The sequence below is a fragment of the Microbacterium sp. LWH7-1.2 genome (assembly GCF_038397755.1).
In the GTDB taxonomy this organism is placed as follows: Bacteria; Actinomycetota; Actinomycetes; order Actinomycetales; family Microbacteriaceae; genus Microbacterium.
Window position 1 is genome coordinate 3,747,287 of record NZ_CP151637.1, and the last position, 224,017, is coordinate 3,971,303.

Consider the following 224,017-nt stretch of genomic DNA (forward strand, 5'->3'; position numbering starts at 1 on the left):
GGCGTGCGCAGGGGGACCGACGTCGTGAAGGCACTCGCGCTGGGAGCCACTTCCGTCATGATCGGCCGGCCGTGGTTCTATGGCCTCGCGACAGACGGAGAGCGCGGCGTGTACGAGGTGCTGGAGACTTTCAGGATCACTATCGAGCGAGCCCTCGTCGGTCTCGGGAAGTCCTCGATCAAAGACCTCACGCCTGATGATCTGGTGGTCCCGAAGGACTTCTTCATCGACGAGATCACGGTCGCACGATAGCGAATGGCGAGCTCTGAGGAGTGGTGGTCTTGACACACCGGGACTGCAGGGCGAACTCCTCGTCGAAGCTATGCGCGATCTCATCATCGCCGGCGAGCTGGCACCGGGATCGCGCGTGACGGAACCCTCTCTGGCCGGTCGATTCGGGTGTCCCGCGACCCGGTGGGGGAGGGACTCCGAGCCCTCGGCGCGGAAGGATTGATCGACCTCACGCCGTACGCATCCCCACGGTTGCGGGGCTCACCGAAGGATGGCGCGATATGTCCGCGCCGCGCGGAACATCCTGGAGCCGCCGGCTGAGCGTGATGAAGCAGCTCTACACCGCACCGACGAGCATCTCGCGATCATGCGATGGCATCTTCGCCGAGGGGGACGAGGCGCTGCAGCGTGCGGAGACGAGCACGATCAATCGACTCAACTCCCGATTCCACGATGCGACCGCTTCGGCGTGTGACGCTGCCGTCAGCGCCTTCGTAGACGTGCTCAGCAGCCGATCCGAATGGATCAACACCGCCACGGGCACTCCCGACAAACAGAATCTCTGATGCGATCACCACGACATCCGTTTCGCCATCGTGGCAGGAGACGGTCCGCTGGCCGAAGCGCTCATGGCCGCCGATGTGAAAGCGCGCCACCTCCGTGTCATTCCGGCAGTACACCGGACGTCTCGCAACCCCATCGCGCTCCCGCTTAGGAACCATTGCACTGGAGTGAACGCACATGTACTCTTGCTACACATTCTGAGCAGCATTGGTTACCGCCCGCATCCACAACCCGAGAAAGACCGGCATGTCATGAGCGAACATAAGACCGACTACTCCATCTACTCTCTCGAATTCTGCCAGGGCGACGTGCCGACGGACTTCGTTGGAGGAGTGATCATCCATAGCAACGAGGGGATCTCGCGAGCGTCGATGCTGTACACGCTCATCATCGGTGGGGAGGTCGGCGGAAAACAGCACGTGGCACTCGTTGACTGCGGATTCCGCAACGACTACTGGCTCGATCGATTCCCTTTCACCCAGTGGGAAAGCCCGGAGGAGGTGCTCGCCCGCGTCGATCTGCGCCCGGAAGACATCGAGGTGATTCTTGTGTCCCACATGCACTTCGATCACATGGGCAACTTCGAGGCGTTCCCCAACGCCCAGCTGTACGTGCAGCTCGATGAGTACATCGGCTGGTCGCAGGCGGTGGAGACGGCAAACCAGCTGGCCTCCGATGCCGAACGCGCCTGGATCTTCTCTTCATTCGACCCCACCGACCTGACCCGCGCGGCGAAGGGCATCGCGGACGGCCGTATCCGCTTCGTCAAGGGCGACCAGGAGCTTCTGCCCGGCGTGACCGCGCGACTCGCGCGCGACTCGCATACCTTCGGGTCGCAGTGGTTCAAGATCGAGACGCAGAATGGTCCGTTCATCGTCGCGGGGGATACCGTCTATCTCTACGAGAACGTCGAGAGGATGTGGGTTCCCGGCTACGGCCAGGGCAACTCATTCAACCTCATCAACCTCTACAAGACGTACAAAGAGGAACTCAAGGGTGACACGAACAGGCTGATCCCCGGGCACGACCAGGAGATCAAGCGGCGCTACACCTCGTGGAAGTCGGAGAGTGGCAACTCAACCACCGAGATCAATCTCCGGGCGATCGATGCGTCGCGAGCGCCCAGGAGCGGTGAATCGCTGGTTCTCTGACCCACGCGAATCGTGCGTTCCCGTCCGACTCTCTGATCGGGCGGGAACGACGTTTTGTGGGGAGGGCGCCACCGCCTTGCGTTTAGTATTGGTTATGTTCCGTCGCTCCGACTGAACACCACCCGGTCGCACCGACCGTTTCATGGGAGAAACAACATGGCTGCAAGAAAGATTCTGATCGTCGGCGGATCCAGTGGCATAGGCCTCGCGCTGGCACAAGACCTGACGGGCGCCGGCGAGGAGGTCATCGTCACCAGTCGCTCGCTCGAGACAGCAGAGCGGATCGCGGCCGAGATCGGCGGCAAGACACAGGGCATCGCCGTCGATGTGTCGGACCCCGAGGGGATCTCTGCGCAGCTGGCGGGCGTGGGAAAGCTCGACGGCATCGTCCTCAGCGCGATCGAGCGCGATGTGAACACCGTGCGCGAATTCGACATCGGCCGTGCACGGCGTCTCGTGACCCTGAAGCTGCTCGGCTACACGGAGGTCGTCCACTCGCTCATCGATCGGCTCGAGCCGTCCGTCGAGACCGGAATCGTGCTCTTCGGGGGCCGCGCGAAGGATGCACCCTACCCCGGCTCGCTGGTCGTGTCGGCGATCAACGGCGGCGTGGACGGGCTCATGAACGCGATGGCGCTCGAACTTGCGCCCATCCGCGTAAATGCGCTGCACCCGGGCATTATCGGCGATAGCCCGTTCTGGGCCGCAAAGCCCGCCGAGGTGCTCGACGGCTACCGGTCATCGACGCCGGGAGGCGAGCTCGCGACGACGCGGGACATCGTCGACGCGTCGAAGTTCCTTCTCTTCAACCAGGGCGTGTCTGCTCACAGCCTGAACGTCGACCGCGGCTGGCGGATCAGCTGACCCGAGCGCACTCGCCGTCGCTCGCGTCGGGCGCATCAGGGCCGGGTCTGCATCGGCCCCGGCTCTGATGCGTGATCAGCAGGATCGCCCACGCCGTGGGTCTACTGGGCTTCCAGGGAGTCGAGTCGACGCAGTACATCCACCGCGGAACGAGCGGGCGGCCGCGCGGAACTCAGCGTTTCCTGGGCAGCCACCATGTTCTCTCCGTGGCGCCCGACGATGAACCAAATGCCTACCGCGGGAGTGTCCCCGCGATTCGCGGCGAGGTGAGGCTTCGATGAATCGAAATGCCATGAGTCGCCGGCATTCACCTCGTACGTGTCGAACTCCACCTGCAAGTGGAGGGAGCCTTCGAGAAGATAAGCGTACTCGAGGCCGATGTGCCGCATCAGCCGGTCCTCGACCGAGCTGGACGCGCCAGGCTGGTAAGTGACCAGCAGGACATCCGCCGGGCCGCCGGCGCCCATGGCGAGCTTCTCCCACCGAACGCCATTCTCCATCTCGATAACGGGATTCTGGGTCGCGCGCTGCACGATCGATTCTTCCTTGGACAGAGGCAGCGGCGCAGTCCCGGCCGGCTCCAGCCCGAGGAGCTCATCGACGGAAACCGAGAGCAACGTCGCAAGCGAGTACAGTGTCGCGACGGATGGCTGGCTCTTGCCGGTCTCTACTTGAGAAATAAGGCTTGCCGAGACCTTGAGTTCTTGTGCGACGGCACGCAAGCTCAGGCCCTTGGCCTGACGATGGCGGCGGAGGCGGGCGCCGATTTCGTTCGCCGTCGACATGGTTACCTACTCTGGCTCAATAGAGGGGACTTGTCCAGCTTAGCGCGACGGAGAAGAGCTAAGGGTTCACTGCAGAACGACACGCCGGGAAGCTCAGCGCGGAAGCACGGACGCACGTCCGCCCCGAGGCCTGCCCGTCTCGGCCGACGGATCCCATGATCGAGCTGTCGATCATGGGATCCGCAGCTGTTGAGCCTCGCCGAAGAACTGAGTGCGGAGCTGTTCGGGCCTCCTTTACCCCAAAAGGGTTGTTCAATCCTGCTTACAAAATTCACGCACGCCACTGTACGGTTCGAGAAAGACGGCCACAGTATCATCACTGACCCCGGGACACTCAGCACGGAGGCGGAGGTCCTCGCGAGCGCCCTGGGGGTCCTCGTGACACACGACCACTTCGACCACCTGGATGTCGACGCCGTGAAGGAAGCGCTCGCGATGAACCCGCAGCTCCAGGTGTACGGGCCTGTCGGGCTAGCCGAAATCTTCGGATCCGACGATTGTGTCACCGAGGTGAGCCCTGGCGATTCCCACGACATCGGCCCCTTCTCCCTGAGGGCCTTCGGAGGGACGCACGCCGTGGTACACCCGGATATGCCAGCAGGGCGCGACATCTCGTTCCTCGTGGATGGCCGGGTCTTCCATCCCGGTGACTCCTACGAACTCCCGGGCGTTCCCGTCGACACACTGCTGATGCCGACGAGCGGCCCGTGGACATCGATCGGGAAGGCGATCGACTTCATCCGGGGAGTCGCTTCCACTCGGGCGATCCAGATTCACGAGATCGAGCTCAGCGAGCTGGGCCAGGAGTACGCGATGTACTTCCTCGGCGTGGACGGTGTCGGCGGAGTGCCGATCTCCAAGCTCGGTTACGGCCAGTCCGTCGACGTATGACCCCTGTCGGTCAGCAGCTGGCGCGTGGGGTCACCCGATCGGAATGTCCACAGAGACACGGATGGCTCGGCGATGCGATCGCACCGCCGAGCCGTCCGTGGCTGGGCGGTGCGTCAGGCCTCTGCCCGGCCCCAAGGCGTGTTGAGGTGGGACTGGGAGTCGCGGACATCGTTGAGCGGCCCCCCCACGGCGATGTATCGTGGGCCCGCGATAAGGAGCTTTTCGGCGGGGAACTTCGTGATGACCTCGCACCCGTCCGCCGTCACGACGACTTCCTCCTCGATGCGCGCCGCGCCCCAGCCGTCGGCTGACGGCCAATAGGTCTCGAGCGCGAAGACCATCCCCTCCTTCAACTCCTCGGGGTGGTCGAAGGACGTCAGCCGCGAGAAGATCGGCTTCTCCCAGATCGAGAGGCCGACCCCATGCCCGTATTGCAGCGCGAAGGCGGCCTCCTCGTCGGCGAAACCGAACTCTTGCGCGGTAGGCCAGACAGCGCAGATGTCGGCGGTCGTCGCGCCGGGGCGCACCAGGGCGATCGCGCGATCCATGTACTCTCGCGCTCGTGTGTACGCGTCCTCTTGGGCGCGCGAGGCCGACCCCACGGCGAAGGTGCGGTAATAGCACGTCCGGTATCCGTTCCAGCTGTGGAGAATGTCGAAGAAAGCGGGGTCTCCGGGACGGATGAGGCGGTCGCTGAAGACGTGGGGGTGTGGGGAGCAGCGCTCTCCGGAGATCGCATTGACGCCTTCGACGTACTCGGACCCGAGGTCGTACAGCGTCTTCGCCACGAGACCGACGGCCTCGTTCTCGCGGACACCTGGACGCAGGAAGCGGTACAGCTCCTCGTAAGCCGCGTCGACCATGGACGCTGCCTGCGTGAGCAGGCGGATCTCGTCGGAAGTCTTGATGCGGCGCGCTTCCAGGAATACCTGCTGACCGTCGACGACCTTGATGCCGGCTCGTTGGAGAGCGAACAGGACGGGGAGCTCGATCACGTCGACGCCGAGGGGCTCGTTCGCAACCCCGAACTTCTCGAGCTCTCGCTTGATCTTGCGAGCGACCCCGTCGGCGATGCCGGCGTCGACGGGGAAGGCGCCCCGCAGGGTGGAGATGCCCGCCCGGGCACCCGACTCCAGCCGCGGCTTCTTCGTCCCCTCATGTGGGCTATGGGGATCGGCATCCATCTCGGATGAGGTGACGTCGAGCCAGGGATTGTAGAGAGCGTGGTGCTTGGCCGCTGATCCGAAGTCCCACGAGATGGGGTCGGTGTTGCGTGTCAGCAAACTGAAGCGGATGAGCTTGTCCATCGCCCAGGTACCGATGTGGGTGGACGTCATATAACGGATGTTCGAGAAGTCGAATGCCAGGACGGCTCCCAGCTCCGATCGCTGCAGCTCCGCTTTCAAACGGGCGAGTCGCTCGTCGCGAAGCCGGTCGAAATCGACCCGCGCCTCCCAGTCGACGCCGTTCGTGCCTGTGGTGCCGGTGTTCTTCATGTCACTCCTTCGGAGGGGGCACTTGCGCCCCGTGGGATCTCGGGTCGGGCGCGATCGCGGCGCGCATCATGATGCGGTCGCTCGCCCGAGTTCGGCGATGACCGACCAGTCCAGACCCGCGAGCTGGGGATCAGCCAGCGCGGTCTCGAACTGCGCGCGCAGAACCGGCGCCGTCGGCAGCTCAACGTGTCTCTCCGCGGCGAGCTGCTCAGCGAGACTCAGATCTTTCAGGCCGAGCGCGACGGTGAAGCCCGGCGGGTCGTAGCGCCTGTCGGCCATGATGCGGCCGTAGACCCGGTGAATGGGCCCGCCGAAGAAGGTGGTCGTGAACAGATCCACGAAGTCCGACCCGTCGACGCCTTCCGCCTCGACGAGCGCGATTCCCTCAGCCATGGACTCCAGGGCATGGAGCAGCATGAAGTTCATCGCGACCTTCACGGCGTTGGCCCGTCGTGGCGACTCTCCGAGGTACCACCGCTTGACGCTGGCGAAGGCGAGCAGAGGATCGACCTCCGCCACGGCGTGTTGGGGTCCTGCGACGAGGATGTTCAAGCCGCCCTCCGCGGCCACCTCGGGTCGACCCAGGACCGGCGCCGCGATGTAGGTCACACCCGCGTCGGCAAAGCGGCGCGTGAGAAGATCTGCCATCTGGGCGCTGACGGAGGCCAGGTTCACGTGTACGCGGCCTTGCCCGGCGGCTCCGATGCTCGCGCGGCTGAGGACGGCGTCGGCGGCTGAGTCGTCCGCCAGCATGGAGAACGAGACCGGTGCCGCGAGAGCCTCCGCCGCAGAATCCGCTTGTATCAGTCCAGCCCTGAGCAGCTCACTGTCCGGGGCGAGCGGCGTCCGGTTCCAGACCACGATCGGTGATCCCGACCGAGCCACGCGTAGTGAAATGGCCGCTCCCATGCGGCCCAGGCCCAAGAAACCGATGTGGTTCATGCTGAGCCCCTCCTTTCTCGTTCTGACAGCCTGGAAATCGCGTCGACCTGAACCGTCGCTCCGTTGAAGAGCGACTCGACGCCGATCACGGGGCCCAGGTGCGACATCGCGCGGGCGTTCCCCGACACCTCGAGCGGGATGAAATCTGCGCGCTGTCGCCTCGTTTGTCAGTCGTCGCGCCCATATACCCTGTGGAAGGGGGGAGCCGCTGTCGTGGGCAGCTCGGTCTTCCCGTTGATTACATGCCACCGCCGATTGTGATAGACCAACGGCGATGGCTCGCCCGCCTCATCCTCGAGGTGGGGTTTCGCCTCGATCGCCTCGACGATGAGCACCGTCGAACCGTGCACGTCGATGCGTTGCATGACGCGGCCACGCAGCCACGTCACCCCCGGATAGTACGGCTCGCCGGTCGGTAGCCGCCCCCATTCGATGTCGCTTCCGAACCGTGCGGCACCGCTACGCGATCCGAGCCTGGCGAGCGCCACGTGGTCGGCGGCGAGAAGGTGCACGACGACCGTCTCGGCCCTGCAGATGGTCGGGGTGCTCGACGAGATGGCCGAGGCCGAGAACATCAACGTCGGCGGGTCGATCGAGATGGACGCCACTGAACTGACCGTCATGGCCACCGGTCCGTCGCCCGCGTCAGCCGTGACGACGGCCACGCCGGCGGGGTGCGAGCGGAACGCGAAGCGGAACTGCTCCGCAGAAATACGTGGTTCTGCCTCCATTGACATCCTCCGTGCCTCTTCCTGACTCGACGCGACCGTCACACGATGGGCAGCACGAAGCGGGCGTCGTCCTCGCGTCCGAGCAGGACTCTGCCGTAAGCTTCGTACCCGCTCGCGCCGAGCGTGTGACCATGCGTGGCCGCCGTCGCCTGGTTACGCCAGATCCGTTGCAGAGAAGACGCGTCCGCGAACCCGCTCGAGCCGTGAGCCATCATGAGATCGTTGATTACGGCGGTGATCGTCTCCACCACCCATGCCGCCTTCGCGCGCATCTCGATGCGCGTCGCGTACGGAGCGTAGTAGGCTCGATCGGCCCCGGCGTATATCTCATCGGCGACCTGCTGCGCGACGGACTCTGCGGCGCTCAGGTTGACGCTCGCCTTCGCGATCAACGACTGGAAGATGCTGGAGTCCGTCTGCTTCTCGTAGCCGGTGTACGCGATGGATTTCGTGTCGGCGTGGGAGATGACGAAGTCCAGTGCTGCGCGTCCCATGCCGAGATGGGGCCCGACCAGCTTCATGAAAAGCGAGGGAACGAAGACGGTCCGATACGTCGCCTCGGTGTTGCTGCCGAGGTAATCACCCTCGACAGCCGCGGTCAGTGGCAACACGCGGTGAGCAGGTACGAACACATCTTGCGCGATCTGCGTCACGCTCGAGGTGGACCTCATCCCGGCAACATGCCAATTGTCTTCGGAGGACAGGTCAGAAGCGGGAACGAGCGCCAATCCGGCGTCGACGATCTCGCCGGCCGCGTTCTTCAGCGGGATACCCAGCAGCGACCAGCTCGCGTGCGTGCTGCCGGTGCCGTAAGCCCACTTCCCGGAGACCCGGTATCCGCCGTCGGTGGGTATGGAATCGGACGTCGTAGCCAGCACGATCGAGATGAGACGATTCCCGTCGGCATCGTCTCCCCAGACGTCCGCCTGAGCGCGGTCGTCCATCAGGCTGAGGACCCACGCTCCCGAGTCGAGAATGCCGAACACCCACGCCAGGCTTCCATCTCCGCGTGCGACTGCGCGCGCGACGGCCATCGACTCGCGGGTATTCGCAGCGAGTCCGCCGAACTTCTCCGGGGTCGAGACGACGAACGCCCCGGTGCCCACCAGTGCCGCGAACGCCTCGTCGTCCACATGGCGCGTCTGATCACCGCTGCGGCCGCTGGCGACGAGCAGTGGTTGCAGCGCGTCGATCTTGGAGATGATCGCGGACACCTGCGATCGGATCTCTGCCTCACCCATGTCTTGCTCGCTTTCGGCCTGCAGCGCGGTGACATTCGTTCATCACAAAATGACAGAGTCGATGGGCGCTGTCAATTTCTACTGTACATGGAGCGTGACTGGACATGTCGACGCCAGCCTTGTGAGGTCAGCGGCGCGGACGGCGCGCCTGCTCCTACGCGACTCACATCTGGTAACGACGGTGTTCACTGGGGGTCTTGACGGCCCGCAAATGTTCATTAAAGTTGAACGCTACGCAGTTTTCGGGTGGCGGCCAACCCGCGAGCCATCCGGATGAGACCGGTTGTGGAATGCAACCCAACCGGACTGAACGGAGACGCAAGCATGGTCAGAGTGACTTCAGCGGACAGAGAGAGGCCAGCCATCATGGAGCAGACAGCCCACACCGTATCGGCCGATCAGCTCAAGCGGGCCTTCCGAAACCATCCGGCCGGAGTCGCGGTGATCTCCGCCAGTGCGGACGGTGTGAACGCTGCACTCACCGTCAGTTCGCTCTCCTCTTTGAGCGCCGAGCCTCCTCTCCTCGTCTTCTCCGTCTCGGACATCTCGTCGAGCACTCCCGTCGTGCTCGCCGCGGAAACGGTCGTCGTGCACATGCTCGACGCAGGGTGCGCCTGGCTGGCGAAGCTCGGCGCCGAGCGCGGCGCTGACCGGTTCAAGGACGCGGGACAGTGGGACGTGCTGCCCGGAGGCGAGCCCTTCTTCGTCGGCGCCCCCGTGATCGTCCGCGCGCGGGTGGTCGACCACGTGCGGGCCGGCTCGTCGACTCTCTGCATCCTAGAGGCGGTCGAGATCGTCGACCGAGGCGAGGTGGAGTCCGACGCGGCGCGGCCGCTCGTCTACCACAACCGTACGTGGCATGAACTGAGCCCGGCCTCGACTCTGGCGTTCTGACCGATCGCGCTGTGCGACCTGACGCTCGAACGCTGACAGGACACCGACGGACGAAAGAGCCCCTGGTTCGCGCGAGCTGCGGCCTGAGGGGGAGGCGTACGACCCTGAGCGCCGACCCCGACCACGCCGTCCAAGCGGAGGAGGAGCGGAACTGATGCGGAGCCGAAGCTGTACGTCGCCGTCGGCATCTCGGGTGCGATCCAGCACCAGGCCGGTATGCAGACCGCGAAGACGATCGTCGCCATCAACAAGCACGCTGACGCCCCATCTTCGAGATTGCGGACTTCGGCGTCGTCGGCGACCTGTTCACGGTCGTGCCGCAGCTGATCGCCGCGCTCGAGGCGAAGCAGGCGTAACCGGCGATGGCCTAGGGATCTGCGGTGCGCGGCGGTCTGCCGCGCGTCTCCGGCGGTGAGCCCTGGCCTCCCGCCGGCACCGCGCCCGTCGCCGTCGAGACCCCCGTCACTCCGCCCGACGCCAACAGACGACTCCCTCCCTCCCCGAACTCGCGGCGGATGCTAGGCCGGGGTTCAGGTGGCGCGATACGCGGCAACGGATGCCACCACCCCGCGCGTCGCGACACCCGAGGCGTCCTCGACGGCGGGGCGGAGCGTTCGCCGAGGCCGGCCGCGCGTGTCGGGCGGCCAGTCATAGCCTCCCGTAGAGGCGACGAGCTCCGCCGCGAAGGTGGCAGCAGTGGCCGCCACCGAGACCGCCTGATGCTCCTATGGTGTCAAGTCGCGTGAGTTGAGCCAGCTGTCGTAGTTGGTGAGGAAGACGGCATCGTGGACCTGGCCGCGCTCGGCGAGGGAGATCTTCGCGGTGCTGACGCCGAGTCCGACCGCTGCGTGGACCTGGAGCAGGCCGAGCTCTTGACGCTTGGGGCGCAGTTCGCGATAGTCCGCGGCGGGGGGTGGGCTGGTGATGGGGGTGAAGACTTCGCGGGCGATCGCTCGCTTGAGGCAGCGGAGAATCTCTTTGGTGTTCTTCCCTTCATTCCGCTTCTTGGCGATGTAGTCGCGAGTGCGCTGGTCGCAGGTGATCCGGGCGACGGCGATCTGGTGCAGGGCGGAGTTCGCGTGCCTGTCCCCGCCGCGATTGAGGCGGTGACGGGTCGTCTTGCCGCTGGAGGCAGGGATCGGATTGGTGCCGCAGAGCGCCGCGAAGGATGCCTCTGGCGTAAGCCGGTCGGCGTTCTCGCCCGCCGTGATCAGCAATTGCGCGGCAGTGACGGTGCCGATGCCCTTGGTTTGCTGCAGGGCGGGATTCGCTTGCGCGACCAGCTGCTCGAGCTCAGCGTCGAGCGCGGCGGCTTCGACGCTGAGGAGCGGGTATCGCCGGGCCAGCGACTTCAGCGAGGACAGGACCGTCCTGCTGAGTAGGTTCTCCTCCATCGCTGGCCGGGTGCGAGCGAGTGCCGGAATCAGCTTGCCATCACTGTGATCCCGGGTATCTGGCGCGGATCTGCTCGGGTGAGGTGACCAGCAGGCTCTTGATCTGCACTCGCGTCGCAGCACGCGCCTTGACCGCGCTGCGACGCGGCGTGGCCGTAGCGGAGGGCCTCCACGACACCGTCCAGCTGCTTCGGTTCGGGATGACCTGGGCCGGCGAGCACGGCTTTCGCGGCCTCGTAGGCGTCGATCGGGTCCGACTTACCCCGCATCCGGCCGACCTCACGATTGGGGCGGATGACTTCGACGACACGGATCCCCGCTGATTGCAGATGCATCGTGACGCCTGCGCCATAGGAATGCGTTCCTTCGATGCCGACGTGCTGGACCAAGCCGAACGCACCGATGAACGCTGCGATGGCCTGGTACCCGATCAGTGTCGCCGGGAACCCGGCATCGCCGAGCCTTCGACCGTCGGCATCAATCACCGCGACATGGTGCGTATCGGCGTGCGTGTCGATGCCGGCGGGGACTTCCGGCTGGATCGTTGTCATGATGGTTCCGCCTTCCACTTCCCTGTGAGGGCTCGCCGGTCAGGGAGGGCAGACAAGACGTTGATGGGGGCTTCGACCCAAGCTCCTATGAGGTCATGCCAGCCCTGGCCGGCTCGCGAAACCCTGTCCCGGGTGGACAGATCAGATGCAAGGCACGAAGCCCGTCGACGACAGGGTCACACCCAGGACAGGGACGACTTCATTCTTCAACGTCGACGACGGTCCAACCTGAAGCCAAAGCGACGCTCGAAAATGAGGCCACCGGTTCGTCGTTTCGTTAGTCTGCCGGATCCTGGGTTCTGATGCTCGGGAGGCTGTCGATCCCTCGTCCGCGGAGCCGGTAGCTGGCGCCTTTGAGGGTGAGTACGTCGGCGTGGTGAACGATCCTGTCGATCATCGCGGCAGCGACGGCCTGGTCTCCGAAGACACCGCCCCAGCCGCTGAACGGCAGGTTGCTGGTGAGGATCAGCGACACGTGTTCGTAGCGAGACGAAACGAGCTGGAAGAAGAGATTCGCGGCGTCTTGCTCGAAGGGCAGGTAGCCGACTTCGTCGACGATGATCAGCCCGTAGCGGCGTAGCCGGGTGAGCTCGCGCGGCAGGTTCCCTTGCCGATGCGCGTCGGTGAGGCGGGTGACCCAGTCCGTCGCGGTGGCGAACAGCACTCGATGCCCGTGGCGGGCGGCGACAATCCCGAGCGCGGTGGCGAGGATGCTTCTACGTCGCGTCAAGCGGCAGGTGTGAGGTCTCGTTCGACGCCGCGCGCTTCGCTTTCCATGATGCGGTAGACCTCTCGTGCGATGGCGCGCTTGAGGCATCGTTTGATCTCTCGAGCCGACTTTCCCTCGAGTGTTCGACGGGCGGCATAGGCCTTCGTCGGCTCATGGATCCTGAGACGCGTCAGCGCGACCGTGTGCAGAGCCCGGTTGAGTTGGCGATCGCCGCGGCGGTTGAGGCGGAAGCGGGTGACGGCTCCGCTGGAGGCTGGGATCGGGGCCGCGCCGCCGAGGGATGCGAAGGCCGCTTCGGAGCGGATCCGGCCCGGGTGTGACCACGAAATCAGGAACTGCGCTGCGGTGATGGTCCCGATCCCGGGTCGTGCGAGAAGGGTGGGGCAGATCCGAACCACGAGCTGTTCAATCTCGGTCTCGTATTCGGACGCTTCCGCTTCGAGCATGAGTGCGCGGCGGGCGGTCCCGCGGATCGCCCGGACGGTCGCGCGGTGTTCGATCGATTGCGATGGGCTCGTGCGCAGGCGGGCGCAGCGCTGCAGCTGTTCGTCGGTAGTGCCGCGGCGGAGTTGGTCTCGTAGTGGCTGCGCGGCGTTCACGATGAGCGCTTTGAGTTGTCCGATCGCCTTCGTGCGGCTCACGACGGCGCCTTGCCACGCTGAGACCAGGACCCGCAGTGCTTCGCGGTCGCCGCGAGACCGGGGTGCGGCAAGGTGGTCCCGGCTGAGCGCCTCACGGGCCGCCCGGACCGCATCGAGGTCGTCCGACTTCGCTCCATCGCGCCGAGCGGGGCGTGCAGGCCGGTCGATTTCCACGACCCACTCCCCGTGCTCGAGGAGTGACGTGGTCAGTCCGGCCCCGTAGCTCCCGGTTCCTTCAATCGCCCACACCCTCTTGCCGGGGGCGGCGGAGTCCGCGAACGCCTGGAGCCGCCGATAGCCGAACGCGTCCGTGGCGACGGTGAGGTGCCTGATGACGCCGCCGGTGTGGCCATCGACGACAGCGGCTGTATCGAGTCGCGGTGGGTGTCGACGCCGATGACGTAGTCGACGACGCCTGCGAGCATTGATGTCATGGTGCTTCTCCTTCAGGTGAGTGCCATCTGGGTCGACACCGGCTCGGGAGAGTTACCACGTAGCAGGACTGTGATGAGGCACGACCCTTGAGGGGCCGGCCAGGCTTCTGATCAGGCCAACGGCGGTGGGCCGGGCCGGTGCCGGCGGCTACGACGACAGATCCATTGCCAGGACACCGCGAGGAGCGGGTCAGTGAGTCGTTTTGGGTCAGCCGCAGCTACCAGCACCGACACTGGCACCCCGGTGCCGTGGAGACCACCGGGCCCCTTCGTAGTCTCACAGTGTGTCTTGCCGGTGCCGGGAGGGCCGAGCAGCACCACGTTCTGCGCTTCGAGCAGGACCCGCGGCGTTGCGGGCGGAGACTTCGCGTTCCAGCACCGCGGCGAGGTAGTCCTCGAACGACCAGCCGGCATCGCGGGCTTGGTCGGCCATCTGGCCGAGCCGATCTGCGTCGCGCAGATCGCGGAGGCCGCGCGGATTTCCGTGCGCGCGCTGCGGTACGGCTTCGCTCATCAATTCGGTGTCTCGCCCAGCAGGTACCTGCGTGACAGTCGACTACGTCAGGTTCACGCTGAGCTGCGCGACGCGGATCCGGCGGTCACGACGGTCGTCGCGGTGGCCCGTCGGTGGGGCATCGGCCACGCGGGGCGCTTCGCCGCCGAGTACCGCGCGAAGTTCGGTGAATACCCCTCCGACACGCTGCGCCACTGACCAAGCGGCCATCGCGCCGCCTGGAGTGGGGGTTGATCCACCCGAACGGCGCGGCCGTCGCCGATGCGACAACCTCGCCGCCTACGCGCCTTCCTTCTCCGACGCCCGGTAGCGCGCGGGCTCCGGCGCCCGTGCGAACCACCGGCCCGTGACCTGGGTCGGCACGATGCGCACCCAGCGGTACTTCAGGGTGGGGATCCACGGGGTGAGCGGGAGCGCGTCCGCCTCGTCGATCTCTCGCTGCACCTCGAGGCGCTCCGCCACGCCCTTGACGATCACACTCGACGCGTGGGTGTCGTCGTACTCGTCCACTTCAAAGGCGACCCGTGGATGCTGGGTGAGCTCCGCGAGCTTGGAGCCGGGCGCGGTGCGGAAGAACACGCGCGGTCCATCGATCACGTAGTTCACGGGGAAGATATCGGGGTCGCCGTCCGCATCCAGGGCGAGGTGACCCAGCTCGCCGCGCGCGAGCAGATTCCAGCACTGCTCCTCGCTGAGACTCACGACCGCATCGTTCGTGTCTTCCATGACGCCATCTCCGTCGATCCCGTCCGCCGCACACGGCCCCTGCGCACACCATAGTTCCGCCGCGACCAAAAGGGCACTGGGCACCTGCGCTTCGAAGATGACGGATGCTGCGGGCCGCAGCATCCGTGTCTTCCCCCTAGTCTCGTCACCATGGGCGCGACGGCGAATGCCTATCTGACCGGGTTCGGCCGGTACCTGCCGGGGGAGGCGGTCGACAACGACGGCATCGCGGCGCGCCTCGGCGGTGTCGACGCGGTCACGGAGCGCACCCGCCGGCGCATCCTCGACTCGAACGGCATCCGGCAGCGGCACTACGCGCTCGACGAGCACGGCGAGCCGACCGAGCTCAACGAAGAACTCGCGGTCAAGGCCCTCCGTGCGGCGTTCGACGATCGCGGCATCGACGCCCACGACATCCGCATGCTCGCGTGCGCGACCACGATGGGCGACGTGCTCGTGCCGGGGTTCGCCTCGATGGTGCACGGGCGACTCGGTGGCGGGCCCATGCAGCTGCTGTCGGCGTCCGGTGTGTGCGCGTCCAGCCTCGCGGCCCTCGACGCCGCCGTCAGCAAGATCCGGCTCGGCGACCACCCGCGCGCGGCAGTGGTCGGCTCGGAACTCGCAAGCCGGAGTCTCCGCCAGCGCCGGTATGACGGCATCCGTGCCGGCATGGACGCCCACTTCCTCCGCTGGATGCTGTCGGACGGGGCGGGGGCCGTGGTGGTCGAGTTCCAGCCGCACCCGGACAAGCCGTCGCTGCGCGTCGACTGGGTGCGTCACGTCTCGCTCGCGCACGAGCACGACGTGTGCATGCGCGCCGGCATGGTGGGAGCGGAGCCGGTGGTCGGCGGAACATGGCAGGACGCCGGCATCGCCGAGGCGGACGCCGCCGGGATGTTCCTCCTTCGGCAGGACGTCGGCATGCTCGACGACCTCGCCGAGGCCGGCATCCGCCAGTTCGAGGAACTCGTCGACATCGGACTGGTCGACGTGCGCCACCTCGACCACGTCGTGTGCCACTACAGCACCAACATGTTCCGCGACGTCGCGTTCGAGGCGCTGCGCCGCCGCATCCCGACGCTCGACACCGACCGCTGGTTCTCGAACCTCGAGACCCGCGGCAACACCGGCTCGGCGAGCATCTTCATCGCGCTCGAGGAGGCCTGGCACTCGGGCCGCTTCGCACCCGGCGAGACCGTGCTGCTCGCGGTGCCCGAATCCGGGCGTTTCTCATTCGCCTTCGCCCATCTCACCGTGGTCGCCGCCCGTGACCAGCAAGGAGCTCCGATATGAGCAGCACGACGACCGTCTCCGCCGACACCGCCCGCGATGAGCCGGTGAGCCTGTTCGACCGCCTCGCCGCGGTCTGGGTCGAGCTCGAGGATCGGCTGGACCGGGTGCCCATCCTCCAGCGCCTCGCCGACGGCACGGTCACACTCGACGACTACCGGCGGCTGCTCTTCAACCTGCGCCAGCAGGTGGTCGACGGGTCGCCGTGGATCTCGCGGGCGGCGGCCAGCTTCGACATCGACCACTTCGAGCTGCGCGCGGCGGCGATCCGCCACGCCGAGGAGGAGCACCGCGACTACCTGATGCTCGAGCGCGACTACGTCGCGATCGGCGGTTCGCTCGACGAGCTGCGCCGTGGGCGCAAGAACATCGGGTCGGAGGCGCTGTCGGGCTACATGTTCCACTACGCGGCCCAGCCCAACCCTGTCGGGCTGCTGGGTGCGATGTTCATCATCGAGGGGCTGGGCGCGAAGCGCGCGGCGGGCTGGGCGGCGAGATTCCAGGAAGTGCTCGGCCTCGCCGACAACCAGGTGCACTTCATGCGCTACCACCAGGATGCCGACGCCGAGCACACGGGCGACATGGAGGCGATCCTGACGTCGGGCATCATCGATGACCGCGACGCCGACGACATCGTCCGCTGCGCGCAGGTGGTGGCGCGGCTGTACGCGCTGCAGCTCGAGGAACTGGACCGCTGACGTGGCGGCGCCGCGGCCGAGCATGCCGGAGTTCGTGCGCTCCGACCCGAGCATGTGGGAGGCGGTGTACGCCGATCCCTCCGTCCCCCTGGACCGCGCGCTGGTGCGTCAGATCATCAACGACCAGCGGCGCCTGTCGCGGCGCTGGCTCTACCCGATCGCGCGGATCGTCTCGCGCGTGCTCGTCGCGATCATCTCGATCGTGAAGCGCGTGCTGCCGTTCCGGTGGATGCCGCTTCCCACCATGGACGCGCTGTGCGTGTGGTTCCTGCGGCGCTTCGTCTCGCCCGGCGCGGTCGAGCTGCTGATCCGGCACTTCGTGGTCGAGACGAACCTGGTCAACTTCATCATCCGCAACACCGCGGTCGACATGGTGCCCGTGACGCTGCGACCCGAGACCCTCGCGGGCCTCGGCGACTCGGCCGTGGTCGAGCACGACGTCAACGTGTACGACGTGCTCATCGCCCTCGACGGTGTTGCGCTCACGCGCCCGGAGACGCTCGACTTCCAGCAACTCGACATCCCGCCGCTCGACGCCGAACGGGGCCGCCGGCGCTACCTGCGGCTCGATATCCAGAGCGCGCTGTGCTTCATGAACATCCCGTTCTCCATGGCGCTCACCGTGGAGGAGTACCGGCGCGCCGTCCACTCGATCCGGTTCGACGACTCGTTCCTCGAGATCCTCGCGCTCGTCACGGGCGACGACACCTTCCGCCACTGGAAGCTCGCCGGCATGAGCCTCTGGATGGACTCGAACGTCGACGTCCCGCGCATGGTCTACCGCCATGCGCTCGTCTGCGAGTACGCCCATGCGCACCTCGTGAAGCTCGCCGGCGGTGCCCACCCGCGCGACACCCCGGCCGAGTTCGACTGAGGAGACGGCGATCCCCCCGCGCCGAACGGACGCGGGAGGATCATCGTGTGCGGCGTCAGGAGCCGCCGGGCCCCGGGCAGTAGATGATGTGACTGATGTCCTTGCCGGAGAGCGACGACACGTCGCCACCGCCGAAGAACTCGTACACCGTGTTGGTGCGTCCTGCCTTCACGACGACGACCGTGTAGCTGTCGGGAAGCGTGTACGACAGCACCCCGTCGTAGTCGAACTCGATCTTCTCGCAGTTGTCCCCCCACGTCGCCGCGTGATTGCCCTCCGGTGTCGCGGGCATCTCGTACGCCCACCCGTTCGCCTGCGCTGCGGCCGCACCGCCGAGCGTGGCACAGAGGACGAGCGCGGCCGTCGCGGCAGCCTTCTTGATCGGATTCTTCATCGGACCCTCCCCAGGTTCCGGGCGCAGGAGAATCGACTCGGGCGCACAAATCCCCCTGTTGCGCCATTCCTGGCGGGATTCTACGACCGAGGCACGCACCTGTCGATAAGGAACGACTGCCGAAACCCCTTAAGGAGACGGATGCTGAGCCTCGCAGCGTCGAGGAGGCTCGACGTCTCAGGAACCGAGCTCCGCGACCATGGCTGCGAGGCGCTCGTACTCCTCCGGCATCCCCGGGTTCGCGAGGCGCGCGTCGGTCGGCGCGCGCCCGGCGATGACGTCGTCGAGGTAGCGGCGGTCGGCGTCCAGGCGGGCCACGGCGTCGAACCCGGGCGTGCCGTGGCCGGGGATCACGAGCTCCGCCTGGCCGGCGTACGGCGCGAGAAGATCGAGCGCCACGAGATATGACGGCAAGTCGTCCGGGTCGAACGGGAGCGGCAGCTCGAGGTCGCTCAGCATGTCCCCGGCGATCAGCACGCGCTCCCCGGGCAGCCACACGGCGGTGTGACCCGGAGCATGGCCGTCGTGCACCACCAACTGGGGTGCGAAGCCCCGAGGAACCGACGCGGGCGGGATCGCAGCATCCGTTCCCTCCACCCGCCCCATCAGTTCCACCAGCTCGCCGGGAAAGTCGACGCCGAGCGCCGAGACGAGGGCCGCGCGCTCATCGCGGGCCAGCGCCGCCGTCGCGGGCGACGCCCAGCGCGGGGCGGGGCCGAAGCGCGGGTGCCACAGCAGGTGGTCGTGGTGGGCGTGCGTGGCGAAGCCGCCGACGACGCGGAGCCCGCGTGCGTCCAGCTCGTCGGCGAGGGCATCGAGCTCATCGGGCATCCACGCCGGATCGATGAGCAGGGCCTCGCCGTCGCGGCACAGCACGGTCGACGTCGTCGACATCACGCGGCTGGTGGCGACGAGCACACCGTCGGCGACCTCGATCATCGCCGTTCACTCTAACGGCCCCGTTCCCGCACGGGCGCGTTAGCATCGCACCGACGGAACGCGTGTGATGAGAGGCAGGCGCATGAGCCTGAGTGAGATCGACCCCACCGTGCCGCCCTCCGGCGAGGGCTGCGCCGACTGCGACGACGTCGGCGGGTGGTGGGTGCATCTGCGGCGGTGCGCGGTGTGCGGCGACGTGCGCTGCTGCGACACCTCGCCCGCGCAGCACGCGACCGCGCACTTCCGGGCGACGGGCCACCGGTACGTCCGCAGCTTCGAGCCGGGGGAGGAGTGGTTCTGGGACTACGTCGCCGAGGACTACATCGACGGTCCCCGGCTCTCGCCGCCCGAATCGCGTCCCGACACGCAGCCGTCGCCGGGGCCGGAGGGCCGGGTTCCGGCCGACTGGCGCGAACTGATCCACCGCTGAGAAAGGGACGTGCGATGGGCACCGCGAAGATGACGCAGCGCGAGTTCGAGCGGATGATGAAGCCCGCGCTCACCGACGCGCAGTGGGAGCGGCTGCTGTCGTTCGGCGAGCCGCACGATGTCGCGCAGGGCGAGTACCTGTTCGAAGCCGGTGACCTCGACTACGACCTCATCCTGGTCGACAGCGGCGAGATCGAGATCGTCCGCGTCGCGTTCGGCTGGGTGGGCGAGACCCACGTCGGCACGATGGGGCCGCGCAGCTTCGTCGGCGAGCTGGGGCTCCTCAACGGGCAGGGCGCGTTCCTGTCGGCCCGGGCGACGAAAGCGGGACGGATGCTGCGAGTCAGTCGTTCGCGCCTGCGCGTGCTGATGGCGGAAGACGACGAGCTGTGCGACATCATCCTGCACGCGCTGTGGGCGCGGCGCGAGATCCTCCGCACCGGTCCCGCCGCGCTGACCCTCAAGCTCGTCGGACCCCGCTCGTCGCGGGAATTCCTGGCGCTGCGCCGCTTCGCGGAGCGGGTCGATCTCGTGCACACGGCCATCGAGCTCGCCCCGGGCGACCTCTGGACGCTCGGCGAGCACGGCATCGGCCTCGACGACCTGCCGGTCGCCTTCATCCAGGGCGAGGCCATGAAGCGGGCGACGCCGGGCATGGTCGCTGAGCGGCTCGGGCTCAGCTACCAGGGCCGCGCCGACGAGGTGGTCGACCTCGTCGTCGTGGGCGGCGGCCCCGCCGGGCTCGCGGCCGCCATCTACGGGGCCTCCGAAGGCCTGAGCACCGTGCTGTTGGATGCGGTGGCCCCGGGCGGGCAGGCGGCGGCGACGTCGCGGATCGAGAACTTCCTGGGCTTCCCGTTCGGTGTCAGCGGCGGTGACCTCATCGGCCAGGCGTCGCTCCAGGCGCTCAAGTTCGGGGTGCGCGTCTACGCACCCTGTGAGGCCGCAGACCTCCGCCCCGCGGGGAACGACCTCGACGTCACGCTCACCGACGGACGCGTCATCCGTGCGCGCACGGCGATCGTCACCTCGGGGGCGGCCTACCGCACGCTCGACCTCGACCGCTGGAACGAGTTCGAGGGCGCGGGCATCTACTACGCCGCGACGCCGCTCGAGCTGCGACAGGTCTTCGAGTCGCCGGTGGTCGTCGTCGGCGGGGCCAACTCCGCCGGGCAGGCGTCGCTGTACCTCGCCGCGAACGGATGCCCCGTGCACCTCGTGGTGCGCGGTTCCGACCTCGGCAGCCGCATGTCGTCGTATCTCGTGGACCGGCTGCTCGAAGACCCGCGGATCGACGTGCACACCCAGTCCCGCGTCACGGCGCTCGGTGGCAGGTCGGCGCTGGAGAGCGTCCGGATCGACTCGATCGGCGACGTCGCGGCGCGAGGGCTCTTCTGCTTCATCGGCGCGGAGCCCGCGACGTCGTGGCTCGCGGAGCTCGATCGCGACGCCGACGGGTTCCTCCGCACCGGCACGGACGTGTCGGTGCAATCCCTGGAGCGCTGGCAGGGGATGGGCCGCGAACCGCTGCCGTTCGAGACGTCGGTGCCCCGCATCTTCGCCGCGGGAGACGTGCGCCGCGGCTCGATGAAACGCGTCGCCGCAGCGGTGGGCGAGGGATCCAGCGCCGTCGCATCGGTGCACCGCGCGCTCGCCGAGATCCGCTGACCCGGCCCCGCCGCGCCGTCACCAGCCGCTGCGGGTCGGCGTGTGGCCCTCGCGGGCGTCGTCGGGCATGGCCATCTCGGCGCGCACGCCCAGGAGACGGATCGGCCGGCCGGGCTCGATCTTGGCGACGAGCTCCAGGGTCCGCGCCAGGACGACCTCGCGGTCGGAGGTCGACGGGATCTTCTTCGTGAACGTCTTGGTGAAAAACGGCGCGTAGCGCACCTTCAGCCCGAGTCCGACGACCGGCCGGTCGTCGGCGGCGACCTCGTCGAGAACCTCGCCCAGCAGTCTGCGGGCGGCCTCCTCGATCTCGGCGGGCTCCACGATGTCGACCTGGAACGTCGTCTCCTTGCTGTGGCCACGGGCGACCCAGGGGGTGTCGTCGACGACGTTCGAGCCGTCGCCGCGACCGAGCTGGCGGTACCAGAGGCCCATCCTGGGGCCGAACTCGGCGGTCAGGGCATCCGGGTCGGCGACGGCGAGCTCCGCCACCGTCTCGATCCCCAGCAGCGCGAGCCGCTTCGAGATCTTCGAGCCGACGCCCCACAGCGCGATCGTGGGGCGGTGGCCCATGACCTCGAGCCAGTTGTCGGCGGTGAGGTGGAAGGTACCGCGTGGCTTGCCGAAGTCCGTGGCGTTCTTGGCACGGACCAGGTTGTCGCCGATGCCGACACTGCAGTGCAGCCGGGTGCGGTCGAGCACGTCCTGCTGCAGCCGGCGGGCATAGCCTTCGGGGTCGTCGGTCTCGACACCGACGAACGCCTCGTCCCAACCGAGCACCTGCACCACGGCGCCCGGCTGGGAGCGCAGCGTCGTCATGACCTGCTCCGACGCGGCGAGGTACAACGGCGCGTCGACCGGCAGGATGACCGCATCCGGGATCTTCCGCGCGGCGATGCGCAGCGGCATCCCCGACCCGACTCCGAACTCGCGTGCCTCGTACGACGCCGTCGAGACGACAGCTCGCTCGGTGGGATCGCCCCGGCCACCCACGATGACCGGCTTGCCCGCGAGCTCGGGGTTGCGCAGGATCTCGACGGCGGCGATGAACTGGTCGAGGTCGACGTGGAGCACCCAGCGACGAACCTCCCGCGTCTCGCGCATGAGATGAGCGTAGGCCGGGCTTCGGACGTGCGCTCGCTCCACGCCGCCTCGGTCATGGCGGCCTTCGTCATCGGGACCTGACAGGCATCGCCCTTGTGCCGATGTCCGTCGGGTTTGGGGCGCATCCCGTGCGTTCGGGGCGCACGAGACGCGCCCCGAACGTGCGCCACGCGCCCCGAACCGGTCATGTGTGCAACAGGGTCTTCCCTTCCGGCCCGAAGCCCGTACCGGCCGCCCCGCCGCGCGTCAACCCCCGTGCGCCGGGCGGCAGACCGTTCGTACTGTGGCTGTTCCCGATGAGAGGAGCCGTCATGGCAACCAGCACGGTGACCGCAGAGACCGAAGTCGACGCCCCGATCCGCGCGGTGTACGACCAGTGGACCCAGTTCGAGGAGTTTCCGCGGTTCATGTCCGCGGTCGAGCGCATCGAGCAGCTCGGCGACCGGCGTCAGCACTGGGTCGTGAAGGTCGGCGGGGTCGAGCGCGAGTTCGACGCGACGATCACGGACCAGGTGCCCGACGACCACATCGCGTGGGCCAGCGACGGCGAAGCCGTCCACTCGGGACGTGTGAGCTTCCAGTCGCTCGGCGACCGGACCAAGGTCGCCCTCGAGATGACGTGGAGGCCCGAGACGTTCACCGAGAAGACCGGCGCAGCGCTCGGCATCGACGAGCACGCGGTGAAGAAGGATTTCGAACGGTTCAAGGACTTCATCGAGGAGCGCGGCCGCGAGACCGGGGGCTGGCGCGGCGAGATCCACGGCGGCACGACGACGCCCTGAGCGCCGGACCGCCCGAGAGATCGACGAGAGGAAGCACGATGTCCGACAATCTGCCCGCCGACATCCCGCCTGCGCCCGACGGCCAGGTCGGGATCCAGCCGACCCGCGACCGCGACACGTCGATCGAGCCCGACCCCGCGCTCGATCCCGCGCAGGCCGAATGGGACCGCACGACGGCGCGCGACGCCGGACTCTTCGTCGATGACAGGGCGACGGCCACCGGCGACGACCCGGCCCACCTCCCGTCCGACGACGAGGACGTGCCGCGCACCGACCTGCCGTCCGAGGGCGCACAGCCCGAGACCCAGGGGCTCTCCCCTGAACTCGCAGAGCAGGGCGACACCGGCCAGGGCGACCTCGCCCCCGAGGACTACTGAGCCGACAGGACAGGTCCAGCGCCCCGAGCGGGTCGCTGGACCGAGGGCTCCGCGCAGGGGGGAACGATGCGCGGAGGGGGTGGTGGATGCCTCGGCCCGGCGGCCTGGCCCGGGCCGAGGCATCCGCGTCTATACGAAGGCGAAGAGCGGCGGGAAGACGGCCACCACGACGGCAGCCCAGGCGAGGTAGACGGGCAGGAAGCCGGTCTGCCATCTCTCGAGCCGCTCGTACGGAGCCCGGTGCATCGAGAAGCGCAGCTGCAGCCAGGCGGCGCCGGCGAGGTTGGCGAGCAGGATGACGTTCAGCCCGAGTGAGGCCAGCTTGTTCGGGCTCGCGCCCCACTCGGCGATGCGCCCGATCATCGCGACGAGCACCATGATGTCGACCACGAGCGCCGCGACGACCATGAGCAGCTGCGTCCGGTCGAACCACGAGGGCGGCGCCAGCGGATCGCGGGCAGACAGCGCGTAGAGCAGCAGGCCGACCACCACGACGAGCACGATGTCGAACAGGACGAGCAGGTCGCGCTGGCCGAACACCTCGGTCGTGCTGTCGTCGATCAGGTTCCCCTGGATGAAGCCCGCGGCGATGAACGCGAGCAGCAGCACGGTGAACAGCGGTGTGAAGAGCTTCGTGAGCACCGGGGCGATGTTCTCGATGACGCTCTGCTTCGCCTCGACGAGCCAGGCGGCGATGAGGATCGCGCCCGCCAGACCGCACGGGACCATGACCTCTTCCACGAACCAGCCGGCGTCGAGGTCGATGGCGGCGAAGACGCCCATCGTGAGCGCGATGAGAACGCCGCCGCCGAGCGCGATGAGCGCGAGGTAGACCACCCACTCGCCGGTGAAGCGGATGAAGTCCATGCGGGCGCGGCTCGACCTGACCCGGCCGTTGACGTAGGCGATGCCGGTGGCGAGCCACAGCACCACGACGACGTGCGTCGCGGCGAGCATCAGCGTCGCGCCGCCCGGGGCGAACGGGTACACCGCCATCACGATGGCGGCCGCCACGAACGGCACCGCCACGACCGCGATCGTCGAGAGCGTCGCCGTGCGCCGCACCAGGAAGTACGTCGCGAGGAAGGGCAGAACGAGCAGTGCGTACCAGCGGCCGTAGAAGTCCCCGTTCTCCGCGAACTGCACGCCGAACAGGGCGGGGATCTTCACCGCGAGGGCGGCACCCACTGCGAGTCCGACCGCGAGCAGCACGCCGCCGCCGGGGCGGGGTGCGCGCGGCTCGTCCTGGAACATCAGCTGCTTCCAGAGCCGCTCGGAGTGTTCGCGCGCGAACTCGCGCGACAGGTCGTCGAGGCCGCCGAGCCGCTTCACCGCGACCAGGAAGGCCTCGTCACCGTCGAGGCCGGATGCCTCGAGTCGGTCGATCTGGCCGCGCAGGTGGTCCTCGAGCTCGTCGACGTCACGGCCGTCGATCGCCTCGGGACGTGAGACGTACGCGCGCCACGTCGAGATCTGGTCTTCGATGCGAGGGTCGAGGTCTTCAGTCATGTCAGGCACCTCCGAACGCCGGGATGCCCGCGAAGTCCGTGCCGCCGTCGCGATCCGACCACACCCGCTGCAGCGCGCGGCTCACGACCGCCCACTGCTGCCGCTGCTCGGCGAACGCCGCCCGTCCCGTCGAACTGAGCCGGTAGTGCTTGCGGGGCCGGCCGCTCGGGGAGGCGCCCCACGACGACTCCACGTGCCCGAGACGCTCGAGGCGGTGCAGCAGCGGGTACAGCATGCCGTCGCTCCATTCGAGCTCCCCGCCCGACAGCTCGCCCACGCGCTGCAGGATCGCGTAGCCGTACGACTCGCCCTCCGCGAGGATGCCGAGCACCATCGGCGTCGCCGCGGCGGCGACCAGGTCCTTGCCGATCTTCACGTCGTCCTCCATACCTAGAAGTTCTAGGTACATAGAAGTACAAGTTACCTAGAACCGCAAGGTACACCGTCGAGGCGGCGGAGCGCACCATCGAACTCGCCCGAGGGGCGAGGTGCGAGCACAATGGGGCCACAGCCGGAGCGCGTCCGGCTTCGCCCGACCCGAGGAGCCTCGCCATGGCCCGTTCCCTCTCCGAGATCCGCGATCGGTCCCGCGCGCGTGCGAAGGCGCGCTCCGAGGCGCGAGCCGAGCTCAAGAACACCGCGTACGAGATCTTCATCGGAGCGCTGTCGATCCTCTCGATCGGCAACCTCGTGCTGATGTACGTCATCGCGGGCGACACCGCGCTCGAGCTGGTCCTGTCGGTCATGAACGCCCTGTTCAGTGCGATCTTCCTCGGCGACTTCATCTATCGCATCTCGACGGCGCCGAAGGCGTCGCGCTACTTCTTCCGCGGCTTCGGCTGGGCGGACCTGCTCGCCAGCCTCCCGTTCCCCCAGTTCAAGATCCTGCGACTGTTCCGCCTGCTGCGGGTCTTCCGTCTGCTGCGTGAACTCGGCCCGCGAACGGTGTGGACGACCCTCATCCACGACCGCGCGAACAGCGCGCTGATGACCCTGCTGCTGATGGGCATCCTCGTCCTGCAGTTCGGCAGCATCTCGATCCTCTACGTCGAGGAGAACGCGGACGGCGCCAACATCACGTCGGCCTCCGACGCGCTCTGGTACACGATCGTCACGATCTCGACCGTCGGCTACGGCGACCAGTACCCGGTCACCAACGCAGGGCGCATGATCGGCACGCTCATCATCGTCGTGGGCGTCGGCATCTTCGGTACGTTCACCGGCTACCTCGCGAACCTCTTCCTCGGTCCTCGCAAGGCCGCAGAAGAGGCGCAGACGGATGCTGAGACCCCGGCTCCCGCGGACGACACCGCCGTGGTTCCCTCCGACGCTGAGCAGGCGATCGCGGATCACGCGGCGAAGGGCGTCGCGGCCGGTGCGGTCGCCGGTGCGGTGAAGGCGGGCGCGGCCGCGGGGCAGGGCAGGGGTCCGGGGGCGCCGATCGCCGGTACGCCGGAATCGCCGGGGCTCGAGCCCGAAGGCCGGGAAGCCGAGCCTGAAGACACGGTCGAGCGCCTGCGCGCACTGCTCGCGCAGTCCGACCAGGCGATGGCCGAGATGCGGCGGCTCCTCGCCGACGCGACCCGGTAGACGCCCGACCGGAGGACGAGGCGAGTAACCGACCGGTCAGTGGCGCGAGGCGAGCGCGTTCCAGATGCCCGCGCCGAGTACGACGGATGCGGCGACGAAGGGGGCGACGAGTGCGGTGCCGGCTCCGGCGTAGTCGGCCACGAGTCCCGTGAGAGCGGATGCTCCGGACTGGCCAACGACGATGGCAGAGCCGAGCATCGTCATCACCGTCGCGGATCGGCCTCGTGGACTGAACGCGGCGGCGAGGCTGTACTGCGTGACGAGAGTCGGTCCGATGCCGACGCCGATCACGAGGAGGCAGATCGCGATCGCGCCGATGCTCCCGACGAACGGCAACGCGATCGTGCCCGCGACCAGGATCGAGGCGAATGCCAGCCACCGCGCGCGCAGCGTGAAGCGCGCCGGGAACAGCGCGACGCCGAGCGCGAGGGCAGCCGAGCCGATGCCCATCGCCCCGTAGACGAGACCTGCCTGCTCGGGCGCGCCGCGCTCGGCCATGAACGCCGTGAGCGACGTCAGCATCGCGCCGAAGAACAGCCCCATTCCCAGCGCGCCGGCCACGGGCGCGAGCACGCGCGGACGGAGCAGCTCGCGCACAGGCGCCTGCTCGGGCGGCGGGCCGCCGGTCGATGGCGTGAGGGTCTGCGCTGTCGGGTGCAGGGCGAACGCGCTGACGAAGAGGAGTCCGAGCACGGCGGCGCCGATCACCGGGGCGGCCGGGTCGAGAGTGGTCGCGAGCAGGCCCACGATCACCGGTCCGAAGACGAACACGATCTCGTCCGCCGCGGACTCGTATGCCATCGCTCCGTTCACGACGGGCGTGCGGCGCTGCGTCGGGTACGCGCGGCCGATGATGCCGACGAGGCGACTGCGCGAGAGCGGCGCGACCTGCGGCATGGTCGCGCCGATGAAGAACGCGACGGCGAGGAGCGCGGCATCCGGAACCGGCGCGAAAGCCAGCCACGCCATCGTCGCGAGCATCGCGCTGTTGGCGGCGCCGGCGATCAGCAGAACGCGCCGCTGACCGAAGCGGTCGGCGGCGGCGCCGAGGAGCGGCCCGACGAGAGCGGTGCCGAGACCGGTCATGGCGCTCGTTGCACCGCCGAGGGCGAGCGAGCCGCGCGCCGAGACGACGAGGGTCAGGATGCCGACCACCATCATGGCGAACGGCAGACGCGCGATCAGCGCGATGGGGAAGTACGCGTAGCCGGCCTCGCGGATGAGGCTCGGGCGCCGGACGGCGGCGCGCGCAGAGGTGGCGGTCTCGACGAGTGTCGTGTGCATCTTTCTCCTGGCCATGCGCCGAGGGTCGGCGGCTGCTGGTGCCGCCTTGTGCGCAGCCGGGAGCCGCAGACAGGTAGATGCACATCGAAATGGGCACCGCCAGTCTACCGTGGCCCACCTGGGCGGGGCCTGGCCGGGGTGCTTCCCTGGCGCTATCCGCTTTGGGGCGCGCCGCGAACAGCCGGGGCGCATGCCGTGCGCCCCGAACGCACGGGACGCGCCCCGAACGCGGGGCCGCCTGGCTCAGAGCACGGCGCCGACCATCGCCTCGCCGAGCGGCGTGCGTCGGTGCAGCATCCGGGCGCCGTCGCGGGTGCTGGCGACCAGGCCCGCGTCACGCAGCACCGTGAGGTGGTGCGAGGCCGTCGAGAGCGCGAGGCCGCAGTCGCGGGCGACCTGGGAGGTGGTTCGCGGCTCGTGGGCATCGAGCAGGATGCGGGCGCGCGCGGGGCCGAGCAGGGCGCCGAGCGCAGACGACACGTCGGTGGGGTCCCGCGCCCACGTCGCCGTCACGCCCTGCGCGGGGTAGAAGAGCGTCGGCTGCGCGGGCGGCTCGGTGAGCACGAAGCATCCCGTCGCGCCCATCACCGACGGCACGAGCACCAGGCCGCTGCCTCGGCAGTCGACGACCTCGCTCCAGATGCGCATCGTGACGCGCACCGCCCCGTCCGACCACTCGACACGATCGTGCAGCGTCTGGATCATCGCGCCGATGCCGCTCTCGGCGATGCGGCGCGAGCGCACCGCGATGTCGGCGCGCAGCAGTCGCTCGAGCTGCGTCCAGACCGGGGCGACGCCCGAGTTCCACACCGACAGCCATGCCTCGGCGATCATCGCTCGGGCGCGGTCGGGCCGCTCGAGCATCCGCTGCACCGCCGCGCGGCGGGCACCCTCGGTCCGCACCAGCACCTTCGTCATGTCGACCTCGAAGCGCTCGTCGTCGATGTCGCGCAGCCGCTCCGCCTCAGCCTCGGGCGTGAGTTCCCACGTCGGCGTGGTGGTGAGGAAGTCGGGGAAGTAGCCCTCGTCGCGGATGAGCAGCGCGAGCACGTCGAAGTCGTCTCGCGGGATCGCGCCGCGGGTCGCCCGCATCCATCCCCACTGCAGCGGGTACTCATCGGGCCGGAGCATCGCGCGCACCGCGTGGCAGAGCTCGTGACCAGGGGAGATCCCGAACCGGATCGCGGTGAGATCGTCCGGCGCCAACTGGAAGTCGACAAACTTTCGATCCACATCGAAACTATAGGGTCGGCCGGCGCCGAAGACGAGGGTGGGATCACACCATCGACAGGACGGAGCACCCCATGAGCATCGCGATCCCGGACATCGTCCCGGCTGCCGCCACCCGCGTCGGCACGGGAACCCTGCGCCGCTTCATCGGCGCCGAGCACGGCGCCGGAGTGTCGTACTTCTTCGTCGACAACGAGCCGGGCCAGGGTCCCGACATCCACCGCCATCCGTATCCCGAGACGTGGGTGCTCCTCGAGGGCGAGGCGCGCATCACGATCGACGGGCAGACGCTCCACGCGGTCGCCGGTGACACGGCGACTGCGCCCGCGGGGGCGTGGCACGGCTTCAAGAACTGCGGCACCGGACGCCTGCGAGTGCTCTGCATCCACGCCTCCGACCGCATCATCCAGGAGTGGCAGGATGCTCCTGGGGTGCTCGACATCCCGTCCACCGGGAACTGAGGAGAACCGCATGTCGTTCCAGGCATATCTCGACAACATCGAGACCAAGACGGGCCTCACGCCGCGTCAGCTCATCGAGAAGGCGCACGAGAAGGGGTTCGACGAGAACACCAAGGCGACGCCGATCGTCGAGTGGCTCGCAGCCGACTACGGTCTCGGCCGCGGCCACGCGATGGCCCTCGTGCACGTCATCACCAAGGGACCGCAGATCAGCGACAAGCACGTCGGCACCGATACGACCCACTCCGACCCGTCGAACATGCTGTGGCTCGACGGCAAGGCGACGAACCCCAACCCCTGACTCAGGTTGCGCCCGGTTCGGGGCGCGCCGCGCCCGTACGGGGCGCACGCGGCACGCCCCGAACGCGCGGCATGCGCCCCGAACCAGAAGGTCAGCCGCGGGGGCGCCGCCACCACGGCCGACGCGGGGACGCGGCATCCGTCTCCGCCTCGGCGGCCGGCTCGTCGACGTCGCGTCGCTCGCGCCACGCGGCCACCTCCGCCTCGACGTCGCGCGTGGGCGTCACGACGGGCGGGCCGCCGAGCAGCTGGCGGCGCGCCTCGACGACGCGGCGGTTGAAGTCCTCGAGTGCCTCGCGCACGTCGGCCTCGCGTGACAGCTCGTCGAGCTTCGCGTCGAGCTCGGCGTTCTCGACCCGCAGCATGAGCGCGGGCGGACCGAGCCCGGTGAGCTGCTCGGTCTCGATCTTGCGGCGGATCCACCAGTCCGGGTCGTGGGTCTCACCGAGTCCGGGGATGGGCTTGCCCGCGCCCGGCAGGCCGTCGAACTCGCCGCGCCTGATCGCCTGCTGGATCGCCGTCTCGACGACCGCCGCGCGATCGGCCGCCGAATACGCCTGCGCGGCCGGCGAACCCTGGGGCGCAGCATCCGTCTCGTCCCGGTCCTCGGCCTCGTCGCGGTGCGCCGCGCGGTAGCGTGCGGCGGCGAGGCGCGGGTCGTCGGTCATGAGCCCGAGACGTGGTCCCGCCACGAGTGCTGCGGGTCGTAGCCCAGCAGGCGGCGAGCCTTGTCGATGGAGAGGAGGGTGTCGTGCTCGCCGAACTCGCGAGTCTCGACGCCCGGGAAGACCTCGGCGACGAGCTCGGCATTGGGGCGTGACATCACGGTGTCGGCCGCGGCGATGATGTACGTCTCGAACCCCGGGGGAGCGACCTCGAGCGCGCGCTGCACCGCCTGCGCGCCGTCGCGGGCGTCGATGTAGCCCCACAGGTTCCACTTGCGCGTCTGCGCGTCGTCGTCGTACGACGGGAACGCCTCGTAGTCCTCGGGCACCATCACGTTCGAGAACCGCAGGCCGGTGATCGACAGGTCGGGGTGCCAGCGCACGAGCTCCACGGCCATGCGCTCCTCGAGCGTCTTGACCAGCGAGTACACCGACTCGGGGCGCGGCGGGTACTCCTCGTCGACCGGGATGTACGGCGGCGGCGCGTCGAACGGCAGTCCCAGCACCGTCTCGCTGGATGCGTAGACGATGCGACGGATGCCGAGCCTCACTGCCGCCCAGAACACGTTGAACGTCGCGTTCATGTTGTTGTGGAACGTCGCGACATCGGAACGGATGCCGGGGGCCGGGATCGCGCCGAGATGCACGACCGCGTCGAACCCGTCGTGGCGGTCGTTCACGGCGGAGAGGGCGTCGACGACCTGGCCGTAGTCGGTGAGGTCCACCTGGACGAAGTCGGGCCCGCGGGTGCCGACGACGTCGAGGCCGATGACGTCGTAGCCGGACGCGCGCAGTTCGCGGGCGACGACGGTGCCGAGCTTTCCGGACGAGCCGGTGAGGGCGATGCGCATGACTCCAGCCTGCCATTGCGGAGCGCTCACCGGGTCGGATCGGGGCGGGTCGGGTGAGGACCGGGCACCCGCGGCCCGGCGCCTCCACGAGCCGGTGGAATCCGAGCGGACGAGAGAGAGGCCCCGGCAGGCGGACCTGCCAGGGCCTCTTCAGCCGCAGGAGTCAGGCCCGCGGCATCCGTTCATCTCAGCCGCATGCGCGCGCCGCGTACGTGGCCGACACGGTGCCCGTCGCGTCGCCTGCGGTCACGTCCACGGAGACCTGGCCCGGAGCCACCGACACGAGGCGCGTGGAGAAGGCGTACGTCGCGGACTTGCCGGCAGCGACCGTCGCCGTCTTCGAGCCGAACGGGGTCTCGACATCGACGGCCGCCGCGACGTCGCCGGCGTTGGCGACCTTCGCGGCCAGGACGACCTTGCCCGCGACGCACCGCGTCTCGGCGCTCACGACGACGTCGACGGCAGCCTCGACCGTCACCGTCGCCTCGACCGGCATGCGCGAGGCATCCTGCGCGACGCCCGACACGGTGAACGTGCCCGGCGTGGCGTAGTCGGCCGGGTCAATCGCATTCCACTCCACGGCGACCGTCTCGCTCGAACCGTCGGCCTTCGTCAGGTTCGCCTGCGGCAGCACGGGCGCCGCGCCCGCCAGGGTCGTGACGTCCATCGCGCCGACCGAGGCCACCGCCAGGTTCGGCTGGTACGCCTCGAGCACCTTCTGGTACTCGGCCCGTGTGACCGGGATCACGGTGCCGTGACGCGGCTTGCCGCCGTCGGCGTTCTGCGGCAGGTTGCCGCGCAGCTTGGTGCCGAGCGGCTGCCACGAGTCGCCGTCGTTGATGTCGTCGGTCCCGAACGGGATGTAGTAGTTCGGTCCCTGGTGGTAGTTCGGCTGGTCGATGAACAGGAACCAGTCGAGACCGTTCACGTCTCCCTCGTTGGCCGGGAAGATGCTCGGGCCCTCACCGCTGGTGAACGTTCCGCCCGGCTCGCCGTTGGGCAGGCCCGACGCGACGCGCTCTTTCACGAGCGTCCACTCGTCCGCCGGCCCCGCTGTGCCCGGGAGCGCACCCGAGTACGTCGCGAGCAGGTCGGTCGACTTCTCCTGACGGAGGGTCATGGATGCCTCGTCCTTGGTGAAGCGGTGGTACGTGCCGTCGACGAAGGCGACGGTCGAGTCGATCAGACCGCGACCGGCTCCGCGTCGCACGTCACTCCAGATCTTCGCCTCCGAGAACGTCACGAAGTCGTCGGTCGTCGCGTACATCATGCGGTTGTACGTCACGCCGGTGCGCTGGGCGACATCGGTGGTGTCGTACAGGTTCGACGCCCAGTACACGACGAAGGTGTCGAGCTCCTCGCTCCAGAACGCCTCGGGTGCCCACGTGTTGCCGGCGAAGTCGGACGACACCTTGACGTGACGCTGCTCCGACCAGTTCACCAGGTCGTCGGACTCCCACACCTCGATGTACTTGGAACCCGAGATCTGCGCCGTGGTGAACCCGCCGGGAAGTCCCGCGACCTTGAGGTCGGTGGCGATCATGTAGAACTTGTCGCCGTGGGGCGCCCGGATGATGAACGGGTCGCGAAGGCCCTGCGTGCCCACGGTCGACGTGAACAGCGGCTCGCCGTCGTTCAGCGTGTTCCACGCCAGCGCGTCGTTGCCCTTCGACGCCGCGAGGCTCACGCGCTCCGCGCCCTGGCCTTCGCCCGTGAAGAACGTCCAGACGTACGCCTCGGTCTTGCCGGTGCCCGCCGGCATCGGCTGGATCCGGATGCTGAACTCGCGGCTTGCCGATGCGGCGCCATTGCGGGCGGTCGCCGTCAGCAGCACGTCGACCGGCTCGGCGCCGGCGGCGGGGCGCTCGACCTCGACCGTGCGCGTGTCGGCGGTGACGCCGTCGCGGATGCCGGCGAACATGGCGCCTTCGGCGGCCACGGTCCACTCGATCGTCGAGCCGTGTGCGCCGAGCGCCGGCACCGAGAAGTTGGTGCGCACGTTCTGCTGGTTCAGGATCTCGATGGCGGCGATGTCGTTCGCCACCTTCTCCTGAGCGGGGATGTCTTCCGGAACGGTCACGGTGTAGGTCGCGGTTCGCGTCTCGGCGCCCAGGGTGAAAGTCGCGGTGAGTGTGACGGTGGCGGCGCCCGAGCCGGCCTCCGGGAGGGTGACGTCGGCGGCTCCGCCCGTGAGCGCGATCGCCGGGTCGTCCGAGGTCCACGCCACGGTCGCGCCATAGGTCGACGTCGGCAGCGTGAAGTCGGCGGCCGCACTCTCGGGCACGGTGACCGAGCCGACCGCGCGGTCCAGCGCCTCGCCGCTGAAGAGGGCGCCGACCTGCGCATCGTCGAGCGCGGTGTCGTAGATGGCGAAGTCGTCGATGTCGCCGCCCCAGCTGGGGTCGTTGTACGTCGAGCGGCCGAGGCTCGCTACGAGCGACGAGCCGAACGACGCGACGTCGCGGGCGATCGCGCCCTGCCAGATGCGCGAGCCGTTGACGTAGACGCTCAGCTGTCCGTCGGTGCCGTCGATGACGGTCGTGTACAGGGCCATGCCGCTCGGGGTGCGGGCGCCGGTGGTGGCGGCGCCGGTGGCGCCGGGGCCGACCTCGGTGGTCCACGGGGAGCCGGCATTGAGCGCGTTGGTGACGACCGACTTCACATAGCCGCTCGGGTTGGTGGGGTTGAGGAGCCAGTATCCGGTCGAGAACGACGCGCCCGATGCGACGGGGGCGCCGATGAAGGCTGCGGCCGTGTTGCTCGCGCCGGTGCGGGTCGACAGCCACGTCGAGATGGTGAGATCCTTCTTGCCGACGAGCGGCGCGGTCGGGATGTCGACGTACGCGGCGGTGCCGCGCGCACCGCCGGGCAGGCGCAGGATGCCGTCGCCCACGGTGCCGCCGGACTGCTGCAGGGTGGCGTCGTGGCCGTTGCCGCTGTCGTCGGCGATCGCGGCGCCCGTGGGCGCCGTGTCGAACGTGTAGTGGATCAGTGGGTCGACGCCGATGTCGGCGTAGCCGGCCGTCGCCGGGAGGATGGCGCCGCCGAGCGCAAGAGCCACCGCGGCGGCGACCGCGGTTCCTCTCGCGGCGGCGCGTGATCGGGTGTGTGTGCGCATGGGATGGGTCTCGCTCTCGTGGCGACGACGGGCACCGGTCGCAGTCGGCTGACGTCCACGTCGAGCGGCTGAGAGTGTGCGTCGTCGCGCAGTCCGGGTGGGTTTGTTGTGTTACCGGGAACAATCCGGTGACGACAACGGTATGAGCAGGACGCGACAGTGTCAACATCGCCAATCCGCTGTTGTGGCGACCCTTGACCACTCTCGGCTGTTGTCGCTAACGTGTGGCTGTTCCCGGTAACATCCGCGATCCGAGCGGATGCCGAGACTCCGTGAAGAAGGGGACCAGCAGGACGATGTGGGCAACGGCTGGTCATCGAGACCCGCCCCACGGCGCTGACGGCCGCCATACCCCTGTGGAACATGGCGGGCCGGGCAACGCGGCGACCACGTCGCCGCATCCCGCGGCTGAAATGAATCCCCCCATGACGGTCCCCCCGGCCCCCTGCTGCGACCCCGCCCGATGAGGGGTCGCAGCGGGGATCATGCGCCGCGGATTCAGTCGACGCCAGCCGTCGGCAAGCGGTTCGAGCGCGCGTGGCTGGCAATCGTGATCCATCGATTGACGTCCGAATTGTGTTGCCGCTAACATTGCCGGCGCCGGTGCGATTCGCGAAGCCGCGGATTCCCAGGTGCAGGCTCGACGCACCACGCTCCCGAGGAATGATCAATGAAGACCAATACTCCTTCCGTCCCAACTGTTAGCGCTAACCGGCGTCGCCGGCTCGTCGCCGTGATGATCGCCGGCGCCGTCGCGATCGCGACGGTGGGCGCGGCCGCACCCGCGATGGCGGCACCCGAAGACCACCTCCACCTGAGGTATGCGCTCGACGAAACCGCCGGCACGACCGCGACAGACTCGTCGGGTCACGGACGAAACGGCATCATCAGCGGCGGCGCGGTGCTGACCGGAGGAGAAGGGGTCGCATTCGACGGCGCGAACGACCACGTCAAGCTGCCCGACAATGTGCTCGCCGGTCTCGCCTCGATCACCGTCTCGACCGAGGTCCTCATCAAGCCGGCGCAGATCACGCCATACATGATCTGGGCGCTCGGCAACACGAACACCTCGGGGGTGGGGGACGGCTACCTCTTCGCGAGCGGCAACGCATACCGCGCGGCGATCGCCACCGGCAACTGGACGACCGAGCAGGGCGTCACCAGCGGCAGCAACCTCGAGCGCGGAGTTTGGAAAACCCTCACCTACACGCTCGATGACGCGAGCAACACCGCGACGCTCTACCTCGACGGCGTCCAGGTCGCGCAGAACCCGAACGTCACCCTTACGCCCGGGCAGATCGGCTCGGGCGTCACCACGGCGAACTACATCGGCCGCTCGGTGTACAGCGCCGACAAGTACCTGCTCGGAAACGTCCGCGACTTCCGCATCTACGACGCCGCTCTCACTCCCGCGGAGGTCGCCGGTCTCGTGCCTTCCGACGCCGTCCGCGTGCAGCGCGACTCCGCGGCGCTCAACCTCGGCGACACCGGTGCCGTCGCCGCGAACCTGGCTCTTCCCGCGACGGCGCCCAACGGCTCGACGGTCGCGTGGGCGACGAGCGACGCCGCCGTCGTCACCGCTGCCGGTGCCGTCACCCGGCCCGGCGCCGGCCACCCCGACGCGACCGCGACCCTGACCGCGACGATCACGCGGGGCTCGGCATCCGCCACCCGCGACTTCTCCGTGACCGTGCTCGCCCAGCCCGGCGCCGCGGAGCAGGCGCAGGCCGACCTCGATGCGATCGCGATCCCGAACGCGTCCGACGTGCGCGGCAACATCACCCTCCCGGCGACGGGCTCGGTCAACGGCTCGGCGATCACGTGGTCGGCCTCGCCCGCGGGCACGATCACGACCACCACCCAGGGTGGCAAAGCTCCCGGCGTGGTCACGCGCGGCGCCGCCGACACCGCGGTGACCCTCACGGCCACGGTGTCCGGCACGACCGCGAGCCGCAGCATCCCGGTCACCGTCAAGGCGGCGCCAGCCGGACTCGACACCGACTACTCGGCCGGCTACCTCTGGACCCACTTCGCGACCTCAGGGGGCTACGAGAAGATCTTCTACGGCCACAGCGACGACGGCCTGCACTGGTCGAAGCTCAACGACAACCAGCCGATCCTCGCGAACCTCGCCGGCGACCTCGGCGTGCGCGACCCGCACCTCGTCCGCTCCCCGGAGGGCGACAAGTACTGGATCATCGGCACCGATCTGCATGCAGAGGGCGGCGGACCCGGCGGCTCGGGATGGAATCGGCTCACCGCGAGCCAGAACATCGTGGTGTGGGAGTCGACCGACCTCGTGAACTGGAGCGATCAGCGCATCGTCTTCGCCGGCTTCGACCAGGCCGGCTGCGTGTGGGCGCCGGAGGCGGTCTACAACGAGGCGACGGGCGAGTACTACGTGTACTGGTCGGCCCGTGACAAGACCGACAACGGCACGAACGACTGGGCGCTGCGCGTCTATCTCACCAAGACGCGCGACTTCACGACGTTCACCGAGCCCGAGATCTGGCTCTCGCTGAACGCCAAGGGCGACGGCGCGACCGGTCCGAACATCATCGACTCGACGATCGCGAGGGAGGGCGACACCTACTACCGCTTCTCGACGTCGGACTGGCACACGGTCGTCGACACGGCGACGAGCCTCGATGGACCATGGACGCGCGTGATCGACCGCGGTGAGGCATCCGCCCACGGCCTTCGCGCCTCCATGGAGGGTCTCACCGTCTACCCGCTCCCCGACGGCCGCTGGGGTGTCATGGGCGACCAGGGCGGGTACTACGGGCACACCGCCGACACACTGGCGAGCCTGCAGTTCACGCAGCTGAGCAGCGGGTCCGGGGCGAACCAGTACTCGTTCGACCAGACGTTTCGCCACGGCTCGGTGCTGCGCTTGTCAGCCGCCGAGGAGGACCGCCTGCTCGCCGCGTACGGCGACGAGCCGCCCGTCGACCCGGAGGAGCCGCAGCAGGACCCGATCGCGCGTTACACCTTCGACGGCTCGCTCGCCGACTCGGTGGGTGACGCCGACCTCACCGCGAGCGGCACCGCGGCGATCGCGACCGACGCGACCAAGGGCCAGGCGCTCAAGCTCGACGGCACCGCGAACGGCTTCGCATCGTTCCCGACCGGGTTCTTCGACGGCCGCAGCACCATGACGGTGTCGATGGACATCAAGAGCGAGAAATCGAGCGGCAACTTCTTCACCTTCGCGTTCGGCCAGGACTCGACGAAGTACTACTTCCTGCGCACCCGCGGCGCCGACGTGCGCAGCGCCATCACACAGGGCTCGTTCTCGACCGAGTCGGCGGTCACCGGGACCGTCACCAGCGGTGCCTGGCACCACTACGACATCGTCTTCGACGGCAACACCATGGCGGTGTACGCCGACGGCGCGAAGCTCGGCGAGAACACCGCGCTGAACACCACGGTCGCCGACCTCGGCAGCGCCCTCAAGGGCTACCTGGGCAAGTCGTTCTACGCGCCCGACGGGTACTTCCAGGGCTGGTTCGACAACATCGAGGTGTACAACCGGGCACTGTCGTCGGCCGAGGTGCTGAAGAAGTCGGGCGCCACCGACCAGCTCGTCGACGTGTCGTTGACGGATGCCTCGGACCTCAAGCTCGCCCCGATCGTCACCGCGTCGGCGCACAAGGCGATCCTCCCGGTCGTCAAGGGCACCGACCTCACGCAACTCGCACCGACCTTCCAGGCCGCGGACGGCGTCACGGTGTCGCCCGCCTCGGGCACGACCGTCGACCTCAGCGAGCCTGTCACCTACACGCTGACGGCGCCGGATGGCGCGACCACGGCGTGGACCATCGAGGCGCAGGTCATGAAGAGCCCGGTGCTTCCCGGCCTGTACGCCGATCCGAACATCGCGGTGTTCGGCGACACGTACTACATCTACGCGACGAGCGACGGCCTCCCGGGCTGGGGCGGCAAGACGTTCTACTCGTGGAAGTCGAAGAACCTCGTCGACTGGGAGCGTTCGGAGCAGCCCTTCCTCACCCTCGACGGCGCGAACGGCAACGTGCCGTGGGCGACGGGCAACGCGTGGGCGCCGACGATCATCGAGCGGGGCGCCAAGTACTACTTCTACTTCTCGGGCCACAACCCGACCTACAACCGCAAGACGATCGGCGTCGCGGTGGCCGACAGTCCCGAGGGTCCGTTCATCGCGCAGCCGACGGCGATGATCACCAACGGCGAGTCGGTCAAGACGAATCAGGCGATCGACCCGGCGGCGTTCCACGACCCGGTGACCGGCAAGTGGTACCTGTACTGGGGCAACGGCACCCCGGTGTTCGGTGAGCTGAGCGACGACATGCTGTCGATCAAGGCGGGCACGATCAAGACGATCAGCGGCCTGACCTCGTTCCGCGAGGGATCGTTCATGAACTACCGCGACGGCCTGTACCACCTGACCTACTCGATCGACGACACCGGCTCCGAGAACTACCGCGTCGGCTACGCCACGTCGACGAGTGCCGAGGGTCCGTGGACCTACCGAGGCGTCATCCTGCAGAAGGACCTGTCGCTGGGTATCAAGGCGACCGGCCACAGCTCGATCATCAACGTGCCCGGCACGGACGACTGGTACATCGCCTATCACCGCTTCGCGATGCCCGACGGCAACGGCACGAACCGCGAGACGACGATCGACAAGCTCGAGATCGGGGCCGACGGCCTGTTCCAGACGGTGACTCCGACGCTCACGAGCGTCGAGCCGCAGGAGGTTCCGCCTGCGCTCGAGGTCTCGGCCGTCGCGACGTCGCGCTGCGTCGCCGGCAAGGCGGTGCTGGTGGTCACGGCGACAAACCCCTCCGACATCGCGGCCGACGTCGTGATCACCACGGGATACGGGTCGAAGTCGGTGTCCGGACTGGCCCCCGGCAAGAGCGTCTCCGCCTCCTCCAGCACGCGGATGGCGACGCTTCCGGCCGACGAGGCGACGGTGACCGCCACCGCGACGATCGGCGGCGAGCCGGTGACGGTCTCGGTCGACGCCCCGTACACGACCAGAACGTGCGGGTGAGCGGATGCCGCGGGCCGCGGCATCCGTGAACCCCTCCCTGTCTTGAGACCTCGCAACACCGGCGACCGACTTCCGCGGTCGCGAAAGGAACGCCGCAATGAAGACCCACAGTGCAGTGGCAGGCATGAGAAAGGGTGTCGGGCTCGCGCTCGCCGCCTCGCTCGCGGCGGGGGCGCTCGCGTTCGCGGGCGCCGCGCCCCGGGCCCACGCGGCCGAGATCTCGATCGAATCATCGAAGGTGCTCGACCTCGCGTTCGACGGCTCCCTGGCTGACACCAGCAGCAACGCGGCCGCCGTGGCGATGCAGAAGGGCACCGAGGCGTACGGCACCGGGATCAACGGGCAGGCGTTCCACTTCGACGGCACGAGGGCGATCCGGCTCGGCACCGCCTCGAACCTTCAGCCCGCCGACCTCACGGTGTCGTTCTGGTTCAAGCCGAGTGCCACGATGAGCGGCGAGCAGGTGTTCGCGTGGAGCAAGGTCGCGTACAACTCCGACGGGTGGTACCTCACCTCCGAGAGCAACACGTCGCCGCTGGTGCTGTCGATCGGGCCGTCGACAGGACAGCCGTACAAGGTCGCCGTGGACGCCGCGCGCGCCGACTTCTTTCCTGCGGGGCAGTGGACGCATGTCGTCGCGACCTACGACAAGGCCACCAAGCAGGTGTACTTCTACCGCAACGGCGAGCGCCAGATCTCGACCGTGAAGTACCCTGCGGCGGGGACGGCGACGGGCGTGCTCGGATCGGAGAGCACCTCGGTGAAGACCCTCGGCTACAACGGACCCCTGTACAACGGTGCGCACGCCAATGGACTGCTCGACGACTACACCCTTTACAACGGCGTGGCGACGATCTCTGACGTGGTCACGCTGACGCAGCGCAACACCCCGGCATTCGACCCCGCGACGGTCGCGGAGAGGGCGGCCGCCGCGATCACCGTGCAGAGCACAGCATCCGTCGACTTCGCGCTGCCCGTCACCGCGATCAACGGCACCGTCATCTCCTGGAGCTCGTCCGACAGCGAAGTGCTGGCGGTCGACGGCGGCCTGGCCACGGTCGCGCGGCCGGCCGAGGCCGACGCGACCGTGACGCTCACCGCCGCCGCGACCTACGGCGGCAGCGCACCGGCCACCAGGACGTTCCAGGTCACCGTGCCGAAGGCCGGGACATCCGCGTCGATCTATCTGAAGGAGACCGATTTGAGTGACGTGCTGCTCGAGGACCCGTACCTCGTCAACGGCAATCAGAAGATGGTCGACTATCTGCTCAGCCTCGACCCCGAGCGCTTCCTCTACTCCTTCTATACGCAGGCGGGGCTGTCCACGACGGCCCAGCCGTACGGCGGCTGGGAGCGCACGAGCGGCACCCGCTTCCAGGGGCACTTCTTCGGCCACTACATCTCGGCGCTGTCGCAGGCATACGCGACGGAAGACGATGCTGCGACGAAGGCCGCGCTGCTGGACAAGCTCACCACGGCCGTGGATGGGCTGGCCGGCGCCCAGACCGCGTACGCCGCGAAGGACCCGACCAACGCCGGCTACGTCTCGCCGTTCCCGACGAGCGTGCTGCCCAGCGGCGGCGGCGGACTGCTCGTGCCGTTCTACAACCTGCACAAAGTGCTCGCCGGCCTGCTCGACGCTCACCAGCAGGCGCCCGCCGCACTCGCCGACGAGGCCCTGAGCGTCGCGAGCGGATTCGGCACCTGGGTACGCGATTGGGCGGCGCGTCAGTCCAATCCGGCGAGCATCCCAAGTACCGAGTACGGCGGCATGAACGAGGCTCTCTACGAGCTGTACTCGATCACCGAGGACCCGGCGCACAAACGCGCGGCGGAGTACTTCGACGAGGTGACGCTGTTCCAGCAGCTCGCGGCGGGCCAGGACGTCCTCGACGGCAAGCACGCCAACACGACGATTCCGAAGCTCATCGGGGCGCTCACGCGCTACACCGTCTTCACCGACAACCCGCACCTCTACGCGACGCTGACGGACGCCGAGAAGAGCGGTCTGGAGATGTACCGCGCCGCGGCCGCCAACTTCTGGCAGATCGTGGTCGACGACCACACCTACGCCAACGGGGGCAACAGCCAGTCGGAGCACTTCCATGGCGCGAACGAGCTGTACGAGCACGCGACGAACGGCCGGACGACGGGGTACGGCGAGAACTCGACCTCCGAGATCTGCAACGAGTACAACATGCTCAAGCTGACCAGGGCGCTGTTCCAGGTGCAGCCGGACGTCAAGTACGCCGACTTCTACGAGCACGCGTACATCAACGCGATCCTCGCGCAGCAGAACCCCGACACCGGCATGATGACGTACTTCCAGCCGATGGCCGCCGGGTACGCCAAGGTGTTCGGACGGGAGACCGACGAGTTCTGGTGCGACCACGGCACAGCGACCGAGAGCTTCACCAAGCTCGGCGACTCGATCTACTTCCGAAAGGGATCGACGGTCTACGTCAACATGTTCCGCTCGTCGGTGTACACCTCCGAGGAGCAGAATCTGAGGCTGACGCAGACCGCGAATGTGCCGGCCGACGACACCGTGACCTACAGTGTCGACTCGCTCGACGGAGGGGCGCTGGCAGACGGCACGACGCTGCGGCTCCGGGTTCCCGGGTGGATCGCCGGCTCGGCGTCGCTCTCGATCAACGGCGTGGCGCAGGATGTCGCGGCACTCGAGGCCGACGGCTATCTCGTCGTGGGGGTCTCGGACGGCGACCAGCTCACCTACACCGTTCCGGCAGAGGTGCGCGTGAACGACGACAGCGAGAACCCCGACTGGGTCGCGTTCACCTATGGCCCGGTTCTCTGGCGACCGAACTCAACCGCGACAACGTGGATGCGACCTACACGGCGGGCGTACTCGTGCGGATGAGCGTCGCCGACAAGACCGTCAGCAACGACGTCGTCGTGCCGGACTCCGAGGCGTTCAAGACCGAGATCGCCTCACACCTCGTCCGCATCGAGGACGGCGTGAACGCCAACGGCGACGAGACCATGCGGTTCAAGCTCCAGGGCACCGACAGCGCATCCGCGGCGCTCACGTTCGAGCCCTGGTACAGCCTCTACAACGCGCGGTACGCGATCTACATGAACCTCGTGGAACCGGATTCCGCACAGGCGCAGGCGCTCATCCTCCAGGGGAAGCAGCAGCTGCGCGTGGACGAGACGACGATCGACTCGCTGACATCGTTCGACAACAACAACAGCGAGGCCGACAAGAACTACGCGTTCAGCAATTCGACCGTCGGCGTGTTCAGCGGTCAGAGCTTCCGGCACGCTCCGGCGGCGACGGGTGCGTTCTTCCAGTACGACATGGTCGTCGACCCGTCGCAGCCGACGAACTACCTCGGTGTGCGCTACTACGGCGGAGACAACGGCCGGACGTTCGACGTCTACCTGAACGACGTGCTGCTGAAGCACGAACGGATCACGAATGCCGCCGGATCGACGGCGTTCTACATCCAGTACGACGAGATCCCCCGCGCCGTGCTCGACGGCATCGCGGCGAACGACAGCTACAAACGGGATCAGAACGGTGCGTACGTCCTCGACGAGAACGGCGACAAGATCCCGGTCGTCACTGTGCGGTTCCAGAGCAACGGCACGAGCTTCGTGGGCGGGGTGTTCGGCGTCTACACGTCGGTCGCGAACGCCCACGGGACGGATGCCGACCTCTCGGGTCTCTCGTTCGAGGACGGCGAGCTGGCGCCGGCGCTCGAGGAGGGCGTGTACGCCTACACGGCGACGGTTCCGGCGGACGCGACGACGGCGACGTTCGACGCTGACCCGGCAGTGCCGAGCGGCCTGGTCTACGTGGGCGACGTGCTGATCGACGACGCGCTCCCGCGCACCGTGACGCTCGCCGAGGGCAACGCACCGACGGTGCTGACGTTGAAGGCGAAGGCGCAGGACCACACCACCACCGCGACGTACACGATCGAGATCGTGCGCGCGGAGCCGGCCGCCGAGCTCGATGTCACGGCGACCGCGACGACCCGCTGCGCGGCGGGCAAGGTGACGCTCGTGGTGCAGGCGCGCAACGGCGGCGAGGTGCCCGTCGCCCTCGATGTGCGCACGCTGTACGGTGCCAAGCAGCTGGCGGCCCTCGGGGCAGGCAAGAGCGCCTCCTATGCGTTCTCCACGCGTCTGCCTCAGGTGCCCGCGGGCACGGCCTCGGTCGTGGCGACGGCATCCGTCGGCGGTGAGGACGTGTCGCTGACCGTCCCGGTCGAGTACTCCTCGGCGGCCTGCAACTGAACTCCCGGGGGATGGCTGCGACACATCATCCCCCGGGTCACCAATGCGGATGTGTTGGCTCGGATCTCTTGTTCTCGCTAACAGTTCCCGCTAACATCGAACTGCCCGCAGACAAAATGCCGCCCGATGGGTGCGCGAACGAGTTCGAAGGCGAGCGAGGGTGGACGGATCAGCCCGGGATCTCTCCATCGCCGACGACCCCGTGCGCAGCATCCTGACTCGAACCCGACGCGCGGCCGGCCGTCTCGAGCGGCGAACCCACCCGACGATCGGATAGTCCGACCGGAGGCACGTCGGGCGGCGCAGCTGCCGCCCGTGAAGAACGGAGAAATCAATGAAGATGAGCAAGCGGAGCATCGTCACGCGTGCCGCCATCGGCACCGTCGGCGGTTTGATGCTGATCGGCGTCGCCGGCGCCGCGCTGGCCGACCCGCTCGAGGATGACGACGTCGCTGTCAACGTCGAGATCGCGCCGCAGGAGCCCGTGGGGGCCCTCACGCTGACCGTCGCGCAGACCTCCACGGCGCTCACGGAGGGTGCCGCCGAGACCGACGGCACCCGCGTGTTCAACGGCACCCTGCCCACCGTGACCGTGACGGACGACCGCGCCGACGTGCCGACGGGCGTCTACTGGTACGTGACCGGCCAGGCATCGGACTTCACCGGCGCCAGCGATGAGCTCACGGCTGGAAACCTCGGCTGGACCCCGGCGCTGCTGACCGCCGAGGGCAACGGCGAGGTGACGGAAGGCGAGCCGGTCGACACCGTCCTCGACGAGACGCCGGACTCGGTCGGCCTCGTGGGCGAGGAACTGCTCGCCCTCGCTCTGGACTCGGGGGAGGCGGCGACCGTCGGAACCTGGCAGGCGAACGCCGGCCTGGTTCTCAAGGCGCCCGCCGGCGTCACGCCGGGCAGCTACTCCTCGACGGTCACGCTGACGCTGTGGGAAGACGCCATCCAGTGATCGCGCGCGACTGATTCGTGTTGAATCGGATCGGGGCCGCGGCGCGCGGCCCCGATCCTGACGTTTGGACCTGCCGTGCTGCACCTGACCTCTCGCACTCGGCGCCGGACGCGCGCCGGCGCCCTGCTCGCCGTTGCCGCGTTCGCTCTGCTCGGCGCCTTCGGGGCGACTCCCGCGCTCGCGGCGGCCGACGATGTCGACGCGCCCGAGATCCGTTGGTCGGTGACGCCGGCGGACGAGTCCGGACCGGACGGCCGCACGGCGGTCGAGCACACCCTGGATCCCGGGGAGACCGTCGACGACCACATCGCGGTGCGCAATGCCAGCCAGGAAGACATCACCTTCAGCCTGACCGCCGCGGACGGCTTCTTCACGCGGAACGGTCGCTTCGACATCCTCGCCACGGGTGAGGAGTCGGTGGCGGCCGGCACCTGGGTCGAGATCGCCGAGTCGGTGTCGGTGCCGGCGGGGGCGACCGTGGTCGTGCCGTTCGCGATCCACGTGCCCGAGCGGGTCGAGCCCGGCGATCATGCCGCCGGGATCACGGCATCCGTCCTGTCGATCCAGTCCTCCGAGGACGGAGCTGCCGTCGGCGTCGAGAGCCGGGTCGGCGTGCGCGTCCTCAGCCGGGTCACCGGCGAGATCACCCCCTCTGCGAAGGTGGAGTCGCCGACAGGCCAGTTCGCCGCGTCGTGGAACCCGTTCCGTCCCGGCGAGATCACCGTGACCTTCGACGTCGTGAACGACGGGAACACACGCCTGCTCGCCCAGGGTGCCGTCGACGCAGGGGGGCAGAGCACGGCCTTCCCGGCGGCCGACGAGAACCCCCAGGAACTCCTCCCCGGCGACACGCGTCCCTTCACCGTGATCGTCGACGACGTCTGGCCCCTGTTCCTCGTGCCCACGACCGTCACGCTCGGCGCGGAGGCGCTGACGATCGACGGCTCCACGCCTGCGTTCGTACCGGTCACGGCCCAGGTCACGGTGTGGGCCGTGCCGTGGCCGCAACTGTTGCTGGTCCTCGGCATCGTGCTCGTCGTGGGGGCTGTCGTATGGGGCCGGATCCGCTCACGGCGTAGGGTCAGGTCCATGATCGAAGAGGCGCGGGAGGCCGGGCGTCGCGAAGGGCCCCAGGCGAGGGCCCAATGAGCGGCCGGACGCGCCGTGACGCCTCCGGCGCTCGCTGGTGCGCCTCGGTGACGGCTCTCGCGGTCTCGGGGGCGCTCGTCCTCGCTCCCACGGCCGCCTCCGCCGCCGACCGCGACGATGACGGCAGCGCGGCCGGCGTCACCGTCTCGGTTGTGATCGCACCGCTCTCGACGTGCCCCGCTGTCGGTGAGCGCCCAAGGAACAAGCCGCTCAAAGGGGGGAACTGCTCGGAGGACAAGCCACCGCGGGGCCCGAAGGGTGGTCGCCCGAAGGGTGGGTCGCCCGAACAGAAACGCGGCGCCCCGGCGTGTACATCTGGCGCGTCGCGCCTCTCCGAAGCCGATCCGTGCCCCACGTCGGCTAGAATTGACGTTAGCGCTAACTTCAAATAGCCGTGGAGAGTTGCGCATCTGTCGCGACCACGTGCCACGGTCCACCTTGAGACCGCGACACCCCAAGCGAATCCGAACGAGGTGACGGATCATGTCCGAACAGGCGACGCGCGGGTGGCAGCGCCCGAGCATCTACGACGTCGCGAAGCACGCCGGTGTCTCGCACATGACCGTCTCCCGGGTGCTGAACGGGCACCCCAACATCCGCGAGTCCACGCGCGAGCGCGTGTTGCAGGCGATCGACGAGATGAACTACACGCGCAGCTCGATCGCGCGGGCCCTCGCCACCCGGCGGGCGATGCGCATCGGCGTGCTCGTCGACGGGCCGGTGCAGTTCGGCCCCAACAGCACGCTGCGCGCGCTCGAGAGTGCGGCGCGCGACGTCGGCTACTCCGTGAGCGCCTTCTCGATCTCCGACGACGAGGACTCCCAGATGGACGACGGAGTCGTCGAACTCGTCACACAGGGTGTCGACGCACTGTGCGTCATCGCGCCCCGTGCCTCGTCGCTCGATCTCCTCCGCCAACAGAGCACCGGCCTGCCGACCATCGTGATCAAGGCCGAGCAGGACGCCGTGTGGCACACGGTTGCGGTCGACCAGCGCGCAGGGGCCACTCTGGCCGTGACGCACCTGATCGAGCTCGGACACCGCTCGATCGCTCACCTCGCCGGACCGCTCGAATGGTACGACGCGCGCGAGCGCGACGGCGGCTGGCGCGACGCGCTGGCGCTCGCTTGCTTGCCCATCCCGCCCTCGGTCGCCGGCGACTGGACGTCGGACTACGGCTATGAGTACGGACGCGGACTGGACGTGAGCGAGGTCACCGCAGTGTTCGCCGCAAACGATCAGATGGCGCTCGGTCTCATTCACGGGCTGGCCGACCGAGGGCTCAGCGTCCCCGGCGACATCAGCGTCGTCGGCTTCGACGACCTCCCCGACGCGCGGCATTTCCTACCGCCCCTGACGACCGTGCGCCAGGACTTCGCCGCCCTCGGCGAACTCGCGCTCAAGCAGATCGTCGCGGCGATCGAGGGCGACGAGGCCGTGCACCACGACATGATCGAGCCGCGACTGGTCCTGCGGTCGTCGACTTCCCGCCCGCGTTCCTGATCGCTGAGCGGTGCCCGGGGCCCCTTCCGCTCGGGCACTGGGATGTTCGCGGTAACGGCAACATAACGAATATCGGATCCGGACTTGCGCTCGGCCTTTGTTAGCGCGCACAATGGATCCCGCACACACCCGAGGATGTCCCCTGGGGGACACGGACTTCCCGTGCACGAAGAGCGTCACGGGTCTCAAGGAGGAGAAATGGCACACAGCAAGCGGATGCTCGGAATCGTCGGCTTCATCGGTGCAGGCGCCCTGGCGCTTGGTCTGGCAGGCTGCGCGGGCGGCGGCGCGGACGCCGGCGACAGCGGCGACAACGGCAGCGACCTCACCACGGTCGGATTCGTGGCCGTCGGTCCCGAGGGCGGGTGGCGCGACGCCAACGAGCAGGCCATCAAGGACGCGTTCACGGAGGAGGCGGGCTTCGACCTGAAGTACGCCCCCGCCTCGAGCCCGACCGATCAGAAGTCGCAGCTCGACGCGTTCTCGACGTTCGTGAACGACGAGGTCGACGTGATCCTCCTCACCGCGACCGAGGCATCGGGCTGGGAGGACTCGCTCGAGCTCGCCCAGGAGGCCGAGATTCCCGTCATCCTTCTCGACCGCGGTGTCGACGCGAGCGACGACCTCTACGTCACGCGCATCGCCCCCGACAACGTGGCCGTCGCGGCCACCGTCGGTGACTGGGCCCTCGAGACCTACCCTGAGGGCGCGAACTACTACACCCTCGAGGGCGTTCCCGGCCTCTCGGTCGTGAACGAGCGCAACGAGGGCTTCGAGGCGGCAATCTCGGGTGCTGACGGCTGGAACAAGATCGGCGCGCAGACCGCCAACTGGACCGCCGACGAGGGCAAGTCGGTCATCGAGACCGTCCTCAAGGAGAACCCCGACCTGCAGTTCATCTTCGCCCAGAACGACGAGATGGGCATCGGCGCCGCCGCCGCCGTGACTGCAGCCGGCCTGGTCCCGGGTACCGACGTCAAGATCGCCACGATCGACGGCACCACGCCCGCCCTCGAGGCGCTCGCCGCCGGTGAACTGAGCTTCGTCGCCCAGTACAACCCCTTCTTCGGCGACCTCGCCGTGGACGCGGTCAACGACGCCCTCGCGGGCAACGACGTCGAGAAGACGATCATCGTCCCGGGCGAGACCTTCGACTCGCCGGAGGCCGCTCAGGCCGCGATCGACGCGGGCAAGGGCTTCTGATCCGACGCAGCGTCGGCTAGGACAAGAACAATGCGAGCGGGGGTGGCCGTTCTCGGCGGCCCCCGCTCGTGCCTGTCTTCGTCCCGAACTCATGCAGGCAGCAACAAGGAGTCACTCAGCGATGATTGAACCGATCGCGATCGTCGAGGTCCGCGACGCGTCCATTACCTTTCCGGGCGTCAAAGCACTCGACGAGGTCAGCTTCCGGCTTCTTCCCGGCGAGGTCCACACCCTCATGGGGGAGAACGGCGCCGGAAAGTCCACGCTCATCAAGGCGCTGACCGGGGTGTACCAGATCGACTCCGGCGAGATCGTCGTGGCCGGCGAGGTGCGACACTTCACCGGCACCGCGTCCGCTCAGGCAGCGGGGATCTCCACCGTGTACCAGGAAGTGAACCTGTGCACGAACCTCAGCATCGGCGAGAACGTCATGCTCGGCCACGAGGCGCGCGGGCTCACCGGCGTGAACTGGCGCAAGACCCACGCGCTCGCCCAAGAGGCCCTCGCGCGGATGGGGCTCGGCGACCTCGACCCCCGCGCCCCGCTCTCCTCCATCTCCATCGCGATGCAGCAGCTTGTCGCGATCAGCCGCGCGATGGTGACCGACTCCAAGGTGCTCATCCTCGACGAGCCGACCTCGAGCCTCGATGCGAACGAGGTCGAGGTGCTCTTCGGCGTCATCCGCCGCCTGCGCGACCAGGGCGTCGCGATCCTCTTCGTCTCGCACTTCCTCGATCAGGTGTACGCGATCAGCGACCGCATCACCGTGCTGCGCAACGGCCGTTTCGTGGGCGAGTACCTCAAGCGGGACCTGGACCGGACCCAGCTCATCTCCAAGATGATCGGCAAGGACTTCGAGTCGCTGCGCGCGCTCGGCTCCAACCGGCAGACCGAGGTGCGCGACCGCACCCGGACCCCGCTCTTCGCAGCCGAGGGTCTGGGGCGCAAGGGTGCGATCGAAGCCACCGACGTCGAGATCCACGCCGGCGAGGTCGTCGGCTTCGCAGGGCTGCTCGGAGCCGGCCGCACCGAGCTCGCGCGACTCATCGCCGGCGCCGACAAGGCGGATTCCGGCACGGTGCAGATCAAGGGCAAGAAGGTCTCGCTGAACTCGCCCGTCGCCGGCCTCGCGCATGGCATCGCATATTCGACCGAGAGCCGTCGCGACGACGGCATCGTCGGCGACCTCAGCATCCGCGAGAACATCATGCTCGCCGTCCAGGCTCGTCGCGGCTGGCTCCGACGCGTGCCCGCCCGCGAAGTCGACCAGCTCGTCAACACCTACATGGAGCGCTTCAGCGTGCGCCCCAACGACCCGAACCGCCCGATCCGCCTGCTCTCCGGCGGTAACCAGCAGAAGGTGCTGCTCGGCCGGTGGCTCGCCACGAACCCTGACCTGCTGCTGCTCGACGAGCCGACCCGTGGAATCGACGTCGGGGCCAAGGCCGACATCCAGGAGACCGTCGCCGAGCTCGCCGAGGGCGGCATGGGCGTCGTGTTCATCTCGTCCGAGCTGGAAGAGGTCGTGCGCCTCTCCGAGCGGATCGTCATCCTCAAGGACCACCAGAAGGTGGGCGAAGTGGTCAACGGACCGGAGGTGACCGCCGAGAGCATCGTCGCGGTCATCGCGACCGAGACGAGCGATGCGGCCGAAGAACAGGCAGATGCGCTTGCCGAGGAGGTCGCCGAAGGCGACGGCCTCGCTGGAAACGAAGGGAACGCGTCATGAGTCGCGTCAAGACCGCGCTCCGGACCCCCTGGTTCTGGGCGATCGTGGGCATCGCGGTGCTGCTGCTGATCAACACGATCAAGAACCCCGCCTACCTTGCGCTCAGTGTGAACCCCACGACGGGGCTTCTGACGGGAAACCTGCTCGACATCCTGCGCGTCTCGGCACCGATCATCATGATCGCGCTCGGCATGACGTTCGTCATCGCGACAGAGGGCATCGACCTGTCCGTCGGATCGATGATGGCCGTCGGCGGCGCGGTGGCGATGCAGACGCTCTCCACGCTCGACGACCCCACATCGGTGGGGGCCATGCTGGCAGCGATCGGTCTCGCGCTCGCGCTGGCGATCGTGCTCGGCGCCGTCAACGGCCTCCTCGTGGCGGTCGTCGGGCTGCAGCCGTTCATCAGCACGCTCATCATGATGCTGGCCGCCCGCGGCATCGCCCGCGTGATCACCGACGGGCAGAACACGAACGCCACCAACGAGCCGTTCCGGCAGCTGGCGAACGGCCAGATCCTGGGCCTTCCGACCAGCTTCGTCCTCGCGATCGCCATCGTCGTGACCATCGCGCTCGTCATGCGCCGCACCGCGCTGGGGCTGATGATCGAGTCGATCGGCATCAACCCGAAGGCGAGCCGGCTGGCCGGCATCCGTCCTCGTCCCATCCTGTTCGGCGTCTACATCCTGTCGGCGGCGCTCGCCGCGGTGGGCGGCCTGTTCAGTGTGTCCGAGGTGATGACGGTGAGCGTCTCGGGCACCGGCAACCTGATGGAGCTCGACGCCATCCTCGCCGTGGTCATCGGCGGCACGTCGCTCGCGGGAGGCAAGTTCTCGATCCTGGGCTCGACCATCGGCGCCCTCCTCATCGCGACCCTGAACAAGACCGTGCTCTTCCTCGGCATCCCCGCCGCGGCGACGCCGGCGTTCAAGGCGCTCGTCATCATCGTCCTGGTGCTCCTGCAGTCGGAGCGGGTCCGTTCGTTCGTCTTCGGACGCGGCAAGCCCTCCGGCACCCCGACGTCGCCGTCGACTCCGGCCGGCACGGAGAGCACCCCCGTCACGAAGGAGGTCGTCGCATGAGCGCGCGCACTCTCGCGGAGTCCGTTCCGCCCGTCGCCGATCTGCCGGAGAGCAAGCAGCCGCGCCAGGTGAGCCGCTTCTCCGGCATGTGGGGCCGCAGTCAGACGCTCATCCCGACGCTCGCCGCGCTGGTCCTGCTGTTCGGCATGCTCATCTACGCCGAGGTCGCCTACGGCCGTGTGTTCCACGCGGGCACCATGTCGAGCCTCCTGGTCAGCTTCGCCCCGACGCTCATCCTGGCGGTCGGCATGACGATCGTGATCGTCTCCGCCGGGATCGACCTGTCGGTCGGTGCGGTGGTGGCGTTCAGCTCGGTGGCCGGCGTGATGCTGATGAACATCGGCGTCAACGGGTGGCTCTCGATGCTCCTGATGATCGTGTTCGGCGCCCTGTTCGGCCTGATCGCCGGCGTCATGATCCAGTACTTCAACGTGCAGCCCTTCATCGCGACGCTGGCGATGATGTTCCTCGCGCGCGGACTGGCCTCGATCCTGTCGACCACCCCTGTCATCGCGGCCGACGACTCGCCGATCCTCCTCCTCGCGACCGACTGGAAGATCATCGACGGGCCGAAGGTCAACGACTTCACCATCACGCCCGGCCTGCTCATCGCGGTGCTCGTCGTGATCGGCGGGATGTTCTTCATGCACCGCACCCGGATGGGTCGCACCGTCTACGCGATCGGCGGCAACGAGGCGTCCGCGCAGCTGATGGGACTTCCCGTCGCGCGCACCCGCGTGTGGATCTACATCGTCTCGGGCGCGCTCGCGGGCCTGGCGGCGATCGTCTACACCGCCGAGGTCGGCGGCAAGGCGCAGAACGTGACGGGCATCGGCTGGGAGCTCGACGCGATCGCCGCGGTGGTGATCGGCGGCACGCTCCTGACGGGCGGCTACGGCTACATCCTCGGATCGGTCGTCGGTGTATTCGTGATCGCCGCGCTGCGCCTGATCATCACGAAGGACGGCACGATCAACCCCGAGTACCTGACGATCATCACCGGCGCCGTGCTGCTCGCCTTCGTGCTGCTGCAGCGCGCGCTGACCCGACGGAGGACGAGCTGATGGCCTACACCGCTGAAGTCGAGGCGTCGATCGCCGCCGTCCGTGCCGATGTCGCGAAGCTCCACGACGAGCTCGTCCGCTACAACCTGATCGTCTGGACGGGTGGCAACGTCTCGGGTCGCGTGCCCGGCGCCGACCTCTTCGTCATCAAGCCCTCCGGTGTGAGCTACGACGACCTCGCGCCCGAGAACATGATCCTGTGCGACCTCGACGGCAACGTCGTCCCGGGGAGCCCCGGGAGCGAGCGCAGCCCGTCGAGCGACACCGCGGCGCACGCTTACGTGTACCGGAACATGCCCGAGGTCGGGGGAGTGGTGCACACGCACTCGACCTTCGCCGTCGCGTGGGCGGCACGTGGCGAGGAGATCCCGTGCGTCATCACTGCGATGGCCGACGAGTTCGGCGGACCCATCCCGGTGGGTCCGTTCGCGATCATCGGCGACGACTCGATCGGCCGCGGCATCGTCGAGACGCTCACCGGTCACCGCTCGCGCGCGGTGCTGATGCAGAACCATGGCCCCTTCACCATCGGCGTCTCGGCCAAGGACGCGGTGAAGGCCGCCGTCATGGTCGAGGACGTCGCCCGCACCGTGCACTATGCGCGTGAGGCCGGCCCGCTGATCCCGATTCCCCAGCACGCGATCGACAGTCTCTACGACCGCTACCAGAACGTGTACGGGCAGAGCACCGACGAGCGTCGCGACGGTGCCGGCGAGGGCGACGGGGAGGGCGGACGATGACGGATGCTGCGTCCCAGGCGATCCGCGAGGGCCGCACCGCGCTCGGCATCGAGTTCGGATCCACCCGCATCAAGGCCTGCCTCGTCGACGCCGACGACCCGGCGGCGGTCCTGGCGGTCGGCTCGCACGCGTGGGAGAACCGGTTCGACGGCGGCCTCTGGACCTACTCGCTCGACGACGTCTGGTCGGGGCTTCAGGCCGCGTACGCCGACCTCGTCGCGGACGCGCGGCAGCGCCATGGCGCTGCACCCGACACGTTCGGCGCCATCGGCGTCTCGGCGATGATGCACGGCTACCTCGCGTTCGACGAGGCGGGCGAGCTGCTCGCCCCGTTCCGCACGTGGCGCAACACGAACACCGGCGCTGCCGCGGCCGAGCTCACCGAGACGTTCGGCGTCAACATCCCGCTGCGCTGGTCGATCGCGCACCTGCACCAGGTCGTGCTGGACGGCGAGGCGCACGTGCCCGACATCCGCTTCGTCACGACGCTCGCCGGTTATGTCCACTGGAGGCTGACCGGTGCGAAGGTGCTCGGCGTCGGCGACGCGTCGGGCATGTTCCCGATCGACTCGGCGACGCGCGACTACGACGCCGACCTCCTCGCGCGCTACGACGCGCTGGCCGCCGGCCGTCTGCCGGTCGCGCACGTCGCCGAGCTCCTGCCCGAGTCGCTCGCCGCAGGCGCACCCGCGGGCGCGCTCACGGCAGAGGGCGCGGCGCTGCTGGACGCGTCGGGAGCCCTGCGTCCCGGCATCGCGTTCTGCGCTCCGGAGGGCGACGCCGGCACGGGCATGGTCGCGACGAACGCCGTCGCGCCGCGCACGGGCAACGTGAGCGCGGGTACGAGCATCTTCGCGATGGTCGTGCTCGAGCGCCCGCTCGCCGAGGTGCACCACGAGCTCGACCTCGTGACGACGCCGGTCGGCGACACCGTCGCGATGGTGCACTGCAACAACGGCGCGAGCGAGCTCGCGGCCTGGGCCGGCATGTTCGCCCGCTTCGCCGAGGCCGCCGGAACACCGCTCGCCGATGACGCCGTCTATGAGACCCTCTTCCGCGAAGCGCTCCACGGCGAAGCGGACGGCGGCGGCCTGCTCGCCTACAACCACCTCGCGGGCGAGCCCATTGCGGGGCTCACCGAGGGCCGTCCCCTGTTCGTCCGCACGCCCGACAGTCGCTTCACGCTCGCGAACGCGATGCGCGCGCAGCTCTACGGCGTCTTCGGCACCCTCGCGCTCGGCATGCGCGTGCTCGACGACGAGGGCGTGGCGCTCGACCGCATGTTCGCCCACGGCGGCATGTTCCGCACCGCCGGCGTCGCGCAGCGCTTCCTCGCAGGCGCGATCGGCGCCCCGGTGTCGGTCGGCGACACCGCCTCGGAGGGCGGCGCGTGGGGCATCGCGGTGCTCGCCGCGTACGCGCGGGCCGTGAACGGTGCGGATGCTGTGGCCGCAGCATCCGTCCCCGCACTCGCGTCCTATCTCGACGACCGTGTCTTCGCCGGCGCGGCCATCGCGACCGCCGAACCGGATCCCGCCGACGTCGCGGGCTTCGCCGCCTACCTCGACCGCTATCGCGCCGGCCTCGCCGTCGAAGCCGCCGCCGTCTCCGCCCTCTGACCCACGAAGGATCCACGATGACCCGCACCCCCCTGTCCACCTCCCTCGACACCTACGAAATGTGGTTCGTCACGGGCAGCCAGAACCTGTACGGCGAAGAGACCCTCCGCCAGGTCGCCGAGCAGTCCCAGGCCGTCGCGGCCGGACTGGAAGGCCTCCCCGTCAAGGTCGTGTGGAAGCCCGTCCTCAAGGACTCCGACTCCATCCGCCGCCTCGCCCTCGACGTGAACGCCCGCGACGAGGTCATCGGCGTCGTCGCGTGGATGCATACGTTCAGCCCGGCGAAGATGTGGATCGCGGGTCTCGACGCGCTGCAGAAGCCGCTGCTGCACCTGCACACGCAGGCGAACGTCGAGCTGCCCTGGGCCGACATCGACTTCGACTTCATGAACCTCAACCAGGCGGCGCACGGCGACCGCGAGTTCGGGTACATCCAGACGCGCCTCGGCGTCGCGCGCAAGACCGTCGTCGGCCACGTCTCGAACCCGGCGGTGCGCCAGCAGGTCGAGGACTGGCAGCGCGCCGCTGCCGGCTGGGCCGCCTCGCGCACCCTCAAGCTCGCCCGCTTCGGCGACAACATGCGCTACGTCGCCGTCACCGAGGGCGACAAGACCGAGGCCGAGCTGCGGTTCGGTGTGCAGGTCAACACGTGGGGCGTGAACGAGCTCGTCGCCGCGGTCGAAGCGGCGTCCGACGACGACATCGACGCGCTGGTGCAGGTGTACCTCGACACGTACGACGTGGCGAGCGAGTTGCAGCCGGGAGGCCGCTGCCACCAGTCGCTGCGCGACGGCGCGGCGATCGAGCTCGGCCTGCGCTCGTTCCTCGAGGAGGGCGGCTTCGGCGCCTTCACCACGTCGTTCGAAGACCTCGGCGCGCTCAAGCAGCTGCCGGGCCTCGCGGTGCAGCGCCTGATGGCCGAGGGCTACGGCTTCGGCGCCGAGGGCGATTGGAAGACCGCGATCCTGGTGCGCGTGGCCAACGTGATGGGCGCAGGTCTCCCTGGGGGCGCGAGCCTCATGGAGGACTACACCTACGACCTGGTCGCGGGCGACGAGAAGATCCTCGGCGCGCACATGCTCGAGGTCTCGCCGTCGCTGACCACCGCCAAGCCGCGCCTCGAGGTGCACGCGCTCGGCATCGGCGGCAAGGACGACCCGGTGCGCCTGGTCTTCACCGCGGACCCGGGCCCCGCGCTCGTCGTCGCGATGAGCGACATGCGCGATCGGTTCCGCCTCGTCGCGAACGTGGTCGAGAACGTCGACGCGCCCGACCTGCCGAAGCTCCCTGTCGGCCGCGCGGTCTGGAAGCCCGCGCCCGACTTCGCGACGAGCGCGGCGTGCTGGCTGGCCGCGGGCGCGGCGCACCACACCGTGATGACGACGGCGGTCGGCATCGAGGTGTTCCGCGACTTCGCCGACATCGCCGGCACCGAGCTCGTCGTCATCGACGAAGACACCACTGTCCGCAGCTTCCAGCGCGAGCTGCGCTGGAACCAGGCCTACTACCGACTCGCCCAGGGCTTCTGAGCGAGCCGCCGCCCTACCCGAGGGAGCACTCACCGATGAGTACGCAACCGTCCTTCACCCGCCACCCTTCACGTCGTCGAACCGCACGGCGCGGGGTCGCGGCATCCCTGGCCGCCGCAGTGGCGGTCTCGGTCATGGGCCTCACCGCGCCCCTGGCTGCGACCGCGGCGGAGGCTCCGGCGCCCACCGCGCACTACGACATGTCGCATTCCGGCTCCGCCCTGCTCGATGTCTCAGGCAACGGCCGCAATGCGACGCTCTCGGGCCTCACCGATGCGTCGTTCGCCGACGCCGGGGGCGACGAGGTGCTGCGATTCCGCGCCGACGGCTACGCGGCTCTCCCGCAGGGGCTCGTGACCGGGGCCGACAACGACTTCACCGTCGAGTACACGGTGTCGACGCAGACCGCGGCGAACCACTTCGGCTGGGTCATCGGCGACGGCGTGGGACCGTGGAACACGACGCAGCTCGGCAACCACATCTTCCTGAGCCCGCGGTCGGCGCAGGCCGGCTACACGAACCAGGTGCTCGCGGCGATCCGCGTGAAGTCCGCCGCGGACAACGGCGAGACCCGCATGCCCGCGGGCGGCGGCCTCAACCCCGGCTTCACGACCCTCACGATGGTGGGCTCAGGCAGCACGCTGACGCTGTATCGCGATGGCTCGGTGATCTCGACCCTCACCCACACGCGATCCCTCAGCTCGATAATCCCGAGCGGGAACGTGCTGGGATACCTGGGCCGGTCGCTCTACCAAGGCGACGCGCTCCTTCGCGCCGACGTCGCAGATGTGAAGTTCTGGGATGTCGCGCTCACGGCCGGCGAGGTCACCGCGAGCATGCCGACCGCAGCCGAGAAGACCGCCGCGACGTCGGCGCTGCTGCGGGGTGACGTCCTCGCTGCGATGCTCGGCGCGAATCCGTCGCTCGACGCCGTCTCGAGCGACCTGACGCTGCCGGCCTCCGTCAACGGCGTCAGTCTGACGTGGGCGTCGTCCGCGCCCGAGGTCGTGTCGGCCAGCGGTGTCGTCACGCGTTCGATCACCGAGAACGAGTCCGCGACCCTCACTGCGACGACGTCGCTGGGCTCGACGCTGACGTTCGAGGTGGTGGTGCTCGCCCCCAGCGTCTCGGCCGACCTCGACGCGATCTCGCTCGCGACGCGCACGACCGAGAACCTTCCGCTCGTCGCGAAGGGCACGGTCAACGGCGCATCGATCACGTGGACCTCGTCGGACGCTGCCCTCGTGACGCCGACGGATGCCTCGTACACGGCCCCCGCGGTGGGTGCAGCCGATCCCTTCCGGGGCGGCGGCATCGTGACGCGTCCGGCCTACGGCGATGGCGACCGGCAGGTGACGCTCACGGCGTCGGCGACGCTCAACGGCACGACCCAGCACCGCGCGTTCGAGGTGACCGTCGCCGAGATGGGGCGCTGGGCGCCCGATGCCGGATACGCGGCCGCGTACTTCCCGTCTAACGAGAACGAGAAGATCTACCAGGCGGCCACGACGGGCAACGACTTCTTCACCTTCACGCCGGTGAACGGCGGACAGCCCGTCATCACGTCGACCACCGACACGCGCGGCCTTCGCGACCCGTACATCCTTCGCTCGAAAGACGGAGACAAGTACTACATGGTCGCGACCGACCTCTGCATCGGCTGCGGAACCGGGTGGGGAGCCGCACAGTCCAACGGCAGCCTCAAGATCGAGGTGTGGGAGTCCACCGACCTGGTGAACTGGGAGCGCACGAACGGCGAGAACACCGGCATCACCGTCAACCAGCCGGCAGCCGGCATGACGTGGGCGCCGGAGGCCTATTGGGACGACGATCTGCAGTCGTACGTCGTGTTCTTCGCGTCGCGGCTGTATTCGGACGCGACCCACACCAACACCGACAAGCTCTACGCCCGCATGTTCGCCGTGCTCACGCGTGACTTCAAGACGTTCACCTACCCGCCGACGACGTGGCAGGACACCGGCTACGCCCGGATCGACTCCACCGTCACGAAGATCGGCGACTACTACTACCGGTTCACCAAGAACGAGGAAGGCGGCGCGGCCGGCATCCTCGAGGCGGGCAAGGACATCTTCCTCGAACGCTCGAAGGTGCTGACGGCGCCGACGAGCCAGTCCAGCTGGTCGGCGAACCCCGAGACCAGGTGGCAGCTCACCGACACCCGCATGACCAGCCTCGAGACCGGACAGGCGGGCGAGGGCCCCGAGATCGTCAAGCTCAACGAGGGTGACCCGAACAACGCCGGCGACGGCTACGTGATGCTCGTCGACAACTACGCTGCGGGCGGCTACCGCGCGTTCGTGACCAGCGGTGGGGCGATCGCGTCGAGCCACCAGGGCGACCGTCTGTCTCAGCGCGCCGAGTGGACAGTGCGTCCCCCCGGCGGCCTGCCGGCCAGCCCGCGGCACGGGGCGTTCGTGAGCGTGTCGCAGGGCGTGCTCGACGCGATGCACAGCTGGACCGGCGTCACCGCCGTCGACTCGGCCACCGCGCTGACGGCGGAGGGCTCGACGGTCACCGCCGAGGTCACGGCGGACGACGGCGGCGACGTCGCCGGCACCGTGACCTTCACCGGTGGCGGCTGGACCGAGACCGTCGCGCTGACGGATGCCGCGGCATCCGTCACCGTCCCGGCAGGCGTCGGAGCCGTCACGGCGCACTACGACGGCTACCACGACGGGCTCGTCGCCCCCTCGACCTCGCAGTCGGTGGCCCTCGGCCTCGAACTCTCGGCGACGGCGACCACGCGATGCGTCGCCGGCAAGGTCGTCGAGGTGGTCTCCGTCGGCAACAGCGACGACGTCGCCGCGACGGTCGCGATCGCCGGGCCCTACGGCGGCAAGAGCATCACGGTGGCGCCCGGCAAGACCGTCACATCGGCGTTCTCGACCAGGCTGCCCTCGACGACGTCGCACGACGTCGCCGTGACGGGCGAATCGGCCGACGGTCGTGAGTTCGCCGCACAGGTGAGCGTGCCCGCGGCGAGCTGCGGCTGACGACTGGCGGGGGACTCGGCCCGAACCGGGTCCCCCGCCCTTCCGCGGCTACTCTGGGTCGCGGTGTTTCCCCCACCTGCAAGGAGCATTCCCATGGCACGTCCCCCCGCATCCGGAACCCAGCACGCCCTACGCGCCGGCGACTACGAGGCCGTCGTGGCGAGCGTCGGCGCGACGCTCCGCTCGCTCACCTACCGGGGCCGTGACCTCGTCGTGCCGTTCGACGCGGATGAGGTGCGCCCTTCGTATCGAGGGGCGACGCTCGCTCCCTGGCCGAACCGGGTCGTCGATGGCGCGTATTCGTTCGGCGGACGCGACTTCCAGCTGGCACTCACCGAGCCGGCCCGGTCGCATGCGCTGCACGGGCTCGCGGCGTGGCTGGACTTCGACGCGATCGACAAGGGCCCCGACCACGTCACGCTGGAAGCGGTGGTGCAGGCGCAGACCGGGTACCCGTGGCGTGTGGTGGTGACCACCCGGTTCTCCCTCGGGACGGACGGGCTGACCCAGTCGGTGACGGCGCGGAACGAGAGTGCCGAGCCGGCGCCGTGGGGCACCGGCCCCCATCCCTATCTCGTGGCCGGCGACGGACTGGTGGATGAGTGGACCCTGGAGCTGCCCGCGTCGCGGGTGCTGGCGGTCACGGAGGACCGGCTGGCGCCGACCGGGCTAGTGGCGGTGGATGCCGACGAGCCGGACCGCTTCGACTTCCGGGCTGCGCGCCGGATCGGTTCGGCGTTCATCGACCACGCATACACGGGTCTCGAACGAGGCGCCGACGGCACCGCCACGGTCCGCGTGACCGATCCGGCGGGCTCGGGCGTCGAGATGTCGTGGGATGCCGCGTGCCCGTGGGTCCAGATCCACACCGCCGACAAGCCCGACCCCGCGCAGAGTCGCCTCGGTCTCGCCGTCGAGCCCATGACGTGCGCGCCTGATGCGTTCAACGCCGGGTCGTACGACTACGACGCGGGGCTCATCGTCATCGAGCCCGCGGCATCCGTCACCGCTTCGTGGCGCATCGCCGCCATCGGCTGATTCCGGGCACCAGACACAGCGAAAGCGGAGCCGGCCCCCCGGTCGGCTCCGCTTTCATCGTCCGCGGGTCAGCTGTCCCGCAGGTCTTCCTTGATGTCGTTGCGCGTTTTCACCGAGTCGCGCTCGGCCTCGGCCTTCTTGACTTCGGCATCAGCCTTCATCTCGTCGACCTTGTCCCCGACCCGATCGGTGGTGTCCTCCCACGCGTCCTGGATCTTCTCGCCGACGGCCTTGGCCGTCTCCTTCGCGTCGTCCATGAATCCCATCGATCTCTCCTCTCATGAGGGATGACATCGACGGTACGCGCGCGACGGAGACCGGTGCAGTGGGTTGATTCGGTCTGCGACCCTTGATATACGTGCGGAGCGGATGCTGCCGCCCTGGGGTGCATGTGCGCGCGAGGTGGGCGACGGCCCGGGCGCGCGTAGCCACTCCGCGCGAGGCGGCGCGCCGTCAGCGCACCGGAGTGGTGGTGTCGATCGCGTCGCGGAGCGGACGTCGCATCGGCGCCCAGTAGTGCGTCGGCGTGACGCGTGCCAACAGGTCGACCAGGCGCGCCTCGCGGCCGATCATCGTGCGCGGACGCCGGCGGATCGTCGCCTCGACGATGCGCGCCGCGGCGTCGGCGGGCTCGGTGTGGTACATCGCGGCTTGCGCGGCGGCCGCTCGCTGCGCGACCGCCGGGTCGATCGCCGCCGCGTATCGGCCGTGCAGGATGATGCCGGTCTTCACACCGGCGGGGTAGACCGCGCCGACGGTGATCGTGGATCGCTCGAGCTCGTGCCGCAGCGACTCGGTGAACCCGCGCACGGCGAATTTGCTCATCGCGTACGGGATGCGCCCGGCAGGTGCGGCAAGCCCGTAGATCGACACCAGGTGGGTGATGTGCGCGGCCGGCTCGCGCCGCAGCGCCGGCAGCAGCGCCTGTGTGACGTTCACGGTGCCCCAGAGGTTCACGTCCATGAGCCAGCGCATCTCGGACATCGTCACCTGGTCGATGTCGCCGAGCATCGACGATCCGGCGCATGTCACGAGCGCCTGGATGCCGGAATGGGATGCCTCGACCTCCGTCACGACCGAGGCCACCGCGTCGTCGTCGGAGAGGTCGACCACGTGCGTCGTGTGGCCGGTGCCCTCGAGGGTGGCGGCGACGGCGGCGAGGCCGTCGGCGTTGCGGTCGAGGAGGGCGATGCGCGCACCGCGCACGGCGAGCTGCCGGGCGACGTCGGCGCCCATGCCCGCCGCGGCCCCGGTGATGACGGTGGTGCGCCCGCGCACGTCCAGGGGTCGCCGCTTCGCCATGTGATGCCTCCCGCTCCGGCCGTCGCCGTCGACGGGCCGCGCCTACGATTCTCGCTGACTCGGGAAGGCCCGACGGACGCTAGCCTTTGAGGGGAGGTTCGATGGGCAAGACCGCAGAGGCGATTGCCGAAGGGGTGTCCATCGCGTCCGCCGCGGCGCGCCTGGCGATCCGCAACCGCATCCTCGTCGAGACGATCGCGCACGACGAGCAGTTCGACGTGGTCGCTTTCACGCCGTTCGCGCGCGAGACGCTGCTCAGCCTCGCCGACGAGCAGGAGCAGGCCGCCGCGCTCGTCAAGCGTCAGCGCAAGAAGGCCTGGGGCAAGTTCACCGACCCCGACGGCACGCACGACTACCGCGACCGCGACACCCGCAATCTCCGCCGGCGGGGCCGTCAGTATGCGGGCGTCGCCACCGCCCTCCGGCGCATGGCCGACGACCCGCACGTCGTGCGGACCTTCATCGAGCAGTCCCGCGACGCCGCATGGGGCGACGTCGAGGCCAACTTGCAGCGCCGCCTGCGCGTCGAGGGCATGCGCCCCGAGCTCGATCCCGACTACGACCGCATGCGCGCCGCCCGCATGCAGTCGATCCGCCTCGTCGATCTCCCGCGCCTCGCAGCGCACAAGCGACATCACGACGATCCCGGGACGGATGCTGCGCCTCCGGCCGAGCCCGCAGCACACTCACCGCGGGTCTCCGGCGTCGACGTCAGCGAACTCGAGTCCTGACGTCGTCGGCGGCCGCGGCTACGCTCGCGGTGTGGACGGCGATGCAGCCCTGAGTCATCCGATGTGGTTCCCGCCCGAGCATGCGCTTCCGGTGCGCGTGCGCGCCCTGTGCATGGCGTACCCCGAGGCGGTCGAGGCGATCTCGCACGGAAGGTGCACCTTCCGCGCCGGGAAGCGGCAGTTCGCGATCGTCGGAGTCGGCCCCGAGCCCGCGGTCGTCTTCATCCCCGACGAGCTCGAACGCCCCGTGCTGCTCGAGCGCGACGATGTCTTCGTACCGCCCTACGAGGGCGCCTACGGCTGGCTCGCCATCCGCGTGGAGCCGCAGGCGGGCGATTGGGAGCTGCTCGCCGAGCTCATCGACACGTCGTACCGGCAGGTCGCGCTGCAGCGGCAGCTGCGTGCTCTCGACGGCCGATAGGCGAGTCGCCGAGCGCGCGGACACGCCCGGGAAGCCAGCATCCGTCCGCCGATTCGCGCGGCGCGCATCCGTCAGGTATTCTTGACGACGTTGTGCGCGAGAGCGAGCAACGTGCGCCCGTAGCTCAATGGATAGAGCATCTGACTACGGATCAGAAGGTTAGGGGTTCGAGTCCCTTCGGGCGCGCACTGTGTTGAGACAGTAATGATCGAAAACCCGCGGATTTCCGCGGGTTTTCGTGTTTCCGGAGTGGGGTGCGTCCCTTCTGAATCCGCGGGCCCAGTGTCTGACCGCAGATCAGAAGAGTCCCCCTTGGGGGCGAGAATTCCGCGGAATCTCTGGGGCTTTGCCCCGGTCGCGTCGTCCCGATCAGCCAGACATGTGTGCACCCGAGTCGGTGCACACAGTATCGCAGCTTGGGTTACGCCGCCGGCCTCATCAGCGCCCCATACGGATGGCAGCCAGCACATCAACCTCGTCGTGCTCGACTCGGTCACTAGCGTGATGCGACTCCGAAACGACGCGGCGCACGGCTGGTTTGACAAGATCGACCGCGACGTTGCCCGCCGAGTACTGGAGCAGGTCTCCAGTCCGATACCAACGTTGCGCGCCATCGAAGCACGTCTGCGCGAAGTAAACCGCCTCACGATGAATCGCGTCGACTGACGCGCGGCTAAGGCATCGCCGCGATCAACGCTGCCAAGATCATCGGCGAAGTCGCCGGCATCAGCCGCTTTCACAGTCGGCACGCGTTCGCGAGGCACAACGGGACGGCGCCCACCCCCGTGTGGTCGGGCGATCGCGACCGCTTCAGGCTCAGCCGAGCTGGCAATCGACAGCTCAACGCCGCGATCCACCGCGTCGCGGTCACTCAGGCGAGGTCATTCGACCCCGCACGCGAGTACATCGCGCATCGGAACCCGGGAAGGATCCACACGCACGGAGGCCATCGCTCCCTCGAGTGGCGGCTATCCGACGTGGTCTACCGCTCCCTGCTCGCCGACGCAACCGCACTCACTGACCACCCTGCTCAACTCGCGGCTTGACATAGGAGAGAGGGGACTTGACCAGTCCCTTCGGGCGCGCATTGTGTTGAGATAGTAACCTCGAGAAAATCTCCGGTCTTCCGGGGGCTCTTCTTGTTTCTGCCGTTCGGACGGCGTTGCGTTGCGCGGTCGATGGCGTCCCATCACGGCACACACACACGTGAGGAGAGCATCCGCCGGATCGCTATTCCGCTTCCGCAAGCAGGCCAGCCCGCGCGATCCACCCCCACGGCATGGTCGGGTCCCTGGGCAGAGTGGGCGCTCAGCATCGGCCCCTGGGAAGACATTGAGGACCCATGCGCCATCGTCGCCGCGGGTCGCGAGGATCGAAACTTCCTGGACGAATACCGGGATGGTGTCGAGGCTGACTGGCGTCTCACTTCGTCTGACCGACTTCGAACCGAGACCCGTCCGAGAGCGCGTACCAGTTCACTCCGGCAGGCAGCCACGCCGAGCGCAGGCGCCCCGTAGGATGACTTGACTATCTAGACGTAATATGTATGATCATCTGAGAGGTCGCCGCCGGGCGACACGTCGTCAACGACGCCGACTAGAAAGGGACGCGAATGCCTGCACAGCATCAGCGCGCATCACGCTTCATCAGACTCGCTGCGGCTCTCTCCGCCGTCGCGGGAATCGTCGCCCTGGGTGGTTGCTCGTCTGGTGGGGGCGAGGTCGACTCGGAGTACGGGTTTCCGACGGTCGAGCAGGTGCCCGACAGCGAGATCACGGTGTGGGTGGATGCGACTCGTCAGTCCGCAGTCGAGGCTTTCGAGACGGCCAACCCCGATATCAAGGTCGATATGGTCGTCGATGATGGTTCCGCGAGCGGATCGGGGACATTCCAGACCAAGATCGGGCTCGCCGATCAAGCGGGCGAGGGCTGGCCGGACGTGGTCTTTTCCACACAGAACAACGATGCCTCGTGGGCCTCTCAGCCGACCAATGGTGTTCAGGCGTTTGCCGCTCCTGTCAACAAGGGCTTCTTCGATCAGAGCTTCCTCGACGGCTTCACCCCCGGCGCGCTCGACCCCGTGACCGTGGATGACACGGTGTGGGGCCTGCGCAACGATCTGGCGCCCGTGCTGTTCTGGTACAACAAGCCGCTTCTCGACGAGTTCGGCTACGACGTGCCGACGACGTGGGAGCAGTATCAAGAACTCGGTGACAAGCTCGCTGCGGAGCACCCGGGTTACACGCTGGGATCGGTGGGGGACTCGTTCACTGGCCCCTTCGTCTACTACTGGAGTGGGTCGGCTCCGATCTTCCAGGTGGACGGCGACACGTTCAGCTCTGACGTGCACGCAGCCGACTCCGAGAAGGTCACTGCGCTGATCGACCACATGGTCGCGAACAAGACGCTGACCCAGGACAGTGTTTTCGGGGCTGACTTCGTCGCCGACAGCAGCAAGCTCGTCGCGATACCCGGACCGGCTTGGTACGCGGGAGCGCTCTTCCAGAACCCCGACAGCATCAACGCGACCTCCGGCCAGTGGATCGCCGCACCTCCGCTGTCCTGGGAGGGCAGCGACGAGGTGACCGGCAACGTGGGTGGCGGTGTCTGGTATGCATCGAGTCACTCGAAGAATCTCGATGCGGTCAAGACCTTCCTCGAGTTCGTCACGACCCAGGATGGCGTCGCCGGCACCGGTGGTCTTCCCGCCTACCAGAGCGCGGCGGACACCTGGCTGCAGGACCAGGCCGCCAGCGGCTTCTTCGGCCCGGACTTCGCCACGAGTGTGGGCACCGCCGCGGAAAGCGTGTGGAGCGGTTGGGGATATCCGAGCTTCTCGGCCGAGACCGCCTACGCGAAGGTCATCGTCCCCGCCCTTGCCGCAGGCAAGAAGATCTCCGACGTCGCCGACGAGTGGCAGAAGGAGATGCAGAACGAAGCGACCGTTCAGGGTTACTCGGTCGATTAGGGCCGCGTCATCGAAAGGCCTGTGCAACCCCATGAGTGCACCACGTTCGAGCGCGGTTGCCGGATCCCATCGGGTCCGGCGACCGCGCCCCGCCCGCGCCGCAGCCGGCGCGCGAGCTCAAGCCCGCATCGGGCTCTTGTTCACCAGTGTCTACACGCTCTTTCTGATCGCATTCGGCGTGCTGCCCACGCTGTACGCCATCTTCTTGGCGTTCACACGCAACGGCGCCTTCGCCGGCGTCGACAACTTTCTCCGAGTGTTCTCGGACTACCGCTTCCTGCCTGCGGTGATGCATGTTGCCGCGTATGTCGTGGTCTGGCTCATTAGCCTGGTCGTCTTCGTTGTACTCCTCGCGTTGGTCGTGCAGGCGATTCGAATCCGATGGGTCTCGACGAGCGTCCGATTCCTGTACTACGTTCCCGGTGCGCTGGCCGGCGCGGCCAGCGTCATGCTGTGGCTCTTCGTGCTCGACCCGTCCGTCAGTCCCGTGGCCTGGCTGCTGCACGCGCTCGGCAGTGATTCGCTCGTTCAAACGGTCCAGCTCGACACACTCCCGATCGTCTTGGCCGTCATCGCGTTCTGGACCGGTGCCGGCGGATGGATCGTGATCATGTACGGTGCTCTGAACAACATCAGCGCCGACATTCTGGAGGCCGCGCGGATCGACGGTGCGGGAGCGTGGTCGACTGCCTGGTTCATCCAGATCCCGCTCCTGCGCAAGTGGATCTCGTACATGGCGATCCTGTCCCTCGCGGCCGGAACTCAGCTCTTCGTCGAGCCGCGCGTCCTGTCGCAGGCGACTCATGGTGTGGTCCCGCAGGACTACTCCCTCAATCAACTGAGCTTTCTCTATGCGTTCAAGCAGGCCGACTTCAACGGCTCGGCAGCGATCTCGCTGCTCCTGCTCGTGGTCGCATTGTTGCTGAGCGTCTATTTCGTCTTCAGGGGTGGTCTCTTTGAGCGTGAGTGAGCTCGATACTCGGGCCGTTACAACGAAAGGCTCGTCGCAGCGAAGGGGAGGGCTCCCGCGCGACGGTCGCCCGCTGAGCCCGGCTCGGTGGATGGGGCGGGCGCTGGCGATCGCCCTCCTTGCAGTGTTCGTCGCGTTCTTCGTCATCCCGCTGGTGTGGCTCGTTCTCGCGCCGACGAAGTCGTCTCGGGAGCTTCTGCTCGGAAACCCCTTCTCGGTCGGGGGTCTGCAGCAGCTGCAGGACAACTGGCAGAGCCTCATCGCCTACCAGGACGGCGTGATGTGGACGTGGCTCGGCAATTCCAGCCTGTATGCCCTCAGCGCGCTCGTCATCACCCTCGTCATCAGCGTCCCTGCGGGATACGCGTTGGCACTGACCGAGTTCCGCGGACGGAAGGCGCTCCTCGCGGTGACGCTGATCGTCATGCTGATTCCCAACACCGCCCTCGTCCTGCCGATCTTCCTTCAGATGAGCGCGTTGAAACTCATCGGGAATCCCCTCTCGGTGATCCTGCCCTTCTCGTTCTTCCCGTTCGGCGTCTACCTGACGTACATCTACTTCTCCACCACCGTTTCGCGCGACCTGCTCGACGCCGCGCGCATCGATGGCGCGGGCGAGTTCCGCGTCTTCGCGCAGGTCGCCATGCCGCTCGCCACGCCGGTGATCGCGCTGGTGGGGTTCTTCAGCTTCGTCGGCAACTGGAACAACTACTTCCTCCCGTTCGTGATGGTTCCCGGCAGGAAGGCTCCCGTCCAAGTGGGCATCGCGGAGCTGCTCGCCAATGTTCCGCAGTTCAACCCCACCAATGCGGCGTCGTCGACGATCGAATTGCCGACGCTCGCGCTCGCGACGCTCGTCGCCATTGCGCCGGTGCTGACCATCTTCTTGTTCTCCCAGAGGTTCCTGGTCACGGGAATGACGGCCGGCGGAACGAAAGGGTGAGCACCATACGATACGGAATGGCCTGCCGGCTCCGACCGGACAAGCGCGCGGAGTATCTCCGCCTGCATTCGGACGTCTGGCCGGGTGTCGAGGAGATGATCTCACGCTGCGGGATACGCAACTTCACGATCTTCATCCGCGGTGACGTGCTCTTCGGGTACTACGAATACGTGGGTGATGACTGGGATGCGGACCAGGCCAGAATGGCGGCGGACCCCGTGACGCGGGATTGGTGGTCCCACACCGACCCCTGCCAGATCGGTTTCGACTCCGACGCTGCGGATGGCGCCCGTTGGCAGGCGCTTGACGAGGTGTGGCACCAGGACTGAGGCACAACGTACCGCCCGACCAGGGCGGATGTTATCGGGCGGGCGGGCGGCGCCGCGACCAGGCCCGAGAGATGTGAGTGCTCATCTCCTCGGCTGCCTTGTCGCCATCGCCTGCGATCACGGCCTCCATGATCGCCCGGTGCTCCTCGAGCGTCAGCCGGACGGCATCCAGGTCCGGCGTGCCCGTGAAGCGGGTGCTCTCACGAGCACGCGCGAAGAGGATCCGCGTGATGTTCGCGGCGAGCCGATTTCCGGACTGCTCCATGATCATGTCGTGGAAGGCGGCATCCGCGTCAAGATAGGCGTCCATGTCATGCAGGGCCGATTCGCCCGCTTCGTACATGCGCAGGAGGTCGTTGCTCGACTCGCTTGTCTGTCGCGCCGCCGCGGCCGCAGCCATCGACCCCTCGAGGCTGGCCCGGACGACGGCGAGCTCATCGAGGATTTCGAGTGACTCGTCGTTGTCGACAAGCGCGGAGAGAACGTCAGCGTCGAGCACGTTCCAACGCGACGGCGAGTTCACGATCGTGCCCCGCCCTTGACTGACTGTGACCAAGCCCTTCTCCTCGAGCCGCTTAACCGACTCGCGGATCACCGTCCGGCTGACGGCGAACTGCTGAATGAGCACGCTCTCGGGAGGCAGTGCGTCCCCGGGGCGCACCGAACCCGTCACTACTGCCGTAACTAAGTCTTTGACGACGGCGATGCCCAGCCTTGCCGCAGGAACGCGTCCAGCCGTACCGGCCAGCAGAACCTGGCCATCGCCCCGCTCCGCCCGGATCTGGTCAGACATACGACCAGCTTACGCACCCCGCACCAGCGGGCCGGCAATGGGTCGCCGACCGGGCGGCGTGTGCGTCGCCAGTCCGAGCCCCGCCCGTTCCGGTCGCACGTGCGGGCCGGACGCCACGAGGCGCTGCGCGTCCGGAGCGCTCCCCGCGGCGTCGCGGATGGCCGACTCGTCAACGGTGACACCGACCCCGGGCTCGTCGCCGAGGACGATACCGCCGTCGGCGTACGTCTGATCGATCGTCATCCCGAACGGAGTACCAAGATCCTGCACTTCGGCAGCCAGGTGGTTGGGTACGGTCGCGGCGGCGTGAGCGACAGCGACGTTCGCGGTCAGCCCCACCGGGCTGATCGGCAGATCGCGGCTGTGGGCGGCGTAAGCGACGCGGAGAAAATGGCTGATACCCCAGACGCTTCCCGTCTGAACGACGTCGACCGCGTGGTGCTCGAACAACGCTGAATACTGCTCGAGCCCCGTGAGGTTCTCCCCGGTGGCCACGGCCGCCTTCACGGAACTGCTGAGACGCGCATGGCCGATCGCATCCCACCGACGGAGAGGCTCTTCGATCCATGCGAGATCGTAGACCGCCTCGACGGCCGAGACGTAACGGACCGCTTGCTTCAGATTCCAGGACTCGTTGGCATCGAGCATCAGGGCCGGGTGCGCACTGTTGCGCGACAGCGCTCCGCGAATGATCTCCAGCCGCTCGATATCACCGTCAAGATCCACGCCACCCTTGAGCTTGCCGCTCACGAAGCCGCGGTCCGCCATCTGGTCATAAAAGCGAGCCAGCCGCTCGTTGTCGAGGGCGATGTCCAAACCAGAGGAGTAACCGGCCACGAATCGGTCGCGTGCCCCGAGGAGCCGCCAGAGCGGCTCTCCGAGAGCCTTGCTCTTGATGTCCCACAGCGCCATGTCGAGCGCGCCGATTCCTCCGAACGTCGAGCCGGCATGCCCGGCTTTGAACACGCGGGCGAGCATGCGCTCGTAGAGGGCCGTCACCGCGCGGGGGTCCTCTCCCTCGATCGCGGGAAAGAGGCGGTCGATGTCGTGATGGGATCCCATACCGACGCCGGTGATACCCACATCGGTCTCGAGGATGAGGATGGGAACGTCTGTCACACCGGAGGCGATGTACCCGTTGACGTCGCCGATCGGACGTCCCCAGTCGTGGAACGTGTTGAGGAGGCGGTAGCCCGTGATCTTCATCAATCGCCCTTGGCTAAGTGGCCGACGTGAACTTCGACCGATGGTTCTTGATTCAGCATACATCACACGTAATATGAGACGCTATCCTGTGACAGGCTCGCTCGCGACGAGAAGATCGAGCCGACGCTGAGGTCTTGTGGGATCGACTCCGTCGGGCTCGAGCAGGACGCGGATGGGCTTGCGGATGCCGACGTGTGCTCGATGGACGGCCTCGCGTCTGCACGCCGAGCATGGCGACCGAAGCAGAAGAAGTATGATGTTCGTCGCGGCGCGGACGTCGGAGCCGGAAGTGCCCGACTCAGTCTCGCCGGCGAGGCGGTATGTTTTTCTGCGAAATCGCCGCCCACGGCGATGCTGGATTCAGGCGTTCTGCTCCGATCGATGTGCTCACACGTTGACGGTGCGTGAGCCACCTCCCGGAAAAGGTATGACGTACCGCTTTACTAAGAGGTCATACGTATGAGTTAATACCTTCCGTGGCGACCTGCCACATCCCTCACCACGAAGGAGTGGACATGGTCCAACGAACAACCCGCCGCAGCCGCGCGAGCGCGGTCACGCTGGCGTTCGCACTGGCGATCCTTCCGGTCTGCCTCGGAGCCGAGGCGGCGAACGCCGACGAACTGACGACGCTCTATGTCGCGCCCGAGGGGACGGGGACTGTCTGCGCGGCAGACAATGCCTGTTCCGTCGAAGAGGCGAAGCGGCAGGTCCGTGGCCTGGCGCCCGACATGAGCGGCGACATCACAGTCGTCCTGGCGGCCGGGACGTATCGCCTGGCAGACCCTCTACATTTCGGCGCCGAGGATTCCGGCACCAATGGCCACACCGTCTCGTGGGTGGCCGCGCCCGACGCGACGCCCGTTCTCTCCGGAGGAGCGAGAATCGACGGGTGGACGCCTGCAGCCGGCTCCACCACGATTTGGCAGGCTCCAGTTCCGGCCGAGGTTGAGATCGACCCCGGTCAGCTGTACGTCGACGGCGTCATGGCGACCCGGGCCCGCACCCAGTTGTCGCGTGGCGACATCTCGATCACTGCAAGCGGCATCGACCTCACGTCGCCCGCCCTGTCGTATTTGAACAGCATCCAGCAGCAGGACCGCGTCACGATGGAGTTCGTGAACTCGTTCACCGACCGGTACTCACCCGTAGAGAGCATCGCCAACAACCACCTCACAATGGCGCAGCCCGCCTGGGACAACAACACGTGGGGCTGGGACACGATTCAACGCCCCTTCCGCACGGCGCCTGTCTACATCGAGAACGCCCGTGAGTTCCTCGACGAGCCGGGCGAGTGGTATTTCGACGCCGACGCGCGCACCGTCTACTACCAGCCGCTCCAGGGGCAGAGCATGAACGGCATCGATGTGGAGATGCCGCGCCTTGAGTCGCTGCTGCAGATCAGCGGCACGTATGATGCCCCCGCGCACAACCTGACGTTCTCGGGAATCGAGTTCAGCGATACGGCATGGACCGCACCCGACAGCGACCAGGGCTACGCAGTCCAGCAGTCCGGCGCCTTCGCCTACGGCACGTCAGAGCGCCCCGCGGACGCCTTCACCAGCTGCGGCAGGGGTTGCCGCCTCTTCGAGGCCACGCGCAACAGCTGGCACATGACGCCGGCCGCCGTCCAGGTCTCTGCCGCGAACAACATCACCCTGACCGACAATGTCTATACCAACCTGGGCGCAGTGAGTCTCGGAATCGGTCTGGACGCCAATGCGAACGCGTCCGGAGTCGGCCTCGGCGCAAGCGACGTGACTGTCAGCCGGTCGCGATTCTTCGAGAGCGCCGGCGGCGCGATCGTGGTCGGCGGTATACAGCCGGACGCGCACCACCCGTCGGATCCGAGGATGACGAACGAGGACATCACAATCTCGGACAACCTCGTCCACGATGTCGCGAAGGTGTACGAGGACCAGACCGGCATCTTGTTCACGTACGTGACCCGGGCGACGGTGACGCACAACGAGGTCAGGGGCGTTCCCTACACGGGAATGGGCGCTGGGTGGGGATGGGGGACCAACGACGTGGGTGGAAACGCTGAATACGTCACACGTGGTCTCTATGACTTCCAGCCGATGTACGACACCCCCACCACCTTCCGCGATGCGCTCGTCTCCCACAACTTCATTCACGATGTCATGCAGACGATGCACGATGGCGCTGCCTTCTACAACCTCTCCAAGAGCCCCGGGAGCGTCCTGGAGGAGAACTACCTCCTCTCTCCGAACACGATCGGCACCTACTTCGATGAGGGCTCGGGTCTGTGGACTTCGCAGCGCAACATCTACCATGTGCGCACGCCAGGCAACACCTGGAACGCCGGAGCGGGCAACATCACGTACAAGGACAACTGGCTCGTCGGGTCGAACGCGTCCTCGTTCAGTGGACCGACGAACACGGTGTCGGGAACGGTCCTGCTCGGCGTGGATCAGGTGTTGCCGCTGGACGCAGCCCGTGTGGCGTACGACTCCGGCCTGTCCCAGGCGTTGCGCACCGCCCTCGACCCGCTGCGGCCGGCGATGTCGGTGTCCCTAACGGCTGCAACGGCCGGTCAGGCCAACGGGCCCGGGACCGTCGAGGTGGGGATGACCAACCTCGACACGACCGCACCGCTGCACACCGTGTCCGCTGCGCTCTCGGCGCCGGCCGGGTGGACCGTGACGGCAGTGGGCACGACGCCGACGACCATCGATCCGGGCGGGACTGTCACCGCGCGGTTCACGGTGACGCCGCCGCAGGGCACCGGCAAGCTCATCGCCACCGCCTCCGTATGGAGTTCGGTCACGTACAGCCTCCGCGGGCAGACCGGGTCGGCGGTGAGCGCCCCGACGACGCTCACTGCGCCGGTCGCGCCGGTGACCAGCCTGCGCACCTTCGGGTCGGTGCCGAGCGTCTTCGCCGAGAAGGATGGCCTCTACTCGATCGGAAATGCGGGAGCCGACGTCTGGAGCGGCGGTAGCCAGTCTGACGACGAGTACGGCACGATCTTCTCGCCGGATGGGTTCCACGATGGCTCCGTCATGACCGTCCGCGTCGACAGCGAGGACGCGGTCAACGCGTGGACCAAGGCAGGCCTGGTCGTTCGCGACGACCTCACGAAGCCGCGGCAATCGCTCGGCTACCTGGCCCTCGTCGTCACCCCCTCCAACGGCATCACGTACAACTACGACTCGAATAGAGACGGGCTGCTCGACGCGTCGTACCAGGTCCGGAACGTGAAGGCCCCGGTATGGCTGCGGCTCACTCGCACCGGCGCCGCCGTGTCGGCCGCTTACTCGAGCAACGGCACCGCGTGGACCGCTGTCGGGTCACCCGTCACCCTCGTCGCCCCCCAGGCGACGCAGGACGCCGGAATGATCTTCACCTCCCACGACCGCAACAAGTTCGGCACAGCGGTCTTCAGCGGCTTCACCGGCGTTCCGCCGGTCGATACGGTGGCGCCGGTGGTGTCGGCGAGCACGACCCCGGCGACTGCGGGTGGTCAGAATGGCTGGTTCGTGTCGCCGGTGTCGGTGAGCGTGTCGGCGTCGGATGAGGGCTCGGGTGTGGCGAGTGTGGAGTATCGGCTGGGTGAGGGGGCGTGGAGTGGGTACTCCTCGCCGGTGTCGATCCCGGAGGGTGCAACGACGTTCAGTTATCGTGCGACCGATGAGGCGGGCAATGTGTCGGAGGTCACGCAGCTGCCGGTGAAGGTCGATGGCGTCGCGCCGGTGACTTCGGCGGTGGTGTCGCCCGGTTCGGGTGTGGTGCTGGCGGGGTCGACGGTTTCGGCGACGTTCGCCGCGTCGGATGAGACCTCGGGTGTCGCCGGCACGGAGTATTCGACCGATGGCGGGGCGACCTGGGTTGCGGCGACGGCGGCGGGTGTGTCGTTCACCGAAGTGGGCGCGCACGTTGTGACGTACCGGTCGGTGGACGCGGCGGGCAATGTCGAGGCGGCCAAGAAGGTCACCCTCACTGTCGTTCAGCCACGGACCTTCACGGGCTTCTACGCCCCGGTGGATATGGCGGGTGTGGTGAACGTGGTCAAGAGCGGTTCGACGGTTCCGTTGAAGTTCGAGTTGTTCTTCGGTGAGGAGGAGCTGACGTCGACGACCGCGATCGAGTCGTTGCGGACGGTGCAGCATTCGTGCGATCCGGCCGCCCCGACCGATGAGGTCGAGACGGTTGTCACGGGTGGTACGTCGTTGGTCTACGACGAGGAGGCGGGGCAGTTCCAGTACAACTGGAAGACCTCGAAGGGCACCACGGGGTGCGTCGACGTGATCGTGCGCAGCACGGACGGGGTCGAGCTGAAAGCCCAGTTCCGTCTGAAGTAGACCGCACCGGCACCGGGCGCGGGCCGGCCGGGACACCACCCCGGCCAGCCCGCCCCGACAGCCCATCCCGAACTCTGGTCCCACCACGAGATAGGTCACCATGACCATTCACCCCCTGCCATCGGGCGGTGGCTTCGCTTGCGATGATCGCCGTCCTCGTCGCCGGAAATGTCGCTCTGGCGGGGGCGCGGTCCTTTCTGCTCCCGTGCCGACTGCGCCTGCGGGTGCGACGGTGATCACGGGCGGCCTGGCCGCGTGTCGGTTGGCGGAGCGGACCATTCGCGTTGGCGTGGGGGCGTACCGATGGTGGGCGCCCCCTGGTATCGAAGGAGATCCATGAACAATTCGCAATCAATGAGCTTCCGAGTTCTCGCGGCCGCCGGGGCGGTGGCAGTGATACTCGGAACGCTCGTGCCAGCCGTGCCGGCCCAGGCTGCCCCCACCCCTTCCGGAACCGGTTACGTCGACCCGTGGGGTGACAACGGGGACGGCACGTACACCAATCCTGTGTTGGGGGCGGACTATGCCGATCCGGACGCCATCCGAGTGGGTGACGATTACTGGGCGGTGACGTCCACGTTCGTCGACGCTCCGGGGGTGTCGGTCATCCACTCCAAGGACATGGTCAACTGGGAGACCGTCGGAGCAGGGTTCGACGACATCACCAAGCTCGGCGGATCCACGACCTTCAACGGCTTCAGCAATTACGGAGCCAACCGTTACAACTGGACCGGGATGTCGGAGTACAACAGGGGGGTCTACGCGCCATCGATCAAGTACAACCCTCTGAACAAGACGTTCTACATCGCCGTCAACACAGTGACCGGGGGCATGTTCGTCGCCTCGACGAAGGACCCGGCGGGGCACTGGGACATGCGTATCCTCAAGGACAAGTTCGGGCGCGACCTCGTCACCTCGCTCTGGACCGACCCGACGCTGTTCTTTGACGAGAAGTACGACCAGAACGGCAAGCTCGTCGACGTCGACGTGTACTACGCGGTGGCGCACGTCGCAGGGACGAGTGGCTCGGACAAGCCCGACCCGCTCCAGCCGGACGTTCGCGGCAACGTGCTCTTCACGGTCGATGACAACGTGACGACGCTCACGAACGCCGACATGAGCAAGTACGACCTCACCTACACCAACTCGTCGGGTGCCCAGGTGACGCTTGCCGGGCAGGGCCTGCTCGGCGGGGACCTTTTCGGCGGGAAGCGCGCCGGCCCGGAGTGCAACAAGATCTACAAGCGCGGGGAGTACTACCACCTCTTCTACTGCGACTTCCAGGGCAGGAAGAACAACCTGAACGAGGGCGGTATCAGCGGCGCCGGGTCGTACATGCTGCGGTCGAAGAACCTCTACGGCACTCTGGCGGACGGGACGCCGGGCAGCCCGGGGAATGTCGGGACGTATGAGGTGAAGTACCTGGCGAACGACACGCTTCCGCTGCAGGGCGGATTCATCGACACCCCCGACGGCGACTGGTACTTCTTCGCTCAGAAGAACGACGGCACCCAGGGTGGCGCGCGTGGACGTCAGGCACATCTTCTACCAGTCGACTGGCCGGTCGACGGCTGGCCGGTCCTCGGCCGCCAGCTCGGTGTCAACGGGCTGGGCACGATGGTGTGGACGGCACCGAAGCCGGTTGTGCGTGACATCGAGAAGGATGCCTCGGGCGACGACACCTATCCGGGTATCCCGACGGGATCACCCAAGACCTACCCGATCACGAGTCCGCAGGGCAGCGATGACTTTACCGCCGGCACGCTCGACGGCCGATGGATGTGGAACCATCAGCCGCGTTCGGGCTACTGGAGCCTCTCCGAGCGACCCGGCTGGATGCGCCTGAAGGCGTTCAACACCACCAACCGCGCCGGCAACTTCTTCCTGGCCGGCGACACGCTCCACCAACGCCATCTGGGCTCCGATCAGACCCAAAGCGCGATTCGACTCGACATCAGTCGGATGACCGACGGGCAGCGTGCCGGGCTCGTGCACTTCAACGGCGGGACGCAGTCCAACGCCATCGCGGTGCAACGCCTCTCGGGCGTCAACCGGATCATCACGGAATCGAACAACGTCGTCGTCGCCGTCGCCGACCTGCCCGCAGGGGTATCCGTGGTGGATCTGATCTCCCGAACCGACCGCGACCAGAACGTCGCGTATTACTACAGCGTCGATGGCGGCACGAGTTTCCAGCTCGCAGGAACCCAGAAGCTGACAGCCTTCGGCGGGTACCGCGGCGACCGGATCGGCATCTTCAGCTACAACGACTCGTACGTCGACAACAACTCCGACAGTCGTAACGACGCGGACGGCGCTCTGCCAGGATCCGTGGACGTGGACTCCTTCCGCTATGAGGCATCCGCCCCGAAGGTCGAGGGCACGGGGTTCCTCACGAAGGGATCGGTCTACTTCACGAACACGGGACAATCGTCAGAGGTCGAGTTCTACCGCCACGGCGCGAACGGCCAGACCCAGCGGGTCTCGAACGCTGAGCTGACCGTCTCTTCTTCAGCGCCCGACGTCGCGTCCGTGGCGGACGGCGTGATCCGCCCTGGCAAGAAATCCGGCACGGCCACGATCACCGTGACGTATCAGGGGCGCCCTTACGTCGCGGACGTGACCGTCGACCTCACCGTGCCGAAACCGATCCTCAACTACACTTTCGACGGTGACGCCGGTGCGAAGATCACGGACTCCTCAGGCAACGGCTTCGACGGAACGTATGTCGCTCCGGCACCGGTAGCCCCTGTCCCGGGTGTTCACGGTTCGGCCGTGAACCTCTCGGGAGGTCCGCGCACCAACACGTCGGCCCCGTACATCACGATCCCGAACGGCGTGCTCGACGGCATCGGAGGATTCACGGTGTCTGCGTGGGTGCGCTGGACGGACTCGTCCACCTCATTCGCGAACATGTTCTGGCTCGGGGGTGCAGGAACAGGCGGCGGGGCCAACCGGTACCTCTACATGACCCCGCGCGGGCCAGGATCCTCCTACGCCGTCGGTCTGAAGCCGACCAACACGGCGGGAGAGGCGCGCGCCCAGGACAGCAACGGCGCGCTCCCCACCGGCAAGTGGACCCACGTGACGGTCGTGGTCAACCCGGCGAACAACACCACGACGCTCTTCCGTGATGGGATGGCGGTCGCCGGCACGAACAGCAGCGCGACCGGCGCCTCGCTCTTTCAGACGGGGGCTGCTCAGACAGGGCAGATCGGGCGTTCCCAGTTTGCCGATCCGTTCTTCGGCGGTGACATCGACGACTTCCGGATCTACGGCTCCGCCCTGAACGCGAGCCGAGTGGCGGAGCTCGCCGACGTCACCGCTCCGTCCTTGGCGGCGGCGCTGGATCCGGCCGCGCCCGACGGCGAAAACGGATGGTACGTGGGTGCAGTGTCCGCGAAGGCGGTCGCCTCCGACGCGCAGACCGGGATCACGCGCCTTGAGTACCGCACGTCGCCGTCCGGCACGTGGACGGCGTACGAGTCGCCGATTCCCGCACCTGAGGGGACGACGGAGTACGACTTCCAAGCCGTGGACAGTGCAGGGAACACTACGACGGCGCATCTTTCGGTCAAACGGGACACAACCGCGCCGGTGACTTCGGCGGTGGTGTCGCCCGGTTCGGGTGTGGTGCTGGCGGGGTCGACGGTTTCGGCGACGTTCGCCGCGTCGGATGAGACCTCGGGTGTCGCCGGCACGGAGTATTCGACCGATGGCGGGGCGACCTGGGTTGCGGCGACGGCGGCGGGTGTGTCGTTCACCGAAGTGGGCGCGCACGTTGTGACGTACCGGTCGGTGGACGCGGCGGGCAATGTCGAGGCGGCCAAGAAGGTCACCCTCACTGTCGTTCAGCCACGGACCTTCACGGGCTTCTACGCCCCGGTGGATATGGCGGGTGTGGTGAACGTGGTCAAGAGCGGTTCGACGGTTCCGTTGAAGTTCGAGTTGTTCTTCGGTGAGGAGGAGCTGACGTCGACGACCGCGATCGAGTCGTTGCGGACGGTGCAGCATTCGTGCGATCCGGCCGCCCCGACCGATGAGGTCGAGACGGTTGTCACGGGTGGTACGTCGTTGGTCTACGACGAGGAGGCGGGGCAGTTCCAGTACAACTGGAAGACCTCGAAGGGCACCACGGGGTGCGTCGACGTGATCGTGCGCAGCACGGACGGGGTCGAGCTGAAAGCCCAGTTCCGTCTGAAGTAGACCGCACCGGCACCGGGCGCGGGCCGGCCGGGACACCACCCCGGCCAGCCCGCCCCGACAGCCCATCCCGAACTCTGGTCCCACCACGAGATAGGTCACCATGACCATTCACCCCCTGCCATCGGGCGGTGGCTTCGCTTGCGATGATCGCCGTGAAGAACCCGCGATCGGTTGGTGGGGTGCGGCATCGATAGCGCTGATCGCCCCCGGAACAGCACAACGGACGACGAGCCCGAACGTCCGCACCGGTCGCTGTCCTGTCGCCGCCATGAAGTCGAACGAACGCCGTTTGTTCGAAAGAGTCTCGGGGTTAGTGTCGTATCTGGGCGTTGCCGTTCGTGGATGAGGTGTGCGACCTGATGCGGGTCGCAGGACTGAGGAGCCGCGACGTGGCCCTCGTCCCGACGAGAGGAGACGACAGTGCCGAAATACCTGATCGCATTCAACGACGAGTGGGTGCCGGAGCACACTCCCGACGAACTGCGCAACAAGAGCGAAGCCTCGCGAGCCGTGCTCGAGGAAATGCAGGCGGAGGGCGTGTTCCTCTACGCGGATGGGGGGATCGATGCCTCGACCGTGGTCTGCAGCGTTGTGAGCAAGGACGGGAAGCCGGTCTTCACCGATGGACCGTTCGTCGAGACCAAGGAGCACCTCGGCGGGTTCACCGTTGTGGACGTGGCGGACGACGCGATCGCGCGGTACTGGGCAGGACGTCTGGCGGTCGCACTGGACTGGCCCCAGGAGGTGCACCGATTTCCGTCAGATGTCGGGGAGATCATTGAACGGCAATCGTCTGCGACTGTGTGACTTCGGTCGATCCCAGCTGTCCCCGTTGGAGTCGACATCGAACCAGGCTTTACCGGCGTCGTGACCGCAGCCCCCGTCGAGCAGGCCATCATCCGTGCCCACCATGAGGAGTGGGCGCGGGTGGTGGCCGGCGTTGCCCGGCGGTTCGGCGACCTGGACCTTGCCGAGGATGCAGCAGCAGAGGCATTCGTCGCCGCGGTGGAGCGGTGGCCGCGCGACGGCGTACCACCGAACCCGGGCGCGTGGCTCACCCTCACCGCGACGCGCAAGGCGATCGACCGGCTGCGTCGTGAGTCGCGTCGCGACGACAAACATCAGGCGGCTCACATGCTGTCCGACGACACTCCTCCCGAGCCGACCGGACCGGTAGAGGACGACCGGCTCCGGCTGGTCTTCACCTGCTGTCATCCTGCCCTTGCGATGGAGGCCCGGGTCGCTCTGACCTTGCGCATGCTCGGCGGGCTCACCGTTGCAGAGATCGCACACGCCTTCCTGGTGCCGCCGGCCACGATGGCGCAACGGATCACCCGCGCCAAGGCGAAGATCAAAGCGGCGCACGTTCCGTACCGGGTGCCGTCGGCGACCGACATCCGGGAACGGCTCGCCGGTGTGCTGGCGGTGGTCTACCTCATCTTCAACGAGGGCTATCTGGCCACCGCAGGGGAGGCCTCGCTGCGCGTGGACCTCACCGACGACGCGATCCGCCTGGGCCGCCTCCTGCACTCACTCCTTCCCGATGAGGGGGAGGTGACCGGCCTTCTCGCCCTGATGCTGCTCACTGACGCACGGCGCACCGCGCGCTTCTCCCACGCCGGTGAGCTGGTGACCCTCGACGAGCAGGACCGCAGCGCCTGGAACCGCGGCCTGATCATCGAGGGTCACGCCCTGGTCCGCGAACGGATCGCCGCGGTCGCCGCCGGCGCGGAGTCACCGGGGCGATATCAACTCCTGGCGGCGATCAACGCGGTGCACACCAATGCCCCGTCTTCGGGCGACACCGACTGGTCACAGATCGTCGCTCTCTACGACCGCCTGATCGGGCTCGATCCCTCCCCGATCGTTCGACTGAACCGTGCGATCGCTGTCGCCGAACTGGATGGCCCCGACGTGGCGCTCGCCGAGATCGACCGACTCGGCGAGACCCTCGACAACTACCACGCCTACCACGCCGCGCGCGCCGACCTCCTGAGGCGGGTCGGGCGAAGCGACGACTCGCGGACCGCGTACGACAGGGCCATCCAACTCGCCGGCAACCCCGCCGAGCGAGCGTATCTCGACCGCCGCCGCGACCAACTCGTGTGGTGACGCGCGTGGCGAACTGAGAGATCGACCTGCGGGCGCTACGGATCATCGCTCACCAGGCATGTTGCTCACATGGCAGCTGGCAGGAGGGACGCTTCATCACCGACCGGGCCGACCCGTCGCGGTCACGCAGCTGCCTGCCCGATGCCGGTGCAGGGGGCAGGGCGCCTTCCACTCAGCGAGCAGATTCAGCGCACAGCACTCTCTACAACGTGTTTCGGAAATCGGCGCGCATCACCTCGTTGCTGACTCCTATCCTGGCTCCATGGTCGACCGCGCGAACAAGCCGGAACTGCACCTGGATACCGTCGCGGAGTGGGAAGCCTGGCTGGACGCGGACCCGGACCCGACGGGGGTCCGACTGCGACTGCGGAAGACGGCCACGAGCCGCCCCGGGATCACGTACGCCGAGGCGCTCGAGGTCGCGCTGTGCTTCGGATGGATCGATGGGCGGAAGCAATCCCTCGACGCCGACTACTTTCTGCAGACCTTCACACCCCGGCGACCGCGGAGCCTCTGGTCGAAGGTCAACATCGGCCACGTCACCCGGCTGCTGGAGGAAGGTCGCATGCGGCCCCAGGGTCAGCTCGAGATCGACCGCGCGAAGGCTGACGGGCGATGGGACCGCGCCTATCGGCAGGGCGACGGCGACCTCCCCGAGGAGCTGCAGGAAGCCCTGAACGCAGACCCGAAGGTCGCGAAAGCCTTCGCATCCCAGTCCGCGCAGAACCGGTTCGCGATGGCCTTCCGAGTCGCCAACCTGAAGCGACCGGCGTCGCGCGCCGCACGCGTCGCGGAGTACGTCGAGATGCTGAAGCGGGGCGAAACCCTCCACTGAGTCCAGCCGCCGCCGCGATTGGCAAGACGGGGCCGTCCCGCTCCTCCTCCTCGTGTCGGCGGCGAAATTGCCGACGTGCGCGAGAGCGGTCCAGCCGCTGGCGTGGAGACGAGCGCCACGGCAAGGCCGGTCGCGACGCACCATCTGGTGCTGAAGGCCGCGCTGCCAAGTTCCGTGCCATCCCCGCCACTCTTCGCCCGCCGGACCGTGATCGTCTCCGCGCCGGCTCCTCGTCGGCGAGACTCTTCGGTACGCCTGACCGCAAAGGACCCTCGATGATCACCGTTCACCTTCGCTATGAGATCGACTCCGCCAAGCTCGACGACTTCACCGAGTACGGCCGCGCGTGGATCCGACTCGTCAACAAACTCGGTGGCACCCACCACGGCTACTTCATGCCCAGCGAAGGCGACAGTGATGAGGCTTTCGCGTTGTTCTCCTTTCCGTCGCTCGCGGAATACGAGGTCTACCGGAACGCCTCGAAGGTTGATCCGGACTGTCAGAAGGCGTTCGAGCTCGCGCGGACGACGGGTTGCATCCGGCGCTACGAGCGCCGCTTCCTCGCACCGGTGTTCGCTTAGCGGTCCTCGAGCCAGGGGCGTCGGTCAGGGATGGGCGCCGGATGCTGCCGGGATACCGATCTCGTCCAACCAGTCCGAAAGAAGCGCTGCGGTGAGACCGGGGCGCTCGTGTGGGAGCGCATGCCCGGCGTCGGCGGCGGTGACGACGGTGGCGCGCGGGTACCTGTCGCCGAGGCGTTGTTGCCGTTCCCAACCGACCCAGTGATCGTGTTTGCCCGAGATCACCAGCACCGGAGCCTCTACAGCCACCGTGTCCGGATCCGCGGCATGCGGACCGGCAGTGATCGCCGTCTCCAGGGTCTGTTCGTCGACCTCCCCGACGGCGGGGGCCACGGCGTGACGGAATCGCTCGAGGGTTTCCGCTGTTCGAACCACGAAGTACCCCTCGTACTCCGCTCGCTGTGCAGGATCGAGTGCGGTGGACACGTGATCGTCCCGAACCACCCTCGGCGGGGGAGTGCTTTGCTCCCCGGGTACGGCGGGGCAGATCAGTGCGAGACCGGCTACCCGGTCGGGATGGCGTGCCGCGATCGCGCGGGCGAAGTGTCCACCGAACGAATGCCCGAGCACGAGAAATCTGCCACTCGGTGCTTCCCGTCGAAGAAGACTGTCGACGAGGTCCAGCACATCATCCGGTCGCCGGACTCCGGATGAGGGTCGGGAATCGCCGTGTCCCGGCAAGTCGATGTACACCCGACGCACCGGGCGCGCCTCGATCATCGGTTCAAGGAAGCCCCGCACCTCGCCTCGTGCGGAGTACGCGCCGTGAACAGCGATGAGGGGAATGCCGGAACCGACAGCGTCGTAGGCCAGCGACGCCGTCTCGCTCTCCTGAACTCTCCGCGTCATGTCCCCATGATGGCCAGGGCACATGCTCGATCCAAGCCGCCGTCGAGTATCGGCCCGACAGCCGGTCGGTCAGCGTGCGTCCATAGCGATCGTCGGTCTCGGAGTGGGCCGTTCGGTCCAGGTGCTCCTCGAGGAGCGAGGAGCGCTGGCGGCTGCGTCGACTAGTAGTAGCCGCCGTCCGGGTCCGGCGCGAGATACACGTCGACCACATCGTCGTGCAGGACGAATCGGAGGTACGAGGTCGGTTCACCGGATGGCGCGGGCGGGACCACGCGGGGATCGATGCTGGGGAAGTCGGCGATCGTGTCGATCGTCGGCGCCGAGCATCGGAACACCGAGACCCGATCCTCCGAGACGATCGCAAGGCATCGCGTGTCCTGAGGCTCCGTCGTCGTCGCGCTCCACAGCTCCAGCGCGCCATACGAGCCGTGCGAGACGAAGTCCGAGGCTGTCAACGCGAAGAACTCGACGTCCTCATCGATACCGAATGACCCCTCCACCGATTCATCCTGCGCGAGCTGTGCCACGGGCCCTGGCTCGCTCGCCTCGTCGGCGACGAAGGCGATCACCGCGATCGCGGCACCAAGGACCGCAAGTCCGGCGATGACCCATGGCAGGATGCTGCGGGCTCGCTGCTTGCTCGAGTCGCGCGGCGGGGCCTCTCCTGGTGCGACGGGTGACTCGTCCATTGCTGTGTCCTTCCGTTCCGATGCGACCCATTAACGGCCGCGCCGGTATCGGTGCAGTACCGGCGCTGGGCGGCCGGTATCGCCGCGGTTCCGGCTGTCTTGACGTGGGTCTCGGTCAGGCTCACAGTGGCGTCATGGAGGTGCGCGTACTCGGCGCATTGACGCTCGACGATGGCCGGATCCCGCTGGCACGGCGGGAACGCGCGGTTCTGGGCGCGCTCACCGTCCGGCCGGGCGAGTCGGTCTCCACCGACTCCCTCGCGGTCGCTCTCTGGGGCGATGACCTTCCCGCGTCCTGGTCCAAGGTGATCCAGGGCTGCGTCATGCGGCTGCGCCGGCTGATCGCGCCGGCGCGGATCGAAACGACCCCGCTCGGGTATCGACTCCTGACAGACCACGTACAGATCGACGCCGACGAGTTTGAGCGACTCGTTCAGCGGGGGACGGAGCAACTGGAGCTTGGGGAACCCGAACGCGCTGCGCATACTGTCTCGAAGGCGCTGGGGCTGTGGCGGGGCGATGCTTTCAGCGAGCTCGCTGACTGGCAGCCGGCTCGGATCGCCTCTGGTCGTCTGGACGAGCTGCGCCTCTCGGCCGAGGAGCTGCTGCTGGACGCACGGCTCCGGGCCGGCGAGGTACAGGAAGTGGCCGCGTCGGCGCGGGCTCGCGTCGCTGAGGCGCCGTTGCGCGAGCGGCGCTGGGTCGTGCTGAGCGTGGCCCAGTACAGGCAGGGCCGGCAGGCGGATGCTCTCACCACGGTCCGCAACGCCCGATCGCTGCTCGCCGCGGAACTGGGTCTGGACCCCTGCGTCGAGCTGGCAGCGTTGGAGCAGGCGATCCTCCGGCAGGATGCCTCGCTCCTCTCGGACCGCGTGTTCCGCGCCGCGTCGGCCGAGTGCCCGTATTTCGGACTTCCACCGGCGGACGTGGACGATGCCGACCGATACTTCGGCCGCGAGGCCGAGCTGGCAGACGCGCTGCGGGCGGTCGAGGAACACGGCGTGCTGCTGGTCGCCGGCGCATCGGGGGTCGGCAAGTCCTCGTTCGTGCGGGCCGGGATCGGGGCACAGCTGCGCGCGGGCGGCGCCGAAGTCGTGATCGTCACGCCAGGTGAGCACCCGGTCGACGCTCTGCGGGACCTCGACTTCGAGGGCGCAGCATCCGTCCTCATCGTCGATCAGTGCGAGCAGGCCTTCGCCGCCGACCCCGCCGAGACCCGGGAGTTCTTCGCAGCCCTCTCGCAGCTGGCCTTCCGGGGGACGCTCGTCATGGCGCTCCGCGCCGATCGGCTCGGCGACCTGGCCGAGCAAACGGGATTCGCGCAGATCATCCGATCACGGATGCTGATGCTCACCACGCTCGGATCGGATGGTCTGCGGGCGATCATCGAGAAGCCGGCGGCACAGGCGGGGATCATCCTGGAGCCCGGTCTCACCGAAGTGCTCGTCCGAGATGCAGACGGGCGTTCTCTCCCTCAGTTGTCCCACGCGCTGCGTCAGGTGTGGTCTCGTCGTGAAGGACGGGTCATGACCGTCGACGGGTACCAGGCCTCCGGTGAGATCGAGGGCGCGGTCGCCCAGACGGCAGAGGAGGTCTATGGGGCCCTGCCGGACGCAGAAAGGCGGCTGCTGCGGGACATCCTCCTTCGTCTCGTGGACGTCGCAGATGGTATCGCCAACGGCCGTCGCGTCGAACGCGCTCTCGTTGCGATCGATGACGCGCACTCGAGGATCATCGATGAACTGATCGACGCCCGCCTGCTCACAACGGACGAACAGTCGGTGCAGCTGTCCCATGAAGCGCTGGCCCGCGAGTGGCCCCGCTTGACGGAGTGGCTCGCCGGTGATGTCGAAGGCCAGCGCATCATGCACCATCTGGCTGCCACCGCGGTCGCCTGGGACGCCATGGGGCGGCCGGACAGCGAACTCTACCGAGGCGGCCGACTGTCGCACGCCCAGGAGTGGCAGGACGCGGTTTCTCCGTCGCTCACCACACTGGAGAGCGAGTTCCTCGAGACGTCCGGCGAGCACGAGAAGGCCGAGCTGGCGGCTGCCCAGGCTCAGCTCCGCCGGCAGCGTCGCACGGTGCGACGGCTGACGTACGTGTCCGCCGGTGCTGCCGCCTTGGCGATCATCGCGGTCGTGGCGAGCGTCTATGCCGGGATCCAGGCGAACCTCGCGGGCGAGGCCGCGCTCGCCGCGACGGCGCGCCGCGTCGCCGACCTCGCGGTCGATGAGCCGGAGCTCGACCGGGCGCTGCTGCTTGCCGCGCAGGCGATCCAACTCCACGACAGCCCAGAAGCACCGGTCAGCCTCATGCAGGTCTTCGCGCGCGCCCCCCGCGCCACATCGGTGACGCACACCCAGCCCGCCAGCATGATCAAGCGAGACAAGATCATGGGGACGGAACTCGTCAGTGAGTACTCGGCGGACCGCTCGCTGCTCGCCATACCGTCTCCGCTGCAGTCGGAGGATGCGTCGTGGGGGACGATCAAGCTTTGGAGGACGACCGCGCCGGAAGACGCTCGTCCTGTGACGCTGTGGCTGAAGCTCAGGGGGGATGCCCCGACCACCGGCTTCGCGAAGCGGATCATGCCGAAGTTCTCGCCCGACGGTTCCCGCCTTTATGCGAGCGGAACCGGGCCGATCGCCGTCTTCGACACGACGACGGGGATGCAGGTGGATGAATTCCGAGGAGGTGGACTGCTTGCGGTCAGTGGCGATGGGCAACGCCTCGCGATCGGGGACAACGGGTCGGTGGTTCGAATCATCGACCCCGCAGGGAACACCGAGCCCGTCACTGTCCCTTTACCCGGTGCTGCAACAGTCGCTGCATTCAGCCCGGACGGCTCCCAGCTCGCGGTGTACACGGGAGGGAGGATCGCCCTTGTGAATCTCGGTGCTGCCGAAGTCGCCGAGGTTCTGAACGAGCACGACCATGCTGTCAGCGACATGGCGTACGAGTCGGATGGCCAGCTGGTCACCAGAACACCGGACGGCGAAACGATCACTTGGGCTCTCGGTGACTGGGCTGCAGCGTTCCCGGACAGCGATTTCACGCTGACCGGATCCGCCCTCCGGAACAGTGGGAACACTGAGCGCGCTCTTCGAGTAGAGCAGCCGAATGGTGACGCCCAGGTAGTGGTCGCCGACCCGGCCGCCTGGCAGGAACGCGCGTGCACCGTCGCCGGGCGGACGCTGACCAAGCACGAGTGGCGCGAGTACATCGGCACTATCCCTTACGCTCCGGCATGCCGCGACTGACCGGAGCCTCGGTCGGGTATTCGCCTCGACGGCGCGGGAACGGCTCGCGCGGCAGCATCGTCTGCGCGTTCATTCGCTCCGGCGGTTTCGAGACAGACAAATGGAAGCCGATCGCCTTAGCGCAAACGTCGGTCAGCAGGACGGTTTCAGCGCTGGGCGCGACGGCGCCGCGTCTCATCGAGCACGAGGCGGGGCGACGGATTCGCGCCATACGACCTTCTGCAGGGCATCCTCCTGGACGGGCGGCTCGGTTCCGCGGATCGCGGCGAGAAGTCGCTGCATCGAGGACGAACCGAGGCGCTGTCGATCCTGGAACACGGTGGTGAGGGAGGGGATGAAATGTGCGCTCATGGTGAGGTCGTCCCAGCCGGTCACGCTCACATCCCCCGGAACCGTCCAGCCGCGCAAGACCGCGCCGCGGATCGCCCCGGCGGCGAGGACGTCGTTGGCTGCGATGATCGCCAGCGGCGGTGTGTCGTCGGGCAGATCCCGCACACAGTGATTCGCCGTGAGCCCGCTCCAGTCGCCGCCCACCACGCCGAGTGAGTCCACGCCCAGCCGATCGACCGTCGTGAGGTAGACGTCTCGGCGAGCGACTGCGGCCGGGTAGTCCGGCGGCCCCGCGATGTGCAGGAATCTTCGGTGGCCGAGCTCTGCCAGCCGCTCCATCATCTCGGCGACCGGGCGCGCGTCACTGAACGCACCGGTCGCGTGCATGTTCTCGTCGAATTCGGAGAGGGACAGCAGCACAGGAGCGTCCGTCGACGTCGGCTGGGGGGCCCGGATAGGGGTGAACGAGAGAATGCCCTCGTACTCGCCGGACTCTGCGACCGAGGCGAGGTCGTCCGCGCGCTCCTCGGGTGAGGACGAGAGGCTGATCACTTCGACGACATAGCCGGCATCCCGCGCCGTGGCGGCGGCCCCCTCGAGCACCGGGAAGAGGTTCAAACCGGCGACGGGGATGACGACGGCGAGCCGGCCCGTCCGCTGGGTCCGCATGGATCGGGCGGCGAGATTAGGGCGGTAGTTCAGTTCAGCCGCGGCCGTCAGCACGCGTTCGCGGGTTGCAGCCGAGATGCCGCTGCGGCCGGTGAAGACGAACGAGACCGTCGTCTGAGAAACGCCCGCGCGGCGCGCGACGTCGTGACTGGTCGGGCGCTTCGCCATGTGTTGATCCCCCATCTCCGCCATCTTGCCCGGAAAGGCACTTGACCGTGCGGACGTTGGCTACATACTATCTACTACGTCTTAGTAATACGTAGTAGCGAATGTGCGAGGAAGCAATGCTCAGAATCGGAATCATCGGCACCGGCAGTATCGCCAGTGCCCACATCAGTGGGTATCTCGCGTTCCCCGGGCAGTGCGAGATCGTCGCGCTCGCCGATGTCATGCCGGGCAGGGCGGCCGAGAAGGCCGAGTCATTCGGACTGACGGACGCCGTCGGCTACGACGACCCGCTTCAGATGATCGCCGAGGCGCGCCTCGATCTGGTGAGCATCGCGACACCGCCCTCGTCACACGGCGCACTCGCGATCACCGCGCTGGACGCCGGCGTGAACGTGCTCGTCGAGAAGCCCATGGCGCCCTCTCTGGAGGAGTGCGACGCGATGCTCGCCGCACAGGAGCGTTCGGGGAAGCTGCTCTCGGTTGTCGCGCAGAATCGCTTCCGCGACGACCTCGCCACCCTCAAGAGCGTCGTCGATTCCGGGCTCCTCGGTTCGATCTCCCACGTGCGCGTGGACTCCGCCTGGTGGCGGGGTCTGCCGTACTACGACCTGTGGTGGCGAGGCACGTGGGAGAAGGAGGGTGGCGGCAGCACACTCAACCACGCCATCCACCACATCGACCTGCTCCTGTGGCTGCTGGGCCGCCCGACGGAGATCACGGCGATGATCACGAACGCGCAGCACGACAACAGCGAGGTCGAGGATCTCTCGGTCGCGGTGTTCCGGTACGGGCGGGGCCTGGCCCAGCTGACGAGCTCGGTGGTGCATCACGGCGAAGAGCAGGAGATCATCATCCAGGGCGAGAACGCCCGCGTCTCCCAGCCCTGGAAAGTCATCGCCGAGCGCGCCGACGGCGGGGGGTTCCCTGCGAAGGGCGGGGACTCGGGGCTTGTCGAGGCCATCGAGGCTGTCGCCGCGCAGCGCGAGCCGCTGCGCCACCGCGGGCACGAGGGGCAGATCGCCGATCTGCTCGCCGCCGTCCGCGACGGCCGGGCGCCTCTCGCCGACGGTCGGGACGGCCGCAACGCGATCGAGGTCGTCACCGCGATCTACAAGGCGGGCATCGAGCGGACGTTCGTATCGCTGCCTCTCAAAGCCGACGACCCGTACTACCGTGCTGGTCAGCTCGTCACGCATGCGCCGCGCTTCTTCGCGAAGCAGACGTCTCTGCTCGAGGTGGCCGCGTCATGAGCGCGTCGTCATTCCCGGGCGGCACATCACTGTCACACCTCGACATTTACGGTGATGCCGCGCCGGACGGCGTGTGCGGCGGAAGCCCGCACATGCACCTCGTCTCAACCGAGGCGTACGTTGTCGTGGAAGGGCGTGGCACCCTGCAGACGATCGACGGCGAGGGCTTCCACGAGACCGAGCTCCACGCGGGTTCGGTCGTATGGTTCACGCCCGGAACGATCCACCGAGCCGTGAACCACGGCGGTTTGCAGGTGATCGTCCTGATGAGCAACGCGGGGCTGCCCGAGGCCGGCGACGCGGTGATGACCTTCCCTGCCGACATCGTGGCCGACCCTGACGCGTACGCTGCGGCTGCGTCCCTCGGTGGGCCGGACGGCCGTGAGGAGCGTGCGTCGCGCCGGCGGGATCTCGCGGTGACCGGCTTCGACGCGCTGCGCGATGCCGTCGCCGCCGGCGATCGCGGACCTCTTGAGCACTTCTACCAGGCGGCCGGCGCGCTCGTTCGTCGCAGCGCCGCCGCGTGGGCGCAGCTCGTGCGCGAGCGCCCACTCGCCCAGGCAGAGCGGTCGCTCGCGCTCACAGGGGCGATCGCGAGCGGCGACATCGCGCATCTGCGCGACGCGCGCGTGCGCGAAGCGCCGGCAGCGGCCGAGCGGCGCTTCGGCATGTGCGGCCGCATCCGCGCCTACGACATCACCGATTCCGAGGAGGATCCCCGATGAGCCACCCGTACACCTTCGATCCCCTGCCGCAGCCGGCCGTCGCTCCCGGCGAGTTCTTCTTCGCCGCCGTAGGGCTGGACCACGGCCACATCTTCGGCATGACCGATGGCCTCATCGGCGCTGGAGCGACCGTGAAATGGGTGTTCGACGAGAACCCCGACCGGGTCGCGTCGTTCATGCAGCGGTACCCCACTGCCCGCGCCGCATCGTCGGAGCAAGAGGTGCTCGATGATCCCGAGGTGCGCCTCGTCGCCACAGCGGCCGTCGCCTCGGAGCGGGCACCGATCGGCCTGCGCGCGATCGAGGCAGGGAAGGACGCATTCGTCGACAAGGCACCGCTGACCACGTTCGCCCAGCTCGAGGCCGTTCGTGAGGCGACAGCGCGCACCGGTCGCAAATACGCGGTCTACTACGGCGAGCGCGTGCACTCCGAGGCTGCGATCCTCGCCGGCCAGCTCATCGAACGCGGCGCGATCGGCACCGTCCTGCAGGTGGTCTGCTTCGGGCCGCACCGCATCGGCGGAGGGCGGCCCGACTGGTTCTACGACCCCGAGCAGTATGGCGGCATCCTCTGCGACATCGGCAGCCACAACTTCGAGCAGATGCTCTTCTACACCGGCGCCACCGATGGGCGCGTGTCCACCTCGACGGTCGCGAACTACGCGCACTCCGACACGCCGGGCCTGCAGGACTTCGGCGACGCGCACGTCGTGCTCGACAACGGCACGACCGGCTACGTCCGCGTCGACTGGTTCACACCGGACGGTCTGGGCGTGTTCGGCGACGGGCGCACGCTCCTTCTGGGAACCGACGGCTACATCGAGCTGCGCAAGTACATCGACGTCGCCACGGACAATGGCGGCGGCCAGGTCATCCTCGTCAACCAGGAAGGCCAGTACCGCTTCGATGCGAACGGCATGACCGGATTCCCCTACTTCGGGCAGCTCATCCGCGACTGCATCGACCGAACCGAGACGTCGATGACCCAGGCCCACGCGCTCAAGGCCGCGGAACTCAGTCTTCAGGCGCAAGGCGAAGCGCTCGTGCTCGCTCCGTAGCGGCCGTTTGAACCACGACGATGTGGAGCTCTCATGACACAGTCCCTTGAAACACCACCCCTGACGCTGGTGGGCGATCCGCCTCCTGTCAACGAGACGCGGGCGATCACGACCGCACCGGCAAGGCGACGTTTCTTCCGAAGCGACCGCACTCCCCGCGCCAAGCTGTCGTGGCGTCGAGCTCTCGCCCGGGACTGGCGGCTCTACACCTTTCTCATCGCACCGCTGATCTTCCTGCTGGTGTTCAAGTACGTCCCGATGCTGGGCAACATCATCGCCTTTCGTCGATTCCGCCCCGGAGGATCGATCTTCGGAGACGAATGGGTGGGGTTCTACTACTTCGATGCGTTCATCTCGAACCAGCAGTTCTGGACGGTGTTCTGGAACACCGTGATCCTCGGAGCCCTCACGCTGCTGATCACCTTCCCGCTGCCGATCATCCTGGCTCTCATGCTCAACGAGCTGCGGTCACGGCGGTTCAAGCGGATCGCGCAGACGATCTCGTACCTGCCGCACTTCATGTCGGTGGTCATCGTCGCGGGGCTCGTCCTGCAGTTGACAGCACTCAATGGAACGGTCAACCAGTTGGTCGAGGCCATGGGCGCCGACCCCGTGCCGTTCATGCAGCGGCCGGAGTGGTTCCGTGCGATCTATGTGTCATCCGAGGTGTGGCAGACCGTCGGCTGGGGCACGATCCTCTACCTCGCCGCCCTCACGACGATCGACGACCAGCTGTACGAGGCGGCGCGGATCGACGGCGCGAACCGGTGGCAGCAGACGTGGCACATCACGCTGCCCGGCATTCAGCCGACGATGATGGTGCTCCTCATCCTGAACATCGGCTCGTTCATGTCCGTCGGATTCGAGAAGGTGCTGCTCCTGCAGAACCCGCTCATCTACTCCACGGCCGACGTCATTGCCACCTACCTGTACCGCGTCGGCATCCAGTCGGCCCAGTTCTCCTACGGAACGGCCATCGGACTGTTCGAGGCCCTCATCGGCCTGGTACTCGTGCTCGGCGCCAATGCACTCTCTCGTCGAATGGTTGGAACCTCGCTATGGTGACCGAATCCCTGCCCCAGAAGCCGGATATCGCCCACGTCCGGAGGGAGGCCGGAGTCATCCGGGAGTCGCGCGGGGCCCAGGCGTTCCGTGCCGTCAACGTGATGTGCGTTCTGCTGGTCTGCGCCGTCACGCTGTACCCTTTCGTCAATCTGATCGCGAAGGCGTTCTCCTCCGAGGGCTACATCGCCGCCGGCGAGGTCAATCTCGTCCCGCGCGGGTTCAACCTCGACACCTTCCGTGTCGTGCTGAGCGATCAGCTGTTCTGGACGAACTACGCGAACACGTTCCTCTACACGATCGTCGGAACGATCATCGCCATGGCGATGACGACGACGTACGCGTATGCGCTCAGCAAGCCCTACCTCAAGGGACGCGCGTTCTTCGTCGGCGTCGCGGTCTTCACGATGTTCTTCGGTGGCGGCCTCATTCCGAACTACATCCTCATCGCCAGCTATCTCGGCTGGCGCAACAGCATCTGGGCAATCGTCGTGCCGGGCGCCCTGAGCGTCTTCAACCTCCTCGTCATGAAGTCGTTCTTCGAGAACTTCCCCACAGACCTCGAGGAGGCGGCCGCGATCGACGGGCTGTCGACGTACGGCATCTTCTTCCGTATCGTTCTGCCGCTGTCCAAAGCGGTCATCGCGACGATGACCCTCTTCTACGCGGTGAGCCTCTGGAACTCCTGGTTCAGCGCGTTCCTGTTCATGGATGACAAGTCCCAGTTCCCTGTGACGGTCTACCTGCGCAACCTCATCGCCGCGGCGACGGGAACGCAGGAGGCGACTGGCGGCGAGGCCGTTCAGATCGCGTCCAACATCCAGGCCGTCACGATGCTGCTCACCGTGCTTCCGATCATCTGCCTCTACCCCTTCATCCAGCGCTACTTCGTCTCGGGCGTGATGCTCGGGTCCGTCAAGGGCTGAGCATGCGCCTCTCTCGAATCCCATTCCCCCGAACGACGACGTTCAAGAACAGGAGACAATCATGACCATCACTCACAAGGCACTCGCGGGCTTCGCGGGCCTCGCCATATGCGCGGTCGCGCTCGCCGCGTGCTCGAACGGTCCGACCGGCGAGCCGGTCGCGACTGACGGCGGAGCGACCATCGACGAGGCCCACTCCGTCGGAGCCATGGAGGACTTCGGCGTCGGCGTCACGTTCAAGGCGACGGAGCCGGTCGACTTCTCGATCATGTACCGCGACCATCCCAACTATCCGGTCAAGGACGACTGGTCGATCTTCCAGCACCTCTCGGACGACCAGAACGTCACCTTCTCGCGCACCGACATCCCGATGGCCGACTTCGATCAGAAGAAGTCCCTGCTCATCGGCAGCGGTGAGGCGACCGACATCATCTCGTCGACCTACGCGGGCAGCGAGACGCAGTTCGTATCGGGCGGCGCGCTTCTGCCCGTCTCGGAGTACTTCGACTACTTGCCCAACTTCATGCAGAAGATCGAGGACTGGGGTCTCGAGGAGGACCTCGACAACCGCCGACAGGCGGACGGGAAGATCTACCATCTCCCCGGCCTGCGTGAGGCGCCGGACATCCAGTACTCGGTCGTGATCCGCGAGGACCTCTGGCAGAAGGCCGGGATCGAGGGCGACCCTGCCACCTGGGACGAGTTTCTCGAGCAGCTCGAGGAGGTGAAGGAGGCGAACCCCGATATCGACTACGCGATGTCGGACCGCTGGACGGACTCGCAGCCCCTGGGCTCGCTGCTCAGCGTCATGGCTCCGAATTACGGCACCGCTGCGGGATGGGGATACTCGAACACCTGGTACGACGACGAGGCCGGGGACTACGTCTTCACGGGGACGACCGAAGAGTACAAGGATGTCGTGACCTACGCCGCCGACCTGGTGGCCGCCGGGGTGCTCGACCCCGAGATCACGCAGAGCGACGACCAGGCGGTCCAGAAGTTCGTCTCCGGTCGGACGGCCGCCATCTCGGGGAACACCCAGGCGCTCGCCGACTATCGGGCGAAGCTGGCGGATGCGGGCCGGGGGGACGTCCCCATCCGGCTGATCTCGGTGCCGGGTGGACCGGCCGGTTCGAACATGGCGAGCGGGCGCTTCACTTCCGGGCTTCTCATCGGCAGCGAGGCAGCTGACAAGCCGTACTTCAAGGCGCTCCTGCAGTTCATCGACTGGCTCTACTACTCCGACGAAGGGCTCGAGTTCGCCCAGTGGGGCGTCGAAGGCGAGACCTTCACCCGCGAGACGGACGGCACGCGCAAGCTCACCGACGACATCGCCTGGAGTTCGATCAACGCGGGGGCACCCAAGCTGCTGAATGCCGACTTCGGGTACAGCAACGGGGTCTTCCTGCTCGCCAACGGGTCTTCGCGCGACCTCGTGCTCTCGATGATGACCGATGAGATCGCATCGTGGACCGAGGAGCAGCTCGATGCGAAGGAGCAGCTGCCGACAGCACCGGCTCCGCTTCTGGACGAGATCGAACTCGAGCAGACGTCGCTTCTCCAGACGCAGCTCTCTGACGCTGTGCAGTCCGCAACTGCGGCGTTCATCACGGGTCAGCGGTCGATCGAGGACGACTGGGACGCGTACGTCAGCGAGATGGAGGGCCTCGGGGCGAGTCAGCTCATCGACACTTTCAACACCGCGCTGGAGCGCGGCCGCGGCACGTCCGCAGAGTGAGACTCGGCGGGTCGGCCGCCTTCGCGCCGCCGGCCCGCCGTCCCCTTCCGAAGGAGAAGCAGCATGAGCGTCGACCATCACCCGCGCCGGGCAGTCATGGCGGACGAGATCGGGCGCGGACCGCTCTCCCGCGCTGCCGCCGTGGTGTATCGGATGCTGGTGCTCGAACTCCAGCTCCTGCTCGCGACGATTCCCACGATCGGCGCCATCCTGCTGCTCGACCGCGATCCATCCAACCTGCCGCTGTTCGTCCTTACTCTGCTGCCGGTTGCTCCGGCGCTCGTCGCCGGGTTGTCGGCAGTTCGCGCGGCGGCTCGATCCAATGACCTCGCGCCGGGGAGGTACTTCTTCCGCGCGTATCGCCGAGACATCGGTGCGACGCTCGCCTGGGCTGTTCCCGTGAGCCTGTTGCTTTCGATACTGACGTTCAACCTCCTCCATCTCGATGACGTCGACGGCGGAGCAGCGATGCGTCCCGTCGTGCTCGTCCTGGCGGCGCTCGTCATCGTCTGGTCCGGCCACATGCTCGTCCTCACGGCAGGTTTCCGCTTTCGAACCCGCGATGCCGCTCGCATCGCGCTCGCGCAGATCGTTCCTCGCTGGGGCTACTCGCTGGGCGTCCTGTCGCTCGTCCTCGTCGCCGCGTTCGTCGTTCTCATCGCGTCGGAGGTGGTCCTGTTGCTCTTCCTGTGGGCGGGTGTGGGTCTCCTCGCGCTGATGGCGCGCCCGGTCCTCGACCACGTCACGAAGGAATTCACGGGTGATGCCTGACGCGCGATGACGAGCCGTCGTGGTGGAACTCGCGATCACCGGGGTGCTGCCCGGATCGGGCGTCAAACTGTTCGACCAGCTTGCGCACACCCATCCGCATGCAGCCGACCCGCGTGATCCCGTCCAAGGGAATCACCCACGTCAGATACGACGTACAGCGCTGACCCGCCACCACCTGACATGCCGAGGGGCCTCGCCGACGACAAGGCGGCGCGACGACGACTACGGTCCCGCACGGGGAGAGCCCTCGGGACACACGGATCGGCTGTTTCAAAGGGTCATGCGAGAAGATCTCGTGTGACAGTTTCAGCCACGCCTGGCAGGCGCCGTCACGGCGTCGTCTTCCTTGTCTTCGCCGCCTACCTCCTGCTGCTGGCTTGGGTGGTCCTTTGGAAGCTCGAGGTCCCGTGGATCGGCGATGCCGCGGGTCTCGCGCGACCCATCAAGCTCGTTCCGTTCGTCCCGAGCGGAGACGCGGGGGCGAGCTCGCCCGCAGAGCTGCTGATCAATCTCGTCCTGTTCATGCCATTCGGCCTCTTCCTGGGGTCGATCGCACCCAGCTGGTCGTGGGGGAAGGTGGGCGCGGCCGCCCTCGGCACGAGTCTTGCGCTCGAGACGACGCAGCATCTGATCTCAACCGGCAGCTTCGACACCACAGACCTCATCATCAACACCGCGGGCGCACTCACCGGTTGGGCGATCTTCGTCGCCGTGCGGCGAGCAGCAGGCGAACGCACGCCAGTTCTCATGGCACGGATGTGCATGATCGTCTCAGCGCTCACTCTGCTCGCGGTCGTCGTCTTCGTCCTCTCTCCGCTGAACTATGGGCCGCAACGCGACGTCGTCGTGGAGCACCGCACCGCGACGCGGTGAGCATCGCTCCCGCGGACGAGAGCCCACGCGCGAGACAGTCGACGCCGTCAGTGACGTCGGAGCGGGGGTCTAGTGTGGCGGCGAGCCGGGGGCGAAGCCTGGCAACGGGAGGAGGAGCACACGATGGACTCGAAACTCGCCAACATCACGTTCTATGCCGACGACCCGCCAGCGCTCGCGCGGTTCTGGGCGGGCGTGTTCGGCTATCCGGAGGCCGAGTGGGAGGAGCCACTCAAGCGCGAACTGCTCGCCACAGGTCTCACCGAGGAAGACCTTGCCGCGCGCGGCCTCGCAGCAGACCCGGAAGGTGTCGGTCCGCGGCTCTTCTTCCATCACGCTTCCGAGCCCAAGTCCAGAAGGAATCGGCTGCACCTCGATATCAGCGCCACGCCGGGACGGGTCCCCTCGCACGCCGAGCTCGAGGCGGAGAAGGACCGCATCGTCGGGCTCGGCGGCAAGGTCGTCCGGCTCGTCGACCAATCGTGGGGGCCCTGGCCCGAGCACTACTACCAGATGCAGGATCCCGAGGGGAATGAGTTCTGCCTGCAGTGAGCCGGCATCGAGGCGGACGGTCGTCCGGCGCCCGTCGCCACATCCTCGAAAGGTGCCCGAAGCGCAGAGGGGTCAGGGGAGATCTCCCCAGCCAGTGCGGGCGTGCGTCCATGCCTCGGGTTGTTCCGAGCTCCGCCAGGACCGCGGATCCCCGCAGGTTTGGTGTTTCCGGTGAGCCGCGCGTCTCTTGTCATTCCGCGGCACGCGAAGATGGAGCCATGTCCTCCTCCGTCGAACGTCAGTCCAATCCGACTGCCTGGGCCGCGTTCTGGTTCGCGCTGGCCGGCCTGGTGCTCATGCCCATCCCGCTTTTCATCGGGCTGATCCTGGGCGGCGCACTCTCCATCGTCGCCGCGGTCCTCGCCGTGATCGCCCTCCTCAAGGGCCTCGCGCGCAACGGCAAGGGCATCGCGCCCGTCGTCTTCGCCGCGATCTTCATCGCGCTCACGTGGGGCGGCATCTCGATCGGCGGCGGCACGATCTGGTAGGTCCCCGAGACGCCAGGGACGCAGCATCCTGCCGCTCGGATGCTAGTCGAGGTGACGGGCCAGGGCTTCGAGCAGGCCTCGAGTGCCCTCTTCGCGGGTCGGGCCGTCCGCCCAGAATCCGTCGAAGAAGACGCCGTGTTCGACATGCGTGAGCCTGGTGCCGCCCGGGATCTCCTCGAACTCGAACGACGCCACCGACGTCGACATGTGGGTGCCATCGAGCCACATGTCGTAGGTCGTGACGATGCGAACGTGTTCGACGATGTCGGTGTAGACGGCTTCATACCGCGAGAGCGGGCCGCCGTGGAACTTCGCCTCGTCGACGTCGCGTCCGCCGACGCGGAAGTCGAACCTCCACTCGCCGGGCTCGAACGCGTCTCCGTCGCTGAGCCAGCGGCGCTTCCGCTCCCCGTCGGCGAACGCCTGCCAGACACTGCCGACGGGTACGGGGTAGTCGCGGATGAGCGTGAATCCGGAGTGAGCGAGGCGGCGGTCGGTTGTCATCGGGATGTCTCCTCGCGGGTGAAGGTGACGTGGATCGTGCCGCTCTCGGCGACCCGGGTCTGCACGCCGTGGGTCGATTCGAGGCCCCGGAGGTCGTCCCACACGCGGATGCCCCGGGCGAGCAGGATCGGCGCGATCGCGACGTGGAGGTCGTCGACGAGGCCGGCGCGGAGGAACTCGCGCGCGGTGCGCACGCCGCCGCCGATGCGCACGTCGAGACCGCCGGCGGAAGCCTTCGCCTCGGCCAGGACGTCCTCGATCGGACCGTTGCGGAACTCGAACGTCGTCCCGCCCTCCATCGGGATCGACGGCCGCGGTGCGGAGTGCGTGAGCACGTAGACCGGATGGCCGAACGGCGGCCGATCGCCCCACCAGCCTTTCCAGTCCGGGTCATCGGGGAACGCGTGCAGACCGAACATGGCAGCGCCCATGATCTCGGCACCTACGCCCTCGAAGAACGCGGCGGCGAACGACTCATCGAGCCCTGTCGTGCCCGCCCCGCTCGTGTCGCCGAAGACCTTGTGCCGGAAGGTGCGCGTCGCCGCGTAGGCCGCGGTCAAGGGGCCCCAGTCCTCACCCATCGGGTTGTCGGCCCCGGGGTCGGGTGCAGATGTGTATCCGTCGAGTGACGAGAACAGATCGACGCGAACGCGAGTCATTTCAGATCTCCTTGGTGGTTGTGCGGGCCAGGTGGATGCCGAGGCGGTCGGCCTGGCGTTCCGCAGACGTTCGTTGCTCGCCCAGCCAGAGGTGCAGGACGTCGAGCGCCCCGGGTCGCAGGCTCACGGTCCGCACCCGCCCCTGCTTGCTCGAAGTGACGACTCTCGCGTCCTCGAGGATCCGCAGGTGCTGAAGCAGCGACGGCAGCGTCATCGAGAACGGCGCCGACAGGTCGGACACGACGGCCGGGGATTTCGCCAGTCGCTCGACGATCGCGCGTCGTGTCGGGTCCGCGAGAGCGCGGAGCACCGCATCCAGCTCTCCGGGATAGTTAGGCATACACCTAACTATTGCGCCGAGACGGGGGAGGGTCAACCACTCCGCACCCGGTTCAGTGATCGATGAACCGCACCGGGAGGCCGGCGATCTGCAGCCCTCAGGAGGCGATGATCCACGGCTTCGGGCCGCAGGGCGATGTCCTCCGGTCGGGTCGGCTAGCATTCGGGGATGACGAACCCGGCACCGATCGACGACGTCCCGATCGGCGGCGAGTCCATTCGCCTCGGGCAGTTCCTCAAGTTCGCCGGGCTCCTCGACTCCGGCGGGAACGTGAAGGAGGCGATCATCGACGGCTACGTGCTCGTGAACGGCGAGGTGGATCGCCGCCGCGGACGGCAACTGCAGCTCGGCGATGTCGTCAGCTTCGAAGGGCGCAGGGTACGCGTCTGCCCGTAGAGCGCCCGACGGGACCAAGACGGTGCAGCGAGCCGCTGCGGAGCACCTCGCCACAGAAGGCGGCCAATTCACCGGCCGGAGCCTCGCCAGCGCTCTCAGGTCGCAATAGGATCACAGCACCCTGATGACCCAGAGTCCGGAAGCGGCCGGCCGGTCGCCTCCGGGAGCAACCGAAGGAGAGATCGATGGGTACGCAGAACCTCGCGCTGGTGGTCGGCTCGTACGACGACACCGAGGCCGCGTCGGACGACTACCAGGCGCTTCGAAGCGGCCAGGACGCCGGCGGCTACGAGATCATCGGCGCGGTCGTGCTGGTCCGCGACAAGGACGGCAAGGTCCGGGTCAAGGAGCACGGCGACAAGTCTGTCGGCAAGGGTGCCGCCTGGGGAGCCGGCGCCGGCGTGGTGGTGGGCCTGTTCGCTCCGCCGCTCCTGGCGGCCACCGCGGTCGGCGCCGGGATCGGCGCGATCCTCGGCAAGATCAAGAAGAACCGTGAGGAGAAGCAGTTCGGCGTCGACGTCGACGAGTACCTCGCCCCGGGGACCTCGGCGGTCGTGGCGGTGGTCGACGATCGCTGGGCCGACAACGTCGAGAAGGCGCTTCAGCGGTCGGACAAGCGCATCAGCAAGGCGATCGATTCCGACGACTACGAGAAGCTGCGCAAGGCGATCGAGGAATCGGCCGACGACGTCGTCGAGCAGATCAACTCCTAGTCGATCTCCATCTCGCGGGGGCGACGGGCAGAGCGGGCGCTAACCGCAGTTCGGACGGCAGCCGCGCTGGGTGACGGCGTCGATGAGCACCGTGCCGATGTCGGTCGGCTGCAGGGCCTGGTAAGCCGCGCCGTCGGTGGCGGCCGCGATCTGCTCCAGCGCGGCTTGGTCGGTGTCGGGCCCGTAGCCGATGGCGATGACGGCGACGGGCTTGGCCGGATCCCTGAGGGTCTCGAGCTGTGCGAGCAGCTCCGGGAGGTCGAGGCCGTCGTCGTCCTCGTTGACGCCGTCGGTGTTGAGCAGGACCAGATGCACCTGACCGGGGACATACGTGTCACGCATGTACTGCACCGCCGCGAGCACGCTGTCGTAGAGTCCGGTACCTCCGCCGACCAGGCTGTCGAGCCCATTGGCCGTGTCGATCGTGCGCTGTTTGTGCGCCGGATCGCCCAGCGGGCCGAACGGGACGATCTCCTGCCAGTCCTGTCCGCCGATCCGCCTGCTGGAGAAGACCCAGGTGGCGAGCGAGGAGTCGTCCGACAGGGAGTTGACCGCCCGGACGGCCGCCTGTTCGAACAGGTCGATGCGTCGCAAGTCGTCGGTGGCCGGCTGGAGCATGGAACCCGAGACGTCGTTGAGGGAGAGCATCCGTGACGGCGCGGTGAGCATCTGCCAGGTTCGGAGCGCTTCGGCCTGGTTGGCGCTGTCGATGGGCTGGACGGCGGCGCCGGCGCCGGCAGAATCCGCCGCCGAGTCGGGCGCATCCCCTTCGGCATCGCGCAGGCCATGCTCGGCGAGACGGTCGGTTGCGTCCGCCACGGCAGCGCCGAGCACCTCCACGGCCTCGAGCGTGTCGGCCGAGGCGTCGGCGAGCGTCACGAGGGGCACACCCAGCGCAGGCTTCACGTCGGCGGGATAGATCGGCACGAGTGCGGTCTGCGCCTGGTCGCCGTACGCCCGCAGTGCCTGCTCCGTGGTCACCGCGATCGTCGGTGTCGTCGCGGCGGAGACGGCGGCGAGCGCATCGGCGGCCGTGGGGACGACGCCGGTGTCGAGGCCGAGCACGAGGGCCGTGAAGGTGCGTGCGTCGCCGCCGACCGCGGTCTGCAGGGCGAGCAGCGCGGCGGAGCTCGCGGCGACCGTCGACGGGTCCGGCAGCACGGCGGAGACCACGCGCCCTGCGAGGCTCGAGAACCCCGCGCCCGCGGACTCGAGCGCAAGAGCCGTCGATTCCGTGGCCGCGAAGACGACAGGGGTGCTGGCCACGGGGGCACCGACGACCAGTTCCGCCGCCTCCACGCCGGTGAGCTCAGCCTGGCCGGTCGCTCGCGCGGGCCACATCGCCGAGTCCGGCACCCAGACGTCGAAGGCCGGCGCCGAACCCTCAGCCAGCCTCGCGGCGGTGACCGAGCTGTCTTCGGCTCGGATCGTCACGTCGGCGCAGTCCGAGCCTGATTCCGCCAGGTCGGCCACGACTGCCTCGAGCGCTCCCGCGATCGCCGGATCCGCGGTGATGCGCAGAGCCGACGGCAGACATCCGCCCGCCGCCGGTTCCTGAGGGGATCCGCCGGCGGTTCCGCGCGAGAGGAAGATGCCGAGGACGACAGCCAGCGCGACCGCGAGGACGAGAATGACGCCGAGAAGCAGAAGCGAGCGCCGCCGCCGCTGCGCGGCACGGACGGCCGCGCGCGTCGGGGATTCACTGCTGACGGGCGTGGTCGGCTGCACTCGAACCACATGCACTCCGATGGACGGCGGGTGGGGGGCCCGCTTCGGGATACGACGTCGTACCTGGAAATACCGCGCCGTATGTTGGGGGGGATACTTCAGGGAGTATAGGCGACGGCCGGTCTCCCTGCCCTGGTCACGGGTGCTCGGTCGGCCCGCCGGCCGGACTCCAGGTCTCGGCCGGGTCGATGGCCCGGGCGAGGCGTCGGCTGATGACCCCCAGCTGCCGCACCTGCTGCCGAGTGAGCGGGCCGAAGACCAGTCCGCTGTCGCGCTGGAGCTGGGCTCGAGCGCCGCGGGCAGTGCGTATCGATGACCGCTGCCGTCGACCTGGCACTCCGCCCGTTTACGCTCGTCGTGTGCTCAACGATCGCGACATCTCACGCTGGCGACTGCACTCGCAGCATCTGGCGGCACCCGTCGACGGCGCGGAGGCCGTCGTGCGGTCGCTCCTCGCCGTTCAGGCTGAGAATCCGTCGCAGTCGGCGTGGGCCGTCGCCACTCGCACGCACGACCCGCGCGCGGCCGACCTCGCCGGTCTGCTGGCAAGCGGACGCGTGCTGAGGACGCACGTGCTGCGTCCGACATGGCACTACGTCCTCGCCGACGACGCGCTGTGGCTCCTCGAGCTCACCCGCGACCGCGTGCTGCCGACGGTGGACCAGCAGCTCGTCGCGCTCGGCGATCGCCTGACCGCCCTCACCGACGCCGTGCTCGCAACGCTCGCCGAGTCGCCGGACCGCACCCGCACCGAGCTCGCCGACGCCCTCGCGGAGCGCGGTCACGAACTGACGGGGATGCAGCTCATGCTTCTGGCGGGCCATCTCGAGCTGCACGCCCGGATCTGCAGCGGCGTCCCGCGCGATGGAGAGCACACCTACGCGCTCTTCTCGGACCGGGTCGGCGCGCCGCGGCGACTGTCTCGTGACGAGGCGCTCGCCGAGCTCGCCCTCCGCTACTTCACCTCCCACGGGCCCGCCACTGCGCGCGACCTCGCTTACTGGGCGACGCTCACCCTCACCGATGTGCGCCGCGGACTCGCGGAAGCGGCGGACCGACTCGAGTCGTTCGATCACGACGGTCGCACCTATTGGCACGCTCCCGGACGGCCCGCAGCATCCGTTTCGCCGAAAGGCCACCTGCTGCAGGTGCTCGACGAGATGTATCGCGGCTATCAGGACTCGCGCTGGGCGCTCGATGCCGACGGACTGCTGTCGCGAGGGCGCGAGAGCGCGATCGGCATGGCGCTCGTCGACGGGCAGGTGGTCGCGGGGATGAAGCGAACGCTCACGGCGCGGGCGGCGACCTTCGAGATCCGCACGCTGCGACGTCTCGCTCCCGATGAGGAAGACGCGATTCAGGATGCTGCCGCCCGCTGCGCCCGCTACCTCGAACTCGAGCCGCGCCTGGTATGGCAGGAGCCGCCCCGCGTGAGCCGAGCGTGACGGAGCCGGATCGCCCTCGAGGGGAGGTGGGGCACTCGCCATAATGGGCGTGTGCAGCAACGCGTCGGTCGCGTGACGACGTCTGATGGCACCGAGGTCGCGTACGCCTCGGTGGGTGCGGGGCGCCCGATCGTGTACGTGAGCGGATGGATCGGTCATCTGCAGCTGAGCTGGCAGATGCCCGACGAGAGGGCCTTCTACGCGAGCCTCGCGGAGGGCGGCCGGCTCGTGCGGTATGACCGCGCCGGGTGCGGGCTGTCTCCGTCGACCGACCGATCGCCCTCGCTGGCGTACGAACTGGAGCAGTTGGCTGCGGTCGCGGAGGTCGTGGGCCCGGAGCCCTTCGACGTGATCGGGACGTCGATGGGGGCACTGGTCGCGGTCGCGTGGGCGGCGACGCATCCCGCGACGGTGCGGCGTCTCGTGCTGTACGGCGGGTGGGCGACGGGGACCAACATCTCACCCGCCAGCGCACGCGATCACGTTCTGGCGCTGGTCGAGTCGCACTGGGGCCTGGGTGCTGATGTGCTCACCGACATCTTCGCGCCCGACGCAACGTCGGCGATGCGGAAGGACTTCGGTCGCTATCAGCGCGCCTCCTCCACGGCGGCGACCGCCCGGGCCTTGCTCGCCCTGAGCTACGAGCTCGACGTCAGCGGCTTCCTCGCAGACGTCGACGCGCCGACCCTGGTGCTGCATCGCGCTCAGGATCGTGCGGCTCCGGTCTCGGAAGCCACCACGCTGGCCGAGGGCATCCCCGACGCGAGGCTCGTCGTCCTGCCGGGACGATCACACCTTCCGTACGTAGGCGATGCGCAGAGCGTCGTGGCGCCGATCCGCCGCTTCCTCGGACTGCGCAGTCTGCGGCGCGCACCCGGGACGCTCACGCCGCGGCAGACCCAGGTCGCCGCGCTGGTCAGCGAGGGCCGGACCAACAGGGAGATCGCGGCGCGGCTCGGAATCGACGAGCGGTCCGCCGAAGGGCACGTCGAGAGGATCCGGGTACGCCTGGGCTTCACGTCGCGAGCCCAGATCGCGGGGTGGTTCGTGGCACAGCGCGACGCCTCAGGAACGCGGAAGTGAGGTAGTTCCACGCCTGTGCGCGCGACCGCGGCCCACGACGCTGGTATCACCGACGATCCGAGGAGGAGCCATGGCCGACACCGCGACCACCCGCGAGGCGGACACCGCCTTCGAGTTCGAACAGCACACGATCCGCGGCCCCTTCAACGCGGCCTTCTTCCGCGTGATGGATCCGTACATCGAGCGCACGCTGCGCGCGCACAAGCAGCGCATCTTCACCGATCTCCCTCGCGAAGTGGTCGAGATCGGGCCGGGCGTCGGAGCGAACCTGCGTTACCTCCCGGCCGGCGGCACGCTCGTGGCCATCGAGCCCAACCGGTCCATGCACGGCCCGTTGCGCGACGCGGCGCACCGGCAGGGCGTGCGTCTGGACGTGCGTGAGCGAATGGCGGAGCGGACAGGGCTGCCCGACAGCAGCGCCGAGTGCGTGATCTCATCCCTGGTGCTGTGCTCCGTGCAGGATCCCGCCACGGTGCTGGCCGAGGTGCGGCGCATCCTGCGGCCGGGGGGCACCTTCCGGTTCCTCGAGCATGTCGTGGCGCCGGAGGGCTCGCCGACCCGGGCTGCGCAGCGGCTTCTCCGGCGTCCGTGGGCGTGGACGTTCGAGGGCTGCTCGTGCGAGCGAGACCTGGAGCGGACCGTGCGCTCCGCGGGTTTCAACGATGTGGCGATCGAGCGTTACCGGATCCGCACGCCGTTCCTCCCGTTCAACACCCACATCGCCGGTATCGCACGGGCGTGACCGCGTGCGATACCGGCGCACTCCGCGTGGCGGGAGGGGTCAGCTGATCGATGCCGCCGCGGCGCGGATCGCCTCGAGCGTCGCGTCCGGCTGCGACACCATCGAGACGTGCGACGCGTCGACCTCGGTGATCGTGGCGCCGGCACGCTCGGCCATGCGGCACTGCGTATCGATCGGGATGACGCGGTCCTCGGTGCCAAGGACCGCCCAGCTGGGAATCGTCTTCCACGCGGGTGCGGCCGACGGTGTCACGTTCGCGACGAAGGATGCCGGACGCTGGGTCGCGACGATGGTCCACCGGTCCGCCTCCGGGAGGTCCTGCGCGAACGCGTCGTGCACCGTCTGCGGCTTGAGGAAGGCCTCGGCGGCGCCCTCCGGTGCGCCCGGATAGCCGGCGACGTCGAGCACCGTGGTCGGATCCGCGACCGCGAGGGCTGAGCCCGATCCCTCGAGGATCCCGACGACGGTCTCGCCCTCGTCCGGGATGAAGGCATCGACGTACACCAGCGCCTTCACGTCGCCCCCGTTCGCGCCGGCGTTCGTGATGACCGCACCCCCGTAGGAGTGACCGACGAGCACGACGGGTCCGCTCGTCCGCTGCGCCAGGAACGATGCGATGTAGGCCGCGTCGGACGTCAGCCCGCGCAACTCGTTCGGCGGGGCGAGGACCGTGTACCCCTCCGCCTGGAGAGGAACGCTGACGGCGTTCCAGCTGGATGCGTCGGCCCACGCGCCGTGCACGAGGACGATGGTCGGCTTGCTGTCTGACATTCGACTTCCCATCTGTTGCGCCGCCCCCAGGCGGCTGCGGATGATCCAAGTCGCGTCGTGTGCTGTCCTGGACGCGCTGCCCGACACCTTAGGGCCGCGCGCCGCGTCGGCGCCAGCGTTGTCCGGATGGCGGGGTGGTGAACGCTCGACCGCGGTTGTGCGCGACGCGACAGGCACCGTCTGTCAATGGGTATCTGCGGCGGGGGTGACGTGCCTAGCCTGGGGCGATGGCAGTGAGGGAGCTGTGGCTCGTCCGGCACGGTGAGAGCATCGGGAACATCGCGGCGACGCGCGCCGAGATCGAAGGTCTCGACGTGATCCCGCTCGACGTGCGGGACGCCGATGTCCCCCTTTCCGGGACCGGGCAGGAGCAGGCGGCCGCCCTCGGTGCGTGGCTCGCCGGCCACCGTGACGACATCGACCTGTATTGGGTGTCGCCCTACGCCCGAGCACGGGAGACGCTCGCGATCGCCCTGGGCGACGGAGTGCCCGGCCCGCCGGACGGAGCAGCAGGCCCGCGGGTCTTCGTCGACGAGCGGCTGCGCGACCGCGAGCTCGGCATCCTGGATCTGCTCACGAGGCAGGGCGTGGCGCGTCTTCACCCGGAGGAATTCTCGCGGCGCCGCCACCTCGGCAAGTTCTACCATCGGCCGCCTGGGGGCGAGTCCTGGGCGGACGTCGCCCTGCGACTCCGGTCGTTCCTGCGCGAGGCGCTGGAGAGCGGTCCCGACACGGCGATGCTGGTTGTGCATGATGCGGTGGTCATGCTGCTGCTCTACATCCTGCTGCCGCTGCGCGAGGACGAGTTGCTCAGCTTCGCCGACGATCACACCGTCTTGAACGCCTCGATCACGCACCTGGTCCGGGCGGATGCCGGCTGGAAGCTCGCCGCGTTCTCGGATGTCGCGCACCTCCAGCGCGAGGGCGCCGATGTCACCGCCCACCCCGGGGATCCCGATGTCCAGCCGCGCTGAGCCCGTCACCGACGCGCTCCTGCGGGAGTGGAGCCTGCCCGCGCCGGGCGACTCGAAGAAGTCCCGCGGCGACGTCGTGGTCGTCGGCGGATCGCGCACCTCACCCGGAGCGGTGCTCCTCGCGGGGGAGTCGGCGCTGCGGGTCGGTGCCGGGCGCGTCGCGCTCGCGGTGCCCCAGTCGATCGACGCGCAGGTGGGCATCGCGCTCCCGGAAGCCGGCATCCTGGCGCTCCCGGACGATGCAGATGCGCCGCTGGACGGCAAGCTGGGCGAGAGGGTCGCCGCGGCCGATGCGGTGCTGATCGGGCCCGGCTTCAGCGACGCCGACGAGACGCGGGCGACGCTGCTGACCGTCGCCGCGACAGGACCTCGCCTGGTCGTGCTCGATGCCTTCGCACTGGGGGTGCTTCCCGAGATCGATCGCGGCAGCCTTCCCGACGACCTCGTCCTGAATCCCAACAAGGACGAGGCGAAGATCCTGCTCGGCCGCGAACTCGCCGACGACGTGGCCGACGTCTGCGAGATCGCCGCGGCCTTCGACGCGGTCGTGAACTGCTACGGCGTGGTGGCCCGCCCGGACGGGCGCGCGTGGCGGCTCGACGACGGCGACGGCGGGCTGGGCACGTCCGGGAGCGGCGATGTGCTCGCCGGCGCCATCGCAGGGTTCGCCGCACGCGGCGTCGATCCGGCTCGTGCCGCGGTGTGGGGATCCTGGGCGCATGCTCGAGCGGGGGTCCGCCTCGGGGAGCGGATCGGTCTGGGGTACCTCGCGCGAGATCTCGCGCACGAACTGACCCCAGCCATCCACAGCCTGAGCGGATAGCCGGGGTCGTGCTCAACTGGGCGGGACCGCTCGACCACAGCGCCGCGGATTCCCAGCGGCAACGCCCCGCGGGTGGACGCTGCCGATCGCGCCCGCGCTACCTGCGCTGTTCGAACGCCCCTGCGGTGACCGGAATAGCGACCGCGGCGACGATGCAGAGCAGGCCGGCGACGAACACCAGGGCCGGAAGGATCGGTGACGCGAACGACAAGCCCAGGATCACCATTCCGCCGACGAGCAGGATCAGATAGAGCACGAACAGCATGGTCAACCTCCAGGATCGCCTGCCTCATTGATACCCCAACCCCCGGGCGGCGGGAAGAGCGTCATCACTGGCACACCGCCGAGGCGGGGGCGAGAATGACGCCATGAGACTTGTGCAGGTGGCCCAGCACGCCGACGACCTGGAGCGTGCCGCCGGCTTCTACGCCGCCCTCCTCGGCACCGACGCGACGGCGGTCTTCGATCCGCCGGGTCTGCTCTTCTTCGACCTCGACGGGGTCCGGCTGCTGCTCGACCGCAACGCCCCGACCGCCCTGCTGTACCTGCACGTCGACGACGTGGTGGCAGCTCTCGGGCGGATCGGCGAACGGGCCGAGGTCGTCTCGCCGCCTCACGTGATCTTCACCCACGACGATGACACCCTCGGACCGGCCGGCCACGACGAGTGGCAGGCGTTCGTCGAGGACTCGGAGGGCAACACCGTGGGCCTCGTCTCGTTCCGGCCCGTCGCCGCCTGACGGTGTGCCACGCTGCACCACGAATGCGCTGATGATGAGGCATCCTGCTCGTATCGAGTCGGTAACAGGAGTCAGAGTGCACGCACCGGTGGGGTTAGCCTGGTCGCGATGAGCGCCTACGTCTCGGCGTTCGAGCTGTTCTCCATCGGCGTAGGACCCTCGAGCTCCCACACAGTCGGCCCCATGCGGGCCGCCCACGATTTCGTCGTCCGTCTGCGCGAGAGCGGCGTGCTGCCGCGCGTCGGCCGCGTCACCTGCACGCTGTACGGCTCGCTCGGCGCGACGGGCATCGGTCACGGCACGCCCGACGCCGTCGTCGCGGGTCTGCAGGATCTCGAGCCGGAGTCGGTGGATCCGGATGCTGTGCGCTCGGCGTGGACCGGCTGGCCCGACGGGCGCGCGCTCGAGTTGGCCGGTACGCACCCGGTGCCGTTCGAACGCGGCGACGTCGTGTTCGCCCCCCGCACGCGCCTGCCCGCCCACCCGAACGCGATGAGGCTCGAGGCATGGGCCTCAGCGGACGACGGCCCCGCGCGCGCCCTCTCCGCGCCCGGGATTCGCCAGACAGGCCTTGCGGCGCCGATCGAGCCGGTGACCGGGACGGATGCCGGACTCCTCGTCCGCGACACCTACTACTCCGTCGGCGGCGGCTTCATCCGCCGCGACGGCGAGCCGGCGCAGGTGCGCGCGCACGCGTTCCCCCTGGACTTCTCGAGCGCCGGGGAGCTGCTCGCGGTGTGCGACGAGCGGGGCATCACGATCGCCGAGGCGGCGCGCATCAACGAGGAGTCGCTGCGTCCCGACGAGGACATCGCGGAAGGCCTCGACGCGATCTGGGACGCGATGGCGGCGTGCGTCGAGGCAGGTCTCCAGTCAGGGGGCGTGCTGCCCGGGGTGCTGGGCGTCAAGCGGCGCGCCGCATCCATCCGCGAGCAGCTGGAGGCCGCCGAGGCCGACGGCCGGCGAGAGCTCCCGGGGGAGTGGCTGGGCGCATTCGCGCTCGCGGTGAACGAGGAGAATGCCGCGGGCGGGCGCGTGGTGACCGCGCCGACAAACGGCGCCGCCGGCATCCTGCCCGCCGTCGCGATGTACTGGTGGCGCTTCCTCGCCGACTCCGGCCTCGGAGCCGGCAATGCGGTGACGCCGTACGGCGAGCTGGTGGGCAGCGCGCTGCTCGGCTACCACGGGCACGCGGCGACCTCCGAAGAGGCCGCAGGCTGGGATGGCGAGCAGGTCGCCGAGGCCAACCGCCGCCGAGGCATCCGTCGGTTCCTCCTCACCGCCACGGCGCTGGGCTCGCTGTTCAAGGCCAACGCCTCGATCTCGGGGGCAGAAGGCGGTTGCCAGGCCGAGGTCGGGTCGGCGTGCGCGATGGCCGCGGGTGGCCTCACCGCGGTGATGGGCGGCACGAACCGGCAGATCGAGAACGCCGCCGAGATCGCCATGGAGCACCATCTGGGTCTCACCTGCGACCCCGTCGGCGGCCTCGTGCAGATCCCGTGCATCGAGCGCAACGCGATCGCCGCGTCGACCGCGGTCACGGCTGCGCGCCTCGCCCTGCGCGGCGACGGCTCGCACTACGTCTCGCTCGACGCGGTGGTCGAGACCATGCGCCAGACCGGCATCGACATGTCGCACAAGTACAAGGAGACGAGCGAAGGCGGTCTCGCGGTGAACGTCATCGAGTGCTGACACCGCCCCGGTGCGGCCTTGCGTCGGCCCTCCTCCGGCGTTGTCCCGGGGCCGCGACACTCGGGATGAGGTCACGGATGCCGCATGTCGCGGCACCTGGATCGCCGGTGTCCGGCCGCGCCGCGGTCACGCCATCGTCGTGTTCCATCCCCGTCGTAGCAGCACAGATCGCACGATGCCGACACCGGGTCGATCCGCGCCGCGCACATGAGCGGAGGTCAGCCTCACGACTTCCCACCCTTCCGCCGCGTATGCGGCGTACTTGTCGATGTCGCGGTTCCACTGCCTGCGGTCGGTGCGATGGTGGTCGCCCTCGATCTCGACGGCGGTGCGATACTTCGGGAACACGATCTCGGTGATACCGAGAAGGCTTCCTCGACGATCGCGGATCTCGACATCGAGCTCGGGCGAGGTAAGCCCACCGGCTGCGGCATCCAATCGGAAGTCCGTCTCGAGAGGCGACGCGCTCCCGACGCGGATGAGCGGAAGGGCTTCTTGAAGCCGTCCGATGCCCCGGCGTCTTCCGGCTGCGACGATCGCCGCGAGCTCGTCGATCGTGCCCATCCGGCCGCTCGGCACGGGTGTCCCCCGTCGATCTCGGGGAATGCGGACGATCTCGTCCCCGAGGGCGACGAGTTCCCGGACACTCAGCTCCGCGCCGAGCATCGCCCACGTCGACGCCGCATCCGCGGTGCGCACTCCGGCGTGCTCGCGGATGTTCACCAGGTGCGGTGCGATCTTGATGCCTCGCACACCTCTGCCTCGAGGTGCGTGCGCGGGAGCGAAGCCGCCCACTTCGAGGAGGGCGCCCGGCCTGATCGACAAGCCGAGATGCACGCCCGCCGTCCGACCGGCCAGGAAGACGCGCGGTCGCATCACACAGGCGTAGGCGCGGATTCTGCGCAGCTCTGCGTGCCGCCAGATGTCGTCGATGGAGAGGTCGTCGTCGCGAGCAGGATCCTCGGCGGTCTGTCGCGCGCCGTGGAACGGCGCATCCAGGTCGCCGGCCTGCAGGCGTCCCGATGACACGCCCGCCGCTCGAGCTTCGCGGACCGCGAATGCTCGGCCGAGGTGTTGAGGCAGCGGCGAAGGGCGTGCGGACATCTGATGAGGCTGCCTCGTCCCCGTGCCCGTGCTCGCCCACAGGCGCCCATCTGTTCAGCGCGCAGTCAGGGGGTCCCCCTGTGGAGGAACTGCACTCGGCTCGCACAGGAACCTCGAGGGCCGCAACACGCGGAGTGGACGCGATGATTCCGCGTGTTGCGGCCCCCGAGTCCGGGACGCGAGGTCATCGACGGAAGCCTTCCCGCTTCGGGGGCCGCAACGCGCGGCGTGCGCACGGCGATTCCGCGTGTTGCGGCCCCCGAGGGTTTGGGGAGACGGCGACGTCGGCGAAGGCTGGCGGGCGTTCGTTCAGGGCGAACGGGCAACCACTTAGCACTCGGCACCCGAGAGTGCTAATCTGGACGTAGTTGAGCCGATACGACTCAACCCCGAAACGAGAGGAGATAACCATGGCCACTTACGACCCGTTCCGGGACCTCGACCGCCTTGCTGCCGGTCTCTTCGACGCGCGCCGCGGCCCGCGCCGTATGCCGATGGACCTGTACCGCGACGGCGATCACTACGTCCTGACGGCCGACCTTCCGGGCATCGACCCGGGCTCGGTCGACATCGATGTCGACGGACAGCTGCTCACCATCCGCGCGGAGCGCACGCTGACGAGCGGCGACGACGTCAAGTGGATCACACGTGAGCGCGAGGCGGCCAGCTTCCTGCGCCAGCTGAACCTCGGCCAGGGCGTCGACACCGAGCGCATCTCGGCGAGCTACGACAACGGCGTGCTGAGCGTGACGATCCCGGTCAGCGAGAGGGCGAAGCCGCGCAAGATTCAGGTCATGTCCGAGGGTGGGGCGCCCACGATCACTGCGCACGAGTCCGACGCCCCGCAGCCGATCGAGCAGTAGGGCCACTTCAGAACGGATGCCTCCCGCCGACGCAGCGGCGAGGCATCCGTTCTTTCGTCTACGGTCGGGCGGTTCCCGTGAAGTGCCTGCGGCAGCGGGCCTGGTAGGACTCGATCCCTCCGACGTGCGCGGGCGTCGGGACACCGGCATCGCCGGTGGGAACCCCGGCGATGCGCTGGTGGAAGGCGGCGTCCTCCCCGCACACCGCGCACACCGCGGTGAGCTTCAGCACATCCTCGGCCATCGCCATCAGCGCCGGCAGCGGCTCGAACGGCCGGCCGTCGAACGTGATGCACAGCCCCGACACCACCACCGTCACCCCTCCGGCGACCAGCTCGTCGACGGCGGGGACGAGGTCGGTGCCGAAGAACTGCGCCTCGTCTATGGCGACGAGGTCGAGGCCGCGGCCCTGAACCCCGGCGACCAGGGAGGCGACGTCGGGCACGGACCGCGACGGCACGCTCAACCCCGAGTGCGAGCTCACGAGTCCCTCGCCCCGGCGGTCGTCGAGGGCGTGGCTCACCACCTCGACCTCGAGCCCGGCGATGCGCGCGCGGCGGACGCGGCGCAGCAGCTCCTCCGACTTTCCAGCGAACATCGGGCCGACGACGACCTGCAGCCTTGCCTGCGTGCGCGTGTGCATGGCGTCAGACTACGTCCGCCTGGGATCGAACCACCCGACCCCGGACCGTCAGCAGGGATGCCGGCTGGCCGTCGTCGTGCCGTGGAGCCCGACCGCTGGTGATCACCACCACCGCGCGGCTCGTTGACGGCGCGGAGGAGGGAGAGCACTATTCGTCTCGTGACGAACGATGCGGGGGCGGATGCGGTGAGCGTGCGTGGTCTGCACGTCCGCCGTGGGAGGACCGAGGTGTTCACCGGACTCGATCTCGACATCCCGCGCGGGCAGGTCACCGGGCTGCTCGGCCCGTCGGGGTGCGGCAAGACCACGCTGATGCGCGCGATCGTGGGCGTGCAGAAGGTGGCGGGCGGCGACGTGACGGTGCTCGGCGAGCCCGCGGGCTCGCGCGCGCTGCGCAGACGGGTGGCGTACGACACTCAGGCCGCGTCGGTCTACGGCGACCTCACGATCCAGCAGAACCTGCGCTACTTCGCACGGCTCGTCGACGCGCCCCGGGCCGACGTCGATCGCGTCATCGAGCAGGTGGGCCTGGCCGACCAGCGCGACCAGACGATCGACTCGCTCTCCGGCGGACAGGAGAGCCGCGTCTCCCTCGCCGTCGCGATGCTGGGCGTTCCCGAGCTGCTCGTGCTCGACGAGCCCACCGTCGGCCTCGACCCGCTGCTGCGCGCAGAGCTGTGGGAGGTCTTCCGCAGCCTCGCCGACGCCGGGGCGACGCTGATCGTCTCGAGCCACGTCATGGACGAAGCGCTCCGCTGCGACCGCCTCGTTCTCATGCGCGCGGGCCGCATCATCGCCGACACGACACCCGACGGCCTTTTCGCCGACACCGGGACGACGGATCCGGATGCTGCGTTCCTCACGCTCATCGAGCGTGACGCGCGCGCTCAGACGGAGGCAGAGGCGCAGCATCCGCTCACCCGCCGCGAAGCGCGCGAACAGGCCGAGCACGCGGAGCACCCCCACCACGGGAGCGGATCGTGAACGGCGTCCTGACCCTCGCGACGGCGGGGCGGGTGCTGCGCCAGCTCAGCCACGACCCGCGCTCGATCGCGCTCATGCTCGTGGCACCGAGCCTGCTCGTGGGCCTGTTCGCGTGGTTGTTCAGCGACCAGGAGGGTGTGTTCGACCAGTTCGGCGGGCCGATCCTCGCGCTGTTCCCGTTCATCGTCATGTTCCTGATCACCTCGATCACGACGCTCCGCGAGCGCCGGTCGGGAACGCTCGAGCGGCTCATGACGACGCCGATCGCGAAGGCCGACTTCATCGTCGGGTACGGGCTCGCCTTCGGGCTCATGGCGACGCTGCAGGCCGTCGTCACGGTGACCTTCGCGGTGTGGGTGTGCGGTCTCGAAGTCGACGGGCCGCTGTGGCAGCTCGGCCTCGTCGCGGTCGTGGATGCGATCCTCGGCACCGCGCTGGGCCTTCTCGCGAGCGCCTTCGCGCGCACCGAGTTCCAGGCGGTGCAGTTCATGCCGCTGATCGTGTTCCCGCAGATCATCCTGGGCGGCCTCTTCATGCCCCGCGAGGACATGCCCGAGGCGCTGTACCAGATCTCGAAGATCCTCCCGCTCAGCTACGCCATCGACACCATCAACGCGGTCACCGACGGCGATGAGGGCTGGGAGGTGTTCGGGCCTCTGCTCATCGTGGTCGCGTTCGCGGTGGGCGCGCTGATCCTCGCGTCGCTCACGTTGCGGCGGCGCACCCCTTAGCCCGGGCCGGGGACCGACGTCAGCCGCTGGTCTGCCTCTTGCGCAGCTTGGCGGTGAGGTCGCGGAGCTGGCAGAGCTCGTCGTCCGACAGGAGCGACATGCGCTCGGCGATGGCCTTGCCGTGGGCACTGGCGATGCGGCGGAAGAGCGACGCCCCGGCATCCGTCGCGTGCACGAGCGCCCCGCGCCCGTCGTCGGGGTCGGCGCACTTGGTGAGCAGGCCGCGCGTGACCATGCGGTCGACCAGGCGCGAGACGCTCGGCTGGCTGATCAGCATGTTCGCGGTGACGTCGCGCAGGCGCGCCGTCAGGTCGTCGGCGCGGGTCACCGTGAGGAGCACGTCGTACTCGGCCTGGCTCAGCGTCTCGTCGTCGAAGTCGTCGTTGATGTCGCCGAACACCTCGTGCTGCGCGCGGAACAGACTCTCCCACGCGTCGATGGCGAGACGGCGATCGGTCATAGCGTCCAGATTAGAGCCTCGCGCCGACCCTAGGCTGGCCCCATGGGGTCTTCTGCAGTCGCGTCGTCGCGCACGCGTCGTCTCGGAGTCGTGGGTGTGGTGCTCGCCGTGCTGGCAGCCTTGGCGTTCAGCGGCCTCGACCCTGCTCCGGCGCACGCGGGCGTCGACGACTTCTCGTTCGAGAGCCTCGACGTCGAGTACCAGCTCGGTCGCGCCGAGGACGGCACGAGCACCCTGACCGTCGTCGAGACGTTCGTGGCGCTCTTCCCCGAGTTCGACCAGAACCGGGGCATGCGGCGCATCATCCCCGACAACTATCAGGGCGCACCGCTGCACCCCGAGCTCGTCTCGATCACCGACGAGACCGGCGCGCCCCGTGCCGAGGAGACGGAGTCCGAGGACGGCTCCTACTCGATGACCTCCCGCGCCGATGACTACGTGCACGGCCGCCAGACGTATGTCTTCACCTACACGCTCGAGAACGTGACGCGGTACTTCGCCGACACCGGCGCGGACGAGTTCTACTGGGACGTCAACGGCGTCGACTGGCCGCAGCCGTTCGGCCGCATCACCGCGCGCGTGATCATGCCCGACGACCTCACCGACGCGCGCACCGGGGCGCAGTCCTGCTATGTCGGCTACCAGGGCTCGACCCAGACCTGCCCGATCGCCGATGCCGACGGATCGGTCGTCGCCGCGGCCGAGAACGTCCAGCCGTACCAGACGATGACCATCGCGATCGGGTTCGAGCCCGAGACGTTCATCCAGTTCGACCCGGGATTCCTCTCGTCGCCGTGGGGCTGGCTGCAGAGCGGCACCGCGGTGCTCGGGCTCGGCACCGCGGTCGTGCTCGCCGCCGTCACACGACGGCGCCACCTCCGCGACGAGCCCGGCCGGCCCGTCATCATCGCCGAGTACACGCCGCCGCGCGGGATCGACGCCCTCGAGAGCGCCGTGCTGCTCGGCCGCACCACAAAGGCGATCCCGGCCGAGGTGCTCGAGCAGGCGGTGGTGGGCAGCATCCGTATCGAGGAAGGCCCGCCCAGGTGGTTCGGCGGCACGAAGCTGAAGGCCGTGCTCGTGGACCCGACACTCGCCGACGGGGACGGACGGATGCTGCTGCCCGGCCTCTTCCCCATGGGCATGCCGGGCGAGGAGTTCGAGTTCGGCCGCAGCGACACGAGGTTCTCGACGACGGCGCAGAAGGTGCTGAAGGCGGCGTCCGCGGAGCTCTCCTCACGGGGCCTGCGGCGGAAGGTGCCGGTGAGCGCACGCGCGTGGCCCATCGCCATCGCGATCGTCTGCGATGTGCTGGTGCTGCTCTTCGGCATCGGCGCGCTGGTGCGCTACGTGACGCCGTGGGTGCCGATCCTGCTCATCGCCGCTGCGACACTCGTGACACTCCTCGTCGCCGGCATGGTGTCGCGCAAGCCGCTGACCGCCGCCGGCGCCGAGACGCGCGACCACCTGCTCGGGCTGAAGCAGTTCATCGAATGGGCCGAGGCCGACCGCATCCGCATGCTGCAGTCGCCGCAGGGCGCAGAGCGGGTGTACGTCGACGTCTCCGACCCGCGCGTGAAGCTGAAGCTGTACGAGACCCTGCTGCCCTACGCGGTCGTGTTCGGCCAGGAGAAGAAGTGGGCCGAGGAGCTGGCCGTGCTGTACGGGGCGGGCAACTCGCCCAGCTGGTACGCGGGATCGAGCGGGTTCCACGCGGCGGCATTCTCGGCCGGGATCTCGAACCTGTCGACGTCGGCCTCCTCGTCGTCCTCGTCGGGAGGGTCGTCGGGGGGCGGCTCCGCGGGTGGCGGGGGCGGAGGAGGCGGAGGCGGCGGCGTCTGACCGATGCTGCCACATGCCCCGGGTGGTGCGTTCAGACTTCCCGGCCGGTCCCAGCGGTCTGCTCGGGCACGTGCAACCGTGTGAGGAACCGGTCCGTGCCGCGCGGGATGCCGCGGCGATCGCCGAGCGAGACGAGCACGGTCATGAGCACCGCGACCGGGACGGTCCACGCGGCGGGCTGCTCGAGGAACGGCCGGAGGGCGGGGAGCGCTGCCGAGACGAGCCCGCCGCCCAGGATCGCGACGCCGGAAAGCACCGCGCCGCTGAGCATGCCGGCGACCGCGCCCCGCGCCGTGAGCCCGCGCCACCAGATGCCGAGCAGGAGCACGGGGCACAGGGTCGACGCGGTGAACGCGAACACCAGGCCCACGCTGCCCGCGAGCCCCGCAGGCTCCGTGGCGAGTGCCACGACCAGCGGCACGAACGACGAGAGCACCGCCGCGATGCGAAAGCCCCGCACGCTGCCGCCGAGCAGGTCCTGGCTGATGACGCCGGCGAGCGACACGACGAGGCCGGACGATGTGGAGAGGAACGCCGCGAACGCGCCCGCGATGACGAGCGCGGTCAGCACGTCGCCGAGCGGCCCGGAGATCAGCCGCCCGGGAAGCAGCAGGATGAGCGCATCGGCGTCGCCCGAGGCTGCCAGCTCGGGCGCGAAGGCGCGCCCGAGGAATCCGAATGCGGTGGGGAACAGGTAGAACACCGAGAGCAGCACGAGCACGATGACCGTCGTGCGGCGCGCGGCGACGCCATCGGGGTTCGTGTAGAACCGCACGAGCACGTGGGGGAGTCCGAGGGTGCCGAGCAGCAGCGCCACCATGAGCGACACCGTGCGGTAGACCTCGAGATCGCCGGGGCCTGCGCTCGGCGGGAATGCCTCGACCGGCGGCAGCGCGGGCTGCACGTCGCCGAGGAGGAGCAGGATCGCGACCACCGGGACCGCGAGGGCCGTGAGCTTGAGCCAGAACTGGAACGCCTGCACGAACGTGATCGAGCGCATCCCGCCGGCGGCGACGATCACCGCGACGATGACCGCGACGGCGAGCGACCCCACCCACTCCGGGAGACCGGTCGTGATGCGCACGGTGAGGGCCGCGCCCTGCAGCTGCGGCACGATGTAGAACCACCCGATGACGATCACGAGCGTGCTCGTCACGCGCCGCGCCCACAGCGACTCGAGGCGCGCCTCGGTGAAGTCGGGGATCGTGTACGCGCCCGAGCGGCGCAGCGGCGCGGCCACGAACAGGAGCAGCATGAGGTACCCGGCGGTGTACCCGATCGGGAACCAGAGCGCCGGCGATCCTGTGAGCAGGATGAGCCCGGCGATCCCGAGGAACGACGCCGCCGACAGGTACTCGCCGCCGATCGCCGACGCGTTCCACCACGGCCGCACCGTGCGGCTGGCCACGTAGAAGTCGCTGGTCGTGCGCGAGACGCGCAGCCCGTAGAAGCCGATGAGCGCCGACGCCACCGCCACGCCGGCGATCGCGAAGTACCCTATGGCGGCGTTCACTCGTCCTCCGCGAGCGCCCGGTACCGCGCCTCGTTGCGCGACGCCGCGCGCACGTACAGCCCGCCGACGGTGATGGCGAGCGGGTACACGCCCGCCCCCAGCAGCAGCCACGACAGTGGCACGCCGAGGACGAACGTCGTGTCGAGCTGGGGCACGAGCGCGATCGCGAGCACGAACAGCGCGGTGGCGACCACGAACCCGAGGGCGAACACGATTCCGAGCCGCAGCTGCGAACGGATGAGCGAGCGCACGTACACGCCGGCGATGTCGCTCGTGGGCGCGCGGTCCGCCTGCGGCGATGCGGAGCGGACGGATGCTGCGGCCGAGCCCGCGCGCGGAGCGGTCACGCGCACCCGGCCCGGGGCGGGCAGGTGCCCGTCCGGCGAGGCGTCTCCGTCGCTCGTGGTCATGCGCGCGGCCTGATCGTCGCGGACTCGAGCCGCTCGCGCAGCGCCGGCAGGCACCGCCGGCTGACGGGCAGCTCGGCCCCGCCGACGGTGACGCTGGGATGGTCGCCGCCGAGGCGCAGCCGGGCGAGGTGCGGGATCGCGACGAGGTACGAGCGGTGGATGCGCACGAACGCGTCGGCCCACTGCCGCTCGAGGTCAGACATCGGCACCCGCACGAGATAGCTGGCCTCCTCGGTGTGGAGGCGCGCGTAATCGCCCTGAGCCTGCACGTACCGAACCTCGTCGCGGCGGATCATGCGCGTCGTCCCGCCGAGCGTGACGGCGATGCGCTCCGCTCGAGCGGCGGCGGCGGCATCCGTCGCGGGCGCAGCCTGCGCTTTCATCGCCTCGATGACGCGCGTGATCGAGCGGTGCAGCCGCTCCGTGCGCACCGGCTTCAGCAGGTAGTCGACCGCCGCGAGGTCGAACGCCTCGAGCGCGCTCTCCTCGTCGGCGGTCACAAAGACGAGGGCCGGTCGCCGCTCGAACCGCTGGAGGGCGCGCGCGAGGTCGAACCCGGTGAGGCCCGGCATGTGGATGTCGAGGAACGCGGCGTCGACGCTCTCCCGCGTGAGCAGCCGGATTGCCTCGGCGCCCGACGACGCCTGGTGGATGATGCCGATCCGCGGGTCCTGCCCGAGCAGGAATGCGAGCTCGTCGATCGCGGGCTGCTCATCGTCGGCGATCAGGACGGAGATCACGGTTCGCGCCTCCCCTCTGGGCGCTCGAGGGTCCCCGTCGAGCGGCCCGTCGATGCCGCCACCCGGCCCGGCTGCGACTTCGGCACGCGCATCCGCACCAGCGTGCCCGCACCGACGTTCGTCTCGACGACGAGCCCGTGCTCATCGCCGTAGACCTGCCGGAGCCGGGCGTCGACGTTGCGCAGGCCCACGTGCTCGCCTGGCGCGCCACCGGCGAGGGCGCGCTCGAGCACGACCGGGTCGATGCCGACGCCGTCGTCCTCGACGCTGATTTCGGCGAACGCCCCCTGATCGGATGCCTCGATCGTGATGCGTCCGCCGCCCTCCTTGCCCTCGAGCCCGTGGCGCACCGCGTTCTCGACGAGCGGCTGGATCGACAGGAACGGCACGACCGTCGACAGCACCTCGGGGGCGATCTGCAGCGTCACCTTCAGGCGGTCGCCGAACCGCGCCCGCTCGAGCTTGAGGTAGCTGTCGATCGAGCGAAGCTCCTCGGCGACGGTGGTGAAGTCGCCGTGCCGGCGGAAGGAGTACCGCGTGAAGTCGGCGAACTCGAGCACGAGGTCGCGTGCCTTCGCGGGGTCGGTGTTGATGAACGAGGCGATGGCGTTGAGCGAGTTGTAGATGAAGTGCGGGCTGATCTGGGCGCGGAGCGCCCGCACCTCGGCCTCGGCGAGCGCGGCCCGCGAGGCATCGAGCTCGCCGAGCTCGACCTGGGCGGCGACCCAGTCCGCCACCTCCCCGGTCGCGCGCACGAGCCCGGCCCGCACGCGCGGCGCGAACGCGACGATGGCCCCGGCGGACACGCCGCCCGCGAGGATCGGTGCGGCGACAGCGTCCGTCTCCCGTTCGCCGATCCGGGCCCGGCGCTGCATCTGGGGGCGACCCGACGCGCGGGCCTCCGCGGCCAGCCGGCCGGCCACATCGCGCACCGCGTCGTCGCCCTCGACGGTGACGTGGCCCGACGGGTCGACGAGCGCGAGCGTCTCGCAGCCGAGGAGAGCCTTGAGGTGACGTCCCGCGCGGGTCGCGTCGCCTTCGGCGATGCCGCCGCGCAGGTGCTTCGCGGCGCGGCTTGCGAGGTGGAGCGTCTGATAGGTCGCCTGCTCGACGTCGGTGCCGAGCTCCTTCGATGCCACCACGATGCGCCGCAGCAGGATGACGACGCCGACCGCGAGTGCCCCGGCGAGAATGCCGGCGGCAGCGGCGAGCAGCATCGACTCGGGCATGCGGCCAGCGTAGCCGTCGTTCGTCGTCGGGCCGCCGCCGTTCGTCGCACCGTCGACGCCGCTCACCGACGACGAACGGCGACGCCCGCCGGGCCCCCCGCCCGAAGACGAGCATGGTCGCACTGTCAACGCAGAGGCGCGGCCGACGGACGCGCCGAAACCCCCTCGAAGGAGAGACGCCCATGGGCAACGAGGCCCCCAGCGCCGCGACGAACCTCGCAGAGGTCGAGTACGGCGCCGTCCAAGCATCACCTGAATTCCAACGGCTCCGGCGCACGCATCGGAGCTTCGTGTTCCCGGTGCTGGGCGCGTGCCTGGCCTGGTACTTCGCCTACGTGCTGCTTGCCAGCTACGCGCACGACTTCATGTCGATCCGGGTGTTCGGCAGCGTCAACATCGCGATGGTCCTCGGTATGGCGCAGGTCGTCACCACCTTCGCGGTGACGACCTGGTACGTCCACTACGCCAACAAGCGCCTCGACCCGCTCGCGGAGGAGATCCGGGACGAGATCGAGACGGGCGAGTTCGCGAACGCAGGGGAGGCGCGCTGATGCGGCAGTTCACGGAAGCGGCGACCACCTCACCCGGTGAGCCCTGGCTCAACATCGCCATCTTCGGCGCGTTCGTCGCGGTCACGATGGTGATCGTGTTCCGGGCCAGCCGGAACAACAAGACCGCGGCCGACTATTACGCCGCGGGGCGCTCGTTCACGGGCGGCCAGAACGGCTCCGCGATCGCGGGCGACTATCTGTCGGCGGCGTCGTTCCTGGGCATCGTCGGCGCGATCGCGATGACGGGCTACGACGGGTTCCTGTACTCGATCGGCTTCCTCGTCGCGTGGCTCGTGGCGCTCCTCCTCGTGGCGGAGCTGCTGCGCAACACCGGCAAGTTCACGATGGCCGACGTGCTGTCGTTCCGTCTCAAGCAGCGCCCGGTGCGCATCGCGGCGGCGACCACGACCCTCGTCGTGTGCTTCTTCTACCTGCTCGCGCAGATGGCGGGCGCCGGTGGCCTGGTGTCGCTGCTGCTCGGCATCGGCGACCAGCTCGGCCAGGCCGTGGTCATCACGGTGGTCGGCGCGCTGATGATCCTCTATGTGCTCATCGGCGGCATGAAGGGCACGACGTGGGTGCAGATCATCAAGGCGGTGCTGCTCATCGCGGGTGCCGGCGTGATGACGGTGTGGGTGCTCGCTCTCAACGGCTTCGACTTCTCGGCGCTGCTCGACAAGGCCGTGGCGGTCGCCGAGAACCCGGCGATCCTGGACCCGGGCCTCAAGTACGGCGTGTCAGACACCTCGAAGATCGACTTCCTATCGCTCGGGCTCGCGCTGGTTCTCGGCACCGCGGCGCTGCCCCACGTGCTGATGCGCTTCTACACCGTGCCCACGGCGAAGGAGGCGCGCAAGTCGGTGGTGTGGGCGATCTGGCTGATCGGCATCTTCTACGTCTTCACGCTCGTGCTCGGCTACGGCGCCGCCGCGCTCGTCGGCCCGGCCGTCATCGCCGCGGCCCCCGGTGGCCCGAACTCGGCTGCTCCGCTGCTCGCGTTCTCGCTCGGCGGTCCGCTCCTGCTCGGCCTCATCTCGGCGATCGCGTTCGCGACGATCCTCGCGGTCGTCGCCGGCCTCACGATCACGGCGGCGGCGTCGTTCGCGCACGACATCTACGCGTCGGTCGTGAAGAAGGGCAAGCCTGAGCCGGGCGCCGAGGTCAAGGTCGCGCGTCGCACGGTGGTCATCATCGGCATCGTCGCGATCATCGGCGGCATCGGGGCGAACGGCCAGAACGTCGCGTTCCTCGTCGCGCTGGCGTTCGCGGTCGCGGCCTCCGCGAACCTGCCGACCATCGTCTACTCGCTGTTCTGGAAGCGGTTCACGACGAAGGGCGCGCTGTGGAGCATGTACGGCGGGCTCGCCTCGGCGATCCTGCTCATCGCGTTCTCGCCGGTCGTCTCGGGCTCCGAGACGTCGATGCTGAAGACCGACGCGATCGACTTCGCGTGGTTCCCGCTGTCGAACCCGGGCATCATCTCGATCCCGCTGGCGTTCTTCCTCGGCTGGATCGTGAGCGTGCTCGACAAGACCCCGGAGGACCCGAAGAAGCAGTCCGAGATGGAGGTGCGCTCGCTCACCGGCATCGGGGCCGAGAAGGCGGTCAGCCACTAGCGCAGAGGGCAAGAGTAAGGGCCGGTCGGAGAGGCTACCGACCGGCCCTTGTCCCTTGCACCAAGAGTGTCCTGCAATCACATGCCGGTAGCTGCCACAGCAAAACAACTACCGTGCCAACACTCTATAACGGCCAGGTAACGCTGACAAGGGCTCGTTGTTATGTTTCCGTGATCGATTGCCTGGGAGCGGCGAGCTGTCCGAGCGCGACACCACCGTCTGTGGCGCCGGCATCGGGTCGATGGGGGCCGATCCATCTTCGCCGCCGACAATCCGGGACATCGACCCTCGACAGATTCGAAGCGCTTCGATACGCTCTCGATCGGTCGGGCATGTCTCGACCGGGTCGAAGACGACCCTCACCGAACACGACAGGAGTGTTTCACCGTGAGATTCAGACGTTCAGTGGTCGGGCTTGTCGCCGCGGCCGGCGTCATCCTCCCCCTCGCGGTCGCCGTCCCGGCGACCGCTGCCTCGAGTCCCACCGACGCCGGCGATGCCGCATCGATCCCCGACTACGAGTGGTCGAACGCGGCCATCGCCGGCGGTGGGTACGTGCCGGGCATCGTCTACAACCAGACCGAGCCCGGGCTCGTGTATGCGCGCACGGATATCGGCGGCGCATACCGGCTCGACCGCGACACCGACGAGTGGGTTCCGCTGCTCGACCACGTCGGGTGGGACGACTGGAACAGGCTCGGTGTGCTGAGCCTGGCCACCGACCCGGTCGACACCAGCCGCGTCTATGTCGCGGCCGGCTCGTACACGAACGAGTGGGACCCGTCCAACGGCGCGATCCTGCGCTCGGACGACTACGGCGCGACCTGGCAGGCCAGCCCGCTCCCGTTCAAGGTCGGCGGCAACATGCCCGGTCGCGGTATCGGCGAGCGCCTGCAGATCGACCCGAGCGACCCCGACGTGCTGTACTACGGCGCCGAATCCGGTCAAGGGCTGTGGCGCTCGACCGACGCAGGCGTCACGTTCACCAAGGTCGACGCGTTCCCCAACGCCGGCGACTTCATTCCGGATGCCGCCTCGGGCAACTCGTACCTCATGCAGAACCTCGGCGTGCTGTGGACCACGTTCGACACGGCGGGCGCGGATGCCGGGGAGCCTTCGCGCACCGTCTTCACGGCCGTGGCCGACACCGACGACATCCTCTACCGCTCCGATGACGCGGGCGAGACCTGGCAGCCGGTGGCCGGCGCGCCGAAGGGCTTCCTGCCGCACCACGGCGTGATCGACGAGGAAGGGCGGTTCCTGTACCTGACGACGAGCAACACAGCCGGCCCTTACGACGGGTCGGACGGTGAGGTGTGGCGCTACGGCCTGGACGACGGGACGTGGACGAACATCACGCCCGAATACCGCCCACTGGCGAACGTCGACTTCGGCTTCGGCGGACTCACCGTCGACAAGTCCGACCCCGACACGATCATGGTGGTCTCGCAGATCCAGTGGTGGCCCGACATCCTGATCTTCCGCTCGACCGACCGCGGCGCGACGTGGAGCCCGATCTGGGAGTACACGACCACCGCTGAGGGGGGAACCACCATCACCACCCGCTACGTGCAGTCCGTCGACGACGTGCCGTGGCTGACGTTCGGCAGGGAGGCGGCGCCGCCAGTGCCGCAGTCCGAGCCCTCGCCGAAGCTCGGCTGGATGGTGTCTGCGCTCGAGATCGACCCGTTCAACTCGGACGAGCTCATGTACGGCACCGGCGCGACGATCTACCGCAGCGAGGACCTCACCGCGTGGGACCAGCCCGGCGGCACGATCCACCTGACGCCGGAGGCGTTCGGCATCGAAGAGACCGCGGTCCTGGACCTCGTCGCTCCCGCCGGCGATGTCGACGTCGTATCGGCGCTCGGGGACCTCGGCGGCTTCGTCCACGATGACCTCGGCACGATTCCGCAGAGCTACCGTTCGCCGTACTTCGGCGGCGGAACCAGTGTGGATGCCGCGGGCCTCGCCCCCGCCGTGATCGTGCGCGCAGGCTTCGACGGGAGCGGCGCGCGCCTGGTGGCGGCATCCGCCGATTCCGGCGCGACGTGGACGAGCTCTCCCGCGGCCGAGGGCGCGACGGGGCCGGGCACCGTCACCGTGAACGCCGACGGAACGAGCATCGTGTGGGCGCCCGACGGCGTGGCCGCGCGCCAGTCGTCGGACGGCGGCGTCACGTACGCGGAGGTGGCCGGTCTGCCGGTGCGCGCGCGCGTGGAGAGCGACCGCGTCGACCCGTCGCGCGTGTACGCGTTCGCGGGCGGCGTGTTCTACCGCTCCACCGACGCGGGCGCGACGTTCGCACCGGTGTCGTCCGGCACTCTCCCCGCCGAGGGCCAGGTGCGATTCGGCGCGACGCCGGGCATGATCGGCGACGTGTGGCTCGCGGGCGGCTCCGACAAGGGCGGTGTCTACGGGCTGTGGCACTCCACCGACGGGGGCACCACCTGGACCGCGACGACCGGCTTCGACGAGGCCGACACGGTCGGTTTCGGCAAGGCGGCACCCGGTGCGACCAGTCCGGCGATCTACACCGCCGCGTCGCGTGACGGCGTGCGCGGCGTGTACCGGTCGGTCGATGGCGGTGCGACGTGGGTGCGCATCAACGACGACCAGCACCAGTTCGGGTCCATCGGCGCCGACATCGAGGGCGACCCCGACGTGTTCGGCCGCGTCTACCTCGCGACGAACGGCCGCGGGATCGTGGTCGGGGACGACGCCTCGGCCGACGACCCGGAGGCGTGGTCGGCGAAGGCCGTGTACCAGAAGGGCGACGTCGTGACGTCGGACGGCGCCGTGTGGGTCGCGACCTGGTGGACGCAGGGCCAGCAGCCCGGAGGAAAGAAGAACGGCCCGTGGCAGGAGGTTGCCGCCACCCCGACGGGAGTGGCCGTCTGGACCGCGTCGCGCATTTTCGACACCGGCGACATCGTGTCGTCCGGCGGCAGCCTGTGGCGCGCCTCCTGGTGGACGCGCGGCGAGGAGCCTGGCGCGAAGAAGAACGGCCCGTGGGAGAGCCTGGGTTGACGCTCGTGCGTTGAACGGCGGATGCCGGCGGCCGATGCGGCCGCCGGCATCCGCTCTCGGGCAACGCGCAGCCGGGCGGCGCGCCGGACCGGGCGGGCGGCGTGATCCGAGGCCTCTTGACCGCGGCATCCAGATGTGTACAGTGTGAACATACCCATGCGCACACTCGGAGGTTCCGATGCAGAGCACGACCCAGAACGCCCTCCCGCCCGTGGTCGATGCCGAGACCTGGCGCCGCGAGCTCGCTGAGCTCCGCGTGCGCGAGAAGGCCGCGACGCGCGAGCTCGACGCCATCGCCGCGCAGCGCCGGCGGCTGCCGATGGTCGAGATGCCCGACTACACGCTCATGGGCGAGTACGGCCCGGTGCGCCTCGTCGATGTGTTCGAAGGCAAGTCGCAGCTCATCGTCTACAACCACATGTGGTTCGAGGGCAAGGAATGGCATTGCCCGGGCTGCACCGGCTACACGTCGCAGTTCACCCGCCTCGACTTCCTCGACGCATACGACGCCCGCTTCGTCATCGTGACGCAGGGGCCGATCGACGAGGCGCTCGAGTACAAGGAGCGCACCGGCAACCGCATGGACTGGTTCTCCACCGCCGGCAGCGCGTTCGGCGCCGACGTCGACGCCCCTCCGGGCGGCGGGTTCGCCGTCAACGTCTTCCTCCGCGACGGCGACACCGTCTACCGCACGTGGCACACGAACGGCCGCGGCACCGAGCAGCTGAGCCACACGTTCCCGCTCATCGACGTGCTCCCGTACGGCCGCCGGGAGGCGTGGCAGGACTCTCCCGAAGGCTGGCCGAAGACCGACACGTTCGACGGATGGTTCACGTCGCAGAAGGTGGCGGAACTGTACGGGCCGGGCGCTCACCGTCACGCATAGAGATGCGGATGCCGCACCCCGCGACTGCGGCCGGGGTGCGGCATCCGTTCACATCAGGGGCGACTGATCAGTACCAGTCGGTGGCCTGGGAGTGGCCCCATGCGGCGCAGGGCGTGCCGTACGAGCCGGCGATGTATCCGAGGCCCCACGCGATCTGGGTGGTCGCGTTGGTCTGCCAGTCGGCTCCGGCGCTCGCCATCTTGTTGCCCGGGAGCGACTGCGGGATACCCGTTGCGCCGCTGCCGGAGTTGTAGGCCTGGTAGTTCCAGTTGGACTCCTTGGTCCAGAGCGACTCGAGGCACGAGAACTGGTCGTCGCCCCAGCCGTACTGCGCCGCCGCCATCTGTCGCGCGGTCGCCTTGGCGCCGTCCGGGGTGTTCGCGGCGGCGAGCGCGGCGGCCGCCTCGGCCTGGCGCTGCGCCTCAGCGGCAGCAGCAGCGGCGGCGGCAGCGGCAGCCTCTTCGGCGGCCTTCTTCTCCTTGGCGGCGACGAGGTGCTCGCGAAGCTCGGTCACGCGCGCGTTCACCTTCTCGGTGGCGCCGGCGACATCGGCGGTGAGCCCGGGAACCAGGAGCATCGGAACGACCTCGAGCTTCGAGAGCCGGTCCGCGGCGTGCTCGAGACCGGAGGTGTCGACCGACATGTCGGCGAGGCCGAGGTCGAGTCCCGCGGCGGCGATGTCGGCGGCGATCGAGGCGGCGTCGCTCAGCGCGACGCGGGCCGAGAGGAGGGTGCCCTGCGCGTCGACGCGGATGTCGCGGAAGGAGTCGGCGGCGGCTTCGGGCGCTGCGGCCGAGGCGATGGCGGACACGGCCAGCGGCGCCGCTGCGGCGAGCGCCGGGGAGGCGAGCGTGAGGCCCGTCGTGAGGAGCACGCCGAGGGCGGCTCCGGTGGCGACGGCGGGCACGAAGAAGCGGCGGCGTGAACGGCGGGAAGGCGTGGGTGACTGGTGTGAATGCATGACGAACGTACGATCCTTCGGGTTTCGCGCCGCGGGTATCGGCGCCCGTGCGCCTTCGGGTCGGGCGCACAAGTCCCCGAGTCTGCCTCATCGCATCTGGACGGTTCCCGGTGGTTTCCTGGGCGGAACGTGAGAGTCCTTTTGCGGGAAAGTCCTGGTCGGAGTATGAGAAATCTCTCACCCGCGCCGATCGGCGGGGGCCCACGATGCCGGTTGGGCGCAGCGAACGACCCACGACGGCGGGGTGCCGGCCGCAGTGATGGTTCGCTGTACAAGCGGCTGTGAACGGATGCTGCGGAAGCGACCCCGCGCGTCGTCTTCGTCGCCGAACCGGCCCCGTTCTGAGCGCCGCCCCCGCGCTCAGATCCTCGCGGCGGACGTCGAAGGGTGGGTGCCGGAAGCCCGGCACCCACCCTTCTCGAGGTGTGCGGGCTACTTGCGGTGCGTGGCGTAGTAGGCGAGGAGCGCTCGGGTCGAGGCGTCCTGGGCGGCGATCGCGGTCTCGTCTCCTTCGATCGCGGGGGCGATCTGCAGCGCGAGCTGCTTGCCGAGCTCGACGCCCCACTGGTCGAAGGAGTTGACGCCCCAGATGACGCCCTGCGTGAAGGTGATGTGCTCGTACAGCGCGACGAGCTGGCCGAGCACGGCGGGCGTGAGCGCCGGGGCGAAGATCGACGTCGTCGGCTTGTTGCCCGCGAAGGTACGCGCGGCCACGAGGGCGCCGGTGGTGCCCTCGGCCTCGACCTCTTCTGCCGTCTTGCCGAAGGCGAGGGCCTTCGTCTGCGCGAGGAAGTTCGACAGGAACAGGCCGTGCACGTCGCGGCCGCCGTCCTCGAGTGCGTAGGCGGGGTTCGCGAACGCGATGAAGTCGGCGGGGATCAGGCGGGTGCCCTGGTGGATCAGCTGGTAGAACGCGTGCTGGCCGTTGGTGCCGGGCTCGCCCCAGAACACCTCGCCGGTGTCGGTGGTGACGGGGGAGCCGTCCCAGCGCACCGACTTGCCGTTGGACTCCATCGTGAGCTGCTGGAGGTACGCGGCGAAGCGCGACAGCTGCTGCGCGTAGGGGAGCACCGCGTGCGACTGCGCGCCCAGGAAGTTCGAGTACCAGACGTTCAGGAGGCCCATCAGAACCGGCACGTTGCGCTCGAGCGGCGTGTTCGCCACGTGCTCGTCGACCGCGTGGAATCCGGCGAGCAACTCGCGGAAGACGTCGGGTCCGAGCTCGATCATGAGCGACAGGCCGATGGCGGAGTCCACCGAGTAGCGGCCGCCGACCCAGTCCCAGAAGCCGAACGCGTTGTCGGTGTCGATGCCGAACGCGGCGACCTTGTCGAGAGCGGTCGAGACCGCGACGAAGTGGTGGGCCACAGCATCCGTCTTCGAATCGTCCGAACCGTCGATCGCACCCGACTTCTCCAGGCCCGCCCACAGCCAGTCGCGCGCGAGGCGCGCGTTGGTCAGCGTCTCGAGGGTCGTGAACGTCTTCGACGCGACGATGAAGAGCGTGGTCTCGGGGTCGAGATCCTTGGTCTTGTCCGCGATGTCGAACGGGTCGATGTTCGACACGAACCTGGCCTGGATGCCGGCGGTGGCATACGGTTCGAGCGCGGCCGAGATCATCACGGGGCCGAGGTCGGAGCCGCCGATGCCGATGTTGACGATGTGGGTGACCTTCTTGCCGGTCACGCCCTGCCACTCGCCCGAGCGCACGCGGTCGGCGAAGGCGGTCATGGCGGTGAGGACGGACTGCACGTCGGCGTCGATGTCCTGGCCGTCGACGACGAGCGCGGGCTCGGCGCCCGCGGGGCGACGCAGCGCCGTATGCAGCACCGCGCGGTCCTCGGTGGTGTTGATGTGCTCGCCGGCGAGCATCGCGGCGTAGCGCTCGGCGACGCCGGTCTCTTCCGCGAGGCGCACGAGGGCAGCGAGGATCTCGTCGGTCACGAGGTTCTTCGACAGGTCGACATGCAGGTCGGCGAGCTCGAAGCTCAGGCGCTCGGCGCGGCGCGGATCGATGGCGAACCAGTCGCGCAGATCGGGGGCGAACGAGTCGCGGATCGAGCTGAGCTCGGCCCAGGCGGACGTGGTGGTGGCATCGATGGGAGCTGTCACGCACCCCAAGGTACCCGCGCCGGTGCGCGCGTTGGTTACGCATTACTCACCGTCGGTGTCCCTGACTTGTGAGCGCTCCGTCTCGCCTGACGGTCAGGGACGCGAACGTATGGTGGAAGCACCATGCCTTTCCCCTCGCCCGACCTTCGCCTGATCGCCGTCGACATGGACGGGACCCTCCTCGACGGCGACGGCCGCATCCCCGAGGCCCTCTGGCCGCTGCTGGACCGCCTGCACGAGGCCGGCATCCGCTTCGCCCCGGCGAGCGGGCGGCAGCTCGCGACCCTCCAGCGGGCGTTCGCGGAGCACCTCGACGACACGGTGTTCATCGCCGAGAACGGCGCGTACGTCGTCGAGGGCGACACCGAGATCAGCTCGGACGCGATGGATGCCGCGTTCACCGCGTCGCTCGTCACGCGCCTGCGTGCGCTCGCCGCAGCCGGACGCGACCTCGGCGTCGTCGTCTGCGGCAAGCGGTCGGCCTACATCGAGCGTGCCGACGATGCGTTCCTGCCCGAGGCCGAGAAGTACTACGCACGCCTCGAGGCCGTGCCCGACCTGCTCGCGGTCGACGACCAGATCCTCAAGGTCGCCATCTTCGACTTCGCGGACGCCGCAGCCACCGCCCCCGCGCTCGACGACCTCCGCGCGACCCATCAGGTGGTCGTGTCGGGCGAGCACTGGATCGACGTCATGAACCAGGGCGTCAACAAGGGCGTCGCGTTGCGGCGCCTGCAGGCGGCGACGGGTATCGCGCCCGAGCAGACCGCGGTGTTCGGCGACTACCTCAACGACCTCGAGATGATGGATGCTGCGTCTCTGTCGTTCGCGATGGCCAACGCCCACCCGGACGTCGCGGCCCGGGCGCGCTATTCGGCGCCATCGAACCTCGAGCACGGTGTGATCACGACGATCGAGAAGCTCCTCGACGGCGTGCCCGACCCCGTCGCCTGACCCTTTCGCGCGCGGCCGGGGTGCAGCATCCGTTCGACGTCCCGTCCCGATCGTGTGCTCTCACCGAGACGACACTACCCGCACGCTCACAACGTGTCGTCTCGGTGACAGCACACGATGTGAGCGCTCGCGCGAGCGGCGCTGTCGTGTCGACCGGGGCGACGGCGGTGCGGGCAATAGGCTCCGGATATGGCGGTGAGTCAGACCAGGCGTGCGCGCGCGGCGCGGCGCCGCGCGCGCCGGGTGGCCGCCGCGGACAACGACCTCACTGTCGACGAGTGGGAGGCCCTCGTCGAGGCGTGGGGCGCGTGCGCCTACTGCGGAATGGCCGCGGGCCCGTTCCAGAAGGACTGCGTGCTGCCGATCTCGCGGGGCGGTCGCTATACGTTCGAGAACGTGGTCCCCGCGTGCCGCTCGTGCAACGCGAGCAAGAGCAACGACGAGGTGACGGGGTGGCTGCGTCGCAAGCGGCTCGACGAGCGCGCGTTCCTGCTGCGTCACGTCGAGGTGCTCAACGCCTGGCGGGGCACAGCGCCGGTGGCCGGAGAGGCACCGTGAGCCTCAGCATCCGTCCCTACGAGCCCCGCGACTGGGACGACGTCCAGCGCATCCACGATGCGGCCCGGCTCGACGAGCTCCGCGGCGCGGGCCTTCTCGCGGCGTACCTCGACCTCGCAGCCACCTACGAGAACGAAGGGCTCTTCGACGACGAGGTCTGGGTCGCCGAGGTCGACGGCGCCGTGGCGGGCTTCATCGCCGGCAGCGTCGGCCCCGACGGCGGCGAGATCACCTGGATCTACGTCGACCCGGGCCGCTACCGCCGAGGGATCGGCCGGGCGCTCGTCGAGCACTTCGTCGCGCGGTCCGGCGGACGCGTCGTACTGGAGGTGCTCGACGGCAATGCCGCACGCGAGTTCTACGAGGCGCTACGCTTCGTGCTCGAGTCGACCACGACCGGCAAGCTCGCCGGTAACGAATCGTTCACCGCGACCGGTCACACTCTCGTCTGGACCCCGCCGCAGCTGTAGACACGCGCGGAAAGGGAAGCGGCCCGCGTGCTTCGGGTGCACGCGGGCCGCTGGTTCGGGGGACGGATGCTGGGGCGCCGCGTATCCGCCTTCGACGAGGTGGTGGCACGATCCGCAGGTGACCCCCCACGCGTCTACCGGGCGCCGCTGCCGGACCGGTGGCCGACCGCGGGTGCTTCCCACTCGACGTGGTGGTTGTACAGCCAGTCGTTGCGGGTGTCGTCGCGGGCCTTCCTCAGGAACATCGGGAGCATGGCGTCGCGGATCGCGATTCCGAGCCGTGACCTCGTGACGCGCTTCTGCCTGTTGATCGCCTGCGCGTAGCCGACGACCGCCTCGGCGCGAGGCTGCCGAAGCCGCTGATACTCGGCGAAGGCAGCGCTGCGGTCGGGGATGTCCCGAAGGCACCGCGCGAGCGTGATCGCGTCTTCGAGGGCGAGGGAGGCGCCCTGCCCGGCACTCGGCGACGTGGCGTGCACCGCGTCGCCGACGCCGACGACCCGCCCGCTGCTCCACCTCGGCACGTGCGCGAGGTCGTCGATCGGGTAGCCGCCCACGTCGCCCGTCGCGTGCTCGAGGATCTGCGGCACCGGGTACGGGTCGTCGGCGTGCAGTTCGCGCAGCGTCGCGAGCCATTCCTCCGCCGACACGCTTCGAAGCGCTGCGCGATCCGCGGCCGGGTGCGTGATGTTGGCGAACCAGTACACCTCCCCGTCGTCGCGCACGAGCCAGCCGAAGAACGAACGGCGCCCGAAGAGCATGTGCTGCGCCCCGGGCGTCGGCGCGAGACCGGGCACGTGTGCGAAGCCGCCGAGTCCCACGAGCCCGGAATACACGGGCGCCGGGGAGTGCGGATCGATGTGGCGGCGGGTCGGCGACCCGACACCATCGGCGCCCACGAGCACGTCGCCGGCCGCTGTCCGACCGTCGGCGAAGAACGCGCGCACCGTGGCCTCCGTCTCCTCGATCCGTTCGAGCCGCGCCCCGAACGTGATCGGAATACCTGCCTCCTGCGCCGCCTGCCGCAACGCCTGGTGCAGGATGCCGCGCCGCACCACGACGCTGCCGCGCTCGGGTTCGCGCGCCGGGCCGTTCGGTACCGTGCCGAGCGCTTTGCCCGAACTCGACCACATGGTCATCTCCGGAGCGGGGTGCCCTGCGGCGATCAGTCGCTCGCGAAGCCCGAGCTGGTCGAGCACGGCGAGCCCGTTCGTCGCGAGGTTGAGGAAGAGGCCGGCGTAGCCATCGGGTTCGTCGGCCGCCTCGAAGATCTCCACTTCCCAGCCGGCGCGTCGCAGGAACAATGCGGTGGCCGGACCGGCGACGCCGCTTCCGATGATGAGGGCCCGTGGCATGGGATGCTCCTTCCGTAGACTGTGGGTCGAGAGTCTCGATATTCGAGTCTCTCGATAGTAGAGAGAGTACCCGGAGAATGGCAGAGACGTCAACGCGAGCGCGGGAGATGGCGCGCGCGGGAGAAGTGATGCGCGACTTCATGGCCCGGGCGGTGCTCTTCCAAGACGCGGTGGCGAAGTGGGGCGGCGTGAACGGCACGGACCTCCAGTGCGCGAGCCTGCTCATGAGCGAAGGCCCCGCGACACCGGGCGAACTCGCCGAGCGCACCGGGCTCACCGCCGGTGGCGCCATCACGACGGCGATCGACCGGCTGGAGCGCGCCGGTTTCGTCACGCGCGACCGCGATCCGAGCGACCGTCGCCGCGTCATCGTGGCTGCGGTCCCCGAGGCGATCTTCGCCCGGTTCGGCGAGGTATACGGCCGCGTCGGAGCCCGCTGGAACGCGTACCTCGACACCCTGACCGACGATCAGCTCGCCTTCGCCAACGAGCTCTTCGCCGCCGCCGCCGAGGTGAACCGCGAGGAGATCGAGCTGCTCCGCCGCCACTGATGTCGACACACTGCGGCAGGCGATGCCCGCCGGTCCGGCGCGCCAGGCCTTCGTCAGCCGTGCCCTAGTCCGCCGTGTGACCTCGCGCGGTGAGCACTGCGACGCCGTCGAGCACGGCCCGCTGGGTCGACCGGGCGCCGAGCACCCGGAAGTGGCCGGACGTCGGCACGGCGATGTTCGTCGCGCCGTCGAGGGCGCTCCCTTCGGGGATGTGCGGATCCCACGGCCCGAACACCGACACGATGCGGCCGTTGACCGATGTCTCGCGCCCGAGGGTGAGGATGGTCTCGTCCCTGGGACGGAACGCGCGGATGCTCGGCACGACGAAGAGGCTGGCCAGCCGCGAGCCGCCGAACGGGGTGGCGACGGCGACAAGGCCGATGAGGCCCAGCGGACGCCCGTCGTCGCTCGCCGCTGCGGCGGCCTCGGCCGGGTCGCCGCCCGCGGCCGCCTCCGCGGCGGCCCGCGCCGCCGCGCCCGACGAGACGAGGAGGTGTTTGCCGATGAGCCCGCCCTTGCTGTGCGCCACGAGCACCCGCCCGGCGTCCGGGGCCGGCGTGCGGGCAAGCAGTTCGCCGAGGCGGTCGGCGGTCGACGCGATCGTCCGGCGGTTCACGCCCAGGCCGTGCACGACCGCGACGCGGTGGCCCGCGGCGGCGAGAGCGTCGCCGAGTGGGCGCAGGAACGTCCAGTGCTCGTACACGCCGGGGATGAGGTACACCTCGGGAAGCGCCGGATCGCCGCGGCGCCACGCCGGCGGGACGGGCCGCGGACGCCCGATCATCCACGGGAAGGAGAGCACGGCGAGCTGCCGGCGGGCGGCATAGAGGTAATCGGCGACCCACGACAGCCCGCGGCCCACCATCGACGGGCGAGGGGCGGAGACGGCGGTCGCCTGTTCGGACATGGGCGAAGTCTACGAGGGCGGGGCGGACGTGCCGCGGACGCCGGTGATGGCCGACTCCACGACGGATGCCGCGAGGGCATCGATGACGGGTGCCGGCTGCCAGCGCACCGGGCCGTGCACGGCGATGTCGGCGAAGCCGTGGACGGCCGACCAGCAGGCCCACTCGGCGTAGGGGCGGCGTCCCGGGGCGAGCGCGCCGGCGTCCACCATCGCGTCGAGCGTGTCCATGAGGAGCCGGAAGGGAGCGACGATCTCGTCGTCCAGGGTCACGATGCCGTCGTTCGCGTGCGTGTCCTGCGTGAAGAACGCGGTCTCGAACCACCCGCGCTCGGTGCGCGCGAAGTCGATGTAGGCCAGTCCCACGCGGCGCAGCCGCTCGATCGCGGCGTCAGCGGGGGAGAGGTTCGACGGCGTGGCCTCGACGCGTGCCGTGATCGCGGCGGCCAGGTCGAGCTGTGCTTCGCGGGCCACTGCCCGAACCAGGGCGTCGCGATCGGCGAAGTGCCGGTACGCCGCATTGGGCGAGACGCCGGCGGCGCGGGTCGCCTCGCGCAGGGTCACCGCGGCCGGACCGCCTGTGCGGGCGAGCTGGAGCCCTTCGCTGATCAGTGCATGTCGGAGGTGGCCGTGATGATAGGCACGCACCGCTGAAGTCATTGCGTCCTCCCGGCCGGGTGTGTACGTTGTGAACATTGAATGTGAACAGTGTCCACATTCACTTTAGACCCTCGCCCTTCCCCGCTCATCAGTGAACACGCCGAAGGAAGCGTCATGAGCCAGCCGAGTCCGCCCGGGCCCGCAGCATCCGAAGATCCCGTCCAGCACAGGCCCGACGGGCGCACGCTCCGCGCGTTCTACCAGGTGCTCGTCAACACCGCGCTGGCCAACGTGACGTCGAGCTACCTGTGGTTCGCGCTGACGTTCTGGGTGTACCTCGAGACGAAGTCGGTGCTCGCGACGGCGATCATCGGCGGGTCGTACATGCTCCTCGTCGCCGTCTTCGGCGTCGTGTTCGGCGTGCTCGTCGACCACGTGAAGAAGAAGTCGGTCATGCTGCTCTCGAGCATCGTGACGGCGTCGGCGTACGTCCTCGCCGGGGCCATGTTCGTGACGTTCCCCGAGAGCGCACTGCTGGACTGGACCGGACCCTGGTTCTGGGCGTTCGCCGGCGTGATCCTCATCGGCGGCGTCGTCGAGAACCTCCGCAACATCGCTCTGTCGACGACGGTCACGCTCCTCGTGCCCGGCGACCGCCGCGACAAGGCGAACGGCCTCGTCGGTGCGGTGCAGGGCATCGCCTTCATGGTGACGAGCGTGTTCTCGGGCCTGTCGATCGGGCTCCTCGGCATGGGCTGGACGGTGGCCATCGCCATCGCCGCCACCGGCGTGGCGCTCATCCACCTGATGTTCGTCCCGATCCCCGAGCGCGGCGTCGCGCACGTCGAAGGGGACGCGCCGAAGGGCTTCGGGTTCAAGGGCGTGATCCCCGCGGTCATGGCCGTGCCGGGCCTGCTCGCCCTCATCCTCTTCTCCACGTTCAACAATCTCGTGGGCGGCGTCTTCATGGCCCTGATGGACCCGTATGGGCTGACCCTCTTCTCGGTCGAGATGTGGGGCATCGTCCTCGGCGTGACGAGCCTCGGCTTCATCATCGGCGGCGCGCTCGTGGCGAAGTTCGGCCTGGGCAAGAACCCGGTGCGCACGATGCTGCTCGTGAACATCGGCATCGCCTTCCTCGGCATGGCGTTCGCGATCCGTGAGTGGTGGTGGCTGTACGGGCTCGGCATCATGATCTTCATGGCGCTCATGCCGATCGCCGAGGCCTCCGAGCAGACCATCGTCCAGCGGGTCGTGCCGTTCGAGAAACAGGGACGCGTCTTCGGCTTCGCCGCGAGCGTGGAGTCCGCGGCGGCGCCCGTCTCGGCGTTCCTGATCGGACCCATCGCCCAGTTCTGGCTCATCCCCTACATGAACTCGCCCGAGGGTCAGCAGGCCTGGGGCTGGCTGCTCGGCGACGGCGAGGCGCGCGGCATCGCGCTCGCGTTCGTCGGCGCGAGCCTGGTGCTCCTGCTCGTGGTGCTGCTCGCCTTCGTGTCGAAGCCCTACCGTGAGCTGTCCGACGCGTACGCCGCCGCGCCGCCGTCACTCCACACCGACGACGAGGGAACGGATGCCGCCGCCCCGGCGACGTCGGCATCCACGGCGATCGGCGAGGCCGGAGAGGATGTGCGCTCGGGGCTGCGCTGACACACCGGTCAGAAGCGGACGAGCCCCGCGGCAGCAGCCTCGTCGGGACGGCCGGGGAAGACATCCAGTGCGAATCCCTCGGTGTCGACCGCGACCGTGAGCAGGGTCGCCCACTGGTCGATGCGGGGAAGCGCCGGGTCGGGCGCCATGCAGATCTCGGCCGCGTCGCCCTGGCCGCCGCACGCCGCCAGAGCCCGCGCGGTCGGGTCCAGGCCGGCGAGCGCGTCCCGCACGTCGTCGAGATGAGCGAACCGTTCCATCGTCGTAGAGTCGGCGGGCATCGTGTCGCCCGCGAAGAGCGCCGGATCGAGGAAGTGGTTGGTGTGGAAGAGCCAGCCGTCGTCGGCAGGCCTCACGACGCCCAGGCCCGCGGGGGAGAGCTCGAGCGACGCGGCCCGGGATCCGGTGCCGTCCGTCTCGAAGACCGTGAGCACCGTCGACGCGCTCACCGTCGCGCTCGCCGCGATGCGGCGGGCCTCCTCGACCGATCGCGCTTCTTCGAGCACGCGGCGGGCGACGGCGTGCACGGGGACTCCGCCCGCGTCCGAGTCGGTCCGGTGGGACAGGATGTTGAAGTGCAGGCCGAGCCCCGCGCTGTTGACGCCGATCTTGCCCGGTGTCCCGAACTCGGTGAACATCTTCACTCGCCGTCCACTCGACACCGCGAACTCCAGCAGCAGCCCGTCGGGCACCAGGAAGTCGTGCCAGTCCCATGTCTGCAGGGTCTCGGCGGCGACTCCCGGGCCGACGTGCACCGCGGTCGAGCACTCGCCTTCCAGCCGGGGCGGCGCCACGGCGAGGATCTCGGTTCGCGCGGCGACCGCGGCGAGCCGCCACCGTTCGACGCCCGCAGCGTCGGCAATGGCGTCCGACTCGGCGGCGAGCCCGGGCGCCCACGCGGCGAGTGCCTCGCGACAGCTCTCGGTGATGGCGCGCACCTGCGTGGCCGGGATGCCGAGCTCGGCGAAGTGCGTGAGGTAGAGCGCCGCCGTCCGTGCGTACTGCGGCCCGAACGCCGAGCCGAGCTCGCGGCCGCGGGCCGCAGCATCCGTCTCCGCCACCACCGCCGTGCGAAGCCTCATCGTTCTCCCCTCTCCGATCACCCACGGCCGAGAAACCACTTGCCGGTTGAGAATCCACTCCTGGCGTGGTTTCTCACCGTACGCGTGGTTTGTCAGTCCGCGGTGTGCGCGAGCTCGGGCGTGCGCGGGGGAGCGGTGCGGCGCGGCCGCAGAGCCTCGAACGCGGCGGCCCAGGCGAGGAGGTCAGGATCGCTGTAGGCGCGCCCGGCGATCGTCAGGCCGACGGGCATCCCGATGTCGGCCATCGTCCCCATCGGCACGGTGACCGTCGGGATGCCGAGGTGGCGGATCGCGAGGTTGCCGTTGGCCACCCACACGCCGTTACGCCAGCCGAGGTCGGCGGAGGCCTCGTTCACGTCCATGTCGGCCGGGCCGACGTCGGCGACCGCGGGGAAGATGAGGGCGTCGAGGCCGAGGATCGACATCCAGTCCTCGAGGTCGACGCGCCGAGTCTCTTCGAGGCCGCGGACGCCGTCGTCCATCTCGGGGATGTCGGTGAACGAGGCGTACGGGTGCTCGCGCACCTGCGCGGGGTAGGTGGCGATGTCGTCGTCGAAGCCGGTGTACCGGTCGGGCAGCGCGCCGTCCGGGTGCGGGAAGATCGTCGAGCCGTCGACGTCGGCGAGGCGGCCGAGCGCCGGGTCGCCGTTCGCGCGCAGGAAGTCGTCCCATGCCCACGCCGACAGGTCGACGATCTCTCGCTGCAGGAAGGCCTCGCTCACGAGCCCGCGGGTCTTGATCGTCGGGGCGCCGGGCCGGTCGCCTTCGTAGTTCGTCACGGCCGGGAAGTCGACTTCCACGACCTCCGCGCCGGCGGCCTCGAGGTCCATCCGGGCCTTCTCCCACAGCGTGAGCACCGAGGGTCGAGTCTCGACACGGGTGCCAGTCGGCCCGCCGATGCCGCCGTGCGGGTTCGTCCCCGCTTCGACGTCGGCGTTGATGTACATCCGCGGTACGCCGAACCGGTGTCCCGCAAGGGTCGCGGCGGCGGCATCGGCGTCCGCCGACGCGAGCGCCGGGTACGACGCGGGACGCAGGGCCGAGGCATCCGGGATCTCGATCCACGGCTGCGCGCGCCAGAAGTCGCCGCGGGTCTCCGGGTCGTCGGCGACCATCACATCGAGGACCTCGAGCAGGTCGGCCATCGTGCGCGTGTGCGGCACGACGACGTCCATCGTGGGCACGAGCGGCCAGTTGCCGCGCACCGAGATCACGCCGCGAGAGGGGGTGTACGCGCAGAGCGCGTTGTTCGAGGCGGGCGCGCGGCCGCTGGACCAGGTCTCCTCGCCGAGTCCGAACGCCGCGAAGCTCGCCGCCGTCGCGGTGCCGGAGCCGTTGGACGATCCCGACCCGAACGCCGACGTCAGGTACTCGGCGTTGTACGGGCTCTCGGCGCGGCCGTAGACGCCGCGCTGCATGCCGCCGTTGGCCATCGGCGGCATATTCGTCAGCCCGATGAGCACCGCTCCGGCTTGGCGCAGGCGCTCGATCGAGAACGCGTCGCGCTGCGCGACGAGCTCGGCGAACGCAGGGGACCCCGCCGCGACCGTGAGCCCTTTCGCCATGAACGAGTCCTTCGCCGTGTACGGGATGCCGTCGAGTGGCCCGAGCGTGCGGCCTTCGGAGCGACGGAGATCGGATGCTGCGGCCTCGGCCCGCGCGTCGGGATTGCGCACGACCACCGAGTTGAGGGCGGCGGCGGTGCCGGGTTCGTCGTACGCGTCGATCCGTGCGAGGTAAGCGTCGACGAGCCCGACGCTGGTCACCTCCCCGGCGTCGAGTGCGTCGCGGAGCTCGGCGATCGTCTTCTCGACGACAGGGAAGCGGCGGGTCATCGGATCACCGCCGGCTGCTGCTGGGTGATGCAGTGGATCCCGCCGCCACCGGCGAAGATCTGGCGCGCGTCGACCGTCACCGCTCGCCGCCCGGGATACGCCGCCTCGAGGATGTCGCGCGCCCGCGCGTCGGCGCGGTCCTCTCCGAATCCGCACGCGATGATCCCGCCGTTCACGACGAGGTGGTTGACGTAGCTGTAGTCGACGAAGCCCTCCGTGTCCCGGAGCGTCTCGGGGGCGGGAAGGTCGATGATCTCGAAGGTGCGGCCCGCGGCATCCGTCTCGGCCGAGAGGAAGGCGCGCAGATCCCGCGACACCTCGAAATCGGGGTGCTCGGGGTTCTGCTGCGCGTGCAGAAGGATGCGACCGGGCGTCGGGATGGTCGCCACGATGTCGACGTGCCCGTTCGTGCCGAACTCGTCGTAGTCGCGGGTGAGCCCGCGGGGGAGCCACACGACCTTCGTCGCGCCGATGGTGCGGTGAAGCTCGGCCTCGACGCGGGCGCGGTCGGCGAAGCGGTTGCGGCGCGGATCGAGCTGCACGGTCTCGGTGACGAGCACCGTGCCCTCACCGTCGACGTGGATGCCGCCGCCCTCGTTGACGAGCAGCGAGCTCACGACCTCGGCGTCGGCGAGGTCCGCGGTGAAGCGGGCGTGCTGAGCGGCTTGCTCCCACGTCGCCCACGCCGGTGCGCCCCAGCCGTTGAAGACCCAATCCACGGCGCCGAGTGCGCCGGGCCTGTCGTCGTCGACGACGAACGTCGGGCCGTGGTCGCGGAACCAGAACTCGTCCACCGGCGTCTCGACGATGTCGATGGCAGAGTCGAGCATGCGCCGCGCGCGGTCAGCCTTCGACGGATCGACGAGCATCGTCACGGGCTCGAAGCCCGCGACGCCGTTGGCCACCGCGCTCCAGGCGGCGTAGAAGCGCTCCTGCTCCGCGGGGTCGTCGCCGAGTGTCGGCCCCTCGTTGGGGAACGCCATCCACGTGCGCTCGTGCGGATCGCCCTCGTGCGGCATCCTCCAGGCCATCGTCGCCCCTTCGTCCGGTCGTGTCGCGACACCGGCCCCAAGCCGCCACGCGAAGTAATTGATCTAGCGATCAATAGGAAAGATACCTATGCTGGCGAGACCATGTCAAGCACATCGTCACGGCCGCGCACCCGCAAGGCTCCTGCCGAACGCGCCGCCGAGATCATCGCCGCGGCGACCGCGATCGCACACGAGCACGGCCTCCGCGCCCTCACGCTGCGCGCCGTGGCGGAGCGGGCGGGGGTCGCGTCGGGCCTCGTCGCGCATTACCAGCCGTCCATGGACGACCTCGTGGCGCACGTCTATGCCGACCTCGTCGACGAGGAGGTGCGCGACGTCGAGCGGCTCCTCGGCGCCGTCGCCGATCCGGCCGCCCGGCTCGGCGCTCTGATCGACACCCTCATGGATGCAGCGCGCGAGGACCTCACCGTGGTGTGGGTCGAGGGCTGGGCGATGGCCCGCCGCAACGACGCGCTCGCACAGGCCGTGCGCGCGCAGATGGAGCGCTGGCAGACGCTCGTCGAGTCGATCATCGCGGACGGATGCCGCAGCGGCGCGTTCTCGACGACCGAGCCGGGCGAGGTGGCGTGGGAGCTCATCGGCATGATCGACGGGCTCAACGCGCAGTCCCTCGCCCGCGGTACCGACACCACCCGCTATGCAGCCCGCACCGCCCGCGCGGCCGAGGCCCTCGTGGGCGCCAGGCCGGGATCGGTCCCGGTCAGCTCGTAGCCGTCCGGGCGCGACGGCACAACCCCCTCCGCACCTCGTGGCGTGCGCCCGTACGTTCGAGGCAGCGAAAGGAGCACGCCATGTCCAATCAGCCACCGCTCATCCCGGCACCCCTCGGTGACGACGACGACCCCACGGTCGCCGACGGCACGGCCGACGACGGGGACGGGATGCTCGATCCCACACTCGACGACGACCGTCCGCTCGACCCCGACCTCGACGACGACCGTATCGACAGCGCCGCCGCCGACGAGCGCGCCGCGACCGAGGGAACCCTCGACGTCGACGATCGTCCGTGACGCCCCACGCACGACCCGCTCCCCGCGCGGCGGAGCAGGGCCAGGATGGAACCATGAGTGCGATCCCCACACTGACCCTGAACGACGGTGCCTGGTTTCCCGAGCTGGGACTCGGCACCTACAACCTGCGAGGTGAGGAGGGGATCGCGGCGATCGTCGCGGCGATCGACTCGGGCTACCGGCTGCTCGACACCGCGGTCAACTACGAGAACGAGCGCGAGGTCGGTGAGGCGGTGCGGCGCAGTGACGTCGACCGCGGCGAGCTGCTGGTCGCGTCCAAGATCCCCGGACGCCACCACGGCCGGCAGGAGGCGATCGACAGCATCAAGGGTTCGCTGGACCTGCTGGGCCTGGACCGCATCGACCTGCAGCTGATCCACTGGCCGAACCCCAGCGTCGGCAAGTACGTCGACACCTGGCGCGGCATGATCGAGGCGCGGGAGCTGGGGCTCGTCCGCTCGATCGGCGTCTCGAACTTCACCGACGACCAGCTCACCGAGCTCATCGAAGAGACGGGCGTCGTGCCGGCGGTCAACCAGGTGGAGCTGCACCCCTATTTCCCGCAGGAGAAGCTGCGGGCGTTCCACAGTGCCCACGGCATCCGCACCGAGAGCTGGAGCCCGCTCGCCCGGCGCAGCGAGCTGCTGACCGAGCAGATCCTCACCGAGCTCGCCACGGTCCACGACGTCACCCCGACGCAGGTGGTGCTGCGCTGGCACACGCAGCTCGGCAGCACGCCGATCCCGAAGTCGGCCGATGCCGACCGCCAGCGCGAGAACGCCGACGTCTTCGGCTTCACGCTCACCGACGATCAGCTCGCCGCCATCAGCGCACTCGAGCGCGGCCGACTGTGGGACGGCGACCCGCTCACCCACGAGGAGATGTGACACGGATGCTGCGGCCCGGCGCACCGCGCCGGGCCGCAGCATCCGTCCCGGCTTCAGGCGTCGGGCAGGGCGTCGAGCCACTCGGCGAACGTCTGGGTGCCGCGCAGCGCGTCGGGCCCGGGAAGCAGCGCGCCCGAACGGAGGGCGCGGCCGAGGGCGCCCGGCATGTTCACCACGGGGACGGGCGCGCGGTGGCCGATCGCGTGGGCGTAGCGGTGCACCATGTCGGCCAGGCTCTCCTCCTGCGGTCCGGCGAGGTCGGTCGTGCGGCCCGCGGGGCCCTGTTCGGCGAGGTCGACGAGATGCGCGGCGACCTCGTGCACGGCGATCGGCTGCACACGGCCGGACGGGGCGACATGGGCGCCGGCGTGCCCGCGGTGATAGACCATCGCCGCGTACTCGTGGAACTGGGTCGTGCGCAGGATCGTCCACGGCACGTCGCTGCCGGCGACCAGCCGCTCCTGCACCAGCTTTCCGGCGTAGTAGCCGTCCGGCGCGGCCTCGGCGCCGACGATGGTCAGTGCCAGGTGGTGCGGGACGTGCGCGATGCGCTCGGCCGCGAGCAGGCTCTTCGTGGCGCCGGCGAAGAACATGACCGACACGTCGGGCTTCGCGGTCGTCACGTTGGTGACGTCGATGAGCGCGTCGACGCCGTCGAGCGTGCCCGCGAGGCCCGCACCGCTCAGCAGTTCCACCCCCGTGCGGCGCGACAGGATGACGCCATCGTGGCCGCGCTCGCGCGCGATCGCTGCGATGTGCCCGCCCGTCATGCCGGTGCCGCCGGCGATGGCGAGTCTCACGAGTCCTCCCGGTGCGTGTGACCCGAACCCCCGCTCAGCGTAGACCCACGCCCTGCGGTCCGTCAGCCGAGTTCGGCGAGCCACTCCGCGAACGTCTGAGTTCCGAGCACCGTGCCCGGCCCGGGCAGGCCGAGTCCCGCCCGTATGCCCCTCATCTGCCCGCCGGGCAGGCTCACCGAGGGGATCCATCCGCCGTGGCCGGTGCGCCGGGCGTATGCCTTGACCATGTCGTCGAGGCGCTCCTCGCGCGGCCCGGCGAGATCGGCGGCTCGTCCCTGCGGGGCGCCCGCGGCGAGCCCGGCGAGCTGCGCCCCCACCTCCCGAGCCGCGACCGGCTGCACCCGCCCGCGCGGAGCGACGTGGAGGGGGCCGACCTTCGCGCGGGCAAACACCTGGCCCGCGAACTCGTGGAACTGCGTCGCACGCAGGATCGTCCACGGCACGCCGCCCTTCTCGATCACGCGCTCCTGTGCGAGCTTGCCCGCGAGGTAGTCGTGTGGGTTGCGGTCGATCCCGACGATGGACAGCAGCACCACGTGCGCGACTCCCGCTCGGGCGGCCGCGGCAATGAGATTGCCCGTCGCCGCCTCGAAGAACCGGGTCGCGACATCGGCCGACAGCGTCGTGACATTCGCCGTGTCGATCACCGCGTCGACACCCTCGAGCGCGGCGTCGAGACCCGCGCCGGTCGTGAGGTCGACGCCAGTGCCGCGGCTGAGCACGACCGGGTCGTGCCCGTCCGCGCGCGCCGCCTCCACGACGTGGCTTCCGACGACGCCTGTTCCTCCGGCGACCGCGATCCTCATGACATCACTCCTCTCGTCCCCGGGTGGGGCTCTCGACAGTCCGACGATGCGGAGCGGGAGAATGTAAGGGAACCGCTCACATTCTGCGCGGGTGCGTCGTCGGAACTCGAGAGAGGGGATCACGGATGCCGCCCACCGACGAGGTCGAGAGCGAACGCCGCGCCCTGCTCGGCCTCTGCTACCGCATGCTCGGCACCGTGGCGGACGCGGAGGACGCCGTGCAGGAGACCTACGTCCGCTGGCTGCGGCTGTCGGACGAGGAGCGGGCGGCGATCCGCAACCCCGCGGCGTGGCTGACGCGCGTCGCCGGGCGCGTATGCCTCGACATGCTCGGCTCGGCGCGCGCCCGCCGCGAGCGCTACGTGGGGGAGTGGCTGCCGGAGCCCGTGCCGCAGGACTCGCCGCTCGCAGCATCCGTTCCCGTCGACCCGATCGAGCAGGTCACGCTCGACGATTCCGTCTCGATGGCCCTTCTCGTGCTGCTCGAGTCGCTCACGCCCGCGGAGCGCGTCGCGTTCGTGCTGCACGACGTCTTCGGGGTGCCGTTCGCGGAGATCGCCGAGACGGTCGGACGAAGTCCGGATGCCGTGCGTCAGCTCGCGTCGCAGGCCCGGCGGCACGTGCGGGAGCATCGTGCGGGAGCGGCCTCGCGGGAGCAGCACGACGCGGTCGCGCGCGCCTTCGCTGCGGCGGCGACCACCGGGGATCTCAGTGGCCTCGTCACCGTGCTCGATCCCGGTGTCGTGCTCCGCTCCGACGGCGGCGGACGCGTCTCGGCCGCTCGGCGTCCGGTGCGGGGCGCCGACCGGGTCGGACGGTTCCTCCTCGGCCTGCCGCGCCTGTTGCCCGAAGCCGTGCTCGTCCCCGTCGAGACGCCCGACGGGCTCGGCTTCCTCGCGACGCTCCACGACGTGCCCGACGCGCTGGTGACGCTCGAGGTGCGCGACGGCCGCATCACCGACGTCTTCATCATGCGCAACCCCGACAAGCTCACGCAGTGGGGCTGACGCGCCAGCTCCACGCGTCCCAGCTGTTGAGCGCTGGGCACCGCTGCTCGCGGTCGCTACCGACCTGCTCTCGATCACCGACGCCGTCGAAGCCCGCGACGACATCGATGAGACCCGCACCGCCGCGATGGGCGGATCGTTCGGCGGCTACATGGCCAACTGGGTCGCCTGTGGTCGGAGCTCGCCGAGCACCACGCCGACGAGGACGGGCGCATGCCGCACCGGTTCCTGTACTTCCCCGACGAGAACCACTGGGTGCTGGGGCCCCAGCACGCCGTCGTCTGGTACGAGACGGTGTTCGCGTTCCTCGGCGAGCACGTGCTCGGCGCCGAGCCGTCGCGCTACGAGCTGCTGGGCTGAACGGAGCCCCGTCCGGCGCGCGTCTCAGGACGCGTGCCGGACTTCGCAGTCGCTTCCCGGCGACAGGATCGCCTCATGCCCGTCGTCGTAGCGGACCACCAGCAGCGGGTTCTCCTCGCTGCCCCGGACCTCGATGACCTCACCCGCGCGCTCCACGGCACCGACGACGCGGCCGTGGATGATCACGCGATCGCCGACGCTCGCCTGCATGGCGGACCACCTCCTCGCGCTCACGATACGACGCGGCGGCGGCGAGGGGTAGGGGTGTACGGCCTCCGGTTACAGCTGGGCGCCGTCGTCGTCGCGGTTCTCGAGCCCGACGCTGCGCCCGCGCCAGGACTCGTAGGCCATGAGCCAGCCGATCGACACCGCCGCGGCGAGCACGACGCCCAGCAGGACGTTGCCCCAGATGAGCCCGAAGACGATCCCCAGCGTGAACATGAGGGCCGTGCCGAGCGCCCAGCCCGAGTGCCCGCGCGTCCAGCCCTTCCGCGTCGTGGTCATATCGCCAGCCTAGGGCCGCCGCCGCCGCGGCGGCGGGCGGGCGGCCCGGCGGCCTACCGGCCGGAGCCGCTCGCTAGGTTGGAGAGACCCCACACACGGAACGGATCCCATGACCCTCAACGTCAGCCCGCTCACGCTCGGCACCTCGCCCCTCGGACGCGGCACCGAGCCCGGCTCCCCCGAAGAAGATGCCGCGGTCGCCTTCGCGGAGCAGCTGTTCGACAGCAGCCACGCCTTCATCGACACCTCCAACAACTACGCGGGCGGGCGGTCCGAGGCGGTGCTCGGTCTCGCGATCGCGCGGAAGGGAACGGATGCTGCCACCCGCGTCGTCTCGAAGGTCGACTGCGATCCCGACACCGGCGCCTTCGACCGCGACCGCGTCATGCGCTCGTTCGACGAGACGACCGCGCGCCTGGGCGTGGAGCGCCTGCCTCTGCTTCACCTGCACGATCCCTACACCGTCACCTTCGACGAGGCGATCGGCCGCGGCGGCGCGGTCGAGGGGCTCATCGAGTTGCGCGAGTCGGGCCGGGTGGACGCGATCGGCGTGGCCGCGGGACCGGTCGGGCTGATGGCCCGTTACGTCGGGACCGGAGTCTTCGACGCCGTGCTCATCCACAACCGGTTCACGGTCGTCGACAGTTCCGCCGGGCCGGTGTTCGCCGACGCGCGCGAGCGCGGCATGACGGTGTTCAACGCGGCCCCGTTCGGCGCCGGCATCCTCGCCACGGGGACGCGCGAGGGTGCGATGTACGGCTACCGGCCGGCGACGCCCGAGCTGCAGGAATGGGTGTCGCGCCTGGAGCGCGTCGCCGCCTCGTTCGGCGTCAGCCTCCCAGCGGTGGCGCTGCACTTCTCGCTGCGCTCGCCGCTGGTGGACTCGACCGTCGTCGGCATCTCGTCGGCGCAGCGTCTCGCGCAGCTCGACGAGCTCGCGGCGACGCCGATTCCGGACGACCTGTGGACCCAGCTCGATGCGCTCGGCCCGGCACCGTCGCCCATCGACGACAGCGAGGCCGCCTGATCGGGCCCGACGAGGCGGGGGCGCGCGCGGACCCCGGCCTGTCGCCGGAGTCCGCGCACCGGTTCAGCCCTGCTGCGCGTTGACCGCCACCATCCAGTCGATGCCGAAGCGGTCGGTGAGCATGCCGAACTTGCCGCCCCACGGCGGGGTGTCGTACGGCATCGTGATGGTGCCGCCGTCGGCGAGCTTGTCCCAGAAGCCCTGCAGCGAGGCCTCGTCGTCACCGCTCACCGAGACCGAGATGCCGGCCGGCTTCTCGTAGTTCATGCCGGTGGGCGTGTCGGCGCCCATCAGGACGAAGCCGTCGGGGCTGGTGAGCTGCGCGTGCATCACGAGATCGTTCTCGGAGGGGTCCTGCACCATCCCCTCGAACTGGCCGAACGTCGAGATGTCGAGGTCGCCCCCGAAAACGCTCTGGTAGAAGGTCATCGCCTCACGGGCTTGGTTCTTGAAGGAGAGATACGGGTTGAGGCTGGGCATGTCGAACTCCTGAAGTGGATGGTGGATGCCGCGCCCGGCCGCGTGGCGCGTCCCAGTGTCGTCGGCACCTCGGACATCCACAAGACAGAGCGTCGTCGGTCTCCTTCTTCGGAAGCCGATGGTCGCGCCCACTTGACGCCGCGCGCCGCCGTCCTCTAGCGTGGCGGGGCTGCGCCGACCGGCGCGGTCTCACGAGCGAGCCGAGAGGACGACGGATGAACGCCGAGCGCGAACTCCGTTTCGAGGCGGTCCTGGGTCAGCAGCCCAAGGACCGTTACGAGTCGTCCCCTCCGGCGCAGGCCGTGTAGCAGCATCCGCTGATCCACGCCCCGCACCGCACAGGTCCGGGGCGTTTCCTTTCCCAGGGGAGCTCCGACCGACGGCCCGCCCCACGCGCACCCGAACGGGTGCGTGACCTCGCAAGGAAAGGAATCATGGAGAGGCTCACAGATCGGCTGCTCTCGTGGGCGAGCCTGATCGACGAGAAGACCGTCGAGCAGGCCCGTACCTCGTCCCGCATGCCGTTCATCCACCCGCATCTGGCGCTCATGCCCGATGCCCATCTCGGGAAGGGCGCGACCGTCGGGTCGGTCATCCCGACGCTCGGTGCCATCATGCCCGCCGCCGTCGGGGTCGACATCGGCTGCGGCATGATCGCCGTACGCACCCAGTTCACGAAGGCGCAGCTCGTCGCGCGCGATCTCACTCAGCTGCGCGCGCAGATCGAGCGGGCCGTTCCGCTCTCGGCCGGGCATGACAACCGTAAAGTGGTCGCCACCGCCGAGCCGCGGGTCGCGGAGCTGGAGGAACTCGCCGAGAAGGCCGAGTTCGACCCGGGGCGGTACGCCGGCCATTGGCGGCTGCAGCTCGGCTCGCTGGGATCCGGCAACCACTTCATCGAGGTGTCGGTCGACGAGCTCGACCGCGTGTGGATGTTCCTCCACTCCGGTTCGCGGGGTGTCGGAAACAAGATCGCCACGCACCACATCGGTGTCGCGCAGCGCCTGGCGAAGCAGTGGTGGATCGAGCTTCCCGACCCCGACCTCGCGTACCTCGTCGAGGGCACGCCGGAGTTCCGGGCGTATATCCGCGAGCTGCGGTGGGCACAGCACTTCGCTCTGCTCAATCGTGAGGAGATGATGGACCGCGTCGCACGTCAGCTCTCGGCGATCATGGGCGAGCCTGTGATCGAGCATGAGCGGATCAACTGCCACCACAACTTCACGGAGTCGGAGAAGCACTTCGGCAAGCAGGTGTGGGTGTCCCGCAAGGGCGCGATCCAGGCGGACGCCGGTCGGCCGGGCCTCATTCCCGGTTCGATGGGCACGGCGTCCTACGTCGTGGAGGGCCTCGGCAACCCGCTGGCGCTGAACTCCTCTCCGCACGGTGCGGGTCGCGAGTTCTCGCGGACCGCGGCGCGCCGCTCCTTCACGCATGAGCAGCTGCGCGCGGCGATGACGGGGATCGAGTTCCGCGACACCGACGCGTTCATCGACGAGATCCCGCAGGCGTACAAGCCGATCGACCGGGTCATGGCCGACGCAGCCGACCTCGTCGCCGTGCGCCATACGCTGCGGCAGCTCGTCAACGTGAAGGGCGACTGAACGGAGGCAGCGACCCGACCGCTCCTCGAAGCGGCCGGGCCGCTGCCCCACAGACGTCGACGTCAGTGGTCGCGGTGATCCTCGGGGTGCAGGCGCGCGCCACGACGAGGTTCGCGCACACCGCTGGCGCCGATGAGACGGATGACGCGCTGACGCTGGCCCGGCCACGTGGCCAGGAGCTGCAGCATCCCCTCGTCGTCCGTCCGGTGACCGGTCAGCGCGTAGCCGACCTCGTGAGCCACGTGGTAGTCGCCGACGCTCACGGCGTCGGGATCGCCGAGTGCCCGGATGCGCGTCTCAGCCGAGGTCCACGGGCCGATGCCCGGCTGGCTGATCAGCACGCGGTCGACGGCCTCGCCGTCTTCGGCGGCCAGCACGGTGCGCACGATGGCGTCGCCGCGTCGCGCCGCGCGCACGACCGTCTGGGACTGCGGCGGCTCGAGGCCCGCACGGTGCCAGACCCACGATGGGACATGCTGCCAGCCGTCGATCGTGGGCGGCGCGAACATCGGCGCCGGCGTCGGGCCGGGGGCGCGCTCGCCGCACCAGGTGACGACGCGCCGCCACGCGCCGAACGCCTGCATGCCGGTGACCTTCTGCTCGAAGATCGCGCTCGCCAGCGCGTCGAACACGAGGTCGGTGCGCGAGAGGCGCAGGCCCGGATGGCGGTGATGGGCGTCGGCGATGAGCGGATGCTGCGACGCATCGAAGTCGCCGAGGTCGTCGTCTGCGCCGCACAGCGCGGGAAGCTGCGCGAGCGCCCACTCGCGGCCGGGACCCCAGGCCGCGCCGCGGATCACGCCGGGGTGCGTCTCGCGGATCGCGAGCGTCGCGATGCCCGCGGGCGTGCGGCTGACACGCCAGATGACCGAGCCCGAGACCGTCATCGTCGGGTCGCCGGCTCCGTGTCGCTGGTACAGCACCGTGCGGCGGAGGTCGAGCGGGTGCCTCGGCCGGTACTCCGTCTCAAGCGGCCGGCCGTGATCGGGCCGGGGATCGCGGGTCGCCGCCCGCGGACCGAAGCGCTCGGCGTCCCTCGTCCGAGGGATGCGTGAGAGCGAGGTGGTCATGCCGCCCACCCTACGCCCCGCCCTCCGACATCCGTTCCGTCTTCGCGAGCCATCGAGAATGGCGCCCGCCGCGCTGGGGAGCGGCCGGATGCGTCGGGTCGTCCGCCCGGGCGGCGCGGATCAGAAGCGGTCGGGCGACGGGGTGCCGTGGCCGTAGCGGATGACGACGTCGGCGTGACGGTCGAAGCGGTACCCGACGCCGCGCACGGTGCGGACGATGTCCTCGTAGCGGCCGAGCTTGGCACGCAGGCGACGGACGTGCACGTCGATGGTCCGCTCGCCCGGGGCGTCGTCGTCGGTCGCGCCCTGCCAGAGCGAGGTCACCAGCTCGGTGCGCTCGATCGTGCGACCCTCGCGGAGTACGAGATACTGCAGCAGCTCGAACTCCTTGAAGGTGAAGGCGGCAGACTCGCCGTCGATGAGAACGCGCTTGCGCGAGATGTCGACGACCACGCCGCCCGAAGCCGGCTCTTCGTCCTCGGGCTCCTCCTGCTTGGTGCGGGCGACGGCCGACGGCTCGTGCAGCGCGAGGCGCACGACGTCGACGTCGCGGCCGCCCGAGCCGACCGGCGCGAGGGCGACCGTGGCGTAGGTCTCGGCGGACGGCGCCAGCTCGGCGAGTGTGCGGCGGAGTGCGTCGACCAGCACACCCAGGTTGACGCCGGAAGCGGAGGCCTTGGCCTCGTCGATGCCGACGTAGAGGGCGAAGCCGCGCGGCGCGGTGCCGGCGGGAAGGGCGCGGCCGCCGGGCTGCGCGGGCTCGGGAGCCGGGGCGACGGGCGCCTCGACCGCGGCCGGGTGGTTCACGGCGCGGAGGTGGCGGACGGGGGCGACGGTGGCGGGACGGTCGAGGAGGGCGGTGGTCGACATGATGATGGTCCTTGCGGGAGGAACCCGGGTGGTGGAGCCGGGTTGAATTGTGTGCTGCGGCCCTGGTCGTCGGCGGCGAGAAAGGCCGTAGGCCGATTGAGGCCTGTGCCCGACGTTGGGCGGTGTGCGAAGCGGGTCCGGGTGCGCGTGATCGACGCACGAAACCGGTGCTTCGGGGGACTCCTGCGGTCAGAAGCGGAGGAGGAGTCCGACGGGGGTCACCGTGCTAGTGGCACATTCGACAACACATGACAATGCGGCCGGCCATCATCATGCCGGCAGTCCTGTTCGCCTCCCGGGCGGACAGATACAGCGCGTTGTCAGTCATGAGCCCGATTATTACCGACTTTGTCCAAAAACGTCAAATCGCACGGGTTCTGGGCCCAGATCGTTTCGGAATGTGACAGATTGCTCAGTTCCACGGCGGGTGACACCGAGTGTCAGGTGAGCGATCGCTGCGACATACGCGCGGACGCGTCCCGGTCCGATGCGGCGGGCGTAGCCTGTCGGCGTGACCGAGCTCCGCTTCACGAAAGAGACCGACGCCTCGCGGTACACCCTGCACCGCGGCGAGGACCTGGTGAGCGTGCTCGACTATCGCGACGACGGCAGGACCGTGGCCATGACGCGCGCCTACACGATCCCCTCCTTCCGCGGGCACGGGTACGCCGGTGAACTCGTCGAGCGCGCCGTGGACGAGCTCGAGGCGCGCGGCGACCGCAAGGTCATCCCGGTGTGCTGGTACGTCGCGGACTGGTTCGATGCGAACCCCTCGCGTCGCGGCATCCTGAATCCGCGTCCGTAGAGGATCCCGCGCCGACACCGTCGGCTTCCCTTGTCAACCCCGTGTCGCCGTCCGCCGCATCGACGGAGGCTGGGGGAGGACGAGAGGAGCACGCCATGGATCGCGAACGAGCGAGAAGCCAGGACCTGCCCGACGGCGTCGTGAACGCCGACGCCCCCGGCGGCTGGGAGCAGGTGGACGACACCGAGTCACGAGAGCGCACCGCCGCGGTGACCGAGGCCGACCTGCTGACGGATGCCGCTTTGCAGCCCGACGACCCCGTCGAAGGTGAGGCGGCCCGGCAGGGCGCCGATCCTGACCTAGCGGCGGACACCGGAAGAGGGGAAGAACCGTGATGAGCACGACCGGCAACGAGTACGAGCAGCCCGGGGTGAACTACCCCGATCGTGAGGATGCGGCCGGTGCGGAGTCGACACCCGCGCCGGGCGAACCCGTGCGCGAAGACTCTCCCGATCCCGCCCCCACGATGGGGGAGCCGGCCCCGGACGCCCAGGAAGCGCCTGCGTGGACCGAGGGAACATCCGCTCAGGAGGGTGACGCCGAGCCCCCCGCGCCGGCGGCGCCCGCACCGACGCACCAAGCCGTCGGAATCGGCGTCGTGGAGGAGGGCGTCGATCATCACGGTCAGGACGGGAGCCGGGAGACGCAGACCGTGAGCGAGGCGCAGCGCACACCGGGCGCCCTCGGGCCGGAGCAGGAGCAGCGGCTGCCTGCCATGGCGCAGAACAACGCGTCTGAGGTCGACAAGGTCGCCGGCATCGTCGCGCAGACCCGGCAGGACGTCGGCACCGAGCCTCTGGAGGAGATCGCGCACGTGCTCCGCCAGCGCCTCAGGCAGTCCGGCGTCGAGCTGCCGGAGAACGACATCGAGGAGCTCGCGCGACAGGTATCGACCGGTGACGCCGATGACCCCGCGCACCCGCGGCGCACTCCGGGGGGCTGACGCCGCGATTCCGTCAGCGAGGTGCACGCGCCCGGCCCTAGGCTGGGCGCGTGCACATGGAGGAGGTGTTCACCGCCGTCGCCGTCGGGTTCGAGGCGATCGGCGCCGCCGCCATGATGGCGGGCTTCGTGATCGCGCTCGTGCTCGGGGCCCGATCGCTCGCCCGTCATGAGGGTGGGCAGCAGGCGTTCACGACGCTGCGCACCACCCTCGGCGGGGCGATCCTCCTGGGACTCGAGGTGCTCGTCGCGGCCGACCTGATCCGCACGATCACCTCGAAGCCGTCGCTGGAGGACGCTGCGATCCTCGGGCTCATCGTCCTCATCCGGACCATCCTGTCGATCTCGATCCAGATCGAGATCGAGGGCACCCTGCCGTGGCGTCGGGCCCTCCTGCGCAGCGGCGGTCAGATGATCGGCGACGCCGTGGCCAAGGATCGCGCGGCCCAGCAGGCCACCGGCGCGGGGCGCGGACCCGCTCCCGCGGACCCGCGCACGCCCTGACCGTCGTCGGCTACGCGACGGCGCAGACCGCGGGGTCGTGCTCCGAGACGTGCAACCCGATCGGCCGAGCCCACGAGGAGCGTTGCGGGCGGGCGATCACGCGGGCCGGGCGGTGCGAGGCGACGGCGTTCTTCCGCTCGCGGATGGAGGCGAGGAGCGCGTGCTCGCGGTCCCGCGACCAGGTGTCGTGGCGGTACTGCTGTTCGGCGGCGTATACAGCGAACATGGGTTTCCTCCGTTGGTTCCGACATGCTGAAACCTACGCGGGGGTTCCGACATTGCCGGCCGTGGCGGGTATGGCAGGATTCCGCCCGGACGAGGCAGTCGAGAGCGGCTCTCACAGCGATCCGGCGAACTCGCGGATGAGCCGCGCGGCGGGTGCGGCATCCCGGATCATCGTCTCGTGGCCATGCCCCGCCACCTCAGCGAGCCGGCCGTCGGGCAGGGCGTCCGTGAGCCGACGGCACCAGTCCGGTGGGGCGACGAGATCGTCCTGGCCGCGGAGCACCAGCGCGGGCAGCTCCACGTGCGGCAGCACATCCTCGGGGCGGTGCCTGAGCATCGAGCGGAACTTCGCACGCAGGCGCGGCCCCGCACGCACGTACTCGCGAGCACCGCGCGCGATGACCACCGGGCTCTCGACGGCGATGTCGCGCAGGAGCCGCCACAGCTGCCGCGGCGCCGTCCGGGCGGACGGGTCGACGGTGGGCCCGATGAGCACGATGCGGTCGACGACGGCCGGATGGCGCGCCGCGACCTCGAGCGCGATCTGCGCGCCCATCGAGTGACCGATGACGACGGCGGGCGCGCGCACGCGAGCCCGGAGGTAGGCGGCCACGAGGTCCGCGGTGCGCTCGACCGTCAGCACGCGCCGCGGTTCGGGCGCCTCCCCGTAGCCCGGCAGGTCGAAGGCGATGACCTCACCGTCGCCCAGATGCCGCTCGAGGTCGGCGAACACCGTGCGGCCCATGCCGATGCCGTGGATCAGCACGTACATCCGCTCGCCGCTTCCGCGGCGCTCCGCGACGAGCGTCGCGCCGGCGTGCGCGAATCTCTCGACGTCCGCCATGGATCAGGCGGCGCCCGGCTGATCGCGCAGCCCCACCCGGTCGGGGATGTCGAACTGCACCCGCGTCAGCCAGGCCGAAGGCTCGGGCCACGGACGGGACGCGGGGAGCGTGCGCAGCCGTGCGCGCAAGGCGGTGCCGGAAGCTTCGACCGGAAGCACACGCGAGGGCGCATGGTGAGCGAGAGCGCCGAGCCACCAGTGGCGCCAGGTGCCCTCGATCGCCTCGGGACCGGCCACGACGTAATAGTCGGGCATGACCGCCTCGCCCGACGCGAACAGCGCCAGGAGGGCGCCGACCTCGGCCTCGAGAGAGCCGAGCGTCGCGCGTTCCTCGTAGAGCTCGACCCAGGCCGAGGCGACGTGCTCGAGCGGGTCGGCGTCGTGGACGACGTAGGGCATCGAGACGGAGGCGACGAGGTGCGCGGCGACCGCCGGCTCGGCCTCACGGAGCGACAGGGCGACGAGCGCGGGAACATCGGCGAGGCCGGTCAGGAGCTCGTCGCTGTCGGCTCCGACGAGCGCCACCACGGTCGATCGCGGAGCGGTGTCTGCGTTGTGCGCCATGTTCCACGATACGTCCGGCGGCGTGCGGAGGGGAGTGCGCACCGCCGGAGGCCGGCCGGACCCGGGATCTCGGCGCCGCGGACGCGCCGCCGGCGGCGGAGGTCACTCGGCGGTCAGCACCACCGTCGCGAGGTCCGCGCCGAAGGTGAAGCGGGCGTCGACGGTGCCGCCGCGGAGCACGCCCGGCAGCCACCGCGAGGCGTCGTCCCACATGCGCCCGTAGGGCACGGCGTCGAGGACGTACCACCGCGGCGTCATCCCGTCGCTCTCCACCGGATCGCCTCGCCACCGCCGGCAGACGAAGACGGTCGCCTGCTGCGACCACGCCGGCCGGGTGGGGAAGTGGTACTCGACCGTGCCGGCGAGATGGAGATCGGATGCCTCGACCTGCACGCCGACCTCCCTCCGGGCTTCGCGCACCGCCGCCTCGTCGGCGCCCTCGCCCGGGTCGACCCAGCCGCAGATGCCCACGATCTTGCCCTGGCCGAGCCCGGTGTGCTTGCGCCCCAGCAGCACCTCCACGCCCTCCGGCCCGCGCCGCAGCAGAAGCACCACGCAGACCCCGGGCAAGGACATGGCTCGAGGGTACGCGCCGTGCGCGCCGCACCGACGCGGAACCGCGGTGGTTCGCGGGGTCCGCGGCCTGCCTCGCCGCCGATGTCAGGAGCCGAACGTACCGTGTTGACCATGCGGATCCTGCACACCTCTGACTGGCACATCGGGCGGTCGTTCCACGGCCACGCCACGCTCGATGCGCTGCGCGGTGTGCTCGAGGCGCTCGTCACGCAGGTGACCGAGCGCGACGTCGACCTCGTGATCGTCGCCGGCGACGTGTTCGATTCCGCGACACCCGCGGCGGGGGCGTACACGCTCCTGACCGACGCGCTGCGCGGCCTCGCCGACGCCGGCGCCACCGTGGTGGTCACGAGCGGCAACCACGACTCCGCGGCCCGGCTCGGGTTCCAGTCCGGCCTCCTTCGCGATGGCGTCCACGTCATCACCGACCCCGCGACGGTCGGCTCCCCGGTGACCATCGAGGACGAGCACGGCCCGGTGCACGTGTACGGCATCCCCTATCTGGAGCCGGTGCTGCTGCGCGGTGCCTGGCCGGGCGTGCGCACGCAGGCCGACGTGCTCGCGCACGCCATGGATCTGGTGCGGGCGGATGCTGCGGCCCGAGGCGGACGCACGATCGCGGTCGCGCACTGCTTCGCCGCCGGAGTCGAGCCGACGCCGCATCTCGAGCGCGACATCCAGCAGGGCGGTCTCGACATCGTGCCGCTGTCGACTTTCGACGGCGTGGACTACACGGCGCTGGGGCACATCCACGGGCGGCAGCAGCTCTCGCCCCGCGTGCGCTACGCCGGCGCGCCCCTGCACTACAGCTTCGACGAAGGGCACAAGCCGCGCGGGTCGTGGCTGATCGACCTCGGCGCGGACGGACTCGGCCCGGACCCACTCGGCCGCGTCGAGTGGCTTCCGCTGCCGGTTCCGCGTGCGCTCACCACGCTGACCGCGACGCTCGACGAGCTGCTCACCGACGAGCGCTTCGCGACCCACGCCGACGAGTGGGTGCGCGCCGAATACACGGATCCGCTGCCGCAGCGCGATCCGATGCGGCGTCTGCTCGCACGGTTCCCGTTCTGCGCCGAGGTGCGCCACGTGCCGGTCGCCGCGCGCGCCGACGACGCGCGCACGTACACCGAGCGCGTGCGCGCCGCCCGCAACGAGGCCGAGCTCGTCGACGCGTTCCTCGCGCACGTGCGCGAGGGCGAGCGTGCGTCGGCTCGCGAGGCCGAGCTGGTAAGTGAGCTGTTGGAGCAGCGGGCGCGGGTGGAGGCGACCGCGTGAGGCTGCACCACCTCGAGCTCACCGGGTTCGGGCCGTTCCTCGAGAAGCAGAGCGTCGACTTCGAGGCGTTCGAGCAGGACGGCATCTTCCTCATCGCCGGCCGCACCGGCGCCGGCAAGTCGAGCATCCTCGACGGCGTCTGCTTCGCGCTGTACGGCAGCGTGCCCCGCTACGAGACGGGCGACAAGCGCCTCCGCAGCGACCACTGCGAACCCGAGGACCCGACGGAGGTTCGCCTCGAGTTCACCGTCGGCGATCGCCGCTGGCGTGTCACCCGGGCCCCGGAGTACCAGCGGCCCGCGCGCCGCGGCGGCGGGCTGACCACCGAGCCCACGCGCGCCGAGCTCGAGGAGCTCGTGGACGGCGCGTGGATCGGCCGAGCCGCCAAGCCCCGCGAGGTCGGGCTGTTCCTGGACGAGGTGCTCGGGCTCAACGCCCAGCAGTTCCAGCAGGTGATCCTGCTCGCGCAGAACCGCTTCTCGAGGTTCCTCCTCGCCTCCGGCACCGAGCGCCAATCGCTACTGCGTGCGCTGTTCGGTACCCGCCGCTACGAGGATTACGCCCGTGAGCTGGGTGAGCGCAGCAAGGCTGCGCAACACGAGCTCGACGCGCTGGGCGAGCGGGCCCGCACCCTGCTCGACCAGGCCGAGAGACTGATCGCGGCGCATGAGCTGGTGCCGGCCGAGGAAGCCGACGGTGCGACGCCGCTCGACCTCGCGGCACGGCGAGCCGCCGTCGATCTCGGCGAGCAGCGCGCTTCGTACCGCCTCGACACGCTCACCCGGGAGCGCGCCGAGGCGGACGACGCCCGCGCGGCAGCGGAGGCCGCGCACGGCGAACGCGTGGCGCTGGCGAAGGCGCAGGCCGAGCTCGGTCGTGCACGGGAACGACTCACCGCGCTCGAGGCGGCCGGCCCGCTGATCGCCGACGACCGCCGGCGACTCGACCGCGCGCGTTCGGCCGAGGTGCTCCGCGCCCCACTCGAGACGGCTCGCCGAGCCGACCGCACCGCGGCGGCGACGGCCGAGCAGGCCGAATCCGCGGACGCGGCCTGGGCACGCGCGGTTTCCGGCACCGGCTACGCGGACACAGATGATCTCACCGCCGTGGTCGAGCGGCTCACCGGCGAGCTCGCACTGTGGACCGCGGCGCTCGTGCAGGAAGCTTCCCTCGCCGACGGCGAGACGCGGATGACGGATGCCGCGGCCGACGTTGCGAGGCTCGAAGGCGACATCGTCGCCCTCGATGCGCAGCGGGCGCAGGTGCCGGCGGAGCTCGAACGCATCGACGCTGAACTCGACGCGCAGCGCGACGCGGCCTCCCGGCGTGACCCCGCGCGTGCGCGTCATGACGAGATCACCGCGCGCCTCGCCGCCGCTGTCGAGGCCGAGGGGCTCGCCGACGCGCAGCGCGCGGCCGAGATCGTCCATCGCGATGCGGCCGGTGCGGCGGCCGCGGCGGCCGCACGGGTCGCCGAGCTGCTGCAGCTCCGCCTCGACGGCCATGCGGGCGAGCTTGCGACCACCCTCGTCGACGGTGAGCCCTGCGCCGTGTGCGGTGCGACCGCGCACCCGTCGCCCGCGGCACCCGCCGATGAGCCGGTGACCGACGACATCCTCGCAGCGGCGCAAGCCCAGCGGGATGCTGCCTCCCATCACGAGCGGGCCGCATCGGACGCGGCGAAGCGAGCGCGGGAACGCCACGCCGAGGTCGCTGCCCGCGCCGGCGGCGAAGGCGTGGAGCCGCTTCGCGAGCAGCTGGCCGCGGCCGCCTCCGACCTCGCCGCGGCGGAGCGGGCCGCCGAACGCCGCGACGCGCTCGCCGCCCGGCGCACCGGGCTCGCGGCGCTCGACCTCGAGGCCGAGGCGTCGCGTGCGACGCTGACGGAGCAGCTCGCCGACGCCCGCACGCGGATCGCGGCGTTGCAGGAGCGCGTGGCCGCCGCCCGCGAGGCGGTCGAGGCGGCTCGCGGCGAGCACCCGAGCGTCGCCGACCGCGTCGCGCACGCCACCGCGGTCCGCGACGCCGGCCGCGCGGCGGCCGAGGCCCGCGCCGACGCGGACCGCGCGGCGATCCTGGCTGCGCAGGCACATGCCGACGTCGACGAGAGGGTCGCGGCATCCGTCTTCGCCGATGTCGCCGACGTCACCGCCGCGCTCGTGGCACCGCCGGAGGCGGAGACGCTCGCCGAGCGGATCTCGGCGCACGACACGCAGCTCGGGGCTGCGCGCGCCCGCATGCTCGAGCTCGAGCTCGAACTCGCCGGCGCTCCCACCGATCCTGTCGACACGGAGGCGTCGCGGAACACGCTCGCGGCAGCCGACGCGGCGCGCACCGCAGCACTGCGCGCCGAGAGCGACGCGCGCACGCTCGTGGCGGGACTGCGCGACCTTGCGATGCAGATCGATCAGGCCTACGCCGGGGTCGCCGCTCGGGCCGCCGACGCGGCGGCCATCGCGCGGCTCGCCGACACCGTTGCGGGCCGCGCCCCTAACACGATGAAGATGGACCTCGAGACGTTCGTGCTCGCCGCCGAGCTCGAAGAGATCGTGGCCGCCGCGAACCTGCGGCTCAGCGACATGTCGTCGGGCCGCTACCGGCTGCAGCACACCGACGCGCGGGCGGCCCGCGGCGCGGCCTCCGGGCTCGGCCTCGAGATCATGGACGCGTTCACCGGCCAGTCCCGTCCGGCCCAGTCGCTGTCGGGTGGCGAGACCTTCCTCGCGTCTCTCGCGCTGGCCCTCGGGCTCGCCGAGGTCGTGACGGCCCGCGCGGGCGGCATCCGGCTCGACACGCTGTTCGTCGACGAGGGATTCGGCTCGCTCGATGAGGAGACGCTCGACCTCGCCATGCGCACTCTCGACGAGCTGCGCCAGGGCGGGCGCACCGTCGGCGTCATCAGCCACGTCGCCGCGATGAAGGAGCAGCTCCCGGCACAGCTCGCCGTCGAGGCGACACCCGCGGGCCCGAGCATCATCCGCCAGGACGCCGGCGTGCGCGTCTGACTCCTCCGGCTCGTCCGCCGCGGGGATCAGACGCCGTAGTCGTCCCGGATGCGGTCGCGCAGCTGGTGGCTGCAGGCGGTCACCGCGGTGCGCCAGTCCGTGATGGCGCCGCCCTGCGCGCGATCCGAGACGGCCTTCAGCACGCGGATCGGCACCCCGAACCGCTGCGCCACCCAGATGTACGCGTACGTCTCCATGTCGACAAGGCCCGCGCCGAGCGGGCGGATGACCTCCACCGCCTCGGAGTCGTCGACGAAGTGGTCGCCGGTCGCGATCGTCACGCCGTCGGCGCCGAGCTCGACGCGCGCCGGCAGCGACACATGCTGGCCGACGATGCCGTCGATGTCGGTGACGTCGTGCTGGAGGGCCGCCGAGATCTCGTAGACGGACGCCTCGAGCCGCGGGTCGATCGCTCCCGCGGTGCCGACCACCACGATCTCGTCGTAGGCGGTCGCGTCGAGTGCGCGGGTGAGGGCGTAGGTCGCCTGCAGCTTGCCGGGGCCGGTGACGAGGCGGTCGAATCCGTCGAGGTCGTCAGGGAAGGCGACGAGCTCGGAGGCGAGGGCGGCGACGAGGAGTCTCACCCCTCCATCATGTCCCGCCTGCCGGAGTTTCCGCCGATGCGCCGTGGAACGGGGTTAGCCTGGGCACGATGTCCGAGCCGCACCCGACGCCCCCGAAGACCTCGACGAAGGGGCGTGCGGTGCCGGTGACGACCGCCGTCATCCCGCTCTCGCACGGAGCCCGCTGGCGGGCTTTCTGGGTGTGCGTCTCGGTTGCGGCGATCACCATCCTCGACATGACGAAGGTCAACGTCGCGCTCCCGTCGATCGGCGAGGTGCTCGGCGCGAGCTCGACCCAGCTGCAGCTGATCGTCTCGGGGTTCGTGCTGACCTTCGGGCTCGTGCTGGTGCCGATGGGCCGCCTCGGCGACCAGCGGTCGCGGCGCACGCTGTTCGTCGTCGGACTGTCGCTGTACACGGTCACCAGCGTGCTCTGCGCGCTCGCGCCGACCGCGGAGGCGCTGCTCGTGGGACGGCTGCTGCAGGGCGTGGCCGCCGGTATCCAGATGCCCCAGGTGCTGGGCATGGCGCAGGAGCTGTTCCAAGGCAAGGAGCGTGCCCGGGCCTTCGGCCTCTTCGGTGCGACGATCGGCATCGCGACCGCCTTCGGTCCGACGCTGGGCGGCCTGCTCATCGCGCTGGGCGGGCCGACCAACGGGTGGCGGCTCATCTTCTGGATGAACGTGCCGCTGTGTCTCATCGCGATCGCCCTCGCGCTGTGGCTGCTGCCCGACACCCGTACGCGGTCTCAGCGCAAGGTGCAACTGGATCCCGTCGGCGTGCTGCTGTTCGGTGCGAGCGTCGTCTCTCTGATGTGGCCCTTCCTCTTCACGACCGGCGCGCCCACCGACAACCCGGCGCGCTGGTGGCTGCTCGTCGCCTTCGCCCTCTTCGCGTCGGCGTTCATCGCGTGGGAGCGCCGCTATGCCAAGCGCGGCCGCAACCCGCTCATCCCACTGGGCCTCTTCCGCATCACGTCGTACCGCAACGGCACCCTGCTGCAGACCGCGTACTTCACGGCGGCGCCGGCGATGTTCCTCGTCACGACGCTGTTCCTGCAGCTCGGACTCGGGCTCGCGCCGGTGTACGCCGGGATGGTCTCCATCGGATTCGCGCTGGCGTCCGCCGTCACGTCGTGGATCGGCGGCAACCTCGTCAGCACCCACGGCAGGGTCGTCGTGGTGTGGGGTCTCGCCGGCATGCTTCTGTGCGTCGGTGGGCTGGTGCTCGCCGCACTGTTCAGCGACCCCGCGTGGACGCCGTACATCGCCGCCGCCGTCATGACCGTCGGCGGTGCCGGTGGCGGTCTCGTGATCGCCCCGAACCAGGCGCTCACCCTGGGCGACATCCCGGTCAAGCAGGGCGGCCTCGCCGGCTCCGTCGGTCAGCTCGGTCAGCGGATCGGCGCCGCGGTCGGCACGGCCGTCGCGCTGTCGCTGTTCTACGCCGCGATCTACCGGGAGTCCGGCTCGCACGACAGCCTCGTCGTCTACCACGACGCGTACGCGTTCGGGATGCTGTCGGTCGCAGTCTTCCTCGCGCTCGCGTTCCTGGTGGCCATCATCGACCTCACCGCCCGCCGCAGCGCACGCGAGCGCAGCGCCGCGGTCAGCGGCGCAGGGACACCGGTCCCATGACCGGACGCCTCCGGTCGCGCGTCCACCGGGCGTGCGACTCGCGGAACTCCGCGCGCGTCGTGAAGCGGTAGCGGTACGAGACGGCACGCACCCAGCGGGGCCGGGCACCCGCGAACGGATCGTCGGCGAGCAGGCGCAGGGTCGCAGCATCCGCTTGCAGAAGCCGCACGAGGAATGCCGTGAACCAGTCGTCCAGCGAGCGGCCGAGCGGCAGGAACCACATCAGCCAGTCCAGGCGCAGGTGATACGGCGCGAACTGACGCGGGATGCGGTGCACGTCGCCGGGCTTTCCCTTGAAGGCGTACTCGCGCCAGGTGGCGTTGTCGGGATCCTCGTCCATCGTGCCCTCGACGACGATCTCGATGCGCTGCTTCGTCACAGTGCCGAATGCGCCGTAGGCGTTGGCGAGCTGCCACCGGTTGAACGACGCGTTCATGAGCTGCCGCCGCGCGAACAGGTTCTGCAGCGGCCACCAGCTGATCACGAGGTACAGCACACCGACCGCGCACGTGATGACGAGCCAGGAGAGCGGGATCCCATCGAGCACGCCAGGAGGATCGGATGCCGCGCCCTGGTGCTCCGCGACGATGCCCGGCAATCCGATGGCGGAGAACGCGAGCACGATGGTCATCCAGTTCAGCCACGCGAAGTTGCCGGTGACGACGAGCCAGGCCTGCGTCGCGATGACGATCGCGGCCGCCACCGCACCCACGATCGCGGGCACCGGGCCGGGTGCGAAGAGTCCGACGAGCGGCGCGAAGAGGAACCACGGCACCACGAGCTGCGCGAAGTGGTTGCCGAGCACCTCGCCCTTGTGGAACCAGCGGGGGAGCAGGTGCGCCTGGCGGCTGAGCGGCCCGGGCATCGGCTGCGTCTCGTGGTGGTAGGTGAGCGCGGTCAGGTCCCGCCACTCACGCCCGCCCCGGATCTTGATCATGCCCGCGCCGAACTCGAGCCTGAACACCAGCCACCAGAACAGCACGATGACGACGACGGGTGGAGGCTGGTCGTTCGAACCCAGGAACGCCGCGAGGAAGCCGGCCTCGAGCAGCAGCATCTCCCACCCGAAGCCGTAGAAGGTCTGCCCGATACTCGTGATGGACATGTACCCGAGCCACAGCGCGAGGAAGCACAGCATCGGCACCCACGGCGGACCGTGCTGCGGGATGCCGGCGACCAGCGTCGCCGCGACCACGATGCCCGTCCCGCACAGCGCGACGAGCCTGCGATCGCTGTACCGGAGGTAGCGGAACAGGGTGGGGCGCAGCATCCGTGCCCCTCGTTTCGAGGTCCGCACCCACTCGAGGAGTTCCGGCGCCGGCAGCAGGCCGTTCTCGCCGAGCAGCGGGCGGAACTGGTTCAGAGACGAGACGAACGCGATGACGAACAGCGCCGCGACACCCCGCTGCAGAACCTGACGAGCGAACTCGAAGTCGACCGCGGCGAAGCCTTCCACGGCGTCACGCTCCGAAGAGGTCCCCGAGTTCGAGGCGCTCGCCGGGGCGTCGGCGTGCGCCGTCGCGCAGCGCCTGGCGTGCGGCGTACCAGCCCGGCATGCCCGTCACGCCGGGACCCGGCGGCGTCGACGCCGACGCGAGGTAGACCCCTCGCAGCGGCGTGCGCCACGGGGTCGCGGACACGACAGGACGCCGGAGGGCCTGCGCGAACGTGAACGCGCCGCCGAGGATGTCTCCGCCGATGTCGGCGGGGTTGTAGGCCTCCCGCTGAGCGGCGGTCATCGCGTGGCTGGCGAGGATGCGGTGCCGGAAGCCCGGGGCGAAGCGCTCGACCTGTCGGACGACGGCTTCGGTGGGATCGAACGTCGAGCCGGCCGGAACGTGGATGTACGCCCACAGCACCTGTCTGCCCTCAGGCGCGCGCGTGCCGTCGAGCACGCTCGGCTGCACCGTGAGCACGTAGGGGCGGTCGGTCAGGCCGCCGCGCGCGACCGCGTTCTCACTCGCCTCGACCTCCGCCCGCGTGCCGCCGAGGTGCACGGTCGGGGCGAGAGCGACGTCGGGATGGGCCCACGGCACCGGGCCGTCGAGAGCGAAGTCGACCTTCGCGGCGGCCGGGCCGTACCGGTACTGCCGGATGGCGTGCGCGTACCGTGCGGGAAGATCCGGATGCGTCAGCAGCAGGCGCGGTGTGGTGTCGAGCAGCAGCAGGTCGCCGGCATCCGGATCGCCCCAGTCGAGCCCCGCGAGCGTCTGCACCCGCGTGTTCGTCTCGATCGTGCCGTCGTGCGCTGTCAGGTCGGCGACGAGGGCGTCCGCGATCGTCTGCGATCCGCCGCGAGGGAAGGCCCAGCCGTCGGCCGAGTGCCCGTGCGCCGCGAGGAAGAGCCCCGACGCGGCCCCTCCGAGTGAGGGCATCGGCGTGTTCGCGTGGGCGAGCACGCCCGCGAGGAGCGCGTTCGCCTCCTCGGTGCGGAACGTGCCGCGCCCGAGGCGCGTGCCGAGCTGCAGGGCGCGGAGCCCGAACCGGACGGTGGTGATCGGATGCCGCGGCCACCGCAGCAGCTGCGAACCGGTGAAGTCGACCAGGCCGCTGAGATGGCGGCTGAGGGGGCGGAGCACCGCCCGCCACGCGCGGCCGTCGGGGCCGAGCGCATCGGCAGTGCGTTCGATGTCACGCCACGCGATCGCCGCGCGTCCGCCGTCGAGTGGCTGCGCGTAGGACGCGAGCGGGTGGATCCAGCCGACGCGGTCGCGGATGCCGAACGCGCGGAAGAAGGGGGACGAGAGCGCCGCCGGATGCACCGCGGAACACACGTCGTGGTGGAACCCGGGGAGCGTGAGCGGCGACGTGCGCACGCCGCCGCCGACCGTCGAGGCGGCCTCGAGCACGCGCACCTCGTACCCGGCGCGCGCGAGCGCGACCGCGGCCGACAGACCGTTGGGACCGCTGCCGATCACCGTCGCGCGCCTCGCCATGGCCCCATCCTTCCATCGGGTCGAGGGGACGGGAGGGGGTTGACGGCCCGGCCATCGTGCCGAAACACGGGCGCGTGACGCGACACGCCGGGCGGCAGCATCCGTCAACGGCGTGTCGCCGTGACCCACCCGTGTTTCGGCGCGGAGCAGGAGGGACGGGGGACGAGGGCGGACGGGGACGGGCGGACGAGCGGTTGGCGAGGCGGGGGGATGGGGGGACGGGGGGACGGGGGGACGGGGGACGGGGACACGGACGGAGGCGTGGCGATCTTCCTCACCGACCGCCCCCGCGACAGGATGGAGGGGCGGACGGTCCGCGGAGAAAGAGGTGGATCATGCAATCGGTGCTTCTCGAGACTCCGGCGGGGATCACGGCGCGGCTCGGCTGGGACCCCAAGCTCTCGGACCACGACCGCAAGCGCGTGCTCGCGAAGGAGCTCGTCGCCACGAAGCTCGGCGTCGACCCGAAGGACGTGCGCGTCGAGCGCGAGGCGCCCCGCACGTTCGGATTCCACACGCAGTTGATCGCCGAGGTCGGCGGCGCCGAGCTGCCGCTGAAGATCCGCAACACGAACTTCCGCGCCGCCACGGTCGTCGCGGTCAGCGACCCCGACGTGTCGCTGGGACTCGACCTGCGCGACGCGCACCCCGACGACGCCGAGCTGCACCTCATGAAGCGGCACTCCCACCTTCTGGAAGAGGCCGACCTGACGAAGCTGCTCGCCCACTGGACCCGCGTGCAGGCCGTGCGCGACGCGGATGGCCGCGGCGCGCGCGTCGCCGCCGATCACGTGCGGCTCGACAGTCCGCTCACGAAGGGCTGGATCCCCGACCGCAAGATCTACTACCAGCTGGCCGATCTGTCCCGCGACAGCTGGATCATCACGCTGGCGTACACGCAGGCGCCCGCCTGACGCGCACGCCGGTGGGCACGGATGCTGCGGGCCGCAGCATCCGTGATCCTCAGTCCTGCACGAGATCGGGGAGAGCGGCCTTCAGCTCGGCCAGCCACACGCGGGCGTTGCCGTCGGACGGTGCGCGCCAGTCGCCGCGCGGTGACAGCGACCCCGCAGGCGACACCTTCGGGCCGTTCGGGATCGCGGAGCGCTTGAACTGCGCGAACGCGAAGTAGCGTTTCAGGAACACCTGCAGCCACTTCGCGACCGTCGGCAGGTCGTAGGCGTAGCGGTCCTCGTCCGGGAAGCCGGGAGGCCATGCACCCGCCTCGGCATCGCCCCACGCGTGCGCGGCGAGGTAGGCGATCTTCGAGGGCCGGAACCCGTAGCGGAGGATGTGGAACAACGCGAAGTCGTGCAGCGCGTAGGGACCGATGCGGTCCTCGGTGGACTGCATCTTGCCGTCCTGACCGGCGGGGACGAGCTCGGGCGAGATCTCGGTGTCGAGCACCGACTGCAGGACCGCGCGGGCGTCGTCGCTCAGGTCGGTGGATCCGCCCTCGTCGCCGCGGTGCGAGATCACCCAGCGGATCAGGTGCTGGATGAGGGTCTTCGGCACGCCGGCGTTGACGGCGTAGTGGCTCATGTGGTCGCCGACGCCGTACGTCGCCCAGCCCAGGGCGAGCTCCGACAGGTCGGAGGTGCCGATCACCATACCGCCGTGGTGGTTGGCGAGGCGGAAGAGGTAATCGGTGCGCAGGCCCGCCTGCACGTTCTCGAACGTGATGTCGTGCACCGGCTCGCCGTCGGCGAAAGGATGGTCGAGCCGCTCGAGCATCTCGGTGGCGAGCGGTCTGATGTCGATCGTCTCGATCGAGGCGCCGACGGATTCGGCGAGGGCGATCGCATTCGACTTCGTGTGGTCGCTCGTCGCGAAGCCGGGCATCGTGTACGCGAGGATGTCGCTGCGCGGGCGTCCCATGAGGTCCATCGCCCGTGCCACCACAAGCAGCGCGTGCGTCGAGTCGAGGCCGCCGCTCACGCCGATGACGGGCTTGGGCCCGCCGATCGCCCGCATGCGCTGGACGAGGCCCGACACCTGGATGTTGAACGCCTCGTAGCAGTCCTGCGCGAGGCGGGCGGGGTCGTCGGGCACGAACGGGAACCGGTCGAGCGTGCGGCGCAGCCCCACGTCGGTGCGCGGCGGGTCGAGGCGGAAATGCACGGTCCGGAACGCAGCATCCGCCGCCGTCGCCCGGCGGTTGTCGTCGAAGGTGCCCTGCCGGAGACGGTCCTGGCGCAGACGGTCGAGGTCGACGTCGGCGATCGAGCGGCGCGGCCCGTCGGGGAACCGCTCCGTCTCGACGAGCAGGTTGCCGCCCTCGTAGATCATGGTCTGGCCGTCCCACGACACGTCGTTCGTGGACTCGCCGCTGCCGGCGGCCGCGTAGGCGTAGGCGGCGAGGCAGCGCAGCGACTGCGACTGGCAGAGGTCCTTGCGGTCCTCTGCGCGCGCGATCGTGATCGGGCTGCCGCTGAGGTTCAGCAGCACCGTCGCGCCTGCGAGCGCCGCGCGCGACGACGGCGGGATCGGCACCCACACGTCTTCGCAGACCTCGGCGTGCACGACGAGCCCCGGGATGTCGAGCGCCTCGAACAGCAGGTCGGGGCCGAAGGGCGCCTCGAGCTCGCCGACGCGGATGTCCTGCCCCGCCTGGTCGTCGCCGGGCGCGTACCAGCGCCGCTCGTAGAACTCGCGGTACGTCGGCAGGTAGGCCTTGGGGGCGACGCCGAGCAGCTCGCCGCGGTGGATCACGACCGCGCAGTTGTAGAGGCGGTTGCGGTGGCGCAGCGGCGCGCCGACCACGAGCACCGGCAGGAGATCGACGGATGCCTCGACCAGTCGCCCGATCGCGGCGACGACGGCATCGAGCACCGGATCCTGCATGACGAGGTCGTCGATCGCGTAGCCGGTCAGGCACAGCTCCGGGAAGACCGCGACGGCGACCGCGTCGGCGTCGCATACCCGCGCGGCCTCGAGCACCGCGTCGGCGTTGGCGGCGGGGTCGGCGATCTCCACCGGGATCGTGCACGCGGCGACGCGGGCGAACCCGTGCCGGTACGCGCTGTCGAAGGACACGCTCATGGCTTCAGTCTGTCAGGTGCCCTGCCTCGCCGATCGGTGCGTTCTGGCGACTCGCCAGAACGCGGGGCGCGCTTGCCGGCAATCTGGCGACTTGCCAGAACGCCTCGAGGCGGACCGCGGCGTCGGGCACCGGTCCGTATTGGCGACTCGCCAGGAATGACGTGCGCGTTCGCGCACCGGTCCGTCTTGGCGACTCGCCAGGAATCACGTGCGCGTTCGCGAATTCTGGCGACTCGCCAGGAATGACGTGCGCGTTCGCGAATTCCGGCAACTCGCCAGGAATGACGTGCGCGTTCGCGAATTCTGGCGACTCACCGGGATGTCGGCGCGGGCGGGCGGCGATCGGCGCGGGCGGGCGGCGATCGCGGGGGAGGGCGGAGGTGTCGGATGCCGCGGCTATCGTCGTTCAAGAAGGGCGGGGTATGCGATACATCGAGGACGAAGGCCGGATCGTCTGGAGCGCGAGCGATCTGAAGACCGCGGCGGAGTGCGAGTTCGCATGGCTGCGCGCGATCGATGCGCGGCTCGGGCGTGTGGCCGCGGTCGAGGATCCCGAAGACCTCACCCTCGAGCGCGCCGGGCGCCTCGGCACGGCGCACGAGCACCGGGTGCTGGCGGACTACATCGAGCGCTTCGGCGACCGGGTGGTCGAGATCCCCGAGACACGGTCGTCGGATGCTGCGGCCCTTGCCGATGCGGTCGCACAGACGAACGCGGCCCTCGCGTCGGACGCCGAGGTCGTCTACCAGGCTGCGTTCTCGACCGCGTCGTTCGTCGGATTCGCGGACTTCCTCGTCCGCGACGAAGCCGGCCGATGGCTCGTGCAGGACACCAAGCTCGCGCGGCACGCGCGGGTGACGGCGCTCATGCAGCTGGCGGCATACGTCGACCAGCTCGACCGCCTCGGGGTCGCGCGCTCGGACCGCGTGCAGCTGCTCCTCGGCGACGGCAGCGTCAGCGAGCACGAGGTGGACGACCTGCTGCCCGTCTTCGGACTGCGTCGTGAGCGGCTGGCGGACCTCATCGCCGACCGCCGCCTCGACCTCGGCGCGGCGGGCACGCCGATCGCCTGGGGTGATCCCCGCGGCGAGCTCGGCGTCGTCGCGTGCGGGCGCTGTGCGACATGCGACGCCGAGGTCGTGGCATCCCGTGACCTGCTCCTCGTGGCCGGCATGCGCCCGGTGCAGCGCGAGCGGCTGCGCGCCGCCGGCGTCGAGACGATCGAGCAGCTCGCGGGGGCACCGAGCGGGCCGGCGGGCATGAACCCCGATGTGTTCGCGTCGCTGCGCACGCAGGCACGTCTGCAGCTCGAGAACCCGGCGGGCACGCCGCCGCTCATCGCGCCGAAGCCCGTGCCGCACGAGATCGTGGTGGCCGAGAGCGTGATCGCCGCGGACGGCGCGTCCGTCGCCCAGGCGACGGTGGCCGCAGTGCTCGAAGCGCCCGTGTCGACGCCGGCGCCGCCGATCCCGGTGTTCGAGGTCGTCGCGCCCAAGGCACTCGGCGCGCTCCCGCGGCCCGATCACGGCGACCTGTTCTTCGACTTCGAGGGCGACCCGCTGCACACCGAGCCGCCGGCCCCGGGTGAGCCGACCCAGTGGGGCATCGACTACCTCTTCGGCTGGGTCGACACCCGCGAGCAGTACACAGCCCTGTGGGCGCACTCGTTCGCCGACGAGAAGCGCGCGCTCGAGGCGTTCCTCGACATCGTGAACCTGCGGCGGCAGCAGTTCCCCGGCATGCACATCTACCATTACGCACCGTACGAGCCGACGCACCTCCTGGCCATGGCCGCGCGCCACGGCGTGCGCGAGGCCGATGTCGATCGCCTCCTGCGCGACGGCGTGTTCGTCGACCTGTACCCGATCGTGCGCCGGGCGCTGCGCGTCGGCTCCCGCTCGTACTCGATCAAGAAGCTCGAGCCGCTCTACATGGGCGACGAGGTGCGCACGAGCGACGTGCAGAAGGGCGACGACTCGATCGTGCGCTACGTCGAGGCGCGTGCGCTCCACGCCGACGGCGCCGAGGCGGAGGCCTCCCTCGTGCTCGACGACCTCGCCGATTACAACCGGTACGACTGCGTGTCGACCCGTCGCCTGCGCGACTGGCTCGTCGACCGCGCACGCGAAGCGGCCCTGGTCCCCTCGCCGAACCCCGAGCCCGACGAGCGCGCGTACGAGCCGTCGCCGCGCGCGACGCTGCTCGACGCGCTCGCGCTCGACCACCCCGAGGACTCCGTCGGGTCGCGCTCGCTGCGGCTCGGCGCGGCCGCGATCGACTACTACCCCCGCGAGGCCAAGTCGTTCTGGGCGACGCATTTCCTGCGATTGCGCGAGCCCGTCTCGCTGTGGGACGAGACGCGCGACGTCGTCGCGATCGACCCCGCGCGCAGCCGCGTGCGCGAGGACTGGCACTTCCTCGAGAGCGGCAAGGGGGGCGAGCGGCGCATCGTCGAACTGCGCGGCGATCTCGCCCCGGGCACCCGCATCAGCGAGGGCACGAATCCGTTCGCGCTCTACGAGCTGCCGGCGCCCTTCCCACTGGAGGCCTCGCCACGCTGGATCCACGCCCACCGCTCGGTCACGGTGCTCGAGGTGCTCGACGACGGCGCCGTGATCGAAGAGACCGCCGTGGACGGCGTGACGTGGAGCGTTCTCCCCGTCGCGCTCACCCCGCAGGCGCCGCCGGCCGCAGGCAACCAGCAGAAGGCGATCGACGCCTGGGCGGATGCCGTCATCGCGGCCGCGCCAGACCTCCCGGCCGACCCGGCCACCGACATCCTGTGCCGTCGGCCGCCGCGTACCCTGTCGGGCTCGTTGCCCGCCGCGGCGGAGGATGCCGTCGAGGCGATCGCGCGGGCCGTGCGCGACCTCGACCGCAGCTACCTCGCCGTGCAGGGTCCTCCCGGCACCGGCAAGACCTACGTCGGATCCCACGTGATCGCCCGGCTGGTTCGCGACCACGGGTACAAGGTGGGTGTCGTCGCCCAGGGGCACGCGACGATCGAGCACCTCCTCGACCGCGTCATCGCCGCAGGCGTGCCCGCGTCCCAGGTGGCCAAGGCCCCGAAGGACACGGCGGCCGACCATTCTTTCACCGTGCTGCCGAAGAACGGCGTGGCGGCGTTCACGGCCGAGCACGAGGCATCGGGTTACGTCATCGGCGGCACCGCGTGGGACTTCAGCCACGAGGGCCGCGTCCCGCGCGGCAGCCTCGATCTGCTCGTCGTCGACGAAGCGGGCCAGTTCTCGCTCGCCTCGACGATCGCCGTGTCGCTCGCCGCCCCGCGACTGCTGCTCCTGGGCGATCCGCAGCAGCTGCCGCAGGTCAGCCAGGGAACGCATCCCGCGCCCGTCGACACGTCGGCGCTCGGCTGGGTCATGGACGGCGCCGACGTCATCCCGCCCGAGTACGGCTACTTCCTCGCCGAGACCCGGCGCATGCGGCCTGAGGTCGCGGCGCCCGTGTCGGCGCTGTCGTACCGCGGTGAGCTCGAGGCGCACCCCTCGACGGCGCTCCGCCGCATCGACGGCGTGCCCGCGGGCCTCGTCCCGATCGCGCTGCGCCATCACGGCAACGCCACGCAGTCCCTCGAGGAGGCCGCGGAGGTCGCGCGTCTCGTCACCGACCTCGTCGGTCGGGAGTGGACGGATGCCGCCACCGACGACACCAGCGGATCCTCGGTCGCGTTGCCGCCCCGGCCGCTCGAGCAGCAGGATCTCATCGTCGTCACGCCGTACAATGCGCAGCAGGTCGCCGTCGAGGAGGCGCTCGCGGCCGCGGGCTTCCCCGACGTGCCCGTCGGCACGGTCGACAAGTTCCAGGGCAAGGAGGCGGCCGTCGCCATCGTCTCGATGGCGGCCTCGAGCGGGCGCGACGCACCGCGCGGCCTCGAATTCCTGCTGCTGCGCAACCGCCTCAACGTCGCGATCTCGCGCGCGATGCACACGGCGTTCGTCGTGTACTCGCCCGGCCTCCTCGACGACCTGCCGTACACCCCGGAAGGCGTGGCACGACTGAGCGGATTCGCGCGGCTCGTCGGCCGCGGCTGAGGCCCCGCGTAGACTCGCGCTCACAGCCGAATTCGTCGCACACGACAGCCCCCGAGCGTCTCGCACCGGTCAGGGACGAGACGCCCGCCGAACAGGAGCCCACATGGCCGACGACGCATCGCAGCAGTTCGAGATCGACCTCCCGCCCGAGCTCATCGGCGGCAACTACGCCGACTTCGCCAACGTCTGGCACACGCCGACGGTGTTCGTGATGGACTTCCTCACGCTTGCGCAGCCGCCGCGCGAACAGGTTGATGCCGAGACGGGTCAGCGCCACACGGTCGTTCCCGCCCGCGTCGTGAGCCGCATCCGGATCCCACCGGACCAGGTGTTCGAACTCGCCAAGGCGCTCACCCAGCAGCTCGAGTTCTGGGAGCGCGAGACGGGCCGGCGCACCCCGCAGGAGCCTCCGCTGGGCGACTGACGCCGACCCCTGACGGCACCTGGAACCCCCGCGCTGCTAGACGGCCGCTGTGGCCAAAGTCAACCCCTTTGGGGGAAAAATCTCGGCCACGTACCCTTGCCAGGCGTCCTCAAAGGCGCAGAGGCGCGGCGTCCGTTCGGCGAGGGGCGGATGCCGCGCCGTTCCTCGCGGTATCACTGCCGGCGCTTCCTCCTCTGACACACGGAGGGGGCGACATGACCACGACGAACCGGCCGCTCGCGACGATCCAGGCGACGCCGCAGCACGCCCAGCAGGCCACGACGGATGCCGCGCCCCGGCGTCGCGGGATCGTCTTCTGGATCGTCCGCTACCTGCCCGCAGAGATCGCCGGAACCGCCGCGATGGTGGTCGGAGGACTTCTCGCCACGCTGTGGACCGACGCCGCACCGGTCATCGCCGTCGCGGCGCTCGCCGGCGAGGTCGTCGGCTTCTACGCCGTGCTCGCCGTCACGATCTACATCGAGCAGGCGCCGGTGTCGACGACCCGGCGACGTGCCCTCCGCCGCACCGTCGGGCTGCTGGTGGCGGAGTTCGGCGCAGCCGAGCTGCTCGACACCTTCCTGGTGCGCCCGGCAGCCCTCATGCTCGGCGTCTGGCTGATCCCTGATCCCCTCTGGGGCATGCTGACGGGCAAGGTCGCCGCCGACATCGTGTTCTACGCGGTCGCCGCGGGCGCATTCACCGTCACCGCCAGGACCGGCCTCCGCGACGGACGTAGCCCGGCCGGTCTGCAGGAGGTGGCGACGTGAATCTCGCAACGCTGCGGCGCGAGCCTCGCACGACCCGGGCGCTCGAGCGGAGGCGGCGGGCCGAGGCATCCGCTCTGCTGTCGTCGGTGGCAGGCCGTGCGGCGATCGCCCTGCACGGCACGCCCCTGCTGCTGCTCGACCCGGAGCGCGTGCGCCGCCAGTACCGGCACCTGCGCCACGCGCTGCCGTTCGTCGGTTTCCACTACGCGGTCAAGGCGCTGGCCCACGGCGCGGTGCTCGACGCGCTCGACGACGCCGGCTGCGGCTTCGATGTCGCGACCGGCGAGGAGCTTGCGATGCTCACGCGCCGGGGCGTCGCAGCATCCCGCATCATCCATACGCACCCGATCAAGAAGCCCACCGAGATCGCCGAAGCACTGGCTGCGGGCGTGCGAACATTCGTGGTCGACAACGACGTCGAGATCGAGAAGTTCCATGCTGCGCCCGCCGACACGCGGTTGCTGGTGCGGCTCGCCTACCGCAGCCCGCACGCGAAGAGCGACCTGTCCAGCAAGTTCGGCGTCGGGCCGTTCGAGGCGGCGCGCCTGGTCGAGCAGGCATCGGCCGCCGGGATCACGGTCGCCGGCTTCAGCTACCACGTGGGCAGCCAGCTCGACGACCCGGGCCGGTTCGCGACAGCGGCCTCCGACACGCTCGAGCTCATGGGCATCCTCGAGCGGCGCCTCAACGTGCAGTTCGACACCCTCGACATCGGTGGGGGACTCCCGGCATCGTACGACTCCGAGTCGGCGGCGATCGAAGATGTCGCGAGGGTGCTCCGCCCCGTGCTCGAGCCGCATGCGCGCCGCCTCGACGTCATCGCCGAGCCCGGCCGGGTCATGGTGGCCGACGCGATGACGCTGGTCACGAGCGTCGTGGGTATCGCGGAGCGCGGCGACGGCCGGTGGTATTACCTCGACGACGGCCTCTACGGCTCGTACTCGAACGTCCTCACCGAAGATGTGCACCCGCTCGTGTTCGCCGAGCGCGACCTCGTGAGCAGGGATGCCGCGAACCACCGCTGGGCGACCCTCGGCGGCCCGACCTGCGACTCGTCGGACGTGATCGCACGCGAGGTGCTGCTGCCCGAGCTGCAGGTCGGCGACCTGCTCGTGAGTCCGACGATGGGGGCGTACACGACGGTCACCGCGACACGGTTCAACGGGCGCCCGTTCACGCCGGTCGCCGTCGTCGGGCGCGGCGCGACGACCGCGGAGGTCGCGGCGGCGCCTGACGTGCGCCGCGTGCCGATCGTGTGAGGAGGGCCGCCGGAGGTCAGACCGTGCCGTAGAGCCGGTCGCCGGCGTCGCCGAGTCCCGGCACGATGTAGCCGTGCTCGTTGAGACGCTCGTCGAGGGCGCCGAGCACGAGCGTCACGTCGCGGCCGTCGACCTGCTTCTCGATCGCGGCGACGCCCTCGGGGGCGCCGAGGATGCAGATCGCCGTGACGTCCTGCGCGCCGCGGTCGAACAGGAAGTCGATGGCCGCACCCAGCGATCCACCGGTCGCGAGCATGGGGTCGAGTACGAAGCACTGGCGGTCGCTCAGGTCGTCGGGCAGCCGCTCGGCGTACGTCGACGGTTCGAGCGTCTCATGGTCGCGCACCATGCCCAGGAAGCCGACCTCGGCGGTCGGGATCAGCTTGACCATGCCCTCGAGCATGCCGAGACCGGCACGGAGGATCGGCACGACGAGGGGGCGCGGGTCGTCGATGCGGACGCCGGTCGTCGTCGTCACGGGCGTCTGGATCTCGATCGGCGCCACCCGGACGTTGCGGGTCGCCTCGTAGGCGAGCAGCGTCACAAGCTCCTCGGTGAGCTGGCGGAACACCGGCGAAGAGGTGCGCTGGTCGCGCAGCACCGTGAGCTTGTGGGTGATGAGGGGGTGGTCGGCGACGTGCAGGCGCATAGAGACAGGTTAGTGCGTCGCGATGCCCGAACCCGGGGCGACTTCCGTGCGGGCGGCTACGCTCGTGCTGTGCTTGCCGCCCCCGCCGACCTCGCTGCGATGGACCGCGCGCTCGCGCTCGCCGCCGCCGCGGGGGACGCGGGCGACGTCCCGGTGGGGGCAGTGGTGACGGATGCTGCGGGCACGGTGATCGGCGAGGGCCGCAACCTCCGCGAGGTCGAGCACGATCCGACCGCGCACGCCGAGGTGGTGGCCCTGCGCGCGGCGGCGGCCGCGCGCGGCAGCTGGAACCTCGAGGGCTGCACGCTCGTCGTGACCCTCGAGCCGTGCGTGATGTGTGCGGGGGCCGTGCTCCAATCACGCATCTCGCGGCTCGTCTTCGGCGCGTGGGACGAGAAGGCCGGCGCGGCGGGATCCATGTACGACGTCGTGCGCGACCGGCGCCTGCCGTATCGGGCCGAGGTCGTCGCGGGTGTGCGCGAGGGCGCAGCATCCGCTCTCCTGCGCGCCTTCTTCGACGCGCGCCGCTGATCCGGGGGTCAGCCCCCACGGACCGGGGGGACTGCACCCTGCTGGGCGCCCCGAGCCCGGGCCTAGCGTGACGGCCATGACCCGCCTCATCGAACCCGTCCGGACCGCCACCGCCGTCGCACGGCCCGGCGGCGTCCGCTCCCGCATCGGCTGGACGTTCGTCCTGCTGACGGCGTTCGCCATCGTCGCGTACTCGGCGGTGCCCTACTTCACCGCGTCGCTCGCGGACCTCGCCGGGCAGGATGTCGGCCTCGCGCCGACCTACGCCGCCGTGCCTGCATTCGTGCAGGGCGCCCTGTATGTGCACATCGTCGGGGGAGCGGTGGCGCTCGTCACCGGGCCGCTGCAGTTCTGGCGCGGGCTGCGCGCCCGCGCGCCGCGGGTGCACCGCTGGATCGGTCGCGTGTACCTGATCGCGGTGGCGATCGGCGCCGTCGGCGGCCTGATCATCGCGCCCTCGAGCCCCGCCGGCTACGTGGGCTTCTTCGGGTTCGGCGCGCTCGCCGTGCTGTGGCTCATCACAGGATGGAGGGCGTACCGAGCGATCCGCCGCCGCGATGTGCGGGGCCACCAGGCCTGGATGATCCGCAACTACGCGCTGACATACTCCGGGGTCATGCTGCGCATTTGGCTGCCGCTGCTGCTCATGGCTCCGCTGGTGTTCGGGCAGCCGTGGGAGCTGGACTCCGCGTTCGCGAACGCGTACGCCGCGGTGCCGTTCCTGTGCTGGCTCCCGAACCTCGTGTTCGCCGAGTGGCTCATCCGCCGCCGCGGCCTGCCGTCGTACCGCCTGCCCGTCTGACCGGTGGCGGGCGCCCGAGCCGACTCGACACCGGATCACGACGTCCTCCGGATGGCAACCCCCTCTCCATTGCCTCGTCGTCGGCGAAGGCTCGGCGCATGAGCCACCACCCAGACGACATCAAGCAGCCCCTCGACCACCTGCCGCCGCTGGAGGAGCGGGACAAGGCGATCGAGATCGAAGAGCCGCGCTATCCCGGCACCGATGGCCCCACCGAGTCCTCTACCGTCAGCCCGGCGACCGCCGCCGAACCGGACCGGCCCGGGCGGCACGGCCTCGACAAGCCGCCGACCAGCGGGGCCTGAGCCCGGCCGTCCCTGCTGCGAAGGCTCCCCCGCCGAGGTGAAGGTCAGCGGGGCAGGTGCGGAAGCACCTCGCCGAGATAGTCGACGTGCGAGACGTCCTGCAGGTCCATGAGCTGGAAGTACACGCGTTGCGCGCCGATCGCGACCATGCGCTCGACCTTCGCGACGATCTCGTCGCGGGAGCCGACGATGTTCACGTCGCCGCGCAGCTCGTCGACGGTGCGACCGAGGTTCTCAGCTCGGCGCTCGAGTTCGGGGACGGATGCTGCCGCCAGCGTAGGCAGCGCCACCGAGAGCTTGAGCGACTCCGGGTCACGGCCGAGGCGCTCGCAGGCGGCACGCGCGCCGGCGAACTTCTCCGCGGATTCCGCCTCGGACCGGAAGCCGATGTTGAACTCCGTCGCGAAGCGCGCGGCAAGCTCGGGCGTGCGCTTCGGTCCGCCGCCGCCCACGATGACGGGCACCCTGGACTGCACCGGCTTCGGCAGGGCCGGGGCATCCGTCAGCCGGTAGTGCTCGCCCGCGAAGCTGTACGTCTCGCTCACGGGTGTCGACCACAGACCCGTCACGATCTCGAGCTGCTCCTCGAGCAGGTCGAACCGCTTGGCCGGGAACGGGATGCCGTAGGCCTCGTGTTCGCGCCCGAACCACCCCGTGCCGAGGCCGAGCTCTGCACGGCCCCCTGACATCGCGTCGACCTGCGCGACCTGGATCGCCAGGAGCCCCGGAACGCGGTAGGTCACCGACGACACCAGCGTGCCGAGACGGATGCGGGAGGTCTCTCGCGCGAGTCCTGCCAGCGTCGTCCACGCGTCGGTGGGGCCCGGGAGCCCGTCGCCGTCGCCCATGTGCAGGTAGTGGTCGGAGCGGAAGAAGCCATCGAAGCCGAGACGCTCGGCCGCCTGCGCGAAGGCGAGCTGGTCGTCGTAGCTCGCACCCTGCTGGGGCTCGGTGAAGATGCAGTATTCCATGTCGGTCGTTGAGCCTGTCGAAGCGTCAGTCCGTCGACTTGATGACGAACTCCGACGTGGGCGGAGTCGTGTCGTCGCCGGGGCGGTAGATGTCGGGTTCGAAGTAGATGATGCGCGCTGCGGGCACAGCGGCACGCACGCGCGCCTCGATGCGGTCGATGTCGGAGGCGACGTGCATCAGTGACGCATCGGACGCGAATCCGAGCTTGGCCGCGACGAGCAGCTCGTCGGGGCCGAGGTAGAGCGTCTTGATGTGGATGATCTTCTCGACTTCTGGCCCGTCGCTGATGGCGTCGACGATGCGGTCGTGGTCGGCGTCCGTCGCACCCTCGCCGACGAGGAGGCTCTTGGTCTCGATGCCGAGGGTGATGGCCACGAGGATCAGCAGCGTGCCGATCATGAGCGTGCCGATCGCATCGAAGACGGGGTTGTGCGTGATCACGGTCATGCCGACGCCGAACAGGGCGAACACCAGACCGGCCAGGGCGGCGATGTCTTCGAGGAGCACGACGGGCAGCTCGGGCGCTTTCGCGTGCCGCACGAACGAGACCCAGGACTGGCCCATTGCGCGGACGTGGTTGCTCTCCTTCACAGCCGTGCGCAGCGAGAACGACTCGAGCACGATCGCGACGACGAGCACCGCGATCGGGATCCACGCGTTCTCGAGCTCGTGCGGGTGCGTGAGCTTCTCGATGCCCTCGTAGATCGAGAACAGGCCGCCGACCGAGAAGAGGATGATCGACACGACGAACGCGTACACGTAGCGTTCGCGGCCGTAGCCGAAGGGGTGCTCTCGGTCGGCCTTCTTCTTCGCCCGGCGCCCGCCGAGCATCAGCAGCAGCTGATTGCCCGAGTCGGCGACCGAGTGGATCGCCTCGGCGAGCATCGACGCCGAGCCCGAGAGGAACCAGGCGATGAACTTCGCCAGGGCGATGCCCATGTTCGCCAGGAACGCCGCGAGGATCGCCTTGCCGCCGCCGGAAGCACTCATGCGGACGAGTCTACGGATGCTGCGACCCGCACCTCGCAGCCCGTGCGCGACGGCGCGCGTCCTGTCTCAGTCGGACGAGCGCAGGATGATCGCCTCGGTCGGCGGAGCGGGATCATGCGGGTGCCCGACGTACCCGATCACTTCGAGCAGCGCGTGGCGGAACTCGGCTGGGCGCTCCAGATGCGGCGTGTGGCCGGTGTCCTCGAGGTCGATCTCGGTCACCTCGCCCCCCGCGTCCGCATACCGCGCGAGGACGTCGCGCATCTGCGAGACCATCTCCTGCGGCGGCGCCACCTCCTCCCCGGGCCAGCCGGGGACGATGCCGAGCTTGCCGAGGTTGTTCAGATCGTAGAGCGACGCGTCCGACACGATCGGGTCGAGGGCGCCGTGGATCCAGAGGATCGGGAACTTCTCCTCCAGGTCGACGATGCCCGACACGTCGTAGTTCCCGGGTGCCAGCGTGTTGAGCACGCCGATCCTGCCGGCAGCGAAGCCCGGCCAGTTCTCGGTCTTCTCGGAGTCGCCGGGGTAGTTGCCCGTCGCGGTCGAGGTGGTGAGCATCGACTCGACCCAGACGTCTTCGTGCTGTGTCTGGTAGCCCGGCGCCACGTAGTGGGCGCGGAACACGTTGCGGGGCGAGGTGGGGGCGTCTGTCCCCGTGTCGTGGTCGATCAGCCGCTGCACGAAGTCCGGGTTGGCGGCTCCGCCGCCGGTGCCGGCGTCGTCGTCGGTGAGTCGCGTGCCGTCGCGACGGGTGCCGCCGAAGCCATAAGGCGACACCGGTGCTTCCAGCGTGAGGCTCAGCACCGGGTGGTCGAGCGCGTACTGCATGACCACCCCGGCGCCGAGCGACCAGCCGACGAGATGGGCCGTCGGGATGCCGAGCGCCTCGAGCGTCGCGTGCACGTCGTCGCTGAAGTCCCGCACGCCCCGCGTCGCGTCGATGGGGGCGTGCTCGGTGGCGCCGTAGCCGCGCAGGTCGATCGCGATCACCCGCAGATCGTGAGGGAGGTCCTGCATCAGCTCCTGCCAGAAGAGCGACGAGGACGCATTCCCGTGGATGAGCACCACGATGCGATCTGGTGGAGTGCCGGGATCGTCACCGTTGCGCTCCAGCACGTTCACCGACAGGCCGGGCGTCTCGACGATGCGTGCGGCGATGCCGTCGAAGAGGGTCATTCCGGGTGCCTCCCACGTCCTGCGGAAGCTCCTGCGCCCCCGCCCACTCATGAGAATAGACCGGCGGCTGGTTCTTGCGAATCGGCTTTCATGTTTCGGATGCCGCGGACTGCGGCATCCGTGTCATTCCTCCGTGGATGGCGAGGTCTGGCCGGTGTAGAAGGCGTACGTGTTGTCGGCGGCTCGCGTGGCGGCGGCAGGATCCGCGCCGTCGGCGGCGTGGGCGGCACCCCACGCATCGGCGGCGCCGCGGTAGAACGCGCGACCCTCGTCGGTGTACGCCCACGCCTCGGCGTCTTCGGGCTTCGGGCCGCCGCCACCGGTGAGGTGCAGGCCGAGCCCGAGGAGCCCGCCGTCCCAGCCGACACCGGTCGCGCCGGGGCCGTACAGATCCCAGAACTCGGTCGGCACGTCGTCGGTGCGGGCGATGTGCTCGAGCTCGAAGCGGGTCGCGTCCTCGCCCTCGGCGGTGAGTCGCACGGTGAGCCACGTCACGCCGCCGCCGTACTCCCACGTCGCCCTGAAATGGGCGGCGCCGTTCGCGGGAGGCGCGCACTCCTGGATCTCGCCGCCGGCGTTGCCCTCGATCTGGTAGCGGCCGCCGAGCGTGAGGTCGCCCGAGACCGGCTGGAACCAGCGCGCGTTCCGTTCGGCGCTGGTCACGGCATCCCACACGTCGTCGATGGGGGACGGGTAGGTCTGCGCGAGCGTCTGCACGCGCGACGGAAAGCCGTCGACCTCCTCGCTCGCGATCTCGCGGCTCACCGCGGCGAGCTGGCCCTGTACGTCGACCATGTCATTCCTCCTGGGGTTCGGTCGTGCCGGCTTCTTCAGTCTCGGAGTCTGCGGTGTCGGCATCCGCCTGCCGCTCGGGGGCGAGGCGGCGGGCGTGGCGCCCGCGTGCGAGCTCGGTGCCGAGCGCGTCGAGGTGCGGCTGCCAGAATCGCCGGAACGGGTCGAACCACGCCGCGGCGTTCTCGAGCGGCTCGGGGGCGATCGCGTAGAGGCGCCGCGCGCCCTCCGGGCGGGCGGTCGTGAAGCCCGACTCTCGCAGCACCCGCAGATGCTGCGAGACGGCGGGCTGCGAGATGCCGAACTCGCGCTGCACGACCTCGCCGATCTCGCCGGCGCTGCGCTCGCCCTCCGCCAGGAGTTCGAGGATGCGGCGGCGCACCGGGTCACCGAGGATGTCGAGCGCGTGCACGCCACAATTATTGCGTTCGCGCTTATATAAGTCAACACCTATCCTCTCGCTCACGCCGTTCACAGGACCGATCAGGTGCGGCACGAGGCGTGTCTCGGAAATGCGGGGCCGACGGGCACGCGCGGGCTCGGTGATCCTGCAAACGGGTCAGCGGGAGGCGGAGGGGGAGATCGGTGTCGCTCGTAGGATCGGACCATGGCTGCAGACACCCCCGACCTCCCGCCCATCGCGATCCTCGGCGCCGGCTCGATGGGCGGCGCGATCGCCCGCGGTCTCTCGCGCTCCGGGCTCGCGGGCGCCGGGGTGACGGCGACGAACCGCTCCGTCGCGAAGGCGGCCGAGCTCGACGACCTCGCGAATGTCACGAGCGTCGCCCTCGAGACGGATCCGACCGGGAACACGGATGCTGCGGCCGCCGCCCGCGTCGTGCTCGTCGGCGTCAAGCCGGTCATGGTTCCGGACCTGCTGCGCGAGATCGCACCGGCCCTGCAGGCCGGCGCCATCGTGGTGAGCCTCGCCGCCGGCGTCACGATCGCGACGTTCGAGGAGATCCTCGGCGATCGCGTCGCCGTGCTCCGCTCCATGCCGAACACTCCGGCACTCGTCGGTCGCGGCGTCACCGGGCTCGCGGCCGGTTCGCACGCCGACGAGACCGCGGTCGCCACGGTCCGCCGCCTGTTCGAGACGGTGGGCACCGTCGTCGAGGTGCCCGAGTCGCAGATCGATGCGCTGTCCACGATCTCGGGATCAGGTCCCGCGTACTTCTTTCTCCTCGTGGAGGAGTTCACGAAGGCCGCTGTCGGCAAGGGGTTCGCGGAGCGGGAGGCGCGACTCATGGCCGAGCAGACCTTCATCGGCGCTGCGGCGCTGCTCGATGCATCCCACGACGATCCGGCGGAGCTGCGTCGACGCGTGACCAGTCCGAAGGGCACCACCGAGCGCGCGATCGCCGTGCTGCAGGGCGCGCGCCTGGACGACGTGTTCGCCGAGGCGACGGATGCGGCCCTGGCCCGCGCGAAGGAGCTCGCCGCGGGCGCATGAACCCGCTCGTCAGTCCCGCGGTTCCTTCATGTACCACTCGGTGAAGGCGCGCGCCCGACCGTTCTCGGCGAGATCTATCACCCAGAGGTTTCGATACGCGTTGCCGTCTTTCTCATCGCCCTCCGGTGCATAGACCGTGCGGGCCTGGATGAAGGCCCTGTCGCCGTCGACGCCGGCGACATCCCACTCGAACGTGTAGGTGCCGGGCTCGTCGCGGGACTTCAGCCATCCGTCGACGATCGCGTCCGCGCCGGCCCATGGCGGACCCCACGGTTCGGTGGCGTACACCGCGTCGTCGGTGAAGAGCGCGCGGATGTCGTCGGTGTCGTTCGTCCGCCAGGCGGTCTCGTACGCGGCGACCCAGCGCCGGGCCGCGGCATGCGTGGTGTTGCGGTCACTCATGCCGCGAGTATGCCGCGGGGCTCTGACATCCGTAAGGTCAGCGCTCGAGGGATGCGAAGCGCTCGATGTCGGAGTTGGTGCCCGACACGATGATGAGGTCGTGGTTGGTGACGACGGTGTTGGCCTCGGCGTAGCGGAACGGCTTGCCCGGGCTCTTCACGCCCACGACGGTGACGTTGTACTTCGTCCGCACGCCCGACTCGTTGAGGCCGACTCCGCGGATGAACTTCGGCGGGTAGAGCTTCGCGAGCGCGAAGTCGTCGTCGAAGCGGATGAAGTCGAGCATGCGGCCGCTGACGAGGTGCGCGACGCGCTCGCCCGCCTCGCGCTCGGGGTAGATCACGTGGTTCGCGCCGACGCGGGCGAGGATCTTGCCATGCGACTGCGAGACCGCCTTCGCCCAGATCTGCGGCACCTTGAGGTCGACGAGGTTGGCCGTGATGAGGACGGATGCCTCGATCGACGAGCCGACCGCGACGACGGCGACCGAGAAGTCCTGGGCGCCGATCTGCTTCAGCGCGTCGATGTTGCGCGCGTCGGCCTGCACCGTGTGGGTGACCCGCTCCGACCACTTCTGCACGAGGTCGAGGTTGTCGTCGATGGCCAGCACCTCACGGTCGAGCCTGTCGAGCTCACCCGCGCACGCCGCGCCGAAGCGCCCGAGTCCGATCACGAGTACGGGCGCATCGCCCCTCATCCGCTCAACCAACGATCGGCCTTTCCACGGGCAGCGAGTACAGCTGCGATCGGGATGACGCGGCCACCGCCGCGGCGAGTGTCACTGTACCAACGCGACCCATGACGATCGTGATGGCCAGCACGTAGACGGCGGGATCGGGCAGCTCCGCCGTGAGGCCTGTCGACAGCCCCACGGTCGCGAAGCCCGAGATCACGTCGAAGAGCACGTCGCCGAGGTCCGCCTTGGTGATCTGCGTGATGATGATCGTCGAGATCGCGACGATGGTCGATCCCCATGCCACGACCGACAGCGCAACGCGGAGCACATCGCTCGGGATGCGTCGACCGAACACCTGGTTCGATGCGCGGCCCTTCGCCTCGGAGACGACCGCGAGCGCGATGACCGCGAGCGTCGTGACCTTGATGCCACCCGCGGTCGATGCCGAGCCGCCGCCGACGAACATGAGCATGCACGCGACGAGCAGGCTGGACTGATTGAGCTCGCCGATGTCGAGGATCGCGAAGCCGCCGGATCTCGTCATCGCGGATAAGAAGAACGCCTGGAAGGTCGTGTCCCACGCATCGTTCGTGCCGAGCGTGAGCAGGTTGTCGTACTCGAGGACGAGGAAGACGACGCCGCCGAGGAAGAACAGCGTGACGGTCGTGATGATGGTGAGCTTCGCGTGCAGTGACCACCGCCGCACCCGCCACCGCTGCCGGAGGAGGGTGTAGATGACGGGGAATCCGATGGACCCCAGGAACACGCCGGCCATGAGCACGGTCAGGAAGAAGTAGTCGTGCCGGAACGGCGCGAGCCCCTCGGCGTTCGGCGTGAAGCCCGTGTTGGTGAACGACATCGCCGCGTAGAACGGCGCCTCCCAGAGTGCGACATGCCACGGGACGCCCGCGACGATCAGCCCGGGGTAGAGCAGGATCGCGATGATCGTCTCGATCACCAATGTCGACAGCGCGACCGTGGCCAGCAGGCTGCCGATCTGGCCGAGCTGAACGGTCTGCCCCTCGTTGACCGGGCCGCCGTGGGTGCGGAGGGGATTGGAGTCGCTGGCGGCGATCAGCTTCGCGCGCAGCCCGAGGCGGCGCGAGATCACGAGACCCAGGATGGAGGCGAGCGTCAGCACGCCGAGGGCACCGATCTGGACGCCGACGAACACCAGCACGTGGCCGAACGGCGACCAGTGCGTCGCCATGTCGACGGTCGCGAGTCCGGTGACGCAGATGGTCGAGACGGCGGTGAAGAACGCGTCCGCGAACGGCGTCACGCGACCGTCGGCCGCCGCCACGGGGAGCGAGAACAATCCCGTGAACACGAGGATGAGCGACAGGAAGATGATGATCGCGAACCGGGCGGGCGAGCGCTGCGTCAGGTCGCGGAAGAACTCCATGAAGCCGTGGCCCACGGCGCGCAGGCGAGTCATGCCAGAGACGGGGGCGGCGCGCCTGCCATCCGTCATACGGGGTTCCTCCTGATGCGAAACCGTGCTCGTGCGGCGGCCCGGCGGTCTCGCTCATGGTACTCCGCTGGGCTCCCGACTAATCTGAGCACATGGCGGACATCTTCGACGTGATCGCAGACGGAACGCGTCGCGACATCCTGCGACTGCTGCTCGATCGATCATCCGCCGGAGAGCGCGGCACCAGCGTGTCGCACATCGTGACCGAGCTCGGCGCCAGCCAGCCGACCGTCTCGAAGCACCTCAAGGTGCTGCGCGATGCCCACCTCGTCTCCGTGCGGGAAGAAGGCCAGCACCGCTACTACAGCCTCTCGGCCGCACCTCTCGACGAGGTCGACGACTGGCTCGTGCCCTTCCTCGACGACAGCGGCATCGAGGGCGACGGCGTCGCCGCCGCGCTCCCCGATTCCGCCGCGCACGCCGCAGAGGTCGTGGGCCGCGCCGCCGCCTCCGCGAAGCACGCCCTCGAGAACGCCTTCAAGCGCCTTCCCGGACGCTGATTCTGTCGAAGCGCCCGCTGGGGATCAGCCGCGCAGCCAGGTGGTCCACTCCCCGGTCGAGTCGACCATCGTCGACAGCGCCCCGATCGAGATCCGCACGGCGCGAGTGAACTCGGCCCGCAGCTCGGGTCCGCCGCCGCGGTGACCGCACGCCATCCACAGCTCCCAGGCCGTCGACGCGAGTCGGCCGGCCAGCATGCCGGTGAACGCCGTCTCATCGGTCGGGCCGATGGTGCCTCCGGCGTCGAGGTAGCCGGACAGCATGTTGTCGACGGTGGACCGGACGGGCTCCACGGTACGGACATCGTCACCGTCCATTCCGAACGCGGTCGAGATCAGATCCCACCACGGCACTCCCGGCGCGGCCCCGTCGAAGTCGAGCAGAACCGGGCCCTCCGCGGTGACCAGGATGTTGAGAAGGCTGATGTCGTTGTGCACCATGATCTTCTCCGGGGGACGCGCCACGGCCGATGTGATGATCCGGTTGACGTGCATCGCCGCGGCCTTGAGGTCCCGCGCCGCCTTCCGGTCGAGGACACCGAGGTCGACGGCCTGGGCGAGCCACTCATCCCAATCGGATTCCGGGTGCGGGATGAACGCGTAGTCGGCGGCCGGGCCGGTCGGAATCGCAAGTCGTTCGAGCGCGGCGATGGTCGCCCCGGTCCACGACGCGATCGACGGCGGGAGCGGTGTCTCGGGATGCTCGCCGGGGAGGAAGCGCTGGGCACTCGCGTGGTGATGCTCGTCGACCGGCTGCCATACGCCCACCGTGGCCGCGTCGGAGAGAAACGGCTCAGGCACGGCGATGCCCGCTCTCCACGCAGCGATCTCGAGCTGTCCCGCCCGTTCGATGACTCCGGAGTGGTCGTCACCCCAGTTGTCGCGGACCTTCACCACCCACACGCCCGAGTCGGTCGCGACCCTCCAGGCCCAGTTGCCCTCGTCGGCTTTGAGCACCGTCTCCCGCCCCCGCGACGCCCCGAGGCCGAGTCGCTCGGCCACCGTCGACGGATCCATGCCGTGTATTCAACACCGTCTCCGCTTCCGCGCGAAACCGCTCATCCGCGACGCCCTCCCTCTCACCAGAGCCGAGGCCGCCAGGCGCTCCCGGGACCAGCGTGGAGGGATGTCGGGCCTGCGAAGCCGGCATCGGTCTACCGGGAGGCGACCGACGCACGAGGCCGCCGGGGGCATGCTTCGCCGGCCCGACCTCCCGTAGCGCACTGGATTTCTACCGGCGCCCGGCCTTGCGGCGGAACAGCCACCCGCCCCAGGCGAAGGACACCGCGAGGATCGCCAGGCACCAGCCGACGGCCCACCAGGCCGCGTCCCCCATCGGCGTGCCCATGAGGAGGCTGCGGAGGGCCTCGATGATCGGCGTCACCGGTTGGTTCTCGGCGACCCACTGCAGCCACTCGGGCATCGTGGCCACGGGCACGAACGCGCTCGACAAGTACGGCAGGAACAGGATGATGAACCCGTAGGCGTTCGCGGCTTCGGGGCTGCCCGCGGCGAGCCCGATCGCGGCGAAGAGGTACGTGATCGCGAGGATGTACAGCGCGATGAGCCCGATCGCGCCGATCCACCCCCCGACGTCGGCGGTCGGACGGAAGCCCACCAGCAGCGCGACGCCGATCACCACCGCGGTGGCGAGGAGGTTGCGCAGCAGGCTCGCGACCACGTGGCCCGTGAGCACCGCACTGGCGCGCAGCGGCATCGTGCGGAAGCGGTCGATGATGCCCGCCTTCATGTCGTTCGCGACGTACACCGCCGTGGAGGCCGCGCCGAAGCCGGCGCACAGCAGGATGATGCCGGGGACGACGTAGTTCACGTACCCGCCCGACGGGTCGATGGCGCCGCCGAAGACGTAGGTGAACAGCACCATGAGCAGCACGGGGAGCATGATCGCCATGAGCAGCGACTCCCCGTCGCGCAGCGAGTGCAGCAGGCTCCGGCCGACGAAGACGCTCTCGGCGGTGAGGCCCGCGATGCGCGGGCGCAGGGCGGGGGTGGGTGCGATGGCGGTCATGCGGGCTCCTTCACGGTCTCGGCTTCTACGGCCCGGCGCTCGCCGCGGCCGTCGGGGGAGGTGAGGGCGAGGAAGACGTCGTCCAGGCTCGGGCGGCGGAGCGTCACGACCCCCTCGGCGCCGGACTCGTCGAGCACGTCGAGAGCGCGCCGCAGTCCCGACACGGTGCCGTCCGTCGGCACCTCGCGGAGGAGGGATCCGTGCACGTCGTGCAGTTCGACGGCGTCGCCGCCGACGCGCGCCTTCAGCTGTGCAGCCGTACCCACGGCGACGGCGCGCCCGTCGTCGAGCACGGCGATGCGGTCGGCGAGGTGGTCGGCCTCCTCGAGATACTGCGTGGTCAGGAAGACGGTGGTGCCGGCGTCGGCGAGCGATCGGATGACATCCCACAGCTCGCGCCGGCTGCGGGTGTCGAGTCCCGTCGTCGGCTCGTCGAGGAACAGGATCTCGGGCGCGACGACGAAGCTCAGGGCGAGGTCGAGGCGTCGGCGCATGCCGCCGGAATATGCGCCGACACGGCGGGCGGCGGCATCGGTCAATCCGAAGCGATCGAGGAGCTCGGCCGCGCGAGCGCGCGCTTTCGCGCGCGACAGTCCGGACAGGCGGCCCAGCATGACGAGGTTCTCGGTGCCGGTGAGCGCGTCGTCGACGGCGGCGGACTGCCCGGTGAGGCTGATGCGGCGCTTCACCTGCTCGGGATTGCGGACGACGTCGATGCCCGCGACTGCAGCGGTGCCGGCGTCGGGGCGCACGAGGGTCGTCAGCACGTTGATGGTCGTGGTCTTGCCGGCGCCGTTGGGGCCGAGCAGGGCGAAGATCTCGCCGCGCTCGACCTCGAGGTCGAGTCCGTCGAGGACCTGTTGGCGGCCGAAGGCCTTGCGCAGGCCCGCGACGACGATGACCGGCGCAGCGGTGCGATCGGGCATGGGGCTTCCTTCCATTCCTGTGTATGGGAGAAACTGTTTACAGCGGTAACTGTTTATGACAGTAACACACTGTTTACGGAATAAACAGTCTTAGACTGGCGCCATGACCGATGCACCCGAGCCCGAACTCCCACGGGGCATCGCCCTCGCCTGGGGTGTGGCCGCCGACCCGCAGCGCGGGCCCAAGCGCGAGATGAGCGTCGAGCGCATCGTCGAGGCCGCGGTGGAGATCGCGGATGCCGAGGGGCTGGGCGCCGTGTCGATGGCTGCGGTGGCGGCGCGCCTGGGCTTCACGCCGATGTCGCTCTACCGGTACGTCAGTGCGAAGGAGGACCTGATCCTGCTCATGCAGGAGGAAGCCACCGGGACGCCGTCAGAGGCGACCCGCACGGCGGGGGGATGGCGGGAACGACTGGAGGCGCTCTACCGCGAGCAGCTCCAGCACTATCTCGCACACCCCTGGGTGCTCGACGTCCCCATCTCCGGTGTTCCCGCGACGCCGAACAGCGCGGCGTGGATGGACGCCGGGCTGAGCGCGCTCGCCGACACAGGTCTCACCTACGCCGAGCGGCTCGCCGTGATGCTCCTCGTCACCGGGACCGCCCACTGGGCGGGCACGGTCCTCGCGGGCTACGCACGGCTGGAGCGCGAGCGGGGCGTCGACGGCGAGGCGATCACCCGCAGCGAGGACGCCCTGTTCCGCAGCCTCATCACCGCCGACGCGTACCCCGAGCTGCGCGCTGCGATCGAGGAGGGCGCATTCCTCGACGAATCCGATCCGTTCGCGTTCGCGCTCGCGCGCGGCCTCGACGGAGTCAGCGACTACATCGCGGCCACGGCCGACGGGCGCCGCGAGCGCCCGGCGCCATGGGTCGGGGCAGACGACGCCGACATCGCCGACGACAAGAAGTTCCGCGAGGCGCGCAAGGCGGTCCGCGTCGCCGAGAAGGCGCTGCGCGACGCCCACCGGGCCGAGCGGCAGGCGGCACGTGAAGCCCGCGAGAGGCGCGCGCGTCAGCGTCCTGAGGCCTGATGATCCCACCGGCAACATGCGTCACACCGGTTCACACGAGTCTCTGTGTTTACACACCGGCCGCGCGCGTTCTAGAGTGACTGCAGCACTTCTGGGGAAGGGGATCGACATGGCTGAATTGCCGGACGTGCGCTTCCTCACGGTGGCCGAGGTCGCCGAGCTGATGCGGGTCTCGAAGATGACGGTCTACCGCCTCGTGCACTCGGGCGAACTGCCCGCAGTCCGCTTCGGACGCAGCTATCGTGTGCCGGAGTCGGCGGTCACCGAGGCCTTGCAACGGCCGATCGCCGACGTCGGCTAGACTGTTCCGAGGCATTTTTCCTTTTGCCCCGTTCCCGGGCGCGGCCAGGCCGCGTCCAGACCCCGATCTAGTGAGGTTTTCCGTGGGTTCTGTCATCAAGAAGCGCCGCAAGCGCATGGCGAAGAAGAAGCACCGCAAGCTGCTTCGCAAGACCCGCCACCAGCGCCGCAACAAGAAGTAAAGCGGCATCCGCACCAAGCGCCTGTCTCCGGACGGGCGCTTCGTGTATCCCTGCTGCCGCCGGCAGAGCCCGCGACCCGAGAGGCCGTCATGAAGTCCATCACCGTCCAGCAGCTGCGTGACCGCGTCGAGACCCCGCTCATCGACGTGCGCGAGGTCGACGAGTACACCGCCGGTCACGTGCCCGGCGCCATCAACATCCCGATGTCGGCTATCGGCGGCCGCCTCGACGAGCTCCCCGACGGCGCATTCGATGTGATCTGCGCGATCGGCGGCCGCTCCGGGCGCGTGGTCGAGGCGCTCGAGGCCCGCGGCTATGACGTCACCAACGTCGACGGCGGCACCAACGAGTGGGTTGCCGCCGGGTACCCGGTCGAGGCGTGACGCAAGCGCCGAGTGTGACCACCGTCACCCTGATCGGCAAGCCCGACTGCCATCTCTGCGACGTCGCGCGCGAGGTCGTCGAGACCGTCGTGGCGGAGCTCCCCGAGGACTCGGTCGATGTCGAGGAGTACTCGATCGCCGACGACCCCGCCCTCTACGCGCTGTGGTGGGAGAAGATCCCGGTCGTGCTCATCGACGGCGAGCTCCACGGGCACTGGCGCGTGTCGCCCGACCGCCTGCGCGCCGCGCTGACCGCCTGAGGAGCAGCATCCGTTCTCCGCATCAGGAGATCTGGCGGAGGCAGGACGATTCGCGCGCGATCGTCCTGCAGCGGCCGGATGTCCTGATCCGAGAGAGGGCCGGGCTCAGGGGGCGAGGCGCGTCGGCCCGCGGAAGAGGTACGTGACCTCGCGGATCGAGTCCTGGCCGAGCAGCAGCATCATCACGCGCGCGAGGCCCATGCCGAATCCGCCGTGAGGCGGGGCGCCGTAGCGGAAGAAGTCGAAGTAGAAGTCGAGGTGCTCGGCCCCGAGGCCCTTCTCCTTCGCCTGCTCGATCAGCACGTCGACGCGGTGCTCGCGCTGGGCGCCCGTGGTGATCTCGACGCCCTTGAAGAGGAGGTCGTAGGACTTGGTCAGCCCGGTCTCCTCGTTGCGCATGTGGTAGAAAGCGCGGATCTCGGGGTGGTAGTCGGTGATGAAGACGAACTGGTGGCCGTAGGTCTCCTCGACGTACGCGGAGATCTGACGCTCGCCCTCGGGGTCGAGGTCGCCGTCGGTGCGCGGGATGTCGTACCCGCGGCTCTTCACGATCTCGCGCGCCTCGGCCAGCGGGATGCGCGGGAACGGGATCGCGGGCACCTGCACCTCGAGACCGAAGAGCACCTCGATCTCGGCGCCGTGCTTGTCCTTGACGGCCTGGAAAGCGGTCTGCAGGAGTTCCTCCTGCATCGCCGCGACGTCCTCGTGGGAGTCGATCCAGCTGATCTCGGCATCCACCGAGGTGAACTCCGTCGCGTGGCGCGACGTGAACGACGGGTCGGCGCGGAAGGCGGGGGCGATCTCGAAGATCTTGCCGAAGCCGGCGACCTGGGCCATCTGCTTGAAGAACTGCGGCGACTGAGCGAGGTACGCGGTCTTCTCCTCGAAGTACGGCACCTCGAAGAGCTCGGCGTTGGACTCCGATGCCGACGCCATGAGCTTGGGGGAGTGCACCTCGATGTAGTCGCGCTCGATCCAGTACGAGCGGAAGGCGTGCTCGAGGGTGGTCTGCACGCGGAAGATGAGGTTGTTGCGGCGCTGACGCAGGTCGAGGAAGCGCCAGTCCATGCGCTTGTCGAGACCCGAGTCGGCCGCGATGGGCGTCTCGGGGAGGGCCGCCGTGGCGACATCCAGCGCGCCGATCTTGATCTCCACGCCGCCGAGCTTGACCCGCTCGTCGTGCTTGAGGTCGCCCGTCACGGTCAGAAACGTGCCCGTGGCGAGGTTCGAGATGAGGTCGGTGAGGGCCAGGGCCGCAGCATCCTGTTCCGTGCCGTCCTCTGCCGGACGCGTCGCGGGGTTCACCAGCTGCACCGCACCGGATTCATCGCGGAGGATGACGAACTGCACCTTCTTCTGATCGCGGACGGTCTCGACCCACCCGGAGACGGAGACGGGGCCATCGGCCAGACCCTGCAGCTGCTTGACGAGGACGCGTTCACTCACGAGCGACAAGTCTAGGTGACCCATCGCGCCCGCCCTCGCCGGAAGGGCGCGCGCGCCGCTACGATGCGGGCATGACCACGCCTGAGCCCGAGCCGCGCCTTCCGGCCGCGGTCGCGGCATCCGTTCCTCCCTATCCAGGGGCGCCCGGCTACGTCATCCCCGAGGGCGGCGGGGAGCCGGCGGCGAAGCGTCCGGTGAAGACACTGGATCTGGTGATCACCATCGTCCTGCTCGTCGCCGACGGCGTGCTGGCCGCGCTCGCCTCGATGATGGGCATGTTCCTCGTGATGGCATCCGACCCGTGCGGCAACCTCACGTGCGACGGAAGCCTCATTGCGATCGGCTGGATGATGGGCATGATCCTGCCCTGGGTGGCATTCGCCATCACGACGGTCGTCGCGATCATCCTGATGGTCAAGCGTCGACTGGCGTTCTGGGTGCCGCTCGCGGGGGCCGCGCTCATCGTTCTCTCGCTCGTGCTCGCCTTCGTCGTCACGGCAGCAGGGGTGCCGGGCTCGAGCCTCTGAGCAGGACGCGTTCCGGAAGACCCCCTCGGCTTCCGGGGGTCAGCACCCGGGTTTCGCTCATCTCCGGTCCGTAGCGTGGACCCGTCGCGCCGAACGGTCGCGGCCGCCGCCACCAGGTGCCGACGGACGGACGGGGATCCGACGAATGACGACTGCGACGACGACCGACGGCTCCTGGCTCAGCGCTCTCGCGGACTGGGCCGTCTCGCTGATGGACGTGATCGGACCCGCCGGGGCGGGCATCGCGATCGCGATGGAGAACCTCTTCCCACCGCTGCCCAGCGAGGTGATCCTGCCGATGGCGGGGCTCGCCGCCAGCCGCGGATCGTTCTCGCTGGTCGAGGCGCTGATGTGGACCACCGTCGGATCCGTCGCCGGCGCACTCCTCCTCTACGGGCTCGGCGCCTGGCTCGGGATCGCGCGGCTGCGCACGATCGCGACCAAGGTGCCGCTGCTGCGCCCGGAAGACATCGACCGCACGGTCGCGTGGTTCGGGCGTCATGGCGGCAAGGCGGTGTTCTTCGGGCGGATGATCCCGATCTTCCGGAGCCTCATCTCCATCCCCGCGGGAATCACCCGCATGCCGGTGTGGCGGTTCACGCTGCTGACGGCGACGGGAAGCCTGGTGTGGAACTCGATCTTCGTGTTCTCGGGCTTCTTCCTCGGGGAGTCCTGGCGCATCGTCGAGCGGTACGCCGACATCCTGCAGTACGTCGTCATCGCCGCCGCCGTCGCAGGCGTCGCGTGGTTCCTCTCCGTGCGGGTCCGCGCCGTGCTCGCGTCCCGCAGCACGTCGAGCGGTCCCGAGCCCGGGCTCGACTGAGCTCCCCGTCGACCGGTCGACGAAGCTGGGAGAACGCTCAGCCGGTCCACAGAGCACCCCCACGTAGACTGGGCCGGTGCCCGCCGCTCGCCTTCATCTCGTGCGCCACGGGGAGGTCCACAATCCTGCCCGCGTGCTCTACGGGCGACTCCCGGGGTATGGGCTCAGCGTCGACGGCCGCCACATGGCCCGGCAGGCCGCCGAGTACATCGAGGCGCTCGAGCGTCCCGTGTCCGCGCTCGTGTGCTCGCCCCTGCAGCGCACACAGGAGTCGGCCGTGCCGTTCACCGAGATCTTCGGACTCACCCCCGTCGCCGACGAGCGGGTCATCGAGCCGACCAACGTCTTCGAGGGCAAGCGCATGGCGATGGCCCTCATCAACCCGTGGAACTGGCGGCATCTGCGCAAGCCCGCACTGCCCAGCTGGGGCGAGCCGTATGCGGACGTCGTGGGCCGCATGAACTCGGCGATGACGCACGCGTGGGATGCCGCGGACTCGGGTGACGTCGTCATCGTGTCGCATCAGCTCCCGATCTGGATCACCCACCTCGCGGTGGCCGGGCTCCCGCTCCGGCACGACCCCCGGGCGCGGCGCTGCGCGCTGTCGAGCGTGACGAGCTTCGAGATGGTCGACGGCAAGTGGACCGAGACCGCCTACGCCGAACCGGCGTCGACGGCCGGCGCGGTGGACGTGGGGGCGGTATGACCGAGCCGGTCGTTGAGCGAGCTTGCGTGTCGAAACGCCCCACACGCGGTGCACGACTGCGGGCCGCGGCATCCGCGCTCCTCGTCGCCGGGCTGATCTCGGGGCTCGCCGCGTGCACGAGCGACCCCCTCGCCGAGCAGTACCGCTCGGGCGACAACAAGGGCTTCGTCGCCGCCGACGGGTTCCGCGTCGTCGAGATCCCGGCCGAAGACCGCACCGAGCCGGTCGAGTTCGAGGGCGTGCTCGACACCGGCGGCTCGACCACGAGCGCCGATTATGCGGGCGAGGTGCTCGTCGTGAACTTCTGGTACGCCGGCTGCGCGCCGTGCCGCGTCGAGGCTTCCGAGCTGGCCGCTGTCGACGCGGAGTTCCAGGGCCAGGGCGTCTCATTCCTCGGCGTGAACCTGTACGACGGCGCCGCGGCGTCGCAGGCTTTCGCCGAGAAGTACGGCGTCGAGTACCCCAGCGCGCTGGCGATCGAGGACGGCTCGATCAAGCTCGCCTTCGCGGGGGAGACCCCGCTCAACGCCGTGCCCGTCACGATCGTGCTCGACAAGCAGGGCCGCGTGGCAGCGCGCCTGGTCGGCCAGATCGAAGAGGCCTCGATCCTCGAGACGATCGTGCGCGACGCCCTGGAGGAGTCGTGAACCTCGGCGCCCTCGTCGCCGACGGGTCGCTCCTGATCGCCATCCCGATCGCGATCCTCGCCGGCGCCATCTCGTTCCTGTCGCCGTGCGTGCTCCCGCTCGTTCCGGGCTATCTCGGATTCATCGGCGGCGCGGTCTCGCCGCGGCCGGCGCCCGTGGCCGTCGGCACGGCGACCCGGTCGTTGAGCGAGCGAGGAACGAGGGAGTCGAAACGCGCCGACCCTGCGACGGACCCTGAACCCAGCCCCGCCCGAGGCCGCCTCGTGCTCGGCGTCCTCCTCTTCATCGCGGGGTTCACCGTGGTGTTCGTGAGCATGGCGATGCTCGGCGGCACGCTGGGACGCTTCCTGCTCGAGTACCAGGACCTCATCACGCGCATCCTCGGCGTCGTCATCATCGCGATGGGCCTCGTCTTCATCGGGTGGTTCGGGCTCGCGCAGCGCATCGCGCGGCCGCAGGTCCGCGGAAACCTCGGGCTCATCGGCGCCCCGTTGCTGGGCATCGCGCTCGGCATCGGCTGGGCGCCGTGCATCGGCCCGACCCTCGCGGTCATCCTGACGATGGCGTTCGACTCCGGCTCGGCCGCGCGCGCAGCGCTGCTGGGCGTCGCGTACTCGTTGGGCCTCGGCATACCGTTCCTCCTCCTCACCCTCGGGTTCGGGTGGGCGACGCGTTCGGTGTCGTTCGTGCGGCGCCACATCCGCGTGGTCAACCTCATCGGCGGCGCCCTGCTCATCGTGCTGGGCCTGCTCATGGTGACGGGTGTCTGGACCGCCGTGATGGCCCAGCTCCAGGGGGTGTTCGCCAGTGTCCCGGCCCCGCTCTGACGCTCCGGAAGGTTCCACGACCGACGAGATGACCGACCCCCTCAGGCCCTCCGACCACGCGGACTCCGCAGCATCCGACATCACTCAGCCCGCTCTCGGCATCGTCGGGTGGCTGCGCTGGGGCTGGCGTCAGCTCACGTCGATGCGCACCGCCCTCGTGCTCCTGCTCCTGCTCGCGATCGCCGCCGTGCCGGGCTCCCTCGTCCCGCAGCGCAGCGCCGACCCCAACGGCGTGCGCCAGTACTTCGTCGACAACGCCGACCTCGCGCCGGTGCTCGACAACCTGAGCCTGTTCGACGTGTACACGTCGCCGTGGTTCTCGGCGATCTACATCCTGCTGTTCGTCTCGCTCGTCGGATGCGTCATCCCGCGCACCACGCACCACTACAAGGCGATGCGCGCGCGGCCGCCGCGCACCCCGGTGCGATTGGCTCGTCTTGACGCCCATCGCTCCGAGATCCTGGAATACCAGAACGACACGGATGCCGCCGCCGCCGCGGCGACCGCGATCGAGGCCGCCGGGCGGCAGCTGAAGAAGGCGGGGTACCGCGTCGCCCGCTACGACGGCGCGAAGGGGCTCTCGGTGTCGGCGGAGCGCGGGTACCTGCGCGAGACCGGCAACCTGGTGTTCCACGCGTCGCTGGTCGGCGTGCTGCTCGCGGTCGGCATCGGCGGCGGGTTCACATACACCGGCCAGACGGTCATCATCGAGGGCCGCACGTGGGTCAACACGATGCTCGACTACACATCGTTCAACCCGGGCCGGTTCGTCGACGAGGACGCCCTCGAGCCCTACGCGCTCACCCTCGACGACTTCTCACTCTCGTACGTGACCCCGGGTAGGAAGGGCGCGGGCCAGGCGGGCGACTTCGTCGCGCACCTGACGACCCGGTTCCCGGACGCCGACGCCGCCGAAGGCGAGGTGCGCGTCAACCACCCGCTGCAGATCGCCGGCGACAAGGTCTACCTGATGGGCAACGGCTATGCGCCCACCATCACGATCCGCAACGCTGACGGTGACGTGGTGTTCTCGGAGTCGGTGCCGTTCCTGCCGCAGGACAACAACATGACCTCGCAGGGAGTCGTGAAGGTGCCGGACGGCCTCCGTGAGCAGGTCGGCCTCGTGGGCTTCTTCTATCCCACCGCGCAGGAGCTCACGAACGGCGCCTACACCTCGGTGTACGGCGACCTCGAGTATCCGATGCTCACGTTCTGGGTCTACGCCGGCGACCTCGGCATCGACGGCGGCGTGCCGAAGTCGGTGTACACGCTCGACCCGAGCGAGATGACGCAGCTCGCCGGCGGCGACTCGGGCACCGAATCGCTCGCGCTGAAGCCCGGCGACACCGTTGACCTTCCGGACGGCCTCGGCACCATCACGTTCGAGAACGAGGCACCGGACGCCGCCGGCTTCCAGGACTCGGTCAAGCGCTACGTGTCGCTCTCGATCCACCGCGACGCCGCCGCAGCCTGGGTGCTCGTGTTCGCGGTGCTCGCGACAGCTGGCCTGCTCGCCGCGCTCTTCGTGCCGCGGCGGCGCATGTGGGTGAAGGCGACCAGGCAGGGCCACACCGTGCACCTCGAGTACGCCGGTCTGGCGCGTGGGGAGGACCCCGCGCTCGACGGCGCGGTCGAGCAGTTCGCCCAGCGTCACCTCGCGTCGCTCGCCGGCGCCGCTCCCGCGGGCGACCTCGACTCCCAGCGCGAATCCACCCCCGACGTAGACTGAGAGCCATGCCCGACGCCTCCCCCCTCACCCTCGACTCGGTCTCGGTGCTGCTGGTCTGGACGGCCATCGCGATCTACGCCCTCGCGTTCATCGCGTACGCGGTCGACCTGGCCCGCCGCGGCGCCCTGGCCGTCGATGCGAAGGACGCCGCCGCCCAGACCGCGCGCGAGCGCGAGCTCGTCGCCGCAGGCGCCGGCTCGCGTACCGGCATCGTCGAGCAGATGCGCGCTCAGGAGACGGCGTCGGAGGAGGCTCTCAACGCTCCTGTCGGAAAGCGCGCGCGGCTCGTGTGGGCCCGCATCGGGACGTCGCTCGCGGTGCTCGGGTTCCTGTTCCACCTCGGCGGCGACGTCACCCGCGGCATCGCCGCGGGGCGCGTGCCGTGGTCGAACATGTACGAGTTCGCCCTCACCGGCACGCTCCTCATCGTCGCCGTCTACCTCGGTGTGCTCTTCCGCTACGACCTGCGCTTCCTGGGCACCTTCATCACCGGCCTCGTGGTGGTGCTGCTGGGCGGCACGGCCATCTGGTTCTACACCGACATCGTCCCCCTCATGGACCCGCTCAAGTCCGTGTGGCTCGTCATCCACGTCTTCGTCGCGTCGCTCGCAACCGCGCTGTTCGCCCTCGCGTTCGGCCTCTCGGTGCTGCAGCTCATGCAGGCCCGGCGCGAGACGAGGATCGCGGCTCTCGCGAAGGCGGAAGCCGCAGCATCCGATGGCGTCAAGACCGGACCGGGCTTCCTCAAGACCCTCCCGAGCGCCGATGCGCTCGAGTCGCTGGCATACCGGTTCGCGATCCTCGGGTTCATCTTCTGGACCTTCACTCTCATCGCCGGCTCGATCTGGGCGAACGACGCGTGGGGCCGCTACTGGGGCTTCGACACCAAGGAAGTCTGGACCTTCGTGATCTGGGTGCTCTACGCGGGCTACATCCACGCGCGCGCGACGCGGGGCTGGCGCGGTGCGCGGTCGGCGTGGCTGTCGATCATCGGCTTCACCGCCGTGATCTTCAACTTCACCATCGTCAACATGTTCTTCAAGGGCCTGCACGCCTATTCGGGCCTCAGCTGAGCTCACCCGTCACGTTGTGCTGCCGCGAGCAGCTGTTCGCGAAAGGGGAGCGGGACCTTTCGTCGGCTCACTCGGCGGTGAGTCCTTTCGGGGGCTGCGCACTTTCCTCCACCACACGATGACGGCGAGGATCGCCGCTCCGACCGCGCTTCCGATCGTCCAGATGAGCGGCCGGTTCACGTCGACCCAGTAGGCGGCGTGGTGGAGCGCCGACGCCTTCACGCGCACGTCTGTCGTGAACGACGACACATTCTTCCCCGCGTACTCGAGATCGCCCGCCGACTCGTCGACGACGATGGCGGGTCGAAGCTCGAGTCGCAGCTGCTCGTCGACGGGCTTGTGGGCGGTCACGGTCCACGACCACTCGATGACGCCGCTCGGCGTGAACTCCTGCAGCACCCATCCTGCGTCCGTCTCTCCGGTCCGGCGGACGACCTCCAGCGCCTCGCCGACGGCGGTCAGCCGCGCGGCCACGGTGCACTTCACGAGGACGGCTTCGCTCGTCGCCGTGCCGTCCTGGACCTCGACGACCTCGTCGGCGGGAAGAGGCTCGGAGCGCGCGTCGACGGCCGCGTTGTAGTTGGCGCCGACCTCGATCGTCACGCTCATGTGATCGGGGTAGTCGACGAGGGCATCGCGCCATTCCTCGACGCCGCGCGCGCAGCGCTCCTGGAACGCGATCACGGCGTCTCCCTTGCCGCCGCCGATGTCTGCACCCTCGTCGTCGGGGCCGCCGATCGGAGGCGGCAACAGGGTGGGCTGGGGATCGACGGGGACGTGGTCGCCCGGAGGCGTTCCCGGGAAGGGCGGGGGAGCGCCGCCATCGACGTCTCCCGGCGAGGGGTTCGGCACCGGGTCCGCGGGCGGCGCGTCGCCGTGCGCGACGCATCCGGTCAGGAGGGCCAGCACCGCGCCGATCAGCGCTGCTGAGGCGAGACGTCCTTTCATGTCGGCTCCCACCGATTCGACGTCGTCCGGGGTGAACGGCTACTCGTCAAGGGAGAGGGGTGCTGGGGGCTCCGAGATACGCCGGAACGCGGCATCCGCCCCTCCGCAACGCGTGCGCGCACGGACGGATCGCAGCGAGTAGGGTCAGGCCGCGGCGGGCCGGGGGCTCAGGACGACCACCGGGGTCTCGCGGTTGCGCAGCGCCGCGTAGGCGTCGAGGTCCGCGTCGCCCTCGAGGGTGCGCCACACTGCCCACAGGCGTTCGCGCTCCGCACCCGTCGCCTCGTGGGCGAGCACGTCGCGCGTGCCATCGGGAAGATCCACGGATGCCGCGGGCCGGGCCTTGAGGTTCAGCCACCACGCCGGCGGCGGGTCGCCCCAGCCGTTCATCGCGAGGGTGACGAGGTCGGGGCCGTCCTCGAAGTACCCGAGGATCGCGACGCGCGGACTGCCCGACCGGCGGCCGACCGTGTGCAGGCGCATCATCCCGTAGACGGTGGGGGACGGATGCCGCAGCCCCACGCGTCCGCCGGTCACACGGTACAGCGCACGATGGACGACCCACGCGGTTCGGATGAACCAGCGCGGCGGGATCCGGGCGCTCTCGCGCGGCGCCTCGGTCGGATGCGGGGAGGGGGCGTTCATGGCTCCGATCCTGGCGCCCCGGCCCGGCGTGGGCAATCGGCCGATCGGCCAGAGTCCGCCGCCGAAGGAACGAGGCCGCCGAGACGGTTTGGGGCGTGTGCCGCGCGTTCAGGGCGCGTGCTGTGCGCCCCGAACCTCCGGATTGCGCCCCAAACCCGACCAACGCGCCGAGCATGAGCGGGTCAGGCGGTCGCGGGGGTCGCCTTCAGCAGCGCCCGCGCCGATGTGCTGCGCCGGCGCGCGACCGCCAGGATCGTCGCGCCCAGGCCGAGAAGCGTCCACACCACGAGGCCGGCGATCGCGGCGCCGAGGCCGGACGCCGACGTGAGGGCTGCGAGCATGCCGTTGTAGGCGGGGCCGGTGGGCAGCAGCGCCGCGACGCTCGAGAGCACACCGGGCACCGTCGAAACGACGCCGGTCGCGACGGCGAACACGCCGATGAGCGCGGCGATCCAGCGCCCGGCGCCGCCGAACACGGCGATCAGCGCCTGGTTCACCGCGGAGAACGCGATGCCCGCGACGACCGCGACCAGGGCGAACACCCACCAGTCCGCCCATGCGTACGACGCGGCGAGCTGCACGACGCCGGCGACCAGCAGACCCTGCAGCGCACCGAGTCCGGCGGCCGGCGCGAACGAGCGAAGCGCCAGCGCCGCCGAGGGCTTGCGCGACGTGAGTGCGCGACGCGACACCGCCTGAAGCGCGACGAAGGTGCCGAGCCCGCCGAACCACAGCGCGAGGGTCGCGAGCAGGGGGATGGCGGAAGCGCCGAACAGGGACGTGCCCACGCCCTCGGCCTCCACGGGGTTCGCCACCACGGCGGCGAGGTCGGTCGCCTCGTCGTCGGTGTACGACGGGAGGGAATCGGATGCTGTGGCGAGGCCGGTCGCGAGCTCGCCGGTGCCGTCCGCGAGCTGGGCCATACCGTCGGCGAGGCTCGTCGCACCGTCGGCGGCCTGGGTTGCGCCAGAGGCCAGTTGCGATGCGCCGTCGGAGAGACCGCTCGCACCGCTCTGGATGCCGGTGACGCCGGTCGCCAGCTGGCCCGCGCCCGCGGCCGACTGGTCGATGCCGCCGGCGAGCTGGGTGAGACCCCCCGCGAGTGTGCCGACCCCGGCGCCGATCTCCCGGAACTGGGCGGCGAGCTTCGCCGTGCCGTCCGTGTCGAACGCCTTCAGGGCGAACTGCGTGGTGCCGGCATCCTTCGCTGCCGTGGCGGCCTGTTCTGCCGCGTCGCCCGTGTCAGCTGCGGCGGTCGCGAGCTGCGTGCAGAAGTCGGAACCGGCCGGTGCGCACTGGGCCGCGAGCTTCGCGAGAGTGGCCGCCTGCGTGCCGATCGCCTGCGCCGTCGCGGCCGTGCTGGCGGCGGCCGTGTCCGCGAAGTTCGACACCGGGTCGGGAACGAGCCCGTTCTGCTCGAGCGTCGCGGCTCCGGCGTTCACGCCGTCCGCGATCTGCTGCGCACCGCCCGCGGCCTCGCGCGTCTTGCCGGCGATCGTCGTGAGCCCCGACTGCAGCGATGTCGCGCCGCCCGCGATCTGACCGGCGCCGCTCGCGAGCTGCGAGGCCCCGTCAGCCAGCTGCTCGTTCCCGTCGGCGAGCTGCGAGATGCCGCCCGGCAACTCGGCCGCGCCGTCGGCGGCCTGGGTCGCGCCGTCCGCGAGCTGCTGCGCGCCGTCGGCGGCGGTGCCGAGCTGGTCGCCCAGCGTCGTGAAACCGAGGAAGACGTTCTCGAGGTAGACGGTCGACAGCTGCGCCCCCATGGTGGAGGCGGCCGCCGAGGCGACCTGCGCCGTGATGGCGTCGTCGACGATGAGGCTGTCGGGCGGCGTCGTCACCTCGATCGTGGCCTGCTCGGGCGTCTCGCCCGGCCGGGTCGACAGGGCGGCCGCCGTGAAGTTCTCGGGGATCGTGATGACGGCGGCGTACGTGCCGTCCGCGAGGCCTGCGGCCGCGTCATCCGCGTTCGACAGCGTCCAGGTGAGGTTGCTGTCGAGGTCGTCCGAGCCCTCGACGAGGCCGGCGGTGAGCTGGCGGCCGAGCGGCACCAGCTGCCCGTCGACCGTGACCGGCTCGTCCTCGTTCACGATGGCTGCGGTCAGGTTGTCGAGCCGCTCCACCGGGTTGTACAGCGCGGCCACCAGGATGCCGCCGATGACGACGGGCAGCAGCAGCACGCCGATCAGCGTCAGCCACGTGACGGGCCGCGTCGAGCGCGCGCGCTCGACGGCCGTGGTGATCCAGTTCGGGGTCATGCGTTCACCTCTGCGGTGGGGGTGGTCTGGGCGGTGGCGGGGCGCAGCGTGATCGAGGTCACGTCGGGGCGGTGCGCGTCCGCGAGGAGCGCGAGAGCCGCGCTCTCGGTGCGGCCGGTCACGACGAGCGTCAGACGCTCATCACTCGCGGCCAGCGCCGCAGCCGCGTCGCGGAGCAGCGCTGCGGCCTGGTCGCGCTCCGCGTGATCGAGCGCGTCGACGCCCTCTATCACGACGAGGCCTGTCCTTCCGGCGAGGGCTCGGCGCAGCGCCGGAACGCGATCGTCGGCGTCGGCCAGGAGCGCGAGCCCGACGTGCGCGCGCACCCAGGCCCCGCGCTCGGGGAGCAGGTGCCCGGCGACGCGCAGGCGTCCGTCGGTGCTGGCGAGCCGCGCCGCGATCGTGAGCGCGAAGGCCCGCGCGGCGCGGGGTTCGCCGGTCGCGATGAGCGTGCCGCCCGGCTCGACGCGGAACGCGGCGTCCTCGAACAGCACGACCTCGCCGGCCGAGCCGCCCGCGTCCGCGCGCACGGCGACGCCGTCGCCGACGACCACGGCCGTCGTGTCCGGCTCCGGCCACCCGGCGAGCGACAGCTCGCGCTCGACGGCCTCACCCTCGATGTCGAAGTGGGGGAGGACCCGCTCGAGCCAGCGCGGCATCCACCACGCCTTGTCGCCGAGCAGCGTCATGATGGCCGGCACGAGCGTCATGCGCACGAGGAAGGCGTCGACGGCGATGCCGACGGCGAGGCCCAGCGCGATGGGCTTGATCGACGAGTCGCCCTCGGGCACGAAGGCCGCGAACACCGCGAACATGATGACGGCCGCCGCGGTGACCACGCGCGCCGAGGCCGTGAAGCCCGAGCGCACGGCGCCGACCGCGATGTCGCGACCGCTGCGCGTCGCATGGCCGCCGGCGGCGCGGCGGGCGTGGACGTAGTCCTCGCGCATACGGCTGACGAGGAAGACCTCGTAGTCCATCGCCAGTCCGAACAGCACGCCCATGAGGATGATGGGCATGAAGCTGATCACCGGGCCCGTGCGGTCCACGTGCAGGAGGTCCGCGCCCCAGCCCCACTCGAACACGGCGGCGACGACACCGAACGCCGCCATCACCGACAGCAGGTAGCCGAGAGCGGCCTTGATCGGCACCCAGATCGAGCGGAACACGATCATGAGGAGCACGAGCGACAGCCCCACGACGAACACGCCGAATGGCAGCAGGGCGGCGCCGAGGCGGTCCGAGATGTCGATGCCGACGGCGGTGAATCCGGTCACTTTCAGGTCGACGCCGTACTCGTCCTCGAGCTCCGGGGCGAGCGCGCGCAGATCGCGGACGAGCTGGGCGGTCGCGGGGTCGTCGGGTGCCGTCTCGGGCACGATCTGGATCAGCCCGGTGTCGGCGGTCTCGTTCGGCGTCGCGAGGGCGACCTCCTTCACGCCGGGGACCTTCTCGATCTCCGCCTTGAGATCGGCCATGAGTCCGAGCGGATCCGTGGAGGTCACGATCGTGCCCGTCATGATGAGCGGCCCGTTCGACCCCGGACCGAAATGCTCGGCCGTGAGGTCGTACGCCTGACGCGCCTGGCTCGACTCCGGCTGCTGGCCGGCGTTCGGCAGGGCGAGCGCGAGGCTCGCGGCAGGGATCGCCATGACGCCGAGGGTGAGGACCACGGCGACGGTGGTGACGATCGGGTGCCTGGTCACCAACTGCACCCAGCGGTTCGTCCTCTTCTTCAGCGCGGGCGCCGGGAGTGCCGCTTCGCCCGCCTCGACATCGGGGTCCGCGGTCCCCGCCGCGCTGTCGGCTTCCGGCGTCGTGGAGCGGCGGGCGCCGGGAAGCGGCATCCCTCTCCGCTTCCTGCCGTGGCCCCAGCCGGCGACGCGGTGCTTCGCGAAGCCGAGGAGGGCGGGCGTCAGCGTGATGGCGACCACGACGGCGATCGCCACGGCGACGGCGGCGGCGATGCCCATCGTCGTGAGGAAGGGGATGCCGGCGAAGCCGAGGCCGATGAGGGCGATGAGCACCGTGATGCCGGCGAACACGACGGCGGACCCCGCGGTGCCGGTCGCGCGCGCGGCGGACTCCTCGGGCTCGACACCGGCGCGCACCTGGTCCTGATGTCGCGCGACGATGAACAGGGCGTAGTCGATCCCGACCGCGAGGCCCAGCATGATCGCGAGCATCGGCGTCGTCGAGGACACCGAGACGAACGCCGTGGCGACGAAGATGAGCGCGATCGCGAGGCCGACTCCGATGAGCGCGGACACGAGCGGGAACCACGCGACGGCGAACGAGCGGAACGTCACGATGAGGACGAACAGCGCGATCAGCACGCCCACCGCCTCGATGAGGGACAGCGCGGGCACGGACGTCGAGAAGAGGTCGCCGCCCATGGCGACCTGCGAGCCCTCGGGGAGCGTCTCGCGCAGGTCGTCGGCGACGTCTTCGAGGCCTTCCTTCGTCTCGTCCGAGACATCGGTGGACTGGCCGTCGAACTGCAGACGGATGATCGCGGCGGAGTCGTCGTCCGACACCATGCCCGTCACCATCTCGTTGAAGGGGTCGGTCACGGCGATGACGCCGCCGAGGTCCTCGAGGTGCGCGACGGTGTCGTCGATCGCAGCCGCGTAGGGATCCTCGTCGATGTGGTCGCCTTCCGCGGTGACGATCACCAGCTGCGCGCTCGTGCCGCTCGCCTGCGGGAAGCTGCGGTCGAGGAGGGCGATGCCCTCTTGCGCCTCGGTGCCGGGGATCGTGAAGGAGTTGTCGGTGCCGCCCAGGTGAGGTGCGGCGAAGCCGAGGGCGATCAGCAGCAGCAGCAGCCACGAGACCAGCACCCGCCACGGGTGGCGGTAGGTCCAGCGGCCGAGCGCGTACAGAAGAGTCGACAACAGCGCCTCCGGTTACGGGTGGAGAGTTCGGGAACCGTCGATACAGCGCTGTATCGGATACATGAGTGTATCGTAGGGCGGACCCGTGGCCCGAACCTGAGTAGTGCGTGTGAGACTGGACGAGATGGAGGACCGATGACCGACACCCCCGTGGCCGAAGCGACCGGCACCTCTCGTCGTCGCGAGGCGACCCGGCAGAAGCTGCTGGATGCCGCCGCCCTGGTGTTCGCGGAAGTCGGCCTGGATGCAGCATCCGTCGAAGCGATCTGCGAGCGCGCGGGCTTCACGCGGGGGGCGTTCTACTCGAACTTCGAGACCAAGGACGAGCTCATGCTGGCGCTCACCGAACGAGTGGCCGGCGAGAAGATCGACGAGGTCGCCGAGCGCGTGGCTCTGCTGCAGGAGCGCGGCGAAGACCTCGAGCCGGGCGCCCTCGTGCGCCAGCTGCTCGACGTCGCGTTCGACAAGAAGCAGGGCATCCTGCTGACGAGCGAGATCCGCACCCGCGCCATGCGCGATCCGCGGCTCGCCGAGACCTACCTCGCGTGGCAGACGGGGATGGTCGAGCGCGTCGGCTCGTTCATCGAGGAGCTTGCGCTCACGTATCGGTTCCGCTTGCGCGTGCCCGCGCGAGAGTTCGCCGGCATCATCCTGCAGACCTGGGAAGACACCTCGGCCTTCGCCATCATGTCGGGCCTCAGCACCGCCCAGACGCACGCTCTCGTGAACGAGCGCACCGCGCGGCTCGCCACGGCTCTCGTCGACCCCCTCTGATCTCCTCGGGCTCTATCCGGTCGTTGAGCGAGCGTGCGAGTCGAAACCCCCCGCGCTTGTCGACCCCCTCCGAGTTCCCCGGTCGTTGAGCGAGCTTGCGAGTCGAAACGCCTCGCGCTTGTCGACCCCCTCCGAGTTCCCCGGTCGTTGAGCGAGCTTGCGAGTCGAAACCCCCCGCGCTTGTCGACCCCTCCGAGTTCCCCGGTCGTTGAGCGAGCTTGCGAGTCGAAACGCCCCGAGCCTTCCTCAGGCACTGAGCCCCGCCGGCGTCACTGCGCGGTGCGAAGCACGTCGTAGCAGCGGGCCACGCGGTCGAGCCACCACTGACGGCGGTCGGCGGATGCCGCGTGCGCGGCGAGCAGCGCCGGGTCGGGGGTCACCCTGCCCACGGCGAGCACGCCGGCGCGCGGCGTGAGTGGCGGATCCACGACGTCGGCCGTGAACAGCGACGCGGTGCCGAGCCCGCAGTCGTAGTCGTAGTCGAGCTCAGGGAGCGCCGCAGCCAGCGCCACGCCCATCGACAGCCCCACGGACGTATCGAGAGCGCTCGACACGATCGCGGGAAGCCCGGCCACCTCGACGATTCCGAGCGCCCGCCGCACCCCACCGAGCGGCTGCGCCTTGATCACCAGCAGGTCGGCCGCGCCCGCTCGTGCCACGGCGAGGGGATCCGTCGCCTTGCGCACGCTCTCGTCCGCCGCGATCGGGATGCCCATGTACTTCACGCGCCGGCGCAGCTCGGCGAGCTCCTCGACGCTCGCACACGGCTGCTCGACGTACTCGAGGTCGAATTCGGCCAGCGCATGCACCGCGTGCTCGGCCTCGTCGACGTTCCACGCGCCGTTGGCATCGACGCGGATGCGCCCCTCAGGCCCCATCGCCTCGCGCACCGCGCGCACGCGGGCGACGTCGTCCGCGAGCACCTGTCCGGGCTCGGCCACCTTGATCTTCGCGGTCCGGCAGCCGTCGTATCGCGCGAGAACGGACGGAACGGATGCTGCAGCCACGGCTGGCACGGTGGCGTTGACGCCGATGAGCTCCCGGCGGGCGGCGGGGCGCGGCATCCGTGAATCCTCGATGGCGGCAGCCAGCCACGTCGAAGCCTCGACGTCGTCGTACTCGGCGAAGGGGGAGAACTCGGCCCAGCCCTCCGGACCTTCGAAGAGGAGCGCCTCGCGCACGTCGATGCCGCGGAACCGCGTCGCGAGCGGCAGCGCCACCACGTGCGCGGTGTCGAGGATCTCGGCGAGCGGGGGGAGGTCTGCTGCGCTGCTCACGCCTCCATCCTGCCCCCAGTCGCCGACGCCTCCGTTCGCTTGCGTTGAATGTACGTGTCTTCCGCGTTCTCGCGTAGAGACACCGCAGGTGACGCGAACATCGATGTGCCGTTGACGATAGTGTGTGACACACAGTATGGTGTGAGGCATGAGCGAATCCGAGATCCTCGAGACGCACCTGCAGGAGCTGCGGCGCGGCACGGTCGTGCTGGCGTGCCTGCGGCTGCTCGAGACGCCCGGGTACGGCTACGGATTGCTCGAAGAGCTGGGGGAGCGAGGCTTCTCCACCGACGCCAACACCCTCTACCCGCTGCTTCGACGCCTCGAGAAGCAGGGGTACCTCACGAGCGAGTGGAACACCGACGAGTCCCGTCCGCGCAAGTTCTACCGCACCAGCCCCGCCGGTTCGCGCCTGGCGGGCGCTCTCACCGACGAATTCCACGCGATCGCCACGGCGATCGACGACCTTCCCCAGGAGAACTGACATGCACGCCACCACCCCCGCCACCCTCACCGACCGCTACGTCGACGCCGCCACGCGGACCGTCCCCGAGACCCAGCGGTCCGACCTCGCCGCCGAGCTGCGAGGCTCCATCGACGACCAGATCGAGGCGCGCATCGCCGACGGCGAGGAGTTCGCCTCGGCCGAGCGCGCGGTGCTCACCGACCTCGGGGATCCCGACAAGCTCGCCGCGCTGTACACCGATCGCCCCCTGTGGCTCGTCGGTCCGAAGTACTTCCTCGACTGGTGGCGGCTGCTCAAGCTGCTCCTCTACATCGTGCCCGCGTGCGCGGCGTTCGGGGTCTCGCTCGCGATGGTGCTCGACGGCGCCTCGTTCGGTGAGATCGTCGGCGCCGTCGTGCCGCTGATCCTCACTGTGGTCGTGCATCTTGCGTTCTGGACCACCCTGGTCTTCGTCATCCTCGAGCGCACCGGCCACGAGACGATGACCGGCCAGCCCTGGACACCCGACCAGCTGCCCGAGCCACGGCAGCGCGGCGCCGGCCTCGGCGACATGATCACCTCGCTCGCGTTCCTCGTGATCATGGCGGGCGTCGTGATGTGGGACCTCTTCGTCGGCTTCGTGCCCACCGAGCCGGGGCTCTCGTTCCTCGACCCGGGCCTCTGGCCCTGGTGGATCCTGGCGCTCTTCGGCGTGATGGCACTCGAAGCCGTGCTCGCCGTCGCCGTCTACGCCGTCGGACGCTGGACTGTGCCGCTGGCCGTGGCCAACGGCATCCTGAACCTCGTCATCGCGGTGCCGGCGCTGTGGCTGCTGTTCGAGGGACGCCTCATCAACCCCGAGTACTTCGCGACGATCATCTCCGACGACGCTGACGTCGTCGGCCCGATCGTGGGGACGGTGATCGGCTTCGTGATCGCGGGAGTCGCGATCTGGGACACGGTGGATGCCTCTCTCAAGGCGGTGCGCGCGCGTCGGCCGTGACGCGCGCTCACCTGAGGACCCGAGCCGGGATGCGGACGCGAGACCCGATCTCGCTCCGCATCCCGGCGCAATCCCTCCAACGAGGACCACCCCTCCGCGGCGGCCCTAGTCTTTCCCCATGCCCCTCCTCGACACTCCTGTGCGCCTCGGCGTGCAGCTGCAGCCCCAGCACGCCCCCTACTCCGCCTTCCGCGACGCGGTTCTCCGCCTCGAGGAGATGGGCGTCGACATCCTCTTCAACTGGGACCACTTCTTCCCGCTGACCGGCGACCCCGACGGCCTGCACTTCGAGTCGTGGACCATGCTCGCCGCGTGGGCGGAGCAGACCGAGCGCGTCGAGTTCGGTGCCCTCGTCAACTGCAACAGCTACCGCAACCCCGACCTGCAGGCCGACATGGCCCGCACGATCGACCACATCTCCGCGAAGGACGGCGTCGGCCGCTTCATCTTCGCCACCGGCTCGGGCTGGTTCGCCCGGGACTACGAGGAGTACGGGTATGACTTCGGCACCGCCGGGTCGCGCCTGAACGACCTCGCGGCCGGGCTCGAGCGCATCGAGGCGCGCTGGCAGAAGCTCAACCCGGCCCCGACGCGAGACATCCCGGTCATGATCGGAGGTTCGGGCGAGCAGAAGACGCTGCGCCTCGTCGCCCGCCACGCCGACATCTGGCACAGCTTCGTGCGCCCGGACCACCTGCCCCACAAGCTCGGCGTCATCGAGCGGTGGGCCGGGCGCGAGCAGCGCGACACGTCGAACCTGGTCATCTCGAACGAGCTGCACCGCCGCGACGAGGCCTACGCCGACGAGCTCTACGACGCCGGCGTGCGCCTCTTCACGCTCGGCTTCCACGGCCCCGACTGGGACTACGACCTCATCCGCCAGTGGCTGGCCTGGCGCGACGCCAAGAACGCCTGACTCTTTTCCCGACGGATGCTGCCGCCCGGCGCACGGCGCCGGGCCGCGGCATCCGTCATCCTCCGCGGACCGGTGCGGGGCTGGGGGGCGCCGCGCCGGGGCGGGCATCCGTCACGAACGAACCACAAGACAGGCCGGCGACTAAAATCGCCGGGGTGACCGCAGCACCGCCCGCACCCCGGTTCAGCCTCGACATCGACGGGGTTCCGCGTCCCGCGCGCTCGCAGCAGCTGCTCGACGGCGTGCGCGAGCGGGTCGTCATCGCCGACGGCGCGATGGGCACCATGCTTCAGCGGTACGACCTCTCGATCGACGGCGACTTCCAGGGGCTCGAGGGGTGCAACGAGATCCTCAACGTGTCGCGCCCGGACGTCGTGGGCGAGATCCATGACGCGTACCTCGCGGTCGGTGTCGACGCCGTCGAGACGAACACGTTCGGCGCGAACTGGTCGAACCTCGACGACTACGGCATCGTCGATCGCATCGCCGAGCTCGCCGAGAGGGGCGCCCGCATCGCGCGCGAGCGCGTCGAGGCTGCCGAGGCCGCCGACGGCCGCGTGCGCTGGGTGCTCGGGTCGATGGGTCCGGGCACCAAGCTCCCGAGCCTCGGGCACACCACCTACGACAACCTCAAGCAGACCTTCGCGCTGCAGGCCGAAGGCCTCATCGACGGCGGCGCCGACGCCTTCCTGGTGGAGACGAGCCAGGACCTCCTTCAGACGAAGGCCGCGATCAACGGCTGTCGTCAGGCGATCGTGAGCCGCGGCATCCGCCTCCCGATCTTCGTCGAGGTGACCGTCGAGACCACCGGCACCATGCTGATGGGGTCCGAGATCGGCGCTGCGCTGACGGCGATCGAGCCGCTCGGGGTCGACGCGATCGGCCTCAACTGCGCCACCGGTCCGACCGAGATGAGCGAGCACCTGCGGCACCTCTCGAAGCACGCGACGGTGCCGATCGCCTGCATGCCCAACGCCGGCCTGCCCGTGCTCGGCGCGAACGGAGCGCACTATCCGCTGACGCCCGTCGAGCTCGCGACCGCGCATGAGCAATTCGTGCGCGAGTTCGGGCTGGGCCTCGTCGGCGGGTGCTGCGGCACCACGCCCGAGCACCTCGCCGCGGTCGTCGAGCGCCTGCGTCCGGTCGGGGGCGTCGAGGCGCGCCGCCCGGAGCTCGACCCGGGCGTCGCGTCGCTGTACCAGCACGTGTCGTTCCAGCAGGACGCCTCGTACCTCGCGATCGGCGAGCGCACCAACGCGAACGGCTCGAAGGCGTTCCGCGAGGCGATGCTGGAGCAGCGCTGGGACGACTGCGTCGAGATCGCCCGCGATCAGATCCGCGTCGGCGCGCACCTGCTCGACGTCTGCATCGACTACGTCGGCCGCGACGGCGTCGCCGACATCCGCGAGGTCGTCTCGCGGCTCGCTTCGGCCTCGACGCTCCCGCTCGTCGTCGATTCCACCGAGCCCGCGGTCATCGCCGCCGGTCTCGAGCTCATCGGCGGTCGTCCGGTCGTGAACTCCGTGAACTACGAGGACGGCGACGGCCCCACCTCGCGGTTCGGCCGCATCATGCCGCTCGTCAAGGAGCACGGCACCGCCGTCGTCGCGCTGACGATCGACGAGCACGGCCAGGCCCGCACCGCGGACGGCAAGGTGCAGATCGCCTCGCGCCTCGTCGACGAGCTCGTGGGCGAGTGGGGCCTGCGCGTCAACGACATCATCGTCGACTGCCTCACCTTCCCGATCGCGACCGGCCAGGAGGAGACCCGGCGCGATGCGATCGAGACGATCGAGGCGATCCGGCAGATCACCGAGAAGTACCCCGGCATCAACACGACGCTCGGCGTCTCGAACGTGTCATTCGGTCTGAACCCGGCCGCGCGCAGCGTGCTGAACTCGGCGTTCCTCCATGAGGCGGTGGAGGCGGGCTTGACCTCCGGCATCATCGACGCGGCCAAGATCGTGCCGCTCGCGTCGATCTCGGAGGAGCAGCGCAAGGTCGCCCTCGACCTGGTGTGGGACCGCCGCGAGTACGACGCCGACGGCAACGTCACCTACGACCCGCTGGCACGGATGCTCGACCTCTTCGCCGGCGTCGACACCGCGGCCCTGCGCAACCAGCGGGCGGCCGAGCTCGCGGCCCTGCCGGTCGGCGAGCGGCTCGAGCGCCGCATCATCGACGGTGAGGGCAAGGGCCTCGAGGCCGACCTCGACCTCGCCCGCGCGGGCGGGCTGTCGCCCCTGCAGATCATCAACGACCACCTGCTCGAGGGCATGAAGGTCGTCGGCGAGCGGTTCGGCGCCGGCGAGATGCAGCTGCCGTTCGTGCTGCAGTCCGCCGAGGTGATGAAGAACGCGGTCGCTCTCCTCGAACCGCACATGGAGAAGTCGGATGCCTCGGGCAAGGGCCGCATCGTGCTCGCGACCGTCCGCGGCGACGTGCACGACATCGGCAAGAACCTCGTCGACATCATCCTCACCAACAACGGGTACGACGTCATCAACCTCGGCATCAAGCAGCCGATCGCCGACATCATCGCCGCCGCCGAGGAGCACGGCGCCGACGTGATCGGCATGTCGGGCCTGCTCGTGAAGTCGACGGTCGTGATGAAGGAGAACCTCGAGGAGCTCACCTCGCGCGGTCTCGGCACCAAGTGGCCGGTGATCCTCGGCGGCGCCGCGCTCACGCGCGCGTACGTCGAGGACGACCTCGCCTCGTTGTTCGACGGCGAGGTGCGGTACGCGCGCGACGCGTTCGAGGGCCTCGCGCTGATGGAGCCGCTGGTGAAGATCGCTCGCGGCGCCGACCCGGCGTCCGTCGGTCTGCCGGCGCTGAAGAAGCGGCGCCACGCGGCCGGCTCCAAGCTCACGCTGACCGAGCCCGAGGCGATGCCCGCGCGCTCGGACGTCGCATCCGACAATCCCGTGCCCGCCCCGCCGTTCTGGGGCACCCGCATCGTCCGCGGTCTCGCGCTGCACGACTACGCGGCGTTCCTCGACGAGCGTGCGACGTTCATGGGCCAGTGGGGCCTCAAGCCCGGCCGCGGCGAGGACGGCGCCACGTACGAGCAGCTCGTCGAGACCGAGGGCCGGCCGCGGCTGCGGTACTGGCTCGACCGCATCCTCGCCGAGGGCATGCTCGACGCCTCGGTCGCGTACGGGTTCTTCCCTGTCGTGTCGGAGGACAACGACGTCGTCGTGCTGCACCACCGGGACGACCCGTCGGGTGCCCTCGGCGCCCCAGGTCTCCTGGCCCCCGACGGCGGCTCGGGCGGCACGCTGGGCACCGACCGCCTCCGCTTCCACTTCCCGCGCCAGCGCCGCGACCGCCACCTGTGCCTGGCCGACTTCGTCCGATCGCGCGAGTCGGGTCAGGTCGACGTGCTGCCGGTGCAGCTCGTGACCGCGGGCGCGAACATCGACTCGGTCACGGCGAAGCTCTTCGCCGCCGACAAGTACCGCGACTACTACGAGCTCAACGGGCTCGTGATGCAGCTGACAGAGGCGCTCGCCGAGTTCTGGCACGCGCGCATCCGCTCCGAGCTCGGCTTCTCGCACGAAGACCCGACCGACACCGCGGGCCTCTTCAAGCTCGAGTACCGCGGCGCCCGCTTCTCCCTCGGCTACCCCGCGTGCCCCGACATGGAGGACCGCCACAAGGTCGTCGAGCTCCTTCGCCCCGAGCGCATGGGCGTCGAGCTCAGCGAGGAGCTGCAGCTGCACCCCGAGCAGTCGACGGACGCCTTCGTCTTCCACCACCCCGAGGCGAAGTACTTCTCCGTCTGACGGATGCCGCGGGCTGCGGCATCCGTGAAGGTGGCAGGTATGGGCGGCGTTGCGGCGGTCGCGGTGGTCACGTGGGCTCCTCCCGGCACGCGACCTTCACGACAGGGCAGCGGCGCGCTCTCGCGGGGCGGAGATGGACTGGGCACCCGATGCCAGCGGCTTCGTGCGGCGCAGTGCCGCGAGGATCGGCCGTCCGACGACGACCAGTCCGATGACGGTGGTGACCGCGCGGAGGGTGTCCCAGCTGAGGGTCGAGGTGACGAGCGAGTACAGCAGGAAGCTCGAGAGGTTCACATCGAGCGGTGCGCCGCCGTCGTACGAGATGCCGGTGCCGTAGCCGACGGCGAACGGCCAGAACCACAGGTTCATCAGCAGGCCGAACGCGTACGAGGCGACGACGCCGTAGACGCTCAGCATCGCGATCTCGCCGGCGCGCGGCATCCGTCGTGGCAGCAGTCCGGCGATGGCGCCCACCCACGCGCACGCGAACATCTGGAACGGCGTCCACGGGCCGAACGTGCCCGTGATGAGGGTGGAGAGGGCGATGGTCGCCATGCCGAGCAGCATCCCGAACCTGGCCCCGTAGGCGCGGCCGGCGAGGATCAGCAGAATGAACACCGCCTCGACGCCGCCGACGCCGGTGCCTGCGATACGCACGGCCGCACCGATCGCGGCGAGCGTGCCGAGGAGCGCGAGCATGTGAGCCGACCGCACGCTGCCGTCGAGTGTCGCGACGACGACGAGCGCCGCGAGCGGCACCAGGGCGAGCGCCGCGATCGGCACGGCCGCGTGCGCCTGCTCGGGCACCGCGGTCGCGACGAGTGGCCAGCAGAACGCCCCGAGCGCGACGAGGTTCGCGGCCGCGAGTGCGGCGAGCGGTGCAGCTGCGCGCCTGCGCCGCGGCGAGTCGCGTCGTCCGCCGACGCCTCCGCCGAGTGGGCGGGGTCCGGCGGATCCGGCGCCGCGATGCCTCGGGTCACCCGTCGTCCCGTCTCCACTGCCGTTTGCAGGACTCTCCACGCGACCGCCGTCGACAGCCGCAGAATTCCGGGCGGCGAACCAGTCGCCCCCGTATTGGTCCTGCGAACGGTCGGAGGGAGAGAGCGAAGATCGGGTCGCCGGCATCGCGACCGGGACGGATGCTGCGGCCAGCACGCCTGCGCTCATCGTCAGGGTCCGGTCGGCGAGGGCGATGAAGGCGGGCTCGTGCGATGCCACCAGCACGGCGGTGCCGGAAGCGGCGAGCGAGGTGAGCGCCGCCCAGACCAGGTCGCGTGCGGCGGGGTCGAGGCCGCGCGTGGGTTCGTCCACCATGAGCACTCGCGGCGAGCCCGCAAGCTGGATCGCCAGGGCGAGGCAGCGCCGTTCGCCCGCTGAGAGGTCGCGCGGGTGCCGTGCCATCCGCGCCGCGAACACGGGGGAACCGGGGTCGAGGCCCAGGAACCCCGCGAACCGCGCGGCGGTCGCGGATGCGGCAGCGCGCGCGGCCCGGCGATCGGCTCGGCGGCATTCGGCCGCAACGGTGTCGGAGACGAAGAGGTCGTCGGAGGCGTCCGGAACCAGCGCCACCCGACCGGTCGACTCGATCTCCGTCCCTCGGGCCGGCAGCGCGAGCGCGGCGAGCAGGCTCGACTTGCCGGCGCCGTTGGCACCGACGAGGGCGACGATCTCGCCGGCGTGCAGCTCGACGTCCGCCCCGGCCACGGCCACCGTGTCGCGGTGACGCACGGTGATTCCGCAGGCGCGGAGCACGCGCTCCCGCGCCTGTCCGGCTTCGGGGCGCATCCCGTGCGTTCGGGGCGTATGCCGTGCGCCCCGAACGTCGGCGGTGCGCCCCGAACCCGTGGGTGACTCCGCGGAGCCGATCACGCCGCCGTCGATCCTCAGCACCGTGTCGGCGATCCCTGCGACTGCGTCCACACGGTGCTCGGCCACCACGACGCACAACCCCGCCTCGTGCGCGAGGGCATCGAGCAGGCCGGCGATCCGCACGCGGGCGTCGGCGTCGAGGTCGGCGAGCGGTTCGTCGACGAGCAGCAGGATCGGGTGCTCGACGATCGCCGCCGCGATCGCGACGAGCGTCGCCTCGCCGGCCGAGAGGCCCCGCGTGGGGCGGTCGAGCAGCGGCGTCACCCCGACGCGGTCGGCGACCTCGGCCACGCGGGCGGCGGCGATCACGGGTGCGACACCGCGCAGTTCGAGCGAGAGCCCGATCTCATCGCGGACGCGCTCGGTGGCGAACGCGTCACGCGGATGCTGCAGCACGACACCCACGCGCCGCGCGAGGTCGCGCGGGGGCACGGCGGCGCGCTCGTGGCCGACGACCCGCAGCGATCCGGCGATCCAGCCGCCGTCCGTGTGCGGGTGCAGTCCCGAGATCGCGCGGAGCAGCGTCGACTTGCCCGACCCTGTCGCCCCGACGACGAGCGTGAGCGTGCCCGCCGCGAGCGCGAGCGAGGAGGGAAGACGGATGCCTCGTCCCGCGGTGCCGTCGCCGAAGCCGAGCTCCATGCCCTCGGCCTCGACCGGGGCGAGGCAGTCCCCGGCGAGCCCGCGCCCCGCGAAGCCGCGCAGCTCGAGCGCTGCGGCGACGGCTCCGGCGCGCTCGAGTGTGCGTTCCAGCAGGGGGAGCAGCATCCGTGCCCCGCCCCGCTCGCCGCGGAGGCGCTGCGCGAACCGCACCGCCCGGGCGCCGTCGGCCAGGGAGGGGAGCGTCGCCGCCGCGATGGCGAGCGCCCGCGCGATGCCGCGAAGCGGGCCGCGTCGCGACGCGCGCGCGAACACCCGGTGCAGGTCGACGACGGCGTTCACCACGCCGAATGCCAGGATCGCGAGCGCGATCGGCAGGGCGCTGGCCGCAGCATCCCACAGTCCGTCGACCGTGACGGGGCCCAGCAGCACCACATGCGCGAACGGCGACGGCAGTCGCACCGCCGGAAGGTCCAGCAGGACGAAGCCGTCGCCGTCGGCGCCGTGGAAGAGGATGCGGTAGACGACCCGGGCCGCCACGAACCCTGCGGCGAGGATCGCCGCGGCTCGCAGGGGACCGGGTCGGAACGTCATGTCAGGATGTCGGCGCGGCAGGCTCGCCGTTCAGGGTGAAGAGCAGCTCGAGCGACTCGCCCGGCTCGAGCTCGAGCGTCGAGATGCCCTCCTGGGCGTAGCCCCATTCGCCGCCGGCCGGCTTGACCCACATCGACCAATACGCGAACGCCGGGGACATCGCCTCGCACGTCTCGAAATAGTCCGAGCCGTCTTCGGCAGGGATTGCGAGGTCTTCGGCAGGCACGCCGTTGACGCGGCACACGGCGTCGTCGCCGAACTCGACGTTGCCCTCGGTCTCGACGCCGACGAGCGTCAGCGCGTCCGCGGCGGCGAGCGTCTCGTCGGTCGCGATGCACCACTGCTTGCTGTCGCCCTCATCGAGGGCCGACGCGTCGACGGCCACGGTGATGCCGGCGTCATCGGCGCACGCCTCGTCGCTGACCTGCACGGCCTGCGTCTCGGACGCCGTGGGCGTGGCCTCGGGCGCGTCGGACGAGCACGCGGCGAGGGCGAACAGCAGGGCAGCGGAGGCCGCGGCAGCCGCCACGGCGCGAAGAGTCGAAGTCACCGATCCAGGCTAGGCCCCGGTCGCGTGTGTCCGGTTGCAGATGACGGCCGCTCGGAGCCCGCCGTAGGCTGGCCGGGTGAGCGTTTCGGAACTCTTCGACGACAGCGAATGGCAGCAGGCACCCGGCCAGCCGGACGGCGGCTACACCGACATCACCGCCCACGTCTCGAAGGACGGCCGCATCGCGCGCATCGCGTTCGACCGGCCGGAGGTGCGCAACGCCTTCCGCCCGCACACCGTCGACGAGCTCTACCGCGCCCTCGACATCGCCCGCCAGGACCCGCGCGTCGGTGTCGTGCTGCTCACGGGCAACGGACCGAGCCCGAAAGACGGCGGCTGGGCGTTCTGCTCTGGCGGCGACCAGCGCATCCGCGGGCGCGACGGCTACAAGTACTCCGAGGACGAGACTGCCGTCCCCGCCGACGCGCAGGCCCGCGCCGGCCGGCTGCACATCCTCGAGGTGCAGCGACTCATCCGGTTCATGCCCAAGGTCGTGATCGCCGTGATCCCCGGCTGGGCGGCCGGCGGCGGGCACTCGCTGCACGTCGTGTGCGACCTCTCGATCGCCTCCGCCGAGCACGGCCGGTTCAAGCAGACCGACGCCGACGTCGGGAGCTTCGACGCCGGATACGGCTCGGCGTATTTCGCCCGGCAGATCGGGCAGAAGTTCGCGCGCGAGGTCTTCTTCCTCGCCGAGGAGTACTCCGCGCAGCGCGCGTACGAGATGGGCGCCGTCAACCGCGTGGTGCCGCACGCCGACCTCGAGCGCGAGGCCGTCGCGATGGCCCGCACCATCCTCACCAAGTCGCCGACCGCGATCCGGATGCTCAAGTTCGCCTTCAACGCCGTCGACGACGGCATGGTCGGGCAGCAGGTGTTCGCGGGCGAGGCCACGCGCCTCGCGTACGGCACCGACGAGGCGGTCGAGGGCCGCGACTCGTTCCTCGAGAAGCGCGACCCCGACTGGTCGCCGTACCCCTGGCACTTCTGATGAGCATCGGCTCCTCCACATCCCATGCCGGGGTCCTGGGAGCGCGGCGAGACCGCCTGCGCCGCCAGGCTCTGCAGGGGTTGATGGCCGCGTGAAGCTCGTACCCGTCGTCGGCGACGACCCCCGCGAGATCCTGCGGGGGCTGCGCGGCGCGCTCCACGGCGCAGGACCCGCGCTCGGGCTCGGTCTCGTCAGCGGGCATCCCGCCGACGTCCGGCCGGGGACCGCGGTGGTCGTGACGACCTCCGGATCGACCGGCATCCCGAAGAGCGTCGTCCTCAGCCGCGACGCCCTCACCGCGAGCGCGCTGTCGACGGCCGACCGGATCGGCGACGGCGCATGGCTGCTGGCGCTGCCCGCGAGCTACGTCGCCGGCCTGCAGGTGCTCGTGCGCTCGCTCGTCGCCGACCGTGAGCCCGCGATCCTCTCCGGCGCGTTCACCCCCCAGGCCTTCGCGGCTGCCGCCCTCACGATGGTGTCGACCGAAGGCGGCGAGCGCGTGCCCACCTACACGTCGCTGGTGCCCGCGCAGCTGTCGAAGCTGCTCGACGCGGCCGAGCACGACCCCTCCGTGCTCGCGGCCGTCCGCTCGTTCGAGACGATCCTCGTCGGAGGCCAGGCGCTTCCCGCCGTCACCCTGGAGCGCGCCGAAGCCGCGGGGGCGCGCATCGTGCGCACCTACGGCTCCACCGAGACCTGCGGCGGCTGCGTGTACGACGGCGTAGCCCTGGGCAACGTGCGGCTGCGCATCGAGCACGGCGAGGTGCAGGTCTCGGGCCCCGTCCTGGCCGACGGCTATCTGGGCGACGAAGAGCGAACGGATGCTGCCTTCCTCCGCGACCGCGACGGATCCCGGTGGTACCGCACCGGCGACGCGGGGCTCATCGAGGACGGGGTCCTGCGCGTGCGCGGCCGCCTCGACCACGTCATCGTCTCCGGCGGCCTCAACGTCTCGCTCGACCGCGTGGAGCGGATCGTGCGCGGGATCCCCGGACTCGCACTCGCCGTGGTGGTCGGGGTTCCCGACGAGCGGTGGGGCGAGGCATCCGTCGTCGTCGCCTCGCGGGGCGAGGCGCTGCGCCGCAGCGAAGCCGTACAGCTCGAGGAGGCGCGCGCCGCCGTGCAGGCCGAGATCGGCGCGCACGCCCGGCCGTCCCGGCTGGTGCTGGTCGACGAGCTCGCGACGCTGCCGTCCGGCAAGCCCGACCGCGAGGCGATCCGCCGCGCGGTGATGCTGCTGCACTGACGCGCTCGACCGGCTCACCGACGGGTCGAGCCGGCGACCGAGGTCGCGGTCAGCCCAGCGGGTAGGGACCGGTATCGACGACGCAGAATCGGTTGCCCTCGGTGTCTTCGAGCACGATCCAGTCGGCGTCGTCGGGGTAGTCGTCCCAATCGACCTCGCGCGCGCCGAGACCCAGCAGGCGCTCGACCTCGGCCGCCTGGTCCTCGGCGTACAGATCGAGGTGGATGCGGGGCGGATAGTGCTGCGGGTAGCCGGTGACCGACAGCGCGAGGCTCGCGCCAGGCGCCGACCAGTCGGCCTTGCCCGGTGGATCCAGGATCACCCAGTCCTCGCTGGGCTCGCTGCGGTTCACGTAGCCGAGGGCGGCGCGCCAGAAGTCGCCGGCGCGGCCGATGTCCTCGACGGTGAGGACGGTGGATCCGATGCTCAGCATGGTCTCCATCCTCGACCCGTCCGCGGGCAACCGACAGGGGGTCGACGATGCGCGGACTTCATCGGCGGGGCCCCTATGATGTGCATTCGTGGCAGGAACCCCGAGCAAGAAGCGCACCACCGCCGGACGCAAGAAGCAGCAGTCGCGCGGAAACCCGCAGAAGGCGCACGTCTCGCGAGACCCCGCGCACGTCGAGAAGCCGACCGCGCGCGACTGGATCGGCGCCGCGCGCCTGCGCACGCTGCCGCTCGCGATCACGCCCATCCTCGTCGGCACGGGGGCCGCGATCCTCGTCGTGGACGTCTTCCACTGGGTGATCGCGCTCTTCTGCCTCATCGTGTCGGTGTCGCTGCAGATCGGCGTCAACTACGCCAACGACTACAGCGACGGCGTGCGCGGCACGGACGACTTCCGCCTGGGTCCCGCCCGTCTCACGGCCGGCCGCAAGGTGAGGCCCCGCACCGTGCTGACGGTCGCGCTGGTGTTCTTCGCGATCGCCGCGATCGCCGGACTCGCGATCACGATCCGCACCCAGCAGTGGTGGCTCATCGCCGTCGGCGCCGTGTGCATCATCGCCGCGTGGTTCTACACAGGCGGCAAGCGCCCGTACGGCTACTACGGGCTCGGCGAGCTCTTCGTGTTCCTCTTCTTCGGCCTGGTGGCGACGCTCGGCACGACGTGGGTGCAGGCGTTCGCCCTCCCGCAGGAGGCGTGGTTCGGCGCCGTCGGCGTCGGCCTCATCGCCTGCGCCGTGCTGCTCGCCAACAACCTGCGCGACATCGACCAGGACCGCAAGGCGGGCAAGCGCACGCTCACCGTGCTGATCGGCCGCACCGCGACGCGCTGGCTGTTCACGGTGTTCCTGCTGATCGCGTTCGCCATCGCGGTGTTCCTGGCATGGATCGGGTACCCGATCGCGTGGCTGACGCTGCTGGCCCTCCTGGCCGGCGCACCCGCGATCCTCATCGTGTGGACTTACCGCGATCCCCGGGAGCTCGTCGTCGCCCTGGGCCTCACGTCACTCACGTCGGTCGCCTACGGCGCGTTCCTGATGTGGGCCTTCATCGGCTGACGGATGCTGCGCCCCGGCCTCCTGCGCCGGCGGCAGCGGGTGAGAAACCCCGATCCGGTGGCGAAACCGCGTGAGGAGTGGTGTTTCGCCCTGATCGAGGTTTCTCGCGGTCAGGCGCGGGACTCGGGCCGGTCGGTTTCCGGCGTCGAGGAGGCCGCGGCGTCGGCTGCGGCATCCTCCGCCTCTTCGTCGCCTGCGGCGGCGCGAGCCTTCGCGCGGCGCTCGGCCAGGCCCGACGTGACGTCGTCGAGGGGCTTGCGGAGGAACAGCACCGAGAGGCTGAGCCCGATGAGGGCGGCGAAGATGGCGGCGAGCCAGTAGTACTCGCGCATGATCGGGAACAGCATCAGGATGCCGAACGGCACGAGGAACGCCAGCAGCCGCAGCACCGAGTAGACGATGGCAGAGCGCGCTTTCACCTGTCCATCCTACGTTCCGCCCCGGGGGTGGCTTCGGCGACGGTTTCGTCTCGGAGCGCCCGCGACCGCCCACTCCGGGCCCCGCCCGCCTAGGATGGGAAGATGCCTCGGCTGCTGCTGATTCTGGCCCTGGTGGCGACCGCGTTCTGGGTCTTCACCATCGTCGATTGCGCGGTCCAGCCCCCGACCCGCCACCGCGGTGTGAGCAAGCCGATCTGGATCCTCATCGTGGTCCTGCTGCCCGTGCTGGGCGGTCTTCTCTGGCTCATCGTGGGCCGCGGGCGCGCGTCGTCCGTCGCCTCTCGACGGGCCCCCGACGACGACCCCGAGTTCCTCGGCCGCATCGGCACGATCAGCGACCAGGACGAGCGCATCCGTCGCCTCGAGGAGGAGCTCGCGCAGCTCGACGCCGAGGGCGAAGACCCGCGGTACAACCCGCCGGGCGGCCCCGCGGCATCCGACGACGCCACCGCACCCGGAAGCGCCGCCGCCGGCGGCACCGCGACGCCGGGCACCCCGCCGCAGCCGAAGCCGCCGATCCGTCCCGCGGACGGCGACGACGACGCCCGCGGTCAGCGCGGGGCCATCGGCTGACGTGACCGACTCCCACAGCGCCCCAGCCACTACCGAACCCGCTGCCGCGCTCGACTCCGCGCCCGCCACCGATGCCGCCGCGGCGCTGCTGTGCCGGCTCGTCGAGCTGGGCGTGCGTCACGTCGTGCTGAGCCCGGGCTCACGCTCGCAAGCACTCGCCCTGGTCGCCGCCGAACTCGAGCGGCGCGGCGCCGTCCGCCTCCACGTGCGGATCGACGAGCGCGTCGCGGGCTTCACCGCCCTCGGCATCGGTCGGGAGACGCGGATGCCGGCGGCCGTCGTCTGCACGTCGGGCACCGCGGTCGCGAACCTGCTGCCGGCCGCGCTCGAGGCCCATCACGCCGGCGTTCCGCTGCTGCTGCTCACCGCCGATCGCCCGCCGGAGCTGCGCGGCGTCGGTGCGAACCAGACGACGCGCCAGCCCGGGATGTTCGCGCCCACCGTGCGGCTCGAGGCCGACGTGCCGGTGCCCGAGGCACTCGACGCCGACGGCACGCACGAGCAGAGCGCGATGCTGCGCCTCCTCGCCGAGGACGCCGTCGCCGCTGCGCTGGGCGCGGGCACGCGGTCGCCGGGGCCGGTGCACCTGAATCTGCCGTACCGCGAGCCGCTGTCGGGCGCCCTCCCCGCGTGGCTGGGCGTGCCCGCCGCCGAGCTCGAGACCGCTGTCGTCGACGACCCCGACGGACCCCCGGTCGCCGTCGACGCCGAGGATGAGGCATCCGGTGCGCTCTATCAGGGTGGGGGAGGCATCGGCGAGGCCGACCTCCCGACCGAGCCCGAGGACGCGCCGCTCGTGCTCGAGCGGGGTCCGCGCACGATCGTCCTGGCGGGCGCCGACGCCGGTCCCGACGCGGAGGAGCTGGCCCACGTCGGCGCATGGCCCCTCATCGCCGAGATCGTCAGCGGCGCACGCTTCGGGCGCCACCTCGTGCACGGCTACCGCGCGCTGCTGCGCGACCCGCAGCTCGGCGGCCGCATCGAGCGCGTCGTCGTGCTGGGCCACCCGACGCTCAGCCGTGAGACCGCCGCACTGCTCTCCGACCCCGATCTCGAGGTCGTCGCGGTCCGCGGACCCGGCGAGCCGCTCAACCTCAACGGCGCGACGCTCGCCGCCGACCGCATCGCCGTCGCGACCGGCGACCCCGATCGCGAATGGCTCGGGGCGTGGCTGCAGGCGTCGCGCGCAGCATCCGTCGATCTCACTCCGCCGGCTCCCGACGCCGACGGTCTCTCATCGGCGGTGCCGGGGGAGCGGCTCGGCGCGATCGCGGCGGAGCTCGGTGTGATCCGTGCACCCGTCGACCGCGCTGCGCTCGTCGACGCCGTCTGGCGTGCGACGTGGCCGCACGACCGGCTCGTGTTCGGCTCGTCGCGGCTCGTGCGCGTGGCCGACCAGGTGCTCCCCGGCAAGAAGGTGCCGGTGCACGCCAACCGCGGCCTCGCCGGCATCGACGGCACGATCGCGACGGCGACGGGCATCGCCCTCGCGAGTCAGTCCGGAGGAGGCGCGGGTGTCACGCGCGTGGTCCTCGGCGACCTCGCGCTGCTGCACGACGCCGGTGCGATGCTGCTGCCACCGCGGGAGGACGAGCCGCGCATCCAGCTCATCGTCGGCAACGACGGCGGCGGCACGATCTTCGACGGGCTCGAGGTGGCCGCCGTCGCGGGCGCCGAGGTGATGGATCGGGTGCTGCTGACCCCGCACACCGTGCGCCTCGAACAGCTCGCGCTCGCGTACGGCTGGGAGTACCGCCGCGTCACGACGCGCTCGGCTCTCGACCAGGCGCTGACGTCGCCGATCGGCGGGAGGCAGCTCATCGAGGTGCCGCTCGAGCGCTGAGCCCGAGGCATCCGCCATGATGGCTCCATGATCGCCTCGAGTCAGAAGCACTGGAGCGGCGACGTCGCCGATCTCCTCCGAGTGAGCGAGGGTTTCGTCCTCGCCGACGTCGACACCCGATCGACGCCGGGATACGAGAAAGACAAGGTGCATGCGGCAGAAGACCTGAAGGCGGGTTCGGCCGAGCTCGACGAGTACCAGGAGCGCCTCTATGCCCGCAGCCGGGTCGATGCGACGAACGCCTCCGTGCTGCTGGTACTGCAGGCGATGGACTCCGCCGGCAAGGGCGGCATCATCCGCCACGTCGTGGGGTCGGTGGATCCGCAGGGCATCGTGCTCTCGGCGTTCAAGAAGCCCACGGACGAGGACCTGAAGCACGACTTCCTGTGGCGGGTCAAAGAGCGGCTTCCCGTCTCGGGCATGATCGGGGTCTTCGACCGCTCGCACTACGAAGACGTGCTCATCGGGCGGGTGCGACGGCTCGCCCCGGAGCAGGAGATCGAGCGCCGCTACGCGGCGATCAACGACTTCGAGCGTCAGTTGACCGATTCCGGCACGCGGGTCGTCAAGGTGATGCTGCACATCTCGGCGGATGAGCAGAAGAAGCGCCTGATGCGGCGCCTCAACCGTCTCGACAAGCACTGGAAGTACAACCCGACCGACGTCGACGAGCGCGAGTTGTGGCCG

Annotated in this window: 210 protein-coding genes, 1 tRNA gene and 4 pseudogenes (2 of these 215 cut by a window edge); 128 read left to right on the forward strand and 87 right to left on the reverse strand. The window is 69.6% G+C overall.

Going from position 1 to position 224,017, the window contains the following annotated elements:
* The 4 genes from mftD to MRBLWH7_RS17335 all read left to right on the forward strand — a co-directional run.
* Nucleotides 1-252, forward strand: the 3' end of a protein-coding gene (gene mftD / locus MRBLWH7_RS17320; protein ID WP_341996742.1) for a pre-mycofactocin synthase MftD. It extends 954 nt beyond the left edge of the window; the window shows 252 of its 1,206 coding nt (coding positions 955-1,206); the start codon falls outside the window, past its left edge; the stop codon is at nt 250-252.
* A gap of 260 nt (nt 253-512) precedes the next feature.
* The gene (locus tag MRBLWH7_RS17325) at nt 513-797 is read left to right on the forward strand and encodes a hypothetical protein (RefSeq protein ID WP_341996744.1); all 285 of its coding nucleotides are present in this window, start codon (nt 513-515) and stop codon (nt 795-797) included.
* A gap of 249 nt (nt 798-1,046) precedes the next feature.
* The gene (locus tag MRBLWH7_RS17330; RefSeq protein WP_341996746.1) at nt 1,047-1,946 is read left to right on the forward strand and encodes an N-acyl homoserine lactonase family protein; all 900 of its coding nucleotides are present in this window, start codon (nt 1,047-1,049) and stop codon (nt 1,944-1,946) included.
* A gap of 156 nt (nt 1,947-2,102) precedes the next feature.
* Entirely contained in the window at nt 2,103-2,810 is a 708-nt protein-coding gene (locus MRBLWH7_RS17335) for an SDR family NAD(P)-dependent oxidoreductase (protein WP_341996748.1), read from the forward strand.
* A gap of 101 nt (nt 2,811-2,911) precedes the next feature.
* On the opposite strand, the gene MRBLWH7_RS17340 is transcribed toward MRBLWH7_RS17335, so the two are convergent.
* Nucleotides 2,912-3,595: a helix-turn-helix domain-containing protein gene (locus MRBLWH7_RS17340; RefSeq protein ID WP_341996750.1), complete on the reverse strand. Its 684-nt coding sequence runs from the start codon at nt 3,593-3,595 to the stop codon at nt 2,912-2,914.
* Nucleotides 3,596-3,784: 189 nt separating this feature from the next.
* Between MRBLWH7_RS17340 and MRBLWH7_RS17345 the strand changes: the two genes are divergently transcribed.
* On the forward strand, nt 3,785-4,486 hold the full coding sequence (locus MRBLWH7_RS17345; RefSeq protein WP_341996752.1) for an MBL fold metallo-hydrolase: 702 nt from the start codon (nt 3,785-3,787) through the stop codon (nt 4,484-4,486).
* 113 nt (nt 4,487-4,599) lie between these two features.
* Here the strand turns inward: MRBLWH7_RS17345 and MRBLWH7_RS17350 are convergent, their stop codons facing one another.
* From MRBLWH7_RS17350 to MRBLWH7_RS17365, 4 genes are all read right to left on the reverse strand, one after another.
* Nucleotides 4,600-5,982: a Xaa-Pro peptidase family protein gene (locus tag MRBLWH7_RS17350; RefSeq protein ID WP_341996754.1), complete on the reverse strand. Its 1,383-nt coding sequence runs from the start codon at nt 5,980-5,982 to the stop codon at nt 4,600-4,602.
* A 66-nt stretch (nt 5,983-6,048) separates the two neighbouring features.
* The gene (locus MRBLWH7_RS17355; RefSeq protein WP_341996756.1) at nt 6,049-6,906 is read right to left on the reverse strand and encodes an NAD(P)-dependent oxidoreductase; all 858 of its coding nucleotides are present in this window, start codon (nt 6,904-6,906) and stop codon (nt 6,049-6,051) included.
* 185 nt (nt 6,907-7,091) lie between these two features.
* A complete protein-coding gene (locus tag MRBLWH7_RS17360; RefSeq protein ID WP_341996759.1) occupies nt 7,092-7,655 on the reverse strand; it encodes a flavin reductase family protein in 564 nt (187 codons plus the stop codon).
* A gap of 38 nt (nt 7,656-7,693) precedes the next feature.
* The gene (locus MRBLWH7_RS17365; protein WP_341996761.1) at nt 7,694-8,896 is read right to left on the reverse strand and encodes an acyl-CoA dehydrogenase family protein; all 1,203 of its coding nucleotides are present in this window, start codon (nt 8,894-8,896) and stop codon (nt 7,694-7,696) included.
* Between the two features lie 366 nt (nt 8,897-9,262).
* Here MRBLWH7_RS17365 and MRBLWH7_RS17370 point away from each other — a divergent pair, with 366 nt between their 5' ends.
* Together MRBLWH7_RS17370 and MRBLWH7_RS17375 are read left to right on the forward strand one after the other, a co-directional pair.
* On the forward strand, nt 9,263-9,790 hold the full coding sequence (locus tag MRBLWH7_RS17370; protein WP_341996763.1) for a flavin reductase family protein: 528 nt from the start codon (nt 9,263-9,265) through the stop codon (nt 9,788-9,790).
* A gap of 162 nt (nt 9,791-9,952) precedes the next feature.
* Nucleotides 9,953-10,146: pseudogene (locus MRBLWH7_RS17375) on the forward strand (FAD-binding protein); the annotation flags it as partial.
* A 174-nt stretch (nt 10,147-10,320) separates the two neighbouring features.
* Here MRBLWH7_RS17375 and MRBLWH7_RS17380 read toward each other — a convergent pair.
* The 6 genes and pseudogenes from MRBLWH7_RS17380 to MRBLWH7_RS17405 all read right to left on the reverse strand — a co-directional run.
* On the reverse strand, nt 10,321-10,497 hold the full coding sequence (locus tag MRBLWH7_RS17380; RefSeq protein WP_341996765.1) for a hypothetical protein: 177 nt from the start codon (nt 10,495-10,497) through the stop codon (nt 10,321-10,323).
* Between the two features lie 18 nt (nt 10,498-10,515).
* Entirely contained in the window at nt 10,516-11,184 is a 669-nt protein-coding gene (locus tag MRBLWH7_RS17385) for a transposase (protein ID WP_341996767.1), read from the reverse strand.
* A 29-nt stretch (nt 11,185-11,213) separates the two neighbouring features.
* The gene (locus MRBLWH7_RS17390) at nt 11,214-11,735 is read right to left on the reverse strand and encodes a transposase (protein ID WP_341996769.1); all 522 of its coding nucleotides are present in this window, start codon (nt 11,733-11,735) and stop codon (nt 11,214-11,216) included.
* A 277-nt stretch (nt 11,736-12,012) separates the two neighbouring features.
* A pseudogene (locus MRBLWH7_RS17395) lies at nt 12,013-12,453 on the reverse strand (ATP-binding protein); the annotation flags it as partial.
* A gap of 8 nt (nt 12,454-12,461) precedes the next feature.
* On the reverse strand, nt 12,462-13,556 hold the full coding sequence (locus tag MRBLWH7_RS17400) for an IS110 family transposase (RefSeq protein ID WP_342002118.1): 1,095 nt from the start codon (nt 13,554-13,556) through the stop codon (nt 12,462-12,464).
* A gap of 266 nt (nt 13,557-13,822) precedes the next feature.
* Nucleotides 13,823-14,054: pseudogene (locus tag MRBLWH7_RS17405) on the reverse strand (hypothetical protein); the annotation flags it as partial.
* On the opposite strand from MRBLWH7_RS17405, the gene MRBLWH7_RS17410 reads away from it, so the two are divergent.
* The gene (locus tag MRBLWH7_RS17410) at nt 13,962-14,252 is read left to right on the forward strand and encodes a helix-turn-helix transcriptional regulator (protein WP_341996771.1); all 291 of its coding nucleotides are present in this window, start codon (nt 13,962-13,964) and stop codon (nt 14,250-14,252) included. The pseudogene MRBLWH7_RS17405 and the gene MRBLWH7_RS17410 overlap by 93 nt on opposite strands.
* Before the next feature lie 81 nt (nt 14,253-14,333).
* Here the strand turns inward: MRBLWH7_RS17410 and MRBLWH7_RS17415 are convergent, their stop codons facing one another.
* Entirely contained in the window at nt 14,334-14,780 is a 447-nt protein-coding gene (locus tag MRBLWH7_RS17415) for a pyridoxamine 5'-phosphate oxidase family protein (protein ID WP_341996773.1), read from the reverse strand.
* 150 nt (nt 14,781-14,930) lie between these two features.
* Here MRBLWH7_RS17415 and MRBLWH7_RS17420 point away from each other — a divergent pair, with 150 nt between their 5' ends.
* From MRBLWH7_RS17420 to MRBLWH7_RS17430, 3 genes are read left to right on the forward strand one after another with little or no spacing between them, the layout of a single operon-like run.
* Entirely contained in the window at nt 14,931-16,073 is a 1,143-nt protein-coding gene (locus tag MRBLWH7_RS17420; RefSeq protein ID WP_341996775.1) for a 3-oxoacyl-[acyl-carrier-protein] synthase III C-terminal domain-containing protein, read from the forward strand.
* Complete coding sequence (locus MRBLWH7_RS17425) at nt 16,070-16,768, forward strand: iron-containing redox enzyme family protein (protein WP_341996778.1); 699 nt, start codon at nt 16,070-16,072, stop codon at nt 16,766-16,768. Before MRBLWH7_RS17420 ends, MRBLWH7_RS17425 begins: the two co-directional genes overlap by 4 nt.
* 34 nt (nt 16,769-16,802) lie before the next feature.
* Nucleotides 16,803-17,642 (forward strand): hypothetical protein, encoded by an 840-nt coding sequence (locus MRBLWH7_RS17430; RefSeq protein WP_341996779.1) that lies wholly within the window; start codon nt 16,803-16,805, stop codon nt 17,640-17,642.
* 55 nt (nt 17,643-17,697) lie between these two features.
* Here the strand turns inward: MRBLWH7_RS17430 and MRBLWH7_RS17435 are convergent, their stop codons facing one another.
* Nucleotides 17,698-18,036, reverse strand: coding sequence for a hypothetical protein (locus tag MRBLWH7_RS17435; RefSeq protein WP_341996780.1), 339 nt, complete (start codon nt 18,034-18,036; stop codon nt 17,698-17,700).
* Between the two features lie 177 nt (nt 18,037-18,213).
* Nucleotides 18,214-18,975, reverse strand: coding sequence for an MBL fold metallo-hydrolase (locus MRBLWH7_RS17440; protein ID WP_341996783.1), 762 nt, complete (start codon nt 18,973-18,975; stop codon nt 18,214-18,216).
* Nucleotides 18,976-19,057: 82 nt separating this feature from the next.
* Here MRBLWH7_RS17440 and MRBLWH7_RS17445 point away from each other — a divergent pair, with 82 nt between their 5' ends.
* Nucleotides 19,058-19,405, forward strand: coding sequence for a UBP-type zinc finger domain-containing protein (locus MRBLWH7_RS17445; RefSeq protein ID WP_341996785.1), 348 nt, complete (start codon nt 19,058-19,060; stop codon nt 19,403-19,405).
* 14 nt (nt 19,406-19,419) lie between these two features.
* Nucleotides 19,420-21,072 carry an FAD-dependent oxidoreductase gene (locus MRBLWH7_RS17450; protein WP_341996787.1) on the forward strand — a complete coding sequence of 551 codons (1,653 nt, stop codon included), beginning with the start codon at nt 19,420-19,422 and terminating at the stop codon, nt 21,070-21,072.
* A gap of 18 nt (nt 21,073-21,090) precedes the next feature.
* Here MRBLWH7_RS17450 and MRBLWH7_RS17455 read toward each other — a convergent pair whose 3' ends face one another.
* Nucleotides 21,091-22,176, reverse strand: a complete 1,086-nt coding sequence (locus tag MRBLWH7_RS17455) for a DNA polymerase IV (protein ID WP_341996789.1) — start codon at nt 22,174-22,176, stop codon at nt 21,091-21,093.
* A 311-nt stretch (nt 22,177-22,487) separates the two neighbouring features.
* Between MRBLWH7_RS17455 and MRBLWH7_RS17460 the strand changes: the two genes are divergently transcribed.
* Complete coding sequence (locus MRBLWH7_RS17460) at nt 22,488-22,958, forward strand: SRPBCC family protein (protein WP_341996791.1); 471 nt, start codon at nt 22,488-22,490, stop codon at nt 22,956-22,958.
* A gap of 38 nt (nt 22,959-22,996) precedes the next feature.
* Nucleotides 22,997-23,335: a sugar ABC transporter ATPase gene (locus MRBLWH7_RS17465; protein WP_341996793.1), complete on the forward strand. Its 339-nt coding sequence runs from the start codon at nt 22,997-22,999 to the stop codon at nt 23,333-23,335.
* Nucleotides 23,336-23,464: 129 nt separating this feature from the next.
* Here MRBLWH7_RS17465 and MRBLWH7_RS17470 read toward each other — a convergent pair whose 3' ends face one another.
* On the reverse strand, nt 23,465-24,844 hold the full coding sequence (locus tag MRBLWH7_RS17470; protein WP_341996795.1) for a permease prefix domain 1-containing protein: 1,380 nt from the start codon (nt 24,842-24,844) through the stop codon (nt 23,465-23,467).
* Nucleotide 24,845: 1 nt separating this feature from the next.
* Complete coding sequence (locus tag MRBLWH7_RS17475) at nt 24,846-25,220, reverse strand: PadR family transcriptional regulator (protein WP_341996797.1); 375 nt, start codon at nt 25,218-25,220, stop codon at nt 24,846-24,848.
* Nucleotides 25,221-25,396: 176 nt separating this feature from the next.
* On the opposite strand from MRBLWH7_RS17475, the gene MRBLWH7_RS17480 reads away from it, so the two are divergent.
* Nucleotides 25,397-26,434 carry a potassium channel family protein gene (locus tag MRBLWH7_RS17480; RefSeq protein WP_341996799.1) on the forward strand — a complete coding sequence of 346 codons (1,038 nt, stop codon included), beginning with the start codon at nt 25,397-25,399 and terminating at the stop codon, nt 26,432-26,434.
* A 36-nt stretch (nt 26,435-26,470) separates the two neighbouring features.
* On the opposite strand, the gene MRBLWH7_RS17485 is transcribed toward MRBLWH7_RS17480, so the two are convergent.
* Both MRBLWH7_RS17485 and MRBLWH7_RS17490 read right to left on the reverse strand, forming a co-directional pair.
* Nucleotides 26,471-27,718, reverse strand: coding sequence for an MFS transporter (locus MRBLWH7_RS17485; protein WP_342002119.1), 1,248 nt, complete (start codon nt 27,716-27,718; stop codon nt 26,471-26,473).
* A 243-nt stretch (nt 27,719-27,961) separates the two neighbouring features.
* Nucleotides 27,962-28,951: a DUF5937 family protein gene (locus MRBLWH7_RS17490; RefSeq protein ID WP_341996801.1), complete on the reverse strand. Its 990-nt coding sequence runs from the start codon at nt 28,949-28,951 to the stop codon at nt 27,962-27,964.
* A 71-nt stretch (nt 28,952-29,022) separates the two neighbouring features.
* Between MRBLWH7_RS17490 and MRBLWH7_RS17495 the strand changes: the two genes are divergently transcribed.
* Entirely contained in the window at nt 29,023-29,409 is a 387-nt protein-coding gene (locus MRBLWH7_RS17495; RefSeq protein WP_341996803.1) for a cupin domain-containing protein, read from the forward strand.
* A 10-nt stretch (nt 29,410-29,419) separates the two neighbouring features.
* Complete coding sequence (locus MRBLWH7_RS17500) at nt 29,420-29,710, forward strand: DUF4287 domain-containing protein (protein WP_341996805.1); 291 nt, start codon at nt 29,420-29,422, stop codon at nt 29,708-29,710.
* A 91-nt stretch (nt 29,711-29,801) separates the two neighbouring features.
* On the opposite strand, the gene MRBLWH7_RS17505 is transcribed toward MRBLWH7_RS17500, so the two are convergent.
* From MRBLWH7_RS17505 to MRBLWH7_RS17515, 3 genes are all read right to left on the reverse strand, one after another.
* Nucleotides 29,802-30,377, reverse strand: a complete 576-nt coding sequence (locus tag MRBLWH7_RS17505; RefSeq protein WP_341996807.1) for a DUF1992 domain-containing protein — start codon at nt 30,375-30,377, stop codon at nt 29,802-29,804.
* Complete coding sequence (locus MRBLWH7_RS17510; protein ID WP_341996809.1) at nt 30,374-31,225, reverse strand: NAD(P)-dependent oxidoreductase; 852 nt, start codon at nt 31,223-31,225, stop codon at nt 30,374-30,376. Before MRBLWH7_RS17510 ends, MRBLWH7_RS17505 begins: the two co-directional genes overlap by 4 nt.
* Before the next feature lie 187 nt (nt 31,226-31,412).
* Nucleotides 31,413-34,343 (reverse strand): immunoglobulin-like domain-containing protein, encoded by a 2,931-nt coding sequence (locus MRBLWH7_RS17515; protein ID WP_341996811.1) that lies wholly within the window; start codon nt 34,341-34,343, stop codon nt 31,413-31,415.
* A 736-nt stretch (nt 34,344-35,079) separates the two neighbouring features.
* Between MRBLWH7_RS17515 and MRBLWH7_RS17520 the strand changes: the two genes are divergently transcribed.
* From MRBLWH7_RS17520 to MRBLWH7_RS17590, 15 genes are all read left to right on the forward strand, one after another.
* Nucleotides 35,080-39,381, forward strand: coding sequence for a family 43 glycosylhydrolase (locus MRBLWH7_RS17520; protein ID WP_342002122.1), 4,302 nt, complete (start codon nt 35,080-35,082; stop codon nt 39,379-39,381).
* Nucleotides 39,382-39,478: 97 nt separating this feature from the next.
* Complete coding sequence (locus tag MRBLWH7_RS17525) at nt 39,479-42,262, forward strand: beta-L-arabinofuranosidase domain-containing protein (protein ID WP_341996813.1); 2,784 nt, start codon at nt 39,479-39,481, stop codon at nt 42,260-42,262.
* Nucleotides 42,223-43,647: a DUF6805 domain-containing protein gene (locus tag MRBLWH7_RS17530; protein WP_341996815.1), complete on the forward strand. Its 1,425-nt coding sequence runs from the start codon at nt 42,223-42,225 to the stop codon at nt 43,645-43,647. The genes MRBLWH7_RS17525 and MRBLWH7_RS17530 overlap by 40 nt, the downstream gene beginning before the upstream one ends.
* Before the next feature lie 334 nt (nt 43,648-43,981).
* On the forward strand, nt 43,982-44,611 hold the full coding sequence (locus tag MRBLWH7_RS17535; RefSeq protein WP_341996817.1) for a hypothetical protein: 630 nt from the start codon (nt 43,982-43,984) through the stop codon (nt 44,609-44,611).
* 75 nt (nt 44,612-44,686) lie between these two features.
* A complete protein-coding gene (locus tag MRBLWH7_RS17540; RefSeq protein ID WP_341996818.1) occupies nt 44,687-45,760 on the forward strand; it encodes a DUF916 domain-containing protein in 1,074 nt (357 codons plus the stop codon).
* Nucleotides 45,761-46,243: 483 nt separating this feature from the next.
* Nucleotides 46,244-47,263, forward strand: coding sequence for a LacI family DNA-binding transcriptional regulator (locus MRBLWH7_RS17545; RefSeq protein ID WP_341996821.1), 1,020 nt, complete (start codon nt 46,244-46,246; stop codon nt 47,261-47,263).
* A gap of 198 nt (nt 47,264-47,461) precedes the next feature.
* Nucleotides 47,462-48,466, forward strand: a complete 1,005-nt coding sequence (locus tag MRBLWH7_RS17550; protein WP_341996822.1) for a substrate-binding domain-containing protein — start codon at nt 47,462-47,464, stop codon at nt 48,464-48,466.
* Between the two features lie 121 nt (nt 48,467-48,587).
* Entirely contained in the window at nt 48,588-50,195 is a 1,608-nt protein-coding gene (locus tag MRBLWH7_RS17555; protein WP_341996824.1) for a sugar ABC transporter ATP-binding protein, read from the forward strand.
* Nucleotides 50,192-51,277, forward strand: coding sequence for an ABC transporter permease (locus tag MRBLWH7_RS17560; protein WP_341996826.1), 1,086 nt, complete (start codon nt 50,192-50,194; stop codon nt 51,275-51,277). Before MRBLWH7_RS17555 ends, MRBLWH7_RS17560 begins: the two co-directional genes overlap by 4 nt.
* Nucleotides 51,274-52,341, forward strand: a complete 1,068-nt coding sequence (locus MRBLWH7_RS17565; protein WP_341996828.1) for a sugar ABC transporter permease — start codon at nt 51,274-51,276, stop codon at nt 52,339-52,341. Before MRBLWH7_RS17560 ends, MRBLWH7_RS17565 begins: the two co-directional genes overlap by 4 nt.
* Nucleotides 52,341-53,081, forward strand: a complete 741-nt coding sequence (locus tag MRBLWH7_RS17570) for an L-ribulose-5-phosphate 4-epimerase (RefSeq protein WP_341996830.1) — start codon at nt 52,341-52,343, stop codon at nt 53,079-53,081. The genes MRBLWH7_RS17565 and MRBLWH7_RS17570 overlap by 1 nt, the downstream gene beginning before the upstream one ends.
* Nucleotides 53,078-54,700, forward strand: a complete 1,623-nt coding sequence (locus MRBLWH7_RS17575) for an FGGY-family carbohydrate kinase (protein WP_341996832.1) — start codon at nt 53,078-53,080, stop codon at nt 54,698-54,700. Before MRBLWH7_RS17570 ends, MRBLWH7_RS17575 begins: the two co-directional genes overlap by 4 nt.
* 17 nt (nt 54,701-54,717) lie before the next feature.
* On the forward strand, nt 54,718-56,229 hold the full coding sequence (araA, locus tag MRBLWH7_RS17580) for an L-arabinose isomerase (protein ID WP_341996834.1): 1,512 nt from the start codon (nt 54,718-54,720) through the stop codon (nt 56,227-56,229).
* Nucleotides 56,230-56,264: 35 nt separating this feature from the next.
* Complete coding sequence (locus tag MRBLWH7_RS17585; protein WP_341996836.1) at nt 56,265-59,243, forward strand: immunoglobulin-like domain-containing protein; 2,979 nt, start codon at nt 56,265-56,267, stop codon at nt 59,241-59,243.
* Nucleotides 59,244-59,336: 93 nt separating this feature from the next.
* Entirely contained in the window at nt 59,337-60,281 is a 945-nt protein-coding gene (locus MRBLWH7_RS17590) for an aldose 1-epimerase family protein (protein ID WP_341996838.1), read from the forward strand.
* 68 nt (nt 60,282-60,349) lie between these two features.
* Here MRBLWH7_RS17590 and MRBLWH7_RS17595 read toward each other — a convergent pair whose 3' ends face one another.
* Both MRBLWH7_RS17595 and MRBLWH7_RS17600 read right to left on the reverse strand, forming a co-directional pair.
* Nucleotides 60,350-60,538: a hypothetical protein gene (locus MRBLWH7_RS17595; RefSeq protein ID WP_341996840.1), complete on the reverse strand. Its 189-nt coding sequence runs from the start codon at nt 60,536-60,538 to the stop codon at nt 60,350-60,352.
* A gap of 196 nt (nt 60,539-60,734) precedes the next feature.
* Nucleotides 60,735-61,583, reverse strand: a complete 849-nt coding sequence (locus tag MRBLWH7_RS17600; RefSeq protein ID WP_341996842.1) for an SDR family oxidoreductase — start codon at nt 61,581-61,583, stop codon at nt 60,735-60,737.
* A 101-nt stretch (nt 61,584-61,684) separates the two neighbouring features.
* Here MRBLWH7_RS17600 and MRBLWH7_RS17605 point away from each other — a divergent pair, with 101 nt between their 5' ends.
* From MRBLWH7_RS17605 to MRBLWH7_RS17645, 9 genes are all read left to right on the forward strand, one after another.
* On the forward strand, nt 61,685-62,314 hold the full coding sequence (locus tag MRBLWH7_RS17605; protein WP_341996844.1) for an asparagine synthase: 630 nt from the start codon (nt 61,685-61,687) through the stop codon (nt 62,312-62,314).
* A 31-nt stretch (nt 62,315-62,345) separates the two neighbouring features.
* Nucleotides 62,346-62,735 carry an MmcQ/YjbR family DNA-binding protein gene (locus tag MRBLWH7_RS17610; protein WP_341996846.1) on the forward strand — a complete coding sequence of 130 codons (390 nt, stop codon included), beginning with the start codon at nt 62,346-62,348 and terminating at the stop codon, nt 62,733-62,735.
* Nucleotides 62,736-62,848: 113 nt separating this feature from the next.
* Nucleotides 62,849-62,921 (forward strand) — tRNA-Arg (locus MRBLWH7_RS17615).
* Nucleotides 62,922-63,215: 294 nt separating this feature from the next.
* Nucleotides 63,216-63,401, forward strand: coding sequence for a hypothetical protein (locus MRBLWH7_RS17620; protein WP_341996848.1), 186 nt, complete (start codon nt 63,216-63,218; stop codon nt 63,399-63,401).
* Nucleotides 63,402-63,424: 23 nt separating this feature from the next.
* Nucleotides 63,425-63,781: a transposase gene (locus MRBLWH7_RS17625; RefSeq protein ID WP_342002125.1), complete on the forward strand. Its 357-nt coding sequence runs from the start codon at nt 63,425-63,427 to the stop codon at nt 63,779-63,781.
* Between the two features lie 566 nt (nt 63,782-64,347).
* Complete coding sequence (locus tag MRBLWH7_RS17630; protein WP_341996851.1) at nt 64,348-65,703, forward strand: carbohydrate ABC transporter substrate-binding protein; 1,356 nt, start codon at nt 64,348-64,350, stop codon at nt 65,701-65,703.
* A gap of 178 nt (nt 65,704-65,881) precedes the next feature.
* The gene (locus tag MRBLWH7_RS17635; protein WP_341996852.1) at nt 65,882-66,673 is read left to right on the forward strand and encodes a sugar ABC transporter permease; all 792 of its coding nucleotides are present in this window, start codon (nt 65,882-65,884) and stop codon (nt 66,671-66,673) included.
* A complete protein-coding gene (locus tag MRBLWH7_RS17640) occupies nt 66,666-67,616 on the forward strand; it encodes a carbohydrate ABC transporter permease (RefSeq protein ID WP_341996854.1) in 951 nt (316 codons plus the stop codon). Before MRBLWH7_RS17635 ends, MRBLWH7_RS17640 begins: the two co-directional genes overlap by 8 nt.
* Nucleotides 67,617-67,633: 17 nt before the next feature.
* Nucleotides 67,634-67,945: an L-rhamnose mutarotase gene (locus MRBLWH7_RS17645; RefSeq protein ID WP_341996856.1), complete on the forward strand. Its 312-nt coding sequence runs from the start codon at nt 67,634-67,636 to the stop codon at nt 67,943-67,945.
* Nucleotides 67,946-67,976: 31 nt separating this feature from the next.
* Here the strand turns inward: MRBLWH7_RS17645 and MRBLWH7_RS17650 are convergent, their stop codons facing one another.
* Together MRBLWH7_RS17650 and MRBLWH7_RS17655 are read right to left on the reverse strand one after the other, a co-directional pair.
* The gene (locus MRBLWH7_RS17650) at nt 67,977-68,738 is read right to left on the reverse strand and encodes an FCD domain-containing protein (RefSeq protein WP_341996857.1); all 762 of its coding nucleotides are present in this window, start codon (nt 68,736-68,738) and stop codon (nt 67,977-67,979) included.
* Nucleotides 68,739-68,747: 9 nt separating this feature from the next.
* Nucleotides 68,748-69,944 carry an enolase C-terminal domain-like protein gene (locus MRBLWH7_RS17655; RefSeq protein WP_341996858.1) on the reverse strand — a complete coding sequence of 399 codons (1,197 nt, stop codon included), beginning with the start codon at nt 69,942-69,944 and terminating at the stop codon, nt 68,748-68,750.
* A 515-nt stretch (nt 69,945-70,459) separates the two neighbouring features.
* On the opposite strand from MRBLWH7_RS17655, the gene MRBLWH7_RS17660 reads away from it, so the two are divergent.
* The 6 genes from MRBLWH7_RS17660 to MRBLWH7_RS17685 all read left to right on the forward strand — a co-directional run bounded on the left by MRBLWH7_RS17660 (nt 70,460) and on the right by MRBLWH7_RS17685 (nt 82,003).
* Nucleotides 70,460-74,269, forward strand: coding sequence for a PxKF domain-containing protein (locus tag MRBLWH7_RS17660; protein ID WP_341996860.1), 3,810 nt, complete (start codon nt 70,460-70,462; stop codon nt 74,267-74,269).
* Between the two features lie 336 nt (nt 74,270-74,605).
* Nucleotides 74,606-78,475, forward strand: coding sequence for a PxKF domain-containing protein (locus MRBLWH7_RS17665; RefSeq protein WP_341996862.1), 3,870 nt, complete (start codon nt 74,606-74,608; stop codon nt 78,473-78,475).
* A 420-nt stretch (nt 78,476-78,895) separates the two neighbouring features.
* Nucleotides 78,896-79,282 (forward strand): YciI family protein, encoded by a 387-nt coding sequence (locus tag MRBLWH7_RS17670; RefSeq protein WP_341996864.1) that lies wholly within the window; start codon nt 78,896-78,898, stop codon nt 79,280-79,282.
* A 60-nt stretch (nt 79,283-79,342) separates the two neighbouring features.
* Nucleotides 79,343-80,587, forward strand: a complete 1,245-nt coding sequence (locus MRBLWH7_RS17675; protein ID WP_341996865.1) for an RNA polymerase sigma factor — start codon at nt 79,343-79,345, stop codon at nt 80,585-80,587.
* 262 nt (nt 80,588-80,849) lie between these two features.
* Complete coding sequence (locus tag MRBLWH7_RS17680) at nt 80,850-81,422, forward strand: YdeI/OmpD-associated family protein (RefSeq protein ID WP_341996866.1); 573 nt, start codon at nt 80,850-80,852, stop codon at nt 81,420-81,422.
* Between the two features lie 275 nt (nt 81,423-81,697).
* Complete coding sequence (locus tag MRBLWH7_RS17685; protein WP_341996867.1) at nt 81,698-82,003, forward strand: NIPSNAP family protein; 306 nt, start codon at nt 81,698-81,700, stop codon at nt 82,001-82,003.
* A 24-nt stretch (nt 82,004-82,027) separates the two neighbouring features.
* Here the strand turns inward: MRBLWH7_RS17685 and MRBLWH7_RS17690 are convergent, their stop codons facing one another.
* Together MRBLWH7_RS17690 and MRBLWH7_RS17695 are read right to left on the reverse strand one after the other, a co-directional pair.
* Nucleotides 82,028-82,852 carry an alpha/beta hydrolase gene (locus MRBLWH7_RS17690; RefSeq protein ID WP_341996869.1) on the reverse strand — a complete coding sequence of 275 codons (825 nt, stop codon included), beginning with the start codon at nt 82,850-82,852 and terminating at the stop codon, nt 82,028-82,030.
* A 161-nt stretch (nt 82,853-83,013) separates the two neighbouring features.
* Nucleotides 83,014-83,541, reverse strand: a complete 528-nt coding sequence (locus tag MRBLWH7_RS17695; RefSeq protein WP_341996871.1) for a hypothetical protein — start codon at nt 83,539-83,541, stop codon at nt 83,014-83,016.
* A 134-nt stretch (nt 83,542-83,675) separates the two neighbouring features.
* On the opposite strand from MRBLWH7_RS17695, the gene MRBLWH7_RS17700 reads away from it, so the two are divergent.
* Nucleotides 83,676-86,804, forward strand: coding sequence for a BTAD domain-containing putative transcriptional regulator (locus MRBLWH7_RS17700; RefSeq protein ID WP_341996872.1), 3,129 nt, complete (start codon nt 83,676-83,678; stop codon nt 86,802-86,804).
* A 174-nt stretch (nt 86,805-86,978) separates the two neighbouring features.
* Here MRBLWH7_RS17700 and MRBLWH7_RS17705 read toward each other — a convergent pair whose 3' ends face one another.
* Complete coding sequence (locus MRBLWH7_RS17705; protein WP_341996874.1) at nt 86,979-87,971, reverse strand: LacI family DNA-binding transcriptional regulator; 993 nt, start codon at nt 87,969-87,971, stop codon at nt 86,979-86,981.
* 116 nt (nt 87,972-88,087) lie between these two features.
* Between MRBLWH7_RS17705 and MRBLWH7_RS17710 the strand changes: the two genes are divergently transcribed.
* The 10 genes from MRBLWH7_RS17710 to MRBLWH7_RS17755 all read left to right on the forward strand — a co-directional run bounded on the left by MRBLWH7_RS17710 (nt 88,088) and on the right by MRBLWH7_RS17755 (nt 97,414).
* Nucleotides 88,088-89,221: a Gfo/Idh/MocA family oxidoreductase gene (locus tag MRBLWH7_RS17710; protein WP_341996876.1), complete on the forward strand. Its 1,134-nt coding sequence runs from the start codon at nt 88,088-88,090 to the stop codon at nt 89,219-89,221.
* Nucleotides 89,218-89,946, forward strand: a complete 729-nt coding sequence (locus MRBLWH7_RS17715; protein ID WP_341996879.1) for a cupin domain-containing protein — start codon at nt 89,218-89,220, stop codon at nt 89,944-89,946. Before MRBLWH7_RS17710 ends, MRBLWH7_RS17715 begins: the two co-directional genes overlap by 4 nt.
* Complete coding sequence (locus MRBLWH7_RS17720) at nt 89,943-91,004, forward strand: Gfo/Idh/MocA family oxidoreductase (protein ID WP_341996881.1); 1,062 nt, start codon at nt 89,943-89,945, stop codon at nt 91,002-91,004. Before MRBLWH7_RS17715 ends, MRBLWH7_RS17720 begins: the two co-directional genes overlap by 4 nt.
* A 33-nt stretch (nt 91,005-91,037) precedes the next feature.
* Nucleotides 91,038-92,069 carry an ABC transporter permease subunit gene (locus MRBLWH7_RS17725; protein WP_341996884.1) on the forward strand — a complete coding sequence of 344 codons (1,032 nt, stop codon included), beginning with the start codon at nt 91,038-91,040 and terminating at the stop codon, nt 92,067-92,069.
* Complete coding sequence (locus MRBLWH7_RS17730) at nt 92,063-92,992, forward strand: carbohydrate ABC transporter permease (protein ID WP_341996886.1); 930 nt, start codon at nt 92,063-92,065, stop codon at nt 92,990-92,992. The genes MRBLWH7_RS17725 and MRBLWH7_RS17730 overlap by 7 nt, the downstream gene beginning before the upstream one ends.
* A gap of 61 nt (nt 92,993-93,053) precedes the next feature.
* Nucleotides 93,054-94,730: an extracellular solute-binding protein gene (locus MRBLWH7_RS17735; RefSeq protein ID WP_341996888.1), complete on the forward strand. Its 1,677-nt coding sequence runs from the start codon at nt 93,054-93,056 to the stop codon at nt 94,728-94,730.
* Nucleotides 94,731-94,793: 63 nt separating this feature from the next.
* A complete protein-coding gene (locus MRBLWH7_RS17740) occupies nt 94,794-95,501 on the forward strand; it encodes a hypothetical protein (protein WP_341996889.1) in 708 nt (235 codons plus the stop codon).
* Nucleotides 95,502-95,798: 297 nt separating this feature from the next.
* The gene (locus MRBLWH7_RS17745) at nt 95,799-96,374 is read left to right on the forward strand and encodes a VanZ family protein (protein ID WP_341996891.1); all 576 of its coding nucleotides are present in this window, start codon (nt 95,799-95,801) and stop codon (nt 96,372-96,374) included.
* A gap of 123 nt (nt 96,375-96,497) precedes the next feature.
* The gene (locus tag MRBLWH7_RS17750; protein WP_341996893.1) at nt 96,498-96,926 is read left to right on the forward strand and encodes a VOC family protein; all 429 of its coding nucleotides are present in this window, start codon (nt 96,498-96,500) and stop codon (nt 96,924-96,926) included.
* Between the two features lie 218 nt (nt 96,927-97,144).
* Nucleotides 97,145-97,414 (forward strand): hypothetical protein, encoded by a 270-nt coding sequence (locus MRBLWH7_RS17755; protein ID WP_341996895.1) that lies wholly within the window; start codon nt 97,145-97,147, stop codon nt 97,412-97,414.
* A 42-nt stretch (nt 97,415-97,456) separates the two neighbouring features.
* Here the strand turns inward: MRBLWH7_RS17755 and MRBLWH7_RS17760 are convergent, their stop codons facing one another.
* The 3 genes from MRBLWH7_RS17760 to MRBLWH7_RS17770 are packed head-to-tail and all read right to left on the reverse strand — an operon-like array spanning nt 97,457 to nt 98,917.
* Complete coding sequence (locus MRBLWH7_RS17760; protein ID WP_341996897.1) at nt 97,457-97,918, reverse strand: SRPBCC domain-containing protein; 462 nt, start codon at nt 97,916-97,918, stop codon at nt 97,457-97,459.
* Nucleotides 97,915-98,577, reverse strand: a complete 663-nt coding sequence (locus MRBLWH7_RS17765) for a dihydrofolate reductase family protein (RefSeq protein ID WP_341996899.1) — start codon at nt 98,575-98,577, stop codon at nt 97,915-97,917. The genes MRBLWH7_RS17760 and MRBLWH7_RS17765 overlap by 4 nt, the downstream gene beginning before the upstream one ends.
* 1 nt (nt 98,578) lies before the next feature.
* Nucleotides 98,579-98,917, reverse strand: a complete 339-nt coding sequence (locus MRBLWH7_RS17770) for a metalloregulator ArsR/SmtB family transcription factor (protein ID WP_341996901.1) — start codon at nt 98,915-98,917, stop codon at nt 98,579-98,581.
* Between the two features lie 168 nt (nt 98,918-99,085).
* Between MRBLWH7_RS17770 and MRBLWH7_RS17775 the strand changes: the two genes are divergently transcribed.
* Both MRBLWH7_RS17775 and MRBLWH7_RS17780 read left to right on the forward strand, forming a co-directional pair.
* Nucleotides 99,086-99,313 carry an RNA-binding S4 domain-containing protein gene (locus tag MRBLWH7_RS17775; protein WP_341996903.1) on the forward strand — a complete coding sequence of 76 codons (228 nt, stop codon included), beginning with the start codon at nt 99,086-99,088 and terminating at the stop codon, nt 99,311-99,313.
* A gap of 185 nt (nt 99,314-99,498) precedes the next feature.
* Complete coding sequence (locus MRBLWH7_RS17780; protein WP_341996905.1) at nt 99,499-100,026, forward strand: DUF1269 domain-containing protein; 528 nt, start codon at nt 99,499-99,501, stop codon at nt 100,024-100,026.
* Nucleotides 100,027-100,065: 39 nt separating this feature from the next.
* Here MRBLWH7_RS17780 and MRBLWH7_RS17785 read toward each other — a convergent pair whose 3' ends face one another.
* Nucleotides 100,066-101,754 carry a hypothetical protein gene (locus tag MRBLWH7_RS17785; RefSeq protein ID WP_341996907.1) on the reverse strand — a complete coding sequence of 563 codons (1,689 nt, stop codon included), beginning with the start codon at nt 101,752-101,754 and terminating at the stop codon, nt 100,066-100,068.
* Nucleotides 101,755-102,113: 359 nt separating this feature from the next.
* On the opposite strand from MRBLWH7_RS17785, the gene MRBLWH7_RS17790 reads away from it, so the two are divergent.
* The 3 genes from MRBLWH7_RS17790 to MRBLWH7_RS17800 all read left to right on the forward strand — a co-directional run bounded on the left by MRBLWH7_RS17790 (nt 102,114) and on the right by MRBLWH7_RS17800 (nt 105,024).
* A complete protein-coding gene (locus MRBLWH7_RS17790; RefSeq protein ID WP_341996909.1) occupies nt 102,114-103,199 on the forward strand; it encodes a winged helix DNA-binding domain-containing protein in 1,086 nt (361 codons plus the stop codon).
* 72 nt (nt 103,200-103,271) lie between these two features.
* The gene (locus MRBLWH7_RS17795; protein WP_341996911.1) at nt 103,272-104,282 is read left to right on the forward strand and encodes an alpha/beta fold hydrolase; all 1,011 of its coding nucleotides are present in this window, start codon (nt 103,272-103,274) and stop codon (nt 104,280-104,282) included.
* Nucleotides 104,283-104,352: 70 nt separating this feature from the next.
* The gene (locus MRBLWH7_RS17800; RefSeq protein ID WP_341996913.1) at nt 104,353-105,024 is read left to right on the forward strand and encodes a methyltransferase domain-containing protein; all 672 of its coding nucleotides are present in this window, start codon (nt 104,353-104,355) and stop codon (nt 105,022-105,024) included.
* A 39-nt stretch (nt 105,025-105,063) separates the two neighbouring features.
* Here MRBLWH7_RS17800 and MRBLWH7_RS17805 read toward each other — a convergent pair whose 3' ends face one another.
* Nucleotides 105,064-105,795 carry an alpha/beta hydrolase gene (locus tag MRBLWH7_RS17805; RefSeq protein WP_341996915.1) on the reverse strand — a complete coding sequence of 244 codons (732 nt, stop codon included), beginning with the start codon at nt 105,793-105,795 and terminating at the stop codon, nt 105,064-105,066.
* Nucleotides 105,796-106,022: 227 nt separating this feature from the next.
* Between MRBLWH7_RS17805 and MRBLWH7_RS17810 the strand changes: the two genes are divergently transcribed.
* Together MRBLWH7_RS17810 and MRBLWH7_RS17815 are read left to right on the forward strand one after the other, a co-directional pair.
* On the forward strand, nt 106,023-106,769 hold the full coding sequence (locus MRBLWH7_RS17810; RefSeq protein ID WP_341996917.1) for a histidine phosphatase family protein: 747 nt from the start codon (nt 106,023-106,025) through the stop codon (nt 106,767-106,769).
* A complete protein-coding gene (locus MRBLWH7_RS17815) occupies nt 106,753-107,592 on the forward strand; it encodes an ADP/ATP-dependent (S)-NAD(P)H-hydrate dehydratase (protein ID WP_341996919.1) in 840 nt (279 codons plus the stop codon). The genes MRBLWH7_RS17810 and MRBLWH7_RS17815 overlap by 17 nt, the downstream gene beginning before the upstream one ends.
* Nucleotides 107,593-107,689: 97 nt before the next feature.
* Here the strand turns inward: MRBLWH7_RS17815 and MRBLWH7_RS17820 are convergent, their stop codons facing one another.
* On the reverse strand, nt 107,690-107,857 hold the full coding sequence (locus MRBLWH7_RS17820) for a hypothetical protein (protein WP_341996920.1): 168 nt from the start codon (nt 107,855-107,857) through the stop codon (nt 107,690-107,692).
* A gap of 103 nt (nt 107,858-107,960) precedes the next feature.
* Here MRBLWH7_RS17820 and MRBLWH7_RS17825 point away from each other — a divergent pair, with 103 nt between their 5' ends.
* Both MRBLWH7_RS17825 and MRBLWH7_RS17830 read left to right on the forward strand, forming a co-directional pair.
* Nucleotides 107,961-108,332, forward strand: a complete 372-nt coding sequence (locus tag MRBLWH7_RS17825; protein WP_341996921.1) for a methylmalonyl-CoA epimerase — start codon at nt 107,961-107,963, stop codon at nt 108,330-108,332.
* Nucleotides 108,333-108,440: 108 nt separating this feature from the next.
* Complete coding sequence (locus MRBLWH7_RS17830) at nt 108,441-110,024, forward strand: L-serine ammonia-lyase, iron-sulfur-dependent, subunit alpha (protein WP_341996923.1); 1,584 nt, start codon at nt 108,441-108,443, stop codon at nt 110,022-110,024.
* Between the two features lie 126 nt (nt 110,025-110,150).
* Here the strand turns inward: MRBLWH7_RS17830 and MRBLWH7_RS17835 are convergent, their stop codons facing one another.
* Entirely contained in the window at nt 110,151-111,053 is a 903-nt protein-coding gene (locus MRBLWH7_RS17835) for a hypothetical protein (RefSeq protein ID WP_341996925.1), read from the reverse strand.
* Nucleotides 111,054-111,538: 485 nt separating this feature from the next.
* Here MRBLWH7_RS17835 and MRBLWH7_RS17840 point away from each other — a divergent pair, with 485 nt between their 5' ends.
* Entirely contained in the window at nt 111,539-111,991 is a 453-nt protein-coding gene (locus MRBLWH7_RS17840; protein WP_341996927.1) for an Hsp20/alpha crystallin family protein, read from the forward strand.
* Between the two features lie 58 nt (nt 111,992-112,049).
* Here the strand turns inward: MRBLWH7_RS17840 and MRBLWH7_RS17845 are convergent, their stop codons facing one another.
* On the reverse strand, nt 112,050-112,634 hold the full coding sequence (locus tag MRBLWH7_RS17845; protein WP_341996929.1) for a thymidine kinase: 585 nt from the start codon (nt 112,632-112,634) through the stop codon (nt 112,050-112,052).
* A 159-nt stretch (nt 112,635-112,793) separates the two neighbouring features.
* Between MRBLWH7_RS17845 and MRBLWH7_RS17850 the strand changes: the two genes are divergently transcribed.
* Together MRBLWH7_RS17850 and MRBLWH7_RS17855 are read left to right on the forward strand one after the other, a co-directional pair.
* On the forward strand, nt 112,794-113,618 hold the full coding sequence (locus MRBLWH7_RS17850; protein WP_341996931.1) for an ABC transporter ATP-binding protein: 825 nt from the start codon (nt 112,794-112,796) through the stop codon (nt 113,616-113,618).
* On the forward strand, nt 113,615-114,349 hold the full coding sequence (locus MRBLWH7_RS17855) for an ABC transporter permease (protein ID WP_341996932.1): 735 nt from the start codon (nt 113,615-113,617) through the stop codon (nt 114,347-114,349). Before MRBLWH7_RS17850 ends, MRBLWH7_RS17855 begins: the two co-directional genes overlap by 4 nt.
* Nucleotides 114,350-114,368: 19 nt before the next feature.
* On the opposite strand, the gene MRBLWH7_RS17860 is transcribed toward MRBLWH7_RS17855, so the two are convergent.
* On the reverse strand, nt 114,369-114,809 hold the full coding sequence (locus MRBLWH7_RS17860) for a MarR family transcriptional regulator (protein WP_341996934.1): 441 nt from the start codon (nt 114,807-114,809) through the stop codon (nt 114,369-114,371).
* A 42-nt stretch (nt 114,810-114,851) separates the two neighbouring features.
* Between MRBLWH7_RS17860 and MRBLWH7_RS17865 the strand changes: the two genes are divergently transcribed.
* Nucleotides 114,852-116,651: a DUF2207 domain-containing protein gene (locus tag MRBLWH7_RS17865; protein WP_341996936.1), complete on the forward strand. Its 1,800-nt coding sequence runs from the start codon at nt 114,852-114,854 to the stop codon at nt 116,649-116,651.
* A 31-nt stretch (nt 116,652-116,682) separates the two neighbouring features.
* Here the strand turns inward: MRBLWH7_RS17865 and MRBLWH7_RS17870 are convergent, their stop codons facing one another.
* From MRBLWH7_RS17870 to MRBLWH7_RS17885, 4 genes are read right to left on the reverse strand one after another with little or no spacing between them, the layout of a single operon-like run.
* Nucleotides 116,683-118,164 (reverse strand): cation acetate symporter, encoded by a 1,482-nt coding sequence (locus MRBLWH7_RS17870; RefSeq protein ID WP_341996938.1) that lies wholly within the window; start codon nt 118,162-118,164, stop codon nt 116,683-116,685.
* Nucleotides 118,161-118,574, reverse strand: a complete 414-nt coding sequence (locus MRBLWH7_RS17875) for a hypothetical protein (protein WP_341996940.1) — start codon at nt 118,572-118,574, stop codon at nt 118,161-118,163. Before MRBLWH7_RS17875 ends, MRBLWH7_RS17870 begins: the two co-directional genes overlap by 4 nt.
* Nucleotides 118,571-119,314 carry a LytTR family DNA-binding domain-containing protein gene (locus MRBLWH7_RS17880; protein WP_341996942.1) on the reverse strand — a complete coding sequence of 248 codons (744 nt, stop codon included), beginning with the start codon at nt 119,312-119,314 and terminating at the stop codon, nt 118,571-118,573. The genes MRBLWH7_RS17875 and MRBLWH7_RS17880 overlap by 4 nt, the downstream gene beginning before the upstream one ends.
* Nucleotides 119,311-120,543: a histidine kinase gene (locus MRBLWH7_RS17885; protein ID WP_341996944.1), complete on the reverse strand. Its 1,233-nt coding sequence runs from the start codon at nt 120,541-120,543 to the stop codon at nt 119,311-119,313. Before MRBLWH7_RS17885 ends, MRBLWH7_RS17880 begins: the two co-directional genes overlap by 4 nt.
* Nucleotides 120,544-120,725: 182 nt before the next feature.
* Here MRBLWH7_RS17885 and MRBLWH7_RS17890 point away from each other — a divergent pair, with 182 nt between their 5' ends.
* The 4 genes from MRBLWH7_RS17890 to MRBLWH7_RS17905 all read left to right on the forward strand — a co-directional run bounded on the left by MRBLWH7_RS17890 (nt 120,726) and on the right by MRBLWH7_RS17905 (nt 126,626).
* On the forward strand, nt 120,726-121,094 hold the full coding sequence (locus MRBLWH7_RS17890; protein ID WP_341996946.1) for a DUF485 domain-containing protein: 369 nt from the start codon (nt 120,726-120,728) through the stop codon (nt 121,092-121,094).
* On the forward strand, nt 121,094-122,710 hold the full coding sequence (locus tag MRBLWH7_RS17895) for a cation acetate symporter (protein WP_341996948.1): 1,617 nt from the start codon (nt 121,094-121,096) through the stop codon (nt 122,708-122,710). The genes MRBLWH7_RS17890 and MRBLWH7_RS17895 overlap by 1 nt, the downstream gene beginning before the upstream one ends.
* 387 nt (nt 122,711-123,097) lie before the next feature.
* Nucleotides 123,098-125,740 carry a carbohydrate-binding protein gene (locus MRBLWH7_RS17900; protein ID WP_341996950.1) on the forward strand — a complete coding sequence of 881 codons (2,643 nt, stop codon included), beginning with the start codon at nt 123,098-123,100 and terminating at the stop codon, nt 125,738-125,740.
* Nucleotides 125,741-125,918: 178 nt separating this feature from the next.
* Complete coding sequence (locus tag MRBLWH7_RS17905) at nt 125,919-126,626, forward strand: DUF899 family protein (protein WP_341996952.1); 708 nt, start codon at nt 125,919-125,921, stop codon at nt 126,624-126,626.
* A gap of 67 nt (nt 126,627-126,693) precedes the next feature.
* On the opposite strand, the gene MRBLWH7_RS17910 is transcribed toward MRBLWH7_RS17905, so the two are convergent.
* Complete coding sequence (locus MRBLWH7_RS17910) at nt 126,694-127,587, reverse strand: phospholipase (protein WP_341996954.1); 894 nt, start codon at nt 127,585-127,587, stop codon at nt 126,694-126,696.
* A gap of 432 nt (nt 127,588-128,019) precedes the next feature.
* On the reverse strand, nt 128,020-129,699 hold the full coding sequence (pgi, locus tag MRBLWH7_RS17915) for a glucose-6-phosphate isomerase (protein WP_341996956.1): 1,680 nt from the start codon (nt 129,697-129,699) through the stop codon (nt 128,020-128,022).
* Nucleotides 129,700-129,822: 123 nt separating this feature from the next.
* Between pgi and MRBLWH7_RS17920 the strand changes: the two genes are divergently transcribed.
* The 3 genes from MRBLWH7_RS17920 to MRBLWH7_RS17930 all read left to right on the forward strand — a co-directional run bounded on the left by MRBLWH7_RS17920 (nt 129,823) and on the right by MRBLWH7_RS17930 (nt 131,681).
* On the forward strand, nt 129,823-130,653 hold the full coding sequence (locus tag MRBLWH7_RS17920) for a Cof-type HAD-IIB family hydrolase (RefSeq protein ID WP_341996958.1): 831 nt from the start codon (nt 129,823-129,825) through the stop codon (nt 130,651-130,653).
* Between the two features lie 189 nt (nt 130,654-130,842).
* The gene (locus tag MRBLWH7_RS17925) at nt 130,843-131,211 is read left to right on the forward strand and encodes an HNH endonuclease (RefSeq protein ID WP_341996959.1); all 369 of its coding nucleotides are present in this window, start codon (nt 130,843-130,845) and stop codon (nt 131,209-131,211) included.
* Entirely contained in the window at nt 131,208-131,681 is a 474-nt protein-coding gene (locus MRBLWH7_RS17930; RefSeq protein ID WP_341996961.1) for a GNAT family N-acetyltransferase, read from the forward strand. The genes MRBLWH7_RS17925 and MRBLWH7_RS17930 overlap by 4 nt, the downstream gene beginning before the upstream one ends.
* A gap of 134 nt (nt 131,682-131,815) precedes the next feature.
* On the opposite strand, the gene MRBLWH7_RS17935 is transcribed toward MRBLWH7_RS17930, so the two are convergent.
* Nucleotides 131,816-133,036: an NAD(P)/FAD-dependent oxidoreductase gene (locus MRBLWH7_RS17935; protein ID WP_341996963.1), complete on the reverse strand. Its 1,221-nt coding sequence runs from the start codon at nt 133,034-133,036 to the stop codon at nt 131,816-131,818.
* A gap of 77 nt (nt 133,037-133,113) precedes the next feature.
* On the opposite strand from MRBLWH7_RS17935, the gene MRBLWH7_RS17940 reads away from it, so the two are divergent.
* Nucleotides 133,114-133,587, forward strand: a complete 474-nt coding sequence (locus MRBLWH7_RS17940; protein ID WP_341996966.1) for a MarR family transcriptional regulator — start codon at nt 133,114-133,116, stop codon at nt 133,585-133,587.
* A 64-nt stretch (nt 133,588-133,651) separates the two neighbouring features.
* Here the strand turns inward: MRBLWH7_RS17940 and MRBLWH7_RS17945 are convergent, their stop codons facing one another.
* Together MRBLWH7_RS17945 and MRBLWH7_RS17950 are read right to left on the reverse strand one after the other, a co-directional pair.
* Nucleotides 133,652-134,494: a hypothetical protein gene (locus tag MRBLWH7_RS17945; RefSeq protein WP_341996968.1), complete on the reverse strand. Its 843-nt coding sequence runs from the start codon at nt 134,492-134,494 to the stop codon at nt 133,652-133,654.
* Between the two features lie 9 nt (nt 134,495-134,503).
* Nucleotides 134,504-135,139 carry a TetR/AcrR family transcriptional regulator gene (locus MRBLWH7_RS17950; RefSeq protein WP_341996970.1) on the reverse strand — a complete coding sequence of 212 codons (636 nt, stop codon included), beginning with the start codon at nt 135,137-135,139 and terminating at the stop codon, nt 134,504-134,506.
* Between the two features lie 126 nt (nt 135,140-135,265).
* On the opposite strand from MRBLWH7_RS17950, the gene MRBLWH7_RS17955 reads away from it, so the two are divergent.
* Nucleotides 135,266-136,741, forward strand: a complete 1,476-nt coding sequence (locus tag MRBLWH7_RS17955) for an MFS transporter (protein WP_341996972.1) — start codon at nt 135,266-135,268, stop codon at nt 136,739-136,741.
* A gap of 8 nt (nt 136,742-136,749) precedes the next feature.
* Here MRBLWH7_RS17955 and MRBLWH7_RS17960 read toward each other — a convergent pair whose 3' ends face one another.
* The 3 genes from MRBLWH7_RS17960 to MRBLWH7_RS17970 all read right to left on the reverse strand — a co-directional run bounded on the left by MRBLWH7_RS17960 (nt 136,750) and on the right by MRBLWH7_RS17970 (nt 140,689).
* Nucleotides 136,750-137,823 carry a C45 family peptidase gene (locus MRBLWH7_RS17960; protein WP_341996974.1) on the reverse strand — a complete coding sequence of 358 codons (1,074 nt, stop codon included), beginning with the start codon at nt 137,821-137,823 and terminating at the stop codon, nt 136,750-136,752.
* 92 nt (nt 137,824-137,915) lie between these two features.
* The gene (locus tag MRBLWH7_RS17965) at nt 137,916-139,658 is read right to left on the reverse strand and encodes an amidase (RefSeq protein WP_341996976.1); all 1,743 of its coding nucleotides are present in this window, start codon (nt 139,656-139,658) and stop codon (nt 137,916-137,918) included.
* Nucleotides 139,655-140,689, reverse strand: coding sequence for an agmatine deiminase family protein (locus MRBLWH7_RS17970; protein ID WP_341996978.1), 1,035 nt, complete (start codon nt 140,687-140,689; stop codon nt 139,655-139,657). The genes MRBLWH7_RS17965 and MRBLWH7_RS17970 overlap by 4 nt, the downstream gene beginning before the upstream one ends.
* Nucleotides 140,690-140,791: 102 nt before the next feature.
* Between MRBLWH7_RS17970 and MRBLWH7_RS17975 the strand changes: the two genes are divergently transcribed.
* The 3 genes from MRBLWH7_RS17975 to MRBLWH7_RS17985 all read left to right on the forward strand — a co-directional run bounded on the left by MRBLWH7_RS17975 (nt 140,792) and on the right by MRBLWH7_RS17985 (nt 142,607).
* Nucleotides 140,792-141,421 carry a TetR family transcriptional regulator C-terminal domain-containing protein gene (locus MRBLWH7_RS17975; protein WP_341996980.1) on the forward strand — a complete coding sequence of 210 codons (630 nt, stop codon included), beginning with the start codon at nt 140,792-140,794 and terminating at the stop codon, nt 141,419-141,421.
* Between the two features lie 80 nt (nt 141,422-141,501).
* A complete protein-coding gene (locus MRBLWH7_RS17980; RefSeq protein ID WP_341996982.1) occupies nt 141,502-141,720 on the forward strand; it encodes a hypothetical protein in 219 nt (72 codons plus the stop codon).
* Nucleotides 141,721-141,773: 53 nt separating this feature from the next.
* Nucleotides 141,774-142,607 carry an aldo/keto reductase gene (locus tag MRBLWH7_RS17985; RefSeq protein WP_341996984.1) on the forward strand — a complete coding sequence of 278 codons (834 nt, stop codon included), beginning with the start codon at nt 141,774-141,776 and terminating at the stop codon, nt 142,605-142,607.
* Between the two features lie 53 nt (nt 142,608-142,660).
* Here MRBLWH7_RS17985 and MRBLWH7_RS17990 read toward each other — a convergent pair whose 3' ends face one another.
* Together MRBLWH7_RS17990 and MRBLWH7_RS17995 are read right to left on the reverse strand one after the other, a co-directional pair.
* The gene (locus MRBLWH7_RS17990; protein WP_341996985.1) at nt 142,661-143,407 is read right to left on the reverse strand and encodes a 3-beta hydroxysteroid dehydrogenase; all 747 of its coding nucleotides are present in this window, start codon (nt 143,405-143,407) and stop codon (nt 142,661-142,663) included.
* A gap of 62 nt (nt 143,408-143,469) precedes the next feature.
* Entirely contained in the window at nt 143,470-144,213 is a 744-nt protein-coding gene (locus MRBLWH7_RS17995; RefSeq protein ID WP_341996987.1) for an SDR family oxidoreductase, read from the reverse strand.
* Nucleotides 144,214-144,338: 125 nt separating this feature from the next.
* Between MRBLWH7_RS17995 and sigJ the strand changes: the two genes are divergently transcribed.
* The gene (gene sigJ, locus MRBLWH7_RS18000) at nt 144,339-145,220 is read left to right on the forward strand and encodes an RNA polymerase sigma factor SigJ (RefSeq protein WP_341996989.1); all 882 of its coding nucleotides are present in this window, start codon (nt 144,339-144,341) and stop codon (nt 145,218-145,220) included.
* A 58-nt stretch (nt 145,221-145,278) separates the two neighbouring features.
* Nucleotides 145,279-145,580 (forward strand): annotated as a pseudogene (locus MRBLWH7_RS18005) (prolyl oligopeptidase family serine peptidase); the annotation flags it as partial.
* A gap of 24 nt (nt 145,581-145,604) precedes the next feature.
* Here MRBLWH7_RS18005 and MRBLWH7_RS18010 read toward each other — a convergent pair.
* Complete coding sequence (locus MRBLWH7_RS18010; protein ID WP_341996991.1) at nt 145,605-145,790, reverse strand: DUF1918 domain-containing protein; 186 nt, start codon at nt 145,788-145,790, stop codon at nt 145,605-145,607.
* Between the two features lie 69 nt (nt 145,791-145,859).
* Nucleotides 145,860-146,084, reverse strand: coding sequence for a hypothetical protein (locus tag MRBLWH7_RS18015; RefSeq protein ID WP_159842119.1), 225 nt, complete (start codon nt 146,082-146,084; stop codon nt 145,860-145,862).
* A gap of 109 nt (nt 146,085-146,193) precedes the next feature.
* On the opposite strand from MRBLWH7_RS18015, the gene MRBLWH7_RS18020 reads away from it, so the two are divergent.
* Nucleotides 146,194-147,111 carry an aldo/keto reductase gene (locus tag MRBLWH7_RS18020; RefSeq protein ID WP_341996995.1) on the forward strand — a complete coding sequence of 306 codons (918 nt, stop codon included), beginning with the start codon at nt 146,194-146,196 and terminating at the stop codon, nt 147,109-147,111.
* Between the two features lie 63 nt (nt 147,112-147,174).
* On the opposite strand, the gene MRBLWH7_RS18025 is transcribed toward MRBLWH7_RS18020, so the two are convergent.
* Nucleotides 147,175-147,591: a VOC family protein gene (locus MRBLWH7_RS18025; protein ID WP_341996997.1), complete on the reverse strand. Its 417-nt coding sequence runs from the start codon at nt 147,589-147,591 to the stop codon at nt 147,175-147,177.
* Between the two features lie 434 nt (nt 147,592-148,025).
* Between MRBLWH7_RS18025 and MRBLWH7_RS18030 the strand changes: the two genes are divergently transcribed.
* A complete protein-coding gene (locus MRBLWH7_RS18030) occupies nt 148,026-149,195 on the forward strand; it encodes an RtcB family protein (protein ID WP_341996999.1) in 1,170 nt (389 codons plus the stop codon).
* 62 nt (nt 149,196-149,257) lie between these two features.
* Here the strand turns inward: MRBLWH7_RS18030 and MRBLWH7_RS18035 are convergent, their stop codons facing one another.
* Together MRBLWH7_RS18035 and MRBLWH7_RS18040 are read right to left on the reverse strand one after the other, a co-directional pair.
* A complete protein-coding gene (locus tag MRBLWH7_RS18035) occupies nt 149,258-150,265 on the reverse strand; it encodes a DNA-3-methyladenine glycosylase 2 family protein (RefSeq protein ID WP_341997001.1) in 1,008 nt (335 codons plus the stop codon).
* A 120-nt stretch (nt 150,266-150,385) separates the two neighbouring features.
* A complete protein-coding gene (locus MRBLWH7_RS18040) occupies nt 150,386-151,135 on the reverse strand; it encodes a winged helix-turn-helix domain-containing protein (RefSeq protein WP_341997003.1) in 750 nt (249 codons plus the stop codon).
* Nucleotides 151,136-151,646: 511 nt separating this feature from the next.
* Here MRBLWH7_RS18040 and MRBLWH7_RS18045 point away from each other — a divergent pair.
* The 4 genes from MRBLWH7_RS18045 to MRBLWH7_RS18060 all read left to right on the forward strand — a co-directional run bounded on the left by MRBLWH7_RS18045 (nt 151,647) and on the right by MRBLWH7_RS18060 (nt 153,386).
* The gene (locus MRBLWH7_RS18045) at nt 151,647-151,940 is read left to right on the forward strand and encodes a GNAT family N-acetyltransferase (protein ID WP_341997004.1); all 294 of its coding nucleotides are present in this window, start codon (nt 151,647-151,649) and stop codon (nt 151,938-151,940) included.
* A 95-nt stretch (nt 151,941-152,035) separates the two neighbouring features.
* Nucleotides 152,036-152,275, forward strand: coding sequence for a hypothetical protein (locus tag MRBLWH7_RS18050; protein ID WP_341997005.1), 240 nt, complete (start codon nt 152,036-152,038; stop codon nt 152,273-152,275).
* On the forward strand, nt 152,275-152,883 hold the full coding sequence (locus tag MRBLWH7_RS18055; RefSeq protein ID WP_341997007.1) for a hypothetical protein: 609 nt from the start codon (nt 152,275-152,277) through the stop codon (nt 152,881-152,883). Before MRBLWH7_RS18050 ends, MRBLWH7_RS18055 begins: the two co-directional genes overlap by 1 nt.
* A 56-nt stretch (nt 152,884-152,939) precedes the next feature.
* Nucleotides 152,940-153,386, forward strand: coding sequence for a DUF1622 domain-containing protein (locus tag MRBLWH7_RS18060; RefSeq protein ID WP_342002128.1), 447 nt, complete (start codon nt 152,940-152,942; stop codon nt 153,384-153,386).
* 10 nt (nt 153,387-153,396) lie between these two features.
* Here MRBLWH7_RS18060 and MRBLWH7_RS18065 read toward each other — a convergent pair whose 3' ends face one another.
* The 4 genes from MRBLWH7_RS18065 to MRBLWH7_RS18080 all read right to left on the reverse strand — a co-directional run bounded on the left by MRBLWH7_RS18065 (nt 153,397) and on the right by MRBLWH7_RS18080 (nt 155,595).
* Nucleotides 153,397-153,612, reverse strand: a complete 216-nt coding sequence (locus tag MRBLWH7_RS18065) for a hypothetical protein (RefSeq protein WP_341997008.1) — start codon at nt 153,610-153,612, stop codon at nt 153,397-153,399.
* Between the two features lie 111 nt (nt 153,613-153,723).
* Nucleotides 153,724-154,455: an alpha/beta hydrolase gene (locus MRBLWH7_RS18070; RefSeq protein WP_341997010.1), complete on the reverse strand. Its 732-nt coding sequence runs from the start codon at nt 154,453-154,455 to the stop codon at nt 153,724-153,726.
* Between the two features lie 3 nt (nt 154,456-154,458).
* On the reverse strand, nt 154,459-155,019 hold the full coding sequence (locus MRBLWH7_RS18075; protein WP_341997012.1) for a hypothetical protein: 561 nt from the start codon (nt 155,017-155,019) through the stop codon (nt 154,459-154,461).
* A gap of 102 nt (nt 155,020-155,121) precedes the next feature.
* Complete coding sequence (locus MRBLWH7_RS18080) at nt 155,122-155,595, reverse strand: NUDIX domain-containing protein (protein WP_341997014.1); 474 nt, start codon at nt 155,593-155,595, stop codon at nt 155,122-155,124.
* 111 nt (nt 155,596-155,706) lie between these two features.
* Here MRBLWH7_RS18080 and MRBLWH7_RS18085 point away from each other — a divergent pair, with 111 nt between their 5' ends.
* Nucleotides 155,707-156,870: an exonuclease SbcCD subunit D gene (locus tag MRBLWH7_RS18085; protein WP_341997016.1), complete on the forward strand. Its 1,164-nt coding sequence runs from the start codon at nt 155,707-155,709 to the stop codon at nt 156,868-156,870.
* Nucleotides 156,867-159,875, forward strand: coding sequence for an SMC family ATPase (locus MRBLWH7_RS18090; RefSeq protein WP_341997018.1), 3,009 nt, complete (start codon nt 156,867-156,869; stop codon nt 159,873-159,875). The genes MRBLWH7_RS18085 and MRBLWH7_RS18090 overlap by 4 nt, the downstream gene beginning before the upstream one ends.
* A 26-nt stretch (nt 159,876-159,901) precedes the next feature.
* Here the strand turns inward: MRBLWH7_RS18090 and MRBLWH7_RS18095 are convergent, their stop codons facing one another.
* A complete protein-coding gene (locus tag MRBLWH7_RS18095) occupies nt 159,902-160,459 on the reverse strand; it encodes a nucleoside phosphorylase (protein WP_341997021.1) in 558 nt (185 codons plus the stop codon).
* Between the two features lie 68 nt (nt 160,460-160,527).
* On the opposite strand from MRBLWH7_RS18095, the gene MRBLWH7_RS18100 reads away from it, so the two are divergent.
* Nucleotides 160,528-162,075: an MFS transporter gene (locus MRBLWH7_RS18100; RefSeq protein ID WP_341997023.1), complete on the forward strand. Its 1,548-nt coding sequence runs from the start codon at nt 160,528-160,530 to the stop codon at nt 162,073-162,075.
* On the opposite strand, the gene MRBLWH7_RS18105 is transcribed toward MRBLWH7_RS18100, so the two are convergent.
* Complete coding sequence (locus MRBLWH7_RS18105) at nt 162,047-163,531, reverse strand: lipase maturation factor family protein (RefSeq protein WP_341997024.1); 1,485 nt, start codon at nt 163,529-163,531, stop codon at nt 162,047-162,049. The genes MRBLWH7_RS18100 and MRBLWH7_RS18105 overlap by 29 nt on opposite strands.
* A 4-nt stretch (nt 163,532-163,535) precedes the next feature.
* Nucleotides 163,536-165,011: an NAD(P)/FAD-dependent oxidoreductase gene (locus MRBLWH7_RS18110; RefSeq protein ID WP_341997026.1), complete on the reverse strand. Its 1,476-nt coding sequence runs from the start codon at nt 165,009-165,011 to the stop codon at nt 163,536-163,538.
* Between the two features lie 335 nt (nt 165,012-165,346).
* Here MRBLWH7_RS18110 and MRBLWH7_RS18115 point away from each other — a divergent pair, with 335 nt between their 5' ends.
* The gene (locus tag MRBLWH7_RS18115) at nt 165,347-165,925 is read left to right on the forward strand and encodes a hypothetical protein (RefSeq protein ID WP_341997028.1); all 579 of its coding nucleotides are present in this window, start codon (nt 165,347-165,349) and stop codon (nt 165,923-165,925) included.
* A 49-nt stretch (nt 165,926-165,974) separates the two neighbouring features.
* Here MRBLWH7_RS18115 and MRBLWH7_RS18120 read toward each other — a convergent pair whose 3' ends face one another.
* Nucleotides 165,975-168,053: an NAD(+) synthase gene (locus MRBLWH7_RS18120; protein WP_341997030.1), complete on the reverse strand. Its 2,079-nt coding sequence runs from the start codon at nt 168,051-168,053 to the stop codon at nt 165,975-165,977.
* A 422-nt stretch (nt 168,054-168,475) separates the two neighbouring features.
* Here MRBLWH7_RS18120 and MRBLWH7_RS18125 point away from each other — a divergent pair, with 422 nt between their 5' ends.
* From MRBLWH7_RS18125 to MRBLWH7_RS18140, 4 genes are all read left to right on the forward strand, one after another.
* The gene (locus tag MRBLWH7_RS18125) at nt 168,476-172,105 is read left to right on the forward strand and encodes a TM0106 family RecB-like putative nuclease (protein WP_341997032.1); all 3,630 of its coding nucleotides are present in this window, start codon (nt 168,476-168,478) and stop codon (nt 172,103-172,105) included.
* Between the two features lie 103 nt (nt 172,106-172,208).
* Nucleotides 172,209-172,529, forward strand: a complete 321-nt coding sequence (locus MRBLWH7_RS18130; protein ID WP_341997034.1) for a DUF3467 domain-containing protein — start codon at nt 172,209-172,211, stop codon at nt 172,527-172,529.
* Nucleotides 172,530-172,744: 215 nt separating this feature from the next.
* Complete coding sequence (locus tag MRBLWH7_RS18135; protein ID WP_341997036.1) at nt 172,745-173,299, forward strand: hypothetical protein; 555 nt, start codon at nt 172,745-172,747, stop codon at nt 173,297-173,299.
* Nucleotides 173,296-174,558 carry a type III PLP-dependent enzyme gene (locus MRBLWH7_RS18140; protein ID WP_341997038.1) on the forward strand — a complete coding sequence of 421 codons (1,263 nt, stop codon included), beginning with the start codon at nt 173,296-173,298 and terminating at the stop codon, nt 174,556-174,558. The genes MRBLWH7_RS18135 and MRBLWH7_RS18140 overlap by 4 nt, the downstream gene beginning before the upstream one ends.
* A gap of 16 nt (nt 174,559-174,574) precedes the next feature.
* On the opposite strand, the gene upp is transcribed toward MRBLWH7_RS18140, so the two are convergent.
* Nucleotides 174,575-175,207, reverse strand: coding sequence for a uracil phosphoribosyltransferase (gene upp, locus MRBLWH7_RS18145; protein WP_341997040.1), 633 nt, complete (start codon nt 175,205-175,207; stop codon nt 174,575-174,577).
* A gap of 99 nt (nt 175,208-175,306) precedes the next feature.
* Between upp and MRBLWH7_RS18150 the strand changes: the two genes are divergently transcribed.
* The 3 genes from MRBLWH7_RS18150 to MRBLWH7_RS18160 all read left to right on the forward strand — a co-directional run bounded on the left by MRBLWH7_RS18150 (nt 175,307) and on the right by MRBLWH7_RS18160 (nt 176,845).
* The gene (locus tag MRBLWH7_RS18150; RefSeq protein ID WP_342002129.1) at nt 175,307-175,738 is read left to right on the forward strand and encodes a nucleoside deaminase; all 432 of its coding nucleotides are present in this window, start codon (nt 175,307-175,309) and stop codon (nt 175,736-175,738) included.
* Between the two features lie 76 nt (nt 175,739-175,814).
* Nucleotides 175,815-176,540, forward strand: coding sequence for a DUF2306 domain-containing protein (locus MRBLWH7_RS18155; RefSeq protein WP_341997042.1), 726 nt, complete (start codon nt 175,815-175,817; stop codon nt 176,538-176,540).
* Between the two features lie 98 nt (nt 176,541-176,638).
* Entirely contained in the window at nt 176,639-176,845 is a 207-nt protein-coding gene (locus MRBLWH7_RS18160; protein WP_341997044.1) for a hypothetical protein, read from the forward strand.
* A 44-nt stretch (nt 176,846-176,889) separates the two neighbouring features.
* On the opposite strand, the gene MRBLWH7_RS18165 is transcribed toward MRBLWH7_RS18160, so the two are convergent.
* From MRBLWH7_RS18165 to MRBLWH7_RS18185, 5 genes are all read right to left on the reverse strand, one after another.
* Complete coding sequence (locus MRBLWH7_RS18165) at nt 176,890-177,816, reverse strand: LLM class F420-dependent oxidoreductase (protein ID WP_341997045.1); 927 nt, start codon at nt 177,814-177,816, stop codon at nt 176,890-176,892.
* Nucleotides 177,817-177,841: 25 nt separating this feature from the next.
* On the reverse strand, nt 177,842-178,807 hold the full coding sequence (locus tag MRBLWH7_RS18170; protein WP_341997047.1) for a cation diffusion facilitator family transporter: 966 nt from the start codon (nt 178,805-178,807) through the stop codon (nt 177,842-177,844).
* 66 nt (nt 178,808-178,873) lie between these two features.
* Nucleotides 178,874-179,986, reverse strand: a complete 1,113-nt coding sequence (locus MRBLWH7_RS18175) for an alpha/beta hydrolase (RefSeq protein ID WP_341997049.1) — start codon at nt 179,984-179,986, stop codon at nt 178,874-178,876.
* A 123-nt stretch (nt 179,987-180,109) separates the two neighbouring features.
* Nucleotides 180,110-180,781: an SRPBCC domain-containing protein gene (locus MRBLWH7_RS18180; protein ID WP_341997051.1), complete on the reverse strand. Its 672-nt coding sequence runs from the start codon at nt 180,779-180,781 to the stop codon at nt 180,110-180,112.
* Between the two features lies 1 nt (nt 180,782).
* Nucleotides 180,783-181,190 carry a metalloregulator ArsR/SmtB family transcription factor gene (locus tag MRBLWH7_RS18185; protein WP_341997053.1) on the reverse strand — a complete coding sequence of 136 codons (408 nt, stop codon included), beginning with the start codon at nt 181,188-181,190 and terminating at the stop codon, nt 180,783-180,785.
* Nucleotides 181,191-181,385: 195 nt separating this feature from the next.
* Here MRBLWH7_RS18185 and proC point away from each other — a divergent pair, with 195 nt between their 5' ends.
* Nucleotides 181,386-182,231, forward strand: a complete 846-nt coding sequence (gene proC, locus MRBLWH7_RS18190; protein ID WP_341997055.1) for a pyrroline-5-carboxylate reductase — start codon at nt 181,386-181,388, stop codon at nt 182,229-182,231.
* A 9-nt stretch (nt 182,232-182,240) separates the two neighbouring features.
* Here the strand turns inward: proC and MRBLWH7_RS18195 are convergent, their stop codons facing one another.
* Genes MRBLWH7_RS18195 through MRBLWH7_RS18205 form a run of 3 tightly spaced genes read right to left on the reverse strand, consistent with a single transcriptional unit; the run spans nt 182,241 to nt 184,747 of the window.
* Nucleotides 182,241-182,633 (reverse strand): nuclear transport factor 2 family protein, encoded by a 393-nt coding sequence (locus MRBLWH7_RS18195; protein WP_341997057.1) that lies wholly within the window; start codon nt 182,631-182,633, stop codon nt 182,241-182,243.
* 37 nt (nt 182,634-182,670) lie between these two features.
* Nucleotides 182,671-183,342, reverse strand: a complete 672-nt coding sequence (locus tag MRBLWH7_RS18200; protein WP_056368837.1) for a TrkA family potassium uptake protein — start codon at nt 183,340-183,342, stop codon at nt 182,671-182,673.
* Nucleotides 183,335-184,747 carry a potassium transporter TrkG gene (locus tag MRBLWH7_RS18205; protein WP_341997061.1) on the reverse strand — a complete coding sequence of 471 codons (1,413 nt, stop codon included), beginning with the start codon at nt 184,745-184,747 and terminating at the stop codon, nt 183,335-183,337. Before MRBLWH7_RS18205 ends, MRBLWH7_RS18200 begins: the two co-directional genes overlap by 8 nt.
* 128 nt (nt 184,748-184,875) lie before the next feature.
* Here MRBLWH7_RS18205 and MRBLWH7_RS18210 point away from each other — a divergent pair, with 128 nt between their 5' ends.
* Nucleotides 184,876-185,283 carry a metalloregulator ArsR/SmtB family transcription factor gene (locus tag MRBLWH7_RS18210; protein WP_341997063.1) on the forward strand — a complete coding sequence of 136 codons (408 nt, stop codon included), beginning with the start codon at nt 184,876-184,878 and terminating at the stop codon, nt 185,281-185,283.
* Between the two features lie 24 nt (nt 185,284-185,307).
* On the opposite strand, the gene MRBLWH7_RS18215 is transcribed toward MRBLWH7_RS18210, so the two are convergent.
* The 3 genes from MRBLWH7_RS18215 to MRBLWH7_RS18225 form a co-directional block, all read right to left on the reverse strand.
* Nucleotides 185,308-186,300 carry an aminoglycoside phosphotransferase family protein gene (locus MRBLWH7_RS18215; RefSeq protein ID WP_341997065.1) on the reverse strand — a complete coding sequence of 331 codons (993 nt, stop codon included), beginning with the start codon at nt 186,298-186,300 and terminating at the stop codon, nt 185,308-185,310.
* 214 nt (nt 186,301-186,514) lie between these two features.
* Nucleotides 186,515-187,312, reverse strand: coding sequence for an ABC transporter permease (locus MRBLWH7_RS18220; RefSeq protein ID WP_341997067.1), 798 nt, complete (start codon nt 187,310-187,312; stop codon nt 186,515-186,517).
* A complete protein-coding gene (locus MRBLWH7_RS18225; protein WP_341997069.1) occupies nt 187,309-188,238 on the reverse strand; it encodes an ATP-binding cassette domain-containing protein in 930 nt (309 codons plus the stop codon). The genes MRBLWH7_RS18220 and MRBLWH7_RS18225 overlap by 4 nt, the downstream gene beginning before the upstream one ends.
* A gap of 103 nt (nt 188,239-188,341) precedes the next feature.
* Between MRBLWH7_RS18225 and MRBLWH7_RS18230 the strand changes: the two genes are divergently transcribed.
* From MRBLWH7_RS18230 to MRBLWH7_RS18250, 5 genes are all read left to right on the forward strand, one after another.
* The gene (locus MRBLWH7_RS18230; protein WP_341997071.1) at nt 188,342-189,271 is read left to right on the forward strand and encodes a TetR/AcrR family transcriptional regulator; all 930 of its coding nucleotides are present in this window, start codon (nt 188,342-188,344) and stop codon (nt 189,269-189,271) included.
* A 109-nt stretch (nt 189,272-189,380) separates the two neighbouring features.
* Entirely contained in the window at nt 189,381-189,572 is a 192-nt protein-coding gene (locus MRBLWH7_RS18235) for a helix-turn-helix domain-containing protein (RefSeq protein WP_019182077.1), read from the forward strand.
* An 82-nt stretch (nt 189,573-189,654) separates the two neighbouring features.
* The gene (locus MRBLWH7_RS18240) at nt 189,655-189,753 is read left to right on the forward strand and encodes an AURKAIP1/COX24 domain-containing protein (RefSeq protein ID WP_003792170.1); all 99 of its coding nucleotides are present in this window, start codon (nt 189,655-189,657) and stop codon (nt 189,751-189,753) included.
* A gap of 89 nt (nt 189,754-189,842) precedes the next feature.
* Entirely contained in the window at nt 189,843-190,136 is a 294-nt protein-coding gene (locus MRBLWH7_RS18245) for a rhodanese-like domain-containing protein (RefSeq protein WP_341997076.1), read from the forward strand.
* Nucleotides 190,137-190,150: 14 nt separating this feature from the next.
* Nucleotides 190,151-190,396 carry a glutaredoxin family protein gene (locus tag MRBLWH7_RS18250; RefSeq protein WP_341997078.1) on the forward strand — a complete coding sequence of 82 codons (246 nt, stop codon included), beginning with the start codon at nt 190,151-190,153 and terminating at the stop codon, nt 190,394-190,396.
* A 105-nt stretch (nt 190,397-190,501) separates the two neighbouring features.
* On the opposite strand, the gene aspS is transcribed toward MRBLWH7_RS18250, so the two are convergent.
* Nucleotides 190,502-191,842, reverse strand: a complete 1,341-nt coding sequence (gene aspS / locus MRBLWH7_RS18255; protein WP_341997080.1) for an aspartate--tRNA(Asn) ligase — start codon at nt 191,840-191,842, stop codon at nt 190,502-190,504.
* Nucleotides 191,843-191,913: 71 nt separating this feature from the next.
* Here aspS and MRBLWH7_RS18260 point away from each other — a divergent pair, with 71 nt between their 5' ends.
* From MRBLWH7_RS18260 to ccsB, 7 genes are all read left to right on the forward strand, one after another.
* Nucleotides 191,914-192,369 carry a DUF6264 family protein gene (locus MRBLWH7_RS18260; RefSeq protein WP_341997082.1) on the forward strand — a complete coding sequence of 152 codons (456 nt, stop codon included), beginning with the start codon at nt 191,914-191,916 and terminating at the stop codon, nt 192,367-192,369.
* A 145-nt stretch (nt 192,370-192,514) separates the two neighbouring features.
* Entirely contained in the window at nt 192,515-193,192 is a 678-nt protein-coding gene (locus MRBLWH7_RS18265; RefSeq protein WP_341997084.1) for a DedA family protein, read from the forward strand.
* 76 nt (nt 193,193-193,268) lie between these two features.
* A complete protein-coding gene (locus MRBLWH7_RS18270) occupies nt 193,269-193,898 on the forward strand; it encodes a histidine phosphatase family protein (protein WP_341997086.1) in 630 nt (209 codons plus the stop codon).
* Nucleotides 193,895-194,545 (forward strand): TlpA disulfide reductase family protein, encoded by a 651-nt coding sequence (locus MRBLWH7_RS18275; protein WP_341997088.1) that lies wholly within the window; start codon nt 193,895-193,897, stop codon nt 194,543-194,545. Before MRBLWH7_RS18270 ends, MRBLWH7_RS18275 begins: the two co-directional genes overlap by 4 nt.
* Complete coding sequence (locus MRBLWH7_RS18280) at nt 194,542-195,372, forward strand: cytochrome c biogenesis protein CcdA (RefSeq protein ID WP_341997090.1); 831 nt, start codon at nt 194,542-194,544, stop codon at nt 195,370-195,372. The genes MRBLWH7_RS18275 and MRBLWH7_RS18280 overlap by 4 nt, the downstream gene beginning before the upstream one ends.
* A gap of 28 nt (nt 195,373-195,400) precedes the next feature.
* Nucleotides 195,401-197,101: a cytochrome c biogenesis protein ResB gene (locus MRBLWH7_RS18285; protein ID WP_341997092.1), complete on the forward strand. Its 1,701-nt coding sequence runs from the start codon at nt 195,401-195,403 to the stop codon at nt 197,099-197,101.
* 5 nt (nt 197,102-197,106) lie between these two features.
* Nucleotides 197,107-198,174, forward strand: a complete 1,068-nt coding sequence (ccsB, locus tag MRBLWH7_RS18290) for a c-type cytochrome biogenesis protein CcsB (RefSeq protein ID WP_341997094.1) — start codon at nt 197,107-197,109, stop codon at nt 198,172-198,174.
* A gap of 9 nt (nt 198,175-198,183) precedes the next feature.
* Here ccsB and MRBLWH7_RS18295 read toward each other — a convergent pair whose 3' ends face one another.
* The 4 genes from MRBLWH7_RS18295 to MRBLWH7_RS18310 form a co-directional block, all read right to left on the reverse strand.
* Nucleotides 198,184-199,122, reverse strand: coding sequence for a hypothetical protein (locus MRBLWH7_RS18295; RefSeq protein ID WP_341997096.1), 939 nt, complete (start codon nt 199,120-199,122; stop codon nt 198,184-198,186).
* Between the two features lie 144 nt (nt 199,123-199,266).
* On the reverse strand, nt 199,267-199,767 hold the full coding sequence (locus MRBLWH7_RS18300) for a nitroreductase/quinone reductase family protein (protein ID WP_341997098.1): 501 nt from the start codon (nt 199,765-199,767) through the stop codon (nt 199,267-199,269).
* 182 nt (nt 199,768-199,949) lie between these two features.
* Nucleotides 199,950-202,022, reverse strand: coding sequence for a YhgE/Pip family protein (locus MRBLWH7_RS18305; RefSeq protein WP_341997100.1), 2,073 nt, complete (start codon nt 202,020-202,022; stop codon nt 199,950-199,952).
* Nucleotides 202,019-204,916 (reverse strand): MMPL family transporter, encoded by a 2,898-nt coding sequence (locus tag MRBLWH7_RS18310; RefSeq protein ID WP_341997102.1) that lies wholly within the window; start codon nt 204,914-204,916, stop codon nt 202,019-202,021. Before MRBLWH7_RS18310 ends, MRBLWH7_RS18305 begins: the two co-directional genes overlap by 4 nt.
* A gap of 135 nt (nt 204,917-205,051) precedes the next feature.
* Between MRBLWH7_RS18310 and MRBLWH7_RS18315 the strand changes: the two genes are divergently transcribed.
* Nucleotides 205,052-205,690: a helix-turn-helix domain-containing protein gene (locus MRBLWH7_RS18315; protein WP_341997104.1), complete on the forward strand. Its 639-nt coding sequence runs from the start codon at nt 205,052-205,054 to the stop codon at nt 205,688-205,690.
* Nucleotides 205,691-205,959: 269 nt separating this feature from the next.
* Here MRBLWH7_RS18315 and MRBLWH7_RS18320 read toward each other — a convergent pair whose 3' ends face one another.
* Nucleotides 205,960-206,967 carry an o-succinylbenzoate synthase gene (locus tag MRBLWH7_RS18320; RefSeq protein WP_341997106.1) on the reverse strand — a complete coding sequence of 336 codons (1,008 nt, stop codon included), beginning with the start codon at nt 206,965-206,967 and terminating at the stop codon, nt 205,960-205,962.
* 148 nt (nt 206,968-207,115) lie between these two features.
* Here MRBLWH7_RS18320 and MRBLWH7_RS18325 point away from each other — a divergent pair, with 148 nt between their 5' ends.
* The 4 genes from MRBLWH7_RS18325 to metH all read left to right on the forward strand — a co-directional run bounded on the left by MRBLWH7_RS18325 (nt 207,116) and on the right by metH (nt 213,119).
* Nucleotides 207,116-207,451, forward strand: a complete 336-nt coding sequence (locus MRBLWH7_RS18325) for a PadR family transcriptional regulator (RefSeq protein ID WP_341997108.1) — start codon at nt 207,116-207,118, stop codon at nt 207,449-207,451.
* A gap of 1 nt (nt 207,452) precedes the next feature.
* Nucleotides 207,453-208,415, forward strand: coding sequence for a permease prefix domain 1-containing protein (locus MRBLWH7_RS18330; RefSeq protein ID WP_341997110.1), 963 nt, complete (start codon nt 207,453-207,455; stop codon nt 208,413-208,415).
* Nucleotides 208,416-208,533: 118 nt separating this feature from the next.
* Nucleotides 208,534-209,331, forward strand: coding sequence for an LLM class F420-dependent oxidoreductase (locus MRBLWH7_RS18335; RefSeq protein WP_341997112.1), 798 nt, complete (start codon nt 208,534-208,536; stop codon nt 209,329-209,331).
* 155 nt (nt 209,332-209,486) lie between these two features.
* Complete coding sequence (gene metH / locus MRBLWH7_RS18340) at nt 209,487-213,119, forward strand: methionine synthase (RefSeq protein WP_341997114.1); 3,633 nt, start codon at nt 209,487-209,489, stop codon at nt 213,117-213,119.
* Nucleotides 213,120-213,215: 96 nt separating this feature from the next.
* Here the strand turns inward: metH and MRBLWH7_RS18345 are convergent, their stop codons facing one another.
* On the reverse strand, nt 213,216-216,182 hold the full coding sequence (locus MRBLWH7_RS18345) for an ATP-binding cassette domain-containing protein (RefSeq protein ID WP_341997116.1): 2,967 nt from the start codon (nt 216,180-216,182) through the stop codon (nt 213,216-213,218).
* Nucleotide 216,183: 1 nt separating this feature from the next.
* On the reverse strand, nt 216,184-216,732 hold the full coding sequence (locus MRBLWH7_RS18350) for a hypothetical protein (protein ID WP_341997118.1): 549 nt from the start codon (nt 216,730-216,732) through the stop codon (nt 216,184-216,186).
* A 76-nt stretch (nt 216,733-216,808) separates the two neighbouring features.
* Between MRBLWH7_RS18350 and MRBLWH7_RS18355 the strand changes: the two genes are divergently transcribed.
* Entirely contained in the window at nt 216,809-217,723 is a 915-nt protein-coding gene (locus MRBLWH7_RS18355) for a 1,4-dihydroxy-2-naphthoyl-CoA synthase (protein WP_341997120.1), read from the forward strand.
* Nucleotides 217,724-217,814: 91 nt separating this feature from the next.
* Entirely contained in the window at nt 217,815-218,969 is a 1,155-nt protein-coding gene (locus MRBLWH7_RS18360; RefSeq protein WP_341997122.1) for an AMP-binding protein, read from the forward strand.
* 49 nt (nt 218,970-219,018) lie between these two features.
* Here the strand turns inward: MRBLWH7_RS18360 and MRBLWH7_RS18365 are convergent, their stop codons facing one another.
* Nucleotides 219,019-219,402: a VOC family protein gene (locus tag MRBLWH7_RS18365; protein ID WP_341997124.1), complete on the reverse strand. Its 384-nt coding sequence runs from the start codon at nt 219,400-219,402 to the stop codon at nt 219,019-219,021.
* A gap of 88 nt (nt 219,403-219,490) precedes the next feature.
* Between MRBLWH7_RS18365 and MRBLWH7_RS18370 the strand changes: the two genes are divergently transcribed.
* Nucleotides 219,491-220,474 (forward strand): 1,4-dihydroxy-2-naphthoate polyprenyltransferase, encoded by a 984-nt coding sequence (locus tag MRBLWH7_RS18370; protein ID WP_341997126.1) that lies wholly within the window; start codon nt 219,491-219,493, stop codon nt 220,472-220,474.
* A 110-nt stretch (nt 220,475-220,584) separates the two neighbouring features.
* Here the strand turns inward: MRBLWH7_RS18370 and MRBLWH7_RS18375 are convergent, their stop codons facing one another.
* The gene (locus MRBLWH7_RS18375) at nt 220,585-220,893 is read right to left on the reverse strand and encodes a DUF4229 domain-containing protein (RefSeq protein ID WP_341997128.1); all 309 of its coding nucleotides are present in this window, start codon (nt 220,891-220,893) and stop codon (nt 220,585-220,587) included.
* A gap of 102 nt (nt 220,894-220,995) precedes the next feature.
* Here MRBLWH7_RS18375 and MRBLWH7_RS18380 point away from each other — a divergent pair, with 102 nt between their 5' ends.
* The 3 genes in view from MRBLWH7_RS18380 to MRBLWH7_RS18390 are tightly spaced (at most 27 nt apart) and all read left to right on the forward strand, a layout consistent with a single transcriptional unit that may run on beyond the window.
* Complete coding sequence (locus MRBLWH7_RS18380; RefSeq protein ID WP_341997130.1) at nt 220,996-221,487, forward strand: PLDc N-terminal domain-containing protein; 492 nt, start codon at nt 220,996-220,998, stop codon at nt 221,485-221,487.
* Between the two features lies 1 nt (nt 221,488).
* Nucleotides 221,489-223,330 carry a 2-succinyl-5-enolpyruvyl-6-hydroxy-3-cyclohexene-1-carboxylic-acid synthase gene (gene menD, locus MRBLWH7_RS18385; protein WP_341997132.1) on the forward strand — a complete coding sequence of 614 codons (1,842 nt, stop codon included), beginning with the start codon at nt 221,489-221,491 and terminating at the stop codon, nt 223,328-223,330.
* Between the two features lie 27 nt (nt 223,331-223,357).
* Nucleotides 223,358-224,017: the 5' portion of a PPK2 family polyphosphate kinase gene (locus tag MRBLWH7_RS18390; RefSeq protein ID WP_341997134.1), read on the forward strand. It continues 204 nt past the right edge of the window; 660 of the gene's 864 nt are visible here — the first part of the coding sequence; the start codon lies at nt 223,358-223,360; its stop codon lies beyond the right edge, outside the window.

Bases quoted from the DNA above. Each gene is read 5' to 3' on its own strand.
- MRBLWH7_RS17325 (WP_341996744.1), top strand. From the start codon at position 513: ATGTCCGCGCCGCGCGGAACATCCTGGAGCCGCCGGCTGAGCGTGATG.
- MRBLWH7_RS17330 (WP_341996746.1), top strand. From the start codon at position 1,047: ATGAGCGAACATAAGACCGACTACTCCATCTACTCTCTCGAATTCTGC.
- MRBLWH7_RS17335 (WP_341996748.1), top strand. From the start codon at position 2,103: ATGGCTGCAAGAAAGATTCTGATCGTCGGCGGATCCAGTGGCATAGGC.
- MRBLWH7_RS17340 (WP_341996750.1), bottom strand. From the start codon at position 3,595: ATGTCGACGGCGAACGAAATCGGCGCCCGCCTCCGCCGCCATCGTCAG.
- MRBLWH7_RS17350 (WP_341996754.1), bottom strand. From the start codon at position 5,982: ATGAAGAACACCGGCACCACAGGCACGAACGGCGTCGACTGGGAGGCG.
- MRBLWH7_RS17360 (WP_341996759.1), bottom strand. From the start codon at position 7,655: ATGGAGGCAGAACCACGTATTTCTGCGGAGCAGTTCCGCTTCGCGTTC.
- MRBLWH7_RS17365 (WP_341996761.1), bottom strand. From the start codon at position 8,896: ATGGGTGAGGCAGAGATCCGATCGCAGGTGTCCGCGATCATCTCCAAG.
- MRBLWH7_RS17370 (WP_341996763.1), top strand. From the start codon at position 9,263: ATGGAGCAGACAGCCCACACCGTATCGGCCGATCAGCTCAAGCGGGCC.
- MRBLWH7_RS17385 (WP_341996767.1), bottom strand. From the start codon at position 11,184: ATGGAGGAGAACCTACTCAGCAGGACGGTCCTGTCCTCGCTGAAGTCG.
- MRBLWH7_RS17390 (WP_341996769.1), bottom strand. From the start codon at position 11,735: ATGACAACGATCCAGCCGGAAGTCCCCGCCGGCATCGACACGCACGCC.
- MRBLWH7_RS17415 (WP_341996773.1), bottom strand. From the start codon at position 14,780: ATGGAAGACACGAACGATGCGGTCGTGAGTCTCAGCGAGGAGCAGTGC.
- MRBLWH7_RS17420 (WP_341996775.1), top strand. From the start codon at position 14,931: ATGGGCGCGACGGCGAATGCCTATCTGACCGGGTTCGGCCGGTACCTG.
- MRBLWH7_RS17425 (WP_341996778.1), top strand. From the start codon at position 16,070: ATGAGCAGCACGACGACCGTCTCCGCCGACACCGCCCGCGATGAGCCG.
- MRBLWH7_RS17435 (WP_341996780.1), bottom strand. From the start codon at position 18,036: ATGAAGAATCCGATCAAGAAGGCTGCCGCGACGGCCGCGCTCGTCCTC.
- MRBLWH7_RS17440 (WP_341996783.1), bottom strand. From the start codon at position 18,975: ATGATCGAGGTCGCCGACGGTGTGCTCGTCGCCACCAGCCGCGTGATG.
- MRBLWH7_RS17445 (WP_341996785.1), top strand. From the start codon at position 19,058: ATGAGCCTGAGTGAGATCGACCCCACCGTGCCGCCCTCCGGCGAGGGC.
- MRBLWH7_RS17450 (WP_341996787.1), top strand. From the start codon at position 19,420: ATGGGCACCGCGAAGATGACGCAGCGCGAGTTCGAGCGGATGATGAAG.
- MRBLWH7_RS17455 (WP_341996789.1), bottom strand. From the start codon at position 22,176: ATGCGCGAGACGCGGGAGGTTCGTCGCTGGGTGCTCCACGTCGACCTC.
- MRBLWH7_RS17460 (WP_341996791.1), top strand. From the start codon at position 22,488: ATGGCAACCAGCACGGTGACCGCAGAGACCGAAGTCGACGCCCCGATC.
- MRBLWH7_RS17465 (WP_341996793.1), top strand. From the start codon at position 22,997: ATGTCCGACAATCTGCCCGCCGACATCCCGCCTGCGCCCGACGGCCAG.
- MRBLWH7_RS17470 (WP_341996795.1), bottom strand. From the start codon at position 24,844: ATGACTGAAGACCTCGACCCTCGCATCGAAGACCAGATCTCGACGTGG.
- MRBLWH7_RS17480 (WP_341996799.1), top strand. From the start codon at position 25,397: ATGGCCCGTTCCCTCTCCGAGATCCGCGATCGGTCCCGCGCGCGTGCG.
- MRBLWH7_RS17485 (WP_342002119.1), bottom strand. From the start codon at position 27,718: ATGCACACGACACTCGTCGAGACCGCCACCTCTGCGCGCGCCGCCGTC.
- MRBLWH7_RS17495 (WP_341996803.1), top strand. From the start codon at position 29,023: ATGAGCATCGCGATCCCGGACATCGTCCCGGCTGCCGCCACCCGCGTC.
- MRBLWH7_RS17500 (WP_341996805.1), top strand. From the start codon at position 29,420: ATGTCGTTCCAGGCATATCTCGACAACATCGAGACCAAGACGGGCCTC.
- MRBLWH7_RS17505 (WP_341996807.1), bottom strand. From the start codon at position 30,377: ATGACCGACGACCCGCGCCTCGCCGCCGCACGCTACCGCGCGGCGCAC.
- MRBLWH7_RS17510 (WP_341996809.1), bottom strand. From the start codon at position 31,225: ATGCGCATCGCCCTCACCGGCTCGTCCGGAAAGCTCGGCACCGTCGTC.
- MRBLWH7_RS17515 (WP_341996811.1), bottom strand. From the start codon at position 34,343: ATGCGCACACACACCCGATCACGCGCCGCCGCGAGAGGAACCGCGGTC.
- MRBLWH7_RS17520 (WP_342002122.1), top strand. From the start codon at position 35,080: ATGATCGCCGGCGCCGTCGCGATCGCGACGGTGGGCGCGGCCGCACCC.
- MRBLWH7_RS17525 (WP_341996813.1), top strand. From the start codon at position 39,479: ATGAAGACCCACAGTGCAGTGGCAGGCATGAGAAAGGGTGTCGGGCTC.
- MRBLWH7_RS17535 (WP_341996817.1), top strand. From the start codon at position 43,982: ATGAAGATGAGCAAGCGGAGCATCGTCACGCGTGCCGCCATCGGCACC.
- MRBLWH7_RS17545 (WP_341996821.1), top strand. From the start codon at position 46,244: ATGTCCGAACAGGCGACGCGCGGGTGGCAGCGCCCGAGCATCTACGAC.
- MRBLWH7_RS17550 (WP_341996822.1), top strand. From the start codon at position 47,462: ATGGCACACAGCAAGCGGATGCTCGGAATCGTCGGCTTCATCGGTGCA.
- MRBLWH7_RS17555 (WP_341996824.1), top strand. From the start codon at position 48,588: ATGATTGAACCGATCGCGATCGTCGAGGTCCGCGACGCGTCCATTACC.
- MRBLWH7_RS17560 (WP_341996826.1), top strand. From the start codon at position 50,192: ATGAGTCGCGTCAAGACCGCGCTCCGGACCCCCTGGTTCTGGGCGATC.
- MRBLWH7_RS17565 (WP_341996828.1), top strand. From the start codon at position 51,274: ATGAGCGCGCGCACTCTCGCGGAGTCCGTTCCGCCCGTCGCCGATCTG.
- MRBLWH7_RS17570 (WP_341996830.1), top strand. From the start codon at position 52,341: ATGGCCTACACCGCTGAAGTCGAGGCGTCGATCGCCGCCGTCCGTGCC.
- MRBLWH7_RS17575 (WP_341996832.1), top strand. From the start codon at position 53,078: ATGACGGATGCTGCGTCCCAGGCGATCCGCGAGGGCCGCACCGCGCTC.
- araA (WP_341996834.1), top strand. From the start codon at position 54,718: ATGACCCGCACCCCCCTGTCCACCTCCCTCGACACCTACGAAATGTGG.
- MRBLWH7_RS17585 (WP_341996836.1), top strand. From the start codon at position 56,265: ATGAGTACGCAACCGTCCTTCACCCGCCACCCTTCACGTCGTCGAACC.
- MRBLWH7_RS17590 (WP_341996838.1), top strand. From the start codon at position 59,337: ATGGCACGTCCCCCCGCATCCGGAACCCAGCACGCCCTACGCGCCGGC.
- MRBLWH7_RS17595 (WP_341996840.1), bottom strand. From the start codon at position 60,538: ATGGACGACGCGAAGGAGACGGCCAAGGCCGTCGGCGAGAAGATCCAG.
- MRBLWH7_RS17600 (WP_341996842.1), bottom strand. From the start codon at position 61,583: ATGGCGAAGCGGCGACCCCTGGACGTGCGCGGGCGCACCACCGTCATC.
- MRBLWH7_RS17605 (WP_341996844.1), top strand. From the start codon at position 61,685: ATGGGCAAGACCGCAGAGGCGATTGCCGAAGGGGTGTCCATCGCGTCC.
- MRBLWH7_RS17630 (WP_341996851.1), top strand. From the start codon at position 64,348: ATGCCTGCACAGCATCAGCGCGCATCACGCTTCATCAGACTCGCTGCG.
- MRBLWH7_RS17645 (WP_341996856.1), top strand. From the start codon at position 67,634: ATGGCCTGCCGGCTCCGACCGGACAAGCGCGCGGAGTATCTCCGCCTG.
- MRBLWH7_RS17650 (WP_341996857.1), bottom strand. From the start codon at position 68,738: ATGTCTGACCAGATCCGGGCGGAGCGGGGCGATGGCCAGGTTCTGCTG.
- MRBLWH7_RS17655 (WP_341996858.1), bottom strand. From the start codon at position 69,944: ATGAAGATCACGGGCTACCGCCTCCTCAACACGTTCCACGACTGGGGA.
- MRBLWH7_RS17660 (WP_341996860.1), top strand. From the start codon at position 70,460: ATGGTCCAACGAACAACCCGCCGCAGCCGCGCGAGCGCGGTCACGCTG.
- MRBLWH7_RS17665 (WP_341996862.1), top strand. From the start codon at position 74,606: ATGAACAATTCGCAATCAATGAGCTTCCGAGTTCTCGCGGCCGCCGGG.
- MRBLWH7_RS17680 (WP_341996866.1), top strand. From the start codon at position 80,850: ATGGTCGACCGCGCGAACAAGCCGGAACTGCACCTGGATACCGTCGCG.
- MRBLWH7_RS17685 (WP_341996867.1), top strand. From the start codon at position 81,698: ATGATCACCGTTCACCTTCGCTATGAGATCGACTCCGCCAAGCTCGAC.
- MRBLWH7_RS17690 (WP_341996869.1), bottom strand. From the start codon at position 82,852: ATGACGCGGAGAGTTCAGGAGAGCGAGACGGCGTCGCTGGCCTACGAC.
- MRBLWH7_RS17695 (WP_341996871.1), bottom strand. From the start codon at position 83,541: ATGGACGAGTCACCCGTCGCACCAGGAGAGGCCCCGCCGCGCGACTCG.
- MRBLWH7_RS17700 (WP_341996872.1), top strand. From the start codon at position 83,676: ATGGAGGTGCGCGTACTCGGCGCATTGACGCTCGACGATGGCCGGATC.
- MRBLWH7_RS17705 (WP_341996874.1), bottom strand. From the start codon at position 87,971: ATGGCGAAGCGCCCGACCAGTCACGACGTCGCGCGCCGCGCGGGCGTT.
- MRBLWH7_RS17710 (WP_341996876.1), top strand. From the start codon at position 88,088: ATGCTCAGAATCGGAATCATCGGCACCGGCAGTATCGCCAGTGCCCAC.
- MRBLWH7_RS17715 (WP_341996879.1), top strand. From the start codon at position 89,218: ATGAGCGCGTCGTCATTCCCGGGCGGCACATCACTGTCACACCTCGAC.
- MRBLWH7_RS17720 (WP_341996881.1), top strand. From the start codon at position 89,943: ATGAGCCACCCGTACACCTTCGATCCCCTGCCGCAGCCGGCCGTCGCT.
- MRBLWH7_RS17725 (WP_341996884.1), top strand. From the start codon at position 91,038: ATGACACAGTCCCTTGAAACACCACCCCTGACGCTGGTGGGCGATCCG.
- MRBLWH7_RS17730 (WP_341996886.1), top strand. From the start codon at position 92,063: ATGGTGACCGAATCCCTGCCCCAGAAGCCGGATATCGCCCACGTCCGG.
- MRBLWH7_RS17735 (WP_341996888.1), top strand. From the start codon at position 93,054: ATGACCATCACTCACAAGGCACTCGCGGGCTTCGCGGGCCTCGCCATA.
- MRBLWH7_RS17740 (WP_341996889.1), top strand. From the start codon at position 94,794: ATGAGCGTCGACCATCACCCGCGCCGGGCAGTCATGGCGGACGAGATC.
- MRBLWH7_RS17750 (WP_341996893.1), top strand. From the start codon at position 96,498: ATGGACTCGAAACTCGCCAACATCACGTTCTATGCCGACGACCCGCCA.
- MRBLWH7_RS17755 (WP_341996895.1), top strand. From the start codon at position 97,145: ATGTCCTCCTCCGTCGAACGTCAGTCCAATCCGACTGCCTGGGCCGCG.
- MRBLWH7_RS17760 (WP_341996897.1), bottom strand. From the start codon at position 97,918: ATGACAACCGACCGCCGCCTCGCTCACTCCGGATTCACGCTCATCCGC.
- MRBLWH7_RS17765 (WP_341996899.1), bottom strand. From the start codon at position 98,577: ATGACTCGCGTTCGCGTCGATCTGTTCTCGTCACTCGACGGATACACA.
- MRBLWH7_RS17770 (WP_341996901.1), bottom strand. From the start codon at position 98,917: ATGCCTAACTATCCCGGAGAGCTGGATGCGGTGCTCCGCGCTCTCGCG.
- MRBLWH7_RS17775 (WP_341996903.1), top strand. From the start codon at position 99,086: ATGACGAACCCGGCACCGATCGACGACGTCCCGATCGGCGGCGAGTCC.
- MRBLWH7_RS17780 (WP_341996905.1), top strand. From the start codon at position 99,499: ATGGGTACGCAGAACCTCGCGCTGGTGGTCGGCTCGTACGACGACACC.
- MRBLWH7_RS17800 (WP_341996913.1), top strand. From the start codon at position 104,353: ATGGCCGACACCGCGACCACCCGCGAGGCGGACACCGCCTTCGAGTTC.
- MRBLWH7_RS17805 (WP_341996915.1), bottom strand. From the start codon at position 105,795: ATGTCAGACAGCAAGCCGACCATCGTCCTCGTGCACGGCGCGTGGGCC.
- MRBLWH7_RS17810 (WP_341996917.1), top strand. From the start codon at position 106,023: ATGGCAGTGAGGGAGCTGTGGCTCGTCCGGCACGGTGAGAGCATCGGG.
- MRBLWH7_RS17815 (WP_341996919.1), top strand. From the start codon at position 106,753: ATGTCCAGCCGCGCTGAGCCCGTCACCGACGCGCTCCTGCGGGAGTGG.
- MRBLWH7_RS17820 (WP_341996920.1), bottom strand. From the start codon at position 107,857: ATGCTGTTCGTGCTCTATCTGATCCTGCTCGTCGGCGGAATGGTGATC.
- MRBLWH7_RS17825 (WP_341996921.1), top strand. From the start codon at position 107,961: ATGAGACTTGTGCAGGTGGCCCAGCACGCCGACGACCTGGAGCGTGCC.
- MRBLWH7_RS17830 (WP_341996923.1), top strand. From the start codon at position 108,441: ATGAGCGCCTACGTCTCGGCGTTCGAGCTGTTCTCCATCGGCGTAGGA.
- MRBLWH7_RS17840 (WP_341996927.1), top strand. From the start codon at position 111,539: ATGGCCACTTACGACCCGTTCCGGGACCTCGACCGCCTTGCTGCCGGT.
- MRBLWH7_RS17845 (WP_341996929.1), bottom strand. From the start codon at position 112,634: ATGCACACGCGCACGCAGGCAAGGCTGCAGGTCGTCGTCGGCCCGATG.
- MRBLWH7_RS17860 (WP_341996934.1), bottom strand. From the start codon at position 114,809: ATGACCGATCGCCGTCTCGCCATCGACGCGTGGGAGAGTCTGTTCCGC.
- MRBLWH7_RS17865 (WP_341996936.1), top strand. From the start codon at position 114,852: ATGGGGTCTTCTGCAGTCGCGTCGTCGCGCACGCGTCGTCTCGGAGTC.
- MRBLWH7_RS17875 (WP_341996940.1), bottom strand. From the start codon at position 118,574: ATGACCACGAGCGACGGAGACGCCTCGCCGGACGGGCACCTGCCCGCC.
- MRBLWH7_RS17885 (WP_341996944.1), bottom strand. From the start codon at position 120,543: ATGCCCGAGTCGATGCTGCTCGCCGCTGCCGCCGGCATTCTCGCCGGG.
- MRBLWH7_RS17890 (WP_341996946.1), top strand. From the start codon at position 120,726: ATGGGCAACGAGGCCCCCAGCGCCGCGACGAACCTCGCAGAGGTCGAG.
- MRBLWH7_RS17895 (WP_341996948.1), top strand. From the start codon at position 121,094: ATGCGGCAGTTCACGGAAGCGGCGACCACCTCACCCGGTGAGCCCTGG.
- MRBLWH7_RS17905 (WP_341996952.1), top strand. From the start codon at position 125,919: ATGCAGAGCACGACCCAGAACGCCCTCCCGCCCGTGGTCGATGCCGAG.
- MRBLWH7_RS17910 (WP_341996954.1), bottom strand. From the start codon at position 127,587: ATGCATTCACACCAGTCACCCACGCCTTCCCGCCGTTCACGCCGCCGC.
- MRBLWH7_RS17920 (WP_341996958.1), top strand. From the start codon at position 129,823: ATGCCTTTCCCCTCGCCCGACCTTCGCCTGATCGCCGTCGACATGGAC.
- MRBLWH7_RS17925 (WP_341996959.1), top strand. From the start codon at position 130,843: ATGGCGGTGAGTCAGACCAGGCGTGCGCGCGCGGCGCGGCGCCGCGCG.
- MRBLWH7_RS17935 (WP_341996963.1), bottom strand. From the start codon at position 133,036: ATGCCACGGGCCCTCATCATCGGAAGCGGCGTCGCCGGTCCGGCCACC.
- MRBLWH7_RS17940 (WP_341996966.1), top strand. From the start codon at position 133,114: ATGGCAGAGACGTCAACGCGAGCGCGGGAGATGGCGCGCGCGGGAGAA.
- MRBLWH7_RS17945 (WP_341996968.1), bottom strand. From the start codon at position 134,494: ATGTCCGAACAGGCGACCGCCGTCTCCGCCCCTCGCCCGTCGATGGTG.
- MRBLWH7_RS17955 (WP_341996972.1), top strand. From the start codon at position 135,266: ATGAGCCAGCCGAGTCCGCCCGGGCCCGCAGCATCCGAAGATCCCGTC.
- MRBLWH7_RS17960 (WP_341996974.1), bottom strand. From the start codon at position 137,823: ATGAGGCTTCGCACGGCGGTGGTGGCGGAGACGGATGCTGCGGCCCGC.
- MRBLWH7_RS17965 (WP_341996976.1), bottom strand. From the start codon at position 139,658: ATGACCCGCCGCTTCCCTGTCGTCGAGAAGACGATCGCCGAGCTCCGC.
- MRBLWH7_RS17970 (WP_341996978.1), bottom strand. From the start codon at position 140,689: ATGGCCTGGAGGATGCCGCACGAGGGCGATCCGCACGAGCGCACGTGG.
- MRBLWH7_RS17975 (WP_341996980.1), top strand. From the start codon at position 140,792: ATGTCAAGCACATCGTCACGGCCGCGCACCCGCAAGGCTCCTGCCGAA.
- MRBLWH7_RS17980 (WP_341996982.1), top strand. From the start codon at position 141,502: ATGTCCAATCAGCCACCGCTCATCCCGGCACCCCTCGGTGACGACGAC.
- MRBLWH7_RS17985 (WP_341996984.1), top strand. From the start codon at position 141,774: ATGAGTGCGATCCCCACACTGACCCTGAACGACGGTGCCTGGTTTCCC.
- MRBLWH7_RS17995 (WP_341996987.1), bottom strand. From the start codon at position 144,213: ATGAGGATCGCGGTCGCCGGAGGAACAGGCGTCGTCGGAAGCCACGTC.
- sigJ (WP_341996989.1), top strand. From the start codon at position 144,339: ATGCCGCCCACCGACGAGGTCGAGAGCGAACGCCGCGCCCTGCTCGGC.
- MRBLWH7_RS18010 (WP_341996991.1), bottom strand. From the start codon at position 145,790: ATGCAGGCGAGCGTCGGCGATCGCGTGATCATCCACGGCCGCGTCGTC.
- MRBLWH7_RS18015 (WP_159842119.1), bottom strand. From the start codon at position 146,084: ATGACCACGACGCGGAAGGGCTGGACGCGCGGGCACTCGGGCTGGGCG.
- MRBLWH7_RS18020 (WP_341996995.1), top strand. From the start codon at position 146,194: ATGACCCTCAACGTCAGCCCGCTCACGCTCGGCACCTCGCCCCTCGGA.
- MRBLWH7_RS18025 (WP_341996997.1), bottom strand. From the start codon at position 147,591: ATGCCCAGCCTCAACCCGTATCTCTCCTTCAAGAACCAAGCCCGTGAG.
- MRBLWH7_RS18030 (WP_341996999.1), top strand. From the start codon at position 148,026: ATGGAGAGGCTCACAGATCGGCTGCTCTCGTGGGCGAGCCTGATCGAC.
- MRBLWH7_RS18035 (WP_341997001.1), bottom strand. From the start codon at position 150,265: ATGACCACCTCGCTCTCACGCATCCCTCGGACGAGGGACGCCGAGCGC.
- MRBLWH7_RS18040 (WP_341997003.1), bottom strand. From the start codon at position 151,135: ATGTCGACCACCGCCCTCCTCGACCGTCCCGCCACCGTCGCCCCCGTC.
- MRBLWH7_RS18050 (WP_341997005.1), top strand. From the start codon at position 152,036: ATGGATCGCGAACGAGCGAGAAGCCAGGACCTGCCCGACGGCGTCGTG.
- MRBLWH7_RS18055 (WP_341997007.1), top strand. From the start codon at position 152,275: ATGAGCACGACCGGCAACGAGTACGAGCAGCCCGGGGTGAACTACCCC.
- MRBLWH7_RS18060 (WP_342002128.1), top strand. From the start codon at position 152,940: ATGGAGGAGGTGTTCACCGCCGTCGCCGTCGGGTTCGAGGCGATCGGC.
- MRBLWH7_RS18065 (WP_341997008.1), bottom strand. From the start codon at position 153,612: ATGTTCGCTGTATACGCCGCCGAACAGCAGTACCGCCACGACACCTGG.
- MRBLWH7_RS18070 (WP_341997010.1), bottom strand. From the start codon at position 154,455: ATGGCGGACGTCGAGAGATTCGCGCACGCCGGCGCGACGCTCGTCGCG.
- MRBLWH7_RS18075 (WP_341997012.1), bottom strand. From the start codon at position 155,019: ATGGCGCACAACGCAGACACCGCTCCGCGATCGACCGTGGTGGCGCTC.
- MRBLWH7_RS18080 (WP_341997014.1), bottom strand. From the start codon at position 155,595: ATGTCCTTGCCCGGGGTCTGCGTGGTGCTTCTGCTGCGGCGCGGGCCG.
- MRBLWH7_RS18085 (WP_341997016.1), top strand. From the start codon at position 155,707: ATGCGGATCCTGCACACCTCTGACTGGCACATCGGGCGGTCGTTCCAC.
- MRBLWH7_RS18100 (WP_341997023.1), top strand. From the start codon at position 160,528: ATGTCCGAGCCGCACCCGACGCCCCCGAAGACCTCGACGAAGGGGCGT.
- MRBLWH7_RS18110 (WP_341997026.1), bottom strand. From the start codon at position 165,011: ATGGCGAGGCGCGCGACGGTGATCGGCAGCGGTCCCAACGGTCTGTCG.
- MRBLWH7_RS18115 (WP_341997028.1), top strand. From the start codon at position 165,347: ATGCAATCGGTGCTTCTCGAGACTCCGGCGGGGATCACGGCGCGGCTC.
- MRBLWH7_RS18120 (WP_341997030.1), bottom strand. From the start codon at position 168,053: ATGAGCGTGTCCTTCGACAGCGCGTACCGGCACGGGTTCGCCCGCGTC.
- MRBLWH7_RS18125 (WP_341997032.1), top strand. From the start codon at position 168,476: ATGCGATACATCGAGGACGAAGGCCGGATCGTCTGGAGCGCGAGCGAT.
- MRBLWH7_RS18130 (WP_341997034.1), top strand. From the start codon at position 172,209: ATGGCCGACGACGCATCGCAGCAGTTCGAGATCGACCTCCCGCCCGAG.
- MRBLWH7_RS18135 (WP_341997036.1), top strand. From the start codon at position 172,745: ATGACCACGACGAACCGGCCGCTCGCGACGATCCAGGCGACGCCGCAG.
- upp (WP_341997040.1), bottom strand. From the start codon at position 175,207: ATGCGCCTGCACGTCGCCGACCACCCCCTCATCACCCACAAGCTCACG.
- MRBLWH7_RS18150 (WP_342002129.1), top strand. From the start codon at position 175,307: ATGGACCGCGCGCTCGCGCTCGCCGCCGCCGCGGGGGACGCGGGCGAC.
- MRBLWH7_RS18155 (WP_341997042.1), top strand. From the start codon at position 175,815: ATGACCCGCCTCATCGAACCCGTCCGGACCGCCACCGCCGTCGCACGG.
- MRBLWH7_RS18160 (WP_341997044.1), top strand. From the start codon at position 176,639: ATGAGCCACCACCCAGACGACATCAAGCAGCCCCTCGACCACCTGCCG.
- MRBLWH7_RS18165 (WP_341997045.1), bottom strand. From the start codon at position 177,816: ATGGAATACTGCATCTTCACCGAGCCCCAGCAGGGTGCGAGCTACGAC.
- MRBLWH7_RS18170 (WP_341997047.1), bottom strand. From the start codon at position 178,807: ATGAGTGCTTCCGGCGGCGGCAAGGCGATCCTCGCGGCGTTCCTGGCG.
- MRBLWH7_RS18175 (WP_341997049.1), bottom strand. From the start codon at position 179,986: ATGACCCTCTTCGACGGCATCGCCGCACGCATCGTCGAGACGCCCGGC.
- MRBLWH7_RS18180 (WP_341997051.1), bottom strand. From the start codon at position 180,781: ATGGTCGACGTACAGGGCCAGCTCGCCGCGGTGAGCCGCGAGATCGCG.
- proC (WP_341997055.1), top strand. From the start codon at position 181,386: ATGGCTGCAGACACCCCCGACCTCCCGCCCATCGCGATCCTCGGCGCC.
- MRBLWH7_RS18195 (WP_341997057.1), bottom strand. From the start codon at position 182,633: ATGAGTGACCGCAACACCACGCATGCCGCGGCCCGGCGCTGGGTCGCC.
- MRBLWH7_RS18205 (WP_341997061.1), bottom strand. From the start codon at position 184,747: ATGACTCGCCTGCGCGCCGTGGGCCACGGCTTCATGGAGTTCTTCCGC.
- MRBLWH7_RS18210 (WP_341997063.1), top strand. From the start codon at position 184,876: ATGGCGGACATCTTCGACGTGATCGCAGACGGAACGCGTCGCGACATC.
- MRBLWH7_RS18215 (WP_341997065.1), bottom strand. From the start codon at position 186,300: ATGGATCCGTCGACGGTGGCCGAGCGACTCGGCCTCGGGGCGTCGCGG.
- MRBLWH7_RS18220 (WP_341997067.1), bottom strand. From the start codon at position 187,312: ATGACCGCCATCGCACCCACCCCCGCCCTGCGCCCGCGCATCGCGGGC.
- MRBLWH7_RS18225 (WP_341997069.1), bottom strand. From the start codon at position 188,238: ATGCCCGATCGCACCGCTGCGCCGGTCATCGTCGTCGCGGGCCTGCGC.
- MRBLWH7_RS18230 (WP_341997071.1), top strand. From the start codon at position 188,342: ATGACCGATGCACCCGAGCCCGAACTCCCACGGGGCATCGCCCTCGCC.
- MRBLWH7_RS18235 (WP_019182077.1), top strand. From the start codon at position 189,381: ATGGCTGAATTGCCGGACGTGCGCTTCCTCACGGTGGCCGAGGTCGCC.
- MRBLWH7_RS18245 (WP_341997076.1), top strand. From the start codon at position 189,843: ATGAAGTCCATCACCGTCCAGCAGCTGCGTGACCGCGTCGAGACCCCG.
- MRBLWH7_RS18260 (WP_341997082.1), top strand. From the start codon at position 191,914: ATGACCACGCCTGAGCCCGAGCCGCGCCTTCCGGCCGCGGTCGCGGCA.
- MRBLWH7_RS18265 (WP_341997084.1), top strand. From the start codon at position 192,515: ATGACGACTGCGACGACGACCGACGGCTCCTGGCTCAGCGCTCTCGCG.
- MRBLWH7_RS18275 (WP_341997088.1), top strand. From the start codon at position 193,895: ATGACCGAGCCGGTCGTTGAGCGAGCTTGCGTGTCGAAACGCCCCACA.
- MRBLWH7_RS18285 (WP_341997092.1), top strand. From the start codon at position 195,401: ATGACCGACCCCCTCAGGCCCTCCGACCACGCGGACTCCGCAGCATCC.
- ccsB (WP_341997094.1), top strand. From the start codon at position 197,107: ATGCCCGACGCCTCCCCCCTCACCCTCGACTCGGTCTCGGTGCTGCTG.
- MRBLWH7_RS18295 (WP_341997096.1), bottom strand. From the start codon at position 199,122: ATGAAAGGACGTCTCGCCTCAGCAGCGCTGATCGGCGCGGTGCTGGCC.
- MRBLWH7_RS18300 (WP_341997098.1), bottom strand. From the start codon at position 199,767: ATGAACGCCCCCTCCCCGCATCCGACCGAGGCGCCGCGCGAGAGCGCC.
- MRBLWH7_RS18305 (WP_341997100.1), bottom strand. From the start codon at position 202,022: ATGACCCCGAACTGGATCACCACGGCCGTCGAGCGCGCGCGCTCGACG.
- MRBLWH7_RS18315 (WP_341997104.1), top strand. From the start codon at position 205,052: ATGACCGACACCCCCGTGGCCGAAGCGACCGGCACCTCTCGTCGTCGC.
- MRBLWH7_RS18325 (WP_341997108.1), top strand. From the start codon at position 207,116: ATGAGCGAATCCGAGATCCTCGAGACGCACCTGCAGGAGCTGCGGCGC.
- MRBLWH7_RS18330 (WP_341997110.1), top strand. From the start codon at position 207,453: ATGCACGCCACCACCCCCGCCACCCTCACCGACCGCTACGTCGACGCC.
- MRBLWH7_RS18335 (WP_341997112.1), top strand. From the start codon at position 208,534: ATGCCCCTCCTCGACACTCCTGTGCGCCTCGGCGTGCAGCTGCAGCCC.
- MRBLWH7_RS18345 (WP_341997116.1), bottom strand. From the start codon at position 216,182: ATGACGTTCCGACCCGGTCCCCTGCGAGCCGCGGCGATCCTCGCCGCA.
- MRBLWH7_RS18365 (WP_341997124.1), bottom strand. From the start codon at position 219,402: ATGCTGAGCATCGGATCCACCGTCCTCACCGTCGAGGACATCGGCCGC.
- MRBLWH7_RS18380 (WP_341997130.1), top strand. From the start codon at position 220,996: ATGCCTCGGCTGCTGCTGATTCTGGCCCTGGTGGCGACCGCGTTCTGG.